Source organism: Saccharopolyspora sp. MMCC62 (genome assembly GCF_057736575.1).
Window position 1 is genome coordinate 1 of sequence record NZ_JBYKCM010000004.1, and the last position, 228,666, is coordinate 228,666.

Here is a 228,666-nt window from a genome sequence, read left to right on the forward strand (position 1 = left end):
CCCGGGCGGGGGGGGGGGGGGGGGGGGGGGGGGGGCCCCCCCCGCCCCCCGCCCCCCCCCCCCCCCCCCCCCCCCCCCCCCCCCCGCCTCAGATCATGACCCGTTTCCGTTGTACCAGCCGGATTCCGGGATCGCCCGTCAGCGCTTCGGGAAGTCGACCACCCGTCCGCCATCTCGGTGCCAGTCGACGTACCCGAGTTCGAACTCGGTGCTGCGACCCCACGGCACGTCGTGCTCGCCGCGCACCGGGTAGCCCAGGTAGGACCGCTCCCAGCCGAGCGCGGACCAGCGGGCGCGGATGCCGCCGTACACCTCGACGGCCCCGGTCTGCGGCGACCAGTAGATCGAGCCCGCCCCGGTGTCGCCACCGGTGAAGTGCGCGTACCGGCCGCGCCCGTCGGGGGCGGTGAGCTCGTCGGTGGTCGGGTAGCCGAGCAGCCCGTTCGGCCCGCTGAGTTCGAGGTACTGGTCGCTGATGGCGCCGCGCACCGAGTGCGCCCCGGTCTGCGGGCTCCACGCGATGCCGGCGGCGAACTCGCCGTCGCCGTCGAACCGGGCGTACTTCCCGCGCCCGTCGGCGGCGGTGATCTCGTCGGTGGTGGGGTAGCCGAGCGGGCCGGCTTCCCAACCGGATTCGGCCCACTTGTCCCGGATCGCACCGAGCACCACGTGCGCCTCGTTGTCCCTGGTCAGGTAGATGGAGGCGCCGCCGGGGCGGGAGAAGTGGTTGTAGGCGCCGAGTTCGTCGGGGGTCGTGGTGGTGTCGGTGGTGGGGTAGCCGAGCGAGGTTCCGGCGCCGTGCTCGGACCACTTCTCCAGGATGGGGGCGCGCAGCAGGTGCGCTCCGGTGCCGCTGGTGAAGTAGATCGCCGAGGCGGTCTCCTTGCCGTCGAGGCTGACGAACTCGGTGTAGCGGGCGCCCGCGTCGTCGGTGAGCTCGTCGGTGGTGGGCACGCCGACCACGTCGTGCGCGCCGAGCGCGACGAACCGGTCGAGGATGCCGCCGAAGACGATGTGCACGCCGGTGTCGGGCGTCCAGTAGAAGCGGGCGTGCTCGTACTCGCGCCAGCGCAGCGCGTCGTGCTCGATCTCCTCGTCGCCGAGCGGGTTGCCGATGGCGTCCTTCACCGCTCGGGGCAGCGCCGAGTAGCGCGCTTCGATCTCGCCGTCACCGGGGCGGGCGGATTCCTCGCTGGTGGGCGCGGCGCTGGGGGCGCTGGTGGTGCTGGGCGCCGAGCTGGTGGGCGGCGCGTCGATCCGTTCGGTCGCGTCGCCGAGGAGCGGGAGTTCGATGGTGTGCTCGGCGCTGGTCTGCGTGGTGCTCGGGCCGCCGAGGAGCCCGCTGATCGGCTGCGCTTCCGCGTGGGCGGCACCGGGCAGCACGGTCAGGACGCACAGAGCCGCCGCGCTGACGGCGGCTCCGGCGAGTTCGGTGACGGTCACTCCTTGCCCCTTTCGAGTCGTCACCTTGTGATCGCCGGAAGGGGCGGTGGAGTTGCACTCTGTTACCGATTCGAGTCCGAGTTTCCTATCGCAATCGTTTTCGGACTTTTCCGGCTCGGCGCGCAACCGATCGACGATCACCACACGTGTTCATCGATCGAGGTCGTATCGCCAGCGCAAGGTGGTGCCGAGTCGGATCGGGCGGGTCGGGAGTCGCTGATCCGGCACGCGGAGTCAGCAATTTTCCCCGGCAACGTTCCGTGTTCGACGCAACGCCGCTTGCTCCGTCCGGACCCGGTTCGCTGCTCCACCGCTCTTGCCGCGCCGGGCCCGGACGTGCGGAAGCCCCCTCCGCCGGAGGGGGCTTCCGCGTCGTGCCGGTGGGGGTCAGCCCTGCGCGACCGGGGTCGCCTGCAGCACGCCCTTGAGCTGCTCGCCGCCGGGCCAGTCGGTGGCGACGCGGCCGTCCTCGGTGGCCGAGGGCAGCGAGAACTCGACGCCGGTGGGCACCTCGGCGTGCGGCGCGGCCGCGGTGGCCTGGATCAGGTACGAGTGCGCGGGCGAGGTCGCGGTCAGGTTGACCGGCTGGGCGGCGCTGTTCTCGGGAACCACCTCGACGCCCTGGATCGGCGCGCCGTTCTCGGTGAAGACCACGCCGCGCGGGCCGCCCTGCAGCTTGCAGTTGACGTTCGGGTTCGCGGCCGTGTAGTCGACGCGGAACGCTTCGTGCCCGGCGGCACCGCCCTGCTCCTTGACGACCATGACGTCGACGTCGGCGGCGGTGCAGGCGGCGTCGCTCGGGTTGGCGGTCGCGGCCCCGGCGGAGAGGACGGAGATCCCGGCGACCGCTCCGGTCACGGCGGCGGCAGCGGCGATGCGGCGGATGTTCGCGAACATGGTGTTTCCTCCTCAGCGGTTCTTCTGCTCCTGAAGACGTGCCGGCCGCGCCGAGGATGCTCCGCGGTGGCACTGCTCATATCGGAGCAACCTCGAAGCCCCTCGCACGTCCGCCGGATGCAGGTGGGAGGAATGCCCCGTTCGCCCGATCGGCTCCGGGCGAACGGGACGAACCGCCGGTCACTCCAGGCTGTAGATCCGCCCGGTGTCCGCCCCTTCCACCGACCGCACGTACGCCTGCGCGACGTCCGCGAGGTCCACCGGCCGGATGCCGGGGAAGAAATCGCCGTACTCGGCGAGGCTCTCGGTGAACACGGTCGGGCTGATCGCGTTGATCCGCTGCGGGGCGATCTCCACGGCGGCGGCGCGCACGAACGATTCGACGGCCCCGTTGGCCATCGACGCGGCGCTGCTGGTGCGGACCGGGTCGCGGCCGAGCACCCCGGTGATGAGGGTGAACGAGCCGCGCTCGGCGATGCGCGGGATGCCCTGCCGCACCAGTTCGACCTGGCTGAGCACCTTGCCGCGGAACGCCGATTCGTAGTCGGCGGGGCTCATCTCGGTGACGGGCTTGTACGGCACGTCGCCCGCGGCGCTCACGACCGCGTCGACGGGGCCGGTCTGCTCGTAGAGGGCGGTGGTCTGCGCGGGATCGGTGAGGTCGAACCGGAACCGCCCGCTGGTGCGTCCGGCGGTGAGCACGTCGTGGCCGCGCGCGCCGAGCGCGTCGCCGACGGCGGTGCCGAGCCTGCCCGCCGCGCCGATCAGGAGAACCTTCATGCCCCCGACGCTAGGACGGGCCGTGCGGGCGAGGGAAATGCCTGTTCGGGCCGCACCTATGCTCAGCGGTCATGAATGTGGAGTTGCGGCACCTGCGCGCGCTGGCCGCGATCGGCGACGCGGGCACGATCACGGCTGCGGCGGCCGCGTTGCACGTGACGCAGCCCGCGCTGTCCCGCACGTTGGGGCAGCTGGAGGCCCGGCTCGGCACGAAGCTGGTGGAGCGCACCACCCGCAGCCTGGTGCTGACGTCGGCCGGTCTGCGGTTGCAGGAGCGGGCGCACCGGCTGCTCAACGAGCTGGACGAGGCGCTGGCGGAGGTGGCGGGCGGTCCGCGCTCGCTGCGCGTCGGTTTCGCCTGGGCGACGTTGGGCGAGCTCACGGTGCCGCTGTTCCAGCGCTGGCGGGAGGCCAACCCGGATTCCCCGGTCCGGCTGCACCGCTGCCCCGAGCCGGATGCGGCGCTGCGGCGCGCGGAGGTCGACGTGGCGTTCCTGCGCACCGAGCCGCCCCCGGCCCCGGACTTCGTCGCCGTCGCGCTGTTCCGCGAGCCGCGGGTGGCCGCGGTCGCCGAGCACGATCCGCTCGCCGCGTCCGGCGCGGTGCGGCTGGCGGACCTCGCGGACCGCACGGTCGCGGTGTGCGAGACGGCCGCGACCAGCGGTGCCGCGCTGTGGCCGCCGCAGCACCGCCCCGCCACCGCGGACGTGGCGAACGTGGACGAGTGGCTGACCGAGATCGCGATCGGCGACGTCGTCGGGGTCACCGCGGAGAGCACCCGGCACAGCCACCCGTACCCGGGCGTCCGCTACCTGCCGATCTCGGACGCCGATCCGCTCACGGTGCACCTGGTCCAGCCCCGGGTGCCGACGCACCCGGGAACGGACGCCTTCCGCGAGCACGTGCTGCGCTCGCTCTGATCAGGCGGGATCGCAGCGGCCGCCGAGGTGCTCGGCGAGGAACCGGTCGATGGCCCGGTGCAGCTCGATCTGGTTCTCCGGGTTGAGGAATCCGTGTCCCTCGTCCTCCTTCACGAGGTACTCGACGTCGACGCCGCGCTCGCGCAGCGCGGCGACGATGTTGTCCGATTCGGCCTGCACCACCCGCGCGTCGTTGGCGCCCTGGGCGACCAGCAGCGGGGTGCGGATCCGGTCGACGCGGGTGATGGGGGAGCGGGCGAGCATGTCGGCGCGCTGCTCGGGTACGTCCGGGTCGCCCGCGTACCGGTACCAGTTGCTGATCAGCCCGCGGCGGGCGAACGGCGGCAGCGTGCGGGTGAAGTTGACCAGGTCGGAGATGCCCACGTAGTCGACGGCGGCGGCGAACTTGTCGGGCGTGAAGGTGACGCCGACCAGCGCCGCGTACCCGCCGTAGGAGCCGCCGGAGATCGCGAGCCGCTCGGGGTCGGCGTAGCCCTGCTCGACGGCCCAGTCGGCGGCGTCGATGAGGTCATCGTGCATGGCTCCGGCGAGCTCGCCGATGGCGGCTTCCAGGTGCCGCTTGCCGTACCCGGTGGAGCCGCGGAAGTTCACCTGCAACACCGCGTACCCGCGGTTCGCCAGCAGCTGCACCTCCGGCGAGTAGCCCCACGAATCCCGGTACCACGGCCCGCCGTGCACCAGCAGCACCAGCGGCAGCCCGCGCGGCTCCACTCCGACCGGCAGGGTCAGGTAGGCGGGCAGCGGGAGCCCGTCGCGGGCGGGGATCGTCACCGGCGTCATCGGCGCCAGCGATTCGGGGTCGAGGTGCGGGTACGGCCGGAACAGCAGCCGGGATTCCCCGGTGGCGTGGTCGTAGAACCAGGTGGCGCCGGGGTCGCGGTCGTGGGTGAACGACACCACCCAGCGGCGCCCGGCGTCGTCCCGGGAGATCCCCGCGAGGTCGCCGTCGGAGAGCGCTGCCAGCTTCGCCAGCACCTCGCCGAATTCGTCGTCGAGCGCCCGGATCTCCTGCCGCTCGCCGAGGTAGCGCACTCCGAGCAGCCGCCCGCTCGCCCGGTCCCGGATCAGCGGCGAGGACTGCTGCACGACGATGCGCCGGTCCCCGTCGAGGTCCAGCTCCGGATGCGAGTCCACTTCGGACTCCTCGCCGGTGCTCAGGTCGAACCGGGCCAGCACGGCGCGGTCCCCGTCGCGGTACGAGCCCAGCCACACCCCGGTGCCGTCCGCGTCGAGCTCGAACGGGTTGATGCCCATCGGGTGGCCGTCGCCGGTGAACGTCGTGATCGGGGTCAGCTCGCCGGTTGCCGGATCGTGGCGGGACAGCTCCAGGTCGCCGTTCTCGGTGAGGCTGCGGGCGTAGTTCTCGGCGCCGGGCAGCCAGTCCAGCACGGTGCCGGGGTTCTCGGCGAGCACGGTCGACTCGCCGGTGCTGATGTCGATCTCCACCAGGTCGAACCGGTCGAGCTCGCGGGCGTTGACCTGCACCAGCACCTTGCCGGGCCGGTCCGGGCGCTGCTGCCCGATCGAGGTCCGCACCCCGGGCGGGTAGGGCGTGAGATCGACCGCGGGCGCGTCCGGGTCGTCCAGGTCGACGCGGAACAGGTGCCAGTCCTCGTTGCCGCCCGCGTCCTGCACGTACAGCAGCCAGCGCGGGTCGTCGGTCCAGTGGTAGTCGGTGACGCTGCGCGTCTCGTCCGCGGTGACGCACCGCGTCTCGGAGTCGTCCTCGACCCCGCGGATCCACACGTTGAGCCGGTTCTTCCACGGCGCCAGGTACGCGATCCGCGTCCCGTCCGGGGAGATCGTGGCGCCGGCGCGCTCGGGCGAGTCGAAGAGCGCTTCCACCGGGAGGATGTCGGGCAGGGCCATGTCGGATCTCTCCTCTCCGACGGCCCCGTCGGCCGCCGTGACCACAGTCGACTCCGTGCCGTCGCGGCATGCTCAAGCCGATTTCCCGTGACCCGAGCCACTCGCGCCGCGGCGAGGGCGGATCTCCGCCGACGTCCGACGGAGCGCGCGCCCAGCCCCGGCCGGTCAGAGCGACCGCAGCCGGTCGAGCACCCGCTCCAGCAAGGACAGGTCCTGATCCGCCCCGGTCGGCTCGATCCGCCCGCTCCAGGCCAGGCGCCGGTCCAGCGCCGCTCCCGGTTCGCGCCGGGGCAGCGGTGGTCGGCAGTCCGGCCCGCACGAGTGGTCGCGCCCCCAGCTCTCGATCAGCACCGCGCCGCATTCCGCGCACCCCGAGCGCGCCCGACCGCTGGTGGCGCGGTCCACGCCGACCCCGCAGAACGCCGATCCGCTCCTCACGTCCCGGACGTGCACCCGTCCGTCCGCGTCGGTCCAGGTCCCGGCGGGCCGCAGCGGCCTCATCGGAACGCCGTTCCCGTGGGTCCGGTGGCGGGGCCGGTGCTGGTCGGGGAGGGCACCGGCCCCGCCGGAACCCCACCCGGGCCGCGGCCGGGGACCCGCGGTCGTTCCCGGGTGGGGCGGTCGCGGCGCGCACCGAGCATCCGGGTTCCGAGCGCGGAGCGGAACCGGCGGACGAGGTGCGGCGGCAGTCGCGACATACCCCGACCTTCGACGCCCGATCGCCGCAGGTTGACGGTTATGCGCCCCATGCGCATGGGGCCGCATGGGATCCGGTCAGCGGGCGAGCGCCTGGGCGTGCGCGGTGCGGTACTCGCCGGTCCACGCCGCGTGCCGCTGGTCCTCCGGCAGGCCGTCGAGTCCGCTGCCCAGGTGGTCGGCGGCGACGTCGTGCAGGCCCATGTCCAGGGTCGCCATGCCGAGGTTGAGCCGGTGGAAGGTGGGGGTCAGCCAGTAGGCGGTGCCGGGGGCCGGCCGCTGCCCGGATTCCTCCAGCAGCTCGGCGGCGGTGTCCAGGAGCCGTCGTGCACCGTCCCGATCACCGAGGCGGCTCGCCCCGTGCGCGGCTTGAGCGGCGGCCCCGATGCGCTGGTGGACGCTCGCACCGGGGGTGTGGTGCTCGGTGAGGAACCACCGAGCCACTCCGCGCCAGTTCTGCTGCTGGCGGGCGATGTAGCCGCGGAAGTTCGCCGCCTGAGCGGCGAGCACGCCGTCCTCGATCTCGTCGGCGGCCTGCTCGGCTTCGGTCAGCCACCGCAGCGCTTCCGGGTCCTGCCGGTCCTCGGCGTACAACCACCCGGCGAACTGCACCCATTCGGCGGCGACCGCGGCCAGCGCGGGCCGGTGCGGTCCAGCAGCCTGCCGCACCAGTCCGGTGACCAGTCGCGCGTGCGCGAGGGTGGGCGGGATGAGCGGTACCGGCCCGAGCACGTCGTCGAGCCTGCGCTGCGCGGCGAGCACTCCGGCGAGGGCGGTGACGGTGCCGCCGTCGAGGGTGTGCGGCCGGTCCAGCACCCGCTCGATCCGCGTTCGGTCCGCATCGTCGAGCACGTCCTCGGCGACACCGGTGGCGAGCCTGCGCAGCGCTCCGGCGGCACCGACCGCTTCGTCGAGCGCGGCGACGGCGCGGACGTCGGGCCGCTGCCGGTCGTGCTCGTACCGGGAGATGTTGCCCTGGTCCACGTGCACGTGGCGCGCGAGCGCGCTCTGCGTCAACCCCGCGGTGCGGCGGAGGCGCCGCAGCGCCTGCCCGAAGCTCTCGGCCATCGTTCGCCCCTTCCATCAGCTCGTGGTGCACGGCTCCGCAGCTGCGCGGTCAGCGGCCGACCAGCCGCTGGTAGGACGCCTGGAGTTCTGGAGCGGCCGGGGACCGGGCGGCGGTCACGGTGCTGACTACTTCCGCGATGCGCCACCAGTTCGACGGCGCGACCTGCCCGGTGTCGATCGCGACGCGGGCCGCCGCGGCGGCCTCGTCCAGCCGCGAGTTCTTCGCGCTGATCAGCGCCAGGTCCATCTGCGCGGCCGCGTACCGGCGAGCTCGCGGGTTGGGGCCGGTTCCGGTGGGCGCGAACATCTCGATGGCGCGGCGGGTGCTGCGCTCGGCCTCGTCGTCGCCGAGCCACGCCAAGGTGGTGGCGGTGAACGAGTCGGTCTTCGCGGGATCGAACCGGTAGTGGTGTTCCGCCTGCGCCGGGACCCCCTTGCGAGCGGAGAGGACGTGCGCGGAGTCCAGGTGCCGGTAGGTCGCGTCCGCGGCGCCGAGGCGGGCTTGGATGCGGGCGAGCTGCACGGTCGCCTGGATCTCCGCCGACCCGCCGACCGGGGCGTGCTCCAGCGCCGCGGCGGCCAGCCGCAGCGCCGTGCGGAAGTCGCCGGTGTTGAGCACGCGCCACGCATCGGTTTCGAAGCACCAGGCCAGCGCCTCGTCGTCCCCGGCGTGCCGGGCGAGGGCCGCGGAGCTGCGCAGCCACGCGGAGGCGCGCGCGTGCTCGTTCAGGTCGATGTGCAACGTGGCCCGCAGCAGCGCCAGCCAACCGCCGAGGCCCACCAACCGCCGATGTTCGGCGAGCGTCTTCCGCGACGCGTCGAGGAGCCCCTGCACGTGGTCCAAGTGCTCGGCGACCTGCGGCAGCAGCACGGCCGGATCCTCGGCGCAGTAGTCGGTGGCGGCGGTGTCGAACGCGGCTTCCAGCAGGTCGAGGACGTCCCCGCCGAGGTCGGAAGCTCCGGCTCGCCGAATGAGTTCGAGCGCCTGCGCGTTCCCGTCGTCGTCGCCGGTGGCGCGCGCCAGTCGACCGCCTGCGGCGAGGAGCTGTTCCAAGGCGTGGACCACCTGGTCGTCCGGGTGCTGCCGGTCGCTCTCATACCGCGAGATGTCGCTCTGACCCAGGTGGACCTGCTGCGCCAGTTGCAGCTGCGTCAGCCCCGCGGTGCGGCGGAGGCGCCGCAGCGCCTGCCCGAAGCTCTCGGCCATCGTTCGCCCCTTCCCCGCCGGGAATCCGACCCGGCGAGCGGTCCACCTTGCCAGCGGTGCGCCCGGGCCTCGGCGGACTCGCCCGTACGAGATCGGCTCTGCAACCGGTCAGTCGGCCGCGACCGGGCCGAGCAGGTCCCAGCGGTTCCCCGCGATGTCCAGGAAGACCGCGACGCGGCCGTAGGGTTCGCTGCGCGGGGGACGCGCGAATGCGACGCCCGCCGCCCGCAACCGCGCGAAGGCGGCGTCGAAGTCGTCCACGCGCAGGAAGAACCCGACCCGCCCGGCGGTCTGCTCGCCGACCGCGGCGGACTGCCGTTCGCCGTCCGCGCGGGCCAGCAGAATTCCGGTCGCGGCACCGGGCGGCCGCACGACGACCCACCGCTTCGCCCGGCCGTCGCCGGTGGTCGCCGGCGAGTCCTCGACGAGTTCGAATTCCAAGGTGCCGACGAAGAAGTCGATCGCCGGGTCGTAGTCGTCGACGACGATCGTCACGAGGTCCAGGTGCACGGCGTCCTCCCCGGCGGATCGCCGATCAGCTTCGCGCACGGCAGTGCCGTTCCGCAATGGTCCCGGAAAGCAGGAAACCCCCTGTGGGGAGGGGGTTTCCTTCGGCTCGGCCGGACCGGTGCGCCCGGTGGCGCGCCGGGACCGTGGATCGGCGCGGATCACGGCACCGGGCCGGCCGGCGGGTGCGTCCGATCAGGCGGCGGGCGTGGTCACGCACTCCACCGTCGGATCGGCCTCGGTACCGGACGCGACGCAGTCGACGCCCTGGCCGTCCGCGGGGATCGGGTAGCTGAACACGACCGGCCCGTCCGCCTCGGCACCGACGGAGAACTTCAGGACGGTCGGCTGCCACGATTCGCTGCCGTGCAGGGTCTTCGAGTAGTACGTGGTGCCGGGCTCGACGGTGGTGCCGAAGCCTTCGCCGTCGTCGGTGAGCTCGCTGACGTGCAGCCGGTAGTCCCCGGCGGTGTACTTGCCCTCGCCCTCGTGCCCCGGTTCGGCCGCGTGCGAACTCGGAATCTCGGGGGAGACCTGCTCCTGGTTCGCGGCCACGGCGACACCTCCGCCGAGCGCCAGCACCGCACCGGCCACCACACCGGAGACCACGATCTTCTTCGCGTTGAACTGCATTGCGACTCCTCGCGTTGATCCGGTCCGAGCACCGCCGCGGCGGCCTCGGAATTCCGATCACGAATCCTGTCGGCCCGCGCGGCCGGTCACCTCGGCCGAGGAGCCGGTCCGAACGCGAAAAAACAGCCGATAGGCCGAAACGGCACGTTTCGAGAAACGGGGAAACCCTTGCGAACGTCGGTTTCCCGTGCGATCGGAAGCGCATCCGGAGATCTCCCGTTCTTCGATCGCCGGATTCGACCGGGGAAATCCCGGCGCGTTCGGTCCGGTTTCCACGGCGCGCTGGAGGTCCTTTCAGGTGATTCATCCGGTAAACGGAGTAGTGGAGGCTCCCGCTGGCGAAGATCGGACCCTTCCTGCATCGATCGGACAAGGGGTGGGCGTGCCGAACGGCTTCTACACGGATGAGCAAGGCCGGGTCCGGCCGATCAACGGGAAGAAGGGCCGCGGTGGAAGTTCTTCGTCGGGCACCGGTGCCGCTCCCTGACGCGGACCTTGATCCCGCTCGCCGACGAGCAGGGCGGCACCGCGGTCGTGTCGGTCGCCTGGGTGCGGACCGGCAGCACGCGGGATGCGCGCGCGCTGAACCGGCTGGACCGCCGGGACGGGACCGGGGACATCAGGGCGCTGGGCAGCAGCGTCCTCGCCGCGCGGGGAGTGTCCTTCACCGGCGAGCACTACGAGTCCACCGCGAAGGGCACGCTCTTCGTGCGAGCGGAGGCGGCGCCGGTGAGCGGGAACCTGCCCCCGGCGGTCCTGGACGGGATGGCCGAGGTGGCGGTGCTGCTCCCGCGACCGTAGCCGGGACGGGAACCGGTGCCGACGTGCTCGACGGCGCGGTCGGCGGCAGAACGATCAGGTCGGCGGGGAGGCCCGGTCGCCGTCACCCGCCCCCGAACAGCAAGAAACCCCCTGCGACTAAGTAGGGGGTTTCTGCTGTCTCGACCAGACGTGCGCCCGAAGGGATTCGAACCCCTAACCTTCTGATCCGTAGTCAGATGCTCTATCCGTTGAGCTACGGGCGCTTGTTCAGTTGTGGATCCCCGCCTGGGCGGGAACCCCTGCGGAGGCTCCGGGATTTGAACCCGGGAGGGGGCGTGACCCCCAACCGCATTAGCAGTGCGGCGCCATAGACCAGACTAGGCGAAGCCTCCCGGCAGTCCCTCTCGGCCACTGGGGAAAAGAGTACACGGCCCGTTCACGCCTCCGCGCAGGGGGGTCGGTCCACGATCGTTCAGCCGTTCGCACCCGCCGCGAGCTGCACGAACGGGTCGAGGGCCGCCGGATTGCGCAGCGCGTCGCGGCTGACGGCGCGTTCCGGGTCGCCGCCGGCGAGGATCTTCTTCACCGGAACCTCCAGCTTCTTGCCGTTGAGCGTCTGCGGGATCTCGTCGACGAGCAGGAACCGGTTCGGCACGTGGCGGGGGGACAGCTCGTCGCGCAGCCGCCGCTTCAGCTCGCCCTCGACGTCCGCCAGCCGGGCGCCCGCGGCGAGCACCAGGAAGCACAGCAGCTCCCCTTCACCGCTCGCGCCGGAGGTGTCGATGACGAGCGAATCGGCGACCTCCTCGAAGGCCTCCACGACGCGGTAGAACTCGGCGGTGCCCATCCGGATGCCGCCGCGGTTGAGCGTGGAGTCGCTGCGGCCGTGGATGATCAGGCTGCCGCGGTCGGTGACCTCGATCCAGTCGCCGTGGCGCCACACGCCCGGGTAGGTGTCGAAGTAGGCCTCGTGCAGCCGCGATCCGTCGGGGTCGTTCCAGAAGAACACCGGCATCGTCGGCATCGGCTTGGTGAGCACCAGTTCGCCGACCTCGCCGTGCAGTTCCGCGCCGTCCTCCGAGTAGGACCGCACCGCGGCCCCGAGCAGCGCGCAGGAGATCTCGCCGAGCCACACCGGCACGTCCGGCGCCGCGCCGACGATCGCGGTGCACAGGTCGGTGCCACCGGAGACGCTGGCGATCTGCACGTCCGCGCCCACGTGCTCGGCGATCCAGCGGAACCCGTCGACGCTCAGCGGGGAACCGGTGGAGCCGACGGTGCGCAGCGCGCCGAGGTCGTGGTGCTCGGCGGGGCGCAGCTCCTTCTTCAGGCAGCTCTGCACGAACGGCGCCGAGGTGCCGAAGTAGGTGACGCGGTGCCGTTCCGCCAGGTCCCACAGCACGTCCAGCGACGGGTGCCCGGGGCTGCCGTCGAACAGCAGCAGCCGGGTCCCGGTGAGCAGGCCGCCGACGAGGAAGTTCCACATCATCCAGCCGGTGGTGGTGAACCACAGGAACGTGTCACCCGGGCCGAGATCGGCGTGCAGCCCGATCGCCTTGAGCTGCTCCAGCACCATGCCGCCGTGCCCGTGCACGATGCCCTTCGGCAGCCCGGTGGTGCCGGAGGAGTACAGCACCCACAGCGGGTGGTCGAACGGCACCGGGTCGAAGGCGAGCTCGGCGCCGCGGTGCCGGTCCAGCAGCGCCGCGAAGTCCGCGGTGCCGTCGAGCCCGCCGGTTCCGACGTAGTCGACGAGCACCACCGACGCGCCGGGCAGCAGCCCGCGCAGTTCGTCCACGGTGGAGCGGATGTCGTAGGTGCGGCCGCCGTACGCGTAGCCGTCCACCGCGACCAGCACGGTCGGCTCGATCTGCACGAACCGGTCGGCGACCGCGCGCACCCCGAAGTCCGGCGAGCACGAGGACCAGGTGGCCCCGAGGCTCGCCGCGGCCAGGAACGCGATCAGCGTCTCCGGGCAGTTCGGCGCCAGCGCCGCCACCCGGTCGCCGCGGCGCACGCCCAGTTCGGCGAACGCCGCGCGCGCCGCCGCGACCCGCGCGCGCAGCTCGCCGAACGTGAGCTCCGCGCCCGCCCCGTCCTCCCGCGCGAACACGATCGCCACGTCCTCGTCGGACTTGCCGGGTCCGCCGCGCAGCGCGTGCTCGGCGTAGTTCAGGGTCGCGCCGGGGAACCACCGCGCACCGGGCATCACCTCGGCCTCGAGCACCCGCTCGGCGCGCTCGTGGAAGGCCACGTCGAAGAAGTCCGCGACGGCGCCCCAGAAGCCTTCGAGGTCCGACACCGACCACTCCCAGAGCGCCGGGTAGTCCGGCAGATCCAGGCCGCGTTCGGTGCGCAGCCACTCGCGGAACTCGGCGAGGCGGGTGCCCGCCACCTGTTCCGCGGTGGGCCGCCACAGGACTTCGGGGCTTCGATCGGCGCCGGTGCTCGATGTCATGAGTGCTTTCCTAACCCACGACCGGGCGCCGACGCCATAGCCGAACTGCTCGATGCGCACCGCAAACAGGTTGTGCACAAGCCTGTGGACAGGTTGTCCACAGGCTGTGCGCAACTCAGCGCAGGTGGGTGTCCAGCCAGTTCCGCGCGCGCTGCCAGGCCTCCGCCGCCGCGTCCAGGTCCGTGTCGAACCGGTGCTCGCTGCGGGCGAAGTGCACCACGTCCGTCGCCACCGGGGCGGTCTCCGCGGCCTCCCGCAGCTTGTCCACCTCGGCCGTCGGGATGCGGGCGTCCAGCTCGCTGTAGATCCCCAGCCACGGGCCCGCCAGCTCCCCGGCGATCTCCACCAGCGCGGGCAGCCCGTCCGACAGCGGGCTCAGGATGCCGCCACCGCCGACCGTCACCGCCGCGCCCAGGCTGCGGCTCGCCGCCACCACCAGCGCGGCCGAACCGCCGATGTCGAACCCGATCACCCCTTGCCGGTCGCCCGGCACGCCCTGGTCGGTCAGCCACACGAACGCGGCGTCCGAATCGGCCAGGATCGACTCGCCCGATAGTCGCTGGACGTGGTCCTGCACGTGCTCTTCGGCGTGGTCGTCGGAGAACTCGTCGGTGCCCTCGCGGTGGTACAGGTGCGGCGCCACGGTCAGCCAGCCCTCATCGGCGAGGTTGCCCACCAGGGAACGCACCCGGTCGGTGACGCCGCGCGCCTCGTGCAGCACCACCAGCCCGCCGCGCACGACGTTCTCCGGCTCGGCGACGGTCATCCGGAGCTCGGTGCCGTCCGTGAGCGCGAGCGTCTCGGTCCGGGTTTCGGTCATGCCGTTCAGGTAATCAGGCATGGGTGAACAACAGTCAACGTGATCAACCGGATGGCGGAGTCCGGTTGACACACCGTCGCCCCCGCCGCGTTCCCGCCCCGGCGCCGCCCGCGGAGCACCGCGGGACCCGCGGCGGCGCCGGGGAAGGGCCGCGCCACGTGCGGCGACGCCCTCGACCAGTCCCACGGCGGGCCACGTGGTGCGGTTCCGGTGCAGGTCGGAGGTCGAACCGCAAGTGTGTTCGGCATTACACCCGATCGGCGCCAACCCCGTCGCCGAGCAGAGTGGAACCGCCGCACAGCCGCCCGGTTCCGCGCTGCCGAACCGGAGCTCCGCCTCGGCCGCACGGATTCTGGGCCTCCCCGTCGAGGTCAGCGCCGCGACCCCGGTTCTACAGTGGTCGGGCGGTGCTACCGGCGGCGAAGCGGCGGCACCGCCCGAGCAGAGGGAGCCCCGCATGACCGTCCGCATCCGCCCCGACCTCGACCAGCTGCCCGCCTACGTCGCCGGCCGCACCGTCGCCGGATCGCTCAAGCTCGCCAGCAACGAGGTCTCCGCGGGTCCGCTGCCCGGCGTCACCGAGGCCATCGCCCGCGCCGCCGCCGACGCGCACCGCTACCCGGACATCGGCGCCGCCCGCCTCACCGAGGAGCTCGCCACCCGCCTCGACGTCGATCCGGGCCGCATCGCCGTCGGCTGCGGCTCCGTCGCCCTGTGCGAGCAGCTCGTCCAGATCACCTGCACCGCCGAGGACACCGTCGTCTACCCGTGGCGGTCCTTCGAGGCCTACCCGATCCTCAGCAAGATCGTCGGCGCCACCGAGGTGCAGGTGCCGCTGACCGCCGAGCACGCCGTGGACCTCGACGCGATGGCCGCCGCGATCACTCCGCGGACCCGGCTGGTGTTCGTCTGCTCCCCGAACAACCCGACCGGTCCCGCGCTGCGCCGCGCCGAGCTGGAGCGGTTCCTCGACGCGGTGCCCTCCGACGTGCTCGTCGTCTTCGACGAGGCCTACCGCGAGTTCGTCACCGACCCGGACGTGCCGGACGGCGTCGAACTCACCGCCCGCTACGACAACGTGCTCGCGCTGCGCACCTTCTCCAAGGCCTACGGCCTCGCCGGGCTGCGCGTCGGCTACGCCATCGGGCCCGCGCACGTCGCCGAAGCGCTGCGCAAGGTGTGCATCCCGTTCAGCATCAACGCCGTCGGCCAGGCCGCGGCGATCGCCTCGCTGGCCGCGCAGGACGAGATGCGCGCGCGCTGCGCCGCGATCAGCGCCGAACGGGTGCGGGTGCGCGACGAACTCCTCGCCCTCGGCCACGACGTCCCCGAGACGCAGGCGAACTTCGTGTGGCTGCCGCTGCGCGAGCGCACCGGCGAGTTCAACGAGCACTGCCTCGCCGAACGCGTCGTGGTGCGCGCCTTCGCCGGCTCCGGCGTGCGCATCACCATCGGCGACACCGCGGAGAACGATCTGCTGCTCGGCGCCGCGAAGTCCTTCCCGCTGCACGGCTGACGAAGCTCGATCCACCGGCCCCCGCGTTGCTACCGTGCCCGCACAACGCGCAGATCGGGGGCCGGTGATGGCGGCGGAACACGTTCCGGGCGGAGTGCGGGCGAGCTGGCTCGTGGTGGACGCCGACACGGCGGAAGTGCTGCGGCGGCACGGAGAACGGCACCGCTACCGCTCCGCTTCGCTGGTGAAACCGCTCATCGCGCTCGACCACCTGCGGCGTGGCGGCGAGCCGTCCGCGGCCGAACGGGCGCTGCTGGAACCGATGCTGCGCTCCAGCGACGACGACGCGGCGAGCGAGCTGTGGGACCGCGGCGGCCGGGAGCGGATCGTGCACCGCACCGTCGCCGAGATCGGCCTCACCGGGACCGAACCGCCGCGCGACCCGGACATGTGGGGCTACGTGGTGCTCACCGCCGCCGACGTGGTGCTGGCGCTGCGGCACCTGCGGACCGCCGGGAGCGCGGGCGATTTCGTGCTGGAGCAGCTGCGGCGGTTCACCCGGCACGGCACCGACGGCTTCGACCAGACCTTCGGCCTCCCCGCCGCCGGGGCCGAGGTGGACGCGCTCAAGCAGGGCTGGTCGGGCTTCGGGCTCGGGCCGAACGAGACGCCCCCCGAACCGGCGGCCGAACGGCGCAGGATCCCGGACGAGCGGATCGACCTGGAACACCCGGCGATGCACACCAGCGGCCTGGTGCGCCGCGGCGACCGGCTGCTGATCGTCGCCGTCTGCACGCTGCACCCGGCCGGAACCGGCTGGGACACCGCAGCGGAGACGATCACCGGGCTCACCCGGTCCCTCCTCGACTGACCGGATTCCCGGCTGCGGCGAGGGGAAGGGCGGAACGGTGGTGCCCGGCGAAGAGAGGGGGAGTACTCCGCCGGACACCCCGCGAGGTGTGACCGCCGGTCGGACCGCAACGACCGCGACGAGCACGCAGCCGAACCACACCGACAGCGAATCTAGCCGCGCAGCCGGCGGAAACGTCGTGCGCAGCCAGCATGATCGCACTTTCGAGTGGAAGATCCCGCCGGTTCAGCGCGCGGCCGAGCCGATCTCGTCCTGGGCGGGTGCCGCGGCCACGGCCCGCTGTTCGGCCCGCTCCTCGGCCCGTTCCTCGGCGGGCTTGGCGGCGACCGCCTCTTCGCTGACCCGCTCACCGCCGCGGCGGCGGAAGAACTGGAAGCCGGGGATGCCGACGATCGCGCGGCGCACGTCGTGGGTGACCTCGAGCAGCTCGTGGATCTCCGGGCCCACCTTGTCCAGGGTGCGCAGGATCGGCAGCACGTCGGACAGCACGTGCTCGGTGAGCACCGGCAGCTCGTCGACGAGGCGGATCGCCGCGTCGACCTCCTTCTGCGAGAGCTCGTCGACGAACAACTGCGCCATCGGGGCCGCTTTGCGCGCGAGCGGTTCGTAGGCGGCGAGCAGCTCGTCGGCCACCGCGGCGGTCCGCTGCACGTCGCGGACGGTGCTCGCGGCGGTGTCGCTGACGGCGCCCGCGGACTCGACGATGGTCTGGGCTTCGGCGGAGATGGTGCTCGCGGCTTCGACGGTGCGGCCTGCCGCGGCCGCCACGACCTTGGCTTCGCGCAGCACCTCGTCGACCTCGTCGACGGTGCGGCCGGTGCGGGCGAGGATCTCCTCGGCGCCGTCGACGACGGCGTTCACCCGGTGCAGCAGGGTCTCGACGCCGTCGACCAGACCCAGCACCCGGGCGGGAGCGGCGGCGACGGTGGTGGCGGACTCCACCGCCCAGCCGACCGTGGAGCGGGCCATTCCGAGGACGTCGCCGGGCGTGGGGATGCGGATCAACATGTCACCACTGTGCACGTGCCCGCACCTCGCCGACCACGGTGCGGGTCGGAACGAGGTGCGGGCACGGTGCGAATCGGGGCGAAACCGGTCAGCCGGTCACGGCGGCGTGGCCGGCGACCGCCACCGGGCTGGGCGCGGCGGGCAGCTCTGCGGGCGAGACCTGCTCGGGAGCGCTCGGCGCGGGTGCGGGCGCGGGAGCCGGGCCGGGGCCAGGCCCACCCGGTCCGGGGCCACCGGGGCCGGGCAGCTCGGGGAGCTCGCCGCAGTCGTCGCAGCCGCCGCAGTCGTTGTCGTCGCAGTCGCCACCGTGGCCGGGCTTCTCCGGCTTCTCGTGGTCCGGCTTGTGCGAGGGGTGGTCCCCGACCGGAGCGTTGTCGCAGCTGCCGGACTGCGGCGACAGGATGTCGACCACCGCGCCGACGACCGCGACGCTGTTACCGCACAGCTGAATCGGAGCGATGCTCGCGTCGTTGTCGTTGCCGACGTTGATCCCGTCGTTGTGCGCGCTGTCGGCGAACGCCGGAGCGCCTGCGAGCAACAAGCCAGCGGTCGCGGTGATCACACCGGCGAAGCGTGCTTTTTTGTGCACTGTCGCACTTCCTTCGTTTCGATTTCCGGGATTTCTGTGGTGGCCGGCTTTCCCGTGTTCGGTTCCGCCCGGCCGGTCGCGCCAGGACCGCGTTCGCCCTGCCGCCTTCCCGCCGCGTTCCGCTCCGCTGTTCGCGACTGCTAGTGCAGCAGCACGAGTGTTCCCAGCGGGAGCGTGCTCAGCAGCCGTAATGCATCCGGCGGCACTCGCACGCATCCGTCGCTGGCTGCTTCGCCGAACACGGCCGGGTCCGGCCAGCCGTGCAGTGCGACGGTTCCCGGTCCGCCTCCGTAGCTGTTGAACGTTTCGGAATGCGTACCGAGCGGAAGGATGATGGGGCTGAACTTGGTGACCGTTTCCTCGATCGCGGCCATCAGGTAGGTCCGGCCGCGGGGTGTCGGGGAGTCGGACGAGCCGACGCCGACGGTCCAGCTGCCGATGTTCCGGTCGCCTTCCCACACCACGAGCCGACGCGCGTCCACGTCGACGTCGACGTGGTACGGCGTGCGGGCCTGGGTGACGGGAGCGCCGTCGAGGTGGACCCAGCCGGTGCTGCTGTTGGGACGGGAGGGCAGCAGCACCTGGCCCCAGCCGCGGTTCCGGGCGATCAGCGGCACCCAGGTCGGGTTGCCGAGCTGGGTGGCGGGCAGCCGCGCGAAGGGGGTGCCGCCGGGCGCGTCGTGCACGGCCACGTCGTGCTCGATCCGCAGCACGACCCCGTCGGTGCCGACCTGCGGTGCGGGGTCGGCGGCGGCGCCCTCGAGGTCGCCGAAGGTGCTGGCCTCGGGGAGTCCGGTGAGGTCGATCCGGTCGGCCTGTCCGGCCGGTGCGGAGGCGGCGTGATCCGCTGCCGGAGCAGGTGGCAGCGCACCGCCCCCGCACCCGGCGAGCAACGCCGCGAGGCCACCGGCGAGCAGCGAGGATCGCGCGCGGCCGAGCACCCGGCGGCGTGCCGGGGCGCTCGGGGCGGATCGCGTTCGCGCAGTCATGGCTCGTCCTCGGTTCCTGGCCCGGTCGTTGCCGGGTGCGGCGATGCGGTGGGGGAATGCCGAAGGGCATTCGGAAGTTCGGTCCGATCGGGGGAGGTGCCGGATCACCGGGTACCGCCGATCAGGTGCCGGGCGGACGCTAACCCACCGCCTGGACCGCTCCAAACGGAAAGGTACGCACGTGCACGGTGGTGCCGTTGCGTCGAATTCGTTGCTGAGCAGCGGAAACCGGCGTTTCAGGTGGATCTGCCGGAAACGCCGAGAATTCGTTGTCCCACCATTGGGTACATAACTTCACCGTTTCGGGTGACCCATTTCGGGGGATTCGCGTGGGCCGGCGGCCCGCTGCCGGATGAGCTCGAACAGCGGTGTTCGGCCGATCCCGTGATCAGCGTCCTCCGTGTTCCGCCGGACCGCCACCGCTCGGCGGCGTGCGGCGCGAAATGCGAGGTGCAGCCCGGCTCGGCCGGACCCGGGCCCGACCTTCGCCGACAGGCCGCGCGGGCCACGGTCCCGGTCGACCCCGCCGGACCGTGCCGTCCGCGCGCCGTGGGATCACGGCCTGGAAATGCGTCGATCCCCGTCCGAGGACGGGGATCGAGGGTGCCGCGGAGGAAGTGGCGGGGTGCTCAGTCCACCCACGGTCCGTGCTGGACCTCGACCTGGCTCGGACCGTCGTAATCCGCGCCGTGGACGGGCTTGCAGTAGATGGCGTAGTAGTCATCAGGCGTGTTCGGGTCGTTCTGCATCTGCCTGACCTTGTCCAGGCAGGCGTCCGAGGTGGGGTAGACCGTCGGGAGCGTCTCGAGCTGTTCGGGGCCCGCCGACGCCACGCCGGTTCCCAGCAGGGAAGCACCTGCACCGGCCACGCAGAGAGCCGCTGTCGCCAGGGCCTTGCCGAATCGCATCTGAACTCCTCGTCGAGGTACGGGTGGAAAGCGAACGCATCGCCGGAACGCACGCTATTCGCGGGAAGAACGCACCGGCGCCGGCTCGCCCGCGCCGCCCGGGAAACCCCTCGGCGACCGTCCGGAGCCACCACCGATGCCGGCTGCACGGTCGGCAGCTCGTTGCCACCGACCAGCGAGGAACCGTTCGGCCGGCGGAACGATTCATCGAGCACCCGCACTCCGGGCATTGACGCCCTGGTCCGGCGGAGTGCGGGAGAACGTCGCTCCCGGGACCACGCACCGGCCCCGCGAGCACCGCCGACTCCCCACCGGCGCGCCCCACCCGCAACGCTCAGCGACGCCACACCCAGCAGTGCTCCGAAGCGCGCCCACCACGGACCGGAGCGAACCCACTCCGCGCAGCACGATGGCCTGCCCCATTCATGTCGACTGCGCGCACGGGAGGAATCAGCGGCGGATTTCGGTGCTCCGGATCAGCCGGGGTTCGACCCGGGCACCGGCGGTTCTGCAGCGACAGCCGCCGGATCCCCGCGAAAGATCCGAGCAGGACGCGACAGAGCCCGGCGGGGAAATCCTCGCCGGGCTCGGTTAGTGCTGGTCTTCGTTGCGGAAGCGGGGGGATTCGAACCCCCGGTCCCTCTCGGGACGCTCGCTTTCAAGGCGAGTGCATTCGGCCGCTCTGCCACGCTTCCAGGGCCGGAGCCTAGCCCGCTGGGGCGGTTCGGAGGACAGCGGGGAGGGGCCGAGCTCAGGCATCGGGGCGGTCGTGCAGGCGGGTGCGGAGGCGCTCGAAGACCGCTGCGAGGACCTGCTTCTCGGCGGGTTCCAGGAGGTCGATGAAGTGCTCGCGGACGCCTGCGACGTGGGTGGGCGCCGCGGTGCGCAGGACTTCGAGGCCGCGGTCGGTGAGGACGGCGAGGACGCCGCGGCCGTCTTCGAGGCAGTCGTTGCGGCGCACCAGGTCGGCGTTCTCCAACCGGCGGATCTGGTGCGAGATGCGGCTCTTCGAGTGCGCCACGTCGCGGGCCAGTTCGCTCATCCGCTGCTGCCTGCCGGGCTGTTCGGACAGCCGCACCAGGATCTCGTAGTCGGCGATGGACAGGTTGTGCGCGGCCTGCAGCTCCCGGTTCAGCCGGTGCTCCAGCAGTGCGCTGCCCTCGATGTACGAGCGCCACGCCACCATCTCGTCGTCGTCGAGCCAGCGGACCTGCTCTTCGCTCCCATCGATCACGCCCACCAGGTTAGTCCGCGGTCGGTGATCACCGGGGTGGATCGGCAGGACGGGCCGCCGGGCTCCCACCGCGGACCGCCTGCGCCGAACGGGTGCGGCGGCGCGGTGGCGGTGGACGGACCCGGGATTCCGAGTGCCGCAGCTGACGTCCCGAACGCAGCCGACGTGCGGACCCGATTCCGGCCGTGCCGCTGCCGGTTTGCCGAACGCACCTGATGTGCGGATCCGATTCGAACGCACCCGATGCGCGGACCCGATTCCGGCCGTGCCGCTGCCGGTTTGCCGAACGCACCCGATGTGCGGACCCGGTTCCGGTCCCCCGCCGCGTGCCTCCCGAACGCGCCGAGCGGTCGGACCCGAGTTCCGAGTGCCGCCGCGGGCTTCCTGAATGCACCGGACGTGCGGATTCGGGTTCCGGCGGCCGACTCCCGAACGCGCCGGGCGGCCCACCCGGTCCGGGCGGGCCGCTCGGCCGCCGGTCAGCGGACCGCGTGCTCCCCGAGAAGGGGGAGCGGTGCGGCCGCGGTGCGCTGGGCGGTGCGGCGCTGCGCGCCGTTGACGTTCTCGGTGCTCTGCGCGTACCGGCCGATGGTGTCGGCGAGCGCCTTCGAGTTCCGCTCCAGCGCCACCTTGTCCACATTGGACAGGTCGTCCTGCGGGGTGTGGTAGTTCGGGTCGAAGGTCCGGCCCGCGGTGCCGCCCCACTTCGCGGCCTGCTCCTCGGTCTTCGTGCCGTCGCCGCCGGTGAACAGCCCGCCCGCGGGGATGCCGTTCGCGATGAACTCGCCGTAGTCCGAGCGGCCGTCGAAGTCGGTGCCCTCGGCCTCGACACCCTGCTCCGCGAGCGCCGCGACCAGGTCCTGCTCGATGGCGCCGGAACCGTGCGGGCCGGGGCCCGCGCCGACGCCGTCCGAGTCGTCGCCGTCGTAGGCGAAGTACCCGGCGTTCGGGGAACCGATCATGTCGAAGTTCAGGTACAGCGCGATGTCCAGCTGCTGCTCGAACCCGAGGCTCTGCACGTACTTCGTCGATCCGACGAGGCCGGATTCCTCGGCGCCCCAGAACGCGAAGCGCACCGCGTTCTCCGCGCCGGGGTTCCCGCCGAGGGCCTCGGCGGTGGCGAGGAGCCCGGCGGTGCCGCTGCCGTTGTCGTTGATGCCCGCCCCTTCGGGAACGCTGTCCAGGTGAGCCCCGGCGACCACCACGTTGTCGGTGCGGCCGCTGCGGGTCTGGGCGATCACGTTGCGGGTGGTGATGTCCTCCAGCCTCGACTGCACGTCGAGGTGCACCGGCGCCCCGGCCTGCTCGGCGAGCCGCTGCCCGGTGGCCAGGTCCACGCCCGCGCTGGGGATCCGCGCGTCGGCCGGGTCGCCCAGGGTGCCGTTCAACGGGCCTTCGACGTTGTTGTAGACGATCGTGCCCGCGGCGCCGAGTTCCGCGGCGACCAGCTGCTTCTCCGCGAACGTGCAGGAGCCGCGCTGCACCAGCACCACCGAACCCGCCACGTCCGCCGGGTAGTCGGCCGCTTCGCAGCCTGGCGTGTCGTCGACGGCGGCGACGGTCAGCGGCGCGGTGATCCCGCCCGGCTGAGTCGCAGGGGAGTACTCCAGCGCACCGCCCTCGACGGGGGCTCCCGCCACGTCCAGCGCGAACGAGTCCAGGAAGAACGCCTGGTAATCGAACTCCGGGGTGGTGACGTCGAAACCGGCCGCGCGCAGCTTGCCCGCCACGTAGTCCACGCTGGCCTCGTAACCGGGCAGCCCGGAGGCGCGGTTCCCGTCGTGCGTGTCGGCGATGCGCTGCAGCGCGATCAGGTGCCGGTGCACCGCGTCCACCTCGACCCGGTCGCCCAGGTCGGTGGCGGCGGCGGAAGCAGGAGCGGCGGCGAGCAGCATCGCGGCGAAGGTGGCGAACGCGGCGGTCGCGCGGCGACCGGGTTTCACAGCACTCATGTTCTGTTGGCTCCCCAAGGTGAGTTCGTGACGATCAGCTTCGACAGCTCCCCCGACGGAGTCAAGAATGTCCGAATGGTGGTCCTGGCGGGCGTTTTTCCCGATATTGCCGGAGCGCGTGCAGGTATTACCGTCGGTGCCATGCATGCCATCGCGATCCGTGAACCGGGGAACCCGGAAGTGCTGGAGTGGACCGAGCAGCCCGATCCGCGGCCCGCGGCCGGCGAAGTGCTCGTGGAGGTCGCCGCCGCCGGGGTGAACCGGGCGGACCTCTCGCAGCGCCAGGGCAACTACCCGCCGCCGAAGGGCGCCAGCGAGATCCTCGGCCTGGAGTGCTCCGGCACCATCGCCGAGCTCGGCGACGGCGTCACCGGCTGGCAGGTCGGCGACCAGGTGTGCGCGCTGCTGTCCGGCGGCGGCTACGCCGAGCGCGTCGCGGTGCCCGCCGCGCAGTTGCTCCCGGTCCCGGACGGCGTCGACCTGGTCGACGCGGCCGGGCTGGTGGAGGTCGCGTGCACCGTGTGGTCGAACGTGGTCATGGAAGGCGGCCTCGCCGAGGGCGAGCTGCTGCTGGTGCACGGCGGCTCCGGCGGCATCGGCACCAGCGCCATCCAGATCGGCCGGGCGCTGGGCGCGCGGGTCGCGGCGACCGCGGGCGCGCCGGAGAGCATCGAGTTCTGCCGGGAGCTCGGTGCCGATCCGGTGATCAGCTACCGGGACGAGGACTTCGTGGAGGTCGTGAAGGGCCTCGGCGGGGCGGACGTGGTGCTGGACAACATGGGCGCCGCCTACCTGGACCGGAACCTCTCCGCGCTCGCCCCGGACGGGCACCTCGCCGTGATCGGCATGCAGGGCGGCCGCAAGGCCGAACTGGACCTGGGCAAGATGCTGGTGAAGCGGCTGCACATCTCGGTGCTGGGGCTGCGCGGGCGGCCGGTGGACGGCCCGACGGGGAAGGCGGCCATCGTCGCCGACGTGCGGGAGAAGCTGTGGCCGCTGGTCGCCGCCGGGAAGGTGCTGCCGATCGTGCACGACCGCGTCCCGCTGCCGGAAGCGGCCCGCGCGCACGCGCTGCTCGAAGCGGGCGGCGTGCACGGCAAGATCCTGCTCACCCGATCGTGACCAGGTGAGTGGCCCATTCGCCCAGCCTCACTGGGCGGGTGGGCCACTCACCTCGGTGCGGGGTCAGGTGAGGGCGGCTACTGCGCGGAGGAGCTGGTCCACCTCGTAGGTGTTGGTGTAGTGGGTGAGGCCTACGCGCACCGCGCCGCCGACCTCGCCGACGCCGAGCACCGCGAACACCCCGTGCGTCCCGGGATCGGCGAACGCGCAGACGCCCTGCTCGGCGAGGTGCTCGATCGCGTCCACGGCCTTCACCCCGTTCACGGTGAACGCCATCGACGGCACCCGGCGCATCGCGTCGCCGATGACCATCACGTTCCGCAGCCTGCGCAGCCCGCCGGTCAGGTTCGCCAGCAACCCCGCCTGGTAGGCCTTCACCGAGCTCAGCGAGGTCAGCAGCCGCTCCCGGCGCGGTCCCGCGGCGGCGTCGTCCAGCCCGGCCAGGTAGTCCACCGAGGACACCAGCCCGGCCAGCAGCGGGTAGGCGTGCGGACCGAGCTCCAGCCGGTCCGGGCCCCGCCAGCCGGGTTCCAGCGCCGCCGAGGGCAGCTGGTCGATCATCGCCGGATCGCGGAACACCAGCGCGCCGACCGGCGGCCCGCCCCACGCCGAGGCGTTCAGCGCGAGCACGTCCGCGCCCGTCGCGGTGATGTCCAGCGGCAGGAACGGGGCGGCGGCGGAGGCGTCGACGACGACCAGCGCGTCGTGCGCGGCGGCGATCTCGGCGATCTGGCGGACGTCCGGGCGGGTGCCGACGGCGCCGGAGGCGGCGGTCACCGCGACCACCTTGGTGCGCTCGTCGACCAGGTCCTGGTACTGCCAGGCGGGCAGCTCGCAGGTCTCGATGTCCACCTCGGCCCAGCGCACCTGGGTCCCGGAGCGCTGCGCGGCCCGCTGCCAGCACACCACGTTGGAGGGGTGGTCGAGCCGGGACACCACGACGCCGTCGCCGATCATCCAGCCGTCGCCGAGCCCGTCGGCGAGCCGTTGCAGCAGCACGGCGGAGTTCGGCCCGAGCACCACCCCGGCGGGGTCGGCACCCACGAGATCGGCCAGTGCGCGGCGGGCGGCGTCCACGATGGCCTCGGCGCGCTGCGATGCGGGGAAGATCCCGCCAGGTCCGGAGACGGGGGCGCGCAGCGCGGTGGACACCGCGGTCGCGACCTGCTCGGGAACCTGCATGCCCGCCGGGGCGTCCAGGTGCACCCAGCCGTCACCGAGCGCGGGGAACAGCCCGCGAACTGCAGCGACGTCGAACGCCATGGTCATACCGTACGGAGCGGGACCGGGCGGACGACCGCCGGGTGGTCTGATCCAGCGCGCCACGCGCACCCGGCGGCCCGGGACGCGTCAGGATGGTGGGCATGAACCAGAACGAGCAGGACCAGCAGCGCGAGATCTTCGTGGTGGGCGAGGGCACGCCGCTCGGCTCGGGCGGCGACCCGTCCGCGGAGGCGGTCGGGGAGCGGGAGAACGTCGGTGAGCTCGTCGAACAGCCCGCGAAGGTGATGCGCATCGGCACCATGATCAAGCAGTTGCTGGAGGAGGTGCGGGCGGCGCCGCTGGACGAGGCGAGCCGCAGCAGGCTCAAGGAGATCCACCAGTCCTCCATCCGCGAGCTGGAGGAAGGCCTCGCCCCGGAGCTGATCGAGGAGCTGGAGCGGCTGTCCCTCCCGTTCGCCCAGGAGTCCACGCCGTCCGAGTCGGAGCTGCGCATCGCGCAGGCGCAGCTGGTCGGCTGGCTGGAAGGCCTGTTCCACGGCCTGCAGACCGCGCTGTTCGCCCAGCAGATGGCCGCGCGGGCCCAGCTGGAGCAGATGCGGCGCGGCCTTCCCGCGGGCAGCGCGGGGGAGGGCGACGTGGGCCCGCAGTCGCGGGGAACCGGCCAGTACCTCTGATCGGAGCAGCGCCGCCGGGTGTCCGGTATGCCGAGAGTGATCGCGGCAGCGATGCCCTGTACTCGGTCGGGTGTGGCCGGTGGGTACTCTGACGCACCGTGCAGGCCACTAGCACGCAAGAGCGCCCTCCGGCCCCGCCCGAGACGTCCGCACGGACTTGGCGCAAGGCGTTCCAAGACATCGCGCAAGGTTTCCAGCAGCAGCAGCTCTGGGCTCATCTGGGCTGGCAGGACATCAAGCAGCGCTACCGCCGCTCGGTGATCGGCCCGCTCTGGATCACCATCGGCATGGGGATGACGGCGACCGCGCTCGGTCTGCTGTACTCCCAGCTCTTCGAGCAGGACATCAAGACCTTCCTGCCGTACCTGACGGTCGGGTTCATCGTCTGGAACTTCATCCTGGGGTGCCTGACCGAGGGCACCGAGGTCTTCATCTCCAACGAAGGCCTGATGAAGCAGCTACCGGCTCCGTTGAGCGTGCACGTGCTCCGGCTGGTCTGGCGCCAGGCGCTGCTGTTCGCCCACAACATGGTCGTCTACCTGGTGGTCCTCGCGATCTTCCAGATGCCGATCGGGTGGAGCGTGCTGCTGGCCTTCCCGGCGTTCCTGCTGCTCATGATCAACGGCGCGTGGGTGGCGCTGCTGTTCGGCGTCATCGCGACGCGGTTCCGCGACATCCCGCCGGTGATCAACAGCCTCACCACGCTGCTGTTCTTCATGACCCCGATCGTGTGGGACGCGAAGATCCTGGAGGAGAAGGGCATCGGGTGGCGGGCCAACCTGGCCGAGATCAACCCGCTCTACCACTACATCCAGATCATGCGCGACCCGCTGATCGGTGGCGACGAGAAGTTCTACCACTGGGGCATCGTCCTCGGCTGCACCGTCGTCGGCTGGCTGCTGGCGCTGCTCGTGCTGCGCAACTACCGCGCTCGCGTCACCTACTGGATCTGATCGGGGGTTCTGCACATGGTCAGCATCGACGTCTGGAATGCCGCGGTCGACTTCCCGATCTTCGACGCCAAGTCCCGCTCGCTGAAGAAGGCGGCGCTGGGACGGGCCGGCGGCAAGATCGGCACGGACAGCCGGGTTCCGATCATCGAGGCCCTGCACGACATCGACCTCTCGCTGCGCCACGGCGACCGGGTCGCGCTGGTCGGGCACAACGGCGCGGGCAAGTCCACCTTGCTGCGCCTGCTGTCCGGCATCTACGAGCCCACCCGGGGCAGCGCCCGCGTGGTGGGCAAGGTCGCGCCGGTCTTCGACCTCGGCGTCGGCATGGACCCGGAGATCTCCGGGTACGAGAACATCATCATCCGCGGGCTGTTCCTCGGCATGAACCGCAAGCAGATGGAAAAGCGGATGGACGACATCGCCGAGTTCACCGAACTCGGCGACTACCTCGGCATGCCGCTGCGCACCTACTCCACCGGCATGCGGGTGCGGCTCGCGCTGGGCGTGGTCACGTCCATCGACCCGGAGATCCTGATCCTCGACGAGGGCATCGGGGCCGTGGACACCGAGTTCCTGGACAAGGCGCGGGACCGGCTCAACGACCTGGTCAAGCGCTCCGGCATCCTGGTGTTCGCCTCGCACTCGGACGAGTTCCTGATGGAGCTGTGCACCACCGGGCTCTGGATGGAGAAGGGCGGCATCCGGGAGCACGGCTCGCTGCGCAGCGTCCTGACCTCCTACAAGGGCAAGGACCCGTTCGAGAACCTCAGCCCGGAAACCCTGGAGCGGATCGGTGAGTCCGCCCTGATCGAGAGCGACAAGGCGCCATGACGACCGACTCCGCCGAGCAGCCGCAACTCCCCGCCGACTCCGTCGTCGCGGTGATCGTCACCAGGCATCGCCGTGAGCTGCTCGCGGAGTCGCTCAAGGTGATCGCCACCCAGACCCGGGTGCCCGACCACCTGATCGTCGTGGACAACGGCCCCGACCAGCCCGCGCGGCAGGCCGTCGAGGACTGCCCGATCCCGTCGACGTACCTGCCCTCGCAGCGCAACCTCGGCGGTGCCGGTGGTTTCGCGCTGGGCATGCTGCACGCGCTGGCGCTCGGCGCGGAGTGGGTGTGGCTCGGCGACGACGACGGCAGGCCCGCCGACGACCACGCGCTGTCGACGCTGCTGGAAGTGGCGCGCACCCGGAAGCTCGCCGCCGTCTCGCCGGTCGTGGTGAACATCGACCACCCGGAGAAGCTGGCGTTCCCGCTGCGCCGCGGCCTCACCTGGAAGCGGCACCCGGAGGAGCTCGGCGCTCCCGGCGGTGACGCGGACTTCCTGCCCGGCATCGCGTCGTTCTTCAACGGCGCGCTGTTCCGCGCGGCCACGCTGGACGTGGTGGGCGTGCCGGACTACCGGCTGTTCTTCCGCGGTGACGAGGTGGAGCTGCACCGCCGGGTGGTGCGCTCGGGCCTGCCGTTCGGCACCTCGCTGAAGACGCGGTTCGTGCACCCGGACGGGTCGGACGAGTTCAAGCCGATGCTCGGTGGCCGGTTCCACGCGCAGGACCCGTCGGACGCGAACAAGCGCTACTACACCTACCGGAACCGCGGCTACCTGCTGTCGCAGCCGGGGATGCGCAAGATCGGGATGCTCGAGGTGCTGCGGTTCGGGCTGTACTTCGTCGGCCACCGCCGGGACCCGAAGGCGTTCCGGGAATGGCTGCGGCTGGTCCGGCAGGGCCGCCGGGAGCAGTTCTTCCGCCGCTGATCGGGGTCGCGCGCGTTCCGCCGTTCGGCGGAACGTGAATCTTTCTAGCGTATTTGCCGCTTGAGTGTCCACTGCGGTAGAAGTATGCTGTGGTCAACAAGAAGCTGAAGCCGGCCAAGGTGCTCAGCCTGGCGCGCCGCGCGGCTCGCGGCGCGAAGGCGACGATCAAGGAGATCCCCGGAAGGGGCAAGGGTTCGCACCGGATCTTCGCGGTCTACGACCGGGACGGTGTGGAAGTGGCCAGATTCGGTTTAACGGGGCACAACAAAGAGATCTCCTGGCATGTGCTGACGCATGTCGAGACAGGTTTGGCCCCCGTGTTCGGCGAGAAGTGGCTGGAGGACCGATGAGCGCAACGCAACGTGCCGGCGACTACCGAGTGGACGTGAGCCGGGAGTCCTCGGGCTGGGTCGCGGTGGTCCGCGGACTGCCCGCCGGGGCGACCGAGGTCGACCACTTCGACGAGCTCGACGTCGAAGTGCGGGACCTCATCGCCGGTCTCGCCGACCGGGAACCGGACTCCTTCGACCTCTCCTGGCACTACCGCCAGGGCGACGTCGAGTACACCCGCCCGGTCGAGGAGCTGGTCCACTGGCGCGAGCAGTCCCGGCAGGCCGCGGAGAACGCCGAACGCGCCCGCCTGGAGATCATCACGACGCTGCGGGCGGCGGGGTTGAGCCAGCGCGTCATCGCCGAGGTGATCGGCACCTCGCACCAGCGCGTGGCGCAACTGCTGGCGGAGGCGTCCTGAACGTCCCCGGCGCCCGGGTCACCGGGCGGTCACCGGCGGATCACGGGACGCTGAGAGCGACCTGAGAATCACTCGATCGGTACTGCTCATGGAGCCGGGGAAGATCTCGATCGGAACCGCACCGAACGCGCCGGACGTCCCCGGACCAGCGACTACTATTCTCCTGGCGTGCGTAAGGGGCAGGAAGACAGCAGTCGCAAGGACGACCCATCGGAGTCGTCCGAGGATCGACCGGCGGACTCTCCGGCACGCCCGGCGGCGAACCGGCGCGACCCGTCCGCGAAGCAGCTGAGGTGGTTCGCCTCCGTGCTCGGACTGCTCGGCGCGGTCCTGGCCATCGCGGTCCCCTTCCTGCCGGTCGAGCACGACGTCAACACGTTGAGATGGCCCACCGCGCAGGGCACCGAATCGGTGTCCGCGCCGCTGGTGAGCTTCGAACCGCTGTGGATGAACGCGACCGTGCCGTGCACCTCGATCCGCAGCCTCGACGCGCGCACCCAGGGTCCGGCGAACCTGCTGAGCACGAACCCGCCGGACTCCGACTACGGCAACCTCACCGGGATGACCCTGCAGGTCGACAACGGCCAGGTGACGCTGCTGTCGAAGGGGCAGCAGATCAGCACGATGCCGCTGCCGCCGGGGGACTGCGCCATCACGGTGCGCTCGGACGCGGTGGGCACCAAGGTCGAGCTCGGTGACGAGAAGCTGGCGAACATGCGCGGCGACCAGCGCCCGCAGCTGACCGGCATCTTCTCCGACCTGGACGAGAACGCCGACGACATCCGGGGCCTGTCCTTCGAAGCCCGCATCGACAACCGCTACGAGAGCAGCGCGACCCCGATCAAGATCGCGGTGATCGTGCTGGCGCTGGCGGCGTTCGTCGGTTCGGTGGTGTGCCTGCGCCGCCTGGACGTGCGGGCGGGCCGCCGTCCGCCGCGCTGGGCGCCGCTGGGCTGGTGGAAGCCGACGCTGCGGGACCTGGCGGTGTTCGGATCGCTGGTCGTGTGGTGGATCGCGGGCGCGATGACCTCCGACGACGGCTACATCCTCACCATCGCGCGGGCGCGGGAGAGCGCCGGCTACATCAGCAACTACTACCGCTGGTTCGCGGTGCCGGAGGCGCCGTTCGGCTGGTTCTACGAGCTGTACTCGGTGTGGGTGCAGGTGTCCACGGCGACGCCGTGGGTGCGGCTGCCCGCGCTGCTGATGGGCTCGGTCAGCTGGCTGCTGATCAGCCGCGAGGTGCTGCCCCGGCTCGGCCAGCAGGTGCGGCGCAGCAACGCGGCCGGATGGGCCGCGGCCGCGGTGTTCCTCGCGTTCTGGCTGCCCTACAACAACGGGCTGCGGGCCGAGCCGGTGATCGCGCTGTTCTCGCTGCTGGCGCTGTGCGCGGTGGAGCGGGCGGTGGCCACCGGCCGGTTGATGCCCGCCGCGCTCGGCCTGGTGGTGGCGGCGCTGGCGCTCGGCGCCGGTCCGCACGGGCTGGTGGCGGTGCTGCCGTACGTGGCGGCGCTGAAGCCGCTGCTGCGGCTGGTGCGGCAGCGCGCCAAGGACTACGGCTGGTTGCCGGTGCTGGCGCCGATCGCGGCCTGCGGGTTCGTGATCCTCACCGCGGTGTTCGCGGACCAGACGTGGGGTTCGGTCATGGACGCCACCGAGCTGCGCACCGAGCTCGGGCCGAGCGAGGACTGGTACCAGGAGCTCAACCGCTACAACCTGCTGTTCAGCCCTACCCCGGACGGTTCGCTGGTGCGCCGGTTCCCGGTGCTGCTGGTGATGCTGTGCCTGGCGACCTGCGCGGTGATGCTGCTGCGCCGGGGCCGCATTCGCGGTGCCGCGCTCGGCCCGAGCCGCCGCCTGCTGGCGGTCGCGGCGCTGTCCTTCGTCGCGCTGGCGCTGACCCCCACCAAGTGGTCGCACCACTTCGGGATCTTCGCGGCGGTCGGCGGTGCGTTGGCGGCGTTGACGGCGCTGGCGACGAGCAGCACGGTGCTGCGGTCCCGGCGGAACCGGGCGGCGTTCTTCGCCGGCCTGATGGTGATCTGCGCGTTCGCCGCGACCGGCCCGAACGCCTGGTGGTACGTGTCCGGCTGGGGCGTGCCGTGGTTCGACAAGCCGCCGTCGATCAAGGGGCACGACGCGAGCACGCTGCTGCTGGGCATCGCCGCCATCGCGGGCATCGTCGCGTTCGTCGAGCACCTGCGGCTGGACGAGAAGAACCCGAAGCTCGTGGAGCTCCCGGACAAGACCGGGATGGAGAAGCGCAGCCGCGCCCTGCGGCTGGGCACCGCCCCGCTGGCGATCATCTGCGCGCTGCTGGTGCTGGGCGAGCTGGCGACCTTCGGCAAGGTCATCCAGAAGCAGGCGGGCAGCTACAGCCTGGGCATGGACAACGTCAAGCAGCTGGCCGGGTCCAGCTGCGGCCTGTCCGACTACGTCTACGTGGAGACCGATCCGAAGGCGGGCATGCTGCCGGTGTCCGGCGCCCAGCCGGGCACGCCGTCCCCGGACTTCGAGGTGCCCAAGCGCGCCCAGGACAAGGAGGACGCCCGCCAGTACCTGGGCGCGAAGATGGAGGGCTTCCGCCGCCCGGGCCTGCCCGTCGGGGACGGTTCGGACCCGGAGGAACCGGACTGGCGCCCGCCGCACCAGTTCGGCGACGACACCGCCCCGGTGTGGGGCAGCTACGACGAGGCGGGCACCGGCACCGGCGAGCTGCGCACCCAGTGGTACGACCTGCCGGAGCGCGCGGCGACCGGCGAGGTCCCGGTGGTGCTGAGCCTGGCCGGTTCGGAGTCCGGGGCGAACGCGCTGGTCCTCGAGTTCGGCCGGGACACCCCGCAGGGCTTCGAGATGATGCATCGCCAGTTCGTCGGCCAGGGCCCGGGACCGTCGTGGCGGGACTACCGCTACACGGTCGGCGGCGACGCCGAGGGCGCCACCAAGATGCGGGTCGTCGCGATCGACCAGGCGGTGTCGCCGAACGGCTGGCTGGCGGTGAGCGCCCCGCGCGCGCCGCAGCTGTCGAACATGACCGACGTGGTCGGCGACGCCCCCACGTTCGTGGAGTGGACGGCGGCGCTGGTGCACCCGTGCCTGAAGATCTCCGGCATCAGCGGCGGCGTCGCCGAGATGCCGCGGTTCCGGGTGTCGGCGGGCGCCGAGGTCCGGGACATCGGCGCGGGCTGGTCCTCGCCGGACGCGGGCGGCCCGTTCGGCTGGATGAACGTGAGCTCCAGCGTGCGGGAGCTGCCGACCTACATGCGCGGGGACCTGAACCGGGACTGGGGTTCGCTGTACGAGGTGGACCCGTACGAGCCGGACGCGCTGCCCGCGCAGGCGGCCATGGAGGTGCACTCCGAGACGCACTCCGGCCTGTGGTCACCGGGGCCGCTGACGAAGACGGTCCAGCTGCCGGGCGACGTGCCCAGCTCCGACGACCGCAACGACGTCAAGCAGCTCGGCGGTGACGACGACCAGCAGTGAGGAGCCCGTCCGGAACGGCCCGCGCCGCGGGTCGTTCCGGCGGACCCCGAGCCCGAGCGACGACGGCCCGCCCCGCCGATCTCCGGTGGGGCGGGCCGTTCCTCGTGTCCGCCCAGGGTGAAAAAGCCTGGTGGCGCGTCCGCCCAGGGTGAAAGCGGCTGTCGCCGGAGCCCGCGCGGTGGTGCGCTGGGGCCATGAGCGAAAAACGACCTGGATTGGTCCTGCACCTGGCCGGCGTGTCCCAGCCCCTGCACATCGCGTTGGACGCGACCGAGGCCGAGACGCTGGACGGGCGCCTGGCGGAGCTGATGGGCTCCGGCGGCACGACGCTGCTGACGACGGCGGACGGCGGCAAGTTCGCGGTGAACTTCGCGCACGTCGCGACCGCGCACGTGGAGAGCTCCCGTTCGGACAGCAACGCCTACGGCGCGCCGAACCGGCCCACCGGGTTCAGCCGCTGACGGGCCGGTGCCGGGTCAGTCGCGGAAGACGACCCACTTCAGCATCACGAAGTTGATCAGGGTGCCGAGGCCCTGGGCGATGACCCAGAACAGCCCGAACTGCCACGCCTCGTGCGCCTCGAAGATCCGGCACAGCAGCTCGTTCGAGCCCATGTTCACGAAGAACGTCGTCGTGTAGACGATCGCGAACGCCCCGGCCTTGGCCGTGGAGTTGCCGGTGCTCGCCCCGCTGAAGGTGAACTTCCGGTTGATCAGGTACGAGGCGGTGGTGCCGAGGATGAAGGAGATCGACTTCGACAACCAGGTCGGCCAGCCCAGCACGCCCAGCAGCACCGAGTACGTGCCCGCGTCGATCAGCGCGCAGAACCCGCCGATGGCCACGAAGCGGAAGAGTTGCTGGAACAGCCCGAGCTTCTTGATCTCGGTGTCTGCACCGGATTCGGCCACGGCCACTGGTTCACCCCAAGTGTCGGCAACGAGCGTCGGTACGGCTGGCCCGGAGGCGGACGACCACAAGTCGCCCCGAAAAGTGTAGCGGCGAAGCTCTGCACCGTCGGGGACACCTGTGCTAGGCCGCCGCTACCCGCCCGTACCCGGGGGCGCGGCGCGGATAGACTCGGCTGGGTGGGATCGGTACAGCACGAACACGCGACCAGCCAGCGGTTGACCGGCTGGGGGCGCACGGCGCCGACCTCGGCTCAGGTCGTGAGCACCCCGGACGTCGACGTGATCGCGAGAGCGGTCCGCGAGGCGGGTGCGCGCGGCGTCATCGCCCGCGGCCTCGGCCGCAGCTACGGCGACCCGTCGCAGAACGCCGGTGGCACCGTCATCGACATGACCGCGCTGAACCGCGTGCACCAGGTGGACGCGGACGAGGCGACGGTCGTGGTGGACGCCGGTGTCTCGCTGGACGTGCTGATGCGCCGCCTGCTGCCGTACGGCCTGTGGATCCCGGTGCTGCCGGGCACCCGCCAGGTCACCGTCGGCGGCGCCATCGGTTCCGACATCCACGGCAAGAACCACCACTCGCAAGGTTCGTTCGGCAGCCACGTGCTGTCGCTGGACCTGCTCACCGCCGACGGTTCGGTGCGCACCCTGTCGCCGCAGGGCGCCGGTGCCGAGCTGTTCTGGGCGACGGTCGGCGGCATGGGGCTGACCGGGATCATCCTGAAGGCGACCATCCGGCTCAAGCGCGTCGAAACGGCGTACTTCCTGGTCGACAACGTGCAGACGAAGAACCTCGACGAGCTGATCGAGCACTTCACCGACGGCTCCGACGGCAACTACATCTACTCCGTGGCCTGGTTCGACTCGCTGGCGCGTGGCGAGAACCTGGGCCGCGCGCTGTTGACCAGGGGGAACTCCGCGACGCTGGAGGACCTGCCGAAGAAGCTGCGCAAGGACCCGTTGAAGTTCAACGCCCCGCAGCTGATGACCGCTCCGCCGATCTTCCCGAACGGGCTGGTGAACAAGTACACGATCACCACCTTCAACGAGGTCTGGTACCGCAAGGCGCCGACCAGGTTCGGGATGGTGCAGAACATCACCCAGTTCTTCCACCCGCTCGACCTGGTCGGCGAGTGGAACCGGGTGTACGGGCCGAACGGGTTCCTCCAGTACCAGTTCATGGTGCCGTTCGGCCAGGAGGACATGTTCCGCCGCTCCATCGACAAGATCAGCGCGAGCGGGCACGTGTCGTTCCTGAACGTGCTCAAGACCTTCGGCGCGGGCAACGAGGCCCCGATGTCGTTCCCCAGCGAGGGCTGGACGCTGACCGTCGACATCCCGATCACGGCGGGCCTGGACCGGCTGTGCCGGGAGCTCGACGAGCTGGTGCTCGACGCGGGCGGGCGGCTCTACCTCGCCAAGGAGTCGCGGACGACGGCGGAGATGATCGAGCGGATGTACCCGCGCATCCACGAGTGGCGCAAGATCCGCGCCTCGGTCGACCCCGAGGGCGTGTTCCATTCCGACCTGTCCCGGAGGTTGAGCCTGTGACCGGAGCGTTGCAGAACCGGAAGCTGATGGGCTGGGCGCGCACCGCGCCGACCCACGCCCAGGTGCTGAGCACCCCTGACGTCGACGCGATCGCCCGCGCGGTCCGCGAGGCCGATGAGCGCGGCGTCATCGCCCGCGGCCTCGGCCGCAGCTACGGCGACGTGTCGCAGAACGCGGGCGGCACCGTCGTCGACATGACCGCGCTGAACCGCATCCACGACATCGACCCGGACGGCGCCGTGGTCGACGTGGACGCCGGCGTGAGCCTGGACCAGCTGATGAAGGCGGCGCTGCCGCACGGCCTGTGGGTCCCGGTGCTGCCGGGCACCCGCCAGGTCACCATCGGCGGGGCCATCGGGTGCGACATCCACGGCAAGAACCACCACTCGCACGGCAGCTTCGGCAACCACGTGCTGTCGATGGACCTGCTCACCGCCGACGGCGAGGTCCGCACCCTGACCCCGGACGGGGAGGGCTCGGACCTGTTCTGGGCGACGGTGGGCGGAGTCGGCCTGACCGGCATCGTGCTGCGCGCCAAGGTGAAGATGAAGCGCACCGAGAGCGCGTACTTCATCGTCGACGCCGACCGCACGAAGGACCTGGACGAGACGCTGGAGCTGTTCTCCAACGGCTCCGACATGAACTACGACTACTCGATGGCGTGGTTCGACGCGATCTCCACCGGCCCGAAGCTGGGCCGCTCGGCGTTCTCCCGCGGCTCGCTGGCCAAGCTCGACGAGCTGCCGCCGAAGCTGCGCGCCGACCCGCTGAAGTTCGACGCCCCGCAGCTGCTGACCTTCCCGGACGTGTTCCCGAACGGGCTGGCCAACAAGCTGACGTTCAGCACGCTCAGCGAGGTCTGGTACCGCAAGACGCCGAAGGCGGGCCGCGGCCAGGTGCAGAACCTGACGGCCTTCTACCACCCGCTGGACATGTTCGGCGAGTGGAACCGCGCCTACGGTTCCAAGGGCTTCCTGCAGTACCAGTTCATCCTGCCGTTCGACCAGCACGAGGCGCTGCGCACGCTGGTGAAGCGCATCGCCGAGTCCGGCCACGTGTCGTTCCTCAACGTGCTCAAGCGGATGGGCGACAGCAGCCGCGCGCCGCTGTCGTTCGCGATGCCGGGCTGGACGATCACCGTCGACTTCCCGATCAAGGACGGGCTGAGCCGGTTCTGCCAGGAGCTGGACGAGCTGGTGCTCGGCGCGGGCGGGCGCCTGTACTTCGCGAAGGACTCGCGGACCACGCCCGAGATGATCCAGCAGATGTATCCCCGCCTGGACGAGTGGCGCAAGGTCCGCGCCGCCGTCGACCCGCAAGGAATCTTCCACTCCGATCTGTCCCGAAGGTTGGCCCTGTGATCGACGCCGTTGGAAACCCGCAGTCCCTGTTCATCCTCGGTGGTACGTCCGACATCGCGTTGGCGACCGCGGAGCAGTACGCGAACCAGCGCCCGCTGCGGATCGTGCTGGCCGCGCGCCCGGAGGAGGCCGACCTCGTCGCTGCCGCCGCGGAGCGGCTGCGCAAGACCGGCAGCACGGTCAGCACCATCGAGTTCGAGGCCACCGACCCGGAAACGCACGGCGACGTGGTCGAGAAGGCCTTCGCCGACGGCGACATCGACGTCACCCTGGTCGCCTTCGGCGTGCAGCTCGACAACGAGAAGTGCTGGACCGACCCGGCCGCCGCACGGCTGACCGGTGAGGTCAACTACCTGGCGCCGATGTCGCTGGGCGTGCACCTGTCGAACAAGCTGCGCAAGCAGGGCCACGGGCACCTGGTGATGATGGCGTCGCCGGCCGGTGAGCGTGCCCGCCGGACGAACTTCGTCTACGGCTCCGCCAAGGGCGGCATCGACCTGTTCTACTCCGGCCTGACCTACGCCCTGGAGGGCTCGGGCGTGAAGGTCACGGTCGTGCGCCCGAACTTCGTGAAGACGAAGCTCACCGCGGGCATGAAGCCGGCCCCGATGGCGCAGACGCCGGAGCAGGTCGGCGCGGCGATCATCGACGCCGTCCGCAAGGGCAAGGAGTCCATCTGGGTTCCGGGCCAGATGCGCTGGGTGATGGTCGTGCTGCGGCACCTGCCGCGGGCGATCTTCCGCAAGCTGTCGTTCTGATCTCGACCGCACGAAGGGCCGCCGGGTGCACCGGCGGCCCTTCGTCGTGTTCGGGCGTGGTTCCGGCGGAGCTCGTCCCGCGGGATCACGCGAGCGGTCCGCGTTCACCCGGCTTCGCGGCGGCCGGGCGGCACCGGCCCACCCCCGCGGGCCGGTGCCGCCGGTCAGCGGGCGCGCAGCGGGAGCTTCCGGACCCCGGTCATGTTCGGGTTGGGCTGGAACTCCGGCGGATCGGCCGGGTCGGTGGCGAGGACGGGGAACCGGTCGAACAGCTTGCCGAGCGCGACGCGCCCTTCGAGCCGAGCCAGCGGCGCGCCGACGCAGAAGTGGATGCCGCGCCCGAAGCCGAGGTGCGGATTGGGGTTGCGGGTCGGGTCGAAGACGTCCGGTTTCGAGAACCGCCGCGGATCCCGGTTCGCGGCGGCGGCCCACACCATCAGCAGCTGATCGGCGGGAATGCGCTGACCGCCGAGCTCGGCCTCGGTGCTGGTGACCCGCCCGAGCGTGGCGAACGGGCTGAGGAACCGCAGCGATTCCTCGATTACGGCGGGCAGCGAGGACCGCTCGGCGCGGGCGCGGGCCTGGTGCTCGGGGTGGGCGTCGAGGCAGAGCACGGTGTTGCCCAGCAGCATCGTGGTCGTGATGTGCCCGGCGATGAGCAGCACGTTCGCGAAGTTGACGACTTCCGCGCGGGTGAGCCGCTCGCCGTCCACCTCGGCTTCGACGAGCTTGCTGAGCAGGTCCTCGCGCGGGTGCGCGCGGCGTTCGTCGACGTGCCCGCCCAAGTACTCGGTCAGGTTGCGGACCTGGGCGAGCACCGCGTCGAGCTCGCGCTGCTGCTCCGGCGTCTGCTCCTTGAGCGACAGCGTCGCGTCGCGGGTGAACATCGCGTCCACCCACTCCTTGAACAGCCCGCGGTCGCTCGCGGGCACGCCCAGCAGCTCGGCGATGACGATCACCGGCAACGGGTAGGCGAGGTCGGCGACGAGCTCCAGCCGGTCCGCGCCGTCGACGGCGTCGAGCAGTTCGTCGGTGAGTCCGGCGATGCGTGGTTCGAGCCCGGCGACGACCTTCGGGGTGAAGGCGTGGCTGACGAGCTTGCGCAGCTTCTCGTGCTCCGGCGGGTCCATCCGCACCAGGTTGCCGTCGGCGAACTCGTCGCCCTGCGGGAACAACCTGCTGGTGTCGGAGGAGAACGTCGCCGGGTCGCTGAGCAGCTGGACGGCTTCCGGGTGCCCGTAGACGTTCCACAGCCCGGTCGCCTCGTCGTGCTGCACGGGGCCGTCGGGCCGTTCGCCGTGCAGCCAGAACCGCGACGTCGGTAATCCCCAGTTCTCGATCGCGGTCATGATGTCCCCTCCATCAAGCGTCGACGGGTATCACCGGGAGGCGTTCGCCGCGTCCAACGCGTCGAAGAGCTCCCGGTAGTCGGTGATCAGTTCGGTGAGCAGCGCGTCGATCCGGTCCGCGACCGCGCGCACCACGGCCGGGTCCGGTCGTTCCGGCGGTTCGAAGGCGTACCGGATGGTGTGGGCGAGGGCGTCGGCCTTGAGCTCCCGGTCGATGCCGGAGACCGCGGGCTTGTAGTCGTCGGCCAGGAAGAACCCGAGCGCGGCGGCGTTGAGCGTGTAGGCGAGGTCGGGCACGTCCGCGCGCAGCAGCCCGGACTCGGCGAGCACCGAGTAGAAGCGCTCGTTGGTCTCCTGCATCCGATCGGAGTCGGCGCGCTCCCGGAGCGCCCCCAGCACCTCGGTGTCGCCGGTGACCAGCGCCAGCGCCAGCGGCCGGCGGAAGGTCACGAGGTAGGCCAGCCGCAGCAACCGGTGCGGGCGGACCTCGTCCGGGTCGGCGCGCAGCGCCCCCAGCACGTCCTCGACCAGGGCGACCGACTCGCGGACCAGCAGGCTCTGGAACAGCGCGACCTTGGTCTTCCAGTGCAGGTAGACGGTGCCCTTCCCGACGCCGGCCTGGCGGGCGACGTCGTCGATGGTCACCTTCCGGTAGCCGTGGCGCAGCAGCAGTTCCCCTGCGGCGTCGAGGATCCGGTCGGCTCGGGCGGTGTCGCGGGGCACTGGTGTCCTCTCCTCCGCCGGGCGCGGCGGTGCGGTCTCGTGACTTCGTGACCGGATTCGCAGATCTGGTCACGAAGTCACGCTAGACCTGCTGGGAGCCGGCGGGCAAGCCTCTTCACGGGACTGCGGAGCGCCACCGGCGGCTCGGCGTCGCGCCCCTCGCGGGACGGGGTCGGCCCACTTCCGAGCCACCCGGAGGCGGTCAGGACGTGCGCAGCGGGAGCCGCTCCACCCCGGTCAAGCTCGGATGCCGGCGGAACCGCGGCGGATCCTCCGGGACGGTGCCGAGGGCCGGGAACCGGTCGAGCAGCTGACCGAGCACCACCTCGCCCTCCAACCGGGCCAGCGGGGCGCCGAGGCAGGAGTGGACGCCCCGGCCGAAACCGAGGTGCGGATTCGGGTCGCGGGTCGGATCGAACACGTCCGGGTCCGGGAACCGCCGCGGATCGCGGTTGGCTCCTGCATCTGGGGCTGCAGCCTGCTCGTGTTCGACGAATAGGACCGCGGATCGCCGAGCACGCTCACCGCCTCCGCGTGGCCGTACACGTGCGCGCCGTCGGTGTCGGGGTCGCGCTGGACGGCGGTCGCCGGTCGTTCGCCGCGCAACCAGAACTGCGATTCCGGCGGTCCCCAACGCTCGCTCGTGATCATGAATCGTCCCCCGTGGTGGTCGAAGAGCCGTACCGCTTCCCGTTCCAGCGGTACGGAGCCGGCTCAGCCCCGTCGAGCGATTTCGCTGAGAGCCTTCGACCGCGTGCTCCGTGCGGTGGGGCGCCGGCGCCCCGCGTGTGTCGGCGACGGTGCGTCACGGCTGCGGGCCCAACGCCGCCCCTCGTCACCCGAAAGTGCAGACCCGTAGTGGCTGACCTGCCTGGACGGTCTTGACCGGCGCGCGTTCACCCCGCAGGAGGACTAGCTTCGAGTGTCACCTGAGACGTCGCCAGAAGGGAGCTGTCATGGGACTCGGCAGCCTCAAGGACAAGCTGTTGAACATGGGCAAGCAGCACAGCGACAAGGTCGAACAGGGCATCGACAAGGGAAGTGATGCGGTCAAGAAGAAGTTCGGCCACGAGCAGCAGATCGACCAGGCAGCCGAGAAGGGCAAGGACTACTTCCGCAACGAGGGCTCAGGGCCGCAGCAGTAGTTCGCGCTCCGCTGCGCGGCCGAAGCCGAACCGGAGGGACCTGGCGAGGGTGGTCCCGCCCGCGTGGTGGCCGGCAGCGCCCCGGAGAGGGGCCGCCCCGCACGCGCGCGGGGCGGCCCCTCTCCCTCGTCCGGGGCCGTTCCCGAGGACGGGATTCCCGGGGACGGGAACGGCCCGCGCGGAAGTCACGCCCGCACAGCGATCGCCAGGCCCTGCCCGACGCCCACCGAGGCCGCCGCGATGCCCAGCCCGCCGCCCCGGTGCCGCAGGTGGCGGCACAGGTCCAGCACGATCCGCGGCATCGACGCCCCCAGCGGATGCCCGTAGGCGAGCGCACCGCCGTGCACGTTCACCCGCTCCCGGTCCACGCCGGGCAGGTGCTCCAGAACCGCCAGCACCACCGCCGCGAAGGTCTCGTTGATCTCCCACAGGTCCACGTCGGCCGCGGTCCTGCCGAGCTTGCGCAGCAGCGCGCGGATCGCGGGCACCGCGGACAGCGCGAAGTGGTGCGGTTCCGTCCCGGTGCTCGCCGACCCCACCAGCTCGCCCCACGGCCGCAGGCCGAGCCGCTCGGCCTGCGCCTCGGTGCCGATCAGCGCGGCCAGCGCCCCGTCCGACAGCGGCGCCGAATTCCCCACCGTCACCGGCCCGTCCGGGGAGAACGCGGAGTCGAGCCTGCCGAGCTTGCGCAGGTCGGTGTCCGGCCGCACCGACTCGTCGCGGCGCACCACCTCCCCGTCGGGCGCGGTCACCGGGAACGCGAACCCGTCGTGCAGGCCCGCGTCCCACGCGGCCGCCGCCCGCCGGTGCGAGCGCAGCGCGCACTCGTCCAGCTGGTGGCGGGTGATGCTGAGGTCCAGCGCGGTCCGCTCCGCGGCGTGCCCGAGCGGCACCGTCCACGCCGACGGCATCCGCGGGTTCACCAGCCGCCAGCCCGCCGCGGTGGACGCCGCCTCCATCCGGTCCGGCATGGCGCGGTCGGCGCGCGGCACCACGAACGGCGCGCGGCTCATGCCCTCCACCCCGCCCGCGACGAGCAGTTCGGCCTCGTCGGCCTTGACGGCCCGCGCCGCCTGCACGAGCGCCTCACCGCCGGAGGCGCACAGCCGGTTGACGGTGACGCCGGGGACGGTGGCGGGCAGGCCTGCGAGCAGCGCCGCCATCCGCGCCACGTTCCGGTTCTCCTCGCCTGCACCGTTGGTGTTGCCGAACAGCACGTCCTCGATGCGCGCCGGGTCGAGCAGCCCGCTGCCGCCCGGCCCGTGCCTGCGCAGCAGTTCGGTCAGCGGCAGGGCGGCGAGGTCGTCGACGCGGATCCCGGACAGCGCTCCCCGGTAGCGTCCGAACGGGGTGCGGGCGGCGTCGAGGACGTAGGCGCGGGCCATGCCTCCATGCTGGCCGAACCGGCGGTGCCGGTGGAAGGTCCGGGCGTGGTTGCTGTCAGGTCGCTGGGAGTTCCACGGTGGCGGACTTCTCGCCGAGCGCGGTGATGCGCCCGCCCCGCGCGCCGAGCTCCCGCAGCTTCCGCAGGTCGCGGTCCCCGCGCAGCGCCACCTCGTCGGTGGTCCGGTCGGGGTCGCCGATCCGCTCCAGCTCGCCGCGCGCCGCGAAGCCCGCGTCGACGGTGCTCTTCAACGCCCCGGTGGAGGCCAGCGAGCCGCGCGCGGCGCCGAGGCGGCCGAGCGCGTCGTCCACCGCGTCCAGCAGCGCCACCCGGTTGCCCTCGGTCATGGCCCGCACCAGCTCCGGGTCGGACGCGGCGACCCGGGTGGCGTCCCGGAACGACCCGGCGGCCAGCGACAGCGCGAGCGGCCCGCCGTCCGCGCCGACGGCGGCGAGCACGTTCGCGAACACGTGCGGCAGGTGCGAGATGCGGGCGACGGCGTCGTCGTGCTCGGCGGCCGAGGTGGCGACGACGTGCGCACCGCAGTCCAGCGCCAGTTCGGCCGCGTCCCGCCACGCCTCCAGCGCGGTGCCCTCCTCGACGACGACCGCCCACGGCGCGCCGCGGAACAGCTCGGCCGACCCGGCGGCCCAGCCGGAGGACGCGGTGCCCGCCATCGGGTGGCCGCCCGCGTAGCGCGCGCCGGGCAGCAGGCCGCGCACCTCGGCGTCCACCGGGTCCTTCACGCTGACCACGTCGGTGAGCCGGACCTCCGGCGCGTGCCAGGCGATGTCGCGCAGCACGGCGCGCACCGCGGTCAGCGGGGTGGCGACGACGACGAGGGCGTCCTGCTCGGCGGCGAGCCGCAGCGCCTCCTCGGTGCTCTCCACCCGGTGCCCGTCACCGCGGGCCCCGGCGGCGTCGTCGTCCCCCGCGGTGGCGCCCCAGGCGGGGCGTCCGGCGGCGGTGGCGGCGCGCAGCACCGAGCCACCGATCAATCCCAGTCCGATCACGCACACGGCACGCATGCGTCCATCCTGCCCGACCCCGCGGCGACCCAGCGCCACCCGGTCGTGCGGTTGTGCACCCCCGTTCGCGGTGCCGAAGGTCACGAGCGCGCAATAGTGCTTTCGGGTGGCACCTGCACGCTCTACCGTTGTCCGCATGACAGGGCAGGAGCCGGAGGCGGGCTTCGCCGTGGCCGTGGTTCGCGAGGACGGCCGGTGGCGGTGCAGTGCGTTGGAGGGCTCGTTGTTGGGCGGGCTCGACGACACGATCACCGCGTTGCGGGCGTTGCGCTCGACCGGCGCGGTGTTCGGCATGTGCAACGTGGACGACGAGTTCTTCGTGCTGATCCGCCCGGTTCCCGGCGGCGTCGACCTGCTGCTGTCGGACGCGGCGGCCGCCCTGGACTACGACATCGCCGCGGACGTGCTGGACCTGCTCCGCGCCGACGCGCCCGACGAGGACGACGACGAGGTGTGGCCGGAGGGCAACCTGTCGATCCTGTCCGACATCGGCCTCCCCGAGGGCGAACTCCTCGTGATCATCGAAGAGGTCGATCTGTACCCGGACGAGCAGCTGGAGATGATCGCGCAGCGCTGCGGCTTCGGAGACCAGTTCGCGGGCGTGCTGGAGAAGCTGGACCAGTGACGGCCCGCGACGCCGAACTGGTGCGCGCCGCGCTGGAGATCGCCCCCGCCGCGCTGGCCACCGGCGACGTGCCGATCGGTGCCGTGGTCGCCGCCCCCGACGGCCGCATCCTGGCCCGCGCGCACAACCGCCGCGAAGACCTCGCCGACCCCACCGCGCACGCCGAGGTGCTCGCGCTGCGCGCCGCCGCCGCGGAGTGGGGCGACGGCTGGCGGCTCGCCGACTGCACGCTCGCGGTGACCGTGGAGCCGTGCACGATGTGCGCGGGCGCGCTCGTCCTGTCCCGGGTGTCCCGGCTGGTGTTCGGCGCGTGGGAGCCGCGCACCGGCGCCGTCGGATCGTTGTGGGACGTGGTGCGCGACCGCCGCAGCAACCACCGCCCCGACGTGGTGGGCGGCGTGCTCGCGGCCGAGTGCGCGCAGCTGCTCGAAGGCTTCTTCGGCCGCCACCGGTGATCTGCACCACGTGCGCGTGATGCGGGATCATGGTGGGTACTCCTACGCGTGACCGAACCCTGCGGAAGGAGTCACCATGGGCGTGTTCGACAAGGCCAAGCACCAGGCTCAGCAGTGGACCGGCAAGGCCAAGGAAGCGGCCGGGAACGCCACCGGCAACGACGAGCTGAAGAACGCCGGGAAGCGCGACCAGGTCGAAGGCCAGGTCAAGGAGACCGGTCAGGACGTCAAGGACAAGGCCGCCGGCGCCGTGCAGGACGTCCAGGACAAGCTCAAGGGCTCCGGCGAGGGCGAGTCCAGCGGTTCCTGATCGCCGACCCCCGCCTGAGGCGCCGAACAGGCGTGCAGTAGCCTAGTCGGCGGTAGCGTGTCCGAGCGGCCGAAGGAGCGCGCCTCGAAAGCGCGTGAGGTGAGAGCCTCCGTGGGTTCGAATCCCACCGCTACCGCCAGCGAAGAGCCGGTCCCCACAGGGGACCGGCTCTTCGGCGTTCGGGGCCCGGTTCCGGGGGCACCGCGCACGGTGAGGTGGCTCTGCTCCCGGCACCGTCCCGTCGGGGTGCGACCTCCTGACCGCCCGCGGGCCGTGCACCGCGATCCCGGGTCGACCCGGAGCGGATGACGGCGCCACCGGCATCGAGTTCCTCGTGGTCCGCGACGACCGGGTCGTGGAAGTCCGCTCGTACCCGGCGAACCGGCCGTTTCGCCGCTGACCGCCGTGGCCCGCTACTTCTGTCGCGTGGTGGTGGGGTGGCGGAACCTCAGCGGTCCCCTCGCTGCGGGATCGATGTCACGAGTGGCTCTCCGCCACACGAGAAATCGCCGTCCTCGCGAGGGGACCGCTGAGAACCCGCGGGTGGTCGTTCTGCGTGCGTGGTCGGTGCTCATCGGCTTCGCCGCTGCCAAGACACGGACACGCCTCGCGGGGAGGTTCGCAGAACGGGCGGGTCCGCCGGGCGCGACGCCCCGCCGGGTCAGCTGCTCGGCGGGTGCGGGCGGTTCTCGACGTTCATCGGTTCGATGCGGCCGGAGTCCTCCTCGCCCGCGAAGTCCTCCCAGTCCATGTTGGCGATCGACAGGTTGATCTCCATCTCGACGAGGGCGCCGGTGGTGGCGCGGCGGGTCTCGCCGAAGCTGTCCTCGTGCAGGCTGACCACCAGCACGTCGTGCTCGGGCGAGGTCATGGCGTGCGCATCGGCGATGACGAGCAGCGGCCAGTGCGACTCCGCCGGGACGAGGGCGGCCAGCTGCGCGGGGGTGAGCCCGGCGTAGCGGCGGTCGTCGAGCGGGATCACGTTCGCCGACCAGGGTTCGTCGTCCGGCTCGTCGCCTTCGAAGTAGTCGGCGGTGGTGCGGGCCGCGGTCGCCGCCCAGGCCGTGTCGTCGGAGAAGTCGGTGCGCACCACCGGAATCGCCTCGGTTCCGGGGAGCGCGGGGGAACCGGCGGCGAGCTTCGGCTTCCGCGGGCGGGCGCGCCGGGCGGGCGGCTCGGGCGGCTCGTGCGCCCACAGCACCTCGTCGTGCTCGTCGACCAGGGCGAGGCGCCCGTCGTCGGTCACCAGCATCGCTTCCGCGCGCACGTCGCGCGCCGGGCCGACGATGCCGGGTAGCGCGTAGCCGTCCGGCCGGACGGTGCGCGGCTCGCCGTCCTCGGTGAGCGCGAACCCGTCGCCCCGCCGGATCGGCTCGTGCCACAGCACCGGACCGTCCACCCGGGACAGGAAGCACGCGTCCTCCTCGCCGACGACGAACTGGTACTCGCCGTTCGCGGAGGTCAACGAGGCGTTCCGCAGCGACTGCCCGCGCCGCACCCGGTGCGCGTCGGCGGGGGAGTTCCAGCCGTCCCAGCGCTTCGGCGCGCGCGGCGACTCCCACAGCACGTGGCCCTGCGCGTTCTTCAGCACGATCTTGCCCCAGTCGTGGACCAGCAGGGACTCGACCGGTTCGCGCTGCGGGCCGGTGGACCAGAGCCGCTCGCCGGTGTGCGCGTAGACGACGAGGTCGCCGTCCTCCTCCAGCGCCAGGCGGCCGGGGCGGCCGAACGCCGAATCCGGATCGGACGCCGCGGGCGAGTGCAGCACGCCCCGCTGGTAGTTCGTGCCGGTGGCCCACACCGCGAACGAGTCCGCGTTCCGGTAGAGGACGACGTTGCCGTCGTGCTGGTGCACCAGGCCGTACTCGCCGCTCGGGCAGCTCACCGCACCGCGGCTCAGGTGCTCGCCCGGCCGCAGCACGAGCGCGTATCCGTATCCAGGTCTCACGCCGCGCGAGACTAGATCAGCGCACCGACAGGCCGGCGGCTATCCGAGCCGGGCGTGGATCTCGGGCAGCAGGCTCTCGCCGAACGCCTGCTTCAACCGCTCCTTCGCCTTCTCCAGCAGCAGCTCCTGGAGCGGGTCCAGGCAGTGCCGCACCACGGCCGGATGCCGGGGCGGGGACTTGCACAGCACGACCGCGAGCGTCCGCAGCGCGGGCAGCAGCGCGGTGGCCTGCGCGATCCCGGTGAGACCGAGCGCTTCGGTGAGGCGGGTCCAGAGCTGCTGCACGCACGCGGAGACGACCTTGGCGGGAATCTTGCGGCGGCCCGCGTTGACCACCTTGTCGAGCTGTTTTCCCACCACCTGGGGAATCGCGTCCCAGGCGCGCTTCGACTCCTCGATCACCACGACCAGCTGCACGAGCAGTTCGCACCAGAAGTGCTCCGCCATCGCCGCGCGCGTTCCGGCGCCCAGCGGGCCGAAGTCCCGCTCGACCTGGTCGAGGACCTGGCCGAGCAGCTCGCCCACCGCTTCGACCCGGTCCACGTCGGTGCGGGCGGTGGCGAGCTTCCGGTCGGTGTCCGCCCGTTCCCGGGCCGCGGTGTCGGCTTCCTCGTCGGACGTCGGAGGTGGTGGAGATTCCCGCCGTCCTGCGCCGGACCCGGTGGCTCCGTCGTCGGGCGTCGAATCCGGTGGGGGCCGCTGCTGCTCTGCACGGGGCTCGGCGCTCCGGTGCACCGCGCGGAGCGCCCGGAGCACCTGTTCGCGCGCGGTGTCCACTGCGGCGCGCTTGTGCCCGATCGTCGAGCGGTAGCGGTTCCCGGAGGCCTTGCGCTCGGCCGCCTCCCACCTGCGGTCGGCTCGTTCCCGGAAGTCGTCGAGGGCGTCGGGGGAGGGGTCGCGGATCAGCGAAACGGCGCCGGGCCACCCGTGTCGGGTGTTGTTGCACCGGCACTTGCAGGTTTCGCCGTCGGCACGTTCGCAGTTGGACGGATGCGTCAATGCTCCTCCAGGGCGTGGAAGAAGAGCCGCCGCCAACGGATGCTTCCGGGCAGCGCGGCCCGTCCCTACCGCTGGTCCAGCGAAACTCGCTGCGTCGCGGACCAGGTCGCGGGCTCGTCCGTTCGGTGCGTCCGACGGGTTCGGACGGTGGTGGGGGACCACTCGGCGCACCGGCGTTCGCCGCCGAACGGGGACGCCGCCCCTGGTGCACTGCTCCGTTCCGGCGAGCGCGTCGACCGGGTGCTCGCCGCCGGATCGGCGGCGGTGGTGCTGTGGAGAGCCCCGATCTTTGGTGAATGTCCGGGTTTTCGGCGGGGATGCTGCGGGGTGGGTCGGTGCAGGCGTCGGCGGAGGAGCGCGGAACATGTGCGGGATCGCGGGACTGGTGTCGTTCGAGGACGACGTGAACCGTCGGCGGGACGTCGTGGCGGCGATGACGGAGACGATGGCCTGCCGCGGCCCGGACGCGGCGGGCGTCTGGCTGGACCGGCACGTCGCGCTCGGCCACCGCAGGCTCGCCGTGATCGACATCGAGGGCGGGGCGCAGCCGATGCGCGCGGACACCCCGGACGGCCCGGTGGTGCTGACCTACAGCGGTGAGACCTACAACTTCCAGGAGCTGCGCGAAGAACTGCGCGGCCGCGGCCACCGGTTCGGCACGTCCAGCGACACCGAGGTGGTGCTGCGCGGCTACCTGGAGTGGGGCGAGGAGCTCGTCGACCGGCTCAACGGCATGTACGCGTTCGCGATCTGGGACGGCCGCGCCGAGAAGCTCGTCATGGTGCGCGACCGGATGGGCATCAAGCCGTTCTACTTCCAGCGCACCCGGGACGGCGTGCTGTTCGGTTCGGAGCCGAAGGCGATCCTGGCGCACCCGGACGTGCGGCCGGTGATCGCGGCGGACGGGGTGAACGAGCTGCTCGGCGGCATCAAGACGCCGGGGCACGCGATCTGGGCGGACATGCGCGAGGTGGTGCCGGGCACGCTGGTCGTGGTGGACCGGGACGGGCTGCGCGAACGCACCTACTGGAGGTTGCGGACCGCTGAGCACACCGACGACCTCGACACGACGATCGGCACGATCCGCGAGCTGCTGGACGATTCGGTGCGGCGGCAGCTGACCGCGGACGTGCCGCTGGGCGTGCTGCTGTCCGGCGGCCTGGATTCGAGCGCGCTGACCGCGTTGTCGGCGGGTCGGCTGGCGGAGCGGGACGAGCGGGTGCGCAGCTACTCGGTGGACTTCGTGGGGCTGGCGGAGAACTTCCGCCCGGACGACATGCGGGCGACGCCGGATTCGCCGTTCGTGCACGACGTGGCGCGGCACGTCGGGTCGGTGCACCAGGACATCGTGCTCTCCGACGCGGCGCTGGCCGATCCGGTGACGCGGCGGAAGGTGCTGGCGGCGAAGGACTTCGCGGTCGGCGCGGCCGATGTGGACACCTCGCTGTACCTGCTGTTCCAGGCGATCCGGGAGCACTGCACGGTCGCCCTGTCCGGGGAGACCTCGGACGAGCTGTTCGGCGGCTACCCGTGGTTCCACGACCCGGTGGCGCAGCAGGCCGAGATCTTCCCGTGGATGGTGCCGGTGTTCGCCGCCGGTGAGATGTCCGCGGACGAGGGCGGGCCCGCGGTGTCGGAGTTCTTCGACCCGGACCTGGACGCCCGGATCGACCTGATGACCTACCTGAAGGACCGCTACCGCGACGCGGCAGCCGAAGTGGAACCGCTGCCCGGCGAAGACCCGCACGAGGCGCGGATGCGGGTGATGAGCCACGTGCACCTGACCCGCTTCCTGCGGGCGCTGCTGGACCGCAAGGACCGGATCAGCATGGCCGTCGGACTGGAGGTGCGCGTCCCGTTCTGCGACCACCGGCTGGTCGAGTACGTGTTCAACACGCCGTGGGCGATGAAGAGCTTCGACGGCCGGGAGAAGAGCCTGCTGCGCGCCGCCACCCGCGACGTGCTGCCGGAGTCGGTGCTGCAGCGGGTGAAGAGCCCGTACCCGTCCACCCAGGACCCGGGCTACGCCGGGAAGTTGCAGGCGATGGGCCGCGAGGTGCTGGCCGACCCGGACCACCCGATGTTCCAGGTCATCTACCGCAAGTGGTTCGACGCGACGGTGAGCACGCCGCCCGCGGAACTCCCCGGCTACGAGCGGGAGAAGCTGGACCGGGCCCTCGACATCGCCGCCTGGCTGGAACAGCACCGCCCGGAGATCCGGGTCTGAACTGCGGTCGTCCCTCCTGCTGCGTGCGGGTGGGGTGGCGGAACCTCGGCGTCCTCCTCGCTGCGGGACCGTTTTCACCGTGGCTCCGCCACAGGCGACAACGCCGTCCTCGCGAGGAGAACGCTGAGAACCCGCGGGTGGTCCGGTTGCGTGCTGGGTCGCCGCTCATCGGCTTCGCCGCTGACGAGAAAGGGCCGAGACCGCCGGGTGGTGTCGAAGTCGGGCGGTGCGCTGTTCGTCCGGTGCGGTGTTGCCCGGCGTACGGGTGAAATCGGTGGAGACGTCACCTGGGCGCGGTAGCGTCGAGCGCCGCTGTGATCGTTCGAGCGCTGGGGGTTCGAGTGGGTTCGTCGAAGGTGCTGGCCGGGGCGTTGGCCGCGTGCGGGGTGCTGGTGGTGCTGCCGGGTTCGGCGGCGGCCGCCGAGGTGCGCATCCACGACGTGCAGGGCGCGGGCCGCGTCTCCCCGTTGCTGGGGCAGCAGGTCAGCGGGGTGCCGGGCGTGGTCACCGGTGTCCGGACCGAGGGCACCGCACCGGGTTTCTGGTTCCAGGACCCGGAACCCGACGGTGATCCGCGCACCAGCGAGGGCCTGTTCGTCTACACCCCGGACGAGCCGCCGCAGGTCGCGGTGGGCGATGTGGTGGCCGTGTCCGGCACGGTCGCCGAGTACTACGCGGTCGGCGACGGCGAGCAGCCGGACACCACGCCGAACCAGTCGGTGACCGAGCTGAACCGCGCCGGCTGGCAGGTCACCGGCTCCGCACCCGTCCCGGCGGCGGAGCCGATCACCCCGGACTCGGTGCCGGAGGCCTACGCACCGGACGGCGAGCTGGACGCGCTGCCGCTGGATCCGGCCCGGTTCGCGCTGGACTTCTACGAGTCCCGCGAGCACATGAACGTCTCCGTCGCCGACGCGCGCGTGGTGGGCCCGACCGACTCGTACGGCGCGCTGACCGTCACCTCGAAGCCCGCGCAGCAGGCAGGCGAGCGCGGCACCACCACCTACACCGGCTACGACGAGCCGAACTCGGGCCGGTTGAAGGTGGAGCCGGTGGGCCTGCCGGTCCCGGCGGCGAACGTCGGTGACGAGCTGGCGGGCCGCACCGAGGGGCCGCTGGACTACAGCCGGTTCGGCGGCTACCTGCTGGCGGCGACGTCGCTCGGCGAGCACCGGCCGGTGGGCGTCGAACCGGAGGTCACCCGCGCGCAGGACGCGGCCGAGCTGGCCGTCGCCACCTACAACGTGGAGAACCTCGCGGGCACCGACGAGCAGGCGAAGTTCGACCGGCTGGCCCGCGGCGTCGCCGTGAACCTGGCGTCCCCGGACGTGATCGCCCTCGAAGAGGTGCAGGACGACACCGGCGCCGCCGACGACGGGGTGGTCGCCGCCGGTGGCACGCTGCGCCGCCTGGTGGACGCGATCGCCGCGGCGGGCGGCCCGCGCTACGAGTGGCGGCAGATCGACCCGGTGGACGGCGCCGACGGCGGGCAGCCGGGCGGCAACATCCGGGTGGCGTTCCTGTTCGACCCGGCCCGGGTGTCCTTCGTGGACCGTCCCGGCGGGGACGCGGTCACGCCGGTCCGCGCGGTGCCCGCGGGGGACCGCGCCGAGCTGAGCGCCTCCCCGGGCCGCATCGCGCCCGCCGACCCGGCGTGGGAGGCGAGCCGGAAGCCGCTGGTCGGCGAGTTCTCGTTCCGCGGCGAGCAGGTGTTCGTCGTCGCGAACCACTTCACCTCGAAGGGCGGCGACCAGCCGATGCACGGCCGGTTCCAGCCGCCCGCGCGGGATTCGGAGCGGCAGCGCGTCGAGCAGGCCCGGCTGGTGCGCGGCCTCGTCGGCGAGCTCACCGCGATCGATCCGGGCGCGAAGGTCGTCGTCACCGGCGACCTCAACGACTTCGGGTTCTCCCCGGCGGTGTCCGCGCTGACCGAGGGCGGGCTGCTGACCTCCGCCGCCGACGCGCTGCCGCCGGTGGAGCGGTACAGCTACGTGTACGAGGGCAACGCCCAGGCGCTCGACCACGTGCTCACCACCTCGGGCGTCGGGCGGGTGGACTACGACGTGGTGCACGTGAACGCGGAGTTCGCCGACCAGACCAGCGACCACGACCCGCAACTGGCACGCCTTCGGCCTTGACCGCCTCCCCCGCTCCCGTTGCTCGGGGGTGGGGTGGCGGAACCTCAGCGGTTCCCTCGCTGCGGGATCTTTTTCCCGAGTGGCTCCGCCACGAGGGAAAAAGCTGTCCTCGCGAGGGAACCGCTGAGAACCCGCGGGTGGTCGGCTTGCTCTGGTGGTCGCCGCTCAGCGGCTTCGCCGCTGACAGGAAGACTGCGGTTGGATGGGGTGCTCGGCTGCGTCCAGGGCCGGGGTGAGGGGGGCCAGGGTGGCGCGGAGGTGGTCGGGGAGCGAACCGGTGGGGACGACCAGGCCGTCGGCGCTCCCGGCCGGCTGGAGCCAGTTCTCCAGGGCGATGCGGACCGCGGCGGCGACGCTCGCCGCGAGCACGCGGGCGGTGAGCGCTTCGGTGCCGGGGGAGCGTTCGGCGATCGCCGCCGCGAGCGGGCGTTCGATGTCGGTGGTGGCGCCGAGGAACGCGCCGCGCAGCGCGGGCCGGGTGGTGATCAGCAGCAGCGCGTCGCGGTCGTGCTCGCCGGTGCCCGCGCACTGCTGGACCACCGCGTCGGTGACGGCGTCGGCCAACCGCACTCCGGCCGGCCGGTCCACGACCGCCGCGGCGATCCGCGATTCCCGGTCCGCGGTCACGGCGGAGGCGATCGCCTGCTCGCGGCTGGCGAAGTAGTTGTTGTAGGTGCGCGGCGAGACCCCGGCCGCTTCGGCGATGTCCTCGACCCGCACCTGATCCGGGCCGTGCTCGACGGCCAGCCGCAGGGCCGCTGCGCGCAGCGCTTCGCGGGTGGCCTGCTTCTTCCGCTCCCGCAATCCCGGTGTCGTCGTCACCGCGCCAGTATCCCCGTGGAGGTGCGTGCACGCAAAGTTGCGCGCACGCACTTTTCTCGGCATCCTTGCGCTGTCCGGAGACCGACGGAGGGACCGCCATGCGAGCAAGGGGAATGACCTACGACACCGGATTCGTCGTGCACGGCCGGACGTCCCGCGAGCGCTTCGACCCCGCGGTGGTTCGGCGCGAGCTCGGCATCATCCGCGACGACCTGCACTGCAACGCCGTCCAGATCATCGGCGGCGATCCGCGGCGGCTCGAACTGGCCGCGGAGGCCGCCGCCGAGCTGGGCCTGGAGGTCTGGTTCTCGCCCTATCCGCTGGAACTGGAACCGGAGCGGATCCTCGCGCTGTTCCGCGACTGCGCCGCACGAGCGGAACGGCTCCGGCGGCAGGGGGCCGATGTCGTGTTCGTCGCCGGGGTCGAGCTCAGCGTGATGAACCGCGGGTTCCTACCCGGCGAGACCCCCGAGGAACGGGTCGCGGGGCTGCTGCGCGGGCCCGAGCAGCGGGCCGTGGCGATGCGCGAGCTCGGCGTGCGCGTCAACGCGTTCCTGCGCGAGGCCGCCGCCGCGGTCCGCGAGCACTTCCCGGGACGGCTCACCTACGCCGCCATCCAGTTCGAGCAGGTCGACTGGGCTCCCTTCGACTTCGCGACGTTCGAGCTGCTCCGCTCCGCGGAGATCGCCGACGGCTTCCGGGAGGCGGTGCGCAGCCTGGCCCGGGGGCCGAAGCCGCTTGCCGTCACCGGGTTCGGCACCGCCGCCTACCGAGGTGCGGGGGACCGCGGGGGTCGGGTGCTGGAGGTGGTCGAGCACGACCCGGTGACCCGGCAGCCGGTGCGGCTGACCGGATCGCACGAGCGCGACGAGGACGGTCAGGCCGCGTACCTGGACGAATTGCTGGAGATCTTCGAAGCGGAGGGCGTGGACAGCGCGTTCGTGTTCCTGTTCGCCCTGCCCGGCTATCCGCACCGCCCGGACGGCGATCCGCGGGACGACTTGGACCGGGCGGGCCTGGGCATCGTCAAGCTCCTCGAAGGTCGCCGGGGGCGGACCTATCCGGACATGGAGTGGGAGCCGAAGGCCGCTTTCTCGGCGGTGGCTCGGCGGTACCGGGGGTGACGGGCGCCGCCGTCGGGCCGAGAACTTTCGGCGAGCACTTCTGGGTGTCACTCAAGGTGAGTACGCTGTGGGCACTGGGTGACGAAGGGGGGGAGTCATGGGACAACCGCAGCGGGACGCGTCCAAGGGTGAAGTGCAGGAGCTGGGCGACTCCGCCTAGCCGTCCGGCCAGGGCGGTTCGAGCACTCCGCGGGGCGGTGGCCCCGGGACGGAATGCTCCGGAACCCGGAAGAGCAGAAGGCCGGGCACCCGATCGGATGCCCGGCCTTCTGGCTGGCGGAGGATACGGGATTCGAACCCGTGAGGGCTATTAACCCAACACGATTTCCAATCGTGCGCCTTAGGCCGCTCGGCCAATCCTCCACGCGGAAGTGTACGGGAGGACGATGATCAGCCCGCGCCGGGGTCCCCTCCGCGCCGGTCGCTCCGGCGAGCGCCGCCGGCCCCCCAGGTGAACGGCCCACCGGCCCGCTCGCGCGGGGCGAATGGGCCATTCACCTGGGGGCGTCAGAGGGAGCGGAGCACCCGGGCGCGGTCGTGGCGGGCGCGGATCGCCACGTCGGATTCGGGCGCGGCGCCTTCGAACGCGTGCGGGCAGCCGGGGCGCACGTGCAGCTCCACCGGGACTCCGGCGAGCGACAGCCTGCGCGCGTAGTCGATGTTCTCGTCCCGGAAGATGTCGAGGTCCCCGACCTCCACGTACGCCGGTGGGAGGTCCCTCAAGTCGGTGGCGCGGGCGGGCGCCGCGGCGGCGGGCACGTCCGGGCCGCCCGCGAGGTCGCCGAGCAGCGCGCCCCAGCCGGTCGCGTTCCGCGCGTAGGACCAGGTCGCGAGTTCCGCCAGCTCCGGATCGGGTTCGGTGGTGCGGTCGTCGAGCATCGCGTAGATCAGGATCTGCCGGGCGAGGCGCGTGCCGCGTTCCCGCGCCAGCAGCGCGGCCCCGGCGGCGAGGCCACCTCCCGCGCTCTCGCCCATGATCGCGATGCGCGCCGGGTCGACGCCGAGCTCGGCCGCGTGCTCGTGCAGCCAGGTCAGGCCGGTGCAGGCGTCCTCGACGGGCGCGGGGTGCGGATGTTCGGGCGCGCACCGGTAGTCCACGACCAGCACCGGAACCCCGGTGGCCGCGACGAGTCCGGCCGCGTTCGGCAGGCACGGCCGCGCATCGCCGAACACCATCCCGCCGCCGTGCAGCCACACCACCGCCGAACCGGGTGGCGCGCCGTCCGCGGTGAGCCACCAGAGCCCGATCTCCGCGCCGTCGAAGCCGATCGCGGTGCGCTCGGTGCCGCTGACCCCGGCAGGCAGCTCGGTCGGCACGGCGGCCATCGTCGTCGCGATGCTGCGCCGGATCGCGAGCGCGTCCCCGGGCGCCTCGGGCGCGGGCCGGTTCGCGAGGTACGCGTCCAGCACGGGCCTCAGCTCGGGATCCACTTCGAGCGGCATCGCTTCCTCCGTCCGACGGCTGGGTTCGACCCTAGCCGCGGATCACCGGGGCGCGGTCGGATTCCGCTCGCAGCGCACCGATCAGCCGCCGAGGTGCACCAGCTCCCACACGTGCCCGTCGAGGTCGCGGAAGCTGCCGCCGTACATCGGCCCCATCTCGGAGCTCGGCTTCCACGCCTCGCCACCGGCCGCGACGGCCTTGGCGACGAGGGCGTCGACCTCCTCGCGGGTGTCGACGGTGATGCAGTTGAGGACTTCGGTGGTGGCCGGGTCGGCGATCTCGCCGTTGATGAACTCCCGGAACCGGTCGTGCTCCAGCAGCATCGCGAAGATGTTCTGCTCCAGGACCAGGCACGCGGTCCGCTCGTCGGAGTACTCGTCGTTGAACTCGAACCCCAGCTCGGTGAAGAACGTCCGCGACTTCCGGACGTCCTCGACCGGCAGGTTCACGAAGATCATGCGCATGGTCGGCTCCTCGGGTCGGTGTGCTCGTCCCGTTGAGCGCGTTGACCACCCGGACCGTTACCGCCCGAACCGCCCGCCCTTGACCGCGCCGAGGAACCGCGCGAACGCGCCGTGCCCGAACGCCAGCACGGGGCTCGCGGCCCCGAACTTGGAGTCCCGGACGACGGTGCCTGAGTTCCCGATGGCGACTTCGACGCAGTTGTCGTTCCCGCTGCTGCGGCTGGACTTCCGCCAGGCGTCCGCGTCGAAGCCGTGTGTCGACCTATCGATGCTCGCGGTCGTGCGTACCAGCACCCGCATCGCGCGGTCTGGCTCCGGACGGGTCACCGGCCGAACCGCCCGTCCTTGACCGCAGCGATGAACTCGGCGAACGAGCGGTGTTCGAAGGCGAGGACCGGGCCGCTCGCGCCGAGCTTGGAATCCCGGATGCCGGTGCCTGCGGGCGTGCTGGCGACTTCGACGCAGATGCCGCCGTTTCCGGTGCTGTAGCTGGACTTCCGCCACCGAACAGGTCTGAAGTCGTCGTACTCCATGCCGTCGCTCCTGGGATCGTGCCCGGACGTGCGAAACGCGCTACGGCTCGGACGGCTACGCGCGGAACCATCCGTCCTTGATCGCGGCGAGGAAGTCCGCGAACGCGCCGTGCCCGAACGCGAGAACGGGGCTGGTCGCGCCGAGCTTGGAGTCCCGGACGCCGATGCCCGCGTTCCCGATGGCGACTTCGACGCAGTTGTGGTTTCCACTGCTGTAGCTGGACTTCCGCCAGGCTTCCGGTGCGTGGTCGTGTGTCGGCTCGTCGACGTCCATGCTCGTGTTTACCGGCGTTCGAGCCGCGCGGTCTAGATCCGGACGGGGGTCACCCGAACCGTCCGCCCTTGACAGCGGCGACGAAGTCGTCGAACGCGCCGTGCCCGAGCGCGAGGATCGGGCTGGTCGCGCCGAGTTTGGAGTCCCGGATGCCGCGCAGTGTTGGTGCCGAACCGACTTCGACGCACTGCTGCGGATTTCCCGAGCTCCGCGAGGACTTTCGCCAGTTCACGAACGTGACCGCATCCATCGGCAGGTTCCCCTTCGACTACAGGTAGGTATCCGCTCCACGAAGCAGGTACTCGCGAGATCGAACCGGATCGAGCGCGGCGCTGGTGAGCCGCGCCCAGAGATGACTGCAGTGGGCGTCGCAGCACGGCGGGCGTAGGAACGTTGATCAACTGCCGTTGACCACCTGGACGGTTACCGGCCGAGCCGCCCGCCCTTGATCGCATCGAGGAACCGCGCGAACGCGCCGTGCCCGAACGCGAGGACCGGGCTCGCAGCCCCGAGCTTGGAATCCCGGATGCCGGTGCCCGCGCGGACGGTGGCGACTTCGACGCAAACGCCGCCGCTTCCGTTGCTGTAGCTGGACTTCCGCCAGGCGGCGGTGGAGAGGTCGAGGTCGATCATGCGGCTCCTTGGTCAGTCGCTGAAGCCACGCGCGATGCTGCCCATCAGAGTGATGGACTGCTCCTGATCGAGTGCGGCTTCCTGCAATGCCTCGAAGGTCATGATATAAGCCGCGACTTCTTCGGATTCCTCCACGTAGAAGCCTTTCGTCAGGCTGTCCAGATAGACCACCTCGCCGAAATGCTTCTCGTCGAACCCGAGCATCGTGAACGACGACCCCATCGACGGATAGGCGCCGACGTTCGTCGGGACCACTTGGATCGTCACGTTCTGCGCCTCGCTCAGCTGGAGGAGATGATCTATCTGCCCGCGCGCGGTGGCGGGGCCGCCGACTCCTTGGCGCAGCGCGGGTTCCCAGATGACCGCCTCCGTTCGGAGCGGTGCCGATCCGGTCAGCCGTTCTTGCCGCTTCGCGCGGACTGCCGCTCGGCGCTCGGCCATCCTGTCGTCCACGCTCGGCAGGAAGGTCGTGCTCAGGGCTTTCGCGTAGTCCTCGGTCTGAAGGATGCCCGGCACCAGGTCCGCGATGAAGGCGCGTTCGGTGGTGGCTTCGGATTCGAGCTCGATGAAGTCCTGCGCGGCGCTGAACAGCACGTCCGTGCCGTAGTCGTGCCACCAGCCCGTTTCCTTGGCGTTCAAAGTGGCTTGGAACAGGGCGTTGCGCTCGTCTTCCGGGATGTCGTAGACGAGACCCAGTGCGATGACGTCGACGCCCTGGATGGGCTGCGCGGCGTTCTCGATCTTGCTGATCTTGGCCGGTGACCACTTCAGCAGCTTCGCCGCTTCGGCGTTCTTGTGGCCCGCTCGCGTGCGCCACTTCCGGAGTTCGCGGCCGATTCGGCGCAGCCGCACGTTCGCCTTGAACTCGTCGGGCATCGGCTGCCTCCTCGTGGCGTGCCTACGTCGATCATCAGGCGAAACCCTACGAGGCCAGGAGGGATCGTCTCTGGGCCAGTCGAACGGGTGATGCGCGAAAGCTTTCGTGTGAGAAACGTTGACGGCACTGCTTCCCGTCTTCGACTCTCGTGATCACCAACCGCGAAGTCGTGGACGAGGAGGTGGCCGATGAACGTCATGGAGGCTCGGTTCGGGTCGCACCTGGGGGTGATCGCGGCGACCGTGCGCGCCGGGTTCCGGTTCCGGTACCTGCCGTCGCTCGCGGAGATCGACGCCGTGCAGGGCTTCCGGGACCGCGCGGGTGCGATGGACGTCTACCTGGTCCGCGCCGAGCAGGACGCGTTGGCCGCCCGCTTCCGGGTGGACGACCTCGAAGACCCGGTGCCGCACGCGATCTGGCACCGGCGGGGGAGCGTCGCCGACGTCGTCGCCGAGCTGCTCGCCCTGCCCGCGCACGGCACCCCCGGCGCGCCGACGGCCCCGCTGCGCTGCCGCGAAGTCGGCTGGATCTTCGGCCTGCGGTCGTGAGGCCGAAACCGTTCCTGCCGATGACCTGGCGCTTCGAGCCGGCGGGCGGTGGCCACACGTTCCGCTGGGGACGCGGATCCGGCGTGATCACGGTGCACCGCGGGGACGTGCGCGGTTCGCACGGCGACGAGGCGCTCGTGGACACCGTGCGGGTCGGTCGCGACTGGGTCGACGACCGCGACCTGCGCGTCGAGGCGCGGCGCTGGCTCCGCGCCGAGCAGGACCGGCTGCGGAGGGCCGCTGAGAGCGGCGGCTGAGAGCGGCGGCTGGGAACGGCCGCTGGGAACGGCCGCTGGGAACGGCCGCTGGGAGGGGACGCGGAGAGCGGCGGCTGAAGCACGGCCGCTGGGAGGGGCGGCTGAGAGCGGTGGCTCGGCACGGCGGCTGATAGCGGCAGCTCAGCACGACCGTTGGGAACGGCGGCTCGGCACGACCGCTGCGGGCGGCCGGCCGCTGAGCAGCGAAAAGCCGCCCCCTCGCAGGAGCGGCCGGTGAGCGGGCCCGGCGTGATCCGCCCCGACGGCGCCGGGTCGTCCGGGCCGGGGGGGGGGGGGGGGGCCCCCCCCCCCCCCCCCCCCCCCCCCCCCCCCGCCGGGCTCAGGACTGGATGTTCAGGCAGGCGGCACGACCACCCGCGGTGCCCGCCTGGCCCGCGCCGGTGTTCGTGTTCGACTCCTCGTGCAGCACGATCGACTTCGGGGCCCGCTCGCCGGTGATCCCGAACGGGACCGTCGCCGTGGAGCTGCCCGCGCCCTGCGCGTCCGTCTGCAGGTCCAGCCAGATCTCGTTCTGCGGGTTCGCGTACGCCGGGTCCGAGGACGGGTTGCCCGGGCCCGCCGCCGGGTCCTGCCTGTTCTGGAAGTGCGGCCCCGCCGCGTCCCCGGTCGGCCCGCACGCGTTCACGTGCGCGTGCGCCGCGTACCCGCGGTTCGGCTGCAGGCCCGAGACGGTGAAGGTCACCACCGTGGACTGCTCGGAGCCGTCGACGGTGGCCTTCACCTGCGCGCCCTCCGGGGCCAGCTGCGGGTTGTAGGTGAACGCGCCCCCCTGCCCGCCGGGCTGCGCCAGCGTGCCCTCGAACGCCTGCCCGCCACCGCCGCTCTGCTGCTCCTGCACCTCCGGGGGCGGCGGCGTGCCCGGTCCGGGCGGCTGGGTGGACGGAGCACCAGGGGGCGTGCACGCGGTCAGCGCGAGAGCCGCGACCGCACTGCCGAGCACGAGCGCCCGGCGACCGGCAAAAGAGATCCGCAGAGACATGCAGCAGATCATGCCCGAATCGGCCGAATCAGGCGACGACCGGCCCTGGTGGCGAGCCTCGCACCGGTGGTGGCCCGGAGGGGGTTCGAAGCCCGCCGGGGTACGCGCTAGACTCTTGGTGGGACTCCGTGCGGCGTCCATCCTGTGAACTCCCCCAGGGCCGGAAGGCAGCAAGGGTAAGCGGGCTCTGGCGGGTGCACGGGGTCCCGCTTACTTTTCCCCGGCCGCCCGCACCCCACGTCCCGATCCGGGGCGTCGGTGCCACCGCGTAGGGTTCCGACCGTGGCGCTCGCCCTCTACCGCAAGTACCGTCCGGCGACCTTCGCTGAGGTCGTCGGCCAAGAGCACGTCACCGAACCGCTGCGCACCGCACTGTCGGCGCAGCGCATCAACCACGCGTACCTGTTCTCCGGGCCGCGCGGCTGCGGCAAGACGTCCAGCGCGCGCATCCTCGCCCGGTCGCTGAACTGCGCGCAGGGGCCCACGCCGGACCCGTGCGGGGAGTGCGACTCGTGCGTGGCGCTCGCCCCGGAAGGCTCGGGCAGCGTCGACGTCGTCGAACTCGACGCGGCCAGCCACGGTGGCGTCGACGATACCCGCGAACTCCGCGACCGGGCCTTCTTCGCGCCCGCCCAATCGCGGTACCGCATCTTCATCATCGACGAAGCGCACATGGTGACCACGCAGGGCTTCAACGCCCTGCTGAAGATCGTCGAAGAGCCGCCCGAACACCTCATCTTCGTGTTCGCCACCACCGAACCGGACAAGGTGCTCACCACCATCCGGTCCCGGACGCACCACTACCCGTTCCGGCTGATGCCGCCCGGGGTGATGCGCGAACTGCTCGAACGCATCTGCGGCGACGAGGGCGTGCAGGTCGAACCGGCCGTGTACCCGCTGGTGATCCGCGCGGGCGGCGGTTCGGCGCGCGACACGCTCAGCGTGCTCGACCAGCTGCTCGCCGGGGCCGGGGACGACGGGGTCACCTACGAGCGGGCGGTCGCGCTGCTCGGCGTCACCGACGTGGCGCTCATCGACGACATGGTGGACGCGCTCGCCGCCGGGGACGGCGCCTCGGTGTACGGCACCGTCGACAAGCTCGTCGAAGCCGGGCACGACCCGCGCCGCTTCGCCACCGACCTGCTCGACCGGCTCCGCGACCTGGTGCTGCTGCACGCGGTGCCCGACGCGGGCAGCCGCGGGCTCATCGATGCTGCGGGCGACGAGCTCACCAAGATGCAGACCCAGAGCGAGCAGCTCGGCGCCGCGACGCTGTCCCGGTTCGCCGAGATCGTGCACACCGGGCTGCAGGACATGCGGGGTGCGACCGCGCCGCGGCTGCTGCTGGAACTGCTGTGCGCCCGGATGATGCTGCCCGCCGTGTCCGAATCGGAGAGCGCGCTGCTGCAGCGCGTCGAGCAGGTCGAACGGCGCATGACGCTCGCGCCGCCCGCCGGGGCCGACGGGGCCGCGGCACCCGCCGCTCCGGCCGCCGCTGTTGCTCCCGCGGGGGACGCGGCCGCGGGGAAGCGGGTGTTCCAGCGGCCCAGCGACCGGCAGCCGTCGGCCGAACCCCGGGCCGAGGAGCGCGGCGCGCCGCAGGCTCCGGCACCGCAGGAGGCCGCCCCGGCGGAGCAGGAACCGGCTCCGCAAGCGCAGGCTCCGCAGGCCCGAGCGCCGCAGACCCAGGTTCCGCAGGAACAGCCTCCGCAGGGCGGAGCCCAGCAGGCGGCCCCGGCTCAGCCGAGCCCGGCCCCGGAGGAGGCGCCCGCGAGTCCCGAGCCCGCACCGCAGCAGGCCGCGCCCCAGCAGCCCGCACCGCAGCAGGCCGCCGCGCCGGCTCCGCAGCCCGCGCACTCCGAACCGGCCGAACCGGCCGTCGCCGACCCGGGCGCCGCGCACTCCGCGGGCTTCGGCGCCGCCGACGTGCGCCGGGTGTGGACCGACCTGCTGCGCGCCGTCGCCCAGCGCAACCGGCCCACCCAGGCGCTGCTGCTCAACGCGACGGTGCACGACTACGCCGACGGCACGCTGGTGCTGACCATGCCCACCTCGGGGCTGGTGAAGCAGTTCGCGCAGCAGCGGCGCATCGACTTCGTGCGCGAGGCGATGGCCGAGGTGCTCGGCGCGGGCACCGACTACGACGTGCGCTGCGTCGAAGCCGGGTCCGCCCCGCCGCCGCAGCGCCCCGCCGGGGCCGCGAAGCCCGCCCCGCAGCAGCCGGCCCAACCCGCCGCGCCGCCGACCTACAGCAGGCCGAGCGCCGCGCAGCAGCAGGAGCAGCGCCCGCCGGAATCCGGCAACGGCAACGGCAACGGCCAGCGCCGCCCCGCCCCGGCCCGCCGCGGTGCGTCGTCCGGCCGGGGCCGCTCCGACGACATCCCGCCGCCCCCGGAGCCGCCGCCCGAGGACGAACCTCCGCCGGAGGACGCGTACCCGCCGCCCGCGGCACCGCCGCCGCCGGACGACGATGAGGACGAGGAGTCGATGATCGCGGGTTCCTCCCCTGCATCGGCCGCCGAAGCGGCGCCGCGCCGCGGCCGGGAGGAAGAGGCCGTCCAGCTGTTCGCCGCCGAACTGGGCGCCCGCAAGATCGACGAGTGACGGTCCCGCGCAGGTGAATGGCCCATCCGCCCAACCTCAATGGGCGAGTGGGCCATTCACCTGGTGCGTCAGATCAGGTGGCGGGTGAGGAACGCCAGCGCCCGCGGGTAGGCGTCGAGGCGGTTGGCGCGCTTCGCCAAGCCGTGGCCCTCGTCGTCGAAGACGAGCAGTTCGCACTCGACGCCGCCGCGGCGCACCGCCGTCGCCAGCTGCTCCGCCTCGGACAGCGGCACCCGCGGGTCGTTCGCCCCGTGGATCACGAACAGCGGCGCCGAGATCGCGTCCACGTGCGTCAGCGGCGAGGCCTCCCGCAGGAACTCGGCGTCCGCGGCCAGCGACCCGTACTCGCGCTCGCGGTGCGCCCGCCGGTACGGCGAGGTGTTCTCCAGGAACGTCACCAGCGAGGAGATGCCGACGATGTCCACCCCGGCGGCCCACCGCTCCGGCTGGAACGCCAGTCCGGCCAGCACCATGTACCCGCCGTACGAGCCGCCCCACAGCGCCGACCGCGCCGGGTCCAGCCCGAGGCTCGGCAGCCAGTCGTGCAGCGCCGCGAGGTCCCGCACCGAGTCCAGCCGCTTGCGCCCGTCGTCGGCGCTGTACCAGCGCTTCCCGTAGCCGGTGGAGCCGCGCACGTTCGGCACCAGCACGGTGTGGCCCTGCGCGGCGAGTGCTTGCACGATCGGGTTGAAGGTGCGCACCGACTGGCCTTCCGGCCCACCGTGGATGATCAGCACCGAGGAGCCGGTGGGGTCCGCGGGCCGGTACGCGAAGCACGGCACCTGCTCGTCGTCGGGTGCGGGGACGCGGTGCACCGACGGCGTCACCAGCCGTTCCCCGGCGAGCGCGGCCGCCGAGTCGGTCATCGCCAGCGGCGGGTCCTCCTGCTCGGCGTCGAGGACCAGCACGTCGCCGGGCACGTCGGGGGCGCTGAAGGACAGCGCGACCAGCCGCGAATCGGGGGACCACACCGGGGAGGGCAGCGGGAACGCGCACCAGCCGTCGGCGGGCAGCGGGACCTCCCGGCGCAGCCGCCCGGTCCGCGCGTCGTGCAGCGCCAGCCGGCCCGCGCCGTCGTCGTTCGTCTGCACCAGCAGCGAGTTCCCGTCCGGCGCCAGCCAGCCGAGCAGGTCGTGCTCCTCGGAGGTCACCAGCCAGGTGCGGTCGCCGGTGCGCGGGTCGATGCGGGCCACGCCGACGCGGTCCCGGTCCGCGTTGCTGCTCACCACCAGCCCGGAGTCGTCGGGCAGCCAGCGGACGTGCGTGTTGCGGGTGTGCTCGCCGGGGCCGGTGAGCACCCGGAGGCGCTCGCCGTCGGTGGTGGGCATCGTGTCGACCAGCAGCACCTGGTCGGACATCGGCTGCTCACCGGGCAGGGTCAGCGCCAGGTAGTGGCTGTCGGGGGAGGCCGCGGCCTCCTGCACCATGCCGCCGCCGTCGTAGACGACGATCTCCTCGCCGGTGAGGGCGCTGCGGATGACCACGTCGAAGTCGACGCCGTTGCGTCGGTTCGTGGCGTACACGAGCCGGCCGGGCAGCACGTCCAGCAGCCGGTGCACGTAGCGCGGGTCCCGGACCAGCGGCTGCAGGTCGTCGAGCTCGGCGGGCCGGGTGCGGCGGCGGTCCAGGCGCATCAGGGACAGCTGACCGCGCTCGTTGCCGCCGGTGTCGTGCTGGATGATCGCCGCGCGCTCGCCGGGCAGGTAGCGGCCGGTGACCGCCCCGGACAGCGCGGTCAGCGCCGTCGCGCCGCCGTTGGGGGAGAGCTCCACGAGCTGGGTGGAGCCCGATTCGTCGGACCCGGCGAGCACGCGCCCCGCCTCGTCCACGTCGAACGCCCGCCAGCTCGCCAGTTCCAGCAACCGCACCATGTCCACCGCCATGCGCTCACCTTGTCACGCGCGGGACGCGCGGGGACCTGCCGGTAGGTGGTGATCAACACCTTGATCGTTGCGGCCGGTGGGCGACGCGGCGGGGCCGTCCGCCGGATCGCGTCCGGCCACCCGGCGGAGCCGGGTGCTACCGCCGCAGGGGTGAAACCGGTCCGCCCGGACCCTGGGAAATTCGCCGCACCGGCAGGGCCGCCCCGGCGTTCTACGATGATCGGCGACCGCTCAGCCGCCGCGTTGCTCGAAGAGGACCCATGCGGACATCAGCGTGCCTGCTCGCCGGCCTGCTCCTGCTCACCGGGGCGGCGTCGGCCACCGCGCAGGAGACCCCGGATCGCCAGGAGACCCCGGACCACACCGTCACCTTCGTCAACGATTCCGGCGAGGAGCTGTGGATCGGCAGCACCGTCAACCCGGACGGTTCACCGCAGCTCACCGGCCTGCCGGTGCTGGCGGACGGCGAGTCCGCGACGATCACCGTCCCCGAGTCCGGCGAGGCGGGCCACTGGCGCGGGAAGTTCTTCGCCCGCCAGGGCTGCTCCGGCGAACCGGGCGCCGACTTCCACTGCGCCATCGGCGACTGCGGCCCGGAGGCGGACACCTGCACCACCGGGGAGGAACCGGCCGGGCTGGCGGAGTTCAACTTCGACCCCGCCGACCCGGACGCCCCCTGGTACAACGTCAGCTACGTCAACGCGGTGTCGCTGCCGATCACGATCGAACCGGACGACTCCGACCCGCCGCCGGACTCCGGGCAGTGCGAGCAGGTCGGCTGCGCGGAACCGCTGCTGGCGCACTGCCCGCCGGAGGACCTCACCGGCGGCGAGGACGGGCAGCCGCAGCTGTGCACGAACCCGAGCCGGGACGAGAAGACCTCGTACAGCGACGCCCTCAACGAGCACTGCCCGCGCGCGTACGCGTGGTCGAAGCAGGACCAGGAACCGGGCAACGACGTCATGCGCAACTGCCCGTCGTGCGGCGGCCTCACCGTCACCTTCCACCGGCCGAGCTGAGCCGCGGGCCGACACGGCGGGTGGTCGCGGCCGGGGCGGGCCCGGCACGACTACCCTGGGCGGAGTGCCCGTTCCGGGCACGTGCCCACGCTGGGTTCGGGCCGGTCGAGCCGGAACGCCGGGCGCGATCGACAGCCCACGCGACGAATCCCAGCGGCGACCGCGAACAGCTCTGGAGGACCACGGTGCAACCGGGCGGCCAGCCGAACATGCAGCAGATCATGGAACAGGCGCAGCAGATGCAGCAGCAGCTGATGAGCGCGCAGCAGGAACTCGCCGACGCGGAAGCGACCGGCAGCGCGGGCGGCGGGCTGGTGACGGCGGTCGTCAGCGGCACCGGCGAGCTCAAGTCGGTGACCATCGACCCGAAGGCTGCCGACCCCGAGGACACCGAGACGCTCTCGGACCTGGTGGTGGCGGCGGTGCGCGACGCGAACCGGGCCGCGCAGGAGCTCCAGGCCGAGAAGATGGGCCCGGTGACCGGCGCGCTGGGCGGCGGTCAGGGACTGGGCGGGCTCGGCCTGCCCGGCATGTGACGGAGAGTCCACAGTGTACGAAGGTCCGGTCCAGGATCTGATCGACGAGCTGGGCAGGCTGCCCGGCATCGGTCCGAAGAGCGCCCAGCGCCTCGCCTTCCACCTGCTCGCGGCGGAACCGGCGGACGTGACCCGGCTGCAGGAAGTGCTGCAGAAGGTCAAGGAAGGCGTGATGTTCTGCGAGATCTGCGGCAACGTCTCCGAGCAGGAGAAGTGCCGGATCTGCCAGGACGCGCGCCGCGACACCGCGCTGGTGTGCGTGGTGGAGGAGCCCAAGGACGTCCTCGCGGTGGAGCGCACCCGCGAGTTCAAGGGCCGCTACCACGTGCTCGGCGGTGCGCTGGACCCGTTGTCGGGCATCGGGCCGGACCAGCTGCGGGTGCGCCAGCTGCTGACCCGCATCGGGACCGACGAGATCACCGAGGTGATCATCGCGACGGACCCGAACACCGAGGGGGAGGCGACGGCGACGTACCTGGTGCGGATGCTGCGGGACTTCCCCGGGTTGAACGTGACGCGGCTGGCCTCGGGGCTGCCGATGGGCGGTGACCTGGAGTTCGCGGACGAGCTGACGCTGGGGCGCGCCCTGTCGGGCCGCCGCGCGATGTGAGGCGGGTGGCGGGGCGCCGGGCGTCCCGCCACCGGGCCGAGGCGCGGTGGTGAGCGAGTTCGACCGGGCCGCCGAGGCGGCGATCGCGCACCTGCTGGCGGCGCCCGCGCGGCTGGGCCCGGTGCGGGTGCTGGCGGTGGACGGGCCGTCCGGTGCGGGCAAGTCCACGTTCGCCGATCTGCTGCTGTCCCGGCTGGGCGCGGTCGACGCCCGGCTGGTCCGCACCGATGATTTCGCCACCTGGGACGAGCCGGTGCAGTGGTGGCCGCGGTTGCGCGCGGGAGTGCTGGAGCCGTTGGCCGCGGGGTCGCCGGGCGGGTACCGGCGCACCGAGTGGCCGGGCGGGCGTCCGGTGCCGGGCGCGCACGTGCCGGTACCGGTGCCGGAAGTCCTGGTGCTGGAAGGGGTTTCCGCCGCCCGCGCCGCCATCGCGCCCCGATTGTCCACAGTGGTCTGGGTGGAGCCGGTGGGCGCGGCGCTGCGGCTGGAGCGGGCCGTGGCGCGCGATGGCGAGGACGCGCGCGGCGAGCTGCGCCGCTGGCAGCGCTTCGAGCAGGAGTGGTTCGCCGCGGACGGCACCCGCGCCCGCGCGGACGTCCGCATCGGGCCCGCCGCGACCGGTGCACCCGGCTGATCCGTCCGGCGGGAATCGCGGTCGTCCGGAACCGGAAATCGACCGCGGAACGCTGAAGATCATTTCCTCGATAGCGCGCGGAATGCGGGGGTGAACGGTGCACCGGGTTGCGCCATCCGGGTCAATTCTGCGCTCGGAAAACCGCGTTCGTGCGGGAATTCGGACTCGATTGCCGCAGTGAAATGGCAGGTCAAGGGCATAGTCTGGCATTGCCAGAATTTCTGGCGATCGCTGGGAAAATTCGTGCGCGCCGATTCTGCGAGGGTAGCGAGATCGTAACCTGACCTACTTCGGCGGCGGCGTTCCGCGGGCTATTGTTCTCCGCAATGTGAGACCTGAGACACATCGAGGTGCTGTGATGAGAGCTCCGTCGAGCCCGCGCTTACCCGCCCTCCGGCGTCGCGCCGCGATCGTGGGGATCACCTGCGCGCTCGTGGCCGCAGCGGCAGGATGTGCCGAATCCCAACGCGGCGAGGGCGGCGGCGACGGTGGCAGCCTCACCTTCGGCGCCGCGGGAGCCCCCGACCTGTTCGACCCCTTCTACGCCTCGGACGGCGAGACGTTCCGCGTCACCCGCCAGATGATGGAAGGCCTCGTCGGATTCAAGGCGGGCACCGCCGACGTCGAACCGGAGCTCGCCGAACGCTGGGAGCACACCCCCGACGGCACGACCTGGACCTTCCACCTGCGGCAGGGCGTGAAGTTCCACGACGGCACCGCCTTCGACGCCGACGCGGTCTGCAAGAACTTCGAGCGCTGGTACCACCAGACCGGCGCCGGGCAGAACAACGCGCTGTCGTACTACTGGATCGAGAACTTCGGCGGGTTCGCCGACGGCGCGCGGCCCTCGCTCTACGACTCCTGCGAGAGCCCCGACCCGGCGACGGCGGTCGTGCACCTCACCCGCGCCACCTCCAAGTTCCCCGACCTGCTCGGCCTGCCCGCGTTCAGCATGCAGTCGCCGACCGCGATGGACCGCTACCGCGCCAACGACGTGCGCGCCGAAGGCGACAGCTTCGCCTACCCCGAATACGCGCAGTCGCACCCGACCGGCACCGGCCCGTTCCGGTTCGTCTCCTACGACCAGGGCAACGCCGCGATCCGGCTGGAGCGCAACGACGACTACTGGGGCGAGCCCGCGAAGCTGCACGACCTCACGTTCCGGATCATCCCGGACGAGACCACCCGCAAGCAGGAACTCGAATCGGGCGGCATCGACGGCTACGACCTGCCCAACGCCGCCGACCTGAAGTCGTTGCGCGACGCGGGGAACCAGGTCGAGGTCCGCGACCCGTTCAACGTCATGTACCTGGGGATCACGCAGAAGAACAACCCGAAGCTGCGGGACCTGCGGGTGCGCCAGGCGCTGGCGCACGCGGTGGACCGGGAGAACCTCGTCCAGGCGAACCTGCCCGAGGGCGCCGAGGTCGCCACCCAGTTCTACCCGGACACCGTCGACGGCTGGGCGCCCGATGTGCAGCAGTACCCGCACGACCCGGCCCGCGCCCGGCAGCTGCTCGCCGAAGCCGGGGCCGGCGACCTCACCCTGACCTTCTACTGGCCCGCCGAGGTCACCCGGCCCTACATGCCGGACCCGCAGGGCATCTACAACGCGCTCGCCGAAGACCTCCGCGAGGTCGGCATCACGGTGAACGCGGTGAGCAAGCCGTGGAACGGCGGCTACATCGACGACGTGGACAACGCGCGCGCCGACGTGTTCCTGCTCGGCTGGACCGGGGACTACAACACGCCGGACAACTTCATCGGCACCTTCTTCGGCACGCCCACGAACCGCTTCTACACCGCGGAATCCCCGTGGGGCGAGCAGCTGGCCGCCGAACTCCGGGCCGCCGACGGCGAACCGGACGAGGTGAAGCGCAACGGGATGTACCAGGAGGTCAACCGGAAGCTGCTGGCCGAATACCTGCCCGCCGTCCCGCTGTCGCACTCGCCGCCCGCGATCGTCGTCGGCGAGAACGTGCACGGGCTCGTCCCGTCCCCGCTGACCGCCGAGGAGTTCGCCGGGGTCACCGTCACCGGCTGACCCGGGGGCCGCCGCGATCCCGCGCGATCTCGGCCCCCGCCCCGGGGGAACCACCGTCCACATCGGACTGAATCGACCCGCAGAGGACGCAGTACCGCACAACCCGGGGGACGCTTGCTCCGCTACACGATCCGGAGACTGGCACAGCTGGTGCTCGTCGTCTTCGTCCTGTCCGTGCTGCTGTTCGGCTGGCTGCGGCTGCTGCCCGGCGGCCCGGTGTCGGCGCTGCTCGGCGACCGCGCCACCCCGGAATCCCGCGCCGCGCTCGAAGCGCAGCTCGGCCTGGACCAGCCGATCTGGTCGCAGTACGGGAGATTCCTGCTGCGCGCGCTCAGCGGCGACTTCGGCACCTCCACCGGCGTGCAGCGCGGATCGCCCGCGGTGGAGGTGTTCCTCACCCGCTTCCCCGCGACCATCGAGCTCTCGTTGCTGGCGCTGCTGCTCGCCGTCGCCGTCGGCATCCCGCTCGGCTACCTCGCCGCGCGCCGCCGCGGCGGCTGGTGGGACAACCTGAGCATCACCTGGTCGCTCGTCGGCGTCGCGGTGCCGGTGTTCTTCCTGGCGTTCCTGCTGAAGTTCGTGTTCGCCGTGCAGCTCGGCTGGCTGCCCGCCTCCGGCAGGCAGGACATCGGGCTCGACGCCACCCGCGTCACCGGCTTCTACGTCCTCGACGGGCTCCTCACCCGCGAGTGGGACGCCGCGTGGAACGCGCTGGTGCACCTGGCGCTGCCCGCGGTCGCGCTGTCCACCATCCCGTTCGCGGTGATCTTCCGGATCACCCGGGCCGCCGTCCTCGACGTGCTCGACGAGGACTACGTGCGCACCGCCCGCGCCAAAGGCCTCAGCGGCGCGGTGATCCGGCGCAGGCACGTGCTGCACAACGCGATGCTGCCGGTCGTCACCACCGTCGGGCTGCAGACCGGGGCGCTGCTGGCCGGCGCGGTGCTCACCGAGCGGGTGTTCAACATCGCCGGGATCGGCCAGGCCGTCGCCGTCGGCTTCGAGCGCAAGGACTTCCCGGTGCTGCAAGTGGTGATCCTGGCGGCGGCGATGGTGTACGTGGTGGTCAACCTGCTCGTGGACCTCTCGTACGCGCTGATCGACCCCCGATTGCGGGCGAGGTGACCGTGGTGACCCGGACCGCGCGCAAGGCGCGCATCGACGACCTGGCCGCGGCGGACATCGGCGTCAGCCTCGTCGCCTCCGCGTGGCGGCGGCTGCGGTACAGCCCCGTGTTCCTCGTCGGCGCCGCCCTCATCGGACTGTTCGTGCTGCTCGCCGTGTCGGCGCCGCTGCTCGCCCCGCACGACCCCGGGCTGCACCTGCTGGAGAACCAGGTCTCGCGCGCCGACAACACGATTCCGCCCGCGCAGCCCGGACATCCGCTCGGCGGCGACCAGTACGGCCGCGACCTGCTGTCCCGGCTGCTGCTCGGCTCGCAGCAGACGCTGCTGGTGGCGCTGCTGGCCACCGTCATCGGGCTCGGCGGCGGACTGGTGCTCGGGCTGCTCGCCGGGGCGTTCGGCGGCTGGGTCGACGCGCTCGTCATGCGCGTCGTGGACGTGCTGCTGTCCGTCCCGTCGCTGCTGCTGGCCGTGTCCATCGGCGCGTTGTTCACCCAGCAGAACCGGTTCACCGTGATCCTCGCCGTCGCGCTCGTGCAGGTGCCGATCTTCGGCAGGCTGCTGCGCGGCACCATGCTCGCCCAGCGCGCCAGCGACCACGTGCTCGCCGCGCGGGCGCTGGGCGTGCGGGAGAGCGCCATCGTGTTCCGGCACATGCTGCCCAACGCGCTCGGACCGGTGATCGTGCAGGCCACGCTCGTGCTGGCCACCGCGATCATCGACGCGGCGGCGCTGTCGTTCCTCGGCCTCGGCGCCGCCGACGACTCGGTGCCGGAATGGGGCCAGATGCTCGGCGGTGCGCAGGACGTCATCGACTCGCACCCGCAGCTGGCGTTCTGGCCCGCAGGCTGCATCATCCTCGTCGCCCTCGGCTTCACCCTGGTCGGCGAGTCGTTGCGGGACGCACTGGACCCGAAGCGGCGGCGCTGAGCGCGCCGCCCGCGACCACCCACCTGTGAGGACCTCGGATATGGCACTGCTGGAAGTCCGCGACCTGTCGGTGGTGTTCGCGCGCCGCGGCGAACCACCGGTGACCGCGGTCGACGGCATCTCCTTCGACGTCGAACCGGGCCGCACCGTCGGGCTCGTCGGCGAATCCGGGTGCGGCAAGTCCGTCACCTCGCTCGCCATCATGGGCCTGCTGCCGCCGCGCGGCGCCGAAGTCGGCGGCTCCGTGCGGTTCGACGGCACCGAACTGCTCTCGCTCGGCAAGAAGGAGCTGGACCGGCGGCGCGGCAGCGACCTCGGCATGGTGTTCCAGGACCCGCTGACCTCGCTGAACCCCGTGGTGCCGATCGGATTGCAGGTCTCCGAGGTCATCGAGCGGCACCGCGGCCTCGTCCGCAAGCAGGCCATGCCGGAGGCCGCGGACCTGCTGCGCCGCGTCGGCATCCCGGACCCGACGCGGCGGCTCAAGGAGTACCCCCACCAGCTCTCCGGCGGGATGCGGCAGCGCGCGCTGATCGCGATGGCGCTGGCCTGCCGGCCGCGGCTGCTCATCGCCGACGAGCCGACCACCGCGCTCGACGTGACGATCCAGGCGCAGATCCTGAACCTGCTGGCCACGCTCGTCGCCGATACCGGCACCGCGCTCATCATGATCACGCACGACCTGGGGGTGGTCGCCGGGCTGTGCGACGAGGTGAACGTGCTCTACGCGGGACGCGTCGTGGAGCGCGCCACCCGGCACGAGCTGTTCGCCCGGCCCCGCCACCCCTACACCTCGGGGCTGCTCGCCTCGGTGCCGCGGCTGGACTCGCCGCGCGGGCGGCGGCTCGCGCCGATCCGCGGCTCGGTGAGCGACAACATCCCGTGGGACACCGGGTGCGCGTTCAGCCCGCGCTGCCCGAACGCCCTCGACGTGTGCGGGCAGGAACCACCGGACGCGTCCATCGACGTGGGAGCGCGGCTGCTGCGCTGCCACAACCCGGTCCGGGAGATCGCCGCCAGCACCGCGGAGCAGTCATGACGAACACGAAACCCGGCGCGCTCGCCGCGCCTGCCGGCACCGCGGACCGCGAGGTGCTCGTCGAGGTCACCGACCTCGCCGTGCACTTCCCGATCAAGCGCGGCGTGGTGCTGGACCGCACCGTCGGCCACGTGCACGCCGTGGACGGGGTGACGCTGGGCGTGCGGCGCGGCGAGACCTACGGCCTCGTCGGCGAATCCGGCTGCGGGAAGTCCACCCTCGGCCGCGCCCTGCTGCGGCTCGAACGGCCCACCGGCGGCCGCGTCGTGTTCGACGGCACCGACCTGTCCGGCATGAAGGGCGAACCGCTGCGCCGGATGCGCCGCCGCATGCAGATGGTGTTCCAGGACCCGCTGTCCTCGTTGGACCCGCGGCAGTCCGTGGAGGCGCTGCTGGTGGAGGGGATGCGCGCGCACGACCTGGACCGGGGCCGCGACTCGACCGCCGCTCGGCTGCGCGAGCTGCTCGCCGCGGTGGGCCTGCCCGTCTCGGCGCTGCGCAAGTACCCGCACGAGTTCTCCGGCGGGCAGCGCCAGCGCATCGGCATCGCCCGGGCGCTCGCCGTCGGACCCGACCTGGTCATCGCCGACGAGCCGGTGTCCGCGCTGGACGTGTCGGTGCAGGCGCAGGTGGTGAACCTGCTGGAAGACCTCCAGGGCGAGTTCGGCCTCACCTACCTGGTCATCGCGCACGACCTCGCCGTGGTGCGGCACATCGCCGACCGGGTCGGCGTCATGTACCTCGGCGGGCTCGTGGAGGAGGCCGGGTCCGACGAGCTGTACACCGCGCCGCGCCACCCGTACACGAAGGCGCTGCTGTCCGCGGTGCCCGTGCCCGACCCGCGGGTGGAGGACCGGCGCGAGCAGATCCTGCTCTCCGGCGACCTGCCGTCCCCGGCCGATCCGCCCACCGGCTGCCGCTTCCACACCCGCTGCCCGTGGCGGCGGCCGGAGCGGTGCGACACCGAACGCCCCGAGCTGCGCACCCTCGGCACCGGGCACCGGGTCGCCTGCCACTACGCGGAGGAGATCAGCGGGCCGCCGCCTGCCGGAACTCGCTCGGGTTGATGCCGCGGACCCGCTTGAACGCGGCGCTGAACCCGAACGGGTCCGCGTAGCCGACGGTCCGCGCGACCTCCGCGACCGTCGCCGCCTCCCGGTCCACCAGCAGGTCCGCGGCCAGCGTCATCCGCCAGCGCGTCAGGTACGTCAACGGCGGCTCGCCCACCAGTTCCGCGAACCGCTTCGCCATCGTCGACCGCGACACCCCGGTGCGGGACGCCAGCGCGCCGACCGTCCACGGCGCCGCCGGTTCCTCGTGCAGCAGCCGCAGCGCGGCGCCCACCACCGGGTCGTGCTGCGCCGCCCACCAGGCCGGGGGTTCGCCGCCGGGCCGGTCGAACCACGAGCGCAGCGTGCAGACCAGCATCCAGTCCAGCAGCCGGTCCAGCACCACCTGCTGGCCGGGCGCGTCCACGGCGACCTCGGCGGCCAGCTGCTCCAGCACCGGGTCCGCGGTGCCCCCGGCGTCCACCCGCAGCAGCACCGGTAGCGCGTCCAGCAGCCTGCGGCTGATCTCGCCGCGCGCCGGGTACGCGCCGGTGATCAGCGTGGTCGCTCCCGCGTCCCCGGCCGGGTCGCTCCAGCCGAGCCGGTGCCGCGCGCCGCCCTGCTCCGGCGTCGCGCAGTCCACCCCGCACTCGACGGGCTCCGCGCTCGTGCCGACCTCGTCGACGAAGGCGAACGTCCCCGGTCCGCGCACGATCATCGTGTCCCCGGCGCGCAGCCGCTCCGGCGGCAGGCCCGCGGGCACGACCCAGCCCGAGCCGGTCAGCGCGGTGACGAGCGTGAGCGGCGCGCCGTCCGCGAAGTGCAGCGACCACGGCGGCGAGACGGTCGTCGTGCCGAACAGGGAACCGTGCGCCCGCACCCCGCGGATCAAGTCGCTGAACGCATCCACTCCGTCGAGCGTAGACGAACGGACAGGCGATCCGGCTCTTCACCCATGTGCGCGTCCGGTCCGGGCGCGTTGAATCGGTGGCATGACCGACACGACCCTCGTCCTCGGCGCCACCGGCAAGACCGGCCGCCGCATCGTCCCCCGGCTGCGGCTGCGCGGCGTCCCGGTGCGGGCCGCGTCCCGGTCCAGCGCCACCCGCTTCGACTGGCACGACCCGGCGGGCTGGGACGCGGTGCTGCGCGGCGTGGACGCCGTGTACCTGGTGGCGCCGCGCGAACCGGGGCCCGCGCACGACTTCGTGGCCCGCGCCGCGGCGGCCGGGGTGCGGCGGCTGGTGCTGCTGTCCGGGCGCGGCGCCGACCGCTGGGGGGAGTCGGACTTCGGGCGGGACATGCGGTCCGCGGAGGACGCGGTGCGCGGTTCGGCGCTGGAGTGGACGGTGCTGCGCGCGTCGAACTTCGCGCAGAACTTCGACGAGGAGGTGTTCCTGCCCGCGCTGCTGGCCGGGGAACTCGCGCTGCCCGCGGGGCCGGTGCCGGAACCGTTCATCGACGTCGAGGACGTCGCCGACGCCGCCACCGCGGTGCTCACCGAGCCGGGACGGCACGCCGGGCGGACCTACGAGCTGTCCGGACCGCGCGCCATCACCTTCGGTGAGGTCGTCGACCTGATCTCCCGCGCCACCGGGCGGTCGATCACCTACCGCCGCACCGCGCCCGCCGCGTACGAGGCGGCGCTGATCGCGGAGGGCGTGCCCGCGGCGGACGCGCACGACGTGGTCGCGATGTTCGAGCTGATGGCGGACGGGCTGATCGCCGAGACCACCGGCGAACTCGCGGCCCTGCTCGGGCGCGCGCCCCGCACGTTCGAGGACTACGTGGTGCGGGCCGCCGCGGCGGGCGCCTGGGGGTGAGCGCCGCTCGGGGGCGGGCGGGCCATCTGCATCCACAAAGGACTGAAAAGCACTTCTCCGACCACACGGCGAAAGCGGAGGGAAGACCATGAACACCGGCACCCCGACCACCGAAGACCTCGCACTCCTCCGGCGCCCGCTGCACGGTTTCCTGACCGTCGCGGCGGCCCCGGTCCCGGCGCAACCCCGCCCGGTCTGGTTCGACGCCGCCGCCGACGGCACGATCCACCTGTTCACCGAACCCGGCTCGCTCAAGGTGCGGCGGCTGGAGCGCGATCCGCGCGCCTCGCTCGTCGTCGCCGCCCCGGTGGGGGAGCGCGAGCACTGGGTGTCGGTGGCCGGTCGCGTCACCTTCGAACCGGACGGGGCGGAGGACCTGGCCCGCCGCCTCGCCGCCCGCTACTGGGACCTGACCGACCCGACGCGCATCGCCGACCTCGACGCCATGCTCGCCGCCGGAGTTCTCCGCTGCACCCTCCACCCGGAGAAGACCCACCGCTTCACCTACTGACCGCGGCGGTCCCGGCATCGCGCTCGTCGACGTCTGCTGCGACTCCGATGAGGCTCCCCAGGCCGGGCCGTCCGGACGCGCCGGTGGGGCATCGCGCCCGTGGGACCTCCTGCCGCTCCGCGGGGGCCGGTCACGCGTTCCGGTGTTCTCCGGTCGCCGGTGCCGCTTCGAGCGGGGGCGCGACGGGTTCGAGGGGTGGCGGGGTGGCGCGGGGCGGGCGGCTGCCGAGGAGGACTCCGCCGACGACGACCGCCCCGGCGGCGAGCTCGACCGGGTGCGGCCGCTCGCCCAGCACCAGCCACGCCGAGGTGACGCCGACGATCGGCACCAGCAGCGAGAACGGTGCCACGGTGCTCGCCGGGTACCGCGCCAGCAGCGTCGTCCACAGCCCGGAGCCGACCACGGTCGCCAGCAGCGAGGTGAACGCCAGCCCGCCCAGCGCCGCCCACCCGGCGGGGGACAGCACCGAGCCGGTGACGGCTCGCCAGCCGGTGCCGGGCCCTTCCAGGAACGCGGACAGCACGAACATCGGCACCGGCGGCACGATCGACATCCACAGCGTCAGCCGCAGCGGGTTCGGCGCCTGCGCCTTGCGGCTGCACAGGTTGCCGATCGCCCAGCCCAGCGCGCCGCACAGCGCGAGCAGCACCGGCAGCAGCGCCGCCGCCTGCGCCCGGTGCCAGCCGATGGCGGCCATGCCCAGCACGGCGATCGCGATGCCCGCGGCCTGCACCGGCCGGATCCGCTCCCGCAGCAGCACCCCGCCGAGCAGCACCGTGAACGGTGCCGAAGCCTGCAACACCAGCGAGGCGAGCCCGGTCGGCAGGCCCGCGTCCATCGCCAGGAACAGGAATGCGAACTGCACGGTGCCGAACCCGAGCCCGTAGCCCAGCAGCCACCGCCACTTCACCCCGGGCAGCGGCACCAGCAGCACGGTCGGCACCGCGATCACCAGGAAGCGCAGCCCCGCGAAGAACAGCGGCGGGAACCACCGCAGTGCGTAGTCGAGGGCGAGGAAGTTGATGCCCCACAGCAGGGCCACGAATGCGGCGAGGAGGCGGTCTCGGGCGGTCACGGCACCGAGCCTGCGGGGACGCTCCATGAAGGACAAGCGAGATTATCTGCAACGTCCGTGTAGTTTCGCTTCATGGAGGTTCGGAGGTTGCGGCTGCTGCGCGAGCTGGCCGATCGGGGGACCGTCACCGCGGTGGCGAAAGCGCTGGACTACACGCCGTCGGCGGTGTCCCAGCAGCTCAAGGCGCTGCAAGCGGAGGCGGGCGTGCCGCTGACCGAACCCGCGGGCCGCAGCCTGCGGCTCACCGACGCGGGCTGGGCGCTGGTGGCGCGGTCCGACGAGGTGCTGGCCGCGCTGGAGCGGATGGACGCCGAGCTGAACAGCTTCCGCTCGGCACCGCGCGGCACGGTGCGGCTGGCCGCGTTCCCGTCCGGCGCGTTGCTGGTGCTGCCGGGCCTGTTGAGCAGGCTCGCCGCGCAGCCGCAGCTGCGAGTGGAGTTCCGCGACGTCGACATGCACCCGTCGGAGGTGCCGGGCCTGCTCGCCGACTTCGACGTGCTGATGACGCACCGGGACGACCACGCGCCGCCGTTCGACGCGGCCCGCGCCGAGATCACGCCGCTGTACCGGGAACCGCTCGACGTGGCGCTGCCGCCGGACCACCGGCTCGCCCGCAAGGACCGGGTGGAGCTCACCGAGCTGGCCGAGGAGCCGTGGATCGGGGTGGACGTGGGGTTCCCGGTGGACGACGTGCTGCGCTCGCTGGCGGTGCGGACCGGGACCCGACCGGAGGTGGTGCAGCGGATCAACGACTTCCGGATCACCGAGGCGCTGGTCGCGGCGGGGCACGGGGTGGCGCTGCTGCCGCGGTTCGTGCTGGACAACCCGAACCTGGTGCTGCGCCCGCTGGCCGGGGTGCGCGCGGGCCGCAACGTGGAGGCGGTGACCCGGCGCGGCGCCACGGACCGGCCCGCGATCCGCGCGGTCCTGGAAGCCCTGCGCGCCGAGTCCCACGAACGCACCACCTGACCCGCGGGGCGAACGGCCCGCTCGCCCGAGGGTGTGCCGCTCGCCGCCCGCCCAGGCGCGGCCCGCTCGGCCGACCGCACCCGGCCCGGCTCACCTCGGCGGGTGCGCCTGGGCCCACCGGGCGATCGCGGCGACCTCGTCCGCGTGCTCGGCGAGCGTGTCGCCGACGATGCCGACGACCGGGATGTGCCCGGGCCGGGCCACGTCCGCGGGCCGGCGCACGAAGCCCTTCTCGTGCACCCCGGTGCTGCCGGGCCCGGGCGTGCCCTCCGCGAGGTGCCCGGTGGTGCGCGCGTACCGGGTCAGCACCCGCGGCTCCCGCAGGTCCCGGTCCACGCCGAACCACTGCTGGCTCAGCGGGAACAGCGCGGACAGCGCGTCCCACCAGCCCTCCGCGGCCAGCAGCAGTTCCGGGTGCCGGCCGCGCAGCTCCGCGACGAGCCGCCGGTAGCCGTCCACCAGCTCGAACCGCGGATCGTTGAACCAGTAGCCGAGGGTGTCGAAGAACGCCGCGTCCACCCCGAACTCGCGCACGATCGCCGACACCGACTCGACCAGGTGCGCCCGGAACCGCGGCTCGCCCGGGTTGAGGAACACCTGGTCGCCCTCGCCGGTGCGGTCGCCGTCCCAGTCGGGCCGGTTGAGCAGTTCCGCGTAGCGCCCGGTGTCGTTGCGGATCACCGACCGCTCCCAGTCCGGGTAGGCGGTCACGTTGGCGCCGTGCCCGCCGAACATCGGCATCAGCCGCACGCCGAGCTCGCGCGCGGCCTCGGTGAACCGGTGGAACCCGGCGTCCCCGCCGAGGTCCGCGCCGGGCCGGTAGCGCGGGTAGTCGTGGTAGTAGCGGCCTTCCCAGCCGGGCAGGTAGGCGAGCACCCGGTGTGGCTCGACGTGCCGGGTGACGAAGCGCAGCGCCTCGGCCATCGCCGGGAAGGTGTTGAACACGTGCCCGGTCCAGTGCTGGCCGTGCAGCGTGACGACCAGCGCGACGTCCCGCAGCCAGTCCGGCACGTCGGTCCGCTGCTCCCACGGCACCAGCCGGTGGGCGTCCGCCACGAAGGACAGGTGTTCGTCCAGGTCGGCGTCGAGGCCGCCGCGGCGCAGCCGGATCGGCGGCACCCGGTGGCTCGTGGTGCGGGCGGAGGCGGCGGGCAGGTGCACCAGCTCGACGATCCGCCCCGGCGCGTAGACGGGCCGGTGCACGTGCAGGATCTGCCGCCGCACCAGCGGGTCCCGCACGCTGAGCGCGAGGTCGCCGCAGGCCGCCCACGGCGTCGCCCACTCGGGCCCGGGGTAGTCCAGCTGGAAGCGGTCGCCGAGTTCCCGGCCGCGGCCGGTGTTCGGCGCCCACCACGGCTCGTCGGGAATCCCGGTGAGCAGCAGCTTCACCGCTTTCACCGGTTCCGGGTGGTGCACGTGGACGGTCCACTCGGTGTGGTCGCCGCCGGTGCGCAGCTCGACGTCGACGCCGCCGTCCGCGGTGCGCTGCCCGCCGAGGAGGGCGAGCCGGTCGCAGCGCAGCCGCCCGTCCTGGAGGCGGCAGCTCGCCGGGTCGAGCCCGTAGCCGTTGCCGGTGGTGAACACCTGCACGGCCCAGCGGAGGTCGCTGCCGGGCAGCGGGAAGTACGGGTCGCGGGGGTCGAAGCTCAGGTCCGCGTCGATGAGGGCCATGAGCGCTCCCCGTGGCTCAGGTGCTGGACGGTTCCGTGTAGGTCGTGATCTTGTCGAGCAGCGCCGCGAAGTCGTCCGCCTCGTCCGCGTCGAAGATCAGCGTGTCGCCGGGTGGGAGCACGACGGCCACCCGGTCGCCCATGACCAGGATCGACACGGAGCGATTCTCGCCTCCGGAGTCGTGGCACGGAATCCGCCATCGGAGGTCATCGCTGTGCTCTTCGGTCGGCCGCATGTCGTCCTGTCCGCCGCGTGCTGGGTGGGCAGGCATGACTGAACCGCGCGGGGCGCGCACCGACAAGTGGAGTAGACCGAACGAGTACCCCAATTGTGATCAACTTCGATGGGGTTCGGCGGACCAGTGCCCCTGGTCGTGCCGGGAGGGCGGCCGGCCCCGACAGGCCGTGGCCTACCGGCCGCTCTCCCGAATTTCCCCAGGGGTGAGTCTGATCACAGCAACCTTTCGCCGCTCCCGCATTCTCCGGGTTCAAGATCCACCGCGACTACCCCCTTTAGTCGAGTTGATGCACTGATCGTGACCGACCGGATATCGACCCCCTAAGGTTTCGGATCGGCTCCGCCGTCGTGCGCGGGACCATCGGGTGGCTTGCCCCGCGGCGCGCGCCGGGCGGCGGGCGGATCCGTTTCGCGCGCTTCCTGCCTGGGAAAAACGTGATGTGCGCATGCCGGACACCGCTGTTCGGTTGCCGCCGCGGGCAGAAGTGCGTTCTTCCGCACTGAAGGGCGAGCCCGCGGGGGCCGGTGCGGAAAGGTGGAGCGGCCCGAACGGAACCGCCCGGTCGAGGAGCCGGGCGACAGCGCTGAGTGATCGAGGAGCACGGTTGATCGACAGGGTGACGCCCGCGGTGATCGCAGTCGTGTGCGGAGTCCTGCTGGCGGTGTTGTTGTTCGTGCCGTTCGTCGCCCGCGAGTACCGCTGGCGCGGCGGGACCGGTGCGGGCCGGATGCTGGTGGTGCTCGGCTTCATCGTGCACTGCTGGGCGCTGATGACCTACACGCTGCTGCCGTTGCCGGAGGTGGGGCCGGGGTTCTGCGCCGATCCGGCGGCGTACGCGCCGCAGCTGGAGCCGCTGCACTTCCTGGCGGACTTCCGCGCGGCGTCCGGTGGTCTCGCCGCGCTGATGCGCGATCCGATGGTGGGGCAGGCGCTGCTGAACATCGCGCTCTTCGTGCCGCTGGGCATGTTCGTCCGGCACCTGTTCCGCTCCAGCCGGATCGGCACGGTCGCGATCGGGTTCGCGACCTCGCTGCTGATCGAGACGACGCAGCTCACCGGGGTGTGGTTCCTGTACCCGTGCGCGTACCGGCTGTTCGACGTGGACGACCTGCTGATGAACACGCTGGGCGCGGTGTTCGGGCTGCTGCTGGCGCCGGTGCTGGAGCTGGTCGGCGGCAAGGCGCCCACCCGCCCGATGACGCCGCGCCCGGTGACGGCGCAGCGGCGGCTGCTCGGGATGGCCTGCGACGTGGCGGCGCTGGTGCTGACCGGGGCGGCGCTGCACAGCGGGGTGGTGGCGGTGCTGCTGCTGGTGACGGGGGCGCCGTCGATGGTGCTGCCCGATCCGGCGCAGGCGGTGCTGAACGCCTGGTTGCCGGGAGTTCTGGTGCTGCTGGTGCCGACGATGGTGGGCAGCGGCGGCACGCTGGGGCAGCGAGCGGTGCTGCTGCGCCCCGCGCTGCCGGACGGCGCGCTGCCCGGCAGGTTGCGGCTGCTGCTGCGGGTGTTCTTCGGCAGCGGGCAGTACGTGCTGCTGGTCGGTTTCGCCGACCTCGGTCCGAGCGAGGTGAACCGGCTGGCCGTCGGGTTCGCGCTGCTGTCCGCGGTCGCCGTCTGGTTCACCGCGAAGAGCCGCGGCATCTCCGCCTGGCTCGCCGGACTGTCCATGATGGACACCCGGATGCCGAGGTCGAAGTTCCGCAAGCGCAAGGGCGACCCGTTCACCCCCGGCGAGACCATCCTCGTCGGCAGCCTCCCCACCTTCGAACCCGGCGGCCGCGACCTCCGCGACCTCGTCGACCCCCGAGGAGTAGGAGCCCACCGCAGACCCGACCGGTGATCGTGAGGGTGTCCGTCCAGCGCGTGGCGTAGGCCGACATCGGCACGCACGTCGCGATGGGCACCGCGTTCACCGTGCTCGACTTCGCGACCCTGTACGACCCGGTGGTGTACCTGGACAATCTCAGCGGGGCGAGCTACCTCGAAGAGCCCGAGGAGGTGGACCGCTACCGGCAGGTCTTCGAGCACCTGCGGGCGAGCGCGCTGGATCCGCGCGTCTCCCGGCGCAGGCTCGACGAGCTGCGCCATCGGCATGCGGCCTGACCGGAGGAGGAGATCGTGGGCGACGGAATGCCGCGGAACTGGCGCACCAGCACCTACAGCAACGGTGGCGGTGAATGCGTCGAGGTGGGTGGTCTTCCGGGCGGCGCGGCCGTCCGCGATTCCAAGGACCGCGCCGCCGGGCACCTGTCTTTCGGCAGTGCGCAGTGGGCGGACTTCCTAGCCGCCCTCGCGCGCGGAATCCCGGAACGCTGACCAGCGCCTCGGAAGTCCCGCTTGATCGAACACCGCTCGCCGGAGAGCCGGGGGTGGAACTGGCGCAGTCGGCGAAAAGCCGGCACGGCGAGCTGCGGAGGACATCGTGACCAGCGGATTACCGAAGAACTGGCGCACCAGCAGCTACAGCAACGGCGGCGGCCAGTGCGTCGAGGTGGGTGGTCTTCCGGGCGGCGCGGCCGTCCGCGATTCCAAGGACCGCGCCGCCGGGCACCTGTCCTTCGACCGTCCGCAGTGGACGGTCTTCCTCGCCGCCGTCGCCCGCGGGCGGTACCGGCGCTGAACGGCGAAGAGCCGCGCCCGCGCACGGGATTCCGTGCGCCGACGCGGCTCTTCCGCCCGGATCAGCGGTGCGTCCGAACCAGCGCGCCCGGCTCGGCGGTGCGCCCGAACCAGCGCGCCCGGTTCAGCGGCACGCCCGGTTCAGCGGTCCACCCGGATCAGCAGTGCGCCCGGATCAGCGGCCCGCCCGGTTCAGCGGCCCGCCCGGATCAGCGGTGCGCCCGGTTCACCGCCGAGACCACCGCGCGGAGCGAGGCGGTGACGGTGGAGGTGTCGATGCCCACGCCCCAGAGGACCTCGTCGCCCACCGCGCACTCCAGGTAGGAGGCGGCGCGCGCGTCGTCGCCCGCGGTCAGCGCGTGCTCGTTGTAGTCCAGCACCCGCACGTCGTAGCCGACGGTGCTCAGCGCGTCCACGAACGCGGCGATCGGGCCGTTGCCGGTGCCGGTGATCTCCTGCTCGCTGCCGTCCACGACGACCTTCGCGGTGACCGTCTCGTGGCCGGTCTCGCCGCTGAGGGTGCGGGACACCAGCTCCAGCGGGCTGCGCGGCTCCAGGTACTCCTCGGAGAACACCTGCCACATCGCGCCCGGTGACACCTCGCCGCCGTCCGAGTCGGTGCGGGCCTGCACCAGCTTCGAGAACTCGATCTGCAGCTTGCGCGGCAGGTCCAGCTGGTGCTCGCTCTTCATGATGTACGCGACGCCGCCCTTGCCGGACTGCGAGTTCACCCGGATCACGGCCTCGTAGCTGCGGCCCACGTCCTTCGGGTCGATCGGCAGGTACGGGACCTCCCACGGGTGGTCGGCCACGTCGGCGCCGGCGCGCTCCGCGTCCACGCGGAGCGCCTCCAGGCCCTTGTTGATCGCGTCCTGGTGGCTGCCGGAGAACGCCGTGTAGACCAGCTCGCCGCCCCACGGGTGCCGCTCGGGCACCGGCAGCTGGTTGCAGTGCTCCACGGTGCGCCTGATGTGGTCGATGTCCGAGAAGTCGATCTGCGGGTCGATGCCCTGGCTGAACAGGTTCATGCCCAGCGCCACCAGGTCCACGTTGCCGGTGCGCTCGCCGTTGCCGAACAGGCAGCCCTCGATGCGGTCCGCCCCGGCCTGGTAACCCAGCTCCGCGGCGGCGATGCCGGTGCCGCGGTCGTTGTGCGGGTGCAGCGACAGGATCACCGAGTCGCGGCGCGCCAGGTTCCGGTGCATCCACTCGATGGAGTCGGCGTACACGTTCGGCGTGGCCATCTCGACGGTCGACGGCAGGTTGAGGATCACCGGCCGCTCCGGGGTCGGCTGCCAGATCTCGGTGACCGCGTCGCAGACCTCGACGGCGAAGGAGAGTTCGGTGCCGGTGTAGGACTCGGGCGTGTACTCGAAGCGGAAGTCGGTGTCGGAGTACTTGCCCGCGTACTCCAGCGCCAGCTCGGCGCCCATCTTGGCGATCTTCTTGATGCCCTCGCGCTCCTCGCGGAACACCACGCGGCGCTGGAGGATCGACGTCGAGTTGTAGATGTGCACGATGGCGCGCGGAGCGCCCTCCAGCGCGGCGAAGGTGCGCTCGATCAGCTCCGGCCGGCACTGCGTCAGCACCTGGATGTGCACGTCCTCGGGGATCGCGTCGTCCTCGATGATCTCGCGCACGAAGTCGAAGTCCGTCTGGCTGGCCGCCGGGAAACCGACCTCGATCTCCTTGTAGCCCATCCCGACCAGCAGGTCGAACATGCGGCGCTTGCGGGCGGGCGACATCGGATCGATCAGGGCCTGGTTGCCGTCCCGCAGGTCCACCGCGCACCACAGCGGGGCACGGGTGATGCGCTGGTCCGGCCAAGTGCGGTCCGGCAGCGACACGTCCTCGACCAGCTCGTGGAACGGGCGGTAGCGGTGGTACGGCATCGAGGAGCCGCGCTGCGCGTTCCAGGGCTGCTGGTCGGCCGGTGCCTGGCGGGACGGCGTGCGTACCCGGCCGGCGAAGGGGGCCTGGGGTTCCTGCGGCGAAGTCATCGGGTGTTCGTCTCCTGCTGGTCGGATGTCAGAACCGCAGACCGGCAGGTTGCTACCCCGCGACGAGGGGCCGGTCTAACTGACCCCGTCGCGGCGGCGAAGCAGGAGAACGCGTGCCACGCCCGCCAGGTTAACCGCAACGGGTGCCCACGGCGCAACCCCGGCGTCCCAGATGGTGGTCGGTCCGCGACCGCCGGGCGGCGGAACACGGGCGCCGCCGGGCGGGGCAGACTGGGGATCATGGCTGCGAAAAAGGGGCGTTCCGGCATCGCCACCCTGATCAACGGCGTGGGCTACCTGTTCGCCGTCATCCTGGTGCTGCACATCGTGCTCGTGCTGTTCGGGCTGCCCAGCGAGAACGGCGTCGCCGACTCGCTGCGCGGTGCCGCCGAACCGCTCGCGCTGTTCTTCCCCGGTCTGGTGCAGACCCCCAACGCCGAGCTGCAGCTGATCCTCGACTACGGCCTCGCCGCCCTGTTCTGGGTCCTCGCCACCAGCCTCCTCGCCCGCATCTTCGGCTGATCGCGCGGCGGTCGCGGAACGCGATCGCGCCGGTGGTTCCGGTCTCGGCCACCTCGCCCGATCGCCACCGACGTGGCCTTCTTCGACCAAGCCGACGATGTGAGCCGGAAGCTCGCCGCCCGGTTCGACCGGCAGGGCCCGGCGGCTCGTAGCAGCGCTCGGCACCCCGGATCACGAGGCGGAAACGGGGGCTACTGGGTGGTAGTTCTGAGGAGTTGTCGCGTGTCACACTTCCGGGTATGTCGGAGAATGTCGGTGAGGCGACCGCCGGTGCGCAGGAAAGCGACCTGCCCAGCGGAGGGCGACGGCGGTTGCGCCGGACGCACGACTGGGCGCAGGGCCGCGCCAAGGCGGTCGGAGCGATCGCCTCGGTGGCCCGCTGGGTCGGCACGCTGATCGCACTGCTGCTCACCGTGCACGTGGTGCTCACCGTCGGCGGCGCGAACCCGGACAACGGCATCACGCGGTTCGTCGCGGACTGGTCGCAACCGCTCGCGCTCGGCTTCGCGGACCTGTTCACGCCGGAAGATCCGCAGCTGGCGGTGCTGGTGAACTTCGGCATCGCCGCGATCTTCTGGCTGATCCTCACGTCCATCGTGGTGCGGATCATCAGGGCCTTCGGCTGACGAGCCGCCGGGGACGGACCCCGACCCGGTGATGTGATGCACCGCAACGTGTGATGCTTGCACGGAGCAGGTGGAACGGTGGCCGAGCGGCGTGACAATGCACGCACTCGACCGCTCGGCGTGGAGCGCGATTTCCCACCAGCGAGAGGGATGTGCGTGACACGGACCGAAGCGCTCGCCGGAACCACCAGGGCCACCCGCGCATTGCTGCCCGCGTGGCTGCTCCGCATGCTGCGGCCCGCACCGCTCCCGCTGGACTGGACCCGGATCGTCGCCGCCGCCCTCGGCATCGGCGGCCCCACCCTCGTCGGGCTCGGCGTCGGCAGGCTCGACGAAGCGGTGCTCGTCTCGCTCGGCGCGCTGTGCGCCAGCTTCTCCGACCTCACCGGGTCCTACCGGTACCGCCTCCGCCGCGTCGGGCTCACCGTGCTCAGCGGCGGAGTCGGCTTCGCCGTCGGCGTCGCCGCACCGAGTCCGCTGTGGTCGGCCGTCGTGGTCGTCGCCGTCGCCGTGCCCTCGGTGCTCGCCAGCCGGGTCAACGACCTGTGCGCGGCCGCGGGCGCCCAGATGCTCACCTTCTGCGTCGTCGCCACCGGGCACGTCGCCACCGGCGTGCCCGTCGGCCAGCAGATCGGCTGGTTCGTGGCGGGGGAGGTGCTGCTGCTGGCGCTCGTCGCCGCCACCTGGCCGTTCCGCCGGGCCGCGCCCGCGCGCGGGGCCGTCGCCCGCGTCTTCGACGCGCTGCTCAAGCTGTTCGACGCGGCGGGCACCGATGCGGCGATCAACGCGCGGCAGGAGCTCACCCGGGCGCTCAACAACGCCCACGACATCCTCGTCGGCGGCGCCTCCATCTCGCGCAGCCGCGTGCACGACCGGCTCTACGTCGTGCTCACCCGCGCCACGCCCGTCGTCGAAGCGTCCGTGGCGCTCGCGCACGCCCGCATCCGGCCCGCCGAACGCACCCTCGACGCGATGCGCGCCATCGCGCGGTGCGTGCGGGACGGCGGGACCGTGCCGCCCTACCGGCCCGCCACCTCCGGTTCGATCATGGTGCACGCGCTGGACCAGGGGCTCGTCGACCTCATCGACTCGTGGCGCCGGGCGAAGCGCGCCGATCTGCCCGACTTCCGGGCGCGCCTGGGCACCTGGGAACGGCTGCGGTTGTGGCGCAGCGACATCAGCATCGGGCGCACCGGCTGGCTGCTGACGCTGCGCATGGTGCTGTGCCTGGCCGTCGCCGAAGGCGTAGGGAGCGCGCTGGAGTTCCAGAACTCGTACTGGATCGCGATGACCGTGGCGCTGGTGCTCAAGCCCAACTCCGGATCGGTGTTCGCCCGCACCGTGCTGCGCGGCATCGGGTCGCTCGTCGGCGTCGTCATCGCCGGGGCGCTGCTGCTGGCGGTGCCGCCGGGGTGGGGGCTCGCCATCGCCACCGTGCTCGTCGCCGCGTTCGTGCCCGAAGCGCTCAGCAGGCACTACGGGCTGTTCACCATGGTCGTCACGATGATCGTGCTGCTGCAGATGCACCAGAGCGACCTGTTCGTCGAGCAGCTGCCCCGGGTGCGGCTCGTCGACTCGCTGCTCGGCTGCGCGCTGGTGCTCGTCATCGGCTACCTGATGTGGCCGCCCGGGCGCAGCCCCGCGCTCGCGGGCAGGCTGGCCGACGCCGTCGACACCGTCTCCGAGTACGTGGCGCTGTCCATGGCCGGGCGGGTGCAGGGCCGGTCCGCGCTGCGCCGCCGCACCTACCGGGAACTGTCCGACCTGCGCACCGCGTTGCAGCAGCAGCTGATGGAACCCGCCGCGGTGGGCCGCGCCGCCGAGGTGTGGTGGCCGTCGATCATCGTGCTGGAACGGCTCGTGGACGCCGCCACGGAACGGGCGCTGCTGATCGAACGCGGCGGGGACGACCTGCGGCTCGAACACACCCAGCGGATCGTCTCGACCCTGCGCACCGCCGCCCGGCAGCTGCGCATCCAGCCCGACGCGCCCGCGCACAACCTCCGCAACAAGCTCACCGACGTCTACGCCGAAGTGGTGTCCTGATCGGACGGTCAGCGGCGCTGGGCGAGTTCCGCCAGCACCGCTCCGAAGTGGTCGGCGGCCTCCCGGACGTCGGCGTAGCGCAACCAGGTCGGGGCGAAGCCGAAGCGCAGCCTGCCCGGGCCCGCCAGGTCCACGATCACGCCGCGGGACGACAGCTCCTGCGCCACGTCGTGCGCGCGCCGGTGCATCACGCACACGTGCGCGCCCCGTCCCGCGACGCCGACCGGCACCGGCGCCACCGCCATCGGCAGCTCCCGCAGGCAGTGCACGAAGAACTCGGCCAGCCCGGTCGACTTCGCGGCCAGCGCGCGGGGTTCCGCCCCGGACAGCGCGGCCAGGCCCGCCTGCAGCTCGGTGATCGAGAACGTCGGCGGCATCGCGCCGAACCCGCCGCGGCCGGGCGCCACCTCGGCGAGCTCCGCGCGCCGCCGCTGCGCGATGAACGAGAAACCGGGCGCACCGGAACCACCACCGAGGTAGCGGTAGCCGCAGCCGACCGCGAAATCAGCGGCCCAGCCGCGCAGGTCCACCCGCACCGCCCCCGCCGAATGGCTCAGGTCCCACAGCGACAGCGCGCCGTGCCGGTGCGCCAGGGCGGTGAGCTCCGCGGCATCGCGCACCGCCCCGGACAGCGGATCGACGTGCGAGAGCGCGAGCACCGCCACCTGGCCGTCGAACTGCGCGGCCAGCTCGGCCGGATCGTCCACGAAGCGCAGCTCGCACCCGGCGGAATCGGCGGCCGAGCGCGCCAGGTAGTGGTCCGCGGCGAAGTCGTGCCTGCCCACCGCCAGCACCCGCCGCTCCGGCCGCAGCGCCGCCGCCGAGCGCAGCGCGTTGAACAGGTTCATCGACGTCGAGTCGGCGACCACGACCTCCGCGGGCAGCGCCCCGATCAGCGGCGCCAGCTCGGCGGCCGCGTCCCGGGCCTGCCGGTGCAGGCCCTCGTCGACCTGCGGGGCGGGCGCGCGGAGCTCCCGCCTGCTCTCGACGAACTCCCGCAGCCGGGCCGACGTGGCGCGCGGCCGCGGCCCGCCGCTGGTGCCGTCGAGCCGGATCACGCCCGCGGGCAGGTCGTAGCGGGCGCGCAGCGCGGCGAGCTCGTCGGCGCGGTCCAGCGCCTCCGCGGCCGCTCTGGTGCTCGTCCACACGAGTGAGATTCATACCGCACGGGCCTACTGCGCGTCACTGCCCGGACCGGCCCGATCTCGCGATCCGGGCCGGTCGGGGGACGTGCCGAGCCTGCGAAAACAGACCGGGTCGCCGGATTCAGAAGAGCGGTCGGCCCCACTGCTCGGTGAACACCAGGTCCGCCAGCGGCTTGCGGGAGCGCGGTGCGGCCTCCTTCTCCCGGAGCCGGTCCGGCATCCCGTCGGTCGAGCCGAGCCTGCCGATCGCGATCACCACGACCGGTTCGAAGCCGTCCGGCACCGCGAACTCGGCGCGCACCGCGTCCCGGTCGAACCCGGCCATCTGGTGCGCGACGAAGCCGTCCGCGACGGCCTGCAGCACCAGGTTCTGCGCCGCCAGCGCCACCCCGTACTCGCCGTAGGGCAGCGGTTCGCCCTCGTCGTCGACGGTCTGCGCGAGCCCGGCGACCAGCGCCGACGCCGAGGCCGCCCAGCCCTTGTTGCCGCGGGACAGGGTGCCGTGGATGCGGTCGAACACCGGCTCGCCGCGGCGCCCGGCGAGGAACCGGGCGGGCTGCGTGTTGCCCCAGGACGGCGCCCAGCGGGCCGCTTCGAACAGCGCGCGGAGCTCCACCTCGCCGAGCTCCGCCGCCGGGTCCAGCGCCCGCGGGCTCCACCGCGCCGCCAGCAGCGGGTGCAGCGGCACCGACGAATCGGCCGCCTTGCCGTCCGGGATCTCGAACACCTCGGTCACACCAGCCTCCTGTTCACGTCAGATCGCGTACGACCACGCCGTCAGCGCGTACGCCCCGAACCAGGCGCCGAAGCACACGATCAGCACCGTCGAGCACACGGCGGTCGTCGTGCGCCGGTTCGCCAACCCGATCGCCACCGGGATCAGCAGCGGGAACGCGGGCAGCAGCAGCCGCACCTTCGAGTACATCAGCCCGTCCGAACCCAGATCCATCGCCAGCACCGCGAACGCGAACAGCACCAGCGGCCACGGCATCCGGGCCCGCACGCACAACACCAGCAGCACCAGCGCCGCGAGCACGATCCACACCGTGAACGTCTCCAGCACCGACTTGTTCTGGGACAACGTCTCGACCGCGAACTTCGCGGTGGCGACCCCGCCGTCGAACGCGGACGACCAGCCGCGCTGCTGCAGCGCGAAGTAGCCGCCCAGCTCGCCGGTCTGCACCGCGACCCAGCCCACGTACAGCACCATGCCGGCGGGCGCCAGCACCGCGCCGAGCAGCGGCCGCCACCCGTCCTCGCGCTGCACCAGGGCGACGAGCGCGGCGAGCCCCACCACGCCGATCAGCGCGGCGGCGGTCGGCCGCACCAGCCCGGAGGCCGCGCAGCACAGCCCGGCGAGCAGCCAGTTCCGCTCCAGCACCCCCACCAGCGCCCACGCCGCCAGCGCGCAGAACAGCGCCTCCGAGTAGGCCATCGACAGCGTCACCGACATCGGTGAGGCCGCGAACAGCGCCACCAGCAGCAGCCCCACCCCGCGGGTGCCGCCGACCGAGCGGCCGATGCGGGCCAGCCCGTAGGCGGCGACGATCCCGGCGATGAGGCTGACCGTCGTCGCCGCCCCGTCCAGCCCGAAACCGGGGAACTGGCGCACCAGCCGCACCAGCAGCGGATAGCCGGGGAAGAACGCCAGCGGCGTCTCCGGGTACCGGTGCCCGTAGCCGTCGACCATGCTGTCCGAGACGCCGCCGTAGCCGTGCGCGGCGATCTCCAGGTACCACTCGCCGTCCCACGCCCGCAGGTTGTCGCGGACGGTCTCGTCGTTGGCCGCGGACAGCAGGGAGAGCACCAGCAGGCCGAACAGGCGGATTGCGAGGTAAACCACACCGGGTGCCAGGAAGGCCCAGCGCGCACCGAAGCCGGCGGCCTCGTGGCGGGCCCGTTCCCACCACCGGCGGACGGGATGTTCTCGCTGGTCGTGGGCGCTCTGCCCGGTCGAGGACCGCCGTGACCCGACGGCCTCCGGAGTGGTGGACAAACCGCTCCTCCGCCCTTGTCGACAAACCGGCCTGACACGTTAGTCGTCAGTCACGGCTATGGGTCTGGGCGGTAACGGTTCGGTAGGCTGGCGCAGCAGCGGAGCGACCAGTCACGGGCCGCTCGACCTGCCGGGTCGAAGCTGCTTCTCGCTGGTCGCGGGGCTCCCCGGCGCGCCGTGCAACTCGGTGTGACCGCGCTGGTGCTCTTCGTCCACCGGCGTCAGTGCGGGACAACCCCCGCACCCGGGACGACCGCTTCCTCCGGGCACCCATACCCGAGGAACGGCGCGAGGAGGTTAGTTTCACGTGGCGCTCGTCGTCCAGAAGTACGGCGGTTCCTCGCTGGAAAGTGCCGACCGGATCAAAAAGGTCGCCGAACGCATCGTGGAGACCCGCAAAGCGGGCAATGACGTCGTGGTCGTCTGCTCGGCGATGGGCGACACCACCGACGAGATGCTCGACCTGGCGCAGCAGGTGAACCCGTCCCCGCCGGAGCGGGAACTGGACATGCTGCTCACCGCGGGGGAGCGGATCTCGAACGCGCTCGTCGCGATGGCCGTGGAGGCGCTCGGCGAGCAGGCCCGCTCGTTCTCCGGCTCGCAGGCCGGGGTGATCACCACCTCGGCGCACCAGAACGCGCGGATCATCGACGTGACCCCGGGCCGGGTGCAGGAGGCGCTCGCCGAGGGGCAGGTGGTGCTCGTCGCCGGTTTCCAAGGCGTCGCGCAGGACACCAAGGACATCACCACGCTCGGCCGGGGCGGCTCGGACACCACCGCGGTGGCGGTGGCCGCGGCCATGAACGCCGACGTGTGCGAGATCTACACCGACGTCGACGGCGTCTACACCGCAGACCCGCGGATCGTGCCGAACGCGAAGCACCTGGAGCGCGTCACCTACGAGGAGATGCTGGAGATGGCCGCGACCGGCGCGAAGGTGCTGCACCTGCGCGCGGTCGAGTACGCCCGCCGCTACGGCGTCCCGCTGCACGTCCGCTCGTCGTACTCACCCAAGCCCGGAACGATCGTGTCCGGCTCAGTGGAGGACCTTTCCGTGGAACAGGCGATGATCACCGGCGTCGCGCACGACCGGTCGGAGGCCAAGGTCACCGTGCGCGGTGTGCCGGACAACCGAGGCGTGGCGGGCAGGATCTTCCGCGTGGTCGCGGACGCCGAGGTCGACATCGACATGGTGCTGCAGAACGTCTCGGGAACCAGCTCCGGCCGCACCGACATCACGTTCACGGTGGCCAGGGACAACGGCGCGGACGCCGTCGCCGAGCTCGAGAAGATCAAGGACGAGGTCGGGTTCGAGGAGGTCGTCTACGACGACCACGTCGGCAAGGTGTCGCTGGTCGGCGCGGGGATGCGCTCGCACCCCGGGGTGACCGCCACGTTCTGCGAGGCGCTGTCCAACGCCGGTGTGAACATCGAGATCATCAACACCTCGGAGATCCGCATCTCGGTGCTGATCCGGGACACCCAGCTGGACGACGCGGTGCGCGCGCTGCACGGCGCCTTCGAGCTCGGTGGCGAGGAAGAGGCCGTGGTGTACGCGGGGAGTGGTATCTGATGGCACCCACCGTCGCGATCGTCGGCGCCACCGGTGCCGTCGGCACCGTCATGATCGACATCATCAACAACCGCGAATCCGTGCCGTGGGGCGAGATCCGGCTGATCGCCTCCGCGCGCTCCGCGGGCAAGAAGATCACCGTGCGCGGCCAGGAGCTGACCGTGGTGGAGCTCGCCCCGGAGGCGTTCGACGGCGTGGACATCGCGCTGTTCGACGTGCCGGACGAGATCTCCGCGGAGTGGGCGCCGATCGCCGCCGAGCGCGGTGCCGTCGCCGTCGACAACTCCGGTGCCTTCCGGATGGACCCCGAGGTGCCGCTGGTGGTGCCGGAGGTCAACCCGGAGCAGGTGCACCAGCGCCCGCGCGGCATCATCGCCAACCCGAACTGCACGACGCTGTCCATGATGGCCGCGCTCGGTGCGCTGCACCGCGAGTTCGGGCTCAAGGAACTGGTGGTGTCCTCCTACCAGGCCGCGTCCGGCGCGGGCCAGGAAGGCATCGACCGGTTGCACGCCGAGATCGCGGCGCTGGCCGGCAAGCAGGTCGGGGAGCGCGCCGGGGACGTCGCCGAGGCGCTGGCCGCGGCCGGGCTCCCGGAGGAGACGCCGTTCAAGGCACCGCTGGCGCTGAACGTGGTGCCGTGGGCGGGATCCCGCAAGGACGACGGCTGGACCTCCGAGGAGCTGAAGGTCCGCAACGAGTCCCGCAAGATCCTCGGCATCCCGGACCTGAAGGTCTCCGCGACCTGCGTGCGCGTCCCCGTCGTCACCACGCACTCCCTCACGGTGCACGCCGTGTTCGAGCGCGAGGTCTCCGTCGCCGAAGCGCACCGCGTGTTCGAGGCGCAGCCGACGATCGTGCTGCAGGACGACCCGGAGAAGCTCGAGTTCCCCACCCCGGCGGCCGTGGTCGGCGCCGACCCGACCTACGTGGGCCGGGTGCGGCAGGCGCTGGACTTCACCGACACGCTGGACTTCTTCGTGTGCGGCGACAACCTGCGCAAGGGGGCCGCGCTGAACACCTACGAGATCGCCGAGACGCTGGTGAAGTGATCTCGCGGGCTCGCTGACGGGCGCCTTCCTCCTGGTCGGGAGGGAGGCGCCCTTCTACTCTCACGAGGGGGTGGTGCCCACCACCCGGCTCAGCGATCTTGCGGTCGATCTGGTCGAGCTGCTGTTCGAACGTGCCGATGCAGGAGGTATGTCCGTGATGAGCTGGCCCGATCACCTGCTGACGCTGGCGGAGTTCGACGAGCTCCCGGAGGACAACTCGCGGCGCTACGAGCTCCAGGAAGGCGTCCTCCAGGTGTATCCGAAAGCCGCCCTGCTCCACCAGCGGGCCGTCCACGTGCTCACACACGCGTTGAACGCGCAGCTGTCGGCGGAGTGGGAGGCGGTCGGTGATGCGGAAGTGGCGCTCAACGCCAAGTGGCCGCCGACGGTGCGCATCCCCGACGCCATCGTCGCCCCCACCGAGGTGATCGACCGCAACCCGAACCGGGTGCACGCGAACGTGGTCGCGGTGGCGCTGGAAGTCGTCTCCCCCGGATCGCGGAGCACCGACCGCATCGTCAAGCCCTACGAGTACGCGCGGGCGGGGATTCCGCACTACTGGGTCGTCGACATCGACGAACCGGTGAGCCTGACCGCGTACCGGCTGGTCGACGGCGATTACGAGACCTGCTTCGACGGGGCGGGAACTTTCAAGACGACCGCGCCCTTCGACCTCGCACTCGACCTCCCGAACCTGATCCGGCGCCTCCCAGGCCGCTGACCGGCACGCGGGACCGGGCTCCGCGCCCGGTTAGGTTGGGGGCATGAGTTCCGCACCCGTCGTCCTCGGCATCGATCTCGGCACCACGGCGACGAAGGTGGTGGCCGCCACCGCGGACGCCGAGGTGCTGCACCGGACCGAACGCGGCTACCCGCTGCGCACCGAGGAACCCGGCGAGGCCACGCAGGACCCGCGGCAGGTGCGGGACGCCGCCGTCCAGGCCCTCACCGACTGCGTGCACTGGGCGCGCGAGCACGACCACGAGGTGCGCGGCCTGTCGTTCAGCACCGCCATGCACACCCTCGTCGGCCTCGACTCGGCGGGAGAACCCGTCACCCCCGCGTTCAACTGGGCCGACACCCGCGCCGCCGACGTCGCCGACCGGTTGCGCGCCGACCCGGCCGCCGCCGAACTGCACCGCGCCACCGGCACCCCGGTGCACACCCAGTCGGTGATGGTGAAGCTCGCCTGGCTGACCGGGGAGCGGCCGGACCTGGTGCGCGGGGTCGAGCGCTGGTGCGCGTTGAAGGACTACGTGTTCGGCGCGTTCGCCGACGGGTTCACCACCGACTTCTCGCTGGCCTCCGGCAGCGGGTTGCAGGACATGAGCGCGCTCGACTGGTACGGCCCGGCGCTGGAGGTGGCGGGCGTCCGCGCCGAGCAGCTGCCGCGGATCGGGGCACCGACGGACGTGCTGCCGCTGACGGCGTCGATGGCGGCGGCCACCGGGTTGCCGTCCGGCCTGCCGGTGGCGCTGGGCGGCGGGGACGGGCCGCTGGGGAACCTCGGCACCGGGGCGATCAACCCGGGCGTGGCCGGGTTGTCGCTGGGCACCAGCGGGGCGCTGCGGGTGGTGCGGGACCGGCCGGGGGTGGACGCGGACTGCCGCACGTTCAGCTACGCGCTCGCCGACGGGCTGTGGGTGATCGGCGGCGCGGTGAGCAACGGCGCCGTCGTCGGTCAGTGGGCGGCGGAGGCGTTCGGCGTGGACGTCGCCGACCTCCTCGACGAGGCGCTGGCCGTGCCGCCCGGCGCCGACGGCCTGGTGGCGCTGCCCTACCTGCTGGGGGAGCGGGCGCCGTGGTGGGAGGCCGGGCTGACCGGGGCGCTGGTGGGGCTGCGCCGCTCGCACGGCCGCGCCGAGATCACCCGCGCCGTCGTCGAGGGCGTGGCGCAGCAGCTGGCGCTGGTGCAGGAGGCGGTGCTCGACGCGGGCGCCGACGTGCGCGAGGTGCGGGCCACCGGCGGCGGGTTCCGCAGCGAGGTGTGGTCGGCGGCGATCGCGGCGGCGCTGGGCCGGGACCTGGAGCTCACCGACAGCAGCGGCGGATCGGGGCTCGGCGCGGTGCTGCTGGGCTGGCGGGCGCTGGGCGAGCTCGATTCGCTGCGGCACGCGGCCCGCCTGGTGCGGCCGGAGCGGACCGTGCGCCCCGACCCGGAGGCCGCGGCGCTGCTGGCCCGCAGGCGGCCGCTGATCCACCGCCTGCACGGCACGCTGCGCGAGCTCGACCTCTGACGTCAGGTGAGTGGCCCACCGGCCCAAACCCGATGGGCGGGTGGGCCACTCACCTCGCGGATTTTTTGAGTGGTTCCAGTTTTTCGTGGCACAATGGGGTTGCCATGAACCAGCGCAGCGGACCCGCGACCAGGGACGTCGACCACGCGGACGGGCACTCGGCCCGGCTCCGCGAGCGGTTGCGCGCCAGCGGGCTGCGGGCCACCCGGCCGCGGATCGCCGTGCTGCGCTGGCTGTCCGGGCACCCGCACTCGACCGCCGACCAGGCGGCGAACGCGGTTCGCCCGGAACTGGGCTCCGTGTCCACCCAGGCCGTCTACGACGTGCTGCGCGCCTGCACTGACGCGGGGCTGCTGCGGCGGATCGAACCCGCCGGGCATCCCGCCCGGTTCGAGTCCCGGACCGCCGACAACCACCACCACCTGGTGTGCCGGGAGTGCGGCCGGACCGAGGACGTCGACTGCGCGCACGGCGCGGCACCCTGCCTCGACCCGTCCGACACCGCCGGGTACGCGGTGGACGAGGCCGAGATCGTGTTCTGGGGGCTGTGCCCGCACTGCCGCCCGGACGCGAGCACCACCGGCGATCAGCTCGCCGGCACCGACCGGGGCGCCCGAACCGCCCCTGGCCGCTGACTGCGGCACCCACCACAAGGTCCAGGCCCGGCGTTCCGGGCCTGGACCGGGCCGGTCAGCGGTGCATCCGCGAGGCGATCAACCGTTCGCAGCTGCGCAGCACCACCCGCACCGCGTCCCGGTGCGCGCGGTCGTGCAGCGGGTTCACCGCCTGGTCGCGCCAGCGCGCCAGCGCCGCCCCCGCCTCGTCCGCCAAGATCGCTTCCAGGGTGTCCGGGTCCTGCCCGAGCCGCGCGGCCGCGCTCGGGCCGTGCGCGCCGAGCAGCCGCCGCGCCTCGTTCTGCAGCGGCCGCGGGAAGCTCAGCTGACCGGATTGCAGCGCCGACAGCAGCCGCATCTCCTCCCACTCCGGGGCGTTCGCCAGCAGCCGCTCGAACTCCCCGTGCAGCTGCGCCACCCCGGGCCGCGGGTTCGCGCGCAGCACCATGTCCACCGCCAGCAGCGCGGACCGGGCGCGCAGCACGTCCTGCCGCTCGACGAACTGCTGGTGCACCGCTTCCTGCAGGTCGTTGAGCCTGCTGGCCTCCAGCAGCGCCGCGCTCAGCTTCTTCTGGTCCGCCACGCCCTCGCCGAGCGCGGTCAGCGCCTGCGCCAGCCCGAACCGCCCGAAGCGGTCCACCAGGTCCTGGCGCACGCTCGGCGGCACCGCCTCCGGCGTCGGGTTGTTCGCGAACCGGTCCGAGGACAGCAGCAGCGTCTCCAGCGCCTTCTCCGGGAGCTGCCGCAACCGCACCAGCGCGGCGAAGTCCTCCGCGGTGAGCGTCGCCGCGGCCTGCGCCACCAGCCCGATGACCGGGATCGCGTACTGGGTGAACGACCGCACCACCGGATCGTCCCGCCAGCGCAGCGCGATCCGCTCCGCCGCGGCGACCGAGCCGCCGCCCCCGTTGCCGGTCTCGTCGGCGCGGGACAGCGTGATGATCGTGTTGATCGGGGCGCGCCGCGCCAGCTGCAGCTCGTGCACCGACTGCAAGAACTGCACGTCGGTCTGCTGCGGGTAGCGCGTCAGGTACAGCACCGCGTCCGCCTCGGCGAGGATCTGCGCGAGCGCGGACCGGCCGGTGTCCTGCACCGCCGAGGACGACACCCCGGGCGTCTCGATCAGCGTGATGGCCTGCAGGCCGGGGGCGGGGGCTTCGATCACCAGCCGGGACACCTCGTCCGGCCGCCAGCGCTGCAGGTCGCGGATGGTCGCCGGGTCCAGCGTCGTCACCGGCATGTTCTGCACCGCGCCGTGCGGGGTGTGCACGGTGATCCGCGGTTCCGGCCCGTACTGGTAGAAGGTGTTGACCTGGGTGCTCTCCTCGGCGGCCGTCGGCGCCAGCACCTGCCCGACCAGCGCGTTGATCAGCGTGGACTTGCCAGAGCCGACGCGGCCGCTGACGGCGATGCGCAGCGGCTGCTCCAGCCGTTCCAGCCGTCCCCGCAGCCACGCCGAGGTGCGCGGATCGTCCCGGTAGAACGTCATGGTGCGGATGAGCAGGGCCCGGGACCGCTCCAGCAGATCGGCCCGGGGCTGGTCGGGCGCGGTCATGCCGCGGTGATGCGGTTCGCGGTCAGCATTCCGGCCCGCCTGCGCAGCAGCGCCAGCTCTTCCAGCTTGCGGCGGATTTCGCGAGCCCGGTCCTCGCGGTCCACGGCACTGCGCTCGGCGGTGCGCTTGATCTCCTGGATGGCCAGGCTGATCTCCATCTGGGCTTCCTCGGTGAGCTGGTTGAAGTGCTGGTGCAGCGCGCGGTGGGTGGCCCGGATGACGTCCTTGGCCTCCTTGTTCACGTGGAACACCACGTTCTCCACGTAGCGCTGCGCGGTGGTCTTCGCTTCGGCCTGGCGGCGGCGCAGCCGGGCGTCCTTCTCCTCGCCGAGGCTGCGGCTGCCCAGCACCAGGCCCGAGCAGATCGTCACGACGTTCAGCAGCCCGAGCCCGAGCTGGCTGGTGATCAGGCCGAACATGAGCACGCCGCCGTAGGAGCCGCGCAGTCCCGTCAGCACCTGGTCGAACCGCTTGTAGGTGCCGTTGCTGGGCTGCTTGAGCGGGACGACCTGGTCGAACGGGTCGGGCAGCGCCGCCTGCTCGACCCGCGGCCGGGCGCCCGGGTACTCGCGCAGGAACTCGTCGGTGATCCGATCGCGGAGCTGTTCGCGGCGGCGGTCCAGCCAGCTGAAGTTCTCCTCGATGGCGGTCATCAGCGCGCCGTCGAGCCAGGCGGCGAAGTCGTCCCAGACGGGCACCGGATCGGCTTCCTCGAAGGTCTCGCCGATCTGGGTGGTGATCGCCCAGCTGCGCTCCCGGAAGTCGAATTCGATGTCCGCGAACAGTTCGCCGATCCCGTCGCTGAGCGCCTTCTGCCAGCGGCCGGTGATGCGGCGCAGATCTTCGGAGCGCCGCTGCGCGGTTTCCAGTTCGATCAGGGTCTGGGCGGCGGTGCGCGGGCTCTGCCCGGCGAGTTCGGCCTTCAGCGCTTCGCTGAGGTCGTCGACGGCGTCGGCGACGTTCTGCGCGACGAGCCGCCGGGTGAGCTGGTCGTGCTTGCCGAGCGCTTCGCCGCGCAGGTATTCGACCAGTTGCGGAAATCCGGATTCGGAATTGAGCCCGGCATCCTTGGCGTGCATCGCCTGCATCCGGATCGTGGAGGACACCGGGAAGATCTTGGCGTTGATCCCGGAGCCGGCGAGGTGCCGCTGGTTGACCTCGACGACCTTCCGCCAGTGCGGGGTGACGTCGGTCTTCGGCTGCACGAGCGCCACGTTCGGGCACAGCTTCGCGACCTTCTTCAGGAAGGTCAGCTCGTTGTGGGTGAGCTCCTGGGTGGCGTCCGAGACGATCAGCAGCACGTCCGCTTCGGCGACGACGCCGAGGGTGCGCGCGGTGAGGGTGCTGGACGTGGCGCCGAAGCCGGGCGTGTCCATCAGCACCAGGCCGTCCTTGAGCACGGCGCGCGGGATGCCGACCTCGCCGCGGCTGACGGGCCGGCCGTTGCCGATGGCCTGCCCGATGCGCTCCCGCACCTGCTCCACGGGGACGGGGAACCGGTCGAGGGCGGTGGGCCCGCCCGCGGGTTCCTGCTCGACGACCTGGGCGGTCGGATGGTCGGCGTGCCGCACCAGGGTGGGCACGAGCGTGGTCACGTCGTCGCCGGAATCGCACACGGAGGCGTTGACCAACGCGTTGATGAGTTCGCTCTTGCCCTGCTTCGGTTCGCCCACGACCAGCACCAGCTGGGCGGGATCGAGCACGCGCGTCCGGATCTGGCGCAGCCGGTTGTGCAGGTCGGGGCGCTGCTGTTCGGCGCATTCCGCAGTCGCGCGATCGATCAGTTCCACCATCGCCGTCTCGATCACAGCAGCGATTGTGGACCGTTACATAGCGAAAGGAAAACCCGAGCGGGTGACTTGTGTCAGGACTGTGGTGTGGTAACGCGAAAGCCGGGTTCACGCAGAACGCGCGAACCCGGCTTTCTGGGCATTTCGCCTCGATCAGACCCGGAGGGTCAGATCAGAGCAGGCCGTCCAGCGGCAGGGCCGAGGTGGCCGCACCGGCGACGTCCTCGACGGCCGGGCCGGCGATGTCGCCGACGACCGGGAGGTCGCTCGGGGCCGGCAGGTGGGAGGCGACGTCCTCGACGGGGAGGGACTCGGCCACGTCACCGACGACCGGCAGGTCGGCCGGGGCGGGCAGCGCGGAGGCCACGTCGCCCACCGGGCCGGCCACGGCGCCACCGGCCACGCCACCGACGGTGTCCACGGCGCCACCGGCGACACCCTCGACGGTGCCCACGGCGCCACCGGCCACGCCACCGACGGTGTCGACGGCCGGGCCCGCGATGTCGCCGGCGACCGGCACGTCGGAGGCCACGTCGCCCACGGTGTCCAGGGCGCCACCGGCGACACCGGACAGCGCGCCCGCGTCGACCGAGGCGGCGTCGCCGCCGACCGGCAGCGCGCCGGTCAGGTCGTCGACGACCGACAGGTCGGCGGAGCCGCCGGCCACGTTGCCGACCGTGTTCACGGTGGTGTCGACGGTGTTGGTGACCTCGTTGATGCCGCCGAAGGCGACGTCGCCGACGGTGCCGACGATGCTGTCGCCACCCGCGAAGGCGGAGGAGGTGGTGTCACCGACGACGTTGCCGACGTTGACCTCGTTGCCGCTCAGGATCTCGTTGCCGCTGAGCACGTCGTGCACGTTGACCAGGTTGTGCGAGTCGGTCTGCTCGATGTTGACGTTGGTCTCGTCGTGGATGTGCTGCTCGGCGTCGTCGCCGGGGGCAGGGGCGGGGGTGTTGTGCGGAGGCAGCATGCTGAGTTCCGTAACTTCCTGCTCGTGTGGCTGTGCGGGATGCAATTCGTTGATCGCGACGTGCTGGGTGCTCGCGGCGAACTTCTCGACGCTGCTCTGCAAGGAGCGGCCGTACTCGTCCGCGATCTCGACCGGCGCGTAGTCGAGCACCAGCGACGATGCGTGAAGCACGTCTGTCGCGCTCATGTCCCCGAGTCCGGCGTGATCCAGCGTGGCGCGCGGATCCGCGTCGAAGGCAGCCTGGGCGTCCGGGCTGGTGACGAGCCTCGTGAGGAACTCGTACAGCGTCGGTTCCGGCTGACCGGGCGCGTCGTGCGCCCCCGGGGTGGCAGTGGGGGGCTCGGTACGGCCCGGGGCATCATCCGGCTGAGAGTGGGTCATGACTGCTTCTCCTGGCTCAGCGGAACTCGGTTACGTGTGACCGAGTGAAGGTCGTGCCCGATCCCTCACTCCCAGCGAGCACGCTACTGCGGGGCGTGCCCGCGGCCATCGGGTACGACTCCTAGTGATTGGGGGCACTGTTAGGGGATGGGGTCCTGACTCGACTAGGGGACCCATAGGGGGATCCGTCAGCACTCCGTGATCGGGCACGCGCTAAATTGTCACCGCCCTGAGCGTCATCGGGTGGTCACCCGACCGTGTGATCCGGACTTCCCCGGCCGTGCGTCCGGTACCGCCAGATGACCCCGGAAGGCGATCGCAGGAAGGGGTTGCATGCCTTACGTCCTGGGGATCCACGTGGGGGCCACGGCCACCTCGGCCGCCATCGCGCGGCGCGACGGCGGCAGATGGGGTGCGGCCACCCCACTACCGCTGAGTTCCACCGGGCACACCGTTCCCACCGTGCTGTGCCGGGTCCAGGACGGATCGTTCGTCGCGGGCGAGCAGGCGAGCAGGCAGGAGCTGACCCACCACGAGTGGGTCGTCCGAGGATTCACCCGCCAGGTCGGCGATGAAGCGCCGCTGCTGGTCGGCAGCGAGTTCATCTCCGCGCAGGCGCTGGTCGCGGCCGTCGTCGAATGGGTCGCCGACACCGTCGCCCACCAGCTCGGCCACCCGGCCGAGCACATCACCCTCGCGCACTCCGCGACCTGGGGACCGTTCCGCGTCCACCTGGTGCGCCAGGCGTTGGCCCAGCTCGGCCTGCGGGACGTGACGCTGGTGCCCGAACCGGTCGCCGTAGCCCTCGACTACGCGAGCAAGCAGCAGGTCGCCGAGCAGGACGCCGTCGCCGTCGCGAACATCGGCGGCACCGGGTTCGACGCGACCGTGCTGCGCCGCCGCACGCCCGGCTTCGAGGTCGTCGGGTCCACTCTGGACACCGATCATCCGAGCGGGCAGGACCTCGACGACGAGGTGTTCTCCCACCTGCTGGGCGAATTCGACGAGCAGCTCGACGGGCTCGACGCGGCCGACCCGGGCCACCGCGCCGCGCTGGCCGCGCTGCGCGGCGACTGCACCCGCGCCAAGGAAGCGCTGTCCTACCACCCGGGCAGCACCGTCCGCATCGAACTGCCCGGGCTGCGCACCGACTTCGCCGTGTCCCGCGCCCGCTACGAACAACTCGCCCAGCCGCACCTGGAACGGGTGCCGGAGCTGTTGCTGCAGGCCGTGCAGTCCGCGGCGGTCGCGCCCGAGGACCTGACCGCGCTCGTGCTCGCCGGTGGCACCGCCCGCACCCCGCTGCTCAAGCGGCTCGTCGCCGAACGCCTCGAACGCACCCCGCAGGTCGACTCGGCGCCCGAGCTCGTCGCGGCCCGCGGCGCGGCGGCCTCCGCCGTCAGCGTGCTGTCCGGGGTCAACGAACGCCCCGAATCCGTCGCCGAGACCAGCGTCCTCGTCCGCGTCGAAGGGCCCGGCGCCCTCGACGTCATCGACGGCGAACCCGAGCGCGAAGCACCACCGCGGCCGCCGGTGCAGGTCGAACCCATGTACCTGGAACCGCCGGACGAAGACCGGCAGCGGATGTTCAAGATCCTCAAGCTGACCGCGGCGGCGCTGCTGATCATCGGCGGTCTGGTGCTGACCATCGTGCAGACGGTCGGCGGAACGTCGGCCCCCTCCAGTCCCATCCAGACCCAGCAGCGTTGACGAAACCCACTCGCACCCCCAAGAGTGATCCCGCCGAGTGACCCGCGAATCGAGGTCTCCGTGAACCGAGGAGTCCTGTGAACCACCGGACAGCCACCCCCCCAGACCTGGTGACCGGGCCCCGCGCCGTCCGGTTGTGGGAGTCCGTCGCCGCCGCGCCCGCCGAACCGGTGCAGGTCGGGATCCAGGCCGCGGGCGGGTCCGGCAAGACCGCCCTGCTCGACGAGCTCGCCGACGCGTACCGGGCCGCGGGCGTGCCGGTCGAGCGGGACGCCCGCCGCGCCGACCCCGCGGGCGCCGCCGTGCTCCTGGACGACGCGCACCTGCTCGACGACGGCGCGCTGCGCGCCGCCCGCGAACTCGCCGCCGACCCGCGGGCCCGGCTGGTGGTGGCCTACCGGCCGTGGCCGCGCAGCGCCGAGCTCGTCGAGCTCGTGCACGTCCTGGACCGCTCCGGACCGCCCGTCGTGCTGTCCGGGTACACCGTCGCCGACCTCGCCGCCCGCGTCGAGCGCGGTCTCGGCACCGCCCCGCCCGCCGAGTGGATCGACCGGCTGCTCGCGCAGACCGGCGGGGTCCCGCGGCTGGTGGAGGGCGTGCTGGCCGACACCAGCCCGCAGCACCTCACGTCGACCTCGGTGCCGTCCCGCATCGTCGAGCACGTCCAGCACGAGCTCACCGCCTTCGGCGGGATCGGCGCCCGGTGCGCGAGCGCCGTCGCCGTCGGCGCCGCCCCGCACCCCGACGTGCTGGCCTGGCTGCTGTCGCTCGACCCCGCCGACGTGGTGCCCGCGCTGTCCGCGATCCGCGCCAGCGGGCTCACCGACGGGGCGGGGGAACTGCTGCCGCTGGCGCGCCGGGCCGCGCAACTGCTCACGCCCGTCGACGAGCGGCTGGCGATCGCGCGCAGGCTGGTGCGGGTGCAGCTGGACCGCGGCCGGCCGGTGCTCGGGCTGCTGCGCCCGTTCCTCGACTCGGAGACGACCGCCGCCGCGGACCCGACGATGGCCGAGGCCTACGAGCAGGCCGGGGTCGAGGCCGCCGAGCAGGCGCCGGACCTGTCCTCGCGGTTCTTCGACGCCGCCGTCTCCGCGGGCACACCGCCCGCCCGGCTCGCCGCCCGCCGGGCCAAGGCCGCCGCGATCGCCGGGCACTTCGACGAGGCGCTGCGGCTCGCCGACGCGGTGATCGTGGACGAGACCGTCCCGGACCGGGCGCTGGGCGTGCAGGTCGCCGCCAGCGTCCTCGCCCACCGCGGACTGCCCGCCCGCTCCGCGCAGCTGTGCCGCTGGTCCGCCGAACACCTGCGCTGGCCGGGCGACCGCGCGTACGCGGCCGTGTCGCTGATCGGCACCGGGCGGCTCGCCGAAGCCGAGCAGCTGCTGCGGACGGTGGCCGACCCGGGCCCGCCGACTTCGCTGTCCGGGTCGTCCGACCAGCTCGTCGACGGCATCCGCGAATCGATCACCGGTAGCCCGGTCACCGCGCTGTCCCTGCTGACCCGGTCGGCCTCGCTGGCCGAACCGGTCGGCGGCGCCGCGCTGGTGCCGGACACGCCCGCCGCGATCGCCACCCTGGCCGCGCTGCACTGCGGCGAGCTCGACGTCGCCGCCTCCGTGGTGGGGCGCGCGATCGAAGCGGGCAGCGGCGGGCCGATGCTCGCCGTGCGGCACCGGCTGCTCGCCGCGTGGATCCCGCTGGCCCGCGGCGACACCCTCGGCGCGCGGGCCGCGCTGGACGCCGCCGCGCCCGCACCGGACTCGTTGCAGGCGCGGGACCGGCTGCTGGCCACCGCGATCGAAGCGGGCATCGCGAACCGGGACAACGACACCGCCGCGCTGAACGCGGTCCGCGGCCGCGCCCGGCAGGCCATCGCCGAGCACCCCGCGGACCTGTTCGGGCTGCTGGCGCTGGGCGAGCTCGCCGTGTCCTGCGCGCGGCTGCACGACCAGGACTGGGTGGAGCCGCACCTGGACGCCGCGTTCGCGCTGCTCGGCGAGCTCGGCGACCCGCCGCTGTGGACCGGCCTGCTGCGCTGGAAGTGCCTGCAGGCCGCCGTGGTCAGCGAGGACGCGGCGACGGTGCGCACCCACGTCGCCGCGCTCGAAGCGATGTCCGGGCACAACCCGATGTCCGCGGCGATGGCCGCCGCCGCCCGCACCTGGCAGGACGTGCTCACCGGCGACGTCGACCGCGAGCAGGCGGAGCAGGCGGCGCGCGGGCTGCACGCCGCCGGGCTCACCTGGGACGGCGCGCGGCTCGCCGGGCAGGCGGCGCTGCGCACCTCGGACCGGCCCACGATGCTCGGGCTGCTGGAGTGCGCCCGCTCGCTGCAGGGCAAACCGGCCCGGCCGCGCGCCGTCGGCGATGCCGGCGACGGGGTGCTCAGCGAGCGGGAGCGGGAGGTCGCGGAGCTGGTGCTGTCCGGGCTCACCTACAAGCAGGTCGGCAAGCGGCTGTTCATCTCGGCGAAGACGGTGGAGCACCACATCGGCCGGATCAAGCAGCGCCTCGGCGCCGCCTCCCGGGAGGACCTGCTGGCCCGGCTCCGCGAGATCCTCGACTCCTGACGAGCACCCGGGTGGACGGCCCACCGGCACGGGCCGGCGGGCCGCTCACCCCGGGCGCGTCAGGTGAGGGCCAGGCCGGCGCGCAGGGTCCCCGAGATCTCGCTCAGCGCCTCGTTGAACCGGGTGCCCACCTGGCGCATGCTGCCGAAACCGTGGATCAGGTCGTCGAAGCGCCGCACCACCACCGGCACGCCCGCTTCGGCGAGCCGCCGCGCGTACTCCTCGCCGTCGTCGCGCAGCGGGTCGAACCCGCTGGTCACCACGTGCGCGGGCGGCAGGCCGCTCAGGTCTTCCGCCAGCAGCACCGACATCCGCAGGTCCGAGCGGTCCACCCCGGCGGGCGCGTACTGGTCGAGGAACCAGGTGATGTCCGCATCGGACAGCAGCAGCCCGCTGCTGAACAGGTCCCGGGAACGCCGCCGCGTCGTCATGTCCAGCGCCGGGTACATCAGCAGCTGGAAGGCCGGCTTCGGGCCCCCGGCCCGCGTCGCGTGGTACGAGACCACCGCGGCCAGGTTGCCGCCCGCGCTGTCCCCGCCGACCGCGATCCGGTCCGGCTCGGTGCCGAGCTCATCGGCGCGTTCCACCGCGTACCGGAACGCGGCCATCGCGTCGTCGAACGCCGCCGGGAACGGGTGTTCCGGGGCGCGCCGGTAGTCCACCGACAGCACCCGGACTCCGGCGGTCTTCGCGAAGTAGCGGCACAGGTCGTCGTGGCTGTCCAGGTCGCCGATGACCCAGCCGCCGCCGTGGAAGAACACCAGCAGCGGGCTGTGCTCGGTCAGCGCCTGCGGCCGGTACAGGCGGGCCGCGAGCTCGCCGTCCGGGGTCGGGATGCTGCGCTCGCCGACCGAGACACCGCCCAGCGGCGCCCGTTCCACGAGGGCGGTGGACTCCTCCAGCAGTGCGCGGGAACCGGCGGCGTCGCCGGTGGTGAGCTGGGTGCTGCCGGTGAGCGACTGCATCTTCAGCAGCAGCTGCGCGTCGAGCGAGAGCTCCTGGCCGTCGATCCGCCGCGGTGCTCCCGCGATGAGCCTGCGCAGCGGCCGCGGCAGCGCGAACGCGGCGTGCAACCCGGCGCCGAGCACGTGCGCGCGCATCCGGGGCGGGATCAGTTCGACGGCTTTCGACATGGCAAGACCTCCCGAGGACGGACCGTGCCCGGGAGGCTACTAGCAGGTAGTGGTGACCCGGGACACTGCCGTGGACCTTTGACTTCGAGTTATCTGGAGGTCGTAGCGTGATCGAGGTCCGGCCACGACCGCAGGACACCGCCGACCCCCGATGAAAGGATCTGAAGATGACCGTGACCGTGGTGGGAATCGGCGGTTCGGTGCGCCCGGACTCCCAGTCCGAGCGCGCGATGCACGCCGTTCTCGCCGGGGCGCGCGAGGCGGGCGCCGAGGTGCGCGCCATCGGGGGCGAGGACCTGGTGCTGCCGTTCTACGACCCGCACTTCACCGACCGCACCGAGGCCGCGCGGGAGCTGGTGGCCGCGTTGCGCGGGGCGGACGGGGTCGTGCTGGCGTCGCCGGGGTACCACGGCACCATCTCCGGTCTGATCAAGAACGCGCTCGACTACGCGGAGGACCTCCGCGACGACGCGCACCCGTACCTGGACGGCCGGGCGGTGGGCTGCGTCGGCACCGCGTACGGCTGGCAGGCGGCGGTGACCACGTTGCAGGCGCTGCGCTCGGTGGTGCACTCGCTGCGCGGCTGGCCGACGCCGCTCGGCGCCGCGGTCAACTCCTCGGAGGCCCGGTTCGAACCGGACGGCTCCTGCTCGGACCCGAAGCTGGGGGCCACGCTGCGCACCATCGGCACCCAGCTGGTGGGGTTCGCCGAGCAGCGCCGGGCGTGATTACCGGGCGGTCCCGCCGGGTAGCCGTCGGGGGACATACCCGAACCGACTGCGCACCCGGTGCGAGGAGGTACGCGATGACCGCCACCAAGTCCCCGATCTCCAGCCCGCTCGGCGACTCCGAACAGGACATCACCGGCAAGGCTTTGCAGGGGACCTTGCTGGACATGATCGACCTGCACCTCGTGGCGAAGCAGGCCCACTGGAACGTCGTCGGCCGGTTCTTCCGGGACGTGCACCTCCAGCTGGACGAGCTGGTCTCGGTGGCGCGCGGCTTCGCCGACGACGTCGCCGAACGCGCGGCCGCGCTGGGCATCTCGCCGGACGGCCGGGCCGCGACGGTGGCCGAGGCGTCCGGGGTGCCGCGGTTCGAATCCGGCTGGCGCAGCGACAAGGAGGTCATCACCGCCATCGTCGACGCGCTCGCCGTGGTGATCCGCAGGCTGCGCGGCCGGATCGACGAGACCGACAAGACGGATCTGGTGAGCCAGGACCTGCTGATCGCCATCGCGCAGGAACTGGAGAAGTCCCACTGGATGTGGCAGGCCCAGCTCGCGGAGTCCTGACCACCCACCCGAAAGCCCGGCCCGGCGTCCGCTCGAACAGACCGGCCGCCGGGCCGAACCACGCGCAAGCCGGAATCGCCCAGCCCGCCCTCCGTCCTGTCAGCGGCGAAGCCGCTGAGCGGAGACCACCCGAGCAACGGGACCACCCGCGGGTTCTCAGCTGCTTCCTCGCGAGGACAGCGTTTTCGCATGTGGCGGAGCCACCTGCGAAAACGATCCCGCAGCGAGGAAGCAGCTGAGGTTCCGCCACCCGCCCTCAACGCGGAGCGGGCAGGGGAGAGAAGAACTCACGAACGGCGGGCTCGGGCGTATTGCTCGGGCCAGATGTTCCCGGCGTGCAGCCGGTCCGCCGCGTGCAGCGGCCAGTGCGGGTCGCGCAGCAGTTCCCGGCCGAGCAGCACCACGTCGGCGGAGCCGGAGGACACGACCTCTTCGGCCTGCTCGGGCGAGGTGATGAGGCCGACGGCGCCGGTCGGCACTTCCGCTTCGAGCTTGATCTGGCGGGCGAACCGGATCTGGTAACCGGCGGAGACCGGGATCTGCGCGTCCGGCACCGCGGCGCCGGTGGAGGCGTCGACGAGGTCGATGCCGTGCTCGGCCAGCAGCCTGCTCAGCCGCACGGAGTCGTCGCCGGTCCAGCCGCCTTCGACCCAGTCGGTGGCGGACAGCCGCGCCAGCAGCGGGCGGCCGGCGGGCCACACCGCGCGCACCGCGTCGACGATCTCCAGCAGCAGCCGGGTCCGGCCGTCGAAGTCGCCGCCGTAGCGGTCGGTGCGGTCGTTGACCAGCGGCGAGTAGAACTGGTGCGCCAGGTAGCCGTGCGCGAAGTGCAGTTCGACCACCTCGAACCCGGCTTCGTCGGCGCGGCGCGCGGCGTCGGCGAACTGCTGCGGGATCCGGGCGATCTCGTCCTCGGTGAGCGCCCGCGGCGCGTCGAGCTCGCCGAACGCGCGGGACGTGGAGCTCACGGACTGCCAGCCGCCGTCGGATTCGGCCAGCGCCCCGCCGCCGTCCCACGGCCGCGTGGTGGAGGCCTTCCGGCCGGCGTGGCCGAGCTGCACCGCGGGCGTGGAACCCTGCGCGCGCAGGAAGTCGGTGATCCTGCGCCAGGCGGCGACCTGCTCGTCGTTCCACAGCCCGGTGTCGCCGGGGCTGATGCGGCCTTCGGGGGCGACGGCGGTGGCTTCGGCCATGACGAGACCGGCGCCGCCGATGGCGAACTGGCCGAGGTGCACGAGGTGCCAGTCGTTCGGCACGCCGTCCACGGCGGAGTACTGGCACATGGGGGAGACCCAGACGCGGTTGGGGATCGCGGTGTCGCCCAGCTTCAGCGGGTCGAAGAGGTGGCTCATGACCCTAACGACGCAGTTGCACGCGCGGGTATTCCGCGCTGAGCGATACCGGGCGGGAGAGCTGGGTCACCGTCCCTACCCGCCGCGGCTGGGAGCCCGCTGAACGCGGGCCGCGCGCTTCCCGGGAATTCGCGGTTCCGGCGGAATCGCCGGTTTTCGCCCAGCTCGTTCCCAGGGAATCAACAGTCCTTTCGCGTCGATTCGCGCCGAATTGCGCCGGTAGATTCGTTCACGTCGGAGCCGAACGGCACCGGCGAAATGAGAGAAGCGAACGACCAGGAGGTCACCATGGGTTTCCCGATTCCGGTTCCCGGTAAGCGCCCGCACTTCCCGCGCCCCGAGCAGCCCGCCCCGGGCCGTCCGCAGCAGCCGCGGAAGTGACCCGCACCGGAGGGTCGGCGGCGTCCGCATCGCCGCCGCCCCTCCGGGCGCCCCGCGCGCGAGCGCACTGGAGAGGTGAATCATGACCGCTGCGCCGGGAACGCGCGAGATCTTCACCCGGTTCCGCCCGCACCTGCGCCCGGAACGAGCAGGTCTGGCGGCCGCGGGGGCGCTGCTGGTGCTGGCCGCGCTGGCCGACACCGCGGCGATCTGGATGTTCATGCTGATCACCGACGACGCGCTGGCGGCGGGCAGCCTCGACGCCTTCTGGGCGCCGGGGGCGGCCTGGCTGGGCATCGCGGTGGTCGGCGCGCTCGCCTCGTTCGGCGGGGCGTACCTGTCCGCGCGCGCGGCGGAACGATTCCTCGTGCGATTGCGCGCGCACGTGTTCGCGCACGTGCAACGATTGTCGCCCGATTTCTTCGCGCGCCGGAAAACGGGAGATCTCGTCGCCCGGTTGTCCGGTGACGTGGAATCGGTGGAAAGGCTCGTCGCCTCCGGAATGGTGGAGACGGGAACCGCATTGTTCAGCGTCGTGCTCTACGCGGGAGCCGCGCTCTACCTGCGCTGGGACCTCGCATTGCTGTCCTTCGCGCTGGCGCCCGCGTTCTGGTTGGTGGCCCGGAGGTTCTCCGCCGGGATCCGCGAGGCCTCCCGGGACGAGCGGGCGGGCAACGGCGAGATCGCCGGCGTCGTGGCGGAAGGGCTCGGGCACGTCGAGCTCGTGCAGTCCGCGAACCAGCAGCACCGGCAGGACGCGAAGCTGCACGCGGCGTCGATGCGCTGGTTCCGCGCGAAGCTCGTCGAGGCCCGGCTGTCGTCGATGTACGCGCCGCTGGTCACCGTCGTCGAAACGGTGTGCATCCTGCTGGTCATCGGCGTCGGGGTCTGGGAGATCTCCGCCGACCGGATCACCATCGGCGGGTTGATGGCGTTCGCCGCCTACATCGGTTACCTGTACCCGCCGCTGCAGGACCTGGGCCGGATCACGATGGCGGTCACCGCGGCCCGCGCCGGGTCGGAACGGCTCGTCGAACTGCTCGACGCCCGGCCCGCGGTCGTCGACGCCCCGGACGGCACCGCGCAGCTGCCGCCGGACGGGCGCCCGGGCCGGGCCGTCGAGTTCGACCGCGTCGCGTTCCGCTACCCGCAGGCGTCGGAACCCGCGCTGCGCGACTTCCGGCTGCACGTGCGACCCGGCGAGTTCGTGCTGGTCACCGGACCGAGCGGGGTGGGGAAGTCGACGTTGGCGAAGCTGCTGCTGCGCTTCTACGACCCGGTGGCCGGCCGGGTGCTGCTCGACGGCGTGGACCTCACCCGGCTGCCGTTGCAGGTGGTGCGCGACCAGATCGCGTTCGTCCCGCAGGAGGCGGACGTGCTGCACGGCACCGTCGCCGAGAACATCGCCTTCGCCCGCCCGGACGCCACCCGGGCCGAGATCGTCGCCGCCGCGCGCGAAGCGGACGCCGACGCGTTCGTCCGGGCCCTGCCGGAGGGCTACGAGACGGTCCTCGGCGAGCGCGGCGCGCTGCTGTCCGGTGGCCAGCGCCGCCGCATCGCCATCGCCCGCGCGGTGCTGCGCCGCACCCCGGTGCTGGTGCTCGACGAACCCACGAACGGGCTGGACGCCGAGTCGAAGGCCAACGTGATCGCCCCGCTGCGCCGGTTGTCCCGCACCCGCACCACCATCCTGATCAGCCACGACCCGGAGCTGGCCGAGCTCGCGGACCGGGTGGTGGTGCTGCGCGGCGGGCGGGTGGCCGAACCACCACCGGCCGCGGGCACCCGGCGGCCCGGCCCGCGCGGCCACGTGATCAGCGGCGAGCTGCCGGTCCCGGCGGCCGACGACCGGCCCACCGTGCGGCTGCACCGCCCCTGGCCAGCCGGGCTCACCGATCCGCTGCGCGCCCGTGGCGGCCGCGCGTGAACCGGCTGGGAATCCGCTGAGCGCCCGGCCCGCGCGCGGCGGGCCGGGCGGAGCGGATCAGGCGCGGCCCACGGCCCGCCGCGCGAAGTGGATCTCCGCGGCGACCTGCTGCAGGGTCTCCGCCACCACCAGCGAGCCGTGGCCCGCGTCGTAGCGGTAGAACTCGAACGGCACCTCCCGCTGCGCCAGCCGGTCCAGGTAGTTGAGGATCTGCTGGATCGGGCACCGCGGGTCGTTGTCCCCGGCCAGCACCAGCACCGGTGCGCGCACCTCGTCCACGTAGGTCAGCGGCGAGCACTCGTCGTACACCGCCGGGACCTCCTCCGGCGAACCGCCGAACAGCGCCCGGTCGTACGCGCGCAGCGGCTCCATCTCGTCGGCGTACGCCGAGACGTAGTCGGCGACCGGCACCCCGGCGACGCCACCGGCCCACCGCTCCGGCTGGGTGCCCAGCGCCAGCAGCGTCAGGTAGCCGCCCCAGGAGGCCCCGGCGACGACGCTCAGCTCGGGCGTGGTGAGCCCGTCCTGCACCGCCCAGTCGTGCACGTGCGCGACGTCCGCGAGCTCGGTGAGGCCCGGCCTGCCCTCGATCGCGTCCCGCCACGCCGAGCCGTACCCGGTCGAACCCCGGTAGTTGATCTCGACGACGGCGAAGCCCGCGTCCAGCCACGCCGCCCGGTACGCGGAGAACCGGTCCTCGTCCGCGGCGTGCGGCCCGCCGTGCAGGTTGAACACCGTCGGCACCGGCCCGTCGCCCGCGCCCTCCGGCCGGGACACCAGCGCGTGCACCGACTCGTTCGGGCCGTACGGCACGGGCACGAACACGTCGCGCACCGGTTCGGACTCCGGCGGCCGCTCCCCGGGCGGGGTCAGCAGCACCTCGTCGGTGCCGTCCGCGCGCAGCGTCCGCACCAGCGACGGCGTCGCCGCCGACGACCACGAGTACTCGACGGCGCGGTCCGGGCGGACCGAGGCGTTGCCGACGGTGCCCGGGGGCGTCGCCAGCTCGACGAGCTCGCCGGACTCCAGGTCGTAGCGGTGCATCGTGGTCCGCGCGTGGTGGGTGTGCGCGATCAGCAGCGCGGTGCCGTCCGGGTACCAGTCCGCGGACACCTCGCCGGGCAGCCCGAGGTCGATCTCCCGCTCGGTGTCGGCCAGCACGTCCCAGATCAGCAGTTCTTCCCGGCCGTGCCGCTCGTGCAGCACCAGCAGCCGCGGATCACCGGCGACCGGCGCGAAGTCCAGCGCGTCCAGGCCCTTGCCGGGCCCGTCCCACTTGTCCGCGACGGTGGTCGCGCCGTCCACCCGCAGCACCCGCAGCGCCGGGTGCCTGCTGTCGCCGTGCTCGGAGTGCGACAGCACCAGCAGGCTCTCGTCCCAGGACAGCGCGGACAGGCCGCCGTCCTGCTCGTGCTCGTAGACGACCTCGGGGGCCCCGCCCGCGCGGGCCACCCACACGGTCACACCGTCGTCGGTGGACATGCCGACCCCGGTCACCGTCGGCCCGAGCTCCAGGCCGGCCGGGTAGCCGGGGTGGGTGCCGGGCAGCGCCGGTTCCGGTTTCCCGCCGCCCGCGGTGAAGTCCTCGCTCACCCAGGAACCGAACTCGTCGCCGTCGGTGTCGTCGAACCACCACACCCGCGTCCCGTCGGCGGACAGCGTGCCGTGGAACGTCCCGTTCGGACGGTCGGTGACCTGGCGGTGCGCGCCGGACTCGCGGTCCCACGCGTACAGCTCCCACGTCCCGCTGGCGTTGGAGACGTACAGGTTGTGGCCCGGTTCGTCCCGGGCCCACGCGGGCAGCGACACCCGAGGTGCGCTGAACCGCGCTCGCCACCGGGCCTCGCGCTCGGCGTCGTCGAACAGCTCTTGCGGAATCTTCGCGTCTGGGTACTCGCTCACCACACCGATCCTGCCCGATGTCCCCGACACCGCGCCGCCCCTTCCACCCGCCCGAGGCCGACCACCGGATCCGGGCAACCCCGCGGTGCCGCGGCGCGTCCTCCGGGAGTCGTGGGACAACGCGAGGGAGCTGGAGTGAAATTCGAAGCAAGGACCCTGACCGGCCTCGTCGGACTGGGTGGTGTGCTCGCCGGATCGGTTCTGGTGCCCGCCCCGGTGGCCGCCGCCGAACCGGCCGCGCCCGCCGCGTGCGAGATCCGCGAACTCCCGCTGCCGCCCGGCGCCACCAGGGGCGGGGTCGGCGGGGCGAGCCCGGACGGGCGGACCGCGGTCGGCCGGGCCGTGCGGGAAGGCCCGACCCAGGTCGAGACGGACGTGGTGTGGCGGGACGGCGAGATCGCGACCACCTACTCCGACCTGCCCGATTCGCTGACCGCCGTGAACTCCGCCGGCGTTGCGGTCGGCGGGATCTTCGACGACTACGGCGACCGCAGGCCCTACGTGCTGCGCGACGGCGAGGTCCACGTGCTGCCCGGGCACGTGACGCCGCGCGGCATCAACGACTCCGGCAAGATCGCCGGGTTCCGCACCGACGGAGCCGGGGAAGTGCCGGTCGTGTGGGAGCCGGGCTCCGATGAGCCCGTCGACCTGGCCGGGCCGCGCGGCATCGCCACCGGCATCTCGGCGGACGGCACGGTGGTCGGCACCGTCGACGGCGACACCCCCGACGCCCCGACCAACGGCTACGTCTGGCGGCCGGACGGCACCTCCGCCCCGCTGCCGCGCCCCGCGGGCGTCGCGCCCAACGCGCACCTGGAGGCGACCGGGATCAGCGGCCCGTGGGTGTTCGGCGGGGGGCCCGACGGCGCGATCCGGTGGAACCTCGACACGGGCGCGGCCGAGTCCATCCCCGACACCTTCGGCGCGGGGGCGATCAACGAGCAGGGGGTGCTCGCCGCTCCGACGCACGACTCGTGGGAGGCCGTGCTGGTCGACGGAGAGCAGCGGACCCCGCTGCCCGGTATGAACGGCTGGCAGCTCGCAGTGAGCTCGATCAGCCCGGACGCGACGGTGCTCACCGGAGCCGCGGGGATGCTGAAGGGACCGTCGAAGCCGGTCCGCTGGACCTGCTCCTGATCGACCGGCGGGACCGCGAACCGGTCTCCGACGTCCGAACGGCCGGCCCGGCGCTCCCCGTCGCGGGGAGCCCGGCCGGCCCGTCGGTGGTGGTTTCGAGCGTGCCGGTGGTCACCGCTCCACAGTTCGAGGAGGCGCGGCGGCACACCGTTCGGGTGCGCGGTTCCCGTTCCCCGTGACCGCTCCACTCCGCGAATGCGCGGACGGGTGTGGCAAGGTGGGAGAAAACCGGCGTCGCGCTCGAATCGCCGTCACCGGTAAGTGGCGATCAAGTAGAAGCCGTCCGACCTCTCCTCGCACTGGTAACCGACGATTCCTTCGTCGCCGCGGTGTTCCTCGCCGGCTTTCCCGCACTTCTCCATGCTGTCGTACGGACCGAATTCCTTGTCGACGTCCGCGAGCGCCGTACCTGCGCCGAGCACGGCGGTACCGGCGCCGGCGGCGCAGAGGACGAGTGCGGAGATGCTCTTGCGAAAACGCATGAAAACTACCTCGTGGATCGACTTCGGTTGCGAGTGACCACTGGATCGGCCACATCCTCATGCTACGTCCGGAAAAACTCCGGAACGGGTGTTGTTCGATTCGATTTCGCGGCGGAGGGAAACCCCTCGGCGTCCCCGGTGAACGGAACCGGGAATGGATGGAAGCGCAGCGGCCACGTCCTTTTCCTGGCGATATGCCGGACGTATCGTGGAACGCGCGGTGGTGCCGCGGGCCGTTCGTCCGGTTCACCGACCGGGCAGGCGAGGAGCCGCCGGGCGTCCACTCGACGCCGGACCGAGCTGAGCACGGCCCCGGTGAACGACCGGTGGGCGGGAGCCGGAGCAGGCCGGCGAGAACATCCACCGGCCGGCTCGGCGGTGGTGCCGACACGAGAAAAGGGCCTGGTCGGAACTCCTGCTGGAGTCCTGACCAGGCCCTCTACCTGTCGGGGTGGCGGGATTTGAACCCACGACCTCTTCGACCCGAACGAAGCGCGCTCCCAAGCTGCGCCACACCCCGATCACTCAACGGCGAACATCTCGGGTGCTCGTCCGCCGTTGAGTGAAAGTCTAGCGGATGTTCGCGCGGTCCCCTGAAGGGGGGTTCCCGAACAGTCCGGAGGCCTTCGGCGTGGCGCCCTGCGAGCGCGGGACCAGCGTCAACAGCGTCGCCTCCGGCGGGCAGGCGAAGCGCACCGGCGCGTACGGGGAGGTGCCCAGCCCCGCCGACACGTGCAGGTGCATGTCGCCCCACGTGGACGCGCCGCGCGCCCGCGCCCGGTCCAGCTCGCAGTTCGTCACGATCGGGCCGTAGCCGGGCACCCGCAGCTGCCCGCCGTGGGTGTGCCCGGCCAGCACCAGGTCGTAGCCGTCGTCGGCGAACGCGTCCAGCACCCGCGGTTCCGGCGAGTGCGTCAGGCCCAGCCGCAGCTGCGCCTCCTGCGGCGGGTCGCCCGCGATCTTCGAGTACTTGTCCCGCTTCAGGTGCGGGTCGTCCAGCCCGGCCACGTGGATCCGGATGCCGGAGATCTCCACGTCGTGCCAGCGGTGCGTGACGTCGGTCCAGCCGCGCTCGGTCATCGCCGCGCGGAGGTCCCGCCACGGCAGCGGGTCGCCGTGGATGCGCTTCGTCTTGGCCGAGGGCAGCAGGTAGCGCGCCGGGTTCTTCGGCTTCGGCCCGTAGTAGTCGTTGCTGCCGAACACGAACACGCCGGGCCGGTCCAGCAGCGACCCCATCGCGCGCAGCGCCGCGGGCACCGCCTGCGGGTGGGCGAGGTTGTCGCCGGTGTTGACCACCAGGTCGGGCCCGAGCTCGTCCAGCGCGGCGATCCAGCGCTGCTTGGACCGCTGGTTCGGCATCATGTGCAGGTCGGAGATGTGCAGGATACGCAGTTCCGGCGCGCCTTCCGCGAGTACCGGCACGGTGGCGCGGCGCAGCGTCCAGTGCGTTCGTTCCACACCTGCGGCGTAGCCGAAGGTCGCGGCACCCAGTGCGCCGCCGGCGAGCATGATCCGACCGAGCTTGTTCACGCCGTCCAGCCTACGGCCGGTGGCGGACCCGCGACGCTCGGGAGGGCTCCGCCCGATCACCGCTGCGGAGGCCCTGAACAGCGGCGTCCCGGGCGGTGGCGGAGCGCCGGCGCCGCCCCTCCGCCGCTGCCGCCCGGCGGGCGGAACCGCAGCGGCTCCCTCGCCGCGGGATCGATGTCCGGCACGCGGCCACATCGCTGTCCTCGCGAGGAAGCCGCTGAGAACCCGCTGCGGTGCCGGTGTCGCAGGTGGTCGGCTGCTCAGCGGCTGCGCCGCTGACGGGAAACCGACAAGACCCGCCGGGCAGATTCGGCGACGGGCAGTCAGCGGCTTCCTCGCCGCGGGATCGGAGCTGGAAGGGCGGGCGGTCAGGCGGCGGAGTCGTGCCGCCAGTAGGCGAGGGCGTAGACGCGGCGCCGGTCCAGGCCGAGCTCCTGCCGGCAGTGCTCCCGGATGACGTGCACCGCTTCCGCCTCGGCGCCCACCCAGACGTCCGGCCGCGGCCCGAGGTCGGCCGCCCGCACCGCGTCCGCGAGCAGCGCGCTCCGCCCGGCGGGAACGCCGTCCCGGTGCAGCCAGGTCCACGCCACGTCCGCCCGGGTGCGCACCTCCTGGTGCTCGGCTTCGTCGGCGACCTCGGCGAACACCTGGACCCGGGCCTGCTCGTCCAGTTCCTCGACCATCGCCAGCATCGCGGGCAGCGCCGTCTCGTCGCCCGCCAGCACCAGCCGGTCCGCCGCCGGGTCGGGCCGGTAGGAGGGGCTGGGGCCGACCGCCACGACCTGCGATCCGGGCCGCACCTCGCGCGCCCAGGTCGAGCCGGGGCCGTCGTGGTCGTGCACCACCAGGTCGATCGCGAGCCGCTGCCGCGCCGCGTCGAACCAGCGCACCGTGTACGTGCGCTGCTTCGGCTGCTGCTCCCGCGGCAGCGCGAACACCTCCGCGCGGTCGCGGCCCAGCGGCATCGGCAGGCCGGGCCGCGGCAGGCACAGCTTGATCCGCTGGTCGCTGCCGGTGCTGTCGAAGTCGGCGAGCTCGTCGCCGCCGAGCACGACCCGCACCATCCGCGGCGTGATCCGCTCGACCTCGTCCACCCGCAGCAGCCGGTACCGGGACCGCACCCGCCGCGTGCTCGCCTGCGTGTTCGTCACAACGACCGAGTGTAGGGAGCCGGTCAGGGCGGGAAGATGCCCGGCGGGATCGGCACGAACGGCGGATCCGGCTGCTCCTCGCCCGGTGGTCGTCCCGGTTCGCCCGGTTGGCCCGGTGCGGGCGGCGGGGGCGGCGGGGGCGGGGGCTTCGGCGCGGTCGACGGCGGCGGCACGTAGCCGGTGCTCACCGACAGCGTCACCGTCTCGCCGGGCAGCGCGAAGCCGCGCGGCGTCTGGCTGGTCACCGAGCCCTTGCGGCGTTCGCTGTTGACCGAGCGCTGCTCGACCTTGTAGCCGGCCTTCTCCAGGGTGCGCTCGGCGCGGGAGGCGCTGATGCCGACGACGTTGGGCACCTGGAACTCGTCGCCGCCGTTCTTGTACCGCTCGGTGACCTCGGGGAGCTCCATCGTGGGCAGGCCCTCGTGGATCTTCGCCATGGCTTCGAACCAGGTCCGCGCCGGGACCTTGCCGCCGTAGATGTTGCCGCCGTTGGCCCCGCACAGCGTCGGCGGCGTGCTGTCGCAGATGCCCTGCGGGTTGTTGCCGTCGGAGAAGGTGAGCACCGAGCCGGCGAACTGCGGGGTGGCGCCGATGAACCCGGCGGACTGGTGGGCTTCGGTGGTCCCCGTCTTGCCCGCGGTCGGCCGCGACCAGCCCGCGCTGTTCGCGGCGCCGTAGGCGGTGCCGCCCGCCTGGTCGTCCTGGCTCATGCCGACGGCCATCGCGTTCGCGAGGCCTTCGTCGACGGACTGCTCGCACGGATCCTCGGTGATGGTGACCGGGTTGCCGTTGCGGTCGGTGATCTGGTCGATCGGCGTCGGCGGGCACCAGGTGCCGCCGCTCATCAGGGTCGCCGAGACGTTCGCCAGCTCCAGCGGGCTGGTGGGCCCGAAGCCGAGCGTGAACGCCCCGATCTTCTTCTCCTTGACCACGTCGGCCATGGACGGCCCGTTGGCGCCGTTCGGGGCGAGCGGATCACCCTCGATGTTCGAGTGCAGCAGCGTCTGCCGCATCCCCAGCCGGGTCGCCATGTCCACCGTCTGGTCCAGCCCGACCCGTTCCTCCAGCGCGACGAACGCGGTGTTCGGCGAGGTCGCGAGGGCCTTCTGCAAGGTCCGCGGCCCGGGGTTGACGCCTTCGGCGTTGCCGACGGTGTAGGGCGCGGAACCGTTGCGGTAGACGGTGGACGTGTAGTTGCCGGGAGCCTGGATGGTGTTCTGGATCCCCATCCCCTTCTCCAGCGCGGCCGCGGCGGTGAACACCTTGAACACCGATCCGGCGCCGAACTTGGCGACACCGCTGGGCAGCGGGTAGGAGGTCTGGCCGCGGTCGGCGTCGTTGCCGAAGTCGCGGTTGGCGACCAGCGCCCGCACCTCGTGCTTGTCCTTGCCCGGTTCCACGACGGCCATCACGTTCGCGATGCCCTTGGTGTCCCGCGGCACGTGCTTCTCCGCGGCCTGCTTCGCGGCGTCGGTCGCCTTCTGGTCGAGGGTGGTGCGGATCGTGTAGCCGCCGGTGCGCAGTTCCTGCTCGGCGAACCCGGCGTTCTGCAGGTAGTCGATGACGTACTTGCAGAAGAAGCCGTCGGCGGGCCCGGCTCCGACGCAGTTGTTCGGCAGCGTGTTCAGCGGCGAGACGAGCCCGAGCGGCGCGGCCCTGGCGGCTTCGGCGGTGCGCCGGTCGATCTGGCGCAGCGCCTGCATGGCGTCGATGACGATGTTGCGCCGCACCGTCGCCTCGTCCGGGTTCGTCGCCGGGTTCAGCGCGCTCGGGCTGTTCACGATGCCCGCCAGCAGCGCGGACTGCGGCACGTCCAGCTTGTCCGGGGTGGTGTTGAAGTACGTGCGGGCGGCGGCGGCGACCCCGTAGGTCTGGTTGCCGAACGGCACCACGTTCAAGTAGCGGGCCAGGATCTCCTGCTTGCCGAGCCGCTTCTCCAGTTGCAGCGCGATGCGGATCTCCCGCAGCTTGCGCGCCGGGGTCTGCTCGACGGCCTTCGCCTGCTTGATCGGATCGTCGGCGGCGACCACGTGCACCTGGTAGTTCTTCACGTACTGCTGGGTGAGCGTGGAACCGCCCTGGGCGATCTCGCCGGACATCTGGTTGGTGACGGCCGCGCGCACCGTGCCCGCCCAGTCGACGCCCTCGTGCTCGAAGAACCGGCGGTCCTCGATCGAGGTGATCGCGGACTTCATGGACTTCGAGATCTGATCGGGCGCCGCGGGCGTCCGGTTCTGGTCGAAGAGGTAGGCGATCGGCACCCCGGCTCGGTCGGTGACCGTGGTCACCAGCGGGGGGTCCTGCGTCATCAGCTCGGAGGAGAGGTTGTTCACCGCGTCACCCGCGCGGTTGGACACCACCCCGAGAGCTCCGGCCGCCGGGAACAGCATCCCGGCGACGAGAACTCCGGCGAGCACACACAGGCCGAAGAGCTTCAGCAAGCTGTCCCGGACACGCACGACGGCAAGACTAAGTGGTTTTACCGACATCAACACGCCGTCGTCAGTGGGTTCCGCCCGATGTGATGAGGGTCAAAGATAACGGAGCGACAACCCTTGTTTGGTTGTGGAACCGAGGGGCTCTAAAGTTCGTCCACGTCCAGCGACAGCATCGTTACGGCGCACCATGCGCCGCGGCATCCGGTGCCGGGGGGCTCCGGACGAAATTCGGTCGCCGACGATCCAGTGAGGAGCTGGGGGAGCCTTATGTTCGAGCAGGGGGACTGGCGGGTTCAGGCAGCGTGCCGGGATGAGAATCCGGACCAGTTGTTCGTCAGGGGAGCTGAGCAGCGCAAAGCGCGGATGATCTGCTTCGGCTGCCCGGTGCGGACGGAGTGCCTCGGAGAGGCGCTCGACAACAAGATCGAGTTCGGTGTGTGGGGCGGAATGACCGAGCGGGAGCGGCGCGCGCTGTTGCGCCGTCGCCCGGAAGTCCGCAACTGGCGGGAGCTTCTGGAAGCCGCTAGGGACGACTACGCCGACATCGACGAGTACCAGGTGGGCTGATTAGCCCGTCGTGATCGCGGTGCCGGGCGGCTCGTTTTTTCGAGTCGCCCGGAAACCCGTTCACTCGTTCAGCGCAATGGCGATCCGGCGGATTGTGATCACCGGATAGCCAATTTCCGCTGCCAGGAATCTTTGGATTATTCCGCGGCGAGTCGGCTGCCGATCTCGCGCAACCCGTCGAGATCGTGCACGTCCGCGGGAAGTGCCGGCACGCCCACCAGCGCGACCTCCGGGTGCGCGCGGGTGAACCGGGCGAGCATCCGCCGCTCCCGATCGGCGACCGCGACCCGGTCGGCGTGCACCCGCAGCACCGCCGCGGCCAGCGGTGCGTTCCCGGCGGTCTCCAGCTGTTCGGCGGCCGACAGCGCGCGGCTGCCCGTCAGCTCCGCGAACACCGGGTGGGTGCGGTTCGCGACCAGCCCGGCCAGCGGCATGCCCTCGGCGGTGAGGCGCTCCACGAAGAACGACGCCTCGCGCAGCGCGTCCGGCTCCGGTGCCGCGATCACCACGAACGACGTGCCGGGGGAGCGCAGCAGCCGGTAGGTGTGGTCGGCGCGTTCCCGGAACCCGCCGAACGTCGAGTCGAAGGCCTGCACGAACGCGGAGGCGTCGGCCAGCAGCTGGCCGCCGATCACCGTCGACACGGCCTTGGAGAACATCCCGAACCCGGCGCCGACGATCTTTCGCAGCCCCTTGCCGCCCGCCTTCGCCGGCGAGGACAGCAGCTTGATCAGGCGGCCGTCGAGCACCGTGGACAGCCGCTGCGGCGCGTCCAGGAAGTCCAGCGCGGACCGGCTGGGCGGGGTGTCCACGATGATCAGGTCCCACTCGCCGGACGCGGCGAGCTGGCCGAGCTTCTCCATCGCCATGTACTCCTGCGTGCCGGAGAACGACGTGGAGATCGTCTGGTAGAAGGGGTTCTCCAGGATCTGCCTGGCGCGTTCCTCCCCGGCGTGCGCGAGCACCATGTCGTCGAAGGTGCGCCGCATGTCCAGCATCATCGCGTTCAGGTCGCCGGTGGGCTCGAATCCCTCCGGCGCCACCTGCCGCGGCTGGTTGTCCAGTTCCCGCATGCCCAGCGCCTGCGCGAGGCGCCGCGCCGGATCGATGGTGAGCACCACGGTCTTGCGGCCGCGCTCGGCGGCGCGCACCGCGAGCGCGGCGGCCGTGGTGGTCTTGCCGACGCCGCCGGAGCCGCAGCACACCACCACCCGGTTGCCCGGGTCGTCGAGCAGCGCGTCCACGTCCAGTGCCGCGGGTGTCGTCATCGAGGCCTCCCGACGCCGTGCTCGGTGAGGATCTCGGCGAGCTCGTAGAGCTCGGCCACGTCGATCCCGGCGGTCAGCTCGGGCAGCCGCACGTTCGGCAGGTCGGCGGCCGCGAGCCGCTCCTCGGCCTCCTGCTCGGCGCGGGACCGCACCGCGTGCTCCACGGTCTCCTCGGTGAGCGCGGCGAGCAGCTCGTCGTCGGCGGTCACCCCGGCCGCTTCGAGCCCGGTGCGCAACCGGTCGGCGTCGACCCGGCCCGCCGCGGCGGCGGCCACCGAGCGCGCGGGCAGGTACCCGGGGCGCACCCGGTTGAGCAGCACCGCGCCGGGGCGCAGCTCGGCCGCGTCCAGCTCGGCGACGGCCTCCAGGGTCTCCCGCACCGGCAGGTCCTCCAGCAGCGTCACCAGGTGGACCGCGGTGTCGCCGGAGTGCAGCAGCCGGACCACGCCCTCGCTCTGGCCGCGGATGGGCCCGACCTTCGCGAGGTCGGCCATGGCGCGGGTGACGTCCAGGAACTTCACGACCCGCCCGGTCGGCGGCGCGTCCAGCACCACCGCGTCGTAGACGTGGCGGCCGTGCTCGTCGGTGCGCCCGACGCACTCCTTGACCTTGCCGGTGAACAGCACGTCCCGGAGGCCCGGGGCGAGCGTGGTGGCGAACTCGATGGCGCCCATCCGCTTCAGCGTGCGGCCCGCGAAGCCGAGGTTGTAGAACATCGACAGGTACTCGAGCAGCGCCGGTTCGGCGTCGATGGCCAGCGCCCGCAGCTCACCGCCACCGGGGGCGGCGGCGATCGTCTCCTCGGCGTAGGGCAGCGGCGCGGTGTCGAAGAGCTGCGCGATGCCCTGCCTGCCCTCGACCTCGACCAGCAGCACGCGGCGGCCCCCGGTCGCCAGCGCCAGCGCCAGCGCCGCGGCGACCGTGGTCTTCCCGGTGCCGCCCTTGCCGCTGACGATGTGCAGCCGAGCGGCGTTGAGTTCGGCGTTCCATCCGGTCACACGATCAGCGTAGGTGTGGGTCGGGGTCGCTGTCTCCCGCACGTAGCAGCCATCTCCAGGTCGCACATCGGTAGTTCTGCGTAGGCGCGAACGCGTAGTGCGCAGGCGCCGCGACCGCCGCGGCCCCGCCGGCCTGAGTAGTTCCGCGCGCAGGCGGGCGCGCGCCACTGGTGGGACGCGCCGGCGGGCCGCGCATGACGCGGGCGGGCGCACCCGGGTGAGCGCGCCCGCGGGCCAGCGGCGCCGTGGAGCCCGGCCCTCTCTACGCTGGTGACCATGACCAAATGGGAGTACGCGACCGTGCCGCTGTTGACCCACGCGACCAAGCAGATCCTGGACCAGTGGGGTGAGGACGGCTGGGAGCTCGTTTCCGTCCTGCCCGGCCCGACCGGTGAGCAGCACGTCGCTTACCTGAAGCGCGCGAAGGAGTCCTGATCGTGGGCGCTTGGAAGCAGCGGCTGGCCGAGCTGGGCATCGAACTGCCCGCGGTCGCGACCCCGGTCGCGGCCTACGTGCCCGCGGTGCGCAGCGGGTCGCAGGTGTTCACCTCCGGGCAGCTCCCGTTCGCCGGGGGCGAGCTGGCGGCGGTGGGCAAGGTCGGCGCCGAGGTGGACCCGGAGTCCGCGAAGGCGCACGCCCGCACCTGCGCGCTGAACGCGCTGGCCGCGGTGGACGCGCTGGTCGGGCTGGACTCGATCGTGCGGGTCGTGAAGGTCGTCGGTTTCGTGGCGTCCGCGGAGGGCTTCACCGGCCAGCCCGCGGTGATCAACGGCGCGTCCGAGCTGATCGGCGAGATCTTCGGGGACGCGGGTAGCCACGCCCGGTCCGCGGTCGGCGTCGCCGAGCTCCCGGTGGGGGCTCCGGTCGAGGTGGAGATGATCGTCGAAGTGGCGTGAGCGCCGGTTTCCGCCGCGCGGCGGTGTCGCGCGCGGATGCGCGGTGGTGGAGGGGTCGCGGTTGCGCGGCCCCTCCTTCGCGTTCCGGCCCGCGGCGGGTGATCTTGGGCCGGGTGCCGGGCGGGGGCGCGACCGGCGGCGGAACCGTTTCTTGCCAGGTACGGCCCGCGCCCCGTCTACCAACCAGTACGCTTCGGGCGTCGCTACTTCGAGTGATCAACAATTGATCACCTGAACGGCGGTATCAATACCGGCGAGTGATCGATCGAGCTTGCTCCTCCGCTACCCCGCGCGAGAGAGTGCCCCCGATCGAGTGCTCTCGGCATGAGGGGTGCGGGTGTCGCTCGCACCGGGTGACGAGCGAACGAGCTGGGAGGGGGCGACGTGGCGGGACGCGAAACGGACCTCTTGTGCCACGAGCTGCTGCTTCGACTTGCCGGGAGGCTGCCGGACCGGCACCTCTGGCGCTACCGGGACTGGCTGGCGGGCGGGGCGGCCGACGTCCTCGCGCGCTCCCTGCCCGCGACGCTGCTGCGGGAACGGGTCGCGCTGTCCGACGCCGACCACCGCAGGCTCGCCGAAGCGCTGCTGCCGCTGGGTGCTGACCCGTCCGTGGTGCACGCGGTGCTGCCCGGCGCCGAACCGGACCGCTACACCTTCCGCGCCGAGTCCCACGTGGATGACAAGGGCGACCCGGCGGTGCTGGTCCTCGGCGCCACCTTGCGCGGCAGGCAGGGCGTGCGCGAAACCCGCAGCTCCTGGCGGCACCTGCCGGGAACGCGGCCCAAGCGGATCATCCTGGTGACCGGTTCCGCGGATCCCGTCGAGCTCACCAGCGAACTGCAACGCATCCTGCGCGCGCTCGGCGACGCCGAGCCGTGCGTCGAGGTGCTGCCGCCCGAGGTGGAACCGACCGCCTACCACCGCGCCGCGCTCGCCGAGTCGGCGCTGGTGTGCTCGGGCGCCGACGAACTCGTGGGACATCGTGGCTGACGGTGCCGGTGCAGGCGCCGTAGAAGGAGGCATTCGTGGTGGACGTCGCTGAGGGTGCGGGGCCGGTGGAACGCCTGCACAACCTCCTGCTGGCCCTGACCGGCCGGGTGGACGACGACGCCGTCAATTCGGTTCGCGAGATGCTCGGCATCGGGCAGCTCGACGCGGCCGCCGAGTTCCTGATCGGCTGCCTGCTGGCGGGCCGCATCCCGGTGACCTCGACGGAGCAGTACCACCTGCGCCGCTCGCTGGACGAGGCAGGCTCGCCGCACGCGCCCGCGGACCGGTTGCACGTGGTGGAAGCGGTGCAGGACGAAGGGCACCGGTTCAACGAGAACCCCGAGCAGGACCGCACCGACCACGAGCTGGTCGACGCGCTCGCCCCGATCGCGGGTCGCCTGCACGGCGTGCGGGCCCTGTGGTGCACCTGGCGCACCACGCCCGCGGGCGTCACCTACGGCGCGGTGCCGCGCCGGGTGCTGCTGGCGGAGGTCGGCGCCGACGGTTCGGTCACCGCCGCCGGGTACCAGCTGCTGGAGGCGCTGCGGCGCGCCGGCGTGGGCTGCTCGGTGGACGTGTTCACCAGCGGCATGGACCTGCCGCCGTACCACCGCAACGCGCTGGCCACGGCCCGCCGGGTCCACCTGGACCTGGCCGCGCAGGTCGCGATCCCGAACGGTGCGGCGAACCACGCGCGGGCACCGCGCGCCACCGCGGGCAGCAAGGCCGGTGGGGGAGCAGATCACCCGGGTGAGCCAGCCCCGGGGCCGGGAAGACGCGCCGAGGCCCCGGTTCCTGAGACCGCCTCCCACGACTCGGCACGCCAGCAGGCACGTCCCGAACCCGCCCGACCGGAACCGCCGCGGCCCGAGCAGGCCCGGCCGGAACCGGTCCGGCCCGAACCGGCCCGACCGGAGCAGGCCCGACCGGAAGCCGTGCGGCCCGAAGCGGCCCGGCCCGAAGCGGCCCGGCCCGAAGCGGCCCGGCCCGACCAGCAGGCCCGCCCGGAACCTCCCCGCGAGGAGCAGCCGCGGCCCGAACCGCCCCGGCAGCACCCCCGCCCGAACCGCGAGGAAGCACCCGTCGCCGCGGAGCAGACGCTGCGCCAGCGCCCGGTGAACCCGGAGGACCTCCAGCAGGACCCGGCCCGGCCGCAGGAGCAGCAGGGCGGCGGGAAGAACACCCGCGTCCCCGCCGCGGTCGACGCCAAGCTCACCGACCGGGAGCGGAACCTGCTGCGCAAGCTGCACGAGGAACTCGCCCAGCGCGAGCAGGACCGCGGCGGCCCCGCGCCCTCCGGCGAGCAGCAGGCGCAGCCGGTCGGCAACAAGTCCGGCGGTGCGCAGGGCCAGGATGCGTGGAACTCCACGATGCCCGGCTCGGCGACGGGCGGTTTCCCGCCCATCGAGAACCAGCGCTGATCGGTCCGGTGCGCCCCCGACTCGGGCGCACCGGCCGGGATCAGACCTCGGCCGCGCGCTGCACGCCGTCCAGCACGCGCTGCAGGTGCAGCCCGCGGCGCACGTCGCACGGGTGCGCGGTGCGGCCGGAGCGGACCATCGCCATGAACTCGTCCAGCAGCTGCGCGTAGCACTCGCGCGCCGCGGTCCGCCTGCCGGTGAGCTGCGACTTCCCGCCGCTGCCGTAGAGGGTGAACTCGATGAGCGCCGGCTGCACCGGCACCCGCAGCGACAGGGTGAGGGTGCTGCTGGCGCCGCTGGCGTGCTCCAGCACCAGCTGCCACATGTCCGACTTGTCGCGCCGCGCGTGGTGCACCCGGGTGATCCGGCCGAGCGCGGCGTCCAGCAGGTCCAGCGCGTGCGGTCCCGCGTCCAGCAGCGCGCCTGCGGGTTCCTGCCGCCACGGGGTGGCCGCGTAGTCCCCGGACAGCAGGCCGCCCGCGATCCACTGCGCGGAGCCGCCGGTCCAGCCGCCGAGGTGCCCGATCCCGGTGAGCCAGTCGCGGACCTCGGGCGCGAACCGGCGGGTCAGCACCAGCAGCGCCGCGACGCCGCTCTGCCGCACCGCCGCCGCCACGGCCTCGGCGGTGGGCACGTCCCCGGCGAGCGGTTTCTCCAGCACGAGGTGCTTCCCCTCGCGGGCGGCCTGCACGGCCAGTTCCCCCTGCACCGCGGGCGGGACGGCGAACGCGACGGCGTCCACCGCGTCCAGCAGCGCCTCGTAGTCGTCGGCGACGTCGGCGTCGTAGTGGTAGGCGAGCGCTTTCGCGGCGTCCGGGCGCCGGGACCACACCGCGGCCAGCCGCATCCCGGGATGCGCGTGCACACCGGGGGCGTGCACGCGCTGCGCCCACGGTCCCGCTCCGACGATGCCGACCCGAAGTGCTCCGCTCATGCGGTCATCGTCCCCGTGTCCGGATCATCGCGCAGACCTCGGGGCCCGGGAAGTGGCCCGGTTGCAGGGGAAACGGAACTTGTTGATCTTGATCACAGGGGTGATCGGACGAGCATCTCCGCTTAAGGTGACCGGCATGGTGCGATTGCCGGAGGACCTGACGCTGCCCGACGGATTCGTTCCGCCCGCACGGCCCGATCCGCCCGCGACCCCGAAGGACGCGGCCACGGTCGTGCTGCTGCGCGACGGCGATCGGGGACCCGAGGTGTTCCTGCAGCGCCGCGTCGAGGGGATGCCGTTCGCGGGCGGCATGACCGTGTTCCCCGGTGGCGGCGTGGACCGCAGGGACGCCGACGCCTCGGTGGCCTGGAGCGGGCCGTCGCCGCAGTGGTGGGCCGAGCGCTTCGAGTGCTCCGAGGAGATCGCGCGGGCGCTGGTGTGCGCCGCGGTCCGCGAGACCTTCGAGGAATCCGGCGTGCTGCTGGCCGGTCCCGACGCGGACTCGGTCGTCGACGACACCCGCCCGTACGCGGCGGCGCGCCCGAAGCTGGAGTCGCGGGAGCTGTCGCTGGCCGGGTTCCTTGCCGACGCGGGCCTGGTGCTGCGGGCCGACCTGCTGCGGCCGTGGGCGAACTGGGTGACCCCGGAGCAGGAGTCGCGGCGGTACGACACCCGGTTCTTCCTGGCCGCGATGCCGGTCGGGCAGCGCGCCGACGGCGTCACCTCGGAGGCCTCCCGCGCGTACTGGAGCACGCCCGAGGACGCCTTGGAGGACTGGCGGCAGCAGCGCTGCGGCCTGCTCCCGCCGACCTGGGTGACGCTCTCCGAGATCGGCGCGTGCCGCAGCGTCGCCGCCGCGCTGGACGTGCACCGCCCGCTCGGCAAGGTGCTGCCGCAGCTGGAGCACCGGGACGGGGCGTGGCGCGTGGTGCTGCCCGGCGATCCCGGCTACCGCGGTGCGGAGGGGGAGGACCGGTGACCCATCCCTCCTACGGCCTGCCGCGGCAGGTGACGCCGTTCGCGTCGGTGCTGCTGGCCGCGAACCCGGGACCGATGACCTTGGACGGGACCAACACCTGGCTGCTCGGTTCCGGCCCGGCCCGGGTGGTGGTCGATCCCGGTCCCGGTGGCGAGCACCTGGAGCGGATCCTCGCGCAGGGGCCGGTGTCGCTGGTCCTGCTCACGCACCACCACTTCGACCACACCGAGGCGGCGGCGGAGCTCGCGGAGCGGGCCGGGGCGCCGGTGCGGGCGCTGGACCCGCAGCTGTGCGCGGGCGCCGGGCCGCTCGCGGACGGCGAGGTCGTCGAGGCCTCCGGGATCCGGCTGACCGTGCTCGCCACGCCCGGCCACACCCGCGACTCGGTGTGCTTCCGCGTCGAGGGCGACGGGCGGGAGGCGGTGCTGACCGGGGACACGATCCTGGGGCGCGGCACCACGGTCGTCGCGCATCCGGACGGGCACCTGGGCTCCTACCTGGCTTCGCTGCGGGCGTTGGCGGCGCTGCCCGCAGGCCTGCCTGCGCTGCCGGGCCACGGTCCGGACCTGCCGGACGTGGTGGCGGCGGCGACCGGCTACCTGGCGCACCGCGAGCAGCGGCTCGACCAGATCCGCGAGGTGGTGCGCGCCCGCGGCCCGCAGGTCACCGCCGCCGAGGTGGTGGCGGTCGTCTACGCCGACGTCCCGCCGGAGGTGCGGGAGGCCGCCGCGTGGAGCGTCGCCGCCCAGCTCGCCTACCTGGAGGAGCAGGGCGAGCGCTGACCTCGGCCGTTCAGGCCCGGGTCAGCGCGGGCTCGGGGGTGGGGAGCAGCGTGCCGCGCCGCAGCCACAGGCCCGCCGCGAGCACGACGCCGACGGTCCCGGCGAGCAGGAAGGCGGTGGGCGGCCCGGCGCTCTCCACGATCCGGCCGCTGAGCGACTGGCCGGCCGCGGCGCCGAGCGTCACCGCCGTGACGACCCAGCCGAACGCCTCCGTCTCGGTCCCGGCGGGCGCGGCCACGTCCAGCGCCACCGAGTGCGCCGTGGACTGCGGGGTGATCAGGCAGCCGGCGAGCAGCAGCGCCAGGCACAGCCCCCACAGCGTCCCGGGCAGCGCCAGCAGCGCGACGAGACCGGCGAAGCCGAGCAGCAGGGCGGGCAGCCGCAGGTGCATCGGCCGCGGCCACGGCCGCATCCCGTACAGCACGCCGAACACCACGGAGGTCACCGACAGCGCGCTCAGCAGCATCCCGCCCGCGTTCGGCGCCCCGGCCGCGACGGCGGAGGCGGGCACGCCGACCTCCACGAACCCGATGAGGCAGCCGAAGCCGAACGCGGCCAGCGCCACCGTGCGCATCCCGGGCGCGCGCAGCGCCCCGAGCATCCCGCCCGCGGGCCGGGCGTCCTCCGCGGGCCGCAACCGGCGGGCGGCGCTCGTCGAGGCGAAGCCGATGCTGCCGACGATCATGCAGGCGCTGCCCGCGACGACTCCGGCGCCCGCCCACGGCAGCGCGACCAGCAGCCCGGCCAGGCCGGGCCCGAGGATGAAGAAGACCTCCATGCTGATCGCCTCGTACGAGTAGGCGGCGTCCCGCGGCGGTCCGGCGGGCAGCAGCTGCGCCCACAGCGCCCGGGACGCGGGGGCCACGGTCGGCTGGCTCGCGCCCAGCAGGAAGCCGAGCGCGGTGAGCACCACGACCGGTGCCCCGGATTCGATCGCGGTGATCTCGGCGGCGACGAACACGGCGAGCGCCGCGGACATCACGACCATCGGGCGGGTGGGTCCGATCCGGTCGATCACCCGGCTCTGCACGACCGAGCCGCACGCCACGCCCACGAGTTCGGCGGCCGAGACGAGCCCGGCGGTGGCGAAGCTACCGGTCACCTTCTGCACGTACAGCAGCAGCGCCAGCCCGATCATCGCGATCGGCAGGCGGCCCAGCAGGGAGGTCAGGACGGGGGCGGTGGCTCCGGGCGTGCGCAGCGCGGCGCGGTAGTCGGCCAGGGTGATCGAATGGGACACGCGTACCAGTATCCGCGTCCTGGTACGCGGGTACCAGTCATTTTCGCGGTGTTCTACGTCGCCGGGAGCGGTCCCGGTGCGGCCCGTGCGCCGAGGCCCTGACCAGGTGCGGGGGCGCCCGAGGTTCCCGGCGGCGCGAGCCACCCGCGAGGACGCCGGGAGGGGAGAGCCGGGAGCGCCGAAGGCGAAGAGACCGGCCGCGAACGTCCCCCGGACGTGCGAAAGGGCTGGGGCGTCGCCCCCGACGCGACGCTCCAGCCCTTTCGTTCGCGCGGCCCGTCCCCCGACCAACCACGCTCTGCAACCCCCGATGGTCGGCCCCGAATCCGGCACCGGAGGAGTTCCCGTTCGGCTGCCCCGCACCCGCGCACCGCGCGTCGTGAAGGGCCTCCACTAGGTAAGACGTTGTGCGTTCGGTCCGGGTTGCACGGCTCGGCGAATTCTTTCCCAGCAGATGTCCCGGCCCTGCCACCAGTGTGCCCTCCGGTTCCGGGGCGGAAACCGGGTACAACGTCCCCTACATGGCTGGTGACTCGGCGTGTCCGCGCCCGGGAGCTGGACCGCGCGGCCGTCGGCGTGCTCGGCGCGGGGGCCGGACACGCGCGAACGCGCGCCGGCTGAGCGGTCCGATCGAAGGCGGACCCGTCAGCCGGCGCGCGTTGGGCGACTCGGTCGTGCGGACCGGTCAGTGCCGGTGGTGGCTCAGCGCGCGCGGCGCGCCAGACGTTCCGGATCGAGGATCAGCACGCTCTTGCCCTCCAGCCGCAGCCAGCCGCGGTGGGCGAAGTCGGCGAGCGCCTTGTTCACGGTCTCCCGCGAGGCACCGACGTACTGCGCGATCTCCTCCTGCGTGAGGTCGTGGGTGACCCGCAGCAGACCGGCTTCCTGGCTGCCGAAGCGCTGCGCGAGCTGCAGCAGCGCCTTGGCGACGCGGCCGGGCACGTCGGTGAAGATCAGGTCGGCGAGCATGCCGTTGGTCCGGCGCAGCCTGCGCGCGACGACCCGCAGCAGCTGCTCGGCGATCTCCGGGCGGGTGCCGATCCACTGCCGCAGCGCACCGCGGTCCATGGTCAGTGCGCGGACCTCGGTCACCGTGGTGGCCGTCGAGGTGCGCGGGCCCGGGTCGAAGATGGACAGCTCGCCGAACATGTCCGACGGCCCCATGATCGCCAGCAGGTTCTCGCGGCCGTCGGGCGACTTGCGCCCGAGCTTGACCTTGCCGGATTGGATGATGTAGAGCCGGTCGCCCGGCTCGCCCTCGGCGAAGATCACGTGTCCGCGCGGGAACTCAGACGGTTCCAGCGACTGGGTCAGCGCCTCCGCCGCGGCCGGTTCCACGCCCTGGAAGATTCCGGCGCGGGAAAGGGTCTCGTCCACCTCGTCCCTCCATGTTGAGACGCGGCGGCTCGTTCGATGCGGCTCCCGCGTTCCGCGGTCGCCGGACTGTGCCGCCGATCACTACCAGTTGAGTTTAAGACTGGTCGCGGGAACGGCGAGTTCGCAGCTTGCCGGCGCGTCCCACCCTGCGTAGCTGGAACAGCTCCAGCGCACGTCCAATTCCCTGCCGGAACAGCGCCCGGACCTCGTCCGGCCGAGCGTTCTCCAGCAGCTCTTCGACCTCGTTCTCCTGCACCGCGACGTGCCGCAGTCGTGCCTCCACGCGCTCCATGAACAGCGTGAAGAACATGATCACTAGCGGAACGACGATAACGAACCAGGCAGTCATGATGCTTGAATCCTCGCTCATGCCTTCGAGACGGACGCAACCGGGGGTCGGTTGCCCGTCGACGGGGTCGGGTTCCGGTGTCGTCGTGGTCCGTAGTCTGGTGGGGTGCCGGAGTCAGCCCACGACAGGTCACAGCCTGGTCGATCATCCTCCCATCGGCCCGCCGCTGCCCGATCAGCGCCCACCCGGTCGACGACCGCCGGTGCCGTGACCTCCGGTTCCGGTCGTTCCCGGGCCGCGGAAGCCCCGGCGCGCCGACCTCGCCGCAGCGCGGCCCGCGCCGGGACGGAGACCCGCACCGGGCTCGTCCGGCGGGCCCGGCGGATGGTCCGGGCGCTCGCCGAGGGCTATCCGGAGGCGCACTGCGAACTCGACTTCGCCGACCCGCTGCAGCTCGCGGTGGCGACCATCCTGTCCGCGCAGTGCACCGACAAGCGGGTCAACCAGGTGACGCCCGCGCTGTTCGCCCGCTACCCGACGGCCGCGGACTACGCGGGCGCCGACCGGACCGAGCTGGAGGAGCTGATCCGCTCCACCGGCTTCTACCGGAACAAGGCGACCTCGCTGCTGGGGCTGGGCGCGGCGCTGGTGGAGCGGCACGGCGGCGAGGTGCCCGCGCGGCTGGAGGACCTGGTGAAGCTGCCCGGGATCGGCCGCAAGACCGCCAACGTCGTCCTCGGCAACGCCTTCGACGTCCCGGGCATCACCGTCGACACCCATTTCGGCAGGCTGGTGCGCCGCTGGGGCTGGACGGCCGAGGAGGACCCGGTCAAGGTGGAGCACGTGATCGGCGAGCTGATCCCCCGCAAGGAGTGGACGATGCTCTCGCACTACGTGATCTTCCACGGGCGCCGCGTGTGCCACGCGCGCAAGCCCGCGTGCGGCGCGTGCCTGCTGGCGAAGGACTGCCCCTCGTTCGGCGCGGGCCCGGAGGACCCGGCCGCGGCGGCGAAGCTGGTGCGCGGCCCGGAGGCCCCGCGGCTGCTGGAGCTGGCCGGGATCGCCGGAGAGCTGGACGAGACGACCATCGAGCGGGCGGCGGCGAAGGAGCCGGACGCGTGAGCCGCTGGCGGCACGTTCGCGAGTTCCGCAACGAGATCCGGTGGACGGTCGTGGTGCTGGTGCTCGCCGGGCTCGCCGTGGTCGCGCTGTGGCCGGGCGGTTCCGGCGGCGGCACCCGGGCCGCGGACCCGCCGCAGCAGCGGCCGCAGGCGGCCCCGGTCGATCCGGCGCTGCGCACTGGCCTCGAACCCTGCCCGGCACCGCGGCCCGGTGGCCCGGCCGAGCTGGCCGGGGTGACCGGGACCTGCCTCGCCGACGGTCGGCCCATCGACGTCGGTGCCGCGCTGGCCGGGCGCCCGGCGCTGGTCAACGTGTGGGCGACCTGGTGCTCCCCGTGCCGCACCGAGCTGCCCGCGCTGCAGCGGTACGCCGACCGCCCCGGCTCGATCCCGGTGCTGGGCGTGCAGGTGCAGAGCGACGAGGCGGGCGGCTTGGAGCTGCTGCGCTCGCTCGGGGTGCGGTTCCCCGCGGTGCACGACCCGGACGGCGCGCTGCGCGGTGCGCTGCGGGTGCCGAACGTGCTGCCCGCCAGCTTCGTGATCACCGAATCGGGAGAGGTCCGGCGCATCGATCCGCCGGAGGTGTTCCGGTCCGCGGACGCGGTGGACGCCGCGGTCCGCCGCACCTTGGGAGGTCGGTCGTGACGGACCCGGTGGTCGACGGCTCGGCGGCGCCGGAATGGCTCGCCCCGCTGGTCCGCCGCAGCGCGGACGTGGACCAGGGCCACTTCGGGTGGCCCCGGCTGCGCCCGCCGCGCAGCGCCCGCCCGGCGGCGGTGCTGATCCTGTTCGGCGAGGACGCCGACGGGCCGGACGTGCTGCTGCTGCGCCGCGCGGACGGGCTCAGCTCGCACCCCGGCCAGGTCGCGTTCCCCGGCGGCTCGATCGACCCGTCCGACGCCGGTCCGGTGGCCGCCGCGCTGCGCGAAGCGCAGGAAGAGGTGGGCGCGCCGCCCGCGGGCGTCCGGCCGCTGGCGCTGCTGCCGGAGCTGCACGTGCCGCACAGCGGCTTCCGGGTGACGCCGGTGGTGGCGCATTGGCGGGACCCGTCGCCGGTGGCTCCGGTCGACCTCGGGGAGACTCGTGCGGTGGCCAGGGTCCCGCTGTCCTGGCTGGTGGACCCGGCGAACCGGCTCCGGGTGCGGCTGCGCGACGGTCGGGCAGGACCGGCCTTCGTGGTGCCGGGGATGCTGGTGTGGGGGTTCACGGGGGTGCTGCTGGCCGGGGTGCTGGAGCTCGGCGGCTGGTCGTCCGGCTGGGACGATGCCCCCGAACTGGACTTGGACGAGGCGTGGCGAGCCGCGGAGTCCGCCGCGGACGTCGGTTTCGGCGGCTGACCGTGGGCTGCGAACCGGTAGGGGACGTGACGCGGCGGAAGGGTGTGCGGTGAACTGGGTCGATCTGCTGGTGGTGGCGCTGGCGCTGCTGGCTGCCGTGTCCGGTGCGCGCAACGGCCTGGTCACCGCGCTGTTCTCGTTCCTCGGCGTGTTCGTCGGCGCCGTCGTGGGCGTGCGGGTGGCGCCGCTGCTGCTGGAGCGGTTGGACAGTCAGCCGGCCCGGATCGGGTTCGGCGTGGGCATCGTGGTGCTGCTGGTCGCGTTCGGCGAGACGTTCGGCATGTGGGCGGGCCGGGAGCTGCGGGACCGGATCACCTCGCCGAAGCTGACCGGCGTGGACAACGTGCTGGGCGCTGTGCTGCAGTGCGTGGCGGTGTTCGTGGTGGCCTGGCTGGTCGCACTGCCGTTCACCTCGGCCTCCGCGATGCCCGGGCTGGCGTCCGCGATCACCCGCTCGCAGGTGCTGAGCCAGGTGGATTCGATGATGCCCGCCGCGGTGAAGACGTTGCCGGACGACCTGCGCCGGATGCTCGGGGTGAGCGGGTTCCCGGACGCGCTGGAACCGTTCTCGAAGACCCCGGTGGCCGCGATCGACCCGCCGGACCAGGGGTTGATCACCAGCGACGTGGTGCGCAACGCGCAGACCAGCGTGGTGAAGGTGCGCGGCCGGGCCTCGTCCTGCGCGCGGGCGCTGGAGGGCTCCGGTTTCGTGGTGGCCCCGCACCGGGTGATGACGAACGCGCACGTGGTGGCGGGCACCGACCGGGTGGCGATCGAGGTGGGCCGCGGTGAGTTCGCCGCGGACGTGGTGATGTTCGACCCGTCGACGGACCTGGCGGTGCTGGCGGTGCCGGACCTGGACGCGGACGCGATGCCGCTGGACCGCTCCGAGGTGCCGCCCGGCGGCAGCGTCGTCGCGCTCGGCTACCCGCTGGACGGCCCGTACACGGCGTCGGCGGGCAGGCTGCGGCAGCGGATCAACCTGCGCGGCCCGGACATCTACGACGCGAACACCGTGGTGCGGGACGTGTACACGGTGCGCGGCAAGGTGCAGAGCGGGAACTCCGGCGGCCCGCTGGTCGCCCCGGACGGCGACGTGGTGGGCGTGGTGTTCGGCGCCGCCGTCGACGATCCGGAGACGGGTTTCGCGCTCACCGCCGACGAGGTGGCCGACGAGGTCGCGGAGTCCTCCGGCCTGACCGCCCCGGTGTCGACGGGGGAGTGCACCGGCGGCTGACCGGGCCGGACGCCGGACCCCGGAACGCGCGAAGGCCAGGTGCCCGGGGTCGGGCGCCTGGCCTTCGGGGACCGGTCCGCTGCTAGCTCTCGATGGCCGTCGCCTCGTCCTGGCCGCGGCGGCGGGCGAGCTGCTTGGTGTCCTTGAGCGTCGCGATGGTGCGCTTCGGCGCTCGGATCTTGCGCACCCTCAGGTAGCCGAGCAGCCCGAACAGCCCGGCGACGATCAGCATCAGCAGGAACACGATGCCGAAGGACGCCCAGCGCCAGATGCCGAGCGCGTGCAACCCTTCGGCGAGGGTGAAGAAGAGGAAGAACATGCTGAAGCCGAGCACGGCCAGCGCGAGGACGAAGTAGACGCTGCCCTTGACGCCCTTCTTCACCTCACCGGTGACTTCGGCCTTGGCGAGTTCGATCTCGGAGCGGACCAGCGTCGACAGGTGCGTGGTCGCGTCGCGCACGAGGGAACCGATGGACTGCTCGCCGCCCGCGCCAGTGCCCTCTTCGGACAGCGGTAGGGATGTGACGGCCGACCATGCTCCGTCGCTGCTGCCTTGCTGGTTCTTCTGGGCGCTGTTCACGCCCGCCATCGTGCCACGCCGCCTGGTGCCCGACCGAGTGAGACTCCCGTGGTGTTACCCGCGGGTGATCTGACGAGACCGATCAGTTCTGCTCACGGGCGGTGCGCCGCCCGCGACGCAGCAGCAGCGCGGAGGCGACCAGGGCGGCGAGCGCGGACGCGATCAGCACCGCCGTCTTCGCCCGCTCCGCCGCGTCCCCGGACAGCGACAGCTCGGCGATGAGCAGGCTGACGGTGAACCCGACCCCGCCGAGCACGGCGAGCGCCGAGATGTCCCGCCAGGTCACCCCGCTCGGCCGCGAACCGATCCCGAGCCGCACCGCCAAGTAGGACGTCCCGAAGATCCCGATGAACTTGCCGAAGAACAACCCGGCCATCACGGCGATCGAGATCCGGTCCTGGAACACCGCGCCGAGCGCAGCGCCGTTCACCGGCACCCCAGCGGCGAAGAACGCGAACACCGGCACCACCAGCCCCGCCGACCAGGGCTGCAACCGGTGCTCCAGCCGCATCGACGGCGCGGCGCTCTCCCCGGGGTCGGCCCGCACCCGGGTGAGCAGCCCGAGCGCGACGCCCGCGATGGTGGCGTGGATGCCGCTGCCGTGCACCGCGATCCAGGTGGCGACCGCCAGCGGCACGTACAGCCACGGCGTGGTGATCCGCTTCCGCTGCGCGAACCAGTAGGCGGCGCAGAGCGCGACGGCCGCGAGCAGCGGCAGCGGGCTCACCCCGGCGGTGAACAGCACGGCGATCACGAGGATGGCGCCCAGGTCGTCGACGACGGCCAGGCTGAGCAGGAACACCCTGGCGGCGGCCGGGATCCCGGAACCGGCCAGCGACAGCACCCCGAGCGCGAACGCGATGTCGGTGGCCACCGGGATCGCCCAGGCCTGGCCCGCGCCGGGCGCGCCGTGGCCGACGGCGAACGCGATGATCGCGGGCACCAGCATGCCGCCGAACGCCGCCAGCACCGGCAGCGCCGCCGCCCGGCGGTCGGCGAGCTCGCCGACGACGAGCTCCCGCTTGAGCTCCAGCCCGGCGACGAAGAAGAACACCGCGAGCAGCCCGTCCTTCACCCACTCACCGACGGTGAGGTCCAGGTGCAGCGCGGCCGGTCCGATCGCGAAGTCCCGCACGGCCGCGTACAGCCCGCCGATCGGTGAGTTCGCCGCGACCAGCGCGAGCGCGGTGGCGACCAGCAGCACCACGCCGCCGACGGTCTCGGTCCGCAGGTAGCGGGCGAGGGCGGTGCCGCGGGTCGGGGCGGGTTCGGTCATCGGGAGCCTCCTGTCGGCGGACGTGCTGATGCGTCGCCGACCAGACTTCCCGGCACACCAGCGGCGACCCTAACAGCCGTCGCCGGGTGCTCCGGTGTGTCGAACGCCTCCGGACGCCGGCGGGCCCGGCCCCCACCTGGAGGACCGGGCCCGCGCCGAAACGTCGATCACTCGTCGGAGGACTTGCGGATGCCCTTCGAGATGAGGTCCATGACCGAGGAGTCCGCCAGCGTCGACACGTCGCCGACCTCGCGGTTCTCCGCCACGTCCCGCAGCAGCCGCCGCATGATCTTGCCGGAGCGGGTCTTCGGCAGCTCCTGCACGACCATGATCTGCCGCGGCTTCGCGATCGGCCCGATCTCGTGCGAGACGTGGTCGCGCAGCGCCTTCAGCGCCGCCTCGCCACCCGCCTCGTCGGCGGCGTTGCCGCGCAGGATGACGAACGCGACGATGCCCTGCCCGGTGGTCGGGTCGCTGGCGCCGACGACCGCGGCCTCCGCGACGGTCGGGTGCGAGACCAGCGCCGATTCGACCTCGGTGGTGGAGATCCGGTGGCCCGAGACGTTCATGACGTCGTCCACCCGGCCGAGCAGCCAGATGTCGCCGTCGTCGTCGTACTTGGCGCCGTCGCCCGCGAAGTAGTAGCCGAGATCGGCGAACTTCGACCAGTAGGTGTCCTTGAACCGCTGGTCGTCGCCCCAGATGCCGCGCAGCATCGACGGCCACGGCTGGTCCAGCACCAGCAGTCCGCCGCCACCGGGGCCGACGTCCTCGCCGGTCTCGTCGACGACCTTCGCGGAGATGCCGGGCAGCGGGACCTGCGCGGAGCCGGGCTTGGTGGCGGTCACCCCGGGCAGCGGCGAGATCATGATCGCGCCGGTCTCGGTCTGCCACCAGGTGTCGACGATCGGGGTCGTGCCGCCGCCGATGTTCTCCCGGTACCACATCCAGGCCTCGGGGTTGATCGGTTCGCCGACCGAGCCGAGCACCCGCAGCGTGGACAGGTCGTACCGGGCGGGGATCTCCGCGCCCCACTTCATGAAGGTGCGGATCGTGGTGGGCGCCGTGTAGTACAGCGTCACGCCGTACTTCTGCACGATCTCCCAGTGCCTGCCCTCGTGCGGGCTGTTCGGCGTCCCCTCGTAGATCACCTGCGTGGCGCCGTTGGCCAGCGGGCCGTACACGATGTAGGTGTGCCCGGTGACCCAGCCGATGTCGGCGGTGCACCAGTACACGTCCGACTCGGGCTTCAGGTCGAAGACGGTGCGGTGCGTGTAGGCGGCCTGGGTGAGGTAGCCGCCGGAGGTGTGCAGGATGCCCTTCGGGCTCCCGGTGGTGCCGGAGGTGTAGAGGATGAACAGCGGGTGCTCGGAGTCGAACGCCTCCGGGGTGTGCTGGTCGGACTGCGGCTCGACCACGTCGTGCCACCACTTGTCCCGCTCGTTCCACGCGACCTCGGTGGCGGTGCGCTTGACGACGAGGACGTGCTCGACGCTGGGCGTGTGCTGCACCGCTTCGTCCACGTTGGCCTTGAGCGGGGCGGCCTTGCCGCGCCGGTACTGGCCGTCGCAGGTGATGACCACCTTCGCCGCGGCGTCGTTGATCCGGGCGCGCAGCGCCTCCGCGGAGAAGCCGCCGAACACGACGCTGTGCAGCGCGCCGAGGCGTGCGCAGGCGAGCATCGAGAAGACGGCCTCGGGCAGCATCGGCAGGTAGATCGCGACCCGGTCGCCCGCGCCGACGCCCAGCGCGGCGAGCGCGTTCGCGGTGCGGCTGACCTCGCGCTGCAGCTCCGCGTAGGTGATGGTGCGGCTGTCGCCGGGCTCGCCCTCCCAGTGGATCGCGACCCGGTCGCCGTTGCCCGCTTCGACGTGCCGGTCCACGCAGTTGTGCGCCACGTTCAGTTCGCCGCCGACGAACCACTTCGCGAACGGGGCACCGGACCAGTCGAGGACCTGGTCCCACTTGCTCGCCCAGTCCAGCTGGTCGGCCTGCTCCGCCCAGAAGGCTTCCCGGTCCTCGGCGGCCCTGTCGTACGAGTCCGACGTGGCGTTGGCCGCGGCCGCGAACTCGGCCGTCGGCGGGAAGGTCCTGCTTTCCGTGAGCAGGTTGTCCAAGGTGTTGCTCGGCCCGTCGGGCTGGCTCATTGCGGGGAACCTCCCTGCGCTGCGGGTGACCTTCGATGTCATCTAGACCGTAGTGCGACGCGGCTCACTCCGACAGAGGTTCTCGCAATGGTGCGACCAATTCCGCCGGTGGAGTCCGTGATCCGGGCTCAGCACCTGCGCAGCAGGCTGGTGCCCCGAACGTTGCAATCGAGTTGCCCACACACGGTCGAGTGACCAGGGGCGGGAGCCGCGCGGCCGCCGCCGGTGCCGGGACCTGCGCAGGTGGGAGCGGGTCCGGGCCGGGCCGCCGCGACCGCCGGGTAGCGTCCAGCGGCGTGAGTGCCCAAGAGTCGTTGCTCCCGCTGCTGGAACTGCCCGGTGTCACCGACGCGGTCGCCGCCGCGCGGACCGCGATCGACGAGATCCACCGGCACCCGGCGAACCGCCGCGGCTGGCCGGCGACCAGTGCCGAAGCCTCGGTGCGCGCCGCCCGCGCCTCGGCCGCCGTCGCGGGCGGGGCCACCGAGATCCCGGACAGCGGCGAGGTGAGCGACCCGCTGCTGGCGGGCGCCCTGCGCGTCGCCGAAGCGCTGGGGCCGCTGCTGCCGACCTGGCAGCGCGCCCCGCTGCAGGCCCTCGCCCGGCTGCACGTGCTCGCCGCGGCCGACCTGCCCGGCGACCAGGACCGGCTCGGCAGGCCGCGCGAAGACCCCGCCGTCTCCGGGCGGCTCGACCTGCTCGCCCAGGTCGTCGCCGACGCGGGCGGCCGCTCGCAGAACCTGGTGCCCGGGCCGGTGCAGGCCGCCGTGGTGCACGGCGAACTGCTCGCGCTCGCCCCGTTCGGCGAGGTCGACGGCATCGTGGCGCGCGCCGCCGCCCGGCTCAGCGTGATCGGCAGCGGCCTCGACCCGAAGGGCCTCGTCGTGCCGGAGGTCGCCTACTTCCGCCGCCAGGCCGACTACCAGGACGCCGCCGCCGCGTTCGCCACCGGTGAACCCGACGGCGTCGCGCAGTGGATCGTGCACTGCTGCACGGCCCTGGAGACCGGCGCGCGGGAAGCGAAGTCCATCGCCGACGCCGTCCAATCGTGAGCACCGCACCAGGAGGGGGCACGGACGTGCCGAAGAAGGTCCTGCTCGACTGCGACCCGGGCATCGACGACGCGCTGGCCATCGCCTACGCCCACGGCAGCCCCGAGCTGGAGCTGGTCGGGATCACCACCGTCGCGGGCAACGTCGGGCTCGACCACACCACGAACAACGCGCTGTGCCTCACCGGCTTCTACGGCATGGACGTGCCGGTCGTCGCGGGCGCCGACCGGCCGCTGGTGCGGGACGTCGTGCTGGCCGACGAGGTGCACGGCGGCAACGGCCTCGGCGGTGTCCGGCTGCCCGCCGCCACCAGCGGAGTGCGCGACGGGCACGCCGTCGACTTCATCATCGACACCGTCGCCGCCGCCCCCGGCGAGATCAGCCTGGTCGCGGTGGGCCCGCTGACGAACATCGCGCTCGCGGTGCGCAAGGAACCCCGGCTCGTCGAGCAGGTCCGCGAATTCGTGATCATGGGTGGCTCGTACACCAGGGGCAACCGCACGCCCGCCGCCGAGTTCAACGTGCTCGCCGACCCGGAGGCCGCCGCCGTCGCGTTCGGCGCGGGCTGGCGCACCACGATGATCGGCCTGGACCTCACCGCCCAGGCCCGCGCCACCGCCGCCGTCCGGGAGCGGTTCACCGGGCTCGGCAGGCTGGAAGCCGAGCTGATCTCGCCGATCCTCGACTTCTACGGGCAGCACCCGCAGTACCGCGCGGAAGGCCCCGCCGTGCACGACCCGTGCGCCGTCGCCTACGCGCTCGACCCCGGCATGTTCACCACGGTGCCCGCGCGGGTCGACGTGGAGGTGCACGGGCGGTTCACCTCGGGCATGACCGTCACCGACTTCGCCGCCCCCGCGGAACGGCAGAACGCCGAGATCGCGACCGTCCTCGACACCGAACGGTTCTGGGACGGCTTCCTCGCCGCCCTCGACCGCGTCGCCACCGGCATGGCGTGACCGTTCGACGGCCCGTCTCGGGCAGGTCGACGCGGGAGAGGACGCAGCGGGGGCACCGCTGCGGTTCCGCCACCCGGGTGCCGTGCGGCAGGAGTGGGAGGACGGGCGGTCGGCGGCGGGGGGAGCGCGCCGCCGCTCAGGTGCCGAGGGCGCGGAGGGCTTCGCGGACTCGGCCGTCGGCGGCGGTCAGCGCGGCTGCGGCGCTGGGGACTTCGGCGCCGGTCAGCAGGTGCACCAAGGCGGTCTTGAGGTCGCCGTCCGCCGCCTGCAGCGCCTGCGCGCACTCGTCCTCGGACGCGGCCGTCGCCTCCCGCAGGATCTCCACGGTGCGGCCGCGCAACTTCGCGTTCGTCGCCAGCAGGCTCACCATCAGGTTCGAGTAGGTGCGGCCCATCCGGATCATCACCGCGGTGGAGAACGAGGTCAGCACCAGCTTCTGCGCCGTGCCCGCCTTCATCCGGGTGGAACCCGCGATCGGCTCCGGCCCGGTGTCCACCGCGATCGTCAGGTTCGCCGGAGCCTCGCCCGCCGACTCGGGGTTCGCCGACATCAGCGCCGTGCCCGCCCCGATCTCGCCCGCCGCGCGCAGCGCGCCCAGCACGTACGGGGTGCGGCCGGACGCGGTCAGCCCGAGCACGAAATCGGCCGCGGTCACCTCGGCGCGGATCACCGCGGCCCCAGCCTCGGCGTCGTCCTCCGCGTTCTCCACCGGTTTCTGGAACGCGCCGGTACCACCGGCCTGGTGCGCCACCACCCAGTCCGCGGGCACGTTGTAGGTGGGGATCAGCTCGGCCGCGTCCAGCACCGCCAACCGGCCCGACGTGCCCGCTCCCACGTAGTGCACCCGCCCGCCACCGCGCAGCGCGGCCACCGCGAGGTCGACGGCGCGCGCCAGATCCGGCAGCGCCCGTCCCACCGCTTCCGGCACCGTGCGGTCCTCGGCGTTGAGCACCTGCAGCACGTCCAGCGTCGGCAGCAGGTCGATGTCCCTGGTGCGCTCGTTGGTGCGCTCCGTGGGGGCGTTCACCCGCACGGCGGGTCCCTCGGGGTCGCGGTTCATCGGCCGCCCTCCTTGTGCCGTCGGCGGTCCGGGCGGGCACCGAGCCGGTGCGCGCCGACCGCCTCGTAGGTGGCGTCCAGCGCCGCCTTCGCCTCGTCGATGTGGCGTTGCGCCACGCCGATGAACAGGCAGTCGATCACGGTGAGCTGGCCGATGCGACTCGCCATCGCCCCGGAGCGGTACGTCGTCTCCCGCACCGCCGTGGTGAGCACCTGGTCGGCGACCTCGGTGATCGGGGAGCGGCTGAAGTTGGTGAGCGCGGCGGTGACCGCCCCGCGGTGCCCCGCCTCACGCAGCGCCTCGATGGTCTCGGTGGTGGCGCCGGTGTGCGAGATGCCCAGTGCCACGTCGCCCTCCCGCAGCAGCGCCGCCGAGGTCAGCGCCGCGTGCGTGTCCGACCAGGCGAAGCAGGTCAACCCGATGCGGTGCAGCTTCTGCTGCAGGTCCAGCGCGACGAACGCGCTCGCCCCGACCCCGTACACGTCGATCCGGCGGGCGCCCGCGACGGCGTCCACCACGGCGGCCAGCGCGTTCGCGTCCAGCTGCCCCGCGGTCTCCTCCACCGCCTTCGCGTCGGCGTAGGCGACCTTGTCGATGATCTGCTCCAGCGGATCGTCCGGCTCGATGTCCCCGCCCAGGTCGCGATCCCGGCTGGAGGTGCGGGCGGTGTCCGCGGCCAGCGCGATCCGCAGGTCCGGGTAGCCGCCGACGCCGATCGCCTTGCAGAACCGGGTCACCGTGGTCTCGCTGGTGCCCGCGGCCTCGGCCACGTCGGTGATGCTGCGCCGCGCGATGGACGCCGGCGCGGACAGCACGATGTTCGCGACCCGCTGCTCGGCCTTCGCCAGACCGGGCAGCAAGGATCGGATCCGGACCAGCGGGCTGGTCGTGCCGACTTCGGCCGCCGCATCGTCAAGAGCCATGTGGGAAACTTACTAACGCGGATCTGTGCAGGTCAATGCGGGTATCTCCGGGATCTTCCCGAGCTGGTCGGGGTGGTGGTGTGGGAGTCTGCCGACCGGATGACGGTGTTCGGCGGCCGCCGGGTTGCACCGCCCGTTCGCTAGGCTTCGCACGGATGCCACGGCGCGGAGCGGGGTGACATGGGCGGGCCAGCGGACCTCGGTTCCGAGTTGTTCTGCGCGACCGGAACGGTCCCCGCGCCGCTCGACGAGCACGCCGAATTCCTGCTCCAGCAGCACGAGGCCGGTGCCCTGCGGCTCTACGACCGCGGCGCGCTGGACCGCGCGGACCCGACCGCGCCGCAGCGCTGGCGGATGACGTGGCAGCGCGCCGACGGCCCGATCTCCGCGGTGCTGGTGCTGCTGGCCGGGAACGACCTGGTGCGGTGCTGGTTCGCCGCGCGCAGCCCCGGCGGCTGGGGGCTCGGCGTCCCGTCGCCGCTGCCCCGCGCCGGGCTGGCCCGGTTCCCGCTGGCCGATCCGCGCAGCGGGCTCGCCGTCACCGGCTCCGCGCTGCGCGACGACCCGGACGACCTCGCCGGGCTGCTCGCGGTCCTCCGGCACCGGCGCAGCGGCGTCCCCGTGCTGGTGCGGCACGTCGACCGGGAACCCGGCCGTCCGCTGGAAGTGCCGCGGGCCACGGCGGAATTCCGGCGGTCCACCGCCGGGGCCGCCACCGTCGTGTTCATCGGTGATGCGGTGGCGCGGCGCCTCGATGCGGAACTGCCCGCGCCGCAGCGCATTCCGCGGCGCGGTGCCCGGCTGTTCCTGCCCGAGCCGTGGGCGGCGGAGCGCGCGGACCCCTGCCTGTCCGAAGTGGACTCCGATGATCCCGGTGCGTGGGCCGCAGCCGCGGCGCTCGCGCTGCAGGTGTCCCGGCAGCGCTCGCCCGACGCCGCCGCCTCCTCCGACGCCGCCTCCGCTCCCGACGCCGCGGACGAACCGTGGGCGCTGCTGTTCGCCACCGGCTGGCAGGACCAGCGCGTCGCCGACTCGCCCGTCGGGCCGGGCGAGCGGTGGTTCGCCACCGCGGGCGGCGTCGACAAGTCCGACCTGCGCCACCGCATCCAGGGCGCCGGGGAGCGGCAGGCCGAATCCCGCCGGACCGCGGCTCGCCGCGCCGCCGCCACGACCGAGCTGACCGCCGAGATCGACGAGCGCACCGCCCGCACCGCGGAACTGCACCGGTCCCGCCGCGTGCTGGCGCGCGGCGCGCTGCGGCTGCGCGCCGAACGCGACGCGGCCCGGGAACGGCTCGACCGGACCTCGCTCGGCGTCGCCCGGCGCCGCGCCGAGGCGGCTCGGCGGCTCGGCGCGGCCCGCTCCGCACGGCTCGCCGAGTGCGAGCGGGAACTCGAACTGCTCCGCGCCGAAGAGGACCGGCTCCGCGGCGGCGCACCGGTCGACCCCGAACCGCTCGGATCGCCCGACCGGCCCGGCATCCGGTTCGGACCCGAGGTGCGCGCCGAGATCGACCGCCTCGACGACCCGCGGGCGCGGCGCTGCGCGCAGGTGCTCGACCTGCTCGCCCGGCACGCCACCGCGCCCGACGGCCCGCTCGCCGCACTGCTGCGCGCCGGCGGGATCGCCGCACCGGCGCTGCGCCGCGCCGACGCGGACACCGCCGTCACCTTCCGCGTCCCGGCCGAAGTGCACCCCAGTGGCTGGGCCGCGTTCCGCGACCACGTGCTGCTCGACCACGCCGGTGAGCCTCCGACCGCGCTGCACTACCTGGACGACACCGCCGGAACCACCGGCGCGGTGCACATCGGCTACGTCGGACCGGAGCCCGGGGCGGGCACCCGATGAGCGGCACCGCCCCGGAACCGCTGCGCCGCACCGCGTTCTGCGCCGCGGGCCACGCCGGGACCGCGCTGCTCGACGCCGGGAACTCGCTGGTGCGGCTGCACGACGCGGGCGAGCTGCGGCTCATCGACGAAGGCCGCGAACCCGGCGCCGACCTGCCGCGGCGCTGGCGGGTCAGCTGGGGGCGCGGCACCGGCGAAGTGCGCGCCGCCCTCGTGGCCGCACCCGGCGCCGACGGCGCGCACACCTTCTGGGTCTACGCCGAAGCCGCCCGGCCCTGGTCGCTCCGCGACCAGGCGACCCCGGTGCAGAAGCTGGGACTGCTCGCCGCGCAGCTCAGGGACCCGCGCGGGGCGTACTCGCTGACCGAGCAGAATCCGCTGGTGGGGCTGGACGACGTCGACTTCCTGGTGCACACCTTCGCCGAAGGCGTGCGGGACTCGCCGGTCCTCGTCTACAACGACGACTTCGCCCGTCCGCTGCCGCCGGAACTGCTGCGCTTCCGCAACGCCACCCGCGGCCTGTGCGGGCTGCTGCCCGCCGACGACTCGGTGCGGGACCGGGTGAACGCGCTGCTCCCGGCGGCGCGCCGGATACCCGCCCGCGGTGCGCGGCTGTACCTGCCGCCGTGGTGGGTCGAGCACGAACCGGACCCGGTGCTGCCGCGGGACCGGTTCCACCGCGCCGGGGACTGGCGGAAGCTGGTCGACGCGGTGCTGCGCGCGAGCAGCTGGCGCGCCGGTGGTGCCATCCGGATGACCGGCGACGCGTGGCAGGCGCTGCTGTTCGACCCGATGCACGACCGCCGCGTCGTCCCCGGCACCCGCGGCGGCGCGCTGCGCTGGCTGCCCGCCGCCGACGACGGCGGTGCCCGCGTGCTGCGGGACCGGCTCAGCGCCGCCGCCGGGCAGGAGGACACCGCCCGCGACCAGGCGGAATCGGCGGCCCGGGAGCTCGACGAGCAGCACGCCACCGCCGAACGCGTGCGGCGGCGCGAACGGTCCGCCGCCGATTCCCGGCGACGGCTCGCCCTACTGACCGGGAAGTTGCGGCGCGAACGGGACGACGCGGAAGCGGTGCTCCGCGGCGGATCCGTCCCGGACGCGTGGCGCGCGGCGCACGACGCGGAGCTGGAATCCGCGCTGTACGCGGAAGAACTCGACGCGGCCGAGGACCGGGTGCTGCTGGCGCGGCGCCGGGTGGCGGCGCTGCGAAGGGCCGCGCAGGCGGAATGCGCCGGGCGGTCCGGTGCCGGGGAGGTCGGCGGAGACCACCCTGCTGACGGCGGATCCGGGGCAGTCGGCGAACTCGGGGCGACCGGTGAACTCCGGGCGACCGGCGAGCTCGGGGCGGCCGGTGAACGCGGGACGGTCGGCGAACGCGGGACGGTCGGCGAGGGCAGGGCAGTCGGCGAGGGCAGGGCAGTCGGCGAACGCGGGGCAGCCGGTGAGCTCGGGGCGACCGGCCGTGCTGGACCGGTGCCCCCCGAACCCGCCGCGAACCGCTTCGCCGACCTGCTCGCCGAGGCCCACCGCGCGCTCCCCGCGCTGCGCTTCGGCCCGCAGGTCGATCCGTCCGAACTGGACGGTCACCACCGCAGCGCGCACTGGCTGCGGCGCACCTGGAACGTGCTGGTGCTGCTGGACTCCTACGCGCGCGCCCGCGCCACCGCCACCGACCGCGCCCGCCCGGACCTGCGCGGCTTCGCGCACTTCGTCCGCGCGCACGGCGGCGAACGCGGGATCTCCCCGGCGCTGGTCGCCTCCGGGGAGACCGAGCTGGTGGTCAACACCCCGCGCTACCGCAACGCCCGCACCTTCCCGGTGCCGGTGGAGGTCGACGCGTCCGGCCACGCCTTCTTCGCCGCCCACGTCAAGATCGACCGCGGTGGCGGGGTCGCGCCCCGCCTGCACTACTACGACGACACCCGCGGCCGGACCGCCTCCATCCACATCGGACACCTCGGCCCGCACCTGCCCAGCCCGGAATCGAACTGACCCGCCGGCCCGGCCTCCGGGTCCGACCGGTCACGTCCCCGGTACGTGCTCCGGTTCGACGAGCACCACCACCCGCTCGTCGCCCGGCTGCCCCCACTGGTACTCGTCCTCACCGGTGTACTTCTTCGCCATCTTGTTGATGAACGCGTTGTCCGGGTCCGGCTCGATCCCGGCGACGCGGCCGCGAATCTCGACGTAGCGGTACGGGTTGTCCGGGTCGTGCGCGGACAGCGCGATGCGCGGGTCCCGTTGCAGGTTCCGGTACTTCTGCCTGCCGGTGGTCTGGCTGAACTTGAGATGCGTGCCGTCCCAGTCGATCCACACCGGGCTGGACTGCGGCTCGCCCCGCGGGCCGAGGGTCGCGATGTGCGCGAACGCGCGCTTGCTGAGGATCTTTGCCAGTTCCTGCGGGATCGCGGCCATGAGCGCTGCCTCCAGGTGCTCGACGATGGGCATCAGGCACGACGCGGCCGGGACCGGCGCTATTCCGGTTCTCGGCGCAGTACACCCGTTCGGGAGCAGCGCGGGCTTCGGGATCGAGGTTTCGGCCGGGTCCGGTGCGGGCCCGGGTCGGGTTCGGCGCCGCGCAGAGCCGGTGCCGCGCAGAGCCGGTGCCGCGCACAACCGGTGCCGCGCAGAACCGGCGCGGACCGGGCTTCGGCGCCACCCGTCCGGGGAGGCCGCCCGGCTTCCCCGGAGCAGACCGCCATCGGGAGGCCGCCCGGCTTCCCGGCGCGCAGCAGCCCTCAGCGCTCCACCTGCCGCCAGCCCTCCGGGTGCAGCCCCTGCGGTTCCAGCTCCCCGTCCAGCAAGGTCCGGTCCCGGTCCGCGACGGAGATGCCGTCCAGCTGCACCCCGCGCCCGGTGTACTGCTCGTCCGGCGCGTAGCGCCAGCGCACCAGCACCCGCTGCCCCGGCGCCGCGCCGACCTCGCCCCGCACCTGCCACCAGGCGCGGTGCCCGTAGCCGGCCAGCGCGCGCTGCGGCCCGTCCGGCGCACCCTCCCCGGTCGCCGAGACCTGGACCGGACGCCACGAAGCACCGCCGTCCGAACTGGACTCCACCACGAGCGGGTCACTCCCGTCGGCGTCCTGCTGGGTGTCCACGAACGCGTCGAACGACACCTGCACGGGACCGGCCACCGGCCCGAGCTCCCGGGTGGTCAGCGTCGCGGGCCGCGCGGCGGGCGCCGACCACTCCCGCGAACCGTGCTCCGGGCGCACCGCCAGCGATTCCGCCATGCCCTGCGCGAGCACCTGCCGCGCCTCGTTGTTGGACCCCCAGTCGCGGGACGGGTGCACCCGGTTCGTCAGCAGCACCACCACCGACCGCGACACCGGGTCCAGCACCAGCGAGGTGCCCGTGTAGCCGGTGTGCCCCGCCGACCTCGGCCCGCTCAGCCCGGCCATGTACCAGCGCTGGTCCAGCTCGAAGCCGAGCCCGTGCGAGTTCCCCGGGAAGCCGCCGTTGAAGTCGGTGAGCATCTGCTCCACCGAGTCCTCGTCCAGCACCTCGGCCCCGCGGTAGCTGCCGCCGTTGAGCAGCGCCTGCCCCAGCACCGCCAGGTCGTGCGCGGTGGAGAAGATCCCGGCCTCCCCGGCGACCCCGCCCAGCGACCAGGCGTTCTCGTCGTGCACCTGGCCGCGCACCATGCCGCGCGGCGGATCGGCCTGGAACTCGGTGGCCGCGATGCGGTGCAGCTCCTGCGGCGGCGGGTTGTAGCCGGTGTCGGTCATGCCCAGCGGCTCGGTGATCCGCTGCCGCACCACCTGGTCCAGCGGCTCGTCCGCGACGCGGGCCACCAGCACGCCCAGCGTGATCATGTTCGGGTCGGAGTACTCGTAGCCGGACCCCGGCGGGTGTTCCGGCGTCAGGCCCATGACGTGCGGAATCCGCTCCTGCGGCGGCAGCTTCCACAGCTTCACCTCGGCCTGCAGCCCCGAGGTGTGCGTGAGCAGCTGGCGCACGGTGATCGATTCCTTGCCGTGCACGCCGAACTCCGGCAGGTACCGGGCGACCGGCGCGTCCAGCTCCACCGAGCCGTCCTCGACCTGCTGCAGCGCGGCGATCGAGGTGAACAGCTTCGTGATCGACGCGACGTCGAAGATCGTGTCCGGCCGCATCGGGTCCTGCTCCCGCGGCGGCAGCTCGGTGCCCTTCCCGTCCGCGTAGCGCACCTCGTGGCCGAACGCGTCCTGCCGGACCACCACGCCGTCGTGCGCGAGCAGCGCCACCGCCCCCGCGTACATCGGGTGCTGCCTGCCCGGCACCACCTCGGTCCAGGCCGCGATCCGCTGCAGCGCCGCGTCGATCGGTGCCGGGTCCAGGCCCGCCTCCTGCGGGGTGCCCGGCCGCAGCACCGTGTCCGCGGGCGCGAAGCCCTGCTGCGGCCGGTCGAAGCGGCCGCCCGCCGCGTCCGGCGAGGCGCACGCGGGACCCGCGGTGGCCACGGTGATCGACGTCAGGACCAGCGCCACCAGCGCTCTGCGCATCACGACCTCACCCTCGCTCGAACGACCCGGGCCTCAGCGGTACAGCAGGAACCGCTCCCGCGAGCGCCGGAACCCGGTGAGCTCCGCGCGCCACGAACCGGTGATCTCGTCCACCCCGGCACCCGCGTCGATCATGCCGCGGAGCCGGTCCGTACCGGCCAACTTGTCGAACATGCCGTCCGGCCGCCAGCCGAACACCTGCGGGTACAGCCGCTTCGCCGAGACGAGCATCGCGATCGCCACCCGCACCGGGTCCACATCGCCGTCCCGGTGCAGCTGCACGCCGCCGCAGGTCTGCTCGGCGTGCTTGGAGAACGTGGGCACGAAGTAGGTCTCCCGGAAGCGCACGCCGCCGAGCCCGGCCGCGTTCAGCTCCTCCGCCCACCGCCAGTCCACGCCGGGCGCGCCGATGATCTCGAACGGGCGGGTGGTGCCGCGGCCTTCGGACAGCACCGTGCCCTCGAACAGGCCGGTCCCCGGGTAGACCATCGCGGTGTCCGGCGTCGGCATGTTCGGGCTCGGCGGCACCCACGGCACCGCCGACTCCGCGCCGCGGCCCTGCCAACCCTCCACCCGCACCACCGACAGCCGGTCGCCCAGCTGGGGGTTCGAGTGCTCGGCGTCGAACAGCCGCGCCAGCTCGCCGATCGTCATGCCGTGCTGCAGGGCGATCGGCAGCAACCCGACCCCGGAGCTGAACCGCTGGTCCAGCACCGGTCCCTCGACCCGGCGGCCCCCGATCGGGTTCGGCCGGTCCAGCACCACGAACTCCGCGTCGACCTGCGCGGCCGCCTGCATCGCCTGGTACATCGTCCAGATGTAGGTGTAGAAGCGGGCGCCCACGTCCGCGATGTCGAACACCACCCGCTCCACCCGGGCCTCGCGGAACATGGCGGCCAGCTTCGCCACGTCGGCGCCGTAGGCGTCGTACACCGGCAGTCCGGTGCGCGGATCGCGGACGTCGCCTTCCGAATCGCCGGCCTGCGAGGTGCCGCGGAAGCCGTGCTCCGGGCCGAACACCGCGGCGATGTCCACCGCGCCGCTAGCGTGCATCGCGTCCACCACGTGCTCCAGCGATGCGAGCACCCCGGTCGGGTTGGTGATCACGCCGATCCGGCCGTCCGCGAGCCGCTGCCAGCCCTCGGCGGCGAGCACGTCCGCGCCGGTGCGCAGCGGCCCGGACACCGGCCCGTCCTGGCCCGCGGCGCAGGCGGCGCTCGCCCCCAGCAGCGGTGCGGAGACCGCGGTCGAGACCAGGAATCCCCGTCTGCTCAACGGCATCGCGTCACCAGCTCAATCCGTGGCCGAACGGGAACCGCTCGCCCGCGCCGTCCGCGGTGGGTACCGGCACCGGCAGCTTCCCGGTGGGGGAGTTCTCCCCGAGCAGCACCCGCGCCAGCGACTCCATCGCCACCGGCTTGTCCGAGTACGTCGCCAACCAGGTCGGCACCTCCTCGACGTGCGCCGCGTCGTACGGGTCCCGCACCGCCGCCGCGACCACCCGCACGCCGGAGTCCTGCAACGCCCGCACCAGGTCGCGCTGCGCCGCGTTCGTCTCGCTCCAGGCCGCGTTGGTCAGCACCACCACCGTGTCGTGCGCGCGTGCCGCGGCCACCGCCTGCTGGACCTGCCCGCCGTTCGGCGTCAGGCCGGTCGGCAGCGAGTCGGCTTCCCGGCCGCGGGCGCGGAACCGCTCCGCCAGCGCGGCCGTCGCCTCGTCCCCGGCGCCGGTGACCAGCACCCGGCCGGGGTCGCGCAGCGGCAGCTCGCGCGCGTCGTCGCGCAGCACCGTCGTGGTGCGGTCGGTGAGCCGCTGCGCCTGCTCGCGGTGCTCGGCGCTGCCGACGACCTGGTCCACCTTCGCCGGGTCGACGAACGGCGAGTCGAGCACTCCGCGCTTGCGCTTCATCTCCAGGATCCGCTCGACGCTGGCATCGATGCGCTCCTCGGTGAGCGTTCCGGAGCGGACCGCGCCCAGCACGCCGTCGATCGCGACCTGCAGGTTCTGCGGCATCAGCAGCTGATCGGCGCCCGCTTGCAGCGCGAGCACCGGGATCTCCGCGTCCGAGTGCTTCGCCCGCACCCCCTCCATCTGCAGCGAGTCGGTGACGATCACGCCGCGGTAGCCGAGCTCGTCGCGCAGCATCCCGGTGAGCACCGTCGGCGACAACGTCGACGGCTCGCCCGAGTCGTCCAGCTTCGGCACCACGATGTGCGCGCTCATCACCGCGTCGGTTCCCGCCGCGATCGCCTCCCGGAACGGGGGCGCGTCCAGCCGCTCCCACTGCTCGCGGGTGTGCTCGATGACCGGCAGGTCGGTGTGGCTGTCCTGGTTGGTGTCGCCGTGCCCGGGGAAGTGCTTGGTCGCCGCGGCCACGTTCGCGTCGTCCTGATAGCCGTGCACCGCCGCGGCGGACAGCTGCGCGGCCAGCGCCGGGTCGGAGGAGAACGAGCGGACCCCGATCACCGGGTTCGCCGGGTTCACGTTGACGTCCCCGCTGGGCGCGAAGTTCTGGTTCAGGCCCATCGCGCGCAGCTCTTCGCCGGTGATCCGGGCGGAGGTCTCGGCGCCCTCCGGGCTGCGGCCCGCGCCGAGCGCCATGTTGCCGGGCAGCTGCGTCACCGGCTCGCCGATCCGGGTGATCTGCCCCTGTTCCTGATCGGTGGAGATCAGCAGCGGCACCCCGGCTCCGGAGGACACCGCGGCCTGCTGCACCCCGTTGGACAGCTCCGCGATCTGGTGCGGGTCGTAGAGGCTGTCGGTCCAGGTGAAGTGGATCAGCCCGCCCAGGTGGTAGCGCTGCACGACCTGCGCCGGGGTGTCCACGCCGAACTCCGCCCGGTTCTTCGGGTTCGGGGTGTCGGCGGTGCGCCCGTAGGCGTAGGTCACGAAGAGCTGGCCGACCTTCTCCTCCAGCGTCATGCTGCGCACCTTCGCCTGGACGGACGGGTCGACGGGGCTGTGCACCGGTGGTGGCGGGGGTTCCTGCGCGCCCGCGGCGGACAGGCCACCGCCCACGGCGAGCACCGCCACGGCGCCTGCGATGGCCGCGGTGAGCCGGTGGGAGCGTGTCGAGCCCACGAGGACCTCCTGGGGCTGTGCCCACGGTCCCGCGGCGGGGCGCCGGGTCGGGGTCGGCGGGCGGGGCGGAAAGTCGTTCACCACCGCACGGGTGGAATTCGGAAGCTACCCACGTGCCCGGGTCCGGTCAACGTCATCCGGTGCTGATCAGCGGGAAACGCCCTGATCAGCGCATCCGGGTGCGGCCGACACGCCGGGTGCGGTGCGCTGCGGTGGCCGGAGGCCGCGCGCGGTCGGCCCGCCGGGCGTGGCCCGGAGCTCGCGGACCGGCGGATGCGGTCCGGAGCGGAGGTGGCGGGTGCGGTTCGGGGCGGCGAGATCCGTCGGGGACGGTCCGGATCGGGGCCCGGGCGCCGGGCGGGCGAGGCGACGCGGCCTCAGCACGTGAAACGGCGGCGCCCGCCTGGACGAGCGCCGCCTTTCGCGTGTGCGGACGGGTTACCAAGCGTGCACGAATGTCGTAACTTCCGGGCTAGGCGTCCGGCGTCCCGGTACGCAACCCCGTTTGACGACCGGCCTCACGTGGCGGCAGCGCGTGGGTGCTCCGTCCTCACGCACGGAGCCCGGGCGGGGTGGACGGTGCTTCTCCTCCGCGCCGTCCCTGGCCGAACCGGAGTCCGCACCTCCTTTGTAGCTCCGCGCCCGGCTCGCGGCAATCCCTCGCACGTGGTCGTTCCGCGCCGGTGGATCAGCGGCCCCGGCGCAGGCGGCGCAACCCCCACCAGGCGGCACCGGCGGCGGCCACCGCTCCCACGCCCACGCCGGCGGCGGTCACCGCGGCCCGGGACGGGGTGGGGAACCGGGCGCGCAGCGAGACCGGCTGCTCGAACGCCAGCGAGGGCCAGCCGCGCTGCGCGGCGTGCTTGCGCAGCCCGCGGTCCGGGTTGACGGCGGTCGGGTGGCCGACGACCTCCAGCAGCGGCAGGTCGGTCACCGAGTCCGAGTAGGCGTGGCTGGCGGCCAGGTCGTAGCCGTGCAGCTCGGCGAGCTCGCGGGCCGCGGCGGCCTTGTTCTCCGCCGAGCAGTAGAACTCGACATCACCCGTGTACCTGCCTTCGGAGACCACCATCCGGGTGCCCGCGGAATGCGTCGCCCCGAGCAGCGCGGCGATCGGAGCCACGACTTCTTGCCCGGAAGCGGAGAGCACCACGATGTCGTGGCCCTGCTCTTTGTGCTCCGCGATCAGCTGGGTGGCCTCCTTGTAGACCAGCGGGTCCACGATGTCGTGCAGGGTTTCCTCGACGATCGCGTTGACCTGCTCGACATCCCACCCGGCGCACAGCGAGGTGATGTGCGCTCGCATCCGGTCCATCTGATCGGCGTCGGCGCCGGCCAGCATGAACACGAATTGCGCGTAGGCGCTTTTGAGGACCGCCCTGCGGTTGATCAGACCTTCTTGGAAGAACGGTCTGCTGAATGCGAGCGTGCTCGATTTGGCGATGACCGTTTTGTCCAGGTCGAAGAATGCGGCCGCCCGAGGCTCGGTGGCGGCCGGTGGGTTCGCGGGCGCTGTCACGACGCACAGCATACGAAACATCGGGGATGTCCGGACGGCCGCGCGTTCCGCCGATCGCACCAGTCACCGACGGTGTCGAAGGGGCTCGCGGACGGGTGGCGCCAGGCGTGCGCGCGCCCGGGATGCACTGCACGCTGAGTTTTCGGGGGTGCGTGCGGCGGCCGACGTTCCTCCTAATGGACGGGGCGCGTGTGAGGGGCGCGGGGCGCTACAGTTGGGGGGTCCGGGAGCCCCGGACGGGTTCAGCTCGACCCCCCGGAGCTGAACTCTCGACGACCCCCGTCCCTCCCCCCTGACGGGGGTCGTCCCATTTCCGCCGGGCGGTTCGCCCGCCGACGGCTTTCCTCGCAGCGGTGCCACCGGGTCGCTCTTTCCATTGTTCCCGCGGTTGGGTCCGCGCGTCTTTCCCCGCGCCGCCGAGATGATCTCTGATGGGGTCCGCCGAGTTCTCCACCGGTTCCGCGGGGCATTGTCCGGGTGGTGTGGATGTTCGGTTTTCGCTGACCACGGGTTCGGTTTCGGCAACTTCTGACCTCCGGGTGCGCTGAACCGGGTGGCGGGTTATCCACAGGCCTTCGATTCATCCACAGATTTGCGAATTGGGGATCGACGCAGGGTGCCCGCTCGGTCACCGTTGATGACGAGCGGGAAAACGGCCGGAACCACCTCGGACACCCGCGACCATCCGGAATCGAACGGGGACCGCGCATGTCCACGACCACCACGCCGCTGCTCATCACCGCCGACGAAGCGCTCGCCGAGGACGTCGCCCGCCTCGCCGCCGTCGCGGGTTGCGAACTGCGGCGGCACGAGCGCGGGACCGCCCCCGGCGACCGCTGGCGGGACGCGGCGCTCGTCCTGCTGGACGGCCCGGCCGCCGCCGAGGCCCTGCTCGCGGAGCTCCCGCGCCGACCAGGAGTGGTGGTGCTGACGAGGGGCGGCGTGGAGCCGCTCTGGCGACCGGCGTTCGAGGTCGGCGCGGAGGCGCTGCTCGGGCTGCCCGCCGAGGAGTTCCGGCTCGTCGAACTGCTCACCGACGCCGCCGACGGCGCCCGCGCGTCCCCGGGCCGGGGGCAGGTGCTCGCCGTGCTCGGCGGCGCGGGCGGTGCCGGGGCGTCCACCTTGGCCGCCGCCACCGCGGTGACCGCCGCCCGGCGCGGGGCCGGTGCGCTGCTGCTGGACTGCGATCCATCCGGCGGCGGGCTGGACCTGACCGCGGGGGTGGAAGCCAGCTCCGGACTGCGCTGGTCCGGGCTGTCGGTCGGCGACGGCCGGATCCCCGCCGGTGCGCTGCGCGCGGCCCTGCCCGGTCGCCGCCTCGGGCGGGGCAGGCTCACCGTGCTGTCCTGCGATCGCGGCGGCCCGGCGAACGGGCCCACCGCGCCCTCGGTGCGCGCGGTGCTCGACGCCGGACGGCGCGCGGGGGAGACGGTGGTCTGCGACCTGCCGCGGACGCCCACCGAATCCGCCGCGGCGGTGCTGCGGCGCGCCGACCTGGTGGTGTTGGTGGTCCCGGCCGAAGTGCGCGGCTGCGCCTCCGCGGCGAGCACCGCCGAGCAGGCGCGCGAGCACGCCGCCGGACCGGTGCTGGCGGTCGTGCGCGGCCCCGCGCCCGGCGGGCTGCGCGTCGAGGACGTCGAACGAGCGGTGGGCGTCGACGTGCTCGCGGTGCTGCGGACCCAGCCGGCGCTCGCCGCCGCCGTGGACCGCGGCGGCCTGTGCGCCACCCGGGCGGGCAGCCGCGGACCGATCGCCCGGACCACCGGCGAAGTCCTCCGCGTCCTGGACGAACTCGCGGCCGGACGGGTGGTGACGTCGTGCACGCCGAGCTGATCGACCGGGTGCGCCGCAGGCTCGCGGGCAGCGGCGCGCCGCTGAACCCGTCCGCGGTGGCCGCGGCCGTCCGCGAGGAGTCCGGCGGACTGGTCGCCGACGCCGACCTGCTCGCCGCGCTGCGCGCGCTGCAGCAGGAGTTCCTCGGCGCCGGAGTGCTCGAACCGCTGCTGCGCGACCCGCGGGTCACCGATGTGCTGGTCACCGCTCCCGACCAGGTGTGGGTGGACCGGGGCGACGGCCTGCACCGCTGCTCGGTCACCTTCCCCGACGACGACGGGGTGCGGCGGCTCGCCCAGCGGCTCGCGGTCGCGACCGGCCGACGGCTCGACGAGGCCCAGCCGTGGGTCGACGCGTGGTTGCCCGGTGCGGAAGCGGGTGAGGCGGTGCGGCTGCACGCGGTGCTGCCGCCGATCGCCGCGGACGGCACCTGCCTGTCCCTGCGGGTGCTGCGACCCGCCTCGCACGACGTGGGTGCGCTGCGGCGCCTCGGCACCTTCGACGAGGAGTGCGCAGCGGTGCTCCGGGAGATCGTCCGGCACCGGCTGGCGTTCCTGGTCACCGGCGGCACCGGCGCGGGCAAGACGACCCTGCTCGCCGCGCTGCTCGGCGAGGTGCACCCGACCGAGCGGATCGTCTGCGTGGAGGAGGCGGGCGAGCTGCGCCCCGAGCACCCGCACGTCGTCCGGCTGCTGACCCGGCCGGCGAACGTGGAGGGCGCGGGGGAGATCCGGGTCCGCGACCTGGTGCGCCAGGCGCTGCGGATGCGGCCGGACCGGTTGATCGTCGGCGAAGTGCGCGGCGCGGAGGTCTGCGAACTGCTGGCCGCGTTGAACACCGGTCACGACGGGGGCGGCGGAACGGTGCACGCGAACTCGCCCGCCGAGGTGCCCGCCCGGCTGGAGGCGCTCGCCGCGCTCGGCGGGTTGTCCCGGCAGGCGCTGCACAGCCAGCTCGCGGCGGCCGTCCAGGTCGTCCTGCACGTCCGGCGCGCCACTGGCGGCGGCAGGTACCTGGCCGCGATCGGAGTGCTGCGCCGCGGGCACGACCTGGTGCGGGTCGTGCCCGCCTGGGACCGCGACACCGGCTGGGGCGAGGGCAGGGCGGACCTGCTCGCGCTGCTGCGGGCGCGTGGAGGTGAGCTGCCGTGCTGAGCTCGTTGCTGGCCGCGACGGCCTTGCTCACCTGGCCGAACGTTCGCGCTCGGGGCCGGATCGCCGCGGTGCGGCCGGTGCCGGTGCGCCGCGGCACCCGGTCGGTCGGCGTGATCCCGGCGCTGGTGCTGGGCGGGGTCCTGTTCGGCACGGCGGTCGCCGGGATCGGCGGTCTGCTCGCCTCCGGAGCGCTCGCCGCGCTGGGGCTCTGGTGGTGGCGAGGACGCGGTGCGGACCGGCGGCGCACCGCCCGGTCGGCCGCGCTCGTCTCCGCGCTCCGGCTGCTCGTCGCCGAGCTGCGCGCCGGAGCCCACCCGGCCGCGGCCGCCGAGGGCGCCGCCGCGGAGTCGGACCCGGTGGTGGCGCGGATCTTCCGCGATCTCGCCGCGACCGCGCGGCTCGGTGGAGATCCGGCCGCGGTGCTGCTGGCCGCCGCCGAGCCTTCCGAAGCCGGCGCCGTTCCAGCGCGGGAGGACCCGTTGGCGCGCGCCGGCCGGGCCTGGGCGTTGGCCGACCGGCACGGGGTCGCGCTCGCGGAGCCGTTGGACGCGGTGCGTCGCGATCTGGAGCACCGGGTGGCGTTCGCCAGAGACGTGGACGCGAAGCTCGCCGGTCCGCGGTCGACGGCGGCGGTGCTCGCCGCCTTGCCGGTGCTCGGCCTGGTGCTGGGCCAGGTGTCCGGCGCGGCGCCGCTCGCCGTGCTGGCGCACGGGTTCCTCGGTCAGTCATTGCTGGTCGGGGGAGTGGCGCTGCTGTGCGCGGGCGTGGTGTGGACCGTGCGGCTGACCGAATCGGTGGTGCGGACATGATTCTCACCAGCGCCGCCTATCTCAGCAGCGCCGCGGGGCTCACCTGGCCGCTGGCGGGTGCCGCCGGGCTCGGTGCCGCGTGGGCAGCCGCGCTCGCCGGGCTGGGACTGCTGGTGGTGCCGTCCGGCCCGGCCCGGGCCCGGCTGCTACCCGCGACCACTGGCCCGGGGCGGTCCGCCGTCGTGGCCGAGTGGTGCCGCGCCCAGCGGCCGGTGCTCGCGATCGCGGCGGGCGGCGTGCTCGGTGCGCTGCTCGCCGGCCCCGTGGCGGCGCTGCTGCTCGCTGCGGTGGGCTGCTGGTGGTTCCGGCGCCGGGAGGGGCGGGCTCGGGTGCGGCCGGTGGATCCGCTGGCGCTGGCCGCGGGCTGGGACCTGTTCGCGGCCGGAATGCGGGCGGGACTGCCGCCGGTGGTCCTGGTGCGCGCGATTGCCGCCGAGCTCACCGGCACGGCCGGGGACACGTTGCGCGAGGTGGCGGGACTGCTCGAGCTCGGCGCCGATCCGGTCGCCGCCTGGGAACCCGCGCTGCGCGATCCGGGCACCGCCGAGCTGGCGCGGGCGGCCCGGCGCACGGCCCGCACCGGGAGCGCGCTGGCCGAGGTCGCAGCAGAGCTGGCGGCCGAATCCCGCGCGGCGCTGGCAGACCGTGCGCAGGCGCGGGCGCAGCGAGCGGCGGTGTGGGTGGCCGCTCCGCTCGGGCTGTGCTTCCTGCCCGCGTTCCTGTGCCTGGGTGTGCTCCCGGTGGTGGTGGGCATGGCGCAGCGCCTGCCGCTGCCCTGACGGCGGAGTCCGGAACCCGCCGATTGTCCACAGTGGAATTGAAATTCGGGCGGCGCGCGCCCGGCGAACGGAAGTCGATGACGCGGACCGGTCGAACGACCGGCGACTGGGAGGAGAAGGCGATGACGATTCGATCCGACTGCGCGGTGCGGGCGATCGACGGCGGACCGCACCGGGTGCCGACCGCCCGGCGGCGAATCCGGCGGCGATGTCGCGCCCTGTTCCGCGGCGACGGCGGGATGAGCACCGCCGAGTACGCCATCGGCACGATCGCCGCCGCGGCGTTGGCCGGGGTGCTCTACACGGTGGTGACCGGTGGATCGGTGGTCGACGGGCTGACCTCGCTGATCGAGCGCGCCTTGCAGGACGGTGTCGGGTGACCGCCCCGGCCGCCGCGCGCCGCAGGAGCGGGGTGCGGGTGCTGCGCGTCCGGCGCTCCACCGGGCGGAGCCGGATGCGCCCGGGCCAGGACTCAGCGGCCCAGGACTCAGCGACCCAGGTCCCACCGGCCCAGGGGGACCGCGGTGCGGTGACCGTCGAAGCGGCCATCGGCATCGGTTCGGTGCTGGCGGTGTTCCTGCTGGTGCTGGCCGCGATCGGCGTGCTGCTCGGTCAGCTCCGCTGCACCGCGGCCGCGGTCGACGCGGCCCGGCTCGCAGCGCGCGGCGATCACGACGGCGCCCGCGCCGCGGTGGCCCGGTCGGCTCCGGCGGGGGCCGAACTGGTGCTCACCGCGGAGCCCGGCTTCGTCGCCGCGGAGGTCACCGCCCCGTCCGGAGCAGGTCTGCTGCCGCAGCGCTGGCGCAGCAGCCGGGCCGTCGCCGCGCTCGAACCCGAGGCGGGAGCACCGGAGGTCGCGGGACCGGGGCGGCAGCAGGACTCGACGGGCGTGCTGCCACCGGACCGGCCGCTGGAGCCACCACCACCGAGTTCGGCGCCACCCGGCGTGGGCGCCACCGCGGGCGCATCGGACCACGCCGCCGGCCCAGACCGGACGGTGCCCACCCCGGAACCGGCCGCATGAGTGCGCGCCGGGCGGGCGCGCCGCCGAGCGCGCCCGCCCACCGCGACCCCCGCACCGACGACCCCCGCACCGACGACCCCCGCACCGACGACCGGCAGAACGGAGACGAGCAGAACGGCAACGGACCCGAAGCGAACAACAGGCCCGACACACGAGCGGATCCCCCCGACCGCGGCGTCGCCACCGTGCTCGCCGCGGCCCTGATCCTCAGCACGATCACGATCGTGGGTTTCGGCATGGTGCTCGGATCGGTCATGCTGGCCCGGCACCGCGCGGACGGCGCCGCGGACCTGGCGGCGCTCGCCGCCGCGTCCCGGGCGCAGCAGGGCGGTGCACCCGCCTGCACCGCGGCGCGCGAGGTCGCGGCGGAGGCCCGGGCGCGGCTCCTCGACTGCGAACTGGTGGGACCCGACGCGCGGGTCGTGGTCGAAGTCCGCGCCCCGATCGCCCTCGGCGCGCTGCCACCGCAGGTCACGGGGCGTGCGAGGGCAGGCCCCGTCACCCGTTCGCCGCAGGGCGGCCCGCGCTGAGCGGTTCCGCGCCCCGGCTGAACGACCGGTGAGCGCGATCACGCGGCCGCGGACCGACACTCCGGCATATCAGCGCCCCTCCCGGCGACCCGACGCTCGTCGCCGCTGAGCGACCGGTCGTCGACATGGGGGGTGTACGAGCCCGGGTGGGATGACGTTGATTGATGGAGCGGAAGCGAGCAGGAGATCCCGACATCGTGGTCGGTCTCAGGTGACGGGTCGCGGGGCAGCGACCACACCGGTGCGAAGGCATCCGCCACGGTCAAGTGAGGAGAAGTAATGGACTGGTCAGCGGACAGGGGGCCCAGCGCTTCCGGAGCGAACGCTCCCGGAGGAGCCGGTGCCGCCGTGGAGGCCAGTGTCACCGGATGGGCAGGTGCCTTCCGGATCGAGCTCCGGGTGCAGGCCATCGAGCTGGCATCCCGCGGCTGGTCGGTGCTGCCCGGCACCTTCCCGGTCGGTTCCGAGGCGGGCGCCCGCGTCTGGTCCGGTTCCGACGCCGCACACCCGGCGGGTGTCGCGCACCCCGTTCCCGTGCACGCGGACTGGCAGGACCGGCTCGGTGCCGGCGTCGCCCAGGTCGCCCAGTGGTGGTCCGAGCAGCCGTACAGCCTGCTCGTCGCCACCGGTGACCAGGTCGAGGCGTTGGAGACCGGAGCCGAGCTGGGCAGGCGCACCGCACGGGCGCTGCGCTCGCTGGGCGTCCCGGTCCCGATCGTGGCGACCCCGGACGCCCGCTGGTACTTCCTCGCCGCAGGCGGCTCGACCACCGCGGCGTGCCCCGAGCTGGTCGCGGCCGGAGCGGTCCGCAGGCACAGCACCGGCAGCTGGCTGCCGGTTCCCCCGAGCACCTTCCACCACGGAGTCGTGCACTGGCGGGTCAAGCCGGAGGTCTGCGGGTGGCGGTTGCCGTCCCCCGAGATCATCGGTGACGCCCTGCGCATCGGTGCCGACGCCGTCCAAGACGTGGCCGAACTCGTCGTCGCGGGCAACTAGCCCGCTTCGACCGCGAACCAGAGTCGCCAGGGCACTGGACGCCCGACCCGTCCAGCAGGGCACCCCCGATGGGGACCGACGGCGGGGACGAGGGGGACCGGCGAACCCCCTCGCCCACCCGATCCGCCGTAGGCCCTAGCCCTGCCCGGCGCCTCCCCCGTGCGCGGTCGAGAGCACGTCGAGAACAGCCACCGCCCCCGCCTTGTCCAGTGGTTCATTGCCGTTCCCGCACTTCGGCGATTGAACGCAGGACGGGCAACCCGCCGGGCAGTCGCAGGAGACGATCGCCTCCCGCGTCGCGGCCAACCAGGGGAACAACGCGGCGAAGCCGCGGTCGGCGAAGCCGGCTCCCCCGGGGTGACCGTCGTGCACGAACACCGTGGCCCGACCAGTGTGTTCGTGCAGGGCAGTGGAGACACCACCGATGTCCCACCGGTCGCAGGTCGCGAACAGCGGGAGCAAGCCGATCGCCGCGTGCTCGGCGGCGTGCAGCGCGCCGGGGATGCGCGCCGGGTCCAGCCCGGCGCCCCCCGGCGCGCTGTCGGTCAACAGCTCATCGGAGATCGTGTACCAGACGGCGCGGGTGACCAGCTCGTGCGCCGGCAGGTCCAGCGGCACTTGGTCGAGCACCTCGCCGGAGGGCAGGGTCCGCAGGTAGCCGACGACCTGCGAGGTGACCTCCACGTCCCCGAGGCACACGGTGATCCCCGGTGCGGGGTGCCGTTCCTCCACCGTGGCGAGCACCGAGATGTCCACGACGTCGCGCGGCGAGGTGCTCCACTCCGGGTTCTCCGAGTGCACCAGCGCGATGCCGCCGTCCAGGTCCAGCTCGTCCACCACGAACGACTGGCCCTGGTGCAGGTAGACCGCGCCGGGGTGCACCGAGGCGCAGGCCGAATCCGGGTCCACGGTGCCGAGCATCCGCCCGGAGTCCCCTTCGACGACGGCGATCTGCTGCCCGCCGGAACCGCGCAGCTCCACCTCCCGGTGCGGGCGTTCGCGCTCGGTCCAGTACCAGCCGCGCGGCCGCTTGCGCAGCACCCCGGCCTCGGTGAGCGCTTCGGTCGCAACACGCGCGGGGGCACCGCCGAAGATCTCGAACGCCGCTTCGTCCAGCGGTAACTCGGCCGCCGCGCAGGCCAGGTGCGGTTCGAGCACGTAGGGGTTCGCCGGGTCCAGCACCGTCGACTCCACCGGCCGGTCCAGCACGGCGGGCGGGTGGTGCACCAGGTAGGTGTCCAGCGGGTCGTCCCGGGCGACGAAGATGACCAGCGCGTCGTCCCCGTCGCGCCCGGCTCGCCCGGCCTGCTGCCAGAACGAGGCGAGCGTGCCGGGGAATCCGGCGACGACGACCGCGTCCAGGCCCGCGATGTCCACGCCGAGCTCCAGCGCGTTGGTGGCGGCGACGGCGAGCAGTTCCCCGCTCAGCAGCGCGCGTTCCAGCTTCCGGCGGTCCTCCGGCAGGTAACCACCGCGGTAGGCGGCGACCTTGTCCACCAGCGAATCGTCCACTTCGGACAGCGCGCGGCGTGCGCTCAGCGCGGCGAGCTCGGTGCCGCGCCGGGACCGGATGAACGCGAGCGTGCGGGCGCCTTCGACGACGAGTTCGGTGAGGATGCGCGCGGCCTCCGTCCCGGCGGAGCGGCGCACCGGCGCGTCGTTCTCCCCGGAGACGTCCTCCAGCAGCGGTGGTTCCCACAGCACGACGGTGCGGGCGCCGCGGGGCGAACCGTCCGCGGTGACGGCCCGGCACTCGGCGCCGATCAGCCGCTCGCCCAGCGAGGCCGGGTCCGCCACCGTCGCCGAGGCGAGCACGAACACCGGCTCCGCGCCGTAGTACCGCGCGATCCGCCGCAGCCGCCGCAGCAGCAGCGCCACGTGCGAACCGAACACGCCCCGGTAGGTGTGGCATTCGTCGACGACCACGTAGGACAGGTTCCGGAAGAACCGCGCCCAGCGGGAGTGCTGGGCGAGCACGCCGTGGTGCAGCATGTCCGGGTTGGTGAACACCCACCGGCCGTGCGCGCGCACCCAGTCCCGCTCGACGAACGGGGTGTCCCCGTCGTAGGCGGCGGCGCGGATCCCGTCGAGGCCCAGTTCGGTGATGGACCGGAGCTGGTCGGCGCCGAGCGCTTTGGTCGGGGACAGGTACAGCGCGGTGGCCCGGGCGTCGGTGAGCAGCCGGGTCAGCACCGGCAGCTGGTAGACCATCGACTTCCCGGAGGCGGTGCCGGTCGCCACGACGAGGTGCTCGCCGGACCGCGCGGCTTCGGCGCCTTCGGCCTGGTGGCTCCAGGGGCGTTCGGCGCCGCGAGCGCGCAGCGCCTCGACCAGCGGTTCGGGCGCCCAGCTCGGCCAGTCCGCGTGCTCCGCGGGGCGGTCGGCGAGCTGCTCGACGTGCCGCAGCGGTGATTCCTCGGCGGACGTGCCTGCCAGCACTCGGTCCAGCAGCCGCTTGCCGCTGCCGGGCCTGCCCGCCTTCCGGTGTGCCGAGTTCACGTGGTCGAGCGTCGCACAGCGCTGTTCCCGCACCGCACGCGCTCGGAGTCGAGCCCGTCCGGCGGCCCGGTGATCTCGTTCGGGTGGACTCGCCGGCCGGCGCGCCGTCGCGGCCCGGTGCGCGGCCGGTTCGGGTGTGAGGTGACCTCCGGGCGCGGCCGAGGCGCTCGCGCGGCGGCGTCCGCGCGGGAATCCAGGGCCGCGACACGCCGGACGGGTTCGGCTGCGACACGCCATACACGAAGTCACCCGTTCGGTCCACGTAGAAGTGTGTCCGATCGGGTGATCAAGTCCTAACTGGATCGATCACTCGATAACGAAACAGCACGTCGTTGCGAGGCGCACATCACACCGTGAAGTAAGACACGTCAGGCCTGAATAGACTTCGCGGCCACGACATCGATCGCGCACGGCCCCACCGGGCCGGTCGCGGCCGAGGCCGTACCGAGCGTCGGAGTGGACGCACCACCGCCTCTCCGGCGTGCCACCGAGCCACACCCGAGGAGGACGGATGTCCCTGCTGTCCCCGGTCCAGCCCGGCTGGGTCGCCCAGGGCACGGCACCACCGAGCCCGACGCACCGGATGGACCTCGCGCAGAACGCCCCCGGTGCGTTCGATCTCAGCGGCTCCGACTACGCCGTCGTCGGCGTGGTCCTGATCATCGCCTTGGCGGCGCTGGCCTTCGGCTACGTGCTGATCAAGGAGGTGCTGGCGGCCGGCCAGGGTTCGGCCAAGATGCAGCAGATCTCGCAGGCGGTGCAGGAAGGCGCCTCCGCGTACCTCAACCGGCAGTTCCGGACGCTGGCCGGATTCGCCGTCGTGGTGTTCCTCGTGCTCTTCGTGCTCCCCGCGAACAGCACCGGCGAACGCATCGGCCGGTCGATCTTCTTCCTGTTCGGTGCGGCGTTCTCCGCCGCCATCGGCTACCTCGGCATGTGGCTGTCCACCCGCGCGAACGTGCGGGTCGCGGCCGCGTCGAACGATCCCGGCGCGGGCCGGGAGAAGGCGATGCGGGTCGCGTTCCGCACCGGTGGCGTGGTCGGTATGACCACCGTCGGCCTCGGGTTGTTCGGTGCGGCGCTGGTCGTGCTCGTCTACGCGGGCGAGGCGCCGCGGGTGCTGGAGGGCTTCGGCTTCGGTGCCGCGCTGCTGGCGATGTTCATGCGGGTCGGCGGCGGCATCTTCACCAAGGCCGCCGACGTGGGTGCGGACCTGGTCGGCAAGGTCGAGCAGGACATCCCGGAGGACGACCCGCGGAACGCCGCGACGATCGCCGACAACGTCGGGGACAACGTGGGCGACTGCGCGGGCATGGCCGCGGACCTGTTCGAGTCCTACGCGGTGACGCTGGTGGCGTCGCTGATCCTCGGGACCGCCGCGTTCGGGCTGAAGGGGCTGCTGTTCCCGCTGATCGTGCCCGCGATCGGCGTGGTCACCGCGGTGATCGGCGTGTACCTGACGAAGGCCAAGGCGGGGGAGAGCGCGCTGACCGCGATCAACCGCTCCTTCTTCATCTCCGCGGGGATCTCGGCGGTGCTGTGCGCGGTGGCCGCGCTGGTGTACCTGCCGAGCTCGTTCTCCGAGCTGGCCGGGGCCTCCCCGGAGGTCGCGGGTGCCAGCGGCAGCCCGGCGCTGATCGCGCTCGCCGCGGTGCTCATCGGCATCCTGCTGGCCGCGGTGATCCTCAAGCTGACCGGCTACTTCACCGCCACCGAGCACCGCCCGGTGCAGGACGTCGGCGAATCGTCGAAGACCGGTGCGGCCACGGTGATCCTCACCGGCCTGTCGGTCGGGTTCGAGTCGTCCGTGTACACGGCGCTGGTGATCGGCGCGGCGGTGTTCGGCGCCTTCCTGCTGTCCACGACGCTGACGGTGGCGCTGTTCGCGATCGCGCTGGCCGGGTGCGGCCTGCTGACCACGGTCGGCGTGATCGTCGCGATGGACACCTTCGGGCCGGTGGCGGACAACGCGCAGGGCATCGCGGAGATGTCCGGTGAGTTCGAGGGCGACGGGGCGAAGATCCTGACCGAGCTGGACGCGGTCGGCAACACCACGAAGGCGATCACCAAGGGCATCGCGATCGCCACGGCCGTGCTGGCGGCGACCGCGCTGTTCGGCGCTTACCAGGACGCGATCGTGCAGGCGGCCCGCGCGGTCTCCAGCACGATCACCGCGGACGCGTACCAGGTGTTCGCGCCGAACGTGCTGGTCGGCATCGTGATCGGGGCCGCGGTGGTGTTCCTGTTCTCCGGGCTGGCGATCAACGCGGTCTCCCGGGCGGCGGGCGCCGTGGTCTACGAGGTGCGGCGGCAGTTCAAGCAGAACCCGGGGATCATGGACGGCTCCACTCGTCCGGAGTACCACCGGGTGGTCGACATCTGCACCCGCGACTCGTTGCGGGAGCTGGCCACGCCCGGGCTGCTGGCGGTGCTGGCGCCGATCGCGGTGGGCTTCGGCCTGGGCGTGGGCCCGCTGGCCGGGTACCTGGCCGGTGCGATCGCCACGGGCACGCTGATGGCGATCTTCCTGGCGAACTCCGGTGGTGCCTGGGACAACTCGAAGAAGCTGGTCGAGGACGGGCACCACGGCGGCAAGGGGTCCGAGGCGCACGCGGCCACGGTCATCGGCGACACCGTCGGCGACCCGTTCAAGGACACCGCGGGCCCGGCGATCAACCCGCTGCTGAAGGTGATGAACCTGGTGTCGGTGCTGATCGCCCCTGCGGTGGTCACGCTGTCGGTGGGCGATTCGGCGTCGCCCGCGATGCGGATCGCGATCGCGGTGGTGGCGGCGCTGGTCGTGGTGGGCGCCATCGTGGTGTCCAAGCGGCGCAGCACGGCGATCTCGGACGCGCCCGCCGACGACGACAAGATCGTCAACGGCGCGACCTGATCGGCGCCGCCCGGCCTGCGTGCTCGGTGCGGCGGGGAGGGGCGTTCGGCGAGCTCGCCGGGCGCCCCTCCGGCGTGTGCGCTGGTGGAACTCCGTTCGGCGGGGCCCCGGTTCCGGGGGCGGCCGTCCGGGTGCGGGAGAGTCGGGGAGCACGTCGACCCGACCTGAGGGAATGCGCATGAATATCCGTTCGACGTCCGTCGCGGTGCTCGCCGCGGTCCCGCTGGCGCTGGCCGGCTGCTCCCAGGGCGAACCGCAGCAGCCCGCCCCGCCGCAGCAGGAGCAGCAGGAACAGCCGCAGCAGCAGGGCGAGCCCGCGCAGGCGAGCGCCGACGGCGTGGCCTGGGCCGGTCAGCTGTGCGGTCTCGTCGGCGGTTTCTCCGCCGCGCAGCAGCAGTCCCCGCAGGTGGACAAGACGAACACCGAGACCTTCAAGGCCTCCTCGATCGCGCAGATGACCGCCGCGCACGACGCCGCGGACCAGACGGTCACCGGGCTGCAGCAGATCGGCCCCTCGCCGATCCAGGGCGCCGATCAGGTGGCAGGCACGTTCGTGGACGGGTTCACCCAGGTCCGCGACATCCTGTCCGCGGCGAAGGGCAAGGCCGAGCAGGTCGACACCTCCAACGAGCAGGCGTTCACCACCGGCATGACCGGGGTGCAGGACGAGCTGAAGAAGGGCCAGCAGCTCGACTTCAGCGCGCAGTTCGCCGAGTTCTCCAAGAACCAGCAGCTCAACGACGCCGCGATGAAGGCGCCGCAGTGCCAGCAGCTGACCGCGACGGCCGCCCAGCAGGAGCAGCAGCTCCAGCAGCAACCGCAGCAGCAGCCCCCGGGCTGACGGCCGCCGATCCCGCCCGAACGGGGCTGATCGATCCCTCGTCCGGGCGGAGGCCCTGGTCAAGCTCGAACGGACGTTCTACGATCACGCATCGTGGACCAGCTGTCCTTCTTTTCCGCCGAGGCTCGCCACCCCCGGGTGGCCGACCTCGCGGGATTGCTGTGCGGCCCGGGTCAGGCCGTCGGGTTCGGCCGCGGCACCGCGGCCCGGCTGTCCGTGGTGGTCGCCGACGACTGGCGCGCCCGCTCGCTGGTGCGCGCCTGCGACGACCGCGGGGTGGCCGCCGAGCTCGGTCGCTCCGAAGAGGGTCACCCTCTGGTGCGAACCGCGTTCCGCGCCGACCTGACCGGCCTGGCCGGCCAGTGGCTGCGCGGCGCGGTGAAGTCGGTCCCCGCGGACTTCGCCCCGGACGGGGCGGCGCTGCGGTTGTGGGCGCTGGCCGCGGGCAGGCCGGTGCCGGGCGGGTACCTGCTCGGCCTGGACCCGCACGCGCCGGAGACCTACGAGCCGCTCGCGGTGGCCCTGGCCAGGGCCGGACTGCCCGCGCGGTGCATGGGTCCACGGGCGGGCGGACCTGCGCTGCGCGTCACCGGACGGCGCCGGATCGAGCGGCTCGCGGAGCTGGTCGGCCCGACACCCGATGGTGCGATCGAGCGAACGTGGCCACTCGTCTCCTGAGGATCACGCCACAGGTCGGGGCAGGTCACGCAACGGAACACGACCGGCACCCGATACGTTCGTACGGAACGAAAGGCGCGAGCGCAGGCGTGTTGTGTGCCACGCTGTGCCTCCCTGGGTGCGGCACCCGGGGTGCTATGCGGTGCACACTGGCGGATCGGACGCCTCCGCGAGAAGAGAGCAGGTAAGCGTGGCTGGGTCGACACGGGCGAAGCAGAGCGGCGGTAACGGCCGGGCTTCGGGGTCCTCCGGCGGGACGGACTCCGGACGTCGGCGGTTGGTCATCGTCGAGTCCCCGGCCAAGGCACGCAAGATCGCCTCCTACCTGGGCGCCAACTTCGTCGTCGAGTCCTCCCGGGGGCACATCCGCGACCTGCCGCGCGGCGCCGCCGACGTGCCCGCCAAGTACAAGGGCCAGTCCTGGGCGCGCCTCGGCGTGGACGTGGAGAACGACTTCGAGCCGCTGTACCTGGTGACCGCGGACAAGAAGGCCACGGTCAGCGAGCTGAAGGACGCGCTGAAGGAAGTCGACGAGCTCTACCTCGCGACGGACGGCGACCGCGAGGGCGAGGCGATCGCCTGGCACCTGATGGAGACGCTGAAGCCGAAGGTGCCGGTCCGGCGCATGGTGTTCCACGAGATCACCGAGTCCGCCATCCAGGCCGCCGCCGCGAACCCGCGCGACCTCGACCAGGACCTGGTCGACGCGCAGGAGACCCGCCGCATCCTGGACCGGCTGTACGGCTACGAGGTCAGCCCGGTGCTGTGGAAGAAGGTCATGCCGAAGCTCTCGGCGGGCCGCGTGCAGTCCGTGGCCACCCGGATCGTGGTGGAGCGGGAGCGGGAGCGCATCAGGTTCGTGCCCGCCTCCTACTGGGACATCTCGGCGACGATGGACGCCGGCGCGAGCGCTGAGCCGCCGCGCTTCGGCGCTCGCCTGGTCACGGTGGACGGCTCGAAGGTCGCCACCGGGCGCGACTTCGGCCCGGACGGCCGGTTGAAGAACGCCGACGTGAAGCCGCTGGACGAGCAGGAGGCGCGGCGCCTCGCGACCGCGCTCACCGACGCGCGGCTCAGCGTCTCCAGCGTCGAGGAGAAGCCGTACACGCGGAAGCCGTACGCGCCGTTCATGACCTCCACGCTGCAGCAGGAGGCGAGCCGCAAGCTGCGCTTCTCGGCGGACCGCACGATGCGCACCGCGCAGCGGCTGTACGAGAACGGCTACATCACCTACATGCGTACCGACTCGACGACGCTGTCCGAGACGGCGATCAGCGCGGCGCGCAACCAGGCCAGGGAGCTCTACGGGGACAGCCACCTGTCGCCGCAGCCCCGCCAGTACAACCGCAAGGTCAAGAATGCCCAGGAGGCGCACGAGGCGATCCGCCCGGCGGGCGAGAGCTTCCGCACCCCCGGCCAGGTCGCGAACGAGCTGGACGTCGACGGGTTCAAGCTCTACGAGCTGATCTGGCAGCGCACCATCGCCTCGCAGATGGCGGACGCGAAGGGCACCACGCTGTCGGTGCGCATCACCGGCACCGCGACCTCCGGCGAGGAGTGCACGTTCGCCGCGTCCGGCCGCACCATCACCTTCGCCGGGTTCCTCAAGGCGTACGTGGAGTCGGTGGACTCGGAGGCCGGTGGCGTCGCCGACGACGCCGAGTCACGGCTGCCGCGGCTCAGCCAGGGCCAGGCGATCACCGCGGCCGAGCTGGAGCCGGACGGGCACAGCACGAACCCGCCCGCCCGCTACACCGAGGCGAGCCTGGTGAAGGCGCTGGAGGAGCTGGGCATCGGCCGCCCCTCCACCTATGCGTCGATCATCAGCACCGTGCAGGAGCGCGGCTACGTGTGGAAGAAGGGCTCCGCGCTGGTCCCGTCCTGGGTGGCGTTCGCCGTGGTCGGGCTGATGGAGCAGCACTTCGGCAGGCTGGTGGACTACGACTTCACCGCGGCGCTGGAGGACGAGCTGGACCGCATCGCCGAGGGCCGCCAGCAGCGCACCAAGTGGCTGTCCGGCTTCTACTTCGGCGGTGAGGTCGGTCCGGGCGATTCGATCGGCCGCGCGGGCGGGCTCAAGAAGCTCGTCGGTTCCAGCGTGGAGCAGATCGACGCCCGCGAGGTGAACTCCATCCCGATGTTCACCGACGACGAGGGCCGCACCGTCTACGTGCGGGTGGGCCGCTACGGCCCGTACCTGGAGCGGCCGCTGAGCGCGGAGGAGTCGCAGCGCGCGAACCTGCCGGACGACCTGCCACCGGACGAGCTCAGCTCGGAGGTCGCGGAGAAGCTGTTCGCGACGCCGATGGAGGGCCGCAGCCTCGGCACCGACCCGGAGACCGGCCACGAGGTGATGGCGAAGGAGGGCCGGTTCGGCCCGTACGTCACCGAGGTCCTGCCCGAGGGCGACAAGTCGAAGCCGCGCACCGGCAGCTTGCTCAAGTCGATGTCGCTGGACACCGTGACCATCGACGACGCGCTGAAGCTGCTGTCGCTGCCGCGCGTGGTGGGCACCGACCCGGAGTCCGGTGAGGAGATCACCGCGCAGAACGGCCGCTATGGCCCGTACCTCAAGCGCGGGACCGATTCGCGGTCGCTGGAGACCGAGGACCAGATCTTCACGGTCACCGTCGACGAGGCGCTGAAGATCTACGCCCAGCCGAAGCAGCGCGGCCGCCGGGCCGCGGCACCGCCGCTGCGGGAGCTCGGCGAGGAGCCGGACACCGGCAAGCCGCTGGTCATCAAGGACGGCCGGTTCGGCCCGTACGTCACCGACGGCGAGACGAACGCCTCGCTGCGCAAGGGTGACGAGGTCGAATCGCTGACCATGGACCGGGCCGTCGAGCTGATCGCGGAGCGGCGGGCGAAGGCCCCGGCGAAGAAGAAGACGACGAAGTCGACCGCGAAGAGCAGCACGGCCAAGTCGACGAAGAGCACGGGCACGAAGACGACGGCGAAGAAGTCGACGACCAAGACGGCGTCGAAGTCGACCGCGACCAAGTCGGGGACGTCGAAGTCCACCACCGCGAAGTCCGGCACCGCGAAGAGCAGCACCGCGAAGTCGACGAAGAGCCCGGCGTCCCGGGCGAGCGGTTCCCGCTCGTCCTCGACCCGCAGCACCTCGTCCACCAGCGGCAGCTGACCGCGGCTCCGGGGGCGCCGGGTCGCTGATCCGGTGTCGGCGCGGCCTCGTACAGTGCGTGTCGACGCAGGCGGCGCGACGACTCCGGAGGTGACGTGGTGGCGCAGTCCCCCGACCCGGTAGCGGGCGAAGTCCCCCCGGCCACCGGAGTGTGGGCGGACATCGTCGGCCAGCCCGACGCGGTGCGCATCCTGTTCGCCGCCGCGCAGGCCGCCCACCTCCAGGTCCGCGGCGAGCCTGCTCCGGCGGGCGCGATGACGCACGCGTGGCTGTTCACCGGGCCGCCCGGTTCGGGGCGTTCGGTCGCCGCCCGCGCGTTCGCCGCCGCGCTGCAGTGCCTGGAGCCGGGCGAACAGCCCGGCTGCGGCCGCTGTTCGGCCTGCCGGACGGTGCAGGCGGGGACGCACGCGGACGTGAAGGTCGTGGTGCCGGAAGGCCTGACGATCTCGGTGCGCGAGATGCGGTCCCTGGTGCAGGCCGCGGCGCGCAGGCCCACCACCGGCCAGTGGCGGGTGGTGCTGATCGAGGACTCGGACCGGCTCACCGAAGGCGCGGCGAACGCGCTGCTGAAGGCCGTCGAAGAACCGCCGGACCGCACCGTGTTCCTGCTGTGCGCGCCCTCGGACCACCCGGAGGACGTGCCGGTCACGATCCGCTCCCGGTGCCGCGCGATGCAGCTGCGCACCCCGCTGGCCGGGGCGATCGCCGAGGTGCTGCGGGAGCGCGACGACGTCGACGGCGAGACGGCCCGCTGGGCGGCGTCGGTGTGTGGCGGGCACATCGGCCGGGCCCGGCGGCTGGCCACTGACCAGGAGGCGCGGGATCGGCGGGACCGGGTGCTGAGCATTCCGGTGGGGCTGCGCCGGTTCTCCGACGTGTTCACCGCGGCGAGTGGGCTGGTGAAGTCCTCCGAGACGGAGGCGACGTCGGCGAACGAGGACCGCAACGAGGCGGAGAAGGACGAGCTGCGCACCGCGATGGGCGCGGGCGGCACCGGCAAGGGCACGGCTTCGGCGACCCGCGGCGCGAACGCGGCGCTGAAGGAGCTGGAGAAGAAGCAGAAGTCGCGCGCCACGCGCTCGCAGCGCGACGCGCTGGACCTGGCCCTGGTGGACCTCGCCGGGTTCTACCGGGACGTGCTGGTGTCCCGGTCGGGCTCACCGGCGCCGCTGAACCACCCGGACTACGCCTCGGACGTGGCGAAGGCCGCGTCGCAGTGGACCTCGGAGTCGACGCTGCGGCGGCTGGAGGCGGTGTTGGAGTGCCGCACCGCGCTCACCCGGAACGTGAAGCCGATCATCGCGGTGGAGGCGATGGTCGCGACCCTGCACCAGGGCTGACCGTGCACGAGGGCTGACCGTGCACCCTGGCCGACCGTGCGCAGGCCGGGCAGTGCGCAGGGCTGACCGTGCACCCGGGCTGACCGTGCGAACAGGACTGATCGCGAGCCTAGGGCTGATCGTGCGCCCGAGGTCTGCCGTTCGCCGGGCTGAGCGTCCGCAGGGTCGGCCCCGGGCCAGGCCTGATCGTGCCCGGGGTCGACTACGCCCGAGGACCGACCGCGCGCAGGGAAAGGCCCCCGCACCCTCCTCCCAGAGCGCGGGGGCCGTGGTCTCGTGGGTCAGCCGCGCTGACCGAGGCCGGCGAGGCCGGCCAGCGGGGTGCCTGCCAGGCCGTCGGCCAGCGGCTTGCCGACCACGCCGCCCGCGTTGCTCAGGTCGAGCAGGCCGCTCTTGGGCGTGCCGGCGACGGCCGGCTTGGTGTTGACGGCGCTGCTGCTACCACCGGGCTGGCCGTTGGAGCCGTTCTGGCCGCCGGTGCCGGGCTTGCCGGGCTGGCCGCTCTGGGAGTCGGTGTTGGTGTTCACCTGGTCCGCGGGCAGCGAGTTGATGAGGCCGATCATCGAGGTGCCGAAGTCGTCGACGCTGTCGACGATGCCGCGCACGTCCTGGTCCTTCGCGATGCCGTCCACCGGCGTCACGCCGGAGCGGGCGCTCTGCGGGGCGGGGAGGACGCCGCCGACCGGGAGGTGGGCGCCCTGGGTGGTGACCGGGTGGGTGTGGGCTTCGGTGAAGTCCTGCAGCGCGTCGCCGACGACGTTGCCGCCGCCGGTGCGGCCGGTGGCGCTGCCTGCCTGCTCGGCGAGGGCCTGCGGCGCGCGCACCACGTCGCCGACGGTCTGCTGCGCGCCGTGCACGGTTCCTGCTGCGTGGAAGGCGGTCTGGGCCATCCCGTTGTCCACGGGCAGCTCGGCCGGGAACTGCGAGTCGGCGTGCGCGGTGCCGGCGAAGCCGACGGCGCCGGCGCCCGCCAGCACTGCGGCGGCCGTCGTGAGGCTGCGTTTCATCGCCTTGCTCCTCTCTGCACAGGCGCTCACCTGTGCGCCAGAGGTCGCAGCGTACGGAGCGGAAACCGGCCACTACTCAGCGATCACAGCCGTCGCGGTGCGTCGACCAGAAGTGGGCGAGCGGTCGATTTCCGACCCGTTCGTGTGAGGTGCGGTGAATCGCGAAATTACTGTCCGGCGACCGACGTGACGTCGATGGACTGGTTGAGGTGCTGCTGGCGCTTGGCCTGTTCTTCGCGCAGCGATTCGACCGTGTCGGCGAATTCGGCGTAGGCGTCGCCTTCGTCGTCGAACCTGCTGTACCGGCCCGCGCGTAATTCGACCGAGTGGTACTCGCGCTCCAGCACATCGGCGGTCTGCTGCAGGCTCGCGGCGCGTTCCCGGTACTTCGCGTAGCCGCCGAACGCCGCCGCGACCGCCACCAGCAGGCTGATCGCCACCGCCACCCAGCGTGCGCCCGCGACCGCCGCGGAGGCCGCCGTGACGGTGGCGCTGATGATCGAACCGGCGATGACCACGGTGTGCAGGACGTGGTCCTTCCAGCGGTGCCTGCCCGCTTCGGTGCGGTACCGCTCGATCACGTCCGGCAGGTCGGCCCGGTAGCGCTTGCGCATGCCGAGCAGGTCGCCCGCGTTCCACTCGTCGAGCTGGTGCTCGCGGTGCGCGCGTTCCAGCTCGCGGAGCTCGGCGGCGACCGACCGCACCGAGAAGTGGTGCCGGTAGGCGGTGCGCGCCGAGGCGGCGACCGAACCCACCGGGATCACCGCGACCAGCACCGAGACCGCCACCGGGGGTGTCAGCAGCACGATCCCGGAGATCGAGAGCCCGGTGAGGGCCAGGTTCCCCGGATAGGTCCAGATCAGCAGGAGACGTTGCAGGATGCGCGCTCGGTAGAGCTGTTCGGACAGCTCGCTGATGCGGCGCTCCCAGTCCTGCGGCTGGGTTTCCCCGGCGATGACCCCGCCCCCAATGATGCCCGTGCCCGCGTCCCAACGCTCCATCACATCGATCCTTCCGGCGTCACTGTGATCGAAGTAGTTCCCCAAGTACGACGACAATCGACCGGTCGGGTGATAGCTGATTGGGCTGATCGGCCTACACCCTGTTGCACCATGTGATCACCGCAGGTCGGTCGTGAGGATTCTTCACCAAAACCCGCCAGTGATAACAGTCGATGGCGCAAGTGCTCAGTCGCCGTGACTACTCGCCCCGGATCGGGGCTCTCCACTGTGGCAGCGCGCCCGTTCGGCCCAACCACGTGGGCCACGGTCGGCTCATCGCACCCTCCTGCTATGGGGCGCGAGGCGTGCTCGCCGAGGTGTCGGCCGCGGCTGCGGCGGTCGGTGTCGCAGGTGGTTCGGGGGTGTGCGGCGGAGTCGTGCGGCTGGTTCTCGGGCCGATTCGACAACTGGTCTCGGGCGGTCTCGAATCGGTTTTCCGGATTCGTTCCGGAGGCCGGTTGTCGCCGATCTTCGGATCGGGACCGGGAGTCCGTTCCGGAGGTGTCGATGGGGTCGTTCGCATTCGGCGGTATTCGCCGTTCCGGCAGTTCAGTTCGGCCTGTCCGAATGTCGAGATGATCTCTGCGGATGACCCGCGGATGCGGAATTCGGTGCGGCCGAGTGGAATGGCCGTGGTCTGCGATTTCCGCGATCGGTCCCCCGTCAGGAGCGCGGAAACCCGGTTCCGGTCACGGCCCGCGGTGGAGTGCGGACGGGGATGAAAAAAGACCGCAGGTCCACCGGGGTGGGCCTGCGGTCTTCTCGGCGAGCCGCCTGAGGGAATCGAACCCTCGACCTACGCATTACGAGTGCGTCGCTCTGGCCGACTGAGCTAAGGCGGCGTTGCGGAGCAAGTGTAGCGGGTGGCCCCGGCAGCCCCGGCGGAGGGGTTGGGCGGGCCGACCGCCGAGGTGGGTGTCACCGGTTGCGTCGAATTTAGCCGTCACTCGGACGAGCGCTCGTCGTTGAGGGGTTCGGTGACGATCGTCACCGGTTCTCCTAGGGAAGGCAGGTCGGATGCGATCAGCTCGACCGCTGCGTCGTTTCGCCGCCGTGACGGCCGTCTCGCTGGCCGTCGCCGGGCTGAACCTGCCCGCGGCGTTCGCGGACACCACGCCGCTGCCGACGCCGGTGGACCCGGACCAGCCCCCGGCGTCCGACGGGCCGGTCCAGCCGGGACCGATCACGGCCGAGGCGAGCACCGGGATCGGCGTGCTGCGGGTGCTGCCCGGCACGGTCCCTGGTCAGACGATCTTCGACGATCCCGCGTACCGGGACGCGCTGCGCAAGAACGCGATGCTGGAGCTCGGACTCGGGCTGGCGAAGTCGAAGGCCGACTCCGAGGCGTACTTCGCCTTCGAGCACGCCACCGCGGAGGCCTCGCCGTTCGGCGCCGCGATCGGCGGCTGGGCACCGCAGATCCCCGGCGCGTCGGTCTCGCAGACCGCGGTGCCGGACCACGCGGAACCGGCGACGACCGGGGTGCAGCCGCCGCCGTCCCCCGCGGACGCGCTGGTGAAGCTCGGGCTGCTCGAAGGCAGCGCGCACGCCCGGTGGGACGAGCGGCTCGGGCCGTGCGTGTCACCGATCTCGGAATCGAGCAGTTCGCTGGCGAGCCTCTCCGCGGTGAACGTGCTGCCCGCGCTGCCGGACACCCGGCAGCAGGACGGTGACCAGCCCGCGGCGCTCGCAGGCGCTCCCGGCTCGCCCGCTCGGCTCGGCGGACTGCTCTCCGGTGGAGCACCGACCGAATCGGGCGCGGGCTCGCTGGTGAACGTGCCGGACGCGGTGCGCGCGCACTCCGAGGTCGAACTGGTGGACGTGCCGGGCGTGGCCGGCAAGGCGGTGCGCTCCACCTCGACGATGCAGCTGGCGAGCGTGCGGCTGCTGTCGGGCACGCCGCAGGAGCTGCGGGTCGACGTGGTGAGCGAGCCGACGCTGACCGTCACCGCCACCGGCGACCCGGCGACCTCCACGGTCGACTACGAGGCTCCGGTGCTGCGGGTGACCCAGGGCGGCCGCGAGCTCGTCGAGCTGGACGCGGCGAACCCGCAGGCGGACCTGCCGATCGGGCTGCCCGGAGTCCCCGGCGAGCTGCCGATCGTGGGTCCCGCCGTGAACGACCGCGTGCTCGACATCGGGGTGCTGCGGCTGAGCATCGGCGAACTCACCCAGCAGGCGAACGGCACCGAGCTGCGCGCCGGAGCCCGGATGTTCGACCTGAAGCTGCTGCCCGGCACGGCGCTCGGCATGCCGGACGCGGCGCTGGCGGAGGTCTCCTTCGGCGAGCAGTCCGCGCGCGCCGGTGCGCCGGCGGGCGGCGTGCACTGCGACGTGCCGCCCTCTCCGGCACCCGAGCAGCCCGGGCCGCCCGCGGAGGGCCCCGCAGCCCCGCCGCTCGCCAAGACCAGCGGGGCCTACTACACGGTTCCGCTGTTCTGGACCGGCACGGGCCTGCTGCTGCTCGGTTCGGTGCTGGTGGCCGCGGTGCCGCGCCGCCGGGTGTGAGCCGGCGCCGTCCCCTCGCCCCGAACCCGGGGACGGCGGCGGGGTGAACGGACCGCTCGTCCGATCTCGTGGGACGAACGGTCCGTTCACCCGTGCCCGGATCCGCCGCCGCGACTCGGGCGGCCGTTGAGCGGGCGTGCCCCGGAGACGACGAAGGCCCTCCCCATCGGGAAGGGCCTTCGGGCTGTCCAGGGCGTCAGTGGTCGCCCTGCTCCTTGGCGCGCTCGTAGGAGCGCTTGATCTCGGCCTCGGCCTCGGTGCGGCCGACCCAGGTGGCGCCTTCGACGCTCTTGCCGGGCTCCAGGTCCTTGTAGACCTCGAAGAAGTGCTGGATTTCCAGCCGGTAGAACTCGGCCAGGTGGTGGATGTCGCGCAGGTGCTCCTGGCGCGGGTCGTCGGAGGGGACGCAGATGACCTTGTCGTCGCCGCCCTTCTCGTCGCGCATCCGGAACATGCCGACCGCGCGCGCGGTGATCAGGCACCCGGGGAAGGTGGGCTCCTGCACCAGCACCAGTGCGTCCAGCGGGTCCCCGTCTTCGCCGAGGGTGTCCTCGACGAAGCCGTAGTCGGCCGGGTACTGGGTGGCGGTGAACAACGTCCGGTCCAGCCGGATCCGGCCGGATTTGTGGTCCACCTCGTACTTGTTCCGGTTCCCCTTGGGGATCTCGATGGTGACGTCGAAGTCCACGCGGTTCCTCACTCGTTCTCGCCAGCTTGCTCGTCGAGGCTGTGCCCGACCGTCCGGCCGCCGTTGCCAGGCCGGTCCCGCATCCCGGTCCCGTACATCGCCAGTGTCCTGACCTGCGATGATTTCGTCGGTCACCGCACGGCGTCACCCGAGGTCGAGCCGCAGGCTCACACGTCGGAGTGGCCGCCCGTGATGCGGCACGACCACGTCTAGTGTGGACCACGGCCGCGCGCCGAGCCCCACCGCAGTGCGGCAGCTCGCATCTGGCAGTCTGGCGAACCGTCGAGGAGGAAGCCCGTGCCCGAACCCCACCGCCTCCGGGGTGAGGTGTCCGAGCCCGATGCCACCGAGGGGTCCTCGAGCGCCTCAGCAGCAGGTTCGCCGGGCGACGAGTCTTCCGAACAGCAGTGGCCCGCCGAGGGCGACGCGGACGGATTCCCGGTCGAGGACCAGGAGGACGCCGGTTCCGCGCGCGGGAACGAATCGGAGCCTTCCGGCGATGGACAGCCGGTGAAGGCTGATCGAACCGACTCCAGCGGCGCGGCGGGCACCGATACCGCGAGGACCGCGCAGGACACCGAGGCCGGGGCGGGGGAGTCCGCCGCTGATTCCGGGTCCGCTGCCGGCGAGGCCGCTGTTGCCGAGTCCGCAGCTGCCGAGCCCAAGGATGACCAGTCCGGCGATGCCGAGTCCTCCCGGGCCGGTGCCGGCAGTTCCGGTGCCGGTGGTGCCGAGTCCGCCGATGCCGGTTCCGGAGGTGCCCAGCCCGCCGATGCCGAGTCCGCGGATGCCGAGTCCGCGGATGCCCAGTCCGCCGATGCCCAGTCCGACTCCGCCGGATCGGCGGATGCCGACTCCGCTGATTCCGGTGCGGAACAGGACGAATCCGGGGCGGGTGGATCGGCCGGTTCCGGTCGGGACACCGCCGGATCGAAGGTCGGCGCCCTGGGGCGGACCGTGTCCGGTCGGCTGCCCGAAGCCGAGGAGGACGACGCCGAACGCGGCGTGCCGGATGACGCCGGTTCGAGCAGCGCCGGCGCTGGTGACGCCGAACCTGGCAGCAGTGGATCCAGCAATGGCGGATCCAGCAATGCCGGATCGAGCAGCGTCGGATCGGACACCGCCGGTTCGAGCAGCACCGCGTTGAGCGGCGCTGAATCGGGCGGCGCCGAATCGGGCGGCGCCGAATCGAGCGATGCCGGTTCCGGTGACGCCGGTTCGGGCGATGCCGGTTCGGGCGCGGGCGCCGCTGGCGACGAGCAGGACTTCCCGACGCAGGACCCGGAGCAGCAGGACGACGCTCCCGAGCACCGTGGCGGATCGGCCGAGGCGGCGAGCCCCGGCGCGGAGGACTCGGCAGGCGGAGCCCGGGACGGGGCATCCGGATCGACCGTCCGCGGCACGCTCAGCGGCGACGTCCCGGCCGCGCCGAAGCCGGGGGCCACGTCCCGGCCGGTCGGCTTCGTCGGTTCGGTGGACTCCGGCTCAGGTCGGGAGGCCGCCGCGCACGACTTCTCCGGGTGGCAGACGACCGGATCACAGGTGGCCGGATCCCAGGCGACCGGGCGGATCTCCGGCGGCGTGGACACCTCGTTCAGCGGGGACGTGCCGGGCGGCGAGGCGGCGACGACCGCGGCCGGTTCGGACGAGGCTGCGGACCAGGGCGCGACGAAGGGCGCGCAAGACCAGGGCGCGCAAGACCAGCGCGCGACGGAGCAGCGCGCTGCAGGCCAGGGCCAGACGGAGCAGGGCGCTGCAAACCAGGGTCCGACGGAGCAGGGCACGGCAGGCCGGCCCGCGGCGGGCCAGGAGCCGACGGGCCGAGGTTCCGCGGGCCGGGGTTCGGCAGGGCAGGACTCGGTGGACGAGCGCGCGGGCGAGGGCTCGCCGGGAGCGCGGCCCGCGGGGGACGCGGACTCGGACGCCCGTCCGGCGGACGGCGGAGCCGCGGATGCGGCGTCACCTGTTGCGGTGTCACCGGACGTGGGGTCCGCGGACTCGGTGTCCTCCGAACCGCGGCGACCGGACGCGGAGCGCACCGCGGGCACGACCGGGTCCGGCTCGGCGGAACGCGGTGCGTCCGGGCAGGAGCGCGCTGCCGAGCAGGCTTCGACGACCGCGACCCAGCGCATCGTCCGGTCCGAGCTCACGGGCACCACCGCCGACACCGGTTCCCGAACGGACGCTGCCGACGCAGACCGGGGCGACGCGGGCCAGGACGATGCGGGCCAGGACGACGCGGGCCGGAGCGATGCGGCTCGGGGTGACGCGGCTCGGGGTGACGCGGAATCCGGGGCGACGAGCACCGGCACCGGACCCGACCGGGCCGACGGGAGCTCGGCGAGCGGAACCGGAGCGGCCGACGAGGCGGACGCGGACGGCACCGAGCAGGCCCGCACCGGCGACGCGAGCGAGCGCTCCGCCGACCAGGACGCGGACGAGACCGAGTGGGACCGGACCGACCGCGCCGAGGGATCGGACGACTCCGAGCGGGCGGCGCAGCCGTCCGCGGCGCGATCTGCGGAGCGGACACCCGCGGATCAGGACCGCGCGGACGAGAACCCCGAGCAGGCACCCACGGCCCAGCCCACCACTGAGCAGCCCACCGCCGAACAGCCCGCCGTCGAGGAGCGGGCCGCTGAGGAGCGGGTTGCCGAGGAGCGGACTGCCGAGGAGCAGACTGCCGAGGAGCAGGTCACCGAGGAGCAGGCCACCGAGGAACGGGCCACCGAGGAGCAGGCCACCGAGGAGCAGGCCACCGAGGATCGGGCCGCTGAAGAGCGGGATCCGGCGAAGCGGACCACCGAGGAGCGGGCCGAGCCCGCGACGCCGGACCTCGAGTCGACCGACGTGCAGCAGGCCGTCGCGGCCAGCCGGGCGGAACTCGTCGAGGACGTCGAGGTCACCGGGCCGCAGCAGCCGGTCACCTCGGCGCCGGCCGAACCGGCCGCGGCGGACGACGAGACCGGTGGTGCCGCCGCGGGCGTGGACGTGCCCCCGGACACCGTGGTGGCCGCGCAGGCCGAACTCACCGAGGACGTCGAGGCCACCGGACCGCAGCAGCCGGTGCCCGCGGCGCCGAGCACCGGGCAGGACGCCGACCGGACCGGCACCACCGAGCGCCCGGCCGCGACGGACCGTCCCGCCACCGCGCCCGCGACGGAACGCCTGGACCGCGGCGCGCTCGCCGACCGGACCACCACCGAGCAGGTCGCCGAGACCGACCGCGCCGCGACGGCCGACGAGGACGCGACCGGCGACACCGGCCGCGGCACCACCTCGGGCACCGATCGGGATCCGACCGCCGACACCGCGACCGGCCGGCTGCCCGTCGTCGACGACGCGCCGGCCCGGGGCGATCGCGGCCAGGTCGCCGAGGAGCGCGTCCGCGACGAGTGGCCGACCGCGGAGCAGGCCCGCGTCGAAGCCGATCCGGAGCCCGCCGAGACCAGCGAGCCCGCTGAGACCGGGAGCGATCGGGACGAGGCCGTGGACTCGGCGTTCTCCGCCGATGCGGGTGCCGCCCCGCCCTCGTCCACCGATCCCCGGCCGAGCGTCGAGCAGCCGCCCGCGGTGGACTCCGCGTTCACCGCCGACTCCGGCACGCCGATCGGCCCGCCGCCCGCCGAGCAGACCCAGCAGTTCCGGCGGATCGAGGACACCCAGCGGTTCAGCCTCGCCGACCTGGAGCAGGAGACCCGGCGCCGCGAGCAGCAGGACCGCCGGCAGCGACCGGACCAGCAGAAGCAGGACCAGCAGCAGCCGGATCAGAGGAAGGCGGGCCAGCAGCAGCCCGGCCAGCAGCAGGACCAGCAGCCCGGCCAGCAGCAGCCCGGCCCCCGACAGGGCGGGCCGGAGCAGCGGAGCCGCACCGAGCCGCCGCAGGACCGCCCGGCCGACCGCCCGCGCCCGCAGGCCTTCGACCAGGGCCCGCCGACCACCCGCATCCCGATCGTGCCGCCCGCGCCGCAGCAGCCCGCGCGCCCGGTGCCCGGCCCCTCGGACGCGGAGCGGACCCAGCAGTTCCGGCGCCCCGACTTCTCCGGCCCGCCGCCGGGCAGGCAGCAGGGCCAGCAAGGACCGCAGGGCCAGCAGAGCCAGCAGAGCCCGCAGCCCGCGCCGCCGCGCTCCATCCCGGTCCCGCCGCCGCACCGCCCACCGCAGCCGCCACCGCAGCCGCCGCAGCGTTCCGCGCAGCCGCAGGACTTCGCCGTGCCCGCCGCGCCGCAGCGCCCGCGGCCGGAGGAGCACTCCGCGCAGCAGGCCGAACCGCACGAGGACGACCGCTACCAGGACGACCACTACGGGGACGACCGCTACCAGGACCACGACGAGCAGCACGACGCTCCCGCCGCGGCGGTCCCCGCACCGCGCCGCAAGCGCGCCACGGTGCTGCTCGCGGTGCTGACGGTGGTCGTGCTCGGCGCGGGCCTCGCCGTCGGCGTCCCGGCCCTGGTCAACGGGATCAGCGCCGCGCAGCTGGCCGATCCGCCCGCCCCGGTGCACCTGTCCCCGTCGATCCGGCCGATCGGGATGGACGCGCCCGAACCGACGGGCTCGGGCATCGCGGCGGCGGTCAGCGGGCCGCTGTCGAACCCGGTGCTGGACCCGGTCACCGGCGTGGTCGTCGACGTGCGCTCCGGGAAGACGCTGTGGGAGCGGCAGCAGGACACGCCGATGATGCCCGCCTCCACCGGCAAGCTGCTCACCACCAGCGCCGCGATGCTGGAGCTCGACCACGACGCCCGGTTCACCACCGAGGTGGTGCGCGGCGCGCAGCCCGGCAGCGTGGTGCTCGTCGGCGGCGGCGACCCGACGCTGTCGACGATGCCCGCGGGCCAGGAGTCGGTGTACCCGGGCGCGGGCCGCTTCGACGACCTCGCCGAGCAGGTGCGGGCCGCGACCGGCGGCCAGGTCACCTCGATCCAGGTGGACACCAGCCGCTACCGGGGGCCGTCGCTGGCCCCGGGCTGGCTGCCCGCCGACGTCCCCGCCGGGATCATGGCGCCGATGGAGTCGGTGATGGCCGACGGCGGGCGCACCGGCGACCCGACCGCGGAGTACGACCAGCGGACCCAGCACCCCGCCGAGCAGGCCGGGCGGGAACTCGCGCAGCGGCTCGGCGTGCCCGCCTCCGCGGTGTCCGAGGGGACCGCGCCGCGCGGTGCGCAGCGGCTCGGCGCGGTGCAGTCCGCGACGATGCGCAAGCTGGTCGAGAGCACGCTGATCCACTCGGACAACGTGCTGGCCGAGGCGCTGGGCCGCGAGGTCGCGATCAAGACCGGGAAGGAACCGTCCTTCGCCGGTGCGGTCCAGGCGGTGCGCGAGGTGCTGCAGCGCAACCGCGTCGACCTCACCGGCGTGCGGATGTCCGATGGCAGCGGTCTGTCCACTGAGGACCGCATTCCGGCGAAGGTGCTGGCCGGGCTGATGGCCGACGCCGCCGAGCCGGAGCGCGACGGCGGCCTGCCTGCCAGGAGCGCGAAGCTGCGGGCGCTGCTCACCGGCCTGCCCGTCGCCGGTGGCTCCGGCAGCCTCACCGACCGCTACGCCGACGGCTCGGGCCGTGGTTGGATCCGCGCCAAGACCGGCACCCTCGACGGGGCGAACAGCCTGTCCGGGACGATCCTCACCGAGGACGGCAGGCTGCTGGTGTTCGCGCTGATGTCCAACAGCGACAGCTCTTCCGGACAGGTCCGGCCCGCGCTCGACGAGGTCGTCGCGGCCGTCCAGCAGTGCGGTTGCCGCTGATCGCGGGCCTGCCGCGGGCACGGCCGGTGGTGTCGCCGGGGCCCGCGATCGGAGTACCGTCGATTCCGTGACTCCGCGCTCCGCCACGCTGCCGCCCCGACCGCACGGCCGGGACGACGCGCAGCGCTCGCTGGACTGGGACCTGGCGGCGGCGACCGCCGGCCGGTTGATGCACAGCGGACCCGACATCCCCCGCGAGGACGCGGTGCACGCGGTCCGCGCGTTGCGCCGGGCCGGGGTGGCCGCCGAAACGCACGTGCGGGAGCTGACCGGGCTCGGCCTGGACCTGCCGGTGCTCGAAGGGGACGTGGTGGACCGCCGGGAGTGGGTGCGGGCGGCCGCGCAGGGCCTGTCCGAGATCACCGGGATGGCGCTGCGCTCCCGGGGTTCCGGCGGTGATCCGCTCGGCGGGCTGGGCGCCCGGGGAGCGGGCCTCCAGGCCGGGCTGGTGCTGTCCTACCTGGGCACCAAGGTCCTCGGCCAGTACGACCCGTTCCTGCCCAGCGAGCGCGGTACCCGGCCGGGTCGGCTGCTGCTGGTGGCGCCGAACATCGTCGCCGCGCAGCGGGCGCTGGACGTGCCCGTCGACGACTTCACGATGTGGGTGTGCCTGCACGAGTCGACGCACCGGTTGCAGTTCAACGCGGTGCCGTGGCTGCGGGACCACTTCGCCGACAGCCTCGGCGAGCTGCTCTCGGACCTGGACTCCTCGCCCGGTGAGCTGCTGAGCAGGCTGCCCGCGGTCGTGCGCGGCGTGCGGTCCGGGCCGGACGCGCAGTCCAGCCCCGGTGTGCTCGGCCTGGTCGAACTGCTGCAGGGGCCGCGGCAGCGCGCCGCGCTGGACCGCATCCTGGCGCTGTCCACCCTGCTGGAGGGGCACGCGGACCACGTGATGGACGCGGTCGGGCCGAGCGTGGTGCCCAGCGTCGCCACCATCCGCCGCCGGTTCACCGAGCGCCGCCAGGGCGGCGGGGTGCTGGACCGGCTGCTGCGCAGCCTGCTCGGCGTGGACGCCAAGATGCGGCAGTACGCGCAGGGCGCCGCGTTCACCCGGCACGTCGTCGACCGGGTGGGGATGGACGGCTTCAACGCGGTGTGGACCTCCCCGGAGCACCTGCCGACGCGCGTCGAGACCACCGACCCCGCGTCCTGGCTGCGCCGCGTCCACGGCTGACCGCCTGCGATCCGTCCGCGCCGGCGCACCCGGCCGCGCCCGGGAACTCGCCGGTGCCTTCGAACCCGCCCGCGCCCGGGAACCGGGCTGCGCCGGAGAACCTGTCCGCACCTGGGCATGTGCCCGCGCCCGAGAAGCCGGCCGCACCTGAGGATCCGGCCGCCTCCGGGAATCGGGCTGTGCCTGGGAACCGGGCCGCCCCTGGGGACCTGTCTGTACCCGGGATCTGTTCGCCCCCCGAACACACGGCGGGCGCCTGGGAATCCGTCCGCGTCCAGGAACCGGGACCGAACCGGGGAATCCGTCCGCACCTGGGAACCCGGCCGCGCTCGGGGATCTGTCCGTATTCGGGAACCCGGCCGCGCTCGGGGATCTGTCCGTACTCGGGAACCTGTTCGCCCCCGAACCCGGCGGCCCCGGGAACCTGCCCACCTCCGAGCACCCGGCCGCACTCGGGAACCCGTCCGCGCCCGGGGACCCGCGAAGGGGGTGGAGATCTCGACGACCGGCCCACCGGAGACCTGTCCGCCTCCGGGGACTCGGCCACCCCGGGAATCGGTCCACGTCCGACCACGGCCGCCCCCGAGGACCCGCCCGCGCCTGAGCAGACGGCCGCAGCCGAGCACGCGGGCGTACCCGAGCGCACGGGCGTACCCGAGCACGCGGGCGCGGCCGGGTGTACGGCCATCGGCCCGGGCCGCGCGGGTGAGCGGGCCGCTGACCTGGGTCGTGGCGCGGGGTGCGGGCCGATCAGAATGGGCCGGTGACCTCCGGCCGATCCGAGCGCGCCGCGGGGCCGGCGCTGCTGGCCGTGCGGACCGCCGTCCGCGACCTCCTAGCCGCCCACCCCGCGCTGCGCGGCGCCCCGCTGGTGGTCGCCTGCTCGGGCGGCGCCGACTCGCTGGCGCTCGCCGCCGCCACGGCCCACCTCGCGCGCGGCCGCGACCTGCGGGTGCGCGCGCGGATCGTCGACCACGGCCTGCAGCCGGACTCCGCGGCGGTGGCCGAGCGGGCCGCCGCGCAGCTCGCCGAGCTCGGCATCGGCGACGTGCGGGTGCTGCCGGTGCAGGTCACCGGCCGCGGTGGGCCGGAAGCCGCCGCCCGCCGGGCCCGGTACGCGGCGCTGGACGCGGACCGCCCCGACGGCGGCGCGGTGCTGCTCGGCCACACCCGCGACGACCAGGCCGAAACGGTGCTGCTGGGGCTCGGCCGGGGCTCCGGAGCCCGGTCCATCGCCGGGATGCGCCCGTGGTCCCCGCCGTGGGCGCGGCCGCTGCTGGACGTGCCGCGGGAGACGACCGAGCGGGCCTGCGCCGAAGCCGGGCTCGTGCCGTGGCAGGACCCGCACAACGGCGAGAGCCGGTTCACGCGTGTGCGGTTGCGCACAGCGGTCCTGCCGCTGCTGGAGGACGTGCTGCACGGCGGCGTCGCCGGTGCGCTGGCCCGCACCGCCCGCCAGCTGCAGGACGACGCCGACGCCCTCGACGAGCTCGCCGCCGCGGTCCGCGCGCAGGTCGAACGGGGTGCGGACCTGGATGCGACGGCCCTCGCCGAGCACCCGCCCGCGCTCCGCAGGAGGGTGCTGCGCGGCTGGTTGCTGGAACGCGGGGTGGCCGAGGTATCCGACGCGCACCTGCGCTCCGCGGACGCGCTCGCGGGCGCGTGGCGCGGTCAGGGCCCGCACGCGCTCCCGGGCGGCTTTGTGCTCCGCCGGACGCATGGCACGCTTCAGGTGGAACGTGGTGGACGGGGAACCGCCGGTCGGGTGATCGGTGGATGAACGTCCGTCCAACAGCGAGAGGGGAAGCCGGTCCGGTGTACGACGGCGACATCGCTTCGGTGCTCATCACCGAGCAGCAGATCCAGGACAAGACGGCCGAACTGGCCGCGCAGGTCGCCGAGGACTTCCAGGACGCGCAGGGCGGTGACCTGCTGCTGGTGGGCGTGCTCAAGGGCGCGGTCATGTTCATGACCGACCTGGCCAGGGCGCTGCCGCGGCCCGCGCAGCTGGAGTTCATGGCGGTGAGCTCGTACGGCTCGTCCACTTCGTCCTCGGGCGTGGTGCGGATCCTGAAGGACCTGGACCGGGACATCGCGGGCAGGCACGTGCTGATCGTCGAGGACATCATCGACTCCGGACTCACGCTGTCCTGGCTGCTGAAGAACCTGACCGCGCGCAACCCCGCCTCGCTGGAGGTGTGCACGCTGCTGCGCAAGCCGGACGCCGTGCAGGTGGACGTGCCGGTCCGCTACGTCGGGTTCGACATCCCGAACGAGTTCGTCGTCGGCTACGGCCTGGACTACGCGGAGCGGTACCGGGACCTGCCCTACATCGGCACCCTCGACCCGAAGGTCTACACCTCCGGGCGGTAGCCGCGTTCCTCGCAGGCCGGGCCGGGTGCGAGAAAGGTCCGGTTCCGATCCGGGGTAGGGTTGCCGACCTGCACAACGCTCGGCGTGGTGGCGCGCTCGCCGCGGCCGGTACGCTGGTCCGAGGGGGTTGACGGCGGCGACGGTTCGTGCGCCGTTCACCGGTGCCGTTGCCCGAAGTGAAGTCAGGGAGGGTCGAGGCCGACCGCCGGCCGCAAGTGAATGGACCTCAAGCGCCTGCTCCGTAACCCGCTGCTCTGGATCCTGGCGGGATTAGCGCTGATCATGAGCCTCAGCGTGCTCTTCGACGAGACGAAGGGCTACCAGCCGGTTTCGACCTCAGACGCCCTCCGGCAGATTTCCGAGGGCAAGGTGGCCGAGGCGACCATCCAGGACAAGGAACAGCGGGTACTGCTGACCCTCAAGCAGGGCCAGAACTTCGCCAACAGCGAACAGCTGATGGCGCAGTACCCCGCCGGTGCCACCGACGCCGTGGTCGACGACATCCGCCGGTCGAACGTCGAGAAGTGGAACACCGAAGTCACCCAGGACTCGTTCTGGACGCAGATGCTGATCTACCTGCTCCCGATCGGCCTGCTCGTTCTCGTCCTCATGTGGATGATGAACAACGTCCAGGGCGGCGGGAACCGGGTGATGAACTTCGGCAAGTCCAAGGCCAAGCAGCTCACCAAGGACATGCCCAAGACGCTGTTCAACGACGTCGCCGGCGCGGACGAGGCCGTCGAGGAACTGCACGAGATCAAGGACTTCCTGCAGAACCCGGGCCGCTACCAGGCGCTGGGCGCGAAGATCCCGAAGGGCGTGCTGCTGTACGGCCCGCCCGGCACCGGCAAGACGCTGCTGGCGCGCGCGGTCGCCGGTGAGGCAGGCGTGCCGTTCTACTCGATCTCCGGTTCGGACTTCGTGGAGATGTTCGTCGGTGTCGGCGCCTCCCGCGTCCGAGACCTGTTCGAGCAGGCCAAGCAGAACGCGCCGTGCATCATCTTCGTCGACGAGATCGACGCGGTCGGCCGCCAGCGCGGTGCGGGCCTCGGCGGTGGGCACGACGAGCGCGAGCAGACGCTGAACCAGCTGCTGGTGGAGATGGACGGGTTCGACTCGCGCGGCGGCATCATCCTGATCGCCGCGACGAACCGGCCGGACATCCTGGACCCGGCGCTGCTGCGCCCGGGCCGCTTCGACCGGCAGATCCCCGTTTCGGCGCCGGACCTGCGGGGCCGCAAGGCGATCCTGGGCGTGCACTCGAAGGGCAAGCCGCTGGCGCAGGACGCCGACATGGAGGGCCTGGCCAAGCGCACCGTCGGGTTCTCCGGCGCCGACCTGGAGAACGTGGTCAACGAGGCCGCGCTGCTCACGGCCCGCGAGAACGGCCAGCTGATCACCGGTGCCGCGCTGGAGGAGTCGGTCGACCGGGTGATCGGCGGCCCGCGCCGCAAGAGCAAGATCATTTCGGAGCGGGACAAGAAGATCACCGCGTACCACGAGGGCGGGCACGCGCTGGCCGCCTGGGCGATGCCCGACGTGGACCCGGTCTACAAGCTCACGATCCTGCCGCGCGGCCGCACCGGCGGGCACGCCCTCGTCGTCCCCGAGGACGACAAGGACATGATGACCCGCTCGGAGATGATCGGGCGACTGGTGTTCGCGCTCGGCGGCCGGTCCGCGGAGGAGCTCGTGTTCCACGAGCCCACCACCGGCGCCTCCAGCGACATCGAGCAGGCGACCAAGATCGCCCGCGCGATGGTCACCGAGTACGGCATGACCGCGCGCCTCGGCGCCGTCAAGTACGGCAAGGAGGAGGGCGACCCGTTCCTGGGCCGCTCCGCCGGGCAGCAGCCGAACTACTCGCTCGAGGTCGCGCACGAGATCGACGAGGAAGTGCGCAAGCTCATCGAGGCCGCGCACACCGAGGCGTGGGAGGTGCTCAACACCTACCGCGACGTCCTCGACGAGCTCGTGCTGGAGGTCCTGGAGAAGGAGACGCTGGTCCGCAAGGACCTGGAGCGGATCTTCGCCAAGGTCGAGAAGCGGCCCCGGATCACGGCGTTCAACGACTTCGGCGGGCGCACCCCGTCGGAGAAGCCGCCGATCAAGACCCCGGGCGAGCTGGCCATCGAACGCGGCGAGCCGTGGCCCCCGCCGGTCGAGACGCCGCGGTTCAGCGACCCGGTGCCGAACGGTTCGGTGCCCGCGGGCGCGGTTCCGGCCGGTCAGCACAACCAGGACCAGCCGCAGGGCGGGCAGGGCACCGTGCAGTTCCCGCACCCGCAGGGCCAGCCCCAGCAGGTCCAGCAGCCGCAGGTCCAGCAGCCGTACGGCCAGCAGCCCCCGCAGGGGCAGCAGCCGTACGGGCAGGCCCCGCAGGGGCAGCCGGGCCAGTACGGCCAGCCGCAGGCGGTGCCGCCGAACTACGGAGCCCCGCCCGGCTGGACGCCGGCGACGGCCCCGGGCGGGACCGGCCAGCAGCAGTACCAGCAGTGGGTCCCGTCGTGGGAGCGGCCGCAGCAGCAGCCCCCGGAGCAGAACCCCGCCGCCGGTGCGCAGCAGGCCCAGCAGGGTGCGCAGCAGGACGCGGCGAGCACCGGGCCCGACCAGCAGCAGACCCCGCAGCAGTCCCCGGAGTCCCAGCAGTCCCCGGACCCGGAGCAACGGGGAGAGGACAAGGGCGAGAGCGGTCGCTGAGCGCCCGAGCGACAAGACCGGAAGAGGGGCACCGTCGCACGTCGGCGGTGCCCCTCTTCGGTGCGGTGAGCCGGTGGAGGAACGACACGTGACCAGCAGTCTCGGTGAGCAGCCCGGGCAGGACGACGCCCGGGGCGGTTTCGAGCGGCCCGCATTCGACCAGGAGCGCGCCGCGGCGGCGATCCGGGAGCTGCTGCTCGCGGCCGGGGAGGACCCGGATCGGGAAGGCCTGCGGGAGACGCCCCAGCGGGTGGCCCGCGCCTACGAAGAGTTGTTCGCCGGGCTCTACACCGACCCGGACGAGGTGCTGGACCGCACCTTCGACGAGGCGCACGAAGAGCTCGTGCTGGTCCGCGACATCCCGATGTACTCGCAGTGCGAGCACCACCTGCTGCCGTTCCACGGGGTCGCGCACATCGGCTACATCCCGAACGAGAAGGGCCGGGTCACCGGCCTGTCGAAGCTGGCGCGGCTGGTCGACCTGTACGCGAAGCGCCCGCAGGTGCAGGAGCGGCTGACCTCGCAGGTCGCGGACGCGCTGGTGCGCAAGCTCGAACCGCGCGGCGTGATCGTGGTGGTGGACGCCGAGCACCTGTGCATGGGGATGCGCGGGGTGCGCAAGGCCGGGTCGACCACGACGACGTCCGCGGTGCGCGGCATCTTCCGCAGCTCCGCGTCCTCCCGGTCCGAAGCGCTGTCGCTGATCAGAGGCTCGTGATGGGCGCCTTCCTGCCGCGGCCGCAGCGCTGCGCCGTGATGGGCGTGCTGAACGTGACGCCCGATTCGTTCTCCGACGGCGGCCGCTACCTGGACGTGAAGGCCGCGGTGGAGCACGGCGTGGAGATGTTCGAGCTGGGCGCGGACATCGTCGACGTGGGCGGCGAGTCGACGCGGCCGGGCGCGGACCGGGTCGCCGCGGCCACCGAGGTCGAACGGGTGCTGCCGGTGGTGGCGGAGCTCGTCGCCGCCGGGGTGCCGGTGAGCGTGGACACCACCCGGGCCGAGGTCGCGGCCGCCACCGCCGCCGCGGGTGCCTCGGTGATCAACGACGTGTCGGGCGGGCTGGCCGATCCGGACATGGCGCGGGTCGCCGCGGACACCGGGCTGCCGTGGGTGCTGATGCACTGGCGCGGGCACAGCAAGGACATGGGTTCGCTGGCCGCCTACGACGACGTGGTCGCCGAGGTGCGCGCCGAACTGCTCGCGCAGGTGGACGCGGCGCTGCGGGCGGGGGTGCGGGAGGACGCGATCGTGCTCGACCCCGGCCTGGGCTTCGCGAAGACCGGCGAGCACGACTGGGCGCTGCTGCACCGGCTGGGCGAGTTCGTGGACCTGGGGTTCCCGGTGCTGGTGGGCGCGTCCCGCAAGCGCTTCCTCGGCGGGCTGCTGGCCGGTGCGGACGGCGAGCCGCGCCCGGCGGCGGGCCGGGAGACGGCGACGGCGGCCGTGTCGGCGCTGGCCGCGGATCGCGGTGCGTGGGCGGTGCGGGTGCACGACGTGCGGAGTTCGCTGGACGCGGTCGCGGTGGCCGCGGCCTGGAACGCGGGAGGGACCGTTGGCTGACCGGATCGCGCTGACCGGGTTGCGGGTGCGCGGCAACCACGGCGTGTTCGAGCACGAGAAGCGGGACGGCCAGGAGTTCCTGGTCGACATCACCGTGTGGGCGGATCTGGCCGGTGCGGCCGCCTCCGACGACCTGGCGCAGACGCTGAACTACGGCGAGCTGGCGCAGCGGGCCGCCGACGTCGTCGCGGGCCCGGCGCGCGACCTGATCGAGACGGTGGCCGCGGAGATCGCCGACGGCATCATGGCCGACCACCGGGCGCACGCGGCCGAGGTCACGATCCACAAGCCGTCCGCGCCGATCCCGCTGACCTTCGCCGACGTGGCGGTCACCATCCGCCGGTCGCGGCGCGCGGCCCGCGGGGGCGCGGCGTGAGCCGGGCGGTGCTGTCCCTCGGATCGAACCTGGGGGACCGGCTGGCGCACCTGCGGTCCGCGGTCGCCGGGTTCGGGGACGCGGTCGAGGCCGTGTCGCCGGTGTACGAGACCGCGCCGTGGGGCGTGCTGGACCAGCCGGACTTCCTCAACGCGGTGCTCGTGGTGCGGGCCGACGGCGTCGACGAGTGGGGCTGGTTGCGGCGCGGCCAGGAGCTGGAGCGCGCGGCCGAGCGGGTGCGCGAGCAGCGCTGGGGCCCGCGCACCCTCGACGTGGACGTGGTGCTGGTGGACGGCGTGCGCAGCGACGATCCGGAGCTGCTGCTGCCCCACCCGGGGACGCCGGAACGGGCGACGGTGCTCGTCCCGTGGGCGGTGCTGGAACCGGCCGCGGTGCTGCCCGGGCACGGCCCGATCGCCGAGCTGATCGAGGCGCTGCCCGCCGCCGACGTCGCCGCCGTGACCCGCCGCGACGATCTCCTGCTCCGCCCCTGATCCGCAGGTGGACGGCCCGCGAGCAGCGAGTCCGCCCACCCTGCGGGATCAGAGCGCGCGCACCGCTTCGGCGAGCCAGCGGGTCTGGCGTTCCGTGGTGGGGTGCGGCGGCCAGCCGTTGATGATCGCGAGCAGCTCCCAGTAGCGGGACATCCGTTCGTCGTACGGCTTGCCGAACTCCGCGACGAGCTCGGCGCGGCCCGCCGCGTCGTCCGCGGCGCCGCGCTGCTCGGCCCACAGCGCCGCGCCGCGCTCGGCGATCTCCCGGCCGCGGGCGGAGCCGGGTTCGTGCCCGGCCTCCTGCGCTTCCCGGATCGCGTCGAACAGCGCCCACCACTCGGCCGCCTGCTCCTGCTTCTGCACCGGTGGCGCGTGCTCGCCCGTGGCGCGCTGCGCGGCCTGCTGCTCCCACAGCTCGCGGACCGCGCGGCGGAAGTCGTCGTCGGTGACGAGCTCGGCGAGCTCGATCCACGCCTCCACCTGCTCGGTGCTCGGGTCGTCCGGCAGGGCCGGTTTCGCCGAGCGCATCCAGGCCGCGAACTCGGCGTCCACGTCGAGGCCGCCGATCGTCCCGTCCCAGAACTCGTCGATGATCCGGTCGCGCTCGGCGTCGGACATCGTCGCCAGCTTGTGCATGAGCTTCACCCCTTCGGTCGGTTCGTCCAGTCGTGCGACCGCCCGCAGCACGGCGCGCCGGGTCCGCAGCAACCGCAGCTGGTCCTCCAGCAGGACCAGCTGGGTCTCGGCGAGCCGCCGCACCGTGGTCTCCGCGGCCAGCACCCGGCGCACCTCGTCCAAGCCGGCGCCGAGTTCGCGCAGGGTGCGCACCAGTTCCAGCTTCGCGATCGATGCCACGTCGTAGCGCCGGTAGCCCGCGTGCGTGCGGTCGGTGGGCGGCACGACACCGCTGTCGGAGTAGAACCGGATGGTCTTCACGCTCAGCCCGGTCCGCCGGGAGAGCTCTCCGATCGTGTAGCGCTGCGCGTCGTCCACGTCCCAGACCCTCGACCCTCCAGCCGGTGGAGGCTCAAGCCCGTTTTCCGGACCGGGCGGCCCACCGGCTGCCGCCGCCCGCTTCACGCGTTCTGCGATGCTGGGATCGTGGCACCACGGCAGCAAGAGCGGATGCAGTTCACCCCGGCGCGGCAGCTGGTCGTCGCGGCGCTGGTCGCGGCCGTCCTGGCCTACGTCGGCGCGAGCCTCGCCTACGGCGGCCTGCCGCGGCTTCCCGCGCTCGCGGGCGCGACGCTGCTGCTGATCGCGGTCGTCGACGTGCTGCTGGCGGTGACCCTGCGGCCGCGCATCAAGCGCAAGCCCGGCACCGAACCGGTGGACGCGCTGCCCGCGGCGCGCGCGGTCGCGCTGGCGAAGGCGTCCTCCCTGGTCGGTTCGATCATGGGCGGCGTGTGGGGCGGGCTGCTCGGCTACCTGCTGCCGATCCGGGATTCGGTGCAGGCGGCGGGGGAGGACACCACGGCGGCGGTGGTCGGCCTGATCAGCGCGGCGGCGCTGGTGGCCGCGGGGTTGTGGCTGGAGAGCTCGTTGCGCAACCCCGACGACCCGGAGGAGCCGTACGACGACGAGGATCGCTGACCGGCGGTCGTCGCGCGGCCACGGCGCGTTCGCCGCCAGCGGCGCGGAACCGGTGGGGTGGCGCGGCCCCGGCGCTCGGCGGCGGCACCCGCGGGAACGGCGATTCCTCTTGCGCGCCAACGAAACGCTGCTCCGTTCGGGCGTTCCGGTGTGGGCCGCCTTGACGAACCGGTGATCGTCGCGTTCCCTGCGGGTCTCGATCGGATAAAGGCCGGGTACCGTGTGGTCATGTCCGACTCCGCCCGTTCCGCAGCCGCTGATCAGCGACCGTCGGTGCTGTGGGTCGGTGCCCTCGTCCTCGCCGCCGCCGCGACCGCGATCCTGGTGGTGAGCAACGATTCCCGGGTGCTCAAGCTCGGTCTGGTCGCCGCGCTGTGGGCGGCGCTGCTCGGCGCGTTCGGCGTCGCGAAGCTGCGCGGCAAGGCCGCCGCGGCGGTGGAGCGGGAAGCGGAGCGGCAGCGCGTCTACGAGCTCGAACTGGAACGGGAGATCGCCGCGCGCCGCGAGTTCGAAGCGGCGGCCGAAGTGGAGGCCCGGCGCACCGCGGCCGCCGAGTCCGACGCGGAGATCCAGGCGCTGAAGGCGGAACTCCGCGCGCTGCGGCAGAACCTGGAGCACATGCTCGGCGGGGACGTGCTGTTCGAGCGGGTCGCGCTGCGCGCCGAATCCACCCGCGTCCGGTCGCTGCCGGAACGGCCCGCGACCGGCGAGCAACCGCGGATCGTCGGCGACACCGGCACCCAGCAGCGGATCGTCGGCGACACCGGCGCGCAGCCGCGGATCATCCAGCACCCCGACGGGCGCGGCAGGCAGCTGCCCCCCGCCCACCAGGGCCAGGTGGAGCAGCCCGCCGAACCCGCTCCGCAGCCGCCGCAGGTGGAGCAGCCGCCGCCGCGGCCGTCGAAGCCCCGCAAATCCCGGCCCCCGCACGGCAGGCCCGCGCCGCGGCAGCCCGCCGAAGCCCGCCGCCCGCAGCCGCCGCCCGCCGGCGCGCAGGGCGCCTGGCCCGAGTCCACTTCGGACCGGTTGCGCCCGGTTCGGCCCGAACCGGAACCCGCCCCGCAGGCCGCGCATCCCGCGCCGCAGCCGCCCACCGACCCCACCCCGGCGCAGCCCGCCGCGCAGGTTCCCGAGAGCGCTCCCGAACCCGTCGCGCCTGCCGTGCCCGCCGCACCTCCCGCGCCTGCCGCGCCGGAGGCCGCGGAGGCCGCCGACCGCCGGCTGCCCACCAGCCAGGTCGCGGCCGGCGCGCACACCGAGGGCACCTCGGTCACCGACCTGCTCGCCGCCTACGGCGACTCCGGCGACGGGCGCGAATCGAAGCGCCGCCGCAGGCGCCGCGGCTGAGCGGACCGCCGAGGTGATCGGCCCAGCCGCCTGCGCCGCTCGGTCCCGGCAGCCGGTCCCCTGACCGGAGCCGCGTCCGAGGAGCGCGGGATTCGCCCCCAGGCGGTGTGGCCCCCCGCGGCCGCGTTCTAGGGTTTCGGACGTGTCCACACCTGATCTCCCCGGTCCTGCGCCCGACCTCTCCGGCGCGCGCAGGTTGCAGACCCGCAAGCATTCCGCGGTCGGCTGGCCGGTGGCCGGGCTGCTGCTGCTCGGCATCATCGGCCTGGTCATGGTGGGTGTCGCCACCTCCAGGGTCGGGGTGCTGCCCGCGTTGGTGGGCGCGCTGGCGGCGCTGATCCCGGTCGGCGTGGTGTTCGCCGCGATCGTGTGGATCGACCGGTGGGAACCGGAGCCGCCGATCCTGATGCTCGGCGCGTTCCTGTGGGGCGCCGGGGGAGCGACGGGCTGCGCGCTGCTGCTCAACGGTTCGGTGGTCGGGCTGGGCGAGCTGCTGTTCGGGCCGAGCGAGCACCTGTTCTTCGAGCGGGCGCTGATGGCGCCGCTGGTCGAGGAGGGCGCGAAGGCGCTGTTCGTGGTGTCGCTGTGGTTCTGGCGGCGCTCCGAGTTCAACGGGCTCGTCGACGGCATCGTCTACGCGGGGCTGACCGCGGCCGGGTTCGCGTTCACCGAGAACATCCTGTACTTCGGCAAGGCCTTCTCCGAGGGCGGCTGGGGCAATGCGGCCGGTGGGGTGATCGCCGTGTTCATCCTGCGCGGGGTCTTGGCGCCGTTCTCGCACCCGCTGTTCACCTCGATGGTCGGCATCGGCATCGGGCTGGCCTCGCGGACCACGGACACGACGAAGCGGGTGCTGTGGCCCGCCGCCGGGTTCTTGGTGGCGGTGCTGCTGCACGCGGCGTGGAACGCGTCGACGCTGCTCGGCGGCACCGGTTTCCTCAACGTGTACTTCCTGATCATGCTGCCGATCTTCGCGGGCACCGGCTGGCTGGTGGTGTGGCAGCGCAAGCGGGAGCAGCGGATCGTCGCCGACCAGTTGCCGGTGCTGCAGCGCGCCGGGCTGATCCCGCGCAGCGAGGTGGAGATGCTGGCCTCGCTGGCGGGCCGCCGCGGCTGGCAGCGCAAGGTCCGGCAGAGCGCGGGCGCGGAACCGGCGAAGGCCGTGCGGGACTACCAGATCGCGGTGACCGAGCTGGCGTTCCTGCAGCACCGGGCCGCGGAAGGCCGCACCACCAGCGCCGTCCGCCGCGCGCGCCGGGAGAAGCTGATCGAGGAGTTGAAGGCTGCGCGCCGGTCCGCGGTCGGTTCGCAGGACGCGTTCCAGACGGCGCGGGTGAAGATCCACGAGCTGACGCAGAGCGTGCGCCGCCCGGGTGCCCGCCCGCAGCGCCCGGTCGAACCGGCGGCACCGCAGCCGGACCGCGCCACCCGCTCCCGGCCGGACCTCGCCGGTGAGCAGCGGCGCCCCGCCCCACCGCAGCCGACCCCGCCGCAGCAGGCCAGGCAGCAGCCGGGCGGCAGGCCCCCGCAGGGCCCGCCGGGGAGGCCGCCGAACCCGCAGGCCGGCCCGCCGAGGCAGGCCCCGCCGCGCCCCGGCGAGCACGGCGGACACCCGCCGCGCGGCTGATCCGGACGTCCGCGCGGACCGGGTGGTCCTCGCCACCCGCCGCGACGCGGACGCCCCGCGGCGGGCTACTCTCGCGCTGCTGTCCGGTACCCGCTGCGGGACTGGAACGGTTGGGAGGACGACGTGTCGATGTCTGCCGGACGTCCGCCAGGTCGAGGCGCGGGACCCCGGCTCCGGGTCGGAGTGGTGTCCGCGGGCCGGGTGGGTGCGGTGCTCGGGGCGGCGCTCGCGCGCGCCGGGCACGAGGTGGTGGCGGTGTCCGCGGTGTCGGACGCCTCGCTGCGCCGAGCCGAGGAGCTGCTGCCCGCGGTGCCGGTGCGCCCGCCCGACGAGGTCGCCGACGCCGCCGATCTGGTGGTGCTCGCGGTTCCCGACGACGTGCTGCCCGGCCTGGTGCGCGGCCTGGTCGCCACCGGTTCGCTGCGCGCCGGGCAGATCCTGCTGCACACCTGCGGCGCCCACGGCGTGGCCCCGCTGGAACCCGCCGCCGAGCTGGGCGTGCTGACCTTGGCGCTGCACCCCGCGATGACCTTCACCGGCCGGGCCGAGGACGTGGAGCGGCTGGCGACGGCCTGCGCCGCGGTGACCGCCCCGGACGACGAGGCGGCGTGGAACGTCGGCGAGGTGCTCGCGCTGGAGCTCGGCGCCGAACCGGTCCGCGTCCCCGAGCACGCCCGCCGGATCTACCACGCGGCGCTCTCGCACGGTGCGAACCACCTGATCACCCTGGTCAACGAGTGCGCGGACCTGCTGCGCAGCGCCGGGATCGAGATCCCGGACCGGGTGATGGCCCCGGTGCTGTCCGCCTCGCTGGACAACGCGCTGCGCTTCGGCGACCGCGGCCTCACCGGACCGGTGTCCCGGGGTGATGTGGGCACGGTCCGCGCGCACCTCGGTTCGCTGCGGGAATCGGCGCCGGAGATGGTCGCCGGCTACGCGGCGATGGCGCGGCGGACCGCCGACCGCGCCGAGCAGGCCGGTCTGCTCGACGCCCGGTCCGCCACCGAAGTGCACGAAGTACTCGACGAGGAGCAGCGATGACCACGGCCGACGGGGTGGGCGCGGGCCCCGGTTACACCGCGCGGGAACTCACCGTGCACCGGCGTCCGGCGGAGCTGGCGAAGGTGACGCGCGCGCTGCGCGCGACCGGCCGCCCGATCACGCTGGTGCCGACGATGGGCGCGCTGCACGAAGGGCACCTGGAGCTGATCCGCGCTGCCCGCAAGGTGCCCGCCGCGGTCACGGTGGTGTCGATCTTCGTGAACCCGCTGCAGTTCGGCGCGGGCGAGGACCTGGACCGCTACCCCCGCACCTTCGAGGCGGACCTGGAGGCGTGCCGCGCCGAAGGCGTCGAGCTGGTGCTCGCCCCCGAACCCGCGGACATGTACGCCGCGGACCGGCAGATCGGCCTCACCGCGGGCTCGCTCGGCGAGCAGCTGGAGGGCGCGAGCAGGCCGGGGCACTTCGACGGGATGCTCACCGTCGTCGCGAAGCTGATCGGCATCGTGCGCCCGGACCTGGCGCTGTTCGGGGAGAAGGACTACCAGCAGCTGGTGCTGGTGCGCCGGATGGCGCGGGACCTGAACTTCGACACCAGGATCCAGGGCGTGCCGATCGTGCGCCAGGCCGACGGGCTCGCGCTGTCGTCCCGCAACGCCTACCTCGACGCGGACCAGCGGCGCGCGGCGCTCGCGCTGTCCGCGGCGATGGCGGCCGGGGTGCACGCGGGCCGCTCCGGCGCGGCGGCGGTGCTGGCGGCGGCGCGCGCCGCGCTGGACTCCGAACCGCTGGTGGCGACCGACTACCTGGAGCTGCGGGACACCGACCTCGGCCCGGCGCCCGCCACCGGCGAGGCGCGGCTGCTGGTGGCGGCCCAGGTCGGCGGCACCCGGCTCCTCGACAACGCGCTCGTCCAGCTCGGCCCGGTGGAGTAGCAGCCCGGCCCACGATCTTCCGACCGCCGCGGGCGGTGAGGGGAGTAGTTCGCGATGTTCCGCACCATGCTCAAGTCCAAGATCCACCGCGCCACGGTGACCCAGGCCGACCTGCACTACGTCGGCTCGGTGACGGTGGACGCCGACCTGATGGACGCCGCCGACCTGCTGGAGGGCGAGCAGGTCGCGATCGTCGACGTCACCAACGGCGCCCGGCTCGAGACCTACGTGATCACCGGCGAGCGCGGCTCCGGCGTGATCGGCATCAACGGGGCCGCCGCGCACCTGGTGCAGCCCGGTGATCTGGTGATCCTCATCGCCTACGGGGTGATGGACGAGGTGGAGGCCCGCTCCTACCGGCCGAAGGTGATCTTCGTGGATGCCGACAACGCGGTGCTGGAGCACGGCACCGACCCGGCCGCGGCTCCCGCCGGGTCCGGCCTGGTCAGCGGTGCCGCACCGGCCGAGACGGACGACGCCGCGAAGCTGGACGCACTGCTCGCGGCCCCCGAGGCCTGACCCCGCTCCGACCCCGGGAGGTACGCCGGTGCTGCTCGCGCTGGACGTCGGTAACACCAACATCACCCTCGGCCTGTACGACACCGGGTCCGAGGAACCCCGCGGCGGCCTGGTGCGGGACTGGCGGATGCGCACCGAGCCGCGGATGACGGCCGACGAGATGGCGCTGACCGTGCGCGGTCTCCTCGGTGAGCACGCCGAGCGGATCACCGGCATCTCCGCGCTGTCCACCGTTCCCGCGCTGCTGCGCGAGCTGCGGGTGATGCTCGACCGCTACTGGGACGGGGTGCCGCGGATCGTGGTGGAGCCGGGCGTGCGCACCGGGGTCCCGCTGCTGGTCGACAACCCGAAGGAGGTCGGCGCGGACCGGGTGATCAACACCCTCGCCGCGCACCACCTGCACGCGACGAACTGCGTGGTGGTCGATTTCGGCACGTCCACGAACGTCGACGTCATCTCGTCGAAGGGCGAGTTCCTCGGCGGGGCGTTCGCGCCGGGCGTGGAGATCTCGCTGGACGCGCTCGCCTCGCGGGCCGCGCAGCTGCGCAAGGTCGAGCTGACCCGGCCGCGGTCGGTGATCGGCAAGAACACGGTGGAATGCCTGCAATCCGGCATCCTGTTCGGTTTCGCCGGCCAGGTGGACGGCCTGGTGCGGCGGATCGTGGCCGAACTGGAATCGACCCACGGCGGGACCGCGGCGGTGCTGGCCACGGGCGGGCTGGCGCCGCTGGTGGTCGCCGAATCGCAGACGATCACCGACCACGTGCCGGACCTGACGTTGCTGGGCCTGCGGCTGGTCTACGACCGCAACTTCCGCTGATCCGGGTGTTCTTTTCCCGCTGCGGGCGGTCCGCGGCGGAAAGCCGATTCCGGATGCGGACGGTCGTTAACCGCTCACGACTACTGCCGGTCGGTCCGATACTTCTTGGCCACTTGCCGGAAGGGCGCGATGTGCAGCGCGAGGAGTGCGCGGCGGCCGAGGTCCCGGCCGGTGAGTGCGCACTTTCTGCTTGCCGATGAGTGCGGAATGACGCGGACGCGAAGTGCGGGAATGGCCTGGCGACATCGTTGATGTAGTGCGGCGGAAGCGGTATCGGTCGCTCGATCCGCTTCCGGTGGAGGCCCGGAATGACCCGATCCGGGGGACACCGGGGTTTTTCCTCGGCGGGGTGAGTGCGTTTGTGGAGTGGCTGCGCTAACCTGACCGTGACAATGTTCGGTGAAGGCTTCGATGACGGCTATTCTTGGTCAGCTGTCCAAAACTCCTGTCGAACTCCATCAGGCCGGTCCCGGGCGGCTTGCCCTCCCGTGCTCCGGCCGACGAAACCGGCGGAAGCCGAAGGGCTCACTGCAAGGTCGGCCGGAGAGTCCGGTGGGGCGTTCGGATTGCGCGGCTCTGCCGGGCGGTTCAGTTGGGGCAGTCCGGTATGGCCCGGGTCGAGCTGCGGATTCGGGGCGCTCTCGGCGGAGAGCTCTCGGCGGTGGTCATGCCGTCATCGGCGTTATTCACAGAAAGCTCCGGGGAGGACTGCCACCATGGCGCAGAAGGTTACGGTCACGCTCGTCGACGATCTCGACGGCGGCCAGGCCGATGAAACGGTCGAGTTCGCGCTGGACGGCGTCTCGTACCAGATCGACCTTTCCAACGACAATGCGAGCGAGCTGCGCGACGCGCTGTCCGGCTACGTCTCCAGCGCACGTCGCGCGGGCGGGCGGAAGAAGCCCGGCCCGCGCCCCGCTGCGGCCGGCCGTGCCGCGGGCGGTTCCACCAGCGCGGATCGGGAGCAGAACCAGGCCATCCGGGAATGGGCCCGCAAGCGCGGCCTCAAGGTCTCGGACCGCGGCCGGATCCCGGCGGACATCGTGGACCAGTACCACAAGGCGAACTGAAGCCGTGCGGACGCGGACGGGGGCGCCGGGGATTCCCGGCGCCCCCTGCGCGTTCGCGGCGGCCGTCCCGCCGCGCCGCGCCGCCGGAACTCCGGTGGCGCCGCGCCCCGGCGCGGTCGCGGAACCGGTCATCAGGTTCCCCGTCACCTGATCCGCCGCATCCGATCCGGGTTCGAACGCCTCCACCGGATGCCGGATCCGGATTCTTCCCGGTGGCCGCAGCCGATCCGATGTTCGTTCGCGGCAGGAATGCTGATGAGCCGCCGCGGCCGCGGGCGGATCGTTCCTGGATCGGAATCTCACCGCTGAAGGCGGTCGCGGCCCGTTTGTCGTGGTGTCCGGTTTGTCGAGCCGGATCGTTCTGGCCGGTGGCCCAGATCGTTTGTGCGCGCCGGTGCCCGCGGCGGGCGGGGCTGATGTTCCGCACGTTCGGCCGCCGTTTTTCCGTCCTTCCGCGTCCGGGTGCGGTCGTTCCGCGCGGATTCCGCGAACGTCCGCCCGCCGTCCGGGGTATCCCGCCGTCCACGCGGTGAAATCGGCGGCGCCGGTGTTCGTGAACCGGATTCACGAGCGTGATCCCGTTCGGCGCTATCGCCGGGATTTCATCCTTCGCGAGCCCGCGTCCGCCGCAAGATTGCCGGGGCCGGACTCGGCCGATCCGCGCAGGCGAGGGAAAACCCTTGGAGATCGAGTACCCGAATCGATGCGGAACCCGGGAAATCGGTTTCCCCACCGGAGGTTCCGGTTGGCCGGTTCCGGTCCTGCTGGTCCCGCGCGAGTGATCGCGGCGTGACGCGGAGTGCGGCGGCGGGCGTGGGAGAAACCGTCCGCCCGCCCGGACCCGTCGGCTAGCCTTAGGTCGGCCTAACCTAACTTGGCCGAGTGGCGGAACCGGACGACGTGGGAGTGGGACCTTGAGCCGCAGCGGAACCGTCGGGAGCCCACCCGGCACCGAGCGCGAGGCGCCGGAAGCACCGGCCGCCCGGCTCGGCGCGCGCCGCAGACGCAGGCTGCTCGGCCTGGGCGTGCTGCTCGGCGTGCTCGTGGTCAGCTGCGCGCTGAGCATCGCGGTCGGCGCCAAGTCCATCCCGCTCGGCGAGGTGTGGACCGAACTGGTCGCGCCCGCGGGCTCGGAGAACGCGCTGATCATCTGGGAGCTGCGGCTGCCGCGCACCGTCGTCGGCGTGCTCGTCGGCGCCGCGCTCGGGCTCGCGGGTGCGCTGATGCAGGGCCACACCCGCAACCCCATCGCCGACCCCGGCATCCTCGGCATCACCCAGGGCGCGGCGCTCGCCGTGGTCCTGGCGGTGTACGCGTTCGGCATCAGCAGCCTGTTCGGCTACATCTGGTTCGGCTTCGGCGGCGCCCTGCTGGGCGCGCTGGCGGTGTTCGCGATCGGTTCGATGGGCCGCGCGGGCGCCACTCCGGTGACGCTGGCGCTCGCGGGCATGGCGATCAGCGCGCTGCTGCAGGCGCTCACCTCGGCGCTGGTGCTCAGCGACCAGCAGAGCCTGGACACCTACCGGTTCTGGAAGGTCGGTTCGATCGCGGTCACCGACCCGGCCGTCATCTGGCAGGTGCTGCCGTTCCTGGTCGCCGGGCTCGTGCTGGGGCTGGCGAACGCGACCGGGCTGAACGCGCTGTCGCTGGGCGACGACGTGGCCCGCGGCCTCGGGCACCGGGTCGCGGTGACCCGCAGGCTCGGCGTGCTGGCGATCGCGGTGCTGGTGGGCGCCTCGGCCGCGGTGTGCGGGCCGATCAGCTTCGTGGGCCTGGTGGTGCCGCACATCGCGCGGTTCTTCACCGGCGCCGACCACCGCTGGCTGCTGCCGTTCGCGGCGCTGATGGGGTCCTCGCTGGTGCTGCTCGCCGACATCGCGGGTCGCCTCGTCGCGCGGCCCGCCGAAGTCCAGGTCGGGGTGATGCTGGCGATGGTCGGCGCTCCGTTCTTCATCGCGTTGGTGCGGCGCAGGAAGCTGGTGCGGCTGTGACTCAGGTTCTGGACGCCCCCGAACGCCGGGTGACCGGGCGCCGGCCGCTGCGGGTGGGGCCGGTCTCCGGGGTGCTGCGGCCGCGGCCGCTGCTGGTGCTGCTCGCCGGGCTGGTGCTGCTGCTGGGCTGCGTGCTGCTGGACATCGGGCTCGGCGAGTACCAGCTGAGCCCCGGGCAGGTGCTGGTCACGCTGTTCGGCGGCGGCGACTACGCCGACCACTACGTGGTGTTCGGGCTGCGGATGCCGCGGGCGCTGACCGCGGTGCTGGTGGGCGCGGCGCTCGGCCTGTCCGGCGCGATCACCCAGGCGGTGGCGCGCAACCCGCTGGCCAGCCCGGACATGCTCGGCATCACCTCCGGTGCCGGGGCGGCCGCGGTCGCGGTGATCGTGTTCGGCGGCACCGCGGGTGCGCTGGGCGGGCTCGCCGAGGCGGTGGGGCTGCCGATGATCGCGCTCGCCGGGGGGCTGGTGGCCGGGCTCGCGATCTACGGGCTGGCGTACCGCGGCGGCGTGGACTCGTACCGGATCGTGCTGGTCGGCGTGGGCGTCACCGCGCTGGCCGGGAACGCCATCTACTGGCTGCTCACGGTGGGCGACGTGAACGACGCCGGGCGGGCGATGGTGTGGCTGACGGGCAGCCTCAACGCCCGCGGCTGGGACCACGTGGTGCCGACGGCGATCGCGCTGGCCGTGCTGCTGCCGCTGACCCTGCTGGGCGCGCACGCGCTCGGCGCCCTGCAGTTCGACGACGACACGGTGCGCGGGCTCGGGGTGCGGATGGACCTCGCGCGCGGCCTGCTGCTGCTCGCCGCCGTGGTGCTGGCCTCCATCGCGACCGCGGCGGCGGGCCCGGTGCAGTTCGTGGCGCTGGCCGCGCCGCAGATCGCGCTGCGGCTGTCCCGGTCGGCGCGACCACCGCTGGTGGCCTCGCTGGTGTACGGCGGCGCCCTGGTGGTGGCGGCCGACCTGCTGTCCAGGACGGCGTTCGGCGCGGCGGAGATGCCGGTGGGCATCGTCACCGCGATCTTGGGCGCGCCGTACCTGATCTACTTGCTCATCCGTCGGTACCGGGAGGACCGCGCATGACCTCACCCGTGTCCACACCCAGCCAGGAAGCGGCCGGTGCCGGGCAGCGGCAGCGGCTCCGGGGCGAGCGGTTGCGGCTGGCCTACGGCGACCGCGTCGTCGTGGACGGCCTCGACATCGACGTGCCGGACGGCACCATCACGGCCGTGATCGGCCCGAACGGCTGCGGCAAGTCGACGGTGCTGCGGGCGCTGGCCCGGTTGCTGGCGCCGCAGCAGGGCCAGGTGCTGCTGGACGGCAAGCAGATCCACAAGATGCCCACGAAGGAGGTCGCGCGGGTGCTCGGCCTGCTGCCGCAGTCGCCGCAGGCCCCGGAGGGGCTCACGGTGGCGGACCTGGTCGCGCGCGGCAGGCACCCGCACCAGGCCTGGTACCGGCAGTGGTCCTCGGACGACGAGCAGGCGGTGGCGGAGGCGCTGGAGCTCACCGGCATCGGCGACCTCGCCGAGCGCGCGGTGGACGAGCTCTCCGGCGGTCAGCGCCAGCGCGCCTGGCTGTCGATGGCGCTGGCGCAGGGCACCGACCTGCTGCTGCTGGACGAGCCGACGACGTACCTGGACCTGGCGCACCAGGTGGAGGTGCTGGACCTGGTCGGCCGGTTGCACGACGAGAGCGGCCGCACCGTGGTGATGGTGCTGCACGACCTGAACCTGGCGGCCCGCTACGCGGACCGGCTGGTGGCGATGCGCGACGGCGCGATCGTGGCGCAGGGCGCGCCCGGCGAGGTGCTCACCGAGGAACTGCTGGCGGACGTCTTCAGCCTGAACGCCCGGGTCATTCCCGATCCGGTGACGGATACTCCGATGGTGGTACCGATCGGTGGCAGAGCGGCGTCCTCCGTGCGAGATTAGATCGACCGTGGCCACCTGAACGAGTGGGCGTGTGCCGCTGCGCCGGGCCTTGTTCGCGCTCAGCGGACATCGGCCCTCGTTCGGGTCAGAGCGGAATGTCGCAGGTCGGCAGCTCGTTGGACGACAGGCAAGGCGGCGAACGGGTGCGGCGGGCTGCCAGCGGGTCCGGACTCCGCCGGGGTGCGGCTACTACAGTGGACCCCAGAGTGCTGAACCCTTCGCGGGCATCGGCGAGCAGGAGCCGTGTCCCGGTACAACACCGCCGGCGCAGCAGTCAGGGAGTGCGAATGTTCGAGAGGTTCACCGACCGCGCGAGGCGGGTGGTCGTCCTGGCCCAAGAAGAGGCCCGGATGCTCAACCACAACTACATCGGCACCGAGCACATCCTCCTGGGCTTGATCCACGAGGGTGAGGGTGTCGCCGCTAAGGCGCTGGAGTCGCTGGGGATCGCCCTGGAAGGCGTGCGGCAGCAGGTCGAGGAGATCATCGGCCAAGGCCAGCAGGCCCCGAGCGGTCACATCCCGTTCACCCCACGGGCCAAGAAGGTGCTGGAGCTGTCGCTGCGGGAGGCGTTGCAGCTCGGCCACAACTACATCGGGACCGAGCACATCCTGCTCGGGCTGATCCGCGAGGGCGAGGGCGTCGCCGCCCAGGTGCTCGTCAAGCTCGGCGCGGACCTGAACCGGGTGCGCCAGCAGGTGCTGCAGCTGCTGTCCGGGTACCAGGGCAAGGAGCCCGCCGAGGCCGGTGGCCGCGGCGAGGGCACCCCGTCGTCGTCGCTGGTCCTGGACCAGTTCGGCCGGAACCTGACGCAGAGCGCCCGCGAATCGAAGCTCGACCCGGTCATCGGCCGGGACAAGGAGATCGAGCGCATCATGCAGGTGCTCTCGCGGCGCACCAAGAACAACCCGGTGCTCATCGGCGAGGCCGGCGTCGGCAAGACCGCCGTCGTCGAGGGCCTGGCGCAGAAGGTCGTCAAGGGCGAGGTGCCCGAGACGCTGAAGGACAAGCAGCTCTACACGCTGGACCTGGGCTCGCTGGTCGCCGGTTCCCGCTACCGCGGTGACTTCGAAGAGCGCCTGAAGAAGGTGCTCAAGGAGATCAAGACCCGCGGCGACATCATCCTGTTCATCGACGAGATCCACACCCTCGTCGGAGCGGGAGCGGCCGAAGGTGCCATAGACGCCGCGAGCATCCTCAAGCCGATGCTGGCCCGCGGTGAGCTGCAGACCATCGGTGCGACCACGCTCGAGGAGTACCGCAAGTACGTCGAGAAGGACCCGGCCCTGGAGCGCCGCTTCCAGCCGATCCAGGTCGGCGAGCCCTCGCTGGAACACACCATCGAGATCCTCAAGGGCCTGCGCGACCGGTACGAGGCGCACCACCGGGTGTCCATCACCGACGGCGCGCTGGTCGCGGCCTCGACGCTGGCGGACCGGTACATCAACGACCGCTACCTGCCGGACAAGGCGATCGACCTGATCGACGAGGCCGGGGCCCGGATGCGCATCCGCCGGATGACCGCTCCGCCGGACCTGCGCGAGTTCGACGAGAAGATCGCCGACGTGCGCCGCGACAAGGAGTCGGCCATCGACGGCCAGGACTTCGAGCGCGCCGCGCGCCTCCGCGACGAGGAGAAGACCCTCCTCGGGCAGAAGGAGGAGCGGGAGACCCAGTGGAAGGCCGGTGACCTGGACGTCGTCGCGGAGGTCGACGACGAGCAGATCGCCGAGGTGCTGGCCAACTGGACCGGCATCCCCGTCTTCAAGCTCACCGAGGAGGAGACCACCCGGCTGCTCCGCATGGAGGACGAGCTGCACAAGCGGATCATCGGCCAGGACGACGCGGTCAAGGCCGTGTCCCAGGCGATCCGCCGCACCCGTGCCGGGCTGAAGGACCCGAAGCGCCCCTCGGGCTCGTTCATCTTCGCCGGTCCGTCCGGTGTCGGTAAGACGGAGCTGTCGAAGGCGCTGGCCGAGTTCCTGTTCGGCGACGACGACGCGCTCGTGCAGATCGACATGGGTGAGTTCCACGACCGCTACACCGCTTCGCGGCTGTTCGGTGCCCCTCCGGGGTACGTCGGCTACGAAGAGGGCGGCCAGCTCACCGAGAAGGTCCGCCGCAAGCCGTTCTCCGTGGTGCTGTTCGACGAGATCGAGAAGGCCCACCAGGAGATCTACAACACGCTGCTGCAGGTGTTGGAGGACGGCCGCCTGACCGACGGCCAGGGCCGCACGGTGGACTTCAAGAACACGGTGCTGATCTTCACCTCGAACCTCGGGACGCAGGACATCTCGAAGGCCGTCGGCCTCGGGTTCTCCGCGGGCAACTCCGCCGACTCGAACTACGAGCGGATGAAGTCCAAGGTCCACGAGGAGATGAAGAAGCACTTCCGTCCGGAGTTCCTCAACCGGATCGACGACGTCATCGTCTTCCACCAGCTCACCGAGAACGAGATCATCGAGATGGTCGACCTCCTCGCGGGCCGGGTGGAGAAGGCGCTGCGCGGCAAGGACATGTCCTTGGAGCTGACGACGAAGGCGAAGCGGCTGCTCGCCAAGCGCGGCTTCGACCCGGTGCTGGGTGCCCGGCCGCTGCGCCGCACGATCCAGCGCGACATCGAGGACCGGCTGTCCGAGAAGATCCTGTTCGGCGAGATCGAAGCCGGCCAGATCGTCATCGTGGACGTCGACAACTGGGACGGCGAGGGCAAGGACGACGAGGCGGTGTTCACCTTCCGCGGTGAGCAGAAGCCGTCCACCGTCCCGGACTCGCCGCCGGTGGACCTGGCGTCCTCGGGCGGTTCCGCGGAGGAGTCCTCGCGGGAGGACAACTCCGAGGAGTGATCCCGGATTCCTGATCCCGAACGCGGCCCTCGCACCACACCGGTGCGGGGGCCGCTTCGCGTTCGGCCCCGGTCGCGGCGGGTTCGGGCGGCCGGACGGGTTCGTCCGGCCTGCTCGGCGAACCGTCCGTTCACCCGTCTTCGTCCTCGATGTCCGGGGACTCGGCGTCGGCCGCGGCGAGGATGCCGTCGGCGGTGCGGACGGCCTCGGCGAGGATGTCGAAGCCGCGGCGGGTGCAGCTGAGGACGAGTTCGTTCCGCCCTTTTCTCTCGACCAGGTCGTCGGCAGCCCGTCGGTGCTGTGCGGTCAGCTCGACCACCTGCTGCGGCTCGGCGAACGATCCGACGTCACCGTGCAGGTCGTTCCGCGCGGTGTGCCGAACAACCCGGTGCTGGGCGAAGGATTGATCACGTTGGATTTCGGTGCATCGGCGCCGAGGATCGCGTTCAAGGGTAGTCACGCGCCCGCCACCTACTACGATCATGAAGAGGACCCGACACCGATGTTCCGGGCGATGGAGCGGCTCCGAGAGCTGGCGGCGTCTCCGGAGGAGTCTGCCGAGCTCCTGTCCGAGAAGATGAGGGGCTGGCACCGATGGGCTACGACACCGGCTGGTTGACGAGCACGCGCAGCTCTGGGACCAGCAACATGTGCGTGGAGGTCCGCCTGACGGATCGCGGGGTGTGGGTGCGGGATTCGAAGGATCGGGCGGGTGGTCGGCTCGGGGTGAGCCACGTGGCCTGGCGCCGGTTCCTCGCCGAGCTGCCCGGCGCGCGCTGACCCGCCCGCCGCTCGCTGACCCGATCCGGTTCAGGGGAGTGGCCCATTCGACCGGCGGGACTGGGTGGATGGGCCACTCACCCGGGTCAGCGGATGCGCGGGAGCCGCTGGGTGGGGGCCTCGCCGGGGTCGAGGCGGGGGAGTTCCTCGGTGATCTCGTCGGCCAGGTCCCGCTCGCGACGCTCGCGGCGGACGCGAGCGACGACGAAGTGGACGAGGGCCACCACCACCGCGCCGACGACGACCTTGGAGACGATCCCCGCGTACTCCTCGACCAGGTACCAGTTCTCGCCGAGCAGGTAGCCGGCCACCACGAACAGCGTGTTCCAGATCAGGCTGCCCAAGGCCGTGAACAGCACGAACGTCGGCAGCGGCATCTTCTCCACCCCGGCGGGCAGCGAGACGAAGCTGCGGAACAGCGGGATCATCCGGCCGAGGAACACGGCCTTCACCCCGTGCTTCGCGAACCAGGCCTCGGTGCGGTCGACGTCGGCGACCTTCACCAGCGGCAGTCGTCCGGCGATCCGCCGCATCCGGTCCCGCCCGAGCGAGGCGCCCAGCCAGTACAGGACGAGGGCGCCGACGATCGAGCCGATCGTCGTCCACAGCACCGCCGAGACGATGTTCATGTCGCCCTGGCTGGCGGCGAACCCGGCCAGCGGCAGGATCAGCTCGCTGGGGATCGGCGGGAACACGTTCTCCAACGCGATGATCAGGCCGGCGCCGGGGCCGCCCAGGGTCTCCATCACGCTGACGACCCAACCGGTGAACCCGGTCGGCTCGGCGGGTGCGGCGGCGAGTGCGGTCGAGTGCATCGAGGCTCCGGAGGTCGGCTGGGGGAAGTCGGCTGGGGTCTCGGTGGCGGTCGGCGGGTCGTGGCCGCCGGACTGCCGGGACACGGGATCGCGGGGCGCGCCGACGGGGGAGCCGGGCACGGTCATGCGGTATGTCCGTTATTTCATGATCCCAGTGCGCCGGGGGTGGTCCGGTGTGATCCCCCTCGCACGTCAGCGGCAGTGGAGGAGCGGGGCTGTGGACAACTCCGCCCCCTGTGGATGGAACCTGTGGACAACTCAGGGACGGGTGCGCGGAGGAGGGGTTCGCGGGGCCGGTGGGCTCCGACGATCGGCGTCCCCCGATCGCGGCGTGGCGGCGAAATCGGCCGTGAACTGCGAAAACGCAGCGCTGGGCGCGGTTCGAGGCAGCGCGCGCGGCCCGGTCGTCACGGTGTCCTCGCAGCTCAGCAAGGCTGTTCCGGGTTGTGGATCAGCTGTGGGCAGCTCGAACCATCCACCGAGTTGTCCACAGGACCGGTGCACACCTGCGCCGCCCCGCCTGCTGCCAAGCTGGACGGGTGCGAGTGGCGATGCTGGGGCCGTTCCGGCTGCACGCGACCGGCGGGGAACCCGTCGAGGTCGGCGGCAGGCGCGTCCGCGCCCTGCTCGCCCGGCTCGCGCTCGACGCGGGACGCCCGGTGCCCGCCGACACGCTCATCGCCGACCTGTGGGGCGCCGCGCAACCGGCCGGGGCGCTGAACGCGCTGCAATCGCTGGTCTCCCGCGCCCGCCGCAGCAGCGGCGACCTGCGGCTGAGCTCCACGCCCGCGGGGTACGCCTTCGAACCGGCGGACGTCGACGTGCACCGGTTCGACCGGCTCGCGGCGGCAGGCCGGGACCGGCTCCGCGGCGGGGATGCCGCAGGCGCCGCCGCGGCGTTGCGGGAGGCGCTCGCCCTGTGGCGCGGTGAGCCGCTGGTGGACTTCGCCGACACCGCGTTCGCGGCACCCCACATCGCGCGGCTCGACGAAGCCCGGCTGGGCGCGGTGGAGGACCGGATCGACGCCGAGCTGCTGCTCGGCGGGCACGCGGACGTGATCGCCGAACTGGACGGGCTCTGCACCCGGCACCCGTTGCGGGAACGGCTCACCGCGCTGCGGCTGCGCGCCCTGCACGCCGCCGGTCGCCGCGCCGACGCGCTCGCCGCCTACGAGGCGCACCGTGCCCGGCTCGCCGAGGAGCTCGGCACCGACCCGTCGGCGCGGCTGGCCGCGCTGCGCACCGAGCTGCTGCACGACGAACCCGAACCGCCGACGCCCGCGGCGCACCCGGGCATCCCGGCCCGGCTGAGCAGCTTCGTCGGCCGGGAGGACGAGATCGCGCAGGTCGGCGCGGCCCTCGACCGCTCCCGGCTGGTCACCCTGTTCGGCCCGGGCGGCGCGGGCAAGACCCGGCTGGCCACCGAGATCGCCGCCGAGACCACCGGCCGCCGGGTGTGGTTCGCGGAGCTGGCGCCGGTGCGCGACGGTGGCGACCTCACCGCCGCCGTGCTCGCCGCGCTCGGCATCCGCGAGACCCGGCTGCTGGAGGCACCGCAGGCGCCCGGCGCCGCCCGGCTCGCCGACGCGCTCGGCGCCGAACCCGCGCTGCTCGTCCTCGACAACTGCGAGCACGTCATCGACGCGGCCGCCGGGCTCGCGCACGAGCTCCTCGGCCGTCGCCCCGACCTGCGGGTGCTCGCCACCAGCCGCGAACCGCTCGCCCTGCCCGGGGAGGAGCTGCTGCCCGTCGGCCCGCTGGCGCTGCCCGCCGACGGGACCGACCCGGCCGCGTCGGCCGCCGTGCGGCTGTTCGCCGACCGCGCCGCCGCCGCGAGCCCCGGCTTCGCGCTCACCGCGGACACCGCGCCCGACGTCGTCGAGGTGTGCCTGCGGCTGGACGGCATCCCGCTGGCCATCGAACTCGCCGCCGCCCGGCTGCGATCGATGCCGCTGCGGCAGATCGCGGACCGGCTCGACGACCGGTTCCGGCTGCTCACCGGCGGGAACCGGGCGGCGATGCCGCGGCACCGCACGCTGCGGGCCGTCGTCGACTGGAGCTGGGACCTGCTCGACGAGCGGGAGCGGCGGCTCGCGGCCCGGATGTCGGTGTGCACCGGCGCGGTCCGCGCCGACGCGGTGACCGCGGTGTGCGCCGATGCGGAACTGCCCGCCGTCGACGTGTTCTACCTGCTGTCCTCGCTGGTGGAGAAGTCCCTGGTGACCGTGGTCGAGCACGGCCGCTACCGGATGCTGGAGACGGTCCGCGCCTACTGCTGGCAGCGCTGCCTCGACGACGGCGAGGCCGACCGGGCCCGCGACGCGCACCTCGCGCACTTCCTCGCCGTCGCCGAAGAAGCCGAACCCGGACTGTACGGGGCGGAGCAGCTCGACCTGATGGACCGGCTCGACGCCGACCACGACAACCTGCTGGCCGCGCTGCACCGGGCCGTCGACGCGGGCGACGCCGACCGCGGGCTGCGGCTGGTCGCCGCGCTGTCCTGGTACTGGTCGGTGTCCGCGTGGAACGAGGAGGTGATCGCCCGGTTCACGGCCGTCGCCGAGCTCCCCGGCCCGGCCGCACCGCAGGCCAGGGCGGTCGTGCGGCTCGGACGAGCGCTGGCGGGCAGCGGCGAGGGCTGGGCCGAGCAGGTCCGGTCCGCTGCCCGCGCGGCCGCGGCGAGCGGGGCGATGGACCGCTACCGGCTTTCCGCGCTGCTGGAGGCGGGGGCGTGGCTGTTCCTCGGCGAACCTGCCGAGGTGCGGCGCGTCATCGAGCTCGCCGCGGCGCACCCCGACCCGTGGGTGCGGGCCGCGGCCGTGTTCGAGCGAGCCGTCAGCGCCGAGCACGGCGGCGACCCGCGGACCGCCGAGGAGGACCTGCGCACCGCGGCGGACGCGTTCCGCCGGATCGGCGACCGGTGGGGGCGGGCGCAGAGCATCAGCAGCCTCGCCGGCCTCCGCTCGATGCGCGGTGATCACGCGGGCGCGATCGACCTGATGGTGGAGGCGCTGGAGACGATCCGGCAGCTGCGCTCCGAGGCGGACCTGGTCACGATCATGGTGCGCATCGGGATCGAGCGGGTGCGGGCCGGCGACCTCGCGCGCGCTCGCGCCGAACTGGAACGGGCCGGGGAGATCGCGGCGCCCGGCAGGCCGTGGTTCGCGGTGTGGGCGTTGACCGGTCTCGCCGAATGCGCGCGGCAGGAAGGCGGTCCGGACGCGGCCGAGCGGTACCTGGACGAGGCGGAGCGCGCCGTGGTGGACGAGCACGAAGGTGCGCTGCTGCGTCCCGCGCTGCTGCGGCAACGCGCCGGGGCCCTGCTCGACCGGGATCGCCTCGACGAGGTTCCGGCGCTGCTCGCGAAGGCCCTCGACGGCGGTGTCGGCATCCGGAGCATGCCGGAGGCGGCGGCCGTCGCGGAGTGCGCGGCGCGCTGGCGGTGGCACGCCGGCGACCCGGCCGGGACGGCGCGGCTGCTCGGTCTGGCCGTCGCGCTGCGCGGCGCCCTCGACGAAGGCGATCCGGACGTGCGCCGGACCCGGGACCGCCTGGCGTCCACCGGAGAACCGCACCGGGCGGTCTTCGACGCCGCGGCGGCGCAGCCGAGGGCCGCGGCCCACGCCGAGCTCCGCTCCGCGCTGGACCGCGACCGGGGGTGAACGCGGGCGGGAGACCCCCCGAGAGCCTCCCGCCCGGCGAACTCACACCCGCTTCCGGTAGGCCCACATCGCCAGCGGGAAGAACACCGCGGTCAACACCACCATCCAGATCACGGTCGCCGTGAGCGGACCGGCCACCGGCCCGCCGATCATCAGCCCGCGCGCGGTGTCCGCCAGCTGCGTCACCGGGTTCACCTGCACCCACGCCTGCAACCAGCCCGGCATCGTCTCCGTCGGCACGAACACGTTGCTGCCCATCGTCAGCGGGAACATGAACGCCATCGCCACGCCCGGCAGCGCCTGCTGGCTGCGGATCAGCATCCCGAGGAACACCGTGATCCAGCACATCGAGAGCGCGAACGCCAGCGCGACCAGGAACGCGGCGAACGCCTGCAGCGGCCCGGTCTCGATGCGGAACCCCATCAGGGTCGCCACCGCCAGCAGCACCGCCACCGACACCACGTAGCGCACCACGTCGCCGAACACCGCCCCGATCAGCGGCGCGGAGCGGGCGATGGGCAGGCTGCGGAACCGGTCGAAGACGCCCTTGCTGATATCGGTGTTGAGCTGCATCCCGGTGCCGAGGCTGCCGAAGATCATGTTCATCGCCATCACGCCCGGCAGCGTCTGCTGCAGGTAGGCGCCGGTGTCCTGGGCGATCGCGCCGCCGAACAGGTACACGAACATCACCAGGAACAGGATCGGCTGCAGCGTGACGTCCAGCAGCCCCTCCGGCGACTTGCGGATCTTGAGCACGCTGCGCCCGGCGAGCGTCAGCCCGTGCCGCACGGTGCGCAGCGGTCCGATGCGCTCCTGCGGGTGCGGGGACGCCTCGGTCCCGGTGGCGCGTTCGATCGTGCTGGTCATGCTGCGGTCCCCTCTTCCGCGGCGGGCTTCCCGGTCAGGGCGAGGAACACCTCGTCCAGGCTGGGCAGCCGCAAGGCGAGTTCGTCGGCGGTGATCCCCGCGTCGTCGAGCCTGCGGACCAGGGTCGACAGCAGCACCGGATCGTCCACCGGCGCGGTGATCAGGCCGCCGTCGTCGGCGGTGGCCGGCTGCGCGCCGGTGAGCTCGGCGACGATGCGCCGCACCTCCGGCACGTCCTCCGCGCCGCTGGGCCGCACCTGCAGGGTCTGCTTGCCGGTGCGGCGCTTGAGCTCGTCGGCGCGGCCCTCCGCCACCACCCGGCCGTGGTCGATCACGCTGATCCGGTCGGCCAGCTGGTCGGCCTCCTCCAGGTACTGGGTGGTCAGCAGGACCGTGACGCCCTCGTCGGTGAGCCCGGTGACCATGTCCCACACCTGGTTGCGGCTGCGCGGGTCCAGCCCGGTCGTCGGCTCGTCCAGGTACAGCACCTCGGGCCTGCCGACGATGCTGGCAGCCAGGTCCAGCCGCCTGCGCATCCCGCCCGAGTAGGTCTTGATCGCGCGGCCGCCCGCGTCGGTGAGTCCGAAGCGCTCCAGCAGCTCCGCCGCCCGCGCCCGCGCGTCCCGCCGCGGCAGCTCCAGCAACCGGCCGATGAGCACCAGGTTCTCCACCCCGGTCAGCTCCTCGTCCACCGACGCGTACTGCCCGGTCAGCCCGATGCGGCCGCGCACCGCCACCGCCTCCCGCTGCAGGTCGCGCCCCGCCACGGTGGCCCGGCCCGCGTCCGGCCGCAGCAGCGTCGCCAGGATGCGCACCGCCGTCGTCTTGCCCGCCCCGTTCGGCCCCAGCACCCCGAGGATCGAGCCGGTCGGCGCGGCCAGGTCGACGCCGTCCAGCGCGGTGGTCGCGCCGAAGCGTTTCACCAGGCCCTCTGCCTGGATCGCGTAGGACATCCCGCCTCCTCGATTCGCTATGCTCCCCACCATCGGGGGTGCCGCTGACAACGCGCGCACAGCGCGCTGACGGCGCGGGTGAGCCGCACGACATCGGGGGTGCTGGATGGACGCGGCGGTCGCCGAACCCGAGACCGGAGCGCCGCGCCGCAAGAACGGGTGCGCGACCGCGCTGTTCGTGCTCGCCGTGCTCGGCACCGCCGCGTGGGCGGCACCCGCGCTGCTGGGGTTCGACACCGCGAACCGCTACCTGATCGCGCTGACCGCGACCCTGCCGTACGCCGTGCCGGTGGGGGTCGTGCTGACCGTGCTGGGCCTGGCGCTGCGCCGGTGGCTGAGCACGCTGCTGGTGGGTCTGCTGTCGGTGGTGCTGGCGGTCCTGGTGCTCCCCCGGGCGATCCCGGATTCGCCGACACCGGTGCAAGGTTCACCGCTGCGCGTGCTGTCGGTCAACCTGTTTTTCGGCCGGGCCGACGCGGAACGGGTCGTGGACCTGGTGCGGGACGGGCGGGTCGACGTGCTGAGCCTGCAGGAGCTCACCCCGGAGGCCGCCGCCGCGCTGGACCGCGCCGGGCTCGCCGACCTGCTCCCGCACCGGGTGCTGCACAGCGGGCCGCGGGCCGACGGCAGCGGCATCGCGTCCCGGTTCCCGCTGCGCGAGCTGGCGCTGGTGCCGCCGACCTCGCTGGCCCAGCCGTCCGCGCTGATCCGGCTGCCGGGCGGGCGCGAGGTCGAGTTCGTCGCGGTGCACCCGCTCTACCCGATGGGGGCGGACACGGCCGGCCGCTGGCGGCAGGAGATCGACGCGCTGCCGCGCCCGCCGGGGGAGCGCGCCGCGCCGCGGATCCTCGCCGGGGACTTCAACGCGACGCTGGACAACTCGCCGCTGCGGGCGCTGCTGGGCGGCGGCTACGCCGACGTCGCCGAGGTCACCGGGGACGGGCTCGCCCCGACCTGGGGCGCGGGCTGGACGCCGCGCGTCACCATCGACCACGTGCTGATCAGCGAAGGCCTCGTCCCGCAGGACTACCAGGTGCACGACGTCCCCGGCAGCGACCACCGCGCCATCAGCACCCACCTGGTGATCCCGGGCTGAGGCCGCGCCGGACTCGTCCTGCTCTGGGGAACCTCAGCGGGACTCTCGCTGCGGGATCGTTTTCCCGAGCGGCTCCGCCACGAGGGGAAAGCCGTCCTCGCGCGAATCCCGCTGAGAACCCGCGGGTGGTCCGGGTGCGAGCTTGGTCGGCGGCTCAGCGCTTCGCGCCGACCGGAAGCAGGCACGATCTGCGGTGGCGCGGCTCTGCTCGCCGGGTGTTGTGCTCGCAGTGGCGGGCGTTCATGCGTTGAGCGCGGCATCGATGGCGCGCAAGGCCGGCAGCGCGGGCTGCGGCAGGGAGAGGCCGCGGCCGTGGCGCACCTCGGGTTCGCGCGGGTTGATGCGGATCAGCGCCCCGGACGCGGCCGAGGCCAGTTCGGCGTGCCTGCGCACCGTCGGCACCGCGGTGCCCGCGCCGAGCTCCACCACCACCAGCCGCGCCGCCCGCAGCGACCGCCGCCACGCCTGCAGCGCGTCCAGCCGCGGCTGCGCGTCCCCGGCGACCCAGCTCCAGTCCCCGAACATCAAGATGTTCGGCCGCGCCGTGCCGCCGCAGTTCCGGCAGGCGGGCAGCGGGGATTCCGCGCGCATCGTCGCCGGATCGACCCGCACCGAGACGTCGGCGGCCGACCACACGTCGTCGGTGCACGGTTCCAGGCACTGCAACCGGTGGATGCTGCCGTGGCACTCGGCGACGTGCTCCGGCGCGAACCCGGCGACCTGGAACTGGCCGTCGACGTTCGAGGTGAACACCCGCGCGCCGAGCGGCATCCGCCGCGCCCACCGGTGCAGGATCGCGAAGCCCTCGTGCGGCACCGTCGCGCGGTACAGCCCGAGCCGGTGCCCGTAGAAACCCCACGCGAGCGCGGGATCTTCGGCGAAGTGCACCGGATCGGCGACCTCGACGAAGCTCAACCCGAGCCGCTCGTACGGCGGGTACGCCCGCCAGAAACCGGCATCGCCGCGGAAGTCGGGGAGCCCGGAGTCGACACCGATCCCCGCGCCCGCGCACACCAGCAGCGCTTCCGCTCCGGCGATCTCCGCCGCCGCCGCGGCGACCGCGTCCGTGCTCACCGCGCTCCTCACCCCTCGGATCCCGGGCGGGCGCGGTGCCCGCCCGGGAGAACGCTCACGCGTCCTTGTGCTTCTCCTGGACGACCTCGAACTCCAGCAGGCTGGAGCCGGTGGCGACGGTGTTCTTGTGCTCGCCGGAGTGCGCGGCCTTCGCCGGGCCCTGCGCCCAGTTCTGGAAGTCCTCTTCGGACTCCCACTTCGTGTAGACGAAGTACCGGGTGTCGCCCTGCACGGGCCGCAGCAGCTCGAAGCCGAGGAAACCCGGGGAGTCCTCCACCGAGCCGTGGCGCCCGGCGAAGCGCTTCTCCAGTTCGGGGCCGGAGCCCTCGGGGACCTCGATCGCGTTGATCTTCACAACAGCCATGTACGCAGCCTACGGGTCCGCCCCGGGCCTGACGAGCAGCGCAGCGGGGCTTACAGCTCCAGCTGCGGGTGCAGCCTGCCGATCGTCCACGTCCGGTGCCGCAGCACCACGAGCGAGGTCAGCAGCAGGAACCCGATGAGCACCCCGCCGAGCACGATCGCGTCCCGCGCCAGGTGCGCGGACTCGCCGCCGGTGAACGCGACCCGCAGCCCGTCCACCAGGTAGCTCATCGGCAGCACCTGGTGCAGCGCCTGGAACGGCGCCGGTGCGGTCTCCACCGGGTACAGCCCGCCGGAGGCGGTGATCTGCACCAGCATCAACGTCACCGACACCAGCCCGCCGACCACGCCGAACGCCGCCCGCAGGAAGTGGTTCACCGCGGTGAACGCGGCCGCCGCCAGCGCGACCAGCCCCACCGCGGCGGGCAGGTCCACCGGGTCGAGCCCGAGCACCAGGTCCGCCGCGCCCAGCAGCACCAGCCCGCCGATCACCCCGAGCGCCGCCGCGGGCAGCAGGCCGCCGACGGCGATGGACAGCGGGTTGGTGCGCCCGCCCAGCGCCCGCCGGTTCAGCGGCGCGAACAGCAGGTAGGCGAACAGCCCGAACACCCACAGCGCGATCGCGAAGAACAGCGGCGCCACCCCGCGCCCGTACACGTCGGCCGAGTTCAGCGTCGTCGCCCGCACCACCGACGGCGTGCCGAGTTCGCCGGAGGCCCGCGCGACCTCCGTCGGGCCGGCGGGCGGCATCCGGTCCAGGCTGTCCCGCACCTGGTCGGCGAGGCGCCGCGCGCCGTCGTGCAGCTGGCCCGAGCTGGTCTGGGCGACGCCGATGTTCGCGACCAGCGCGTTCACGCCCTGGGTGAGCCCGCCGGAGCCGCCGGTGAGCTCCGCGGACGCGATCCGCAGCCGGCCGGCCGGTTCGGTGAGGTCGTTCGTCGCCTCCTGCATCGGCGCGAGCTCGTCGCGCAGCGCCAGCGCCCGGTCCTGGGCGTCGGCGGCGGTGCCCTGCGCGTTCCGCGCCGTGCCGTCGAGCGCCGAGGTGGTGGCGGCGAGCCGCCGCGCGTCGGCCAGCGCGGACCGGTACAGCGGGTCGCCCGCCAGGTCCGGGTGCCGCTGCGCCAGCTGCTCCAGGGCACCCGCCGATCCGCTCGCCTGCCGCTGCGCCGCCGCGGCCCCGCCGGAGATCGAGTTGAGGTCGGCCACCGCGGAGGAGCTCGCGTCCAGCAGCGCATCGGTGGCCGCGGGCAGCCGCTGCCCGGTGAAGTCGGTGATCGAGGACAGCTTGTCGTCGAGCTCCGCGGACGCGTCGGCGACGTCCCGCGCCCCGCCGGAGACCCGTCCCGCGCCGTCCCGCACCCCGGTGAGGCCGCGGGCCAGCGCCCCGGTGCTCTGCTTGCTCAACTGGGTGCCCTGCACCAGCTGCTCGGAGACCTCCGATGCGGTGCCGAGCTTGCCGCGCACCTCGCCCAGGTCGCCGTACAGCCCGCGCGCGTAGGCGGCGTACGCGGCCGCGTTGATCTGGTTCTGCAGCTCGTAGCGCGCCGTGTCCGCCATGATCCCCGCCAGGTGACCGTTGGCGTCGTTCCTGGTCAACAGCACTGCGGGGCGTTGCGGGGCGCTGCGCGTGGAGTGCGCCAGCCGGGTGCTGAAGTCCTCCGGGACGCGGATCGTGAAGTAGTAGCGGCCGTCCTCCAGCCCGCTGCGCGCGGTGTTCGCGTCGACGAAGTGCCACTGGAACGAGTCGGTGGTGCGCAGCTGCTGCACGAACTGCTCGCCCGCGTTGATCTGCTCCCCGTTGTGGTCGGCGGGCCGGTCGGAGTTGACCACCGCCACCGGCACCTGCGCGGTCCGTCCGTACGGGTCCCAGTTGGACCACAGGAACAGCGCCCCGTACAGCAGCGGGACGAGGATCAGCACGGCGGGCGCGAACCGGCGCCACGGCCCGCGGAAGCGCCGCAGCTCCAGCCACGCCAGGTACAGCGCCTTCATCGGAGGTCCTCGCCCGCGGTGGAGCTGAACAGCGGCAACCCGCCGGTGTCGTCGCCGAAGTCGACGACGTTGTACGGCAACCGGATCAGCACGTCCGCCTCCGAGCCGGGTTCGGTGGCGCTGGCCAGCACGGTCGTCCCGGTGTCGGCGACGACCCGCAGCGCCGACCACACCCGGTTGCGCCCGGACGGCAGCAGCCCGGCGGTCACGTCGTCCACCACGATCCCCGGCGGGCCGCCCGCGGTGGCGAGCGCGATCGCGAGCAGCAGCCGGTCGTCCGGGTACAACTCGTCGATCAGCGCGGCCCGGTCCACGTCCACCCCGACCAGCGCCAGCGCCCGGTCCACGTCCGGCGCGGAGACGCGGGCGGTGAGGCGGCGTTCCCGGATGGCCTCGCGGACCCGGAGCCTGCCGTCCAGTTCGAAACCGGGGGAGAGGCGAGCGGGGACGACGACGCGGCGCACCAGGCCCGCGCGGCGCGGTGCCTCGTCGATCTCGATGCGCCCGGCGACGATGCGCAGCCTGCCGGACAGCGCGAGCAGCAGGGAGGTGCGGCCGGTGCCGCCCTCGCCGAGGACGACCGCGAGCTCCCCCGGGTACACGCGCGCGTCGACGTTCTCGAAGACGATGCCTTCCGGCCCGGTTGCCGTGATCCCGCGCGCCACGATGCTCACGCCCTCGACGTCCATCTCGCTCCTCACGCCGCGTGACAGGATGCCGGTCCAAAGTGGCCCCTCACCTGGGCGGGAGCAACTCGGGCGAGCACCGGTGGTAGTCCACAAAGGAGGGATCGACTTCGCTGGTGGGCGGGGTTCCGCGCGCCCTGCGGCGGATGTTCGGGCGACCGCGGATCACCCGTTCCGGGGCCTGCTCCGCGGGCTCGGGCGGCGCTGCGGCGGCCGCGCGCGGACGGGCGCGGACGGGCGGTTCGGGGTCGGTGGGCCGCGCTCGGCGGCCGGGAGCGGCGGGCGGTGGTGGGCGCTCGGCTTCCGAGGATCAGCGTGCGGCGCCCGGTGGTCGGCGTCCGGGGAGCAGCGCCGCGATGGCTGGGCTCGGTGTCCGGGGTCAGCATGCGGCGGCTGGGCTCGGCGTCCGGGGATCGGGGCGCGGCGGCTGGGCTCGGCGTCCGTGGATCAGTTGAGCGTCCCGTGATCGGCGTCCTGGGGTCAGCTGAGCGTCCCGGGTCGGCGTCCGGAGAGCAGTGCTGTGAACGGGGATCAGCGCGCAGCATCCGGTGTTCGGGGTCCGGTGATCAGGGGCCGGTGGTCCCCGTCGAGCGATCAGCGCGGCCGGATGTCGGCGGCGGAACCCGCGTCAGGTCGCGGAGCCCGGAGCTCCGGCGATCACCGTTCGACGAGCACGTCCGCGCTGTCGTCCCGGGAATCCAGCACCGCCACCTCGGCGACCGCCGCCCGCACCGGCTCCACCGCGCGCAGCGCGGCGAACCCCGCGGTGAGTTCCGCACCGCCCAGCACCGGCGTCAGCGCGCAGTGCGGGATCCAGGCCCCGGGGAAGTGGTACGCCGACGGGTTCGACACCTTGCCCGCGAGCGCGTCGTGCACGGCCGAGTGCACCGCCAGCAGCTCCGCGTCCACCACCGCCGTCAGCAGCAGCACCGCGTCCTCGCCCGGGAACGTGCCGAGCGTGTAGAACCACAGGTCCGGCAGGAACAGCGCCCGCAGCTCCGCGCGCAGCGCCGACCGGGCGGCGGCGGGGATCGCGCTCGCCGAAGCCAGCGTCACGCCGGGCCTGCCGGTCAGCACCGGAACCCCCGACGCGGCCGCGGTGTCCCGCAGCTCCCGCAACCGGCGTTCGGTCGCGTCGTCGAAGAACACGGTCAGCGCCTGCGCCATCGGTTCCGCCCTCCGGGCCGTCGTCGGCTCAGTGCTCGCCGGGGAGGGCGAAGCGGCCGTCCTCGGTCTGCTCCAGCAATCCGTCCACCAGCAGGGAATCCAGGCAGCGGTCCCGCTGCCCCGCGTCCTGCCACACCGCGTCGAGCGCGGCGCGCTGCACCGGGCCTTCCGCTCCGCGCAGCACGTCCAGCAGCTTGCCGCGCACCTGCCGGTCGGTGCCCGCGAACTTCTGCACCTTCTTCGGCGGTCCCGCGTAGGCGGGACGGCCGGCGTGCTGCCACGCGCAGTCCGCCGCGATCGGGCAGCGCTCGCAGGCGGGGGAGCGGACCGTGCACACGACCTGCCCCAGCTCCATCAGCGCCGCCGAGAGCCGGGCCGCGTTCGCGTCGTCGGACGGCAGCAGCACGTCCACGTCCGCCAGGTCCCGCTTCGTCGACGGCGGTCCGGCGTCGCCCGCGCCGTGCACCGCGCGCGCCACCACCCGGCGCACGTTGGTGTCCACCACCGGCGCCCGCTTGCCGTAGGCGAACGCGGCCACCGCGCGCGCCGTGTACGCGCCGATGCCCGGCAGCGCCAACAACGTGTCCACATCGGACGGAACGACGTCGCCGTGGTCGGCGGCGATGGCGGCCGCCGCCTGGTGCAGCCGCAGCGCCCGGCGCGGGTAGCCGAGCTTGCCCCAGGCGCGCAGCACCTCGGCCTGGGTGGCCGCGGCCAGGTCGGACGGGCGCGGCCAGCGCTCCATCCACTCCTGCCAGATCGGGGCGACCCGGTTCACCGGCGTCTGCTGCAGCATGGTCTCGCTGACCAGCACGCCCCAGCCGGTGACGCCCGGCGCGCGCCACGGCAGCGGACGGGCTTCGGCGGCGAACCAGTCGATGAGTTCGGTGGGTTCCCAGGTGATCGTCGTCATCTCGGATTCGATCCTGCCACCACTCGTCCGGGTCACCCGCGCCCGCCCCGCGCTCGTGCGTGGGTCGCCCGAAGGGGTTGCAGAACGCAACTGATCAACCGGGCCAATGCACCTGATCGGGGTCAAGTGCATAGGGCCGTTCGGCGGTATCGCCGGGTTACCGTCGGAGCGTGCTGGATCCCATCGGACCGCTTCCCCGCGAGGTGTACTGGCGTCGCCGTGCACTGGCAGTAGGCATGTTCCTGCTGGTCATGGCCCTGGCGCTGTGGGGGATCGTCGTCCTCGCCGGAGTCCTGCTCCCCCGCGCATCCGAGCCCGCCCCGCAGGCCGCGCCACCACCGGCCGACCCGCGCGCGGCAGCGGCACCGCCACCACCGCCCGCACCGGCTACCCCGCCGCCACCGCCCGCCTGCGCCGACCAGGACCTCCGGATCGCCGCCGAACCGGCCCGCCCGAGCTTCCCGGCGGGCGAGCCCGTCGAACTGCGGATGGTCATCACCAACGCCAGCTCCCAGCCCTGCGTCCGGAACACCGACCGGATGCTCCGCGAGGTCGTCGTGTCCACCGAGGACGGCACCAGGTTCTGGTCCAGCAACGACTGCCAGGTCGAGTCCACCAACGAGAAGCCCCTGCTCGAGCCCGGGAAATCCGTGCGCAACGAGATCCGGTGGACCGGCGTCGCCTCCACCCGCGACGCGAGCCCCGCCCAGTGCGCCGCCGAACGCGACACCGCGCCCGCGGGCGAGTACGTGGTCGGCGCCCGACTGGACCGGATGGTCAGCGAACCCGCGCCCTTCCGCATCACCGGCTGACACACCGCCCGCCGCCGTCCGCCGCGTCGATCAGGGGCGCCGACGACGGGCGCCGGTCAGCGGTGCGGATCAGGGGCGTCGATCAGATGCGTCGGTCAGCGGTGCGGATCAGGGGCGTCGATCAGATGCGCCGGTCAGCGGTGCGGATCAGCGGCGTCGACCACGGGCGTCGATCAGCGATGCCGATCAGGGGCGTCGGTCGGCTGGGCGGAGCGGAGGCGCGGATCAGCTGGGCGGATCAGCTGGGCGGATCAGAGGTGGCGGCCCGCTTCGGCGAGCCGGGCCAGCGCGTCGCGGAGGGAGCGGGCGCGGGCCTCGCCGACGAACTCCACCTCGCACAGCTGCGGGACGTCCGCTGCCAGCATCGCCTGCAGCGACCCGAAGTGCGCCACCAACTGCCTGCGCACCGCGGGCGGCAGCCGCGGCACCCTGGCCAGCAGCCGGTAGCCACGCGGCCGCAGCGGCTCCTCCAGGTCTTCCGCCCGGCCGGAGTAGCCGAACGCCCGCGCCACCGCGGTCAGGTCGAGCAGCGCCGTCGCGTCCAGCTCCGCCAGCGCCGCGTCCACCTGCTCCGTCGTCGGCAGCCCGTCCGCGGTCGGCAGGTACTCCTGCACCACCAGCTCCCGGTCCACGTCGATGCCGCCGACCAGCTCGTCCAGCTGCAGTTCGATCAACCGGCCGTCGCTGCCCAGCTCGACGACCGCGCCGCCGATCTCGTCCGAGATGCGGCGCACCATCTCCAGGCGCTGCACCACGGTCATCGCGTCCCGCAGCGTCACCGCGTCCGCCACCTCCAGCGCGGTCAGCGTGTGCGTCACCTCCGCCAGCCGGGCCGTGTAGCGCTCCAGCGTGGCCAGCGCCTGGTTCGCCCGGGACAGGATCTCCGGCGAGCCCGACAGCACGTGCCGGTAGCCGTGGATGTAGACGCTGACCAGGCTCATCGACTGGCTCACCGACACGACCGGATGCCCGGTGTGGATGGCGGTGCGCTCCGCGGTGCGGTGCCGGGTCCCCGATTCGTCGGTGGGGATCGTCGGGTCCGGCACCAGCTGCACGTTCGCCCGCAGGATGCGGGTCGCGTCCGTGGACAGCACCACCGCACCGTCCATCTTGGACAGCTCGCGGAGCCGGGTGGCGCTGAACGCCACGTCCAGCCGGAAACCGCCGTCGCAGATCGACTCCACGGTCGCGTCGTGGCCCAGCACGATCAGCGCCCCGGTGCGGCCCCGCAGGATGCGCTCCAGCGCGTCCCGCAGCGCCGTCCCGGGCGCCAGCCACGCCAGCGTCGTCCGCAACGACTCGGGATGACCCTCCACCACCGCTACCCCCAGACCGGCGCGCGCCGAGTTCGACGACAGGAGATCAGCGCGAGCGCAGGGACTTCAGCGCCGTCTTGATGTCCGGTACCTCGGTGGCCCGGATGCCCGGTGGCAGCCGGCCCGAGTCCGGCGGCACCAGCGCCCGGTCGAAGCCGAGCCGCGCGGCCTCCGCGAGCCGCCTGCCGACCCCGCTCACCCGGCGGATCTCCCCGGCCAGCCCGACCTCGCCGATCACCACGATGTTCGGCGGCAGCGGCACGTCCAGCGCCGAGGAGGCCACCGCCAGCGCCACCGCCAGGTCCGCAGCGGGCTCGGTGACCTTCATGCCGCCGACCGTCGCCGCGAACACCTCCTTCTCCCCGGTGCGGATCCGGCCGCGCTTGTCCAGCACCGCCAGCGTCATCGACACCCGGGCCGAGTCCAGGCCGCTCACCGCCCGCCGCGGGATCTGCATCTGGGTGGGGGCGACCAGTGCCTGCACCTCCGCCAGCAGCGGCCGCTTGCCCTCCACCATCACGGTGACCGCGGTGCCCGGCACCGCCGCCTCCTGCCGGTTCAGGAACAGACCGGACGGGTCGGTGACCTCGGCGATGCCGTCGTCGCGCTGCTCGAAGCAGCCGACCTCGTCGGCCGGGCCGAACCGGTTCTTGATGCCGCGCAGCATCCGCAGCGCCGAGTGCCGGTCTCCCTCGAAGTTGAGCACCACGTCCACCAGGTGCTCCAGGGCGCGCGGGCCCGCGACGGCGCCGTCCTTCGTCACGTGCCCGACCAGCACCACCGGCAGCCCGCGCTCCTTCGCCAGTGCCACCAGGCCCGAGGTCACCGCCCGCACCTGCGTCACGCCGCCGGGGGTGCCGTCCACGTCCGGGGACTGCACCGTCTGCACCGAGTCCACGATCAGCAGCCCCGGCTTGACCGCCTCCACGTGCCCGAGCACCGCGGACAGGTCGTTCTCCGAGCCCAGGAACAGCTCCGGGTCCAGCGAGTTCGTCCGTTCCGCGCGCAGCCGCACCTGACCGGCCGATTCCTCGCCCGTGATGTACAGCGAGGGTCCGCCGGAGCGGGCCGCGGCCCAGCGGTGCGCGACCTCCAGCAGCAGCGTCGACTTGCCGACCCCGGGCTCACCGGCCAGCAGCATCACCGCGCCCGGCACGATGCCGCCGCCGAGCACCCGGTCCAGCTCGGCGATGCCGGTCGGGACGGCCCGCGCCGAGTCCAGGTCCACTTCGCCGATCGGTCGGGCCGTGCTGGACGGCGCGGCCGCGGACAGCTTCGCCAGCGCGGGCCGCGCCGGGGCCGCTTCCTCCACGGTGTTCCACTCGTGGCACTTCGGGCAGCGGCCGACCCACTTCGCGACCTCGTGACCGCATTCGGCGCAGCGGTAGGCGGGACGGGCGTTCTTGGTAGGCACGGGGCGAGGCTATAAGCCGACCCCGACGGGGCCCGTGCCGACACACGCCCGCGTGTCGGCGCCCGCCCGGCGAGCAGGCCCCGGACGCAGCGGAGGCCGCCCCCGACGGGACGGCCTCCGGCTGCTGTTCGAGCTGGCTGTCAGTGGTGCGATTCCTCGCCACCGGTGTCCGGGCGCGGCGTGGAGTCCTCGCCGATCGGGACCTGCACGGTGAGCGGGCCCGCCTTCTCGAACACGAAGGTCACCGGGATGGTCACGCCGGGCGTGATGTCCTGGGTGAGGCCCTTCAGCGTGATCGAGACCTGCTGCTGGTCGGCGCCGGGGCCCTGCCCGGGCTGCTGCCCGGCGGCCGGGGTGGTCGGCTCGGCGTAGGCGTGCAGCGCGGCCCGCGACGGCAGGACGCGGGTCTGGCCGACGTCGACCGAGGCCGCGTAGGTGGAGGACACCTGGACCAGGCGGTCCGCCTCCGCGCCGTCGTTGATCAGCACGGCGGCCAGCGGGGCCGATGCGCCCTGGGGGTAGCGGCTCCCGGTCTCCGGGAAGGCCAGCGTCGCGTTCCGGACGCCGATGCCGCCGGCGTCTCCGCTGCCGCCCGCGACGGCGGCGACCTGCGTGTCGGTCTCGGTGACCTGCCCGGCGCTGCATCCGGCGAGCGCCAGAACGGCGCCCAGGCCGAGGGCGGCCGAGGTCAACCGCACGCGGAAGGTGTGGTGCTGAAGGCGGCTCACGGTGGCAGTGTCCTTCCTGATAGCCGGACGACCGCGATGGAGCTTAATGGTCGGCTCCCGGGGACCAGTAGGCAGACCCCACATCGGCCCCCGGTCCAGGGTCGAGAACCGTGTTCGGAAGGTGTCCACAGTGGATCAAACGGCCCCTTTCGGGGGCCTCCGGATGCATGTCCGGAGCCTGTTTGTCAACCCCCGATCGCGTCCTGACCTGCGACGACAGACGGGAGCCGGTCGAGGCTCGGTTGCCGCGCATGCTAAGCTGGGCGCAGCGAAAGGGGCAGAGGACACATGGTTTTCAAGGTCGGAGAGACCGTCGTCTACCCGCATCACGGCGCCGCGCTCATCGAAGCAATCGAGACCCGTGTGATCAAGGGCGAGGAGAAGCAATACCTCGTCCTCAAGGTCGCGCAAGGTGACTTGACCGTTCGAGTTCCCGCTGACAACGCCGAGATCGTCGGTGTTCGGGACGTCGTCGGTCAAGAGGGTCTGGACCGCGTCTTCGACGTGCTGCGCGCCCCGCACACCGAGGAACCGACTAACTGGTCCCGGCGGTACAAGGCCAACGTGGAGAAGCTCGCCTCCGGCGATGTGAACAAGGTGGCCGAAGTGGTGCGCGACCTCTGGCGGCGCGAGAAGGACCGTGGCCTGTCCGCGGGTGAAAAGCGCATGTTGGCCAAGGCCAGGCAAATACTGGTCAGCGAATTGGCGCTGGCCGAGGGGACCGACGAAGGCAAGGCCGAGTCCCTGTTGGACGAAGTTCTCGCCACGGCCGTGTGATCGGCGGGTTCTGCTCAACGTGACGGTGGTGGCCCTCGTTCCGGCCGCCGGGCGCGGTGTGCGCCTCGGTGCCGGGATGCCGAAAGCGCTGGTCCAGGTCGCGGGCCGATCTCTGCTGGTGCGCGCGGTCGGTGGTCTCCTGGCCTCCGGGCGCGTGCACCACGTGATCGTCGCCGCACCGCCGGACCAGGTCGACGTGGTCGAACGCGAGCTCGGTGAGTTCGACGCGGCCGCCGTGCACGTGGTGGCCGGAGGTGCCGACCGCACCGAATCCGTCCGCCTCGCGCTCGCCGTCACCGAACGGGCCGTGCCCGACGCCGACGTGGTGCTGGTGCACGACGCGGCCCGTGCGTTCACCCCGCCCGACGTGATCGGCGACGTGGTGGACGCCGTGCTCGGCGGGGCACCCGCCGTGATTCCGGTGCTGCCCGTCGCCGACACCATCAAGCAGGTCGACCAGGACGGCGCGGTCACCGCGACCGTCGACCGGTCCCTACTCCGCAGCGTGCAGACCCCGCAGGGCTTCCGGCCCGACGTGCTGCGCGCCGCGTACGCCGCGGCCGGGGACGCCGCCACCGACGACGCCGGACTCGTGGAACGAGTCGGCGGCGACGTGCGCACCGTTCCCGGTCACCCGAACGCCCTGAAGATCACCACCGCTTTCGACCTGGCGGTCGCCGAGTCGGTGCTCGCCGCCGAACCGATCGGAGAACCCCGGTGACCGGACCGCTGCCGAGGATCGGCCAAGGCGTCGACGTGCACCCCGTGGAAGCCGGGCGGGAGTGCTGGATCGCCGGACTGCGGTGGCCCGGCGTCGACGGGTGCAGCGGTCACTCCGACGGGGACGTCGCGGCGCACGCGCTGTGCGACGCGCTGCTGTCCGCGGCGGGGCTCGGCGACCTGGGCGCCGTGTTCGGCACCGGCGGCGATCGCTGGGCCGGGGCGCACGGGGCGGAACTGCTCACCGAGGTGCTGGCCCGGATCACCGCGGCCGGGTTCCAGGTCGGCAACGCCACCGTGCAGGTCATCGGCAACGCGCCCCGCATCGGCAAGCGCCGCGAGGAGGCGCAGCAGGTGCTCTCCGAGGTGCTCGGCGCGCCGGTGTCGGTGTCCGGCACGACCAGCGACGGGCTCGGCCTCACCGGCCGCGGTGAAGGCATCGCCGCCGTCGCCACCGCATTGCTCTTCTCGGCGGCTTGACCAGCA

202 protein-coding genes, 7 tRNA genes, 1 other RNA gene and 1 pseudogene are annotated in these 228,666 nt (G+C 73.0%); 116 read left to right on the top strand and 95 right to left on the bottom strand.

The annotated features are described in order from the left end of the window. Positions 1–138: 138 nt before the first annotated feature. The 3 genes from AC29IT_RS10490 to AC29IT_RS10500 form a co-directional block, all read right to left on the bottom strand. Positions 139–1,443 (bottom strand): hypothetical protein, encoded by a 1,305-nt coding sequence (locus AC29IT_RS10490; RefSeq protein WP_488218587.1) that lies wholly within the window; start codon positions 1,441–1,443, stop codon positions 139–141. A gap of 387 nt (positions 1,444–1,830) precedes the next feature. Continuing rightward, positions 1,831–2,340 (bottom strand): DUF4232 domain-containing protein, encoded by a 510-nt coding sequence (locus tag AC29IT_RS10495; RefSeq protein WP_358440318.1) that lies wholly within the window; start codon positions 2,338–2,340, stop codon positions 1,831–1,833. A 180-nt stretch (positions 2,341–2,520) separates the two neighbouring features. Then, on the bottom strand, positions 2,521–3,120 hold the full coding sequence (locus tag AC29IT_RS10500; protein WP_358440316.1) for a short chain dehydrogenase: 600 nt from the start codon (positions 3,118–3,120) through the stop codon (positions 2,521–2,523). Positions 3,121–3,191: 71 nt separating this feature from the next. Between AC29IT_RS10500 and AC29IT_RS10505 the strand changes: the two genes are divergently transcribed. After that, entirely contained in the window at positions 3,192–4,040 is an 849-nt protein-coding gene (locus AC29IT_RS10505; RefSeq protein WP_488218588.1) for a LysR family transcriptional regulator, read from the top strand. Here AC29IT_RS10505 and AC29IT_RS10510 read toward each other — a convergent pair whose 3' ends face one another. The 6 genes from AC29IT_RS10510 to AC29IT_RS10535 form a co-directional block, all read right to left on the bottom strand. Continuing rightward, complete coding sequence (locus tag AC29IT_RS10510) at positions 4,041–5,930, bottom strand: S9 family peptidase (protein ID WP_488218589.1); 1,890 nt, start codon at positions 5,928–5,930, stop codon at positions 4,041–4,043. 165 nt (positions 5,931–6,095) lie between these two features. Beyond that, positions 6,096–6,431, bottom strand: a complete 336-nt coding sequence (locus tag AC29IT_RS10515; RefSeq protein WP_488218590.1) for a hypothetical protein — start codon at positions 6,429–6,431, stop codon at positions 6,096–6,098. A gap of 273 nt (positions 6,432–6,704) precedes the next feature. After that, entirely contained in the window at positions 6,705–7,694 is a 990-nt protein-coding gene (locus AC29IT_RS10520; protein ID WP_488218591.1) for a helix-turn-helix domain-containing protein, read from the bottom strand. 49 nt (positions 7,695–7,743) lie between these two features. Next, positions 7,744–8,901: a helix-turn-helix domain-containing protein gene (locus AC29IT_RS10525; protein ID WP_488218592.1), complete on the bottom strand. Its 1,158-nt coding sequence runs from the start codon at positions 8,899–8,901 to the stop codon at positions 7,744–7,746. Positions 8,902–9,009: 108 nt separating this feature from the next. Continuing rightward, positions 9,010–9,411: a VOC family protein gene (locus AC29IT_RS10530; protein ID WP_488218593.1), complete on the bottom strand. Its 402-nt coding sequence runs from the start codon at positions 9,409–9,411 to the stop codon at positions 9,010–9,012. 192 nt (positions 9,412–9,603) lie between these two features. After that, entirely contained in the window at positions 9,604–10,041 is a 438-nt protein-coding gene (locus tag AC29IT_RS10535; protein WP_358440301.1) for a hypothetical protein, read from the bottom strand. 495 nt (positions 10,042–10,536) lie between these two features. Between AC29IT_RS10535 and AC29IT_RS10540 the strand changes: the two genes are divergently transcribed. Then, complete coding sequence (locus AC29IT_RS10540; protein WP_488218594.1) at positions 10,537–10,842, top strand: hypothetical protein; 306 nt, start codon at positions 10,537–10,539, stop codon at positions 10,840–10,842. A gap of 151 nt (positions 10,843–10,993) precedes the next feature. Here AC29IT_RS10540 and AC29IT_RS10545 read toward each other — a convergent pair. The 4 genes from AC29IT_RS10545 to AC29IT_RS10560 all read right to left on the bottom strand — a co-directional run bounded on the left by AC29IT_RS10545 (position 10,994) and on the right by AC29IT_RS10560 (position 14,081). Continuing rightward, positions 10,994–11,066: transfer RNA gene (locus AC29IT_RS10545), tRNA-Arg, on the bottom strand. Between the two features lie 39 nt (positions 11,067–11,105). Further along, positions 11,106–11,195 (bottom strand) — tRNA-Ser (locus AC29IT_RS10550). A gap of 80 nt (positions 11,196–11,275) precedes the next feature. Continuing rightward, complete coding sequence (locus tag AC29IT_RS10555) at positions 11,276–13,261, bottom strand: acetoacetate--CoA ligase (protein ID WP_488218595.1); 1,986 nt, start codon at positions 13,259–13,261, stop codon at positions 11,276–11,278. A gap of 115 nt (positions 13,262–13,376) precedes the next feature. Continuing rightward, entirely contained in the window at positions 13,377–14,081 is a 705-nt protein-coding gene (locus AC29IT_RS10560) for a dienelactone hydrolase family protein (protein ID WP_358440293.1), read from the bottom strand. A 457-nt stretch (positions 14,082–14,538) separates the two neighbouring features. Between AC29IT_RS10560 and hisC the strand changes: the two genes are divergently transcribed. Next, entirely contained in the window at positions 14,539–15,597 is a 1,059-nt protein-coding gene (hisC, locus tag AC29IT_RS10565; RefSeq protein ID WP_488218596.1) for a histidinol-phosphate transaminase, read from the top strand. Between the two features lie 67 nt (positions 15,598–15,664). Further along, a complete protein-coding gene (locus AC29IT_RS10570; RefSeq protein WP_488218597.1) occupies positions 15,665–16,408 on the top strand; it encodes a hypothetical protein in 744 nt (247 codons plus the stop codon). A gap of 225 nt (positions 16,409–16,633) precedes the next feature. Here the strand turns inward: AC29IT_RS10570 and AC29IT_RS10575 are convergent, their stop codons facing one another. From AC29IT_RS10575 to AC29IT_RS10605, 7 genes are all read right to left on the bottom strand, one after another. After that, positions 16,634–17,416 carry a hypothetical protein gene (locus AC29IT_RS10575; protein ID WP_488218598.1) on the bottom strand — a complete coding sequence of 261 codons (783 nt, stop codon included), beginning with the start codon at positions 17,414–17,416 and terminating at the stop codon, positions 16,634–16,636. Positions 17,417–17,504: 88 nt separating this feature from the next. Continuing rightward, the gene (locus tag AC29IT_RS10580; RefSeq protein ID WP_358440281.1) at positions 17,505–17,978 is read right to left on the bottom strand and encodes a chaplin family protein; all 474 of its coding nucleotides are present in this window, start codon (positions 17,976–17,978) and stop codon (positions 17,505–17,507) included. Between the two features lie 167 nt (positions 17,979–18,145). Continuing rightward, positions 18,146–18,994, bottom strand: a complete 849-nt coding sequence (locus AC29IT_RS10585) for a L,D-transpeptidase (RefSeq protein ID WP_488218599.1) — start codon at positions 18,992–18,994, stop codon at positions 18,146–18,148. Positions 18,995–19,623: 629 nt separating this feature from the next. Then, positions 19,624–19,902 (bottom strand): hypothetical protein, encoded by a 279-nt coding sequence (locus AC29IT_RS10590; RefSeq protein WP_488218600.1) that lies wholly within the window; start codon positions 19,900–19,902, stop codon positions 19,624–19,626. Positions 19,903–20,512: 610 nt separating this feature from the next. Next, positions 20,513–20,597, bottom strand: a tRNA-Ser gene (locus AC29IT_RS10595). A gap of 56 nt (positions 20,598–20,653) precedes the next feature. Continuing rightward, a complete protein-coding gene (locus AC29IT_RS10600; RefSeq protein WP_255614547.1) occupies positions 20,654–21,088 on the bottom strand; it encodes a MarR family winged helix-turn-helix transcriptional regulator in 435 nt (144 codons plus the stop codon). Between the two features lie 527 nt (positions 21,089–21,615). Continuing rightward, complete coding sequence (locus AC29IT_RS10605; protein WP_488218601.1) at positions 21,616–23,088, bottom strand: M28 family peptidase; 1,473 nt, start codon at positions 23,086–23,088, stop codon at positions 21,616–21,618. 141 nt (positions 23,089–23,229) lie between these two features. On the opposite strand from AC29IT_RS10605, the gene AC29IT_RS10610 reads away from it, so the two are divergent. Then, the gene (locus tag AC29IT_RS10610) at positions 23,230–24,210 is read left to right on the top strand and encodes an NAD(P)H-quinone oxidoreductase (protein ID WP_358440215.1); all 981 of its coding nucleotides are present in this window, start codon (positions 23,230–23,232) and stop codon (positions 24,208–24,210) included. Between the two features lie 63 nt (positions 24,211–24,273). Here AC29IT_RS10610 and AC29IT_RS10615 read toward each other — a convergent pair whose 3' ends face one another. Beyond that, positions 24,274–25,473, bottom strand: coding sequence for a cysteine desulfurase-like protein (locus tag AC29IT_RS10615; protein WP_358440212.1), 1,200 nt, complete (start codon positions 25,471–25,473; stop codon positions 24,274–24,276). A 101-nt stretch (positions 25,474–25,574) separates the two neighbouring features. Here AC29IT_RS10615 and AC29IT_RS10620 point away from each other — a divergent pair, with 101 nt between their 5' ends. From AC29IT_RS10620 to AC29IT_RS10655, 8 genes are all read left to right on the top strand, one after another. Further along, on the top strand, positions 25,575–26,108 hold the full coding sequence (locus AC29IT_RS10620) for a bacterial proteasome activator family protein (RefSeq protein WP_358440209.1): 534 nt from the start codon (positions 25,575–25,577) through the stop codon (positions 26,106–26,108). A 98-nt stretch (positions 26,109–26,206) separates the two neighbouring features. Further along, complete coding sequence (gene wzm / locus AC29IT_RS10625) at positions 26,207–27,061, top strand: galactan export ABC transporter permease subunit Wzm/RfbD (RefSeq protein ID WP_358440207.1); 855 nt, start codon at positions 26,207–26,209, stop codon at positions 27,059–27,061. A gap of 15 nt (positions 27,062–27,076) precedes the next feature. Beyond that, complete coding sequence (wzt, locus tag AC29IT_RS10630; RefSeq protein WP_358440205.1) at positions 27,077–27,892, top strand: galactan export ABC transporter ATP-binding subunit Wzt/RfbE; 816 nt, start codon at positions 27,077–27,079, stop codon at positions 27,890–27,892. Then, positions 27,889–28,821, top strand: a complete 933-nt coding sequence (gene glfT1 / locus AC29IT_RS10635; RefSeq protein ID WP_358440202.1) for a galactofuranosyltransferase GlfT1 — start codon at positions 27,889–27,891, stop codon at positions 28,819–28,821. The genes wzt and glfT1 overlap by 4 nt, the downstream gene beginning before the upstream one ends. An 89-nt stretch (positions 28,822–28,910) precedes the next feature. Next, complete coding sequence (locus AC29IT_RS10640) at positions 28,911–29,171, top strand: hypothetical protein (RefSeq protein ID WP_358440199.1); 261 nt, start codon at positions 28,911–28,913, stop codon at positions 29,169–29,171. After that, the gene (locus AC29IT_RS10645) at positions 29,168–29,572 is read left to right on the top strand and encodes a MerR (RefSeq protein WP_258345004.1); all 405 of its coding nucleotides are present in this window, start codon (positions 29,168–29,170) and stop codon (positions 29,570–29,572) included. The genes AC29IT_RS10640 and AC29IT_RS10645 overlap by 4 nt, the downstream gene beginning before the upstream one ends. Positions 29,573–29,740: 168 nt before the next feature. Beyond that, positions 29,741–33,058 (top strand): arabinosyltransferase domain-containing protein, encoded by a 3,318-nt coding sequence (locus AC29IT_RS10650; RefSeq protein WP_488218602.1) that lies wholly within the window; start codon positions 29,741–29,743, stop codon positions 33,056–33,058. A 236-nt stretch (positions 33,059–33,294) separates the two neighbouring features. Next, on the top strand, positions 33,295–33,519 hold the full coding sequence (locus tag AC29IT_RS10655; RefSeq protein ID WP_488218603.1) for a hypothetical protein: 225 nt from the start codon (positions 33,295–33,297) through the stop codon (positions 33,517–33,519). A 15-nt stretch (positions 33,520–33,534) separates the two neighbouring features. Here AC29IT_RS10655 and AC29IT_RS10660 read toward each other — a convergent pair whose 3' ends face one another. After that, positions 33,535–33,972 carry a GtrA family protein gene (locus AC29IT_RS10660; protein ID WP_358440189.1) on the bottom strand — a complete coding sequence of 146 codons (438 nt, stop codon included), beginning with the start codon at positions 33,970–33,972 and terminating at the stop codon, positions 33,535–33,537. A gap of 171 nt (positions 33,973–34,143) precedes the next feature. On the opposite strand from AC29IT_RS10660, the gene dprE1 (AC29IT_RS10665) reads away from it, so the two are divergent. From dprE1 (AC29IT_RS10665) to dprE2, 3 genes are read left to right on the top strand one after another with little or no spacing between them, the layout of a single operon-like run. After that, positions 34,144–35,517 (top strand): decaprenylphosphoryl-beta-D-ribose oxidase, encoded by a 1,374-nt coding sequence (gene dprE1 / locus AC29IT_RS10665; protein WP_488218604.1) that lies wholly within the window; start codon positions 34,144–34,146, stop codon positions 35,515–35,517. Positions 35,518–35,543: 26 nt separating this feature from the next. Then, positions 35,544–36,878 carry a decaprenylphosphoryl-beta-D-ribose oxidase gene (dprE1, locus tag AC29IT_RS10670; protein WP_358440324.1) on the top strand — a complete coding sequence of 445 codons (1,335 nt, stop codon included), beginning with the start codon at positions 35,544–35,546 and terminating at the stop codon, positions 36,876–36,878. Then, entirely contained in the window at positions 36,875–37,636 is a 762-nt protein-coding gene (gene dprE2 / locus AC29IT_RS10675) for a decaprenylphospho-beta-D-erythro-pentofuranosid-2-ulose 2-reductase (RefSeq protein ID WP_488218605.1), read from the top strand. The genes dprE1 (AC29IT_RS10670) and dprE2 overlap by 4 nt, the downstream gene beginning before the upstream one ends. 164 nt (positions 37,637–37,800) lie before the next feature. Here the strand turns inward: dprE2 and AC29IT_RS10680 are convergent, their stop codons facing one another. From AC29IT_RS10680 to AC29IT_RS10690, 3 genes and pseudogenes are all read right to left on the bottom strand, one after another. Next, positions 37,801–38,988, bottom strand: a complete 1,188-nt coding sequence (locus tag AC29IT_RS10680; RefSeq protein ID WP_488218873.1) for a cytochrome P450 — start codon at positions 38,986–38,988, stop codon at positions 37,801–37,803. Between the two features lie 27 nt (positions 38,989–39,015). Next, the gene (locus AC29IT_RS10685; RefSeq protein ID WP_488218606.1) at positions 39,016–39,708 is read right to left on the bottom strand and encodes a TetR/AcrR family transcriptional regulator; all 693 of its coding nucleotides are present in this window, start codon (positions 39,706–39,708) and stop codon (positions 39,016–39,018) included. Positions 39,709–39,910: 202 nt separating this feature from the next. Next, positions 39,911–40,171 (bottom strand): annotated as a pseudogene (locus tag AC29IT_RS10690) (cytochrome P450); the annotation flags it as partial. A gap of 493 nt (positions 40,172–40,664) precedes the next feature. Between AC29IT_RS10690 and AC29IT_RS10695 the strand changes: the two are divergent. After that, positions 40,665–40,853, top strand: a complete 189-nt coding sequence (locus AC29IT_RS10695; RefSeq protein WP_358440177.1) for an antitoxin — start codon at positions 40,665–40,667, stop codon at positions 40,851–40,853. A 185-nt stretch (positions 40,854–41,038) separates the two neighbouring features. On the opposite strand, the gene AC29IT_RS10700 is transcribed toward AC29IT_RS10695, so the two are convergent. Together AC29IT_RS10700 and AC29IT_RS10705 are read right to left on the bottom strand one after the other, a co-directional pair. Beyond that, complete coding sequence (locus AC29IT_RS10700) at positions 41,039–42,238, bottom strand: thiolase family protein (RefSeq protein WP_488218607.1); 1,200 nt, start codon at positions 42,236–42,238, stop codon at positions 41,039–41,041. 55 nt (positions 42,239–42,293) lie between these two features. Next, positions 42,294–43,265: a prephenate dehydrogenase gene (locus AC29IT_RS10705; protein ID WP_488218608.1), complete on the bottom strand. Its 972-nt coding sequence runs from the start codon at positions 43,263–43,265 to the stop codon at positions 42,294–42,296. A 136-nt stretch (positions 43,266–43,401) separates the two neighbouring features. On the opposite strand from AC29IT_RS10705, the gene AC29IT_RS10710 reads away from it, so the two are divergent. From AC29IT_RS10710 to AC29IT_RS10725, 4 genes are all read left to right on the top strand, one after another. Beyond that, on the top strand, positions 43,402–43,890 hold the full coding sequence (locus tag AC29IT_RS10710; protein ID WP_358440171.1) for a tRNA adenosine deaminase-associated protein: 489 nt from the start codon (positions 43,402–43,404) through the stop codon (positions 43,888–43,890). Further along, entirely contained in the window at positions 43,887–44,345 is a 459-nt protein-coding gene (locus tag AC29IT_RS10715) for a nucleoside deaminase (protein ID WP_488218609.1), read from the top strand. The genes AC29IT_RS10710 and AC29IT_RS10715 overlap by 4 nt, the downstream gene beginning before the upstream one ends. Before the next feature lie 76 nt (positions 44,346–44,421). After that, the gene (locus AC29IT_RS10720; RefSeq protein WP_358440169.1) at positions 44,422–44,655 is read left to right on the top strand and encodes a CsbD family protein; all 234 of its coding nucleotides are present in this window, start codon (positions 44,422–44,424) and stop codon (positions 44,653–44,655) included. A gap of 51 nt (positions 44,656–44,706) precedes the next feature. Next, positions 44,707–44,794 (top strand) — tRNA-Ser (locus tag AC29IT_RS10725). Positions 44,795–45,316: 522 nt separating this feature from the next. On the opposite strand, the gene AC29IT_RS10730 is transcribed toward AC29IT_RS10725, so the two are convergent. After that, entirely contained in the window at positions 45,317–46,603 is a 1,287-nt protein-coding gene (locus AC29IT_RS10730; RefSeq protein ID WP_358440166.1) for a DUF6924 domain-containing protein, read from the bottom strand. A 39-nt stretch (positions 46,604–46,642) separates the two neighbouring features. After that, a complete protein-coding gene (locus tag AC29IT_RS10735) occupies positions 46,643–47,602 on the bottom strand; it encodes a hypothetical protein (RefSeq protein WP_358440163.1) in 960 nt (319 codons plus the stop codon). 364 nt (positions 47,603–47,966) lie between these two features. On the opposite strand from AC29IT_RS10735, the gene asnB reads away from it, so the two are divergent. Then, positions 47,967–49,829 (top strand): asparagine synthase (glutamine-hydrolyzing), encoded by a 1,863-nt coding sequence (asnB, locus tag AC29IT_RS10740; protein WP_488218610.1) that lies wholly within the window; start codon positions 47,967–47,969, stop codon positions 49,827–49,829. Between the two features lie 341 nt (positions 49,830–50,170). Further along, the gene (locus AC29IT_RS10745; RefSeq protein ID WP_488218611.1) at positions 50,171–51,967 is read left to right on the top strand and encodes an endonuclease/exonuclease/phosphatase family protein; all 1,797 of its coding nucleotides are present in this window, start codon (positions 50,171–50,173) and stop codon (positions 51,965–51,967) included. Between the two features lie 165 nt (positions 51,968–52,132). Here the strand turns inward: AC29IT_RS10745 and AC29IT_RS10750 are convergent, their stop codons facing one another. Then, the gene (locus AC29IT_RS10750) at positions 52,133–52,789 is read right to left on the bottom strand and encodes a TetR/AcrR family transcriptional regulator (protein WP_488218612.1); all 657 of its coding nucleotides are present in this window, start codon (positions 52,787–52,789) and stop codon (positions 52,133–52,135) included. A gap of 98 nt (positions 52,790–52,887) precedes the next feature. Here AC29IT_RS10750 and AC29IT_RS10755 point away from each other — a divergent pair, with 98 nt between their 5' ends. Then, positions 52,888–53,913 carry a glycoside hydrolase family 113 protein gene (locus AC29IT_RS10755; RefSeq protein WP_488218613.1) on the top strand — a complete coding sequence of 342 codons (1,026 nt, stop codon included), beginning with the start codon at positions 52,888–52,890 and terminating at the stop codon, positions 53,911–53,913. A 274-nt stretch (positions 53,914–54,187) separates the two neighbouring features. Here the strand turns inward: AC29IT_RS10755 and AC29IT_RS10760 are convergent. From AC29IT_RS10760 to AC29IT_RS10800, 9 genes are all read right to left on the bottom strand, one after another. Further along, positions 54,188–54,276: transfer RNA gene (locus AC29IT_RS10760), tRNA-Ser, on the bottom strand. Between the two features lie 144 nt (positions 54,277–54,420). Then, complete coding sequence (locus tag AC29IT_RS10765; protein ID WP_358446963.1) at positions 54,421–55,356, bottom strand: alpha/beta hydrolase; 936 nt, start codon at positions 55,354–55,356, stop codon at positions 54,421–54,423. An 81-nt stretch (positions 55,357–55,437) separates the two neighbouring features. Continuing rightward, the gene (locus AC29IT_RS10770; protein WP_488218614.1) at positions 55,438–55,821 is read right to left on the bottom strand and encodes a VOC family protein; all 384 of its coding nucleotides are present in this window, start codon (positions 55,819–55,821) and stop codon (positions 55,438–55,440) included. A gap of 57 nt (positions 55,822–55,878) precedes the next feature. Further along, entirely contained in the window at positions 55,879–56,121 is a 243-nt protein-coding gene (locus AC29IT_RS10775) for a DUF397 domain-containing protein (protein WP_358446957.1), read from the bottom strand. 23 nt (positions 56,122–56,144) lie between these two features. Continuing rightward, positions 56,145–56,354, bottom strand: coding sequence for a DUF397 domain-containing protein (locus AC29IT_RS10780; protein ID WP_488218615.1), 210 nt, complete (start codon positions 56,352–56,354; stop codon positions 56,145–56,147). A gap of 55 nt (positions 56,355–56,409) precedes the next feature. After that, the gene (locus AC29IT_RS10785) at positions 56,410–56,628 is read right to left on the bottom strand and encodes a DUF397 domain-containing protein (protein ID WP_358446951.1); all 219 of its coding nucleotides are present in this window, start codon (positions 56,626–56,628) and stop codon (positions 56,410–56,412) included. A 49-nt stretch (positions 56,629–56,677) separates the two neighbouring features. After that, entirely contained in the window at positions 56,678–56,878 is a 201-nt protein-coding gene (locus AC29IT_RS10790; protein ID WP_488218616.1) for a DUF397 domain-containing protein, read from the bottom strand. Positions 56,879–57,051: 173 nt separating this feature from the next. After that, positions 57,052–57,261, bottom strand: coding sequence for a DUF397 domain-containing protein (locus AC29IT_RS10795; RefSeq protein WP_488218617.1), 210 nt, complete (start codon positions 57,259–57,261; stop codon positions 57,052–57,054). Positions 57,262–57,273: 12 nt separating this feature from the next. Next, a complete protein-coding gene (locus tag AC29IT_RS10800; protein WP_488218618.1) occupies positions 57,274–58,137 on the bottom strand; it encodes a helix-turn-helix domain-containing protein in 864 nt (287 codons plus the stop codon). Positions 58,138–58,326: 189 nt separating this feature from the next. Between AC29IT_RS10800 and AC29IT_RS10805 the strand changes: the two genes are divergently transcribed. Both AC29IT_RS10805 and AC29IT_RS10810 read left to right on the top strand, forming a co-directional pair. After that, positions 58,327–58,686, top strand: coding sequence for a hypothetical protein (locus AC29IT_RS10805; RefSeq protein ID WP_488218619.1), 360 nt, complete (start codon positions 58,327–58,329; stop codon positions 58,684–58,686). A gap of 20 nt (positions 58,687–58,706) precedes the next feature. Further along, complete coding sequence (locus AC29IT_RS10810; protein ID WP_488218620.1) at positions 58,707–58,943, top strand: hypothetical protein; 237 nt, start codon at positions 58,707–58,709, stop codon at positions 58,941–58,943. 340 nt (positions 58,944–59,283) lie between these two features. Here the strand turns inward: AC29IT_RS10810 and AC29IT_RS10815 are convergent, their stop codons facing one another. Further along, positions 59,284–59,943, bottom strand: coding sequence for a superoxide dismutase family protein (locus tag AC29IT_RS10815; protein WP_358436453.1), 660 nt, complete (start codon positions 59,941–59,943; stop codon positions 59,284–59,286). 117 nt (positions 59,944–60,060) lie between these two features. On the opposite strand from AC29IT_RS10815, the gene ffs reads away from it, so the two are divergent. After that, an RNA gene (gene ffs, locus AC29IT_RS10820) (signal recognition particle sRNA small type) lies at positions 60,061–60,157 on the top strand. Between the two features lie 68 nt (positions 60,158–60,225). After that, positions 60,226–62,547, top strand: coding sequence for a DNA polymerase III subunit gamma and tau (locus tag AC29IT_RS10825; RefSeq protein WP_488218621.1), 2,322 nt, complete (start codon positions 60,226–60,228; stop codon positions 62,545–62,547). Between the two features lie 68 nt (positions 62,548–62,615). On the opposite strand, the gene AC29IT_RS10830 is transcribed toward AC29IT_RS10825, so the two are convergent. Further along, entirely contained in the window at positions 62,616–64,430 is a 1,815-nt protein-coding gene (locus tag AC29IT_RS10830) for an alpha/beta hydrolase family protein (RefSeq protein ID WP_358436459.1), read from the bottom strand. Between the two features lie 260 nt (positions 64,431–64,690). On the opposite strand from AC29IT_RS10830, the gene AC29IT_RS10835 reads away from it, so the two are divergent. From AC29IT_RS10835 to AC29IT_RS10875, 9 genes are all read left to right on the top strand, one after another. Beyond that, entirely contained in the window at positions 64,691–65,449 is a 759-nt protein-coding gene (locus tag AC29IT_RS10835; protein ID WP_358436461.1) for a thaumatin family protein, read from the top strand. Positions 65,450–65,658: 209 nt separating this feature from the next. Continuing rightward, positions 65,659–65,985, top strand: a complete 327-nt coding sequence (locus tag AC29IT_RS10840; RefSeq protein ID WP_358436673.1) for a YbaB/EbfC family nucleoid-associated protein — start codon at positions 65,659–65,661, stop codon at positions 65,983–65,985. 13 nt (positions 65,986–65,998) lie between these two features. Beyond that, positions 65,999–66,595, top strand: coding sequence for a recombination mediator RecR (recR, locus tag AC29IT_RS10845; protein ID WP_224957109.1), 597 nt, complete (start codon positions 65,999–66,001; stop codon positions 66,593–66,595). A 49-nt stretch (positions 66,596–66,644) separates the two neighbouring features. Beyond that, the gene (locus AC29IT_RS10850; protein WP_488218622.1) at positions 66,645–67,229 is read left to right on the top strand and encodes a uridine kinase family protein; all 585 of its coding nucleotides are present in this window, start codon (positions 66,645–66,647) and stop codon (positions 67,227–67,229) included. Positions 67,230–67,587: 358 nt separating this feature from the next. Further along, positions 67,588–69,273, top strand: a complete 1,686-nt coding sequence (locus AC29IT_RS10855) for an ABC transporter substrate-binding protein (RefSeq protein WP_488218623.1) — start codon at positions 67,588–67,590, stop codon at positions 69,271–69,273. A gap of 114 nt (positions 69,274–69,387) precedes the next feature. Beyond that, a complete protein-coding gene (locus tag AC29IT_RS10860) occupies positions 69,388–70,398 on the top strand; it encodes an ABC transporter permease (protein ID WP_358436469.1) in 1,011 nt (336 codons plus the stop codon). 2 nt (positions 70,399–70,400) lie between these two features. After that, positions 70,401–71,327, top strand: a complete 927-nt coding sequence (locus tag AC29IT_RS10865; protein ID WP_488218624.1) for an ABC transporter permease — start codon at positions 70,401–70,403, stop codon at positions 71,325–71,327. A 40-nt stretch (positions 71,328–71,367) separates the two neighbouring features. After that, positions 71,368–72,366, top strand: a complete 999-nt coding sequence (locus AC29IT_RS10870) for an ABC transporter ATP-binding protein (RefSeq protein WP_488218625.1) — start codon at positions 71,368–71,370, stop codon at positions 72,364–72,366. Further along, a complete protein-coding gene (locus AC29IT_RS10875; RefSeq protein ID WP_488218626.1) occupies positions 72,363–73,433 on the top strand; it encodes an ABC transporter ATP-binding protein in 1,071 nt (356 codons plus the stop codon). Before AC29IT_RS10870 ends, AC29IT_RS10875 begins: the two co-directional genes overlap by 4 nt. On the opposite strand, the gene AC29IT_RS10880 is transcribed toward AC29IT_RS10875, so the two are convergent. Beyond that, positions 73,396–74,325, bottom strand: a complete 930-nt coding sequence (locus AC29IT_RS10880) for an AraC family transcriptional regulator (protein WP_488218627.1) — start codon at positions 74,323–74,325, stop codon at positions 73,396–73,398. The genes AC29IT_RS10875 and AC29IT_RS10880 overlap by 38 nt on opposite strands. Positions 74,326–74,407: 82 nt before the next feature. On the opposite strand from AC29IT_RS10880, the gene AC29IT_RS10885 reads away from it, so the two are divergent. Both AC29IT_RS10885 and AC29IT_RS10890 read left to right on the top strand, forming a co-directional pair. Continuing rightward, positions 74,408–75,238, top strand: a complete 831-nt coding sequence (locus tag AC29IT_RS10885) for an NAD(P)H-binding protein (protein WP_358436483.1) — start codon at positions 74,408–74,410, stop codon at positions 75,236–75,238. 88 nt (positions 75,239–75,326) lie between these two features. Continuing rightward, on the top strand, positions 75,327–75,749 hold the full coding sequence (locus tag AC29IT_RS10890; RefSeq protein ID WP_358436486.1) for a pyridoxamine 5'-phosphate oxidase family protein: 423 nt from the start codon (positions 75,327–75,329) through the stop codon (positions 75,747–75,749). Positions 75,750–75,879: 130 nt separating this feature from the next. Here the strand turns inward: AC29IT_RS10890 and AC29IT_RS10895 are convergent, their stop codons facing one another. Next, complete coding sequence (locus AC29IT_RS10895; RefSeq protein ID WP_488218628.1) at positions 75,880–76,824, bottom strand: EamA family transporter; 945 nt, start codon at positions 76,822–76,824, stop codon at positions 75,880–75,882. Between the two features lie 72 nt (positions 76,825–76,896). On the opposite strand from AC29IT_RS10895, the gene AC29IT_RS10900 reads away from it, so the two are divergent. After that, the gene (locus AC29IT_RS10900; protein ID WP_488218629.1) at positions 76,897–77,793 is read left to right on the top strand and encodes a LysR family transcriptional regulator; all 897 of its coding nucleotides are present in this window, start codon (positions 76,897–76,899) and stop codon (positions 77,791–77,793) included. A gap of 90 nt (positions 77,794–77,883) precedes the next feature. Here AC29IT_RS10900 and AC29IT_RS10905 read toward each other — a convergent pair whose 3' ends face one another. Both AC29IT_RS10905 and AC29IT_RS10910 read right to left on the bottom strand, forming a co-directional pair. After that, complete coding sequence (locus AC29IT_RS10905; RefSeq protein WP_488218630.1) at positions 77,884–79,464, bottom strand: hypothetical protein; 1,581 nt, start codon at positions 79,462–79,464, stop codon at positions 77,884–77,886. A gap of 16 nt (positions 79,465–79,480) precedes the next feature. Beyond that, positions 79,481–79,621: a hypothetical protein gene (locus tag AC29IT_RS10910; RefSeq protein ID WP_488218631.1), complete on the bottom strand. Its 141-nt coding sequence runs from the start codon at positions 79,619–79,621 to the stop codon at positions 79,481–79,483. 685 nt (positions 79,622–80,306) lie between these two features. On the opposite strand from AC29IT_RS10910, the gene AC29IT_RS10915 reads away from it, so the two are divergent. The 4 genes from AC29IT_RS10915 to AC29IT_RS10930 all read left to right on the top strand — a co-directional run bounded on the left by AC29IT_RS10915 (position 80,307) and on the right by AC29IT_RS10930 (position 82,322). Beyond that, the gene (locus tag AC29IT_RS10915; protein WP_488218632.1) at positions 80,307–81,542 is read left to right on the top strand and encodes a VanZ family protein; all 1,236 of its coding nucleotides are present in this window, start codon (positions 80,307–80,309) and stop codon (positions 81,540–81,542) included. Between the two features lie 38 nt (positions 81,543–81,580). Beyond that, on the top strand, positions 81,581–81,805 hold the full coding sequence (locus AC29IT_RS10920; RefSeq protein WP_488218874.1) for a Scr1 family TA system antitoxin-like transcriptional regulator: 225 nt from the start codon (positions 81,581–81,583) through the stop codon (positions 81,803–81,805). 15 nt (positions 81,806–81,820) lie between these two features. Further along, complete coding sequence (locus AC29IT_RS10925; RefSeq protein ID WP_488218633.1) at positions 81,821–82,018, top strand: DUF397 domain-containing protein; 198 nt, start codon at positions 81,821–81,823, stop codon at positions 82,016–82,018. 106 nt (positions 82,019–82,124) lie between these two features. Next, positions 82,125–82,322 (top strand): DUF397 domain-containing protein, encoded by a 198-nt coding sequence (locus AC29IT_RS10930; protein ID WP_488218634.1) that lies wholly within the window; start codon positions 82,125–82,127, stop codon positions 82,320–82,322. A 208-nt stretch (positions 82,323–82,530) separates the two neighbouring features. Here the strand turns inward: AC29IT_RS10930 and leuA are convergent, their stop codons facing one another. Next, positions 82,531–84,321, bottom strand: a complete 1,791-nt coding sequence (gene leuA, locus AC29IT_RS10935; RefSeq protein ID WP_488218635.1) for a 2-isopropylmalate synthase — start codon at positions 84,319–84,321, stop codon at positions 82,531–82,533. A gap of 240 nt (positions 84,322–84,561) precedes the next feature. Here leuA and AC29IT_RS10940 point away from each other — a divergent pair, with 240 nt between their 5' ends. The 3 genes from AC29IT_RS10940 to AC29IT_RS10950 all read left to right on the top strand — a co-directional run bounded on the left by AC29IT_RS10940 (position 84,562) and on the right by AC29IT_RS10950 (position 87,515). Beyond that, positions 84,562–84,843, top strand: a complete 282-nt coding sequence (locus tag AC29IT_RS10940; RefSeq protein WP_488218636.1) for a hypothetical protein — start codon at positions 84,562–84,564, stop codon at positions 84,841–84,843. Positions 84,844–85,082: 239 nt separating this feature from the next. Beyond that, positions 85,083–85,469 carry a hypothetical protein gene (locus AC29IT_RS10945; RefSeq protein ID WP_488218637.1) on the top strand — a complete coding sequence of 129 codons (387 nt, stop codon included), beginning with the start codon at positions 85,083–85,085 and terminating at the stop codon, positions 85,467–85,469. A 156-nt stretch (positions 85,470–85,625) separates the two neighbouring features. Continuing rightward, positions 85,626–87,515 (top strand): FUSC family protein, encoded by a 1,890-nt coding sequence (locus AC29IT_RS10950; RefSeq protein WP_488218638.1) that lies wholly within the window; start codon positions 85,626–85,628, stop codon positions 87,513–87,515. A gap of 8 nt (positions 87,516–87,523) precedes the next feature. Here AC29IT_RS10950 and AC29IT_RS10955 read toward each other — a convergent pair whose 3' ends face one another. The 3 genes from AC29IT_RS10955 to AC29IT_RS10965 all read right to left on the bottom strand — a co-directional run bounded on the left by AC29IT_RS10955 (position 87,524) and on the right by AC29IT_RS10965 (position 90,503). Beyond that, entirely contained in the window at positions 87,524–88,663 is a 1,140-nt protein-coding gene (locus AC29IT_RS10955; RefSeq protein ID WP_488218639.1) for an aminotransferase class V-fold PLP-dependent enzyme, read from the bottom strand. A gap of 118 nt (positions 88,664–88,781) precedes the next feature. Next, positions 88,782–89,396 (bottom strand): nitroreductase family protein, encoded by a 615-nt coding sequence (locus AC29IT_RS10960; protein WP_488218640.1) that lies wholly within the window; start codon positions 89,394–89,396, stop codon positions 88,782–88,784. 18 nt (positions 89,397–89,414) lie between these two features. After that, the gene (locus AC29IT_RS10965; RefSeq protein ID WP_488218641.1) at positions 89,415–90,503 is read right to left on the bottom strand and encodes a mannosyltransferase family protein; all 1,089 of its coding nucleotides are present in this window, start codon (positions 90,501–90,503) and stop codon (positions 89,415–89,417) included. A 460-nt stretch (positions 90,504–90,963) separates the two neighbouring features. On the opposite strand from AC29IT_RS10965, the gene AC29IT_RS10970 reads away from it, so the two are divergent. From AC29IT_RS10970 to AC29IT_RS10990, 5 genes are all read left to right on the top strand, one after another. After that, positions 90,964–92,229, top strand: coding sequence for an aspartate kinase (locus tag AC29IT_RS10970; protein WP_358436529.1), 1,266 nt, complete (start codon positions 90,964–90,966; stop codon positions 92,227–92,229). Beyond that, positions 92,229–93,281, top strand: coding sequence for an aspartate-semialdehyde dehydrogenase (locus AC29IT_RS10975; RefSeq protein WP_358436531.1), 1,053 nt, complete (start codon positions 92,229–92,231; stop codon positions 93,279–93,281). The genes AC29IT_RS10970 and AC29IT_RS10975 overlap by 1 nt, the downstream gene beginning before the upstream one ends. A gap of 157 nt (positions 93,282–93,438) precedes the next feature. Next, positions 93,439–94,002 carry a Uma2 family endonuclease gene (locus AC29IT_RS10980; protein WP_488218642.1) on the top strand — a complete coding sequence of 188 codons (564 nt, stop codon included), beginning with the start codon at positions 93,439–93,441 and terminating at the stop codon, positions 94,000–94,002. Between the two features lie 43 nt (positions 94,003–94,045). Continuing rightward, the gene (locus AC29IT_RS10985) at positions 94,046–95,518 is read left to right on the top strand and encodes a gluconokinase (protein WP_488218643.1); all 1,473 of its coding nucleotides are present in this window, start codon (positions 94,046–94,048) and stop codon (positions 95,516–95,518) included. 104 nt (positions 95,519–95,622) lie between these two features. Continuing rightward, positions 95,623–96,153: a Fur family transcriptional regulator gene (locus AC29IT_RS10990; protein ID WP_358436540.1), complete on the top strand. Its 531-nt coding sequence runs from the start codon at positions 95,623–95,625 to the stop codon at positions 96,151–96,153. Between the two features lie 55 nt (positions 96,154–96,208). Here the strand turns inward: AC29IT_RS10990 and AC29IT_RS10995 are convergent, their stop codons facing one another. From AC29IT_RS10995 to AC29IT_RS11005, 3 genes are all read right to left on the bottom strand, one after another. After that, on the bottom strand, positions 96,209–97,687 hold the full coding sequence (locus AC29IT_RS10995; RefSeq protein ID WP_488218644.1) for a dynamin family protein: 1,479 nt from the start codon (positions 97,685–97,687) through the stop codon (positions 96,209–96,211). Beyond that, the gene (locus AC29IT_RS11000; RefSeq protein ID WP_488218645.1) at positions 97,684–99,495 is read right to left on the bottom strand and encodes a dynamin family protein; all 1,812 of its coding nucleotides are present in this window, start codon (positions 99,493–99,495) and stop codon (positions 97,684–97,686) included. Before AC29IT_RS11000 ends, AC29IT_RS10995 begins: the two co-directional genes overlap by 4 nt. A 154-nt stretch (positions 99,496–99,649) precedes the next feature. Then, complete coding sequence (locus tag AC29IT_RS11005; RefSeq protein ID WP_358436549.1) at positions 99,650–100,831, bottom strand: IniB N-terminal domain-containing protein; 1,182 nt, start codon at positions 100,829–100,831, stop codon at positions 99,650–99,652. Positions 100,832–101,164: 333 nt separating this feature from the next. On the opposite strand from AC29IT_RS11005, the gene AC29IT_RS11010 reads away from it, so the two are divergent. Together AC29IT_RS11010 and AC29IT_RS11015 are read left to right on the top strand one after the other, a co-directional pair. Continuing rightward, the gene (locus tag AC29IT_RS11010; RefSeq protein ID WP_488218646.1) at positions 101,165–102,541 is read left to right on the top strand and encodes an Hsp70 family protein; all 1,377 of its coding nucleotides are present in this window, start codon (positions 101,165–101,167) and stop codon (positions 102,539–102,541) included. A 77-nt stretch (positions 102,542–102,618) separates the two neighbouring features. Next, positions 102,619–105,111 carry a LuxR C-terminal-related transcriptional regulator gene (locus AC29IT_RS11015; RefSeq protein ID WP_488218647.1) on the top strand — a complete coding sequence of 831 codons (2,493 nt, stop codon included), beginning with the start codon at positions 102,619–102,621 and terminating at the stop codon, positions 105,109–105,111. A 59-nt stretch (positions 105,112–105,170) separates the two neighbouring features. Here AC29IT_RS11015 and AC29IT_RS11020 read toward each other — a convergent pair whose 3' ends face one another. Next, positions 105,171–106,244: an alpha/beta hydrolase gene (locus AC29IT_RS11020; protein ID WP_488218648.1), complete on the bottom strand. Its 1,074-nt coding sequence runs from the start codon at positions 106,242–106,244 to the stop codon at positions 105,171–105,173. Positions 106,245–106,411: 167 nt separating this feature from the next. On the opposite strand from AC29IT_RS11020, the gene AC29IT_RS11025 reads away from it, so the two are divergent. Both AC29IT_RS11025 and AC29IT_RS11030 read left to right on the top strand, forming a co-directional pair. Then, positions 106,412–106,972, top strand: a complete 561-nt coding sequence (locus AC29IT_RS11025; protein WP_488218649.1) for an NADPH-dependent FMN reductase — start codon at positions 106,412–106,414, stop codon at positions 106,970–106,972. 77 nt (positions 106,973–107,049) lie between these two features. After that, positions 107,050–107,538: a Dps family protein gene (locus tag AC29IT_RS11030; RefSeq protein WP_358436560.1), complete on the top strand. Its 489-nt coding sequence runs from the start codon at positions 107,050–107,052 to the stop codon at positions 107,536–107,538. Positions 107,539–107,825: 287 nt separating this feature from the next. Here AC29IT_RS11030 and AC29IT_RS11035 read toward each other — a convergent pair whose 3' ends face one another. After that, the gene (locus AC29IT_RS11035) at positions 107,826–108,890 is read right to left on the bottom strand and encodes an NADH:flavin oxidoreductase/NADH oxidase (RefSeq protein ID WP_488218650.1); all 1,065 of its coding nucleotides are present in this window, start codon (positions 108,888–108,890) and stop codon (positions 107,826–107,828) included. 463 nt (positions 108,891–109,353) lie between these two features. On the opposite strand from AC29IT_RS11035, the gene AC29IT_RS11040 reads away from it, so the two are divergent. Continuing rightward, complete coding sequence (locus tag AC29IT_RS11040) at positions 109,354–111,198, top strand: ABC transporter ATP-binding protein (RefSeq protein ID WP_488218651.1); 1,845 nt, start codon at positions 109,354–109,356, stop codon at positions 111,196–111,198. A 57-nt stretch (positions 111,199–111,255) separates the two neighbouring features. Here AC29IT_RS11040 and AC29IT_RS11045 read toward each other — a convergent pair whose 3' ends face one another. Beyond that, positions 111,256–113,100, bottom strand: coding sequence for a S9 family peptidase (locus AC29IT_RS11045; RefSeq protein WP_358434760.1), 1,845 nt, complete (start codon positions 113,098–113,100; stop codon positions 111,256–111,258). A gap of 135 nt (positions 113,101–113,235) precedes the next feature. Between AC29IT_RS11045 and AC29IT_RS11050 the strand changes: the two genes are divergently transcribed. Next, positions 113,236–114,237, top strand: coding sequence for a hypothetical protein (locus tag AC29IT_RS11050; protein ID WP_358434763.1), 1,002 nt, complete (start codon positions 113,236–113,238; stop codon positions 114,235–114,237). A 251-nt stretch (positions 114,238–114,488) separates the two neighbouring features. On the opposite strand, the gene AC29IT_RS11055 is transcribed toward AC29IT_RS11050, so the two are convergent. The 5 genes from AC29IT_RS11055 to AC29IT_RS11075 form a co-directional block, all read right to left on the bottom strand. After that, positions 114,489–114,719, bottom strand: a complete 231-nt coding sequence (locus AC29IT_RS11055) for a hypothetical protein (RefSeq protein ID WP_358434766.1) — start codon at positions 114,717–114,719, stop codon at positions 114,489–114,491. Between the two features lie 446 nt (positions 114,720–115,165). Beyond that, a tRNA-Pro gene (locus AC29IT_RS11060) sits at positions 115,166–115,239 on the bottom strand. Positions 115,240–115,289: 50 nt separating this feature from the next. Continuing rightward, entirely contained in the window at positions 115,290–116,228 is a 939-nt protein-coding gene (locus AC29IT_RS11065) for a metallophosphoesterase (RefSeq protein WP_488218875.1), read from the bottom strand. Between the two features lie 389 nt (positions 116,229–116,617). After that, positions 116,618–117,400: a siderophore-interacting protein gene (locus AC29IT_RS11070; protein ID WP_358434769.1), complete on the bottom strand. Its 783-nt coding sequence runs from the start codon at positions 117,398–117,400 to the stop codon at positions 116,618–116,620. Positions 117,401–117,423: 23 nt separating this feature from the next. Beyond that, positions 117,424–119,859: a transglycosylase domain-containing protein gene (locus AC29IT_RS11075; protein ID WP_488218652.1), complete on the bottom strand. Its 2,436-nt coding sequence runs from the start codon at positions 119,857–119,859 to the stop codon at positions 117,424–117,426. Positions 119,860–120,105: 246 nt separating this feature from the next. On the opposite strand from AC29IT_RS11075, the gene AC29IT_RS11080 reads away from it, so the two are divergent. Further along, a complete protein-coding gene (locus AC29IT_RS11080; RefSeq protein ID WP_184483638.1) occupies positions 120,106–120,405 on the top strand; it encodes a WhiB family transcriptional regulator in 300 nt (99 codons plus the stop codon). Between the two features lie 137 nt (positions 120,406–120,542). Here the strand turns inward: AC29IT_RS11080 and bagB are convergent, their stop codons facing one another. Together bagB and bagA are read right to left on the bottom strand one after the other, a co-directional pair. Then, a complete protein-coding gene (bagB, locus tag AC29IT_RS11085; RefSeq protein WP_358434775.1) occupies positions 120,543–121,673 on the bottom strand; it encodes an ATPase BagB in 1,131 nt (376 codons plus the stop codon). Then, on the bottom strand, positions 121,670–122,671 hold the full coding sequence (gene bagA / locus AC29IT_RS11090) for an ATPase BagA (RefSeq protein WP_358434778.1): 1,002 nt from the start codon (positions 122,669–122,671) through the stop codon (positions 121,670–121,672). The genes bagB and bagA overlap by 4 nt, the downstream gene beginning before the upstream one ends. A gap of 270 nt (positions 122,672–122,941) precedes the next feature. Between bagA and sp36 the strand changes: the two genes are divergently transcribed. The 4 genes from sp36 (at position 122,942) to AC29IT_RS11110 (ending at position 125,981) form a co-directional block, all read left to right on the top strand. Beyond that, positions 122,942–123,106, top strand: coding sequence for a Sp36 family protein (sp36, locus tag AC29IT_RS11095; protein WP_358434781.1), 165 nt, complete (start codon positions 122,942–122,944; stop codon positions 123,104–123,106). Positions 123,107–123,108: 2 nt separating this feature from the next. Further along, entirely contained in the window at positions 123,109–123,567 is a 459-nt protein-coding gene (locus AC29IT_RS11100) for a RidA family protein (protein WP_358434784.1), read from the top strand. 384 nt (positions 123,568–123,951) lie between these two features. After that, positions 123,952–124,560, top strand: a complete 609-nt coding sequence (locus AC29IT_RS11105) for a hypothetical protein (RefSeq protein ID WP_358434787.1) — start codon at positions 123,952–123,954, stop codon at positions 124,558–124,560. A gap of 35 nt (positions 124,561–124,595) precedes the next feature. Next, positions 124,596–125,981 (top strand): hypothetical protein, encoded by a 1,386-nt coding sequence (locus AC29IT_RS11110; protein WP_358434790.1) that lies wholly within the window; start codon positions 124,596–124,598, stop codon positions 125,979–125,981. A gap of 40 nt (positions 125,982–126,021) precedes the next feature. On the opposite strand, the gene AC29IT_RS11115 is transcribed toward AC29IT_RS11110, so the two are convergent. Further along, the gene (locus AC29IT_RS11115) at positions 126,022–126,915 is read right to left on the bottom strand and encodes a Gfo/Idh/MocA family protein (RefSeq protein WP_358434793.1); all 894 of its coding nucleotides are present in this window, start codon (positions 126,913–126,915) and stop codon (positions 126,022–126,024) included. Positions 126,916–127,051: 136 nt separating this feature from the next. Here AC29IT_RS11115 and AC29IT_RS11120 point away from each other — a divergent pair, with 136 nt between their 5' ends. Together AC29IT_RS11120 and AC29IT_RS11125 are read left to right on the top strand one after the other, a co-directional pair. Then, positions 127,052–127,894, top strand: coding sequence for an NUDIX hydrolase (locus AC29IT_RS11120; RefSeq protein WP_358434796.1), 843 nt, complete (start codon positions 127,052–127,054; stop codon positions 127,892–127,894). Then, complete coding sequence (locus tag AC29IT_RS11125) at positions 127,891–128,676, top strand: MBL fold metallo-hydrolase (RefSeq protein ID WP_358434799.1); 786 nt, start codon at positions 127,891–127,893, stop codon at positions 128,674–128,676. Before AC29IT_RS11120 ends, AC29IT_RS11125 begins: the two co-directional genes overlap by 4 nt. A gap of 10 nt (positions 128,677–128,686) precedes the next feature. Here AC29IT_RS11125 and AC29IT_RS11130 read toward each other — a convergent pair whose 3' ends face one another. The 3 genes from AC29IT_RS11130 to AC29IT_RS11140 form a co-directional block, all read right to left on the bottom strand. After that, complete coding sequence (locus AC29IT_RS11130) at positions 128,687–129,916, bottom strand: MFS transporter (RefSeq protein WP_488218653.1); 1,230 nt, start codon at positions 129,914–129,916, stop codon at positions 128,687–128,689. Between the two features lie 702 nt (positions 129,917–130,618). After that, positions 130,619–131,293: a Crp/Fnr family transcriptional regulator gene (locus AC29IT_RS11135; RefSeq protein WP_258345154.1), complete on the bottom strand. Its 675-nt coding sequence runs from the start codon at positions 131,291–131,293 to the stop codon at positions 130,619–130,621. 94 nt (positions 131,294–131,387) lie between these two features. Continuing rightward, positions 131,388–131,642 carry a hypothetical protein gene (locus tag AC29IT_RS11140; protein WP_029621632.1) on the bottom strand — a complete coding sequence of 85 codons (255 nt, stop codon included), beginning with the start codon at positions 131,640–131,642 and terminating at the stop codon, positions 131,388–131,390. A gap of 324 nt (positions 131,643–131,966) precedes the next feature. Between AC29IT_RS11140 and nth the strand changes: the two genes are divergently transcribed. Genes nth through AC29IT_RS11160 form a run of 4 tightly spaced genes read left to right on the top strand, consistent with a single transcriptional unit; the run spans position 131,967 to position 135,277 of the window. After that, positions 131,967–132,704, top strand: a complete 738-nt coding sequence (nth, locus tag AC29IT_RS11145; RefSeq protein WP_488218876.1) for an endonuclease III — start codon at positions 131,967–131,969, stop codon at positions 132,702–132,704. Further along, entirely contained in the window at positions 132,701–133,348 is a 648-nt protein-coding gene (locus tag AC29IT_RS11150; protein ID WP_488218654.1) for a TlpA family protein disulfide reductase, read from the top strand. The genes nth and AC29IT_RS11150 overlap by 4 nt, the downstream gene beginning before the upstream one ends. Continuing rightward, positions 133,345–134,040 carry an NUDIX hydrolase gene (locus AC29IT_RS11155; RefSeq protein ID WP_358434806.1) on the top strand — a complete coding sequence of 232 codons (696 nt, stop codon included), beginning with the start codon at positions 133,345–133,347 and terminating at the stop codon, positions 134,038–134,040. Before AC29IT_RS11150 ends, AC29IT_RS11155 begins: the two co-directional genes overlap by 4 nt. Before the next feature lie 49 nt (positions 134,041–134,089). After that, positions 134,090–135,277, top strand: a complete 1,188-nt coding sequence (locus AC29IT_RS11160) for a MarP family serine protease (protein WP_358434807.1) — start codon at positions 134,090–134,092, stop codon at positions 135,275–135,277. 82 nt (positions 135,278–135,359) lie between these two features. Here AC29IT_RS11160 and AC29IT_RS11165 read toward each other — a convergent pair whose 3' ends face one another. From AC29IT_RS11165 to acs, 3 genes are all read right to left on the bottom strand, one after another. Then, complete coding sequence (locus AC29IT_RS11165; protein WP_358434810.1) at positions 135,360–135,866, bottom strand: phage holin family protein; 507 nt, start codon at positions 135,864–135,866, stop codon at positions 135,360–135,362. Between the two features lie 73 nt (positions 135,867–135,939). Continuing rightward, positions 135,940–137,133, bottom strand: coding sequence for a Na+/H+ antiporter NhaA (gene nhaA / locus AC29IT_RS11170; protein ID WP_358434813.1), 1,194 nt, complete (start codon positions 137,131–137,133; stop codon positions 135,940–135,942). 167 nt (positions 137,134–137,300) lie between these two features. After that, entirely contained in the window at positions 137,301–139,280 is a 1,980-nt protein-coding gene (acs, locus tag AC29IT_RS11175) for an acetate--CoA ligase (protein ID WP_358434816.1), read from the bottom strand. Positions 139,281–139,576: 296 nt separating this feature from the next. Here acs and AC29IT_RS11180 point away from each other — a divergent pair, with 296 nt between their 5' ends. Both AC29IT_RS11180 and AC29IT_RS11185 read left to right on the top strand, forming a co-directional pair. Then, the gene (locus tag AC29IT_RS11180; protein WP_488218655.1) at positions 139,577–140,332 is read left to right on the top strand and encodes a Fic family protein; all 756 of its coding nucleotides are present in this window, start codon (positions 139,577–139,579) and stop codon (positions 140,330–140,332) included. Positions 140,333–140,358: 26 nt separating this feature from the next. Then, on the top strand, positions 140,359–141,291 hold the full coding sequence (locus AC29IT_RS11185; RefSeq protein WP_488218656.1) for a nucleoside hydrolase: 933 nt from the start codon (positions 140,359–140,361) through the stop codon (positions 141,289–141,291). A 136-nt stretch (positions 141,292–141,427) separates the two neighbouring features. On the opposite strand, the gene murQ is transcribed toward AC29IT_RS11185, so the two are convergent. Both murQ and AC29IT_RS11195 read right to left on the bottom strand, forming a co-directional pair. After that, positions 141,428–142,351 carry an N-acetylmuramic acid 6-phosphate etherase gene (murQ, locus tag AC29IT_RS11190; RefSeq protein ID WP_488218657.1) on the bottom strand — a complete coding sequence of 308 codons (924 nt, stop codon included), beginning with the start codon at positions 142,349–142,351 and terminating at the stop codon, positions 141,428–141,430. Further along, entirely contained in the window at positions 142,348–143,274 is a 927-nt protein-coding gene (locus AC29IT_RS11195; protein WP_488218658.1) for a MurR/RpiR family transcriptional regulator, read from the bottom strand. The genes murQ and AC29IT_RS11195 overlap by 4 nt, the downstream gene beginning before the upstream one ends. 180 nt (positions 143,275–143,454) lie before the next feature. Here AC29IT_RS11195 and AC29IT_RS11200 point away from each other — a divergent pair, with 180 nt between their 5' ends. Further along, complete coding sequence (locus AC29IT_RS11200) at positions 143,455–145,122, top strand: hypothetical protein (RefSeq protein WP_488218659.1); 1,668 nt, start codon at positions 143,455–143,457, stop codon at positions 145,120–145,122. Next, complete coding sequence (locus tag AC29IT_RS11205; RefSeq protein ID WP_488218660.1) at positions 145,119–147,116, top strand: hypothetical protein; 1,998 nt, start codon at positions 145,119–145,121, stop codon at positions 147,114–147,116. The genes AC29IT_RS11200 and AC29IT_RS11205 overlap by 4 nt, the downstream gene beginning before the upstream one ends. A gap of 30 nt (positions 147,117–147,146) precedes the next feature. Here the strand turns inward: AC29IT_RS11205 and AC29IT_RS11210 are convergent, their stop codons facing one another. The 5 genes from AC29IT_RS11210 to AC29IT_RS11230 form a co-directional block, all read right to left on the bottom strand. After that, a complete protein-coding gene (locus AC29IT_RS11210) occupies positions 147,147–147,572 on the bottom strand; it encodes a PPOX class F420-dependent oxidoreductase (protein ID WP_488218661.1) in 426 nt (141 codons plus the stop codon). A 290-nt stretch (positions 147,573–147,862) separates the two neighbouring features. Next, entirely contained in the window at positions 147,863–149,608 is a 1,746-nt protein-coding gene (locus tag AC29IT_RS11215; protein ID WP_488218662.1) for a serine hydrolase domain-containing protein, read from the bottom strand. A 33-nt stretch (positions 149,609–149,641) separates the two neighbouring features. Then, entirely contained in the window at positions 149,642–150,889 is a 1,248-nt protein-coding gene (locus tag AC29IT_RS11220; RefSeq protein WP_488218663.1) for an exo-beta-N-acetylmuramidase NamZ family protein, read from the bottom strand. A gap of 4 nt (positions 150,890–150,893) precedes the next feature. Then, entirely contained in the window at positions 150,894–152,690 is a 1,797-nt protein-coding gene (locus tag AC29IT_RS11225; RefSeq protein WP_488218664.1) for a glycoside hydrolase family 3 protein, read from the bottom strand. A gap of 688 nt (positions 152,691–153,378) precedes the next feature. Further along, a complete protein-coding gene (locus AC29IT_RS11230; RefSeq protein WP_358435083.1) occupies positions 153,379–154,218 on the bottom strand; it encodes an HAD-IB family hydrolase in 840 nt (279 codons plus the stop codon). 696 nt (positions 154,219–154,914) lie between these two features. Here AC29IT_RS11230 and ssd point away from each other — a divergent pair. The 8 genes from ssd (at position 154,915) to AC29IT_RS11270 (ending at position 161,331) form a co-directional block, all read left to right on the top strand. Beyond that, positions 154,915–156,039 carry a septum site-determining protein Ssd gene (ssd, locus tag AC29IT_RS11235; protein WP_488218665.1) on the top strand — a complete coding sequence of 375 codons (1,125 nt, stop codon included), beginning with the start codon at positions 154,915–154,917 and terminating at the stop codon, positions 156,037–156,039. Continuing rightward, on the top strand, positions 156,024–157,193 hold the full coding sequence (locus AC29IT_RS11240; protein WP_488218666.1) for a TadA family conjugal transfer-associated ATPase: 1,170 nt from the start codon (positions 156,024–156,026) through the stop codon (positions 157,191–157,193). Before ssd ends, AC29IT_RS11240 begins: the two co-directional genes overlap by 16 nt. Further along, a complete protein-coding gene (locus AC29IT_RS11245) occupies positions 157,187–158,002 on the top strand; it encodes a type II secretion system F family protein (RefSeq protein ID WP_358434850.1) in 816 nt (271 codons plus the stop codon). The genes AC29IT_RS11240 and AC29IT_RS11245 overlap by 7 nt, the downstream gene beginning before the upstream one ends. Beyond that, positions 157,999–158,781 carry a type II secretion system F family protein gene (locus AC29IT_RS11250; protein ID WP_488218667.1) on the top strand — a complete coding sequence of 261 codons (783 nt, stop codon included), beginning with the start codon at positions 157,999–158,001 and terminating at the stop codon, positions 158,779–158,781. The genes AC29IT_RS11245 and AC29IT_RS11250 overlap by 4 nt, the downstream gene beginning before the upstream one ends. 122 nt (positions 158,782–158,903) lie before the next feature. After that, a complete protein-coding gene (locus AC29IT_RS11255; RefSeq protein ID WP_358434856.1) occupies positions 158,904–159,161 on the top strand; it encodes a DUF4244 domain-containing protein in 258 nt (85 codons plus the stop codon). A 149-nt stretch (positions 159,162–159,310) separates the two neighbouring features. After that, complete coding sequence (locus AC29IT_RS11260) at positions 159,311–159,805, top strand: TadE family type IV pilus minor pilin (protein ID WP_488218668.1); 495 nt, start codon at positions 159,311–159,313, stop codon at positions 159,803–159,805. Next, complete coding sequence (locus AC29IT_RS11265) at positions 159,802–160,335, top strand: Rv3654c family TadE-like protein (RefSeq protein ID WP_488218669.1); 534 nt, start codon at positions 159,802–159,804, stop codon at positions 160,333–160,335. Before AC29IT_RS11260 ends, AC29IT_RS11265 begins: the two co-directional genes overlap by 4 nt. A gap of 348 nt (positions 160,336–160,683) precedes the next feature. Beyond that, entirely contained in the window at positions 160,684–161,331 is a 648-nt protein-coding gene (locus AC29IT_RS11270) for a bifunctional DNA primase/polymerase (protein ID WP_488218670.1), read from the top strand. A gap of 135 nt (positions 161,332–161,466) precedes the next feature. On the opposite strand, the gene AC29IT_RS11275 is transcribed toward AC29IT_RS11270, so the two are convergent. Beyond that, complete coding sequence (locus AC29IT_RS11275) at positions 161,467–163,830, bottom strand: DEAD/DEAH box helicase (RefSeq protein ID WP_488218671.1); 2,364 nt, start codon at positions 163,828–163,830, stop codon at positions 161,467–161,469. Between the two features lie 583 nt (positions 163,831–164,413). Here AC29IT_RS11275 and AC29IT_RS11280 point away from each other — a divergent pair. The 5 genes from AC29IT_RS11280 (at position 164,414) to AC29IT_RS11300 (ending at position 172,724) form a co-directional block, all read left to right on the top strand. Further along, the gene (locus AC29IT_RS11280) at positions 164,414–166,723 is read left to right on the top strand and encodes a sodium-translocating pyrophosphatase (protein WP_358435086.1); all 2,310 of its coding nucleotides are present in this window, start codon (positions 164,414–164,416) and stop codon (positions 166,721–166,723) included. Positions 166,724–166,901: 178 nt separating this feature from the next. Then, the gene (locus tag AC29IT_RS11285; protein ID WP_488218672.1) at positions 166,902–167,564 is read left to right on the top strand and encodes a hypothetical protein; all 663 of its coding nucleotides are present in this window, start codon (positions 166,902–166,904) and stop codon (positions 167,562–167,564) included. Positions 167,565–167,657: 93 nt separating this feature from the next. Next, positions 167,658–168,242 (top strand): hypothetical protein, encoded by a 585-nt coding sequence (locus tag AC29IT_RS11290; RefSeq protein WP_488218673.1) that lies wholly within the window; start codon positions 167,658–167,660, stop codon positions 168,240–168,242. Between the two features lie 190 nt (positions 168,243–168,432). Beyond that, positions 168,433–171,384, top strand: a complete 2,952-nt coding sequence (gene topA / locus AC29IT_RS11295; RefSeq protein WP_488218674.1) for a type I DNA topoisomerase — start codon at positions 168,433–168,435, stop codon at positions 171,382–171,384. A 98-nt stretch (positions 171,385–171,482) separates the two neighbouring features. Further along, positions 171,483–172,724: a DNA polymerase III subunit delta' gene (locus AC29IT_RS11300; RefSeq protein ID WP_488218675.1), complete on the top strand. Its 1,242-nt coding sequence runs from the start codon at positions 171,483–171,485 to the stop codon at positions 172,722–172,724. Between the two features lie 281 nt (positions 172,725–173,005). Here the strand turns inward: AC29IT_RS11300 and AC29IT_RS11305 are convergent, their stop codons facing one another. The 3 genes from AC29IT_RS11305 to AC29IT_RS11315 all read right to left on the bottom strand — a co-directional run bounded on the left by AC29IT_RS11305 (position 173,006) and on the right by AC29IT_RS11315 (position 175,574). Next, a complete protein-coding gene (locus AC29IT_RS11305; RefSeq protein ID WP_488218676.1) occupies positions 173,006–173,731 on the bottom strand; it encodes a hypothetical protein in 726 nt (241 codons plus the stop codon). A gap of 167 nt (positions 173,732–173,898) precedes the next feature. Continuing rightward, positions 173,899–174,732: a DUF4231 domain-containing protein gene (locus AC29IT_RS11310; protein ID WP_488218677.1), complete on the bottom strand. Its 834-nt coding sequence runs from the start codon at positions 174,730–174,732 to the stop codon at positions 173,899–173,901. Between the two features lie 768 nt (positions 174,733–175,500). Continuing rightward, positions 175,501–175,574: transfer RNA gene (locus AC29IT_RS11315), tRNA-Thr, on the bottom strand. Between the two features lie 175 nt (positions 175,575–175,749). Between AC29IT_RS11315 and AC29IT_RS11320 the strand changes: the two genes are divergently transcribed. After that, positions 175,750–177,240 (top strand): hypothetical protein, encoded by a 1,491-nt coding sequence (locus tag AC29IT_RS11320; protein ID WP_488218678.1) that lies wholly within the window; start codon positions 175,750–175,752, stop codon positions 177,238–177,240. Between the two features lie 196 nt (positions 177,241–177,436). Here AC29IT_RS11320 and AC29IT_RS11325 read toward each other — a convergent pair whose 3' ends face one another. Further along, entirely contained in the window at positions 177,437–177,928 is a 492-nt protein-coding gene (locus tag AC29IT_RS11325; RefSeq protein ID WP_358434902.1) for an inorganic diphosphatase, read from the bottom strand. 510 nt (positions 177,929–178,438) lie between these two features. Between AC29IT_RS11325 and dacB the strand changes: the two genes are divergently transcribed. From dacB to folK, 9 genes are all read left to right on the top strand, one after another. Continuing rightward, on the top strand, positions 178,439–183,679 hold the full coding sequence (dacB, locus tag AC29IT_RS11330; RefSeq protein ID WP_488218679.1) for a D-alanyl-D-alanine carboxypeptidase/D-alanyl-D-alanine endopeptidase: 5,241 nt from the start codon (positions 178,439–178,441) through the stop codon (positions 183,677–183,679). Between the two features lie 88 nt (positions 183,680–183,767). Beyond that, a complete protein-coding gene (locus AC29IT_RS11335; protein ID WP_488218877.1) occupies positions 183,768–184,853 on the top strand; it encodes a zinc-dependent metalloprotease in 1,086 nt (361 codons plus the stop codon). 763 nt (positions 184,854–185,616) lie between these two features. Then, positions 185,617–186,633: a tRNA lysidine(34) synthetase TilS gene (gene tilS / locus AC29IT_RS11340; RefSeq protein ID WP_488218680.1), complete on the top strand. Its 1,017-nt coding sequence runs from the start codon at positions 185,617–185,619 to the stop codon at positions 186,631–186,633. Between the two features lie 35 nt (positions 186,634–186,668). Beyond that, complete coding sequence (gene hpt / locus AC29IT_RS11345; protein ID WP_358434910.1) at positions 186,669–187,226, top strand: hypoxanthine phosphoribosyltransferase; 558 nt, start codon at positions 186,669–186,671, stop codon at positions 187,224–187,226. Positions 187,227–187,445: 219 nt separating this feature from the next. Continuing rightward, entirely contained in the window at positions 187,446–189,926 is a 2,481-nt protein-coding gene (gene ftsH / locus AC29IT_RS11350) for an ATP-dependent zinc metalloprotease FtsH (protein WP_358434913.1), read from the top strand. An 88-nt stretch (positions 189,927–190,014) separates the two neighbouring features. Then, positions 190,015–190,644, top strand: a complete 630-nt coding sequence (gene folE / locus AC29IT_RS11355) for a GTP cyclohydrolase I FolE (protein WP_358434916.1) — start codon at positions 190,015–190,017, stop codon at positions 190,642–190,644. Next, complete coding sequence (folP, locus tag AC29IT_RS11360) at positions 190,644–191,489, top strand: dihydropteroate synthase (protein ID WP_488218681.1); 846 nt, start codon at positions 190,644–190,646, stop codon at positions 191,487–191,489. The genes folE and folP overlap by 1 nt, the downstream gene beginning before the upstream one ends. Next, entirely contained in the window at positions 191,482–191,865 is a 384-nt protein-coding gene (folB, locus tag AC29IT_RS11365) for a dihydroneopterin aldolase (RefSeq protein WP_488218682.1), read from the top strand. Before folP ends, folB begins: the two co-directional genes overlap by 8 nt. Further along, a complete protein-coding gene (gene folK, locus AC29IT_RS11370) occupies positions 191,862–192,359 on the top strand; it encodes a 2-amino-4-hydroxy-6-hydroxymethyldihydropteridine diphosphokinase (RefSeq protein ID WP_358434925.1) in 498 nt (165 codons plus the stop codon). The genes folB and folK overlap by 4 nt, the downstream gene beginning before the upstream one ends. A gap of 48 nt (positions 192,360–192,407) precedes the next feature. Here the strand turns inward: folK and AC29IT_RS11375 are convergent, their stop codons facing one another. Next, positions 192,408–193,352, bottom strand: a complete 945-nt coding sequence (locus AC29IT_RS11375; RefSeq protein ID WP_358434928.1) for a MerR family transcriptional regulator — start codon at positions 193,350–193,352, stop codon at positions 192,408–192,410. Positions 193,353–193,484: 132 nt separating this feature from the next. Here AC29IT_RS11375 and AC29IT_RS11380 point away from each other — a divergent pair, with 132 nt between their 5' ends. The 12 genes from AC29IT_RS11380 to AC29IT_RS11435 all read left to right on the top strand — a co-directional run bounded on the left by AC29IT_RS11380 (position 193,485) and on the right by AC29IT_RS11435 (position 208,045). Further along, on the top strand, positions 193,485–193,952 hold the full coding sequence (locus AC29IT_RS11380) for a DUF3180 domain-containing protein (protein ID WP_358435091.1): 468 nt from the start codon (positions 193,485–193,487) through the stop codon (positions 193,950–193,952). Positions 193,953–194,180: 228 nt separating this feature from the next. Further along, a complete protein-coding gene (locus AC29IT_RS11385) occupies positions 194,181–195,299 on the top strand; it encodes a DUF6779 domain-containing protein (protein ID WP_358434931.1) in 1,119 nt (372 codons plus the stop codon). A gap of 142 nt (positions 195,300–195,441) precedes the next feature. Further along, the gene (locus AC29IT_RS11390) at positions 195,442–196,926 is read left to right on the top strand and encodes a PrsW family intramembrane metalloprotease (RefSeq protein ID WP_488218683.1); all 1,485 of its coding nucleotides are present in this window, start codon (positions 195,442–195,444) and stop codon (positions 196,924–196,926) included. Between the two features lie 129 nt (positions 196,927–197,055). Then, a complete protein-coding gene (locus AC29IT_RS11395; protein ID WP_358434935.1) occupies positions 197,056–197,967 on the top strand; it encodes a Rossmann-like and DUF2520 domain-containing protein in 912 nt (303 codons plus the stop codon). Continuing rightward, positions 197,964–198,860 (top strand): pantoate--beta-alanine ligase, encoded by an 897-nt coding sequence (gene panC / locus AC29IT_RS11400; protein WP_358434938.1) that lies wholly within the window; start codon positions 197,964–197,966, stop codon positions 198,858–198,860. The genes AC29IT_RS11395 and panC overlap by 4 nt, the downstream gene beginning before the upstream one ends. A gap of 54 nt (positions 198,861–198,914) precedes the next feature. Next, entirely contained in the window at positions 198,915–199,379 is a 465-nt protein-coding gene (panD, locus tag AC29IT_RS11405; RefSeq protein ID WP_358434940.1) for an aspartate 1-decarboxylase, read from the top strand. A 28-nt stretch (positions 199,380–199,407) separates the two neighbouring features. Beyond that, positions 199,408–200,199: a type III pantothenate kinase gene (locus AC29IT_RS11410; protein WP_358434942.1), complete on the top strand. Its 792-nt coding sequence runs from the start codon at positions 199,408–199,410 to the stop codon at positions 200,197–200,199. Positions 200,200–200,915: 716 nt separating this feature from the next. Then, positions 200,916–201,269, top strand: a complete 354-nt coding sequence (locus AC29IT_RS11415; RefSeq protein WP_184483511.1) for a histone-like nucleoid-structuring protein Lsr2 — start codon at positions 200,916–200,918, stop codon at positions 201,267–201,269. A gap of 914 nt (positions 201,270–202,183) precedes the next feature. Continuing rightward, the gene (locus tag AC29IT_RS11420; RefSeq protein WP_488218684.1) at positions 202,184–203,260 is read left to right on the top strand and encodes a FecCD family ABC transporter permease; all 1,077 of its coding nucleotides are present in this window, start codon (positions 202,184–202,186) and stop codon (positions 203,258–203,260) included. Continuing rightward, the gene (locus tag AC29IT_RS11425; protein WP_488218685.1) at positions 203,257–204,348 is read left to right on the top strand and encodes a FecCD family ABC transporter permease; all 1,092 of its coding nucleotides are present in this window, start codon (positions 203,257–203,259) and stop codon (positions 204,346–204,348) included. Before AC29IT_RS11420 ends, AC29IT_RS11425 begins: the two co-directional genes overlap by 4 nt. After that, positions 204,345–205,199, top strand: coding sequence for an ABC transporter ATP-binding protein (locus AC29IT_RS11430; protein WP_358434947.1), 855 nt, complete (start codon positions 204,345–204,347; stop codon positions 205,197–205,199). The genes AC29IT_RS11425 and AC29IT_RS11430 overlap by 4 nt, the downstream gene beginning before the upstream one ends. Positions 205,200–205,486: 287 nt before the next feature. Beyond that, complete coding sequence (locus tag AC29IT_RS11435) at positions 205,487–208,045, top strand: ATP-dependent Clp protease ATP-binding subunit (RefSeq protein ID WP_358434949.1); 2,559 nt, start codon at positions 205,487–205,489, stop codon at positions 208,043–208,045. A gap of 130 nt (positions 208,046–208,175) precedes the next feature. Here the strand turns inward: AC29IT_RS11435 and AC29IT_RS11440 are convergent, their stop codons facing one another. Continuing rightward, positions 208,176–208,364 carry a hypothetical protein gene (locus AC29IT_RS11440; RefSeq protein WP_488218686.1) on the bottom strand — a complete coding sequence of 63 codons (189 nt, stop codon included), beginning with the start codon at positions 208,362–208,364 and terminating at the stop codon, positions 208,176–208,178. Here AC29IT_RS11440 and AC29IT_RS11445 point away from each other — a divergent pair. After that, positions 208,341–208,664 (top strand): Scr1 family TA system antitoxin-like transcriptional regulator, encoded by a 324-nt coding sequence (locus AC29IT_RS11445; RefSeq protein ID WP_358434953.1) that lies wholly within the window; start codon positions 208,341–208,343, stop codon positions 208,662–208,664. The two genes, AC29IT_RS11440 and AC29IT_RS11445, sit on opposite strands and share 24 nt — an antisense overlap. Continuing rightward, on the top strand, positions 208,640–208,825 hold the full coding sequence (locus AC29IT_RS11450; RefSeq protein WP_358434955.1) for a DUF397 domain-containing protein: 186 nt from the start codon (positions 208,640–208,642) through the stop codon (positions 208,823–208,825). The genes AC29IT_RS11445 and AC29IT_RS11450 overlap by 25 nt, the downstream gene beginning before the upstream one ends. Positions 208,826–208,911: 86 nt before the next feature. On the opposite strand, the gene AC29IT_RS11455 is transcribed toward AC29IT_RS11450, so the two are convergent. After that, positions 208,912–209,640, bottom strand: coding sequence for a DedA family protein (locus tag AC29IT_RS11455; protein WP_488218878.1), 729 nt, complete (start codon positions 209,638–209,640; stop codon positions 208,912–208,914). A gap of 539 nt (positions 209,641–210,179) precedes the next feature. Between AC29IT_RS11455 and AC29IT_RS11460 the strand changes: the two genes are divergently transcribed. Continuing rightward, positions 210,180–213,302 (top strand): ATP-binding protein, encoded by a 3,123-nt coding sequence (locus tag AC29IT_RS11460; protein ID WP_488218687.1) that lies wholly within the window; start codon positions 210,180–210,182, stop codon positions 213,300–213,302. A gap of 42 nt (positions 213,303–213,344) precedes the next feature. Here AC29IT_RS11460 and AC29IT_RS11465 read toward each other — a convergent pair whose 3' ends face one another. Next, positions 213,345–214,169 carry an ABC transporter permease gene (locus AC29IT_RS11465; RefSeq protein WP_358434963.1) on the bottom strand — a complete coding sequence of 275 codons (825 nt, stop codon included), beginning with the start codon at positions 214,167–214,169 and terminating at the stop codon, positions 213,345–213,347. Beyond that, a complete protein-coding gene (locus AC29IT_RS11470; protein ID WP_358434965.1) occupies positions 214,166–215,122 on the bottom strand; it encodes an ATP-binding cassette domain-containing protein in 957 nt (318 codons plus the stop codon). The genes AC29IT_RS11465 and AC29IT_RS11470 overlap by 4 nt, the downstream gene beginning before the upstream one ends. A 106-nt stretch (positions 215,123–215,228) precedes the next feature. On the opposite strand from AC29IT_RS11470, the gene AC29IT_RS11475 reads away from it, so the two are divergent. Continuing rightward, entirely contained in the window at positions 215,229–216,218 is a 990-nt protein-coding gene (locus AC29IT_RS11475) for an endonuclease/exonuclease/phosphatase family protein (protein WP_488218688.1), read from the top strand. A 240-nt stretch (positions 216,219–216,458) separates the two neighbouring features. Here AC29IT_RS11475 and AC29IT_RS11480 read toward each other — a convergent pair whose 3' ends face one another. The 6 genes from AC29IT_RS11480 to AC29IT_RS11505 all read right to left on the bottom strand — a co-directional run bounded on the left by AC29IT_RS11480 (position 216,459) and on the right by AC29IT_RS11505 (position 222,413). Then, on the bottom strand, positions 216,459–217,292 hold the full coding sequence (locus AC29IT_RS11480) for an SIR2 family NAD-dependent protein deacylase (protein WP_488218689.1): 834 nt from the start codon (positions 217,290–217,292) through the stop codon (positions 216,459–216,461). A gap of 55 nt (positions 217,293–217,347) precedes the next feature. Further along, complete coding sequence (locus tag AC29IT_RS11485) at positions 217,348–217,656, bottom strand: antibiotic biosynthesis monooxygenase family protein (protein ID WP_358434972.1); 309 nt, start codon at positions 217,654–217,656, stop codon at positions 217,348–217,350. Positions 217,657–217,706: 50 nt separating this feature from the next. Further along, positions 217,707–219,647 carry a YhgE/Pip family protein gene (locus tag AC29IT_RS11490; RefSeq protein WP_488218690.1) on the bottom strand — a complete coding sequence of 647 codons (1,941 nt, stop codon included), beginning with the start codon at positions 219,645–219,647 and terminating at the stop codon, positions 217,707–217,709. Beyond that, a complete protein-coding gene (locus AC29IT_RS11495) occupies positions 219,644–220,336 on the bottom strand; it encodes an ATP-binding cassette domain-containing protein (protein ID WP_358434977.1) in 693 nt (230 codons plus the stop codon). Before AC29IT_RS11495 ends, AC29IT_RS11490 begins: the two co-directional genes overlap by 4 nt. Positions 220,337–220,990: 654 nt before the next feature. Continuing rightward, positions 220,991–221,500, bottom strand: a complete 510-nt coding sequence (locus tag AC29IT_RS11500; protein ID WP_488218691.1) for a 2'-5' RNA ligase family protein — start codon at positions 221,498–221,500, stop codon at positions 220,991–220,993. 28 nt (positions 221,501–221,528) lie between these two features. Beyond that, a complete protein-coding gene (locus AC29IT_RS11505; RefSeq protein WP_488218692.1) occupies positions 221,529–222,413 on the bottom strand; it encodes an HhH-GPD family protein in 885 nt (294 codons plus the stop codon). Between the two features lie 170 nt (positions 222,414–222,583). Here AC29IT_RS11505 and AC29IT_RS11510 point away from each other — a divergent pair, with 170 nt between their 5' ends. Further along, a complete protein-coding gene (locus AC29IT_RS11510; protein ID WP_488218693.1) occupies positions 222,584–223,225 on the top strand; it encodes a hypothetical protein in 642 nt (213 codons plus the stop codon). A gap of 251 nt (positions 223,226–223,476) precedes the next feature. On the opposite strand, the gene disA is transcribed toward AC29IT_RS11510, so the two are convergent. The 3 genes from disA to AC29IT_RS11525 form a co-directional block, all read right to left on the bottom strand. Beyond that, positions 223,477–224,541 (bottom strand): DNA integrity scanning diadenylate cyclase DisA, encoded by a 1,065-nt coding sequence (disA, locus tag AC29IT_RS11515; protein WP_488218694.1) that lies wholly within the window; start codon positions 224,539–224,541, stop codon positions 223,477–223,479. 46 nt (positions 224,542–224,587) lie between these two features. After that, complete coding sequence (gene radA / locus AC29IT_RS11520) at positions 224,588–225,955, bottom strand: DNA repair protein RadA (RefSeq protein ID WP_358434990.1); 1,368 nt, start codon at positions 225,953–225,955, stop codon at positions 224,588–224,590. Between the two features lie 140 nt (positions 225,956–226,095). Continuing rightward, a complete protein-coding gene (locus AC29IT_RS11525; RefSeq protein ID WP_358434993.1) occupies positions 226,096–226,683 on the bottom strand; it encodes a copper chaperone PCu(A)C in 588 nt (195 codons plus the stop codon). A 288-nt stretch (positions 226,684–226,971) separates the two neighbouring features. Here AC29IT_RS11525 and AC29IT_RS11530 point away from each other — a divergent pair, with 288 nt between their 5' ends. Genes AC29IT_RS11530 through ispF form a run of 3 tightly spaced genes read left to right on the top strand, consistent with a single transcriptional unit; the run spans position 226,972 to position 228,660 of the window. After that, entirely contained in the window at positions 226,972–227,460 is a 489-nt protein-coding gene (locus AC29IT_RS11530) for a CarD family transcriptional regulator (protein WP_184483481.1), read from the top strand. Positions 227,461–227,479: 19 nt separating this feature from the next. Further along, positions 227,480–228,181 (top strand): 2-C-methyl-D-erythritol 4-phosphate cytidylyltransferase, encoded by a 702-nt coding sequence (ispD, locus tag AC29IT_RS11535; RefSeq protein WP_488218695.1) that lies wholly within the window; start codon positions 227,480–227,482, stop codon positions 228,179–228,181. Continuing rightward, entirely contained in the window at positions 228,178–228,660 is a 483-nt protein-coding gene (gene ispF, locus AC29IT_RS11540; RefSeq protein ID WP_488218696.1) for a 2-C-methyl-D-erythritol 2,4-cyclodiphosphate synthase, read from the top strand. Before ispD ends, ispF begins: the two co-directional genes overlap by 4 nt. Positions 228,661–228,666: the final 6 nt, after the last annotated feature.

Excerpts from the sequence above, each read along its gene's own strand:
- AC29IT_RS10495 (WP_358440318.1), bottom strand. The coding sequence starts at position 2,340 with ATGTTCGCGAACATCCGCCGCATCGCCGCTGCCGCCGCCGTGACCGGA.
- AC29IT_RS10500 (WP_358440316.1), bottom strand. The coding sequence starts at position 3,120 with ATGAAGGTTCTCCTGATCGGCGCGGCGGGCAGGCTCGGCACCGCCGTC.
- AC29IT_RS10505 (WP_488218588.1), top strand. The coding sequence starts at position 3,192 with ATGAATGTGGAGTTGCGGCACCTGCGCGCGCTGGCCGCGATCGGCGAC.
- AC29IT_RS10510 (WP_488218589.1), bottom strand. The coding sequence starts at position 5,930 with ATGGCCCTGCCCGACATCCTCCCGGTGGAAGCGCTCTTCGACTCGCCC.
- AC29IT_RS10515 (WP_488218590.1), bottom strand. The coding sequence starts at position 6,431 with ATGAGGCCGCTGCGGCCCGCCGGGACCTGGACCGACGCGGACGGACGG.
- AC29IT_RS10520 (WP_488218591.1), bottom strand. The coding sequence starts at position 7,694 with ATGGCCGAGAGCTTCGGGCAGGCGCTGCGGCGCCTCCGCCGCACCGCG.
- AC29IT_RS10525 (WP_488218592.1), bottom strand. The coding sequence starts at position 8,901 with ATGGCCGAGAGCTTCGGGCAGGCGCTGCGGCGCCTCCGCCGCACCGCG.
- AC29IT_RS10535 (WP_358440301.1), bottom strand. The coding sequence starts at position 10,041 with ATGCAGTTCAACGCGAAGAAGATCGTGGTCTCCGGTGTGGTGGCCGGT.
- AC29IT_RS10555 (WP_488218595.1), bottom strand. The coding sequence starts at position 13,261 with ATGACATCGAGCACCGGCGCCGATCGAAGCCCCGAAGTCCTGTGGCGG.
- AC29IT_RS10560 (WP_358440293.1), bottom strand. The coding sequence starts at position 14,081 with ATGACCGAAACCCGGACCGAGACGCTCGCGCTCACGGACGGCACCGAG.
- hisC (WP_488218596.1), top strand. The coding sequence starts at position 14,539 with ATGACCGTCCGCATCCGCCCCGACCTCGACCAGCTGCCCGCCTACGTC.
- AC29IT_RS10570 (WP_488218597.1), top strand. The coding sequence starts at position 15,665 with ATGGCGGCGGAACACGTTCCGGGCGGAGTGCGGGCGAGCTGGCTCGTG.
- AC29IT_RS10575 (WP_488218598.1), bottom strand. The coding sequence starts at position 17,416 with ATGTTGATCCGCATCCCCACGCCCGGCGACGTCCTCGGAATGGCCCGC.
- AC29IT_RS10585 (WP_488218599.1), bottom strand. The coding sequence starts at position 18,994 with ATGACTGCGCGAACGCGATCCGCCCCGAGCGCCCCGGCACGCCGCCGG.
- AC29IT_RS10590 (WP_488218600.1), bottom strand. The coding sequence starts at position 19,902 with ATGCGATTCGGCAAGGCCCTGGCGACAGCGGCTCTCTGCGTGGCCGGT.
- AC29IT_RS10600 (WP_255614547.1), bottom strand. The coding sequence starts at position 21,088 with ATGGTGGCGTGGCGCTCGTACATCGAGGGCAGCGCACTGCTGGAGCAC.
- AC29IT_RS10605 (WP_488218601.1), bottom strand. The coding sequence starts at position 23,088 with ATGAGTGCTGTGAAACCCGGTCGCCGCGCGACCGCCGCGTTCGCCACC.
- AC29IT_RS10610 (WP_358440215.1), top strand. The coding sequence starts at position 23,230 with ATGCATGCCATCGCGATCCGTGAACCGGGGAACCCGGAAGTGCTGGAG.
- AC29IT_RS10615 (WP_358440212.1), bottom strand. The coding sequence starts at position 25,473 with ATGGCGTTCGACGTCGCTGCAGTTCGCGGGCTGTTCCCCGCGCTCGGT.
- AC29IT_RS10620 (WP_358440209.1), top strand. The coding sequence starts at position 25,575 with ATGAACCAGAACGAGCAGGACCAGCAGCGCGAGATCTTCGTGGTGGGC.
- wzt (WP_358440205.1), top strand. The coding sequence starts at position 27,077 with ATGGTCAGCATCGACGTCTGGAATGCCGCGGTCGACTTCCCGATCTTC.
- glfT1 (WP_358440202.1), top strand. The coding sequence starts at position 27,889 with ATGACGACCGACTCCGCCGAGCAGCCGCAACTCCCCGCCGACTCCGTC.
- AC29IT_RS10645 (WP_258345004.1), top strand. The coding sequence starts at position 29,168 with ATGAGCGCAACGCAACGTGCCGGCGACTACCGAGTGGACGTGAGCCGG.
- dprE1 (WP_358440324.1), top strand. The coding sequence starts at position 35,544 with ATGGGCTGGGCGCGCACCGCGCCGACCCACGCCCAGGTGCTGAGCACC.
- AC29IT_RS10695 (WP_358440177.1), top strand. The coding sequence starts at position 40,665 with ATGGGACTCGGCAGCCTCAAGGACAAGCTGTTGAACATGGGCAAGCAG.
- AC29IT_RS10700 (WP_488218607.1), bottom strand. The coding sequence starts at position 42,238 with ATGGCCCGCGCCTACGTCCTCGACGCCGCCCGCACCCCGTTCGGACGC.
- AC29IT_RS10705 (WP_488218608.1), bottom strand. The coding sequence starts at position 43,265 with ATGCGTGCCGTGTGCGTGATCGGACTGGGATTGATCGGTGGCTCGGTG.
- AC29IT_RS10710 (WP_358440171.1), top strand. The coding sequence starts at position 43,402 with ATGACAGGGCAGGAGCCGGAGGCGGGCTTCGCCGTGGCCGTGGTTCGC.
- AC29IT_RS10720 (WP_358440169.1), top strand. The coding sequence starts at position 44,422 with ATGGGCGTGTTCGACAAGGCCAAGCACCAGGCTCAGCAGTGGACCGGC.
- asnB (WP_488218610.1), top strand. The coding sequence starts at position 47,967 with ATGTGCGGGATCGCGGGACTGGTGTCGTTCGAGGACGACGTGAACCGT.
- AC29IT_RS10755 (WP_488218613.1), top strand. The coding sequence starts at position 52,888 with ATGCGAGCAAGGGGAATGACCTACGACACCGGATTCGTCGTGCACGGC.
- AC29IT_RS10765 (WP_358446963.1), bottom strand. The coding sequence starts at position 55,356 with ATGCCGCTCGAAGTGGATCCCGAGCTGAGGCCCGTGCTGGACGCGTAC.
- AC29IT_RS10770 (WP_488218614.1), bottom strand. The coding sequence starts at position 55,821 with ATGCGCATGATCTTCGTGAACCTGCCGGTCGAGGACGTCCGGAAGTCG.
- AC29IT_RS10775 (WP_358446957.1), bottom strand. The coding sequence starts at position 56,121 with ATGCGGGTGCTGGTACGCACGACCGCGAGCATCGATAGGTCGACACAC.
- AC29IT_RS10780 (WP_488218615.1), bottom strand. The coding sequence starts at position 56,354 with ATGGAGTACGACGACTTCAGACCTGTTCGGTGGCGGAAGTCCAGCTAC.
- AC29IT_RS10785 (WP_358446951.1), bottom strand. The coding sequence starts at position 56,628 with ATGGACGTCGACGAGCCGACACACGACCACGCACCGGAAGCCTGGCGG.
- AC29IT_RS10790 (WP_488218616.1), bottom strand. The coding sequence starts at position 56,878 with ATGGATGCGGTCACGTTCGTGAACTGGCGAAAGTCCTCGCGGAGCTCG.
- AC29IT_RS10795 (WP_488218617.1), bottom strand. The coding sequence starts at position 57,261 with ATGATCGACCTCGACCTCTCCACCGCCGCCTGGCGGAAGTCCAGCTAC.
- AC29IT_RS10800 (WP_488218618.1), bottom strand. The coding sequence starts at position 58,137 with ATGCCCGACGAGTTCAAGGCGAACGTGCGGCTGCGCCGAATCGGCCGC.
- AC29IT_RS10805 (WP_488218619.1), top strand. The coding sequence starts at position 58,327 with ATGAACGTCATGGAGGCTCGGTTCGGGTCGCACCTGGGGGTGATCGCG.
- AC29IT_RS10810 (WP_488218620.1), top strand. The coding sequence starts at position 58,707 with ATGACCTGGCGCTTCGAGCCGGCGGGCGGTGGCCACACGTTCCGCTGG.
- AC29IT_RS10815 (WP_358436453.1), bottom strand. The coding sequence starts at position 59,943 with ATGTCTCTGCGGATCTCTTTTGCCGGTCGCCGGGCGCTCGTGCTCGGC.
- AC29IT_RS10830 (WP_358436459.1), bottom strand. The coding sequence starts at position 64,430 with ATGGCGGTGGACATGGTGCGGTTGCTGGAACTGGCGAGCTGGCGGGCG.
- AC29IT_RS10835 (WP_358436461.1), top strand. The coding sequence starts at position 64,691 with ATGCGGACATCAGCGTGCCTGCTCGCCGGCCTGCTCCTGCTCACCGGG.
- AC29IT_RS10840 (WP_358436673.1), top strand. The coding sequence starts at position 65,659 with ATGCAGCAGATCATGGAACAGGCGCAGCAGATGCAGCAGCAGCTGATG.
- AC29IT_RS10855 (WP_488218623.1), top strand. The coding sequence starts at position 67,588 with ATGAGAGCTCCGTCGAGCCCGCGCTTACCCGCCCTCCGGCGTCGCGCC.
- AC29IT_RS10870 (WP_488218625.1), top strand. The coding sequence starts at position 71,368 with ATGGCACTGCTGGAAGTCCGCGACCTGTCGGTGGTGTTCGCGCGCCGC.
- AC29IT_RS10875 (WP_488218626.1), top strand. The coding sequence starts at position 72,363 with ATGACGAACACGAAACCCGGCGCGCTCGCCGCGCCTGCCGGCACCGCG.
- AC29IT_RS10885 (WP_358436483.1), top strand. The coding sequence starts at position 74,408 with ATGACCGACACGACCCTCGTCCTCGGCGCCACCGGCAAGACCGGCCGC.
- AC29IT_RS10890 (WP_358436486.1), top strand. The coding sequence starts at position 75,327 with ATGAACACCGGCACCCCGACCACCGAAGACCTCGCACTCCTCCGGCGC.
- AC29IT_RS10900 (WP_488218629.1), top strand. The coding sequence starts at position 76,897 with ATGGAGGTTCGGAGGTTGCGGCTGCTGCGCGAGCTGGCCGATCGGGGG.
- AC29IT_RS10905 (WP_488218630.1), bottom strand. The coding sequence starts at position 79,464 with ATGGCCCTCATCGACGCGGACCTGAGCTTCGACCCCCGCGACCCGTAC.
- leuA (WP_488218635.1), bottom strand. The coding sequence starts at position 84,321 with ATGACTTCGCCGCAGGAACCCCAGGCCCCCTTCGCCGGCCGGGTACGC.
- AC29IT_RS10940 (WP_488218636.1), top strand. The coding sequence starts at position 84,562 with ATGGCTGCGAAAAAGGGGCGTTCCGGCATCGCCACCCTGATCAACGGC.
- AC29IT_RS10945 (WP_488218637.1), top strand. The coding sequence starts at position 85,083 with ATGTCGGAGAATGTCGGTGAGGCGACCGCCGGTGCGCAGGAAAGCGAC.
- AC29IT_RS10975 (WP_358436531.1), top strand. The coding sequence starts at position 92,229 with ATGGCACCCACCGTCGCGATCGTCGGCGCCACCGGTGCCGTCGGCACC.
- AC29IT_RS10980 (WP_488218642.1), top strand. The coding sequence starts at position 93,439 with ATGAGCTGGCCCGATCACCTGCTGACGCTGGCGGAGTTCGACGAGCTC.
- AC29IT_RS10985 (WP_488218643.1), top strand. The coding sequence starts at position 94,046 with ATGAGTTCCGCACCCGTCGTCCTCGGCATCGATCTCGGCACCACGGCG.
- AC29IT_RS10990 (WP_358436540.1), top strand. The coding sequence starts at position 95,623 with ATGAACCAGCGCAGCGGACCCGCGACCAGGGACGTCGACCACGCGGAC.
- AC29IT_RS10995 (WP_488218644.1), bottom strand. The coding sequence starts at position 97,687 with ATGACCGCGCCCGACCAGCCCCGGGCCGATCTGCTGGAGCGGTCCCGG.
- AC29IT_RS11005 (WP_358436549.1), bottom strand. The coding sequence starts at position 100,831 with ATGACCCACTCTCAGCCGGATGATGCCCCGGGCCGTACCGAGCCCCCC.
- AC29IT_RS11010 (WP_488218646.1), top strand. The coding sequence starts at position 101,165 with ATGCCTTACGTCCTGGGGATCCACGTGGGGGCCACGGCCACCTCGGCC.
- AC29IT_RS11020 (WP_488218648.1), bottom strand. The coding sequence starts at position 106,244 with ATGTCGAAAGCCGTCGAACTGATCCCGCCCCGGATGCGCGCGCACGTG.
- AC29IT_RS11025 (WP_488218649.1), top strand. The coding sequence starts at position 106,412 with ATGACCGTGACCGTGGTGGGAATCGGCGGTTCGGTGCGCCCGGACTCC.
- AC29IT_RS11030 (WP_358436560.1), top strand. The coding sequence starts at position 107,050 with ATGACCGCCACCAAGTCCCCGATCTCCAGCCCGCTCGGCGACTCCGAA.
- AC29IT_RS11035 (WP_488218650.1), bottom strand. The coding sequence starts at position 108,890 with ATGAGCCACCTCTTCGACCCGCTGAAGCTGGGCGACACCGCGATCCCC.
- AC29IT_RS11040 (WP_488218651.1), top strand. The coding sequence starts at position 109,354 with ATGACCGCTGCGCCGGGAACGCGCGAGATCTTCACCCGGTTCCGCCCG.
- AC29IT_RS11055 (WP_358434766.1), bottom strand. The coding sequence starts at position 114,719 with ATGCGTTTTCGCAAGAGCATCTCCGCACTCGTCCTCTGCGCCGCCGGC.
- AC29IT_RS11065 (WP_488218875.1), bottom strand. The coding sequence starts at position 116,228 with ATGCTCGCCGGCGGCGCACTGGGTGCCGCGACCTTCGGCTACGCCGCA.
- AC29IT_RS11080 (WP_184483638.1), top strand. The coding sequence starts at position 120,106 with ATGTTCGAGCAGGGGGACTGGCGGGTTCAGGCAGCGTGCCGGGATGAG.
- bagB (WP_358434775.1), bottom strand. The coding sequence starts at position 121,673 with ATGACGACACCCGCGGCACTGGACGTGGACGCGCTGCTCGACGACCCG.
- AC29IT_RS11115 (WP_358434793.1), bottom strand. The coding sequence starts at position 126,915 with ATGAGCGGAGCACTTCGGGTCGGCATCGTCGGAGCGGGACCGTGGGCG.
- AC29IT_RS11120 (WP_358434796.1), top strand. The coding sequence starts at position 127,052 with ATGGTGCGATTGCCGGAGGACCTGACGCTGCCCGACGGATTCGTTCCG.
- AC29IT_RS11140 (WP_029621632.1), bottom strand. The coding sequence starts at position 131,642 with ATGACTGCCTGGTTCGTTATCGTCGTTCCGCTAGTGATCATGTTCTTC.
- nth (WP_488218876.1), top strand. The coding sequence starts at position 131,967 with ATGGTCCGGGCGCTCGCCGAGGGCTATCCGGAGGCGCACTGCGAACTC.
- AC29IT_RS11165 (WP_358434810.1), bottom strand. The coding sequence starts at position 135,866 with ATGGCGGGCGTGAACAGCGCCCAGAAGAACCAGCAAGGCAGCAGCGAC.
- nhaA (WP_358434813.1), bottom strand. The coding sequence starts at position 137,133 with ATGACCGAACCCGCCCCGACCCGCGGCACCGCCCTCGCCCGCTACCTG.
- acs (WP_358434816.1), bottom strand. The coding sequence starts at position 139,280 with ATGAGCCAGCCCGACGGGCCGAGCAACACCTTGGACAACCTGCTCACG.
- murQ (WP_488218657.1), bottom strand. The coding sequence starts at position 142,351 with ATGAACCGCGACCCCGAGGGACCCGCCGTGCGGGTGAACGCCCCCACG.
- AC29IT_RS11195 (WP_488218658.1), bottom strand. The coding sequence starts at position 143,274 with ATGGCTCTTGACGATGCGGCGGCCGAAGTCGGCACGACCAGCCCGCTG.
- AC29IT_RS11200 (WP_488218659.1), top strand. The coding sequence starts at position 143,455 with ATGGGCGGGCCAGCGGACCTCGGTTCCGAGTTGTTCTGCGCGACCGGA.
- AC29IT_RS11205 (WP_488218660.1), top strand. The coding sequence starts at position 145,119 with ATGAGCGGCACCGCCCCGGAACCGCTGCGCCGCACCGCGTTCTGCGCC.
- AC29IT_RS11210 (WP_488218661.1), bottom strand. The coding sequence starts at position 147,572 with ATGCCCATCGTCGAGCACCTGGAGGCAGCGCTCATGGCCGCGATCCCG.
- AC29IT_RS11215 (WP_488218662.1), bottom strand. The coding sequence starts at position 149,608 with ATGCGCAGAGCGCTGGTGGCGCTGGTCCTGACGTCGATCACCGTGGCC.
- AC29IT_RS11220 (WP_488218663.1), bottom strand. The coding sequence starts at position 150,889 with ATGCCGTTGAGCAGACGGGGATTCCTGGTCTCGACCGCGGTCTCCGCA.
- AC29IT_RS11230 (WP_358435083.1), bottom strand. The coding sequence starts at position 154,218 with ATGCTGTGCGTCGTGACAGCGCCCGCGAACCCACCGGCCGCCACCGAG.
- ssd (WP_488218665.1), top strand. The coding sequence starts at position 154,915 with ATGTCCACGACCACCACGCCGCTGCTCATCACCGCCGACGAAGCGCTC.
- AC29IT_RS11250 (WP_488218667.1), top strand. The coding sequence starts at position 157,999 with ATGATTCTCACCAGCGCCGCCTATCTCAGCAGCGCCGCGGGGCTCACC.
- AC29IT_RS11255 (WP_358434856.1), top strand. The coding sequence starts at position 158,904 with ATGACGATTCGATCCGACTGCGCGGTGCGGGCGATCGACGGCGGACCG.
- AC29IT_RS11265 (WP_488218669.1), top strand. The coding sequence starts at position 159,802 with ATGAGTGCGCGCCGGGCGGGCGCGCCGCCGAGCGCGCCCGCCCACCGC.
- AC29IT_RS11280 (WP_358435086.1), top strand. The coding sequence starts at position 164,414 with ATGGACCTCGCGCAGAACGCCCCCGGTGCGTTCGATCTCAGCGGCTCC.
- AC29IT_RS11285 (WP_488218672.1), top strand. The coding sequence starts at position 166,902 with ATGAATATCCGTTCGACGTCCGTCGCGGTGCTCGCCGCGGTCCCGCTG.
- AC29IT_RS11305 (WP_488218676.1), bottom strand. The coding sequence starts at position 173,731 with ATGAAACGCAGCCTCACGACGGCCGCCGCAGTGCTGGCGGGCGCCGGC.
- AC29IT_RS11310 (WP_488218677.1), bottom strand. The coding sequence starts at position 174,732 with ATGGAGCGTTGGGACGCGGGCACGGGCATCATTGGGGGCGGGGTCATC.
- AC29IT_RS11320 (WP_488218678.1), top strand. The coding sequence starts at position 175,750 with ATGCGATCAGCTCGACCGCTGCGTCGTTTCGCCGCCGTGACGGCCGTC.
- ftsH (WP_358434913.1), top strand. The coding sequence starts at position 187,446 with ATGGACCTCAAGCGCCTGCTCCGTAACCCGCTGCTCTGGATCCTGGCG.
- folP (WP_488218681.1), top strand. The coding sequence starts at position 190,644 with ATGGGCGCCTTCCTGCCGCGGCCGCAGCGCTGCGCCGTGATGGGCGTG.
- AC29IT_RS11380 (WP_358435091.1), top strand. The coding sequence starts at position 193,485 with ATGCAGTTCACCCCGGCGCGGCAGCTGGTCGTCGCGGCGCTGGTCGCG.
- AC29IT_RS11385 (WP_358434931.1), top strand. The coding sequence starts at position 194,181 with ATGTCCGACTCCGCCCGTTCCGCAGCCGCTGATCAGCGACCGTCGGTG.
- AC29IT_RS11395 (WP_358434935.1), top strand. The coding sequence starts at position 197,056 with ATGTCTGCCGGACGTCCGCCAGGTCGAGGCGCGGGACCCCGGCTCCGG.
- panC (WP_358434938.1), top strand. The coding sequence starts at position 197,964 with ATGACCACGGCCGACGGGGTGGGCGCGGGCCCCGGTTACACCGCGCGG.
- panD (WP_358434940.1), top strand. The coding sequence starts at position 198,915 with ATGTTCCGCACCATGCTCAAGTCCAAGATCCACCGCGCCACGGTGACC.
- AC29IT_RS11415 (WP_184483511.1), top strand. The coding sequence starts at position 200,916 with ATGGCGCAGAAGGTTACGGTCACGCTCGTCGACGATCTCGACGGCGGC.
- AC29IT_RS11430 (WP_358434947.1), top strand. The coding sequence starts at position 204,345 with ATGACCTCACCCGTGTCCACACCCAGCCAGGAAGCGGCCGGTGCCGGG.
- AC29IT_RS11435 (WP_358434949.1), top strand. The coding sequence starts at position 205,487 with ATGTTCGAGAGGTTCACCGACCGCGCGAGGCGGGTGGTCGTCCTGGCC.
- AC29IT_RS11450 (WP_358434955.1), top strand. The coding sequence starts at position 208,640 with ATGGGCTACGACACCGGCTGGTTGACGAGCACGCGCAGCTCTGGGACC.
- AC29IT_RS11455 (WP_488218878.1), bottom strand. The coding sequence starts at position 209,640 with ATGCACTCGACCGCACTCGCCGCCGCACCCGCCGAGCCGACCGGGTTC.
- AC29IT_RS11465 (WP_358434963.1), bottom strand. The coding sequence starts at position 214,169 with ATGACCAGCACGATCGAACGCGCCACCGGGACCGAGGCGTCCCCGCAC.
- AC29IT_RS11470 (WP_358434965.1), bottom strand. The coding sequence starts at position 215,122 with ATGTCCTACGCGATCCAGGCAGAGGGCCTGGTGAAACGCTTCGGCGCG.
- AC29IT_RS11475 (WP_488218688.1), top strand. The coding sequence starts at position 215,229 with ATGGACGCGGCGGTCGCCGAACCCGAGACCGGAGCGCCGCGCCGCAAG.
- AC29IT_RS11485 (WP_358434972.1), bottom strand. The coding sequence starts at position 217,656 with ATGGCTGTTGTGAAGATCAACGCGATCGAGGTCCCCGAGGGCTCCGGC.
- AC29IT_RS11490 (WP_488218690.1), bottom strand. The coding sequence starts at position 219,647 with ATGAAGGCGCTGTACCTGGCGTGGCTGGAGCTGCGGCGCTTCCGCGGG.
- AC29IT_RS11495 (WP_358434977.1), bottom strand. The coding sequence starts at position 220,336 with ATGGACGTCGAGGGCGTGAGCATCGTGGCGCGCGGGATCACGGCAACC.
- AC29IT_RS11500 (WP_488218691.1), bottom strand. The coding sequence starts at position 221,500 with ATGGCGCAGGCGCTGACCGTGTTCTTCGACGACGCGACCGAACGCCGG.
- AC29IT_RS11505 (WP_488218692.1), bottom strand. The coding sequence starts at position 222,413 with ATGACGACGATCACCTGGGAACCCACCGAACTCATCGACTGGTTCGCC.
- AC29IT_RS11530 (WP_184483481.1), top strand. The coding sequence starts at position 226,972 with ATGGTTTTCAAGGTCGGAGAGACCGTCGTCTACCCGCATCACGGCGCC.